This window comes from Bradyrhizobium sp. CB2312 (assembly GCF_029714425.1).
Classification (GTDB): domain Bacteria; phylum Pseudomonadota; class Alphaproteobacteria; order Rhizobiales; family Xanthobacteraceae; genus Bradyrhizobium.
In genome coordinates, this window is record NZ_CP121668.1 from 4,859,496 (window position 1) to 5,084,856 (window position 225,361).

A 225,361-nucleotide genomic window follows, 5' to 3' on the forward strand; every position below is an offset into this window, starting at 1 on the left:
AAGCAGGGGGGCCATGCAGGGCGGTGGCTACCGTCCTGCATCAACAATCCCCATCAAGGCACTGTCACCACTCTTAGTTCTGGATCACCCACAGGCCCGCAAAATCTTTGGGGCGGAAGACGAATCGCTTTGGCGAATCGAATTCGAGGGATTAGAGGTTAAGTCCCATGGCGCGGTACATATTCATCACCGGCGGCGTGGTTTCTTCGCTCGGCAAGGGTCTGGCTTCAGCGGCACTCGGTGCGCTGCTGCAGGCCCGGGGCTACAAGGTCCGCCTCCGTAAGCTCGACCCCTATCTCAACCTCGATCCCGGAACGATGTCGCCGTATCAGCACGGCGAGGTGTTCGTGACCGATGACGGCGCGGAGACCGATCTCGATCTCGGTCACTACGAGCGCTTCACCGGGCGGCCGGCGACCAAGGCCGACAACATCACGACCGGGCGCATCTACCAGGACATCATCTCCAAGGAGCGTCGCGGCGATTATCTCGGCGCCACCATCCAGGTGGTGCCGCACGTCACCAACGCCATCAAGGAGTTCGTCCTCGACGGCAATGACGAGTACGATTTCGTGCTGGTCGAGATCGGCGGCACCGTCGGCGACATCGAGGGCCTGCCGTTCTTCGAGGCGATCCGCCAGCTCAAGAACGAGCTGCCGCGCGATCACGCCGTCTACATCCATCTCACGCTGTTGCCCTACATCCCGAGCGCCGGCGAGCTGAAGACCAAGCCGACGCAGCACTCCGTGAAGGAGCTGCGCTCGATCGGCATCCAGCCGGACATCCTGCTCTGCCGCACCGATCGCGAGATCCCGAAGGAGGAGCGGCGCAAGCTCGGGCTGTTCTGCAACGTGCGCGAAAGCGCCGTGATCGAGGCGCGCGACGTCGACAACATCTATGCCGTCCCCGAGGCCTATCACAACGCCGGCCTCGACGACGAAGTGCTCGCCGCCTTCGGCATCGCCTCGCGGATACCGCCGGAGCTGCGCAGCTGGCAGCAGATCAACGAGCGCGTGCGCAATCCCGAAGGCAATGTCACCATCGCCATCGTCGGCAAATACACCGGCATGAAGGACGCGTATAAGTCGCTGATCGAGGCGCTCTCGCATGGCGGCATCGCCAACAAGGTGAAGGTCAATCTCGACTGGATCGAGAGCGAGATCTTCGAGAAGGAAGATCCCGCGCCGTTCCTCGAGCACGTCAACGGCATCCTGGTGCCCGGCGGATTCGGCCAGCGCGGCGCGGAGGGGAAGATTCGCGCGGCGCAGTTCGCGCGCGAGCGCGACGTGCCGTATTTCGGCATCTGCTTCGGCATGCAGATGGCGGTGATCGAGGCCGCGCGAAACCTCGTCGGCATCGAGGACGCCAACTCCACCGAGTTCGGCCCGACCAAGGAGCCGCTCGTCGGCCTGATGACGGAATGGCTGCGCGGCAACGAGCTCGAGAAGCGCTCGCAGGCCGGCGATCTCGGCGGCACGATGCGGCTTGGCGCATACCCTGCCGCGCTCAACCGCGGCAGCCGCGTCTCGCAGGTCTATGGCGGCGCGACCGAGATTTCCGAGCGTCATCGCCACCGCTACGAGGTCAACACCGCCTACAAGGACCGCCTCGAGCAGCATGGCCTGAAATTCTCGGGCCTCTCGCCCGACGGCGTGCTGCCTGAAATCGTCGAGTACGAGGATCATCCCTGGTTCATCGGCGTCCAGTTCCACCCCGAGCTGAAGTCGCGGCCGTTCGAGCCCCATCCTCTCTTCGCCTCGTTCATTCAGGCGGCGATGGTGCAGAGCCGTCTGGTCTGACGGCTCAGCGCGCGGCGGAGTAGTCGCGCGCTTGATGCATCGGCTCCAACGCGACCCGCGTTGATGGTTCGGGCGCCAACGTTCCCGTGATCAGCTTCATCTGCGGCCGTCGCGTCAGTCTGTAGACCGCGGCGGGCGGCACGTTCAGCAAGGCGCGGTCGACGAGTTTTGCGCGCAGGCCCAGCCGGTCGAGCACGGGCCGCGGCACCGGGCAGCTCATGCCGTAGGTGAACTGGTAGAAGGCGCCGCCAGGGCGGACATAGCTGAACGCGCCGCTGAGGATCGAGATCACCTTGCGCCTCGACATGTTGAGCATCGGCAGGCCGCTCACGACCGCGCCGACGGGGGCGCCGTCATAGAGGCGCTCGGTCGCAAGCCGTGCCGCGTCCATCCACAGCACACGCGCGCCGGGAAAGCGCATTTGCAGCAGCTTCATGAAGTCGGAGCCGTATTCGATCAGCGTCAGATCCTGCGGCCGGACGCCGCGCTTGAGCAGCTTGTAGGTGAACGCGCCGGTGCCGGGACCGAGCTCGAGGATCGGACCTGTCGTTGCCGAGATCTCGCGCGTGATGAGATCGGCAAGCGCCGCACCCGATGGTGCGATGGCGCCGACCCGACGCGGCGATGACATCCATGACAGGAAGAACGAAAGAAAATCGTTGGGCATGCGCACTCCGGCATCTTGGTTTGCACCTCGACAAATCAGAGGTGAGACGGATGCAGTGTCGCGAAAGCGCATTGCGACAGCATTGCGCTCGAAGCGGCGAGCGCGGACTGAATCAGCTCTGTCGCGCCGGTGGCAGCGTGATCCGGAAGCAGGCCCCACCGTCCGGCCCGTCTGTCACCGAGACGTGGCCGCCATGCAGCTGCACGATCTCGCGCACCATGTTGAGGCCGAGGCCGGCACCGCGATCGAGCGGCGCCAGCCGGTAGAATTTGTTCGAAGACCTGTTCGCGCTGATCGGCGGGAATGCCGGCGCCTTCATCGGAGACCTCGATGCTCGCGGGGCTGCTGACGCGAATTCCGATGATGCCGCGGCGAGGGCCGTGCTGTATCGCGTTCTGCACGAGATTGGTCAGCGCGCGCTCCAGGGCCGCCGCATCGCCGATCGTGTCGATCGGTGCCGCCGGGGCATCGAGTGCCAGTTCGTAGCCGGCCGCGATCGCCAGCGGTGCAAGGTCGGCGGCGACGCTTCGCGCGACGGCGGCGAGACTGACGCGCGTGAAGGGATGGGCGCAGCGGTCGAGGCGCTGGATATCGAGCAATTGCTCGGCAAGCGTCGCAAGCCGCGCGGCATCCTCGAGCAGGCGGGTCTTGTCCGGCCCCGGGGCAAGCGACTCCAGCCGTGTGTTCAGGATCGCGATCGGCGTGCGCAGCTCGTGGGCTGCGTCGGCGACGAAGCGCTTGTGGCGCGCATAGCCCTGGTCGAGCCGCGCCAGCGCATCATTGACCGCAGTCACCAGCGGCACAACCTCCAGCGGAATCCGCTCCACCGAGAGCCGCGCGCCGCGCTGATGGATGTCGATGCGCCGCGCCTCGTCCGCCGTGGTGTCGAGGCCCCTGAACGCGCGCTGCACGATCATCGGCGTCGCGATGAACGTCGCCGTCCCCATCAGCAGCAGGCCGGGCAGGGCGATGCCGAGGAACGCAAGCGAGGTCGTGAGCAGCGCCTTGGCGCCGGTCAGCCGTCCCTGCGTCGCCGTGATGATTTGCACATTGCCGGCGTCGGTGTCGACCCGCTTCAGCCGCGCCGCCGGCTTGCGCGGATCGTCGAACATCTGCCATCCGAGCCGCGCCTGGCTGATCTGGTCAAGGCCGGCGCCGATCGCGGCGAATTCGGCCGGCACAGTGCCTTCGCCGAGGAGGTGACCCTGCCGGTCGCGCACCAGGAACCAGAGGTCGGGCGTCTCGTTGCGCAACTGCTTCAGCTCGGCGGTCGGCCGCAAGGCCAGCGCGCCTTGCGCATCGCGCGTGAGCGCGCGCTGGACGACATCGATGACGCGGTCCTCGTCGCGCCCGGCGAGCACGAAGCCCGATGCGCACAACGCTCCGACCACGACGGCAACCAGTGCAACGAGCAGCGCGGCCTGGAGCGACAACAGGCGCCAGCTCAGCCGCGAGCGCAGGCAATAGGGATCGTGGTGTTTGCTCATGGCAGCTTCTTGAGGAGATAGCCGACGCCGCGAATGCCGTGGATCTCGACGCCCGCGTCGGCGTCCGCGAGCTTTCGCCGCAGCCGCGAGACGTGCGTGTCGAGCGCGTTCGACTGGATCTCGTCGTCGAAATTGTAGACCGCTTCTTCCAGCGTCGAGCGCAGCACGGTTCGCCCCATGCGGCGGATCAGGGCTTCGAGCACCAGGAGCTCCCGGCGCGGCAGCTCGAGCGGCGCACCGTCGATGTTGGCTTCGCGATGGCCGAGGTCGAAGGCAAGACGGCCGGCGCGGATGATTTCGGGGGACAGGCCCGCGGGCCGCCGCAGCACCGCGCGCAAACGGGCGAGCAGCTCTTCGACCGCGAACGGTTTTGCAAGATAGTCGTCGGCGCCGCTGTCGAGCCCGGCGATACGGTCGGCGAGTTCGCCGCGCGCGGTGAGGACGATGATCGGCACGCCGTCGGCGCGCGCGCGAAGCTTGGGGATCAAAGCGAGGCCGTCGCCGTCGGGAAGCTGGCGGTCGAGTAGGACCGCGGCATGGACGTCGGCGGAAATGGCTTCCTCCGCCTCGGCGAGCGTCGGGGCATGGTCCACCACCATGTCGTAGCGCTTCAGCGCGGAGGCCAGCGCGCCGGCCATTTCCGCCTCATCCTCGACGAGCAAAATCCGCATGCAACCTGCACCTGAACCACAATTGAGCCATTCTTAGCGGCCTGATCATTGCGGCAGCATTGCGGGAAGCGGACATGGTGCCGCTGCCGGACCCGTCTAGCCATGCGTGAAACGCCATAGGGGCGGCCGGGCGGGGCTCAAGACAGCGCTATGGTCAGACGTTATAACCGCCGAACCTGTTCAGGGAGGGAGCAAGAATGATCTACGAAATGCGCCAGTATCGCTGCGTGCCCGGCCGCCTGCCGGCGCTGTTGAAGCGGTTCGAGACGGCGACGCTGAAGATCTGGGAGAAGCACGGCATCAAGCAGGCCGGGTTCTTCACCACGCTGATCGGCGAATCCAACCAAGAGCTGACCTATTTCCTGGCCTGGGACTCGCTCGCCGAACGCGAGAAGAAGTGGGGTGCGTTCATGGCCGACCCGGAATGGATGAAAGCACGCGCCGAGAGCGAAGCGGATGGCCAGATCGTCGGCAATATCGTCAGCCAGCTCCTGACGCCGACGGCCTTCTCGGCGGTGAAGTAGGAACCTGCCGATACAAGGGCGGCGCCGGCAGTCCCGGCGCCTGATAATCTGACCGCCCAGGGCCGAATGGGGTTGATCCGACCCTCATGGCGGCTATGGTCGCGCCGAAACGAGGGATTTGGCTTTGAGCTCTTCGAATTCAGCGGCAGGCGTCGTCACCGTTGGCACGGTCAAATTCGGCAATGATCTGCCGATTTCGATCATTGCCGGGCCGTGCCAGCTCGAAAGCCGCCAGCATGCGCTGGAGGTGGCCTCCGCGCTGAAGGAGATCGCCGCGCGGCTGAACATCGGCCTCGTCTACAAGACCTCCTTCGACAAGGCGAACCGCACCAGCGCGTCCGCCGCGCGCGGCCTTGGCCTTGCGCAGTCGCTGCCGATCTTCGCGGAGATCCGGTCCTCGCTCGGCCTGCCGGTGCTGACCGACGTGCACGAGGCCACGCAATGCGCCGAGGTGGCGCAGGCCGTGGACATCCTGCAGATCCCGGCGTTCCTGTGCCGGCAGACCGATCTGCTGCTGGCGGCGGCCGCGACAGGCAAAGTCGTCAACGTCAAGAAGGGCCAGTTCCTCGCGCCCTGGGACATGGCCAATGTCGTGACCAAGATCACGGGCGCCAACAATCCGAATGTGCTGGTGACAGAGCGCGGCGCGGCCTTCGGCTACAACATGCTGGTCTCCGACATGCGCGCGCTGCCGATCCTGGCGCGCACGACCGGAGCGCCGGTGATCTTCGACGCCACCCATTCGGTGCAGCAGCCGGGCGGGAAGGGGACCTCCTCGGGCGGCGAGCGCGAATTCGTGCCGGTGCTCGCACGCGCGGCGGTGGCGGTCGGCGTTGCCGGTGTCTTCATCGAGACCCATCCCGATCCCGACCGGGCGCCCTCCGACGGCCCCAACATGGTGCCGCTGCGCGAGTTCGAGGGGCTGATCGCTCAGCTGATGGCGTTCGACGCGCTGGCCAAGAATACGAAGGGCATCACGCGCTGATGCACCAGCCTGTGACCGGGCCGTCCTCCGATCAGAGGTTTCCGCCAGCGATCAACATCATCGCGCTCGCCAGCTTCTCGGCGGCGTTGTCGACGCGCGCGCTCGATCCAGTCCTGCCGCATGTCGCCGAGGATTTCTCGGTCAGCATCACGACGGCCGCCAGTATCGCGGCGGGCTATGCCTTGATCTACGCGCTGGTCCAGCCGGTGATCGGCGCGGCTGCCGATCTGTTCGGCAAGGCGCGCTTGATGACGCTGTGTCTGGCTCTGCTCGGGGTCTCCTGCATTCTCGGCGCGATCGCGACGACTTTCTCGGGCCTGTTCGCGAGCCGCATCCTGGCCGGCATCGCCTCCGGCGGGGTGTTTCCGGTTGCGCTTGGTCTTACCGCCGACCTCGTTGCGCCGGCCAAGCGGCAGGTCGCAATCGGGCGCACGCTGGCGGGGTCGATGACCGGCAATCTGCTCGGCGCGAGTGCCTCCGGCATCATCGGCGATCTCATCGGCTGGCGCGGCGTGCTCGTGATCCTCGGCGCACTCGGCCTGATCGCGGCCGTCGCGGTGGCCGCGGGCTTCCGCGGTGCCGCGCTGGCGGCGCCGCCGAAAACCGACCTGAAGACCTTGCGCCAGGGCTACCGCACCATCTTCGCCAATCCAAACACGCGCTATTGCTACTCGGCGGTGTTCGTCGAGGGCTGCTGCGTGTTCGGCCTGTTTCCGTTCATCGCCGCGCTGCTGTTCGATCTCGGCGAGAAATCGCTGTCGATCGCGGGCATCGTGATCGCGGGCTTTGCCATCGGCGGGCTGTTCTACACCTTCACGGTCTCGCGCTTCCTGCCCTGGCTTGGTGTCAAGGGCATGATGATCGCGGGCGCGAGCCTCGTCGCCCTGCAACTCGGCGCGCTTGCCTTCGGTCCCGGATGGAAGCTGCAATTCGCCAGCATGCTGGTGATGGGGTGGGGCTTCTACATGATCCATGGTTGCTTGCAGGTGTTCGCCAGCGAACTGTCGATCGGCGCGCGGGCGACGGCGATGTCGCTGCATTCGTTCTTCTTCTTCATGGGGCAGACGGTCGGCCCGATCGCCTACGGCTTTGGCCTTGCGCATGCCGGCAAGGTGCCGACCCTGAGCGTGAGCGCTGCGATCATGGTGCTGCTGGGCCTCCTCTGCGCCCGGCTGCTCAAGCCGCGGGCGCCCTCGGACGCGCGGGCCTGACGGAGTATCGAGCTGTCGGCTTCCCGCATTTCTCCGGGAAAGAACGGTCGATCACGAAGAACACTGGCTCTGCTTGCCACGGCAGGCGACGCATCGTTAGATGGAGGCGCCGCTCTGTGGTCGAGCTCGCTATCCGCGCCCGCGATACGGCGCGACGCCTTGCTCGGGCACCCAGAGGCCCTTCGGCACGCGGCCGGTCTGCCAGAACACGTCGATCGGGATGCCGCCGCGCGGATACCAGTAGCCGCCGATGCGCAGCCATTTCGGCTTGATCTCGCTCGCGATGCGCTTGCCGATCATCACGGTGCAGTCCTCGTGGAAGGCGCCGTGATTGCGGAAGCTCGCGATATAGAGCTTGAGCGATTTCGACTCCAGCAGCCACTGGCCCGGCGCGTAGTCGATCATCAGATGCGCGAAATCCGGCTGTCCCGTGACCGGGCAGAGCGAGGTGAATTCCGGCACGGTGAAGCGCACCAGATAGTCCGTGCCTTTCTGCGGATTGGGCACGCGGTCGAGCTGGGCTTCTTCCGGCGTGTGCGGCCATTCCACCGCGCGGCCGAGCTGGAGAGATTTTTTCGCCATCGTCGTCACATCCTGTTCGAGCACGAGCCGGACCCGGAGGGCCGCGTTGGCGCAAAGTGGGCGCCGGTTTTCCGAAAGATCATGCTCAACTAAAAACCGGAGCGCGATAAGATCGCGCTCCAGAGCGTGTCGGGATGGACGCAAATGGCGCTGCCGTCAACCGGCCGCGTTCGTCTGGATCATGACGATCCGGTCGTTACCGGACTCGCAGCCCCAGAGTTCGCCGGGACGGCCGTCGAGCTGGCGGACATTGGCATTGGCCTTGTCGCTCGCGACCACGTTGAACGTCTCGGTGACGGGGTCGAAGCGGACGATCGCGTTGGCGGAGAAATCGGTGAGCCAGACCTCGTCCTTGTCGTCGACATAGACCGCGTAGGTGCGGGGACGTTCGCCCGGTAGCTTCCACGTTTTCCATGAGCCGTCGGCGGGATCGTGCATCGACACGTGCCCGCTGTTCCACTCGCTGACCCAGATCCGGTTCTTCGAGTCCGACCAGACCCGCCGCGAGCCCTGGCCCGGCGTCGGCGGCTCGACCACGGCGGCGTTGCCGGTCGCAAGATCGATCCTGGCGATGTAGCTGCCGGCGAGCGAGGCGTACCAGACGTCGCCCTTGGGCGTCACCGCGATGCCGTAGGGCCCGACGCCCTTGGGCGCCTTGAACACGTCCATCTCGCCCGATGTCGGCCTGAGCCGACCGTAATAGCCGGACTGGCCGGTGAACCAGTAGGTGCCGGTCTTGTCGAACACGCCAGTGTTGAGATTGGCGGAGGCGAACTTTTCCGGCAGGCGGAACAGCGTGACCTTGAGGTCATCAGGGGCGACCCGCGCGATCGCGTTCTGGCCACCCTCGGTGATCCAGGGCGCGCCGTCGGGGCCGATGGTCACGCCGTGCGGAGCGGCGCCCTGGCCGAGGCTGACGGTCTTGAAGCTGCCATCCTGGGGATTGAGCCTGCCGAGCAGGCCCTTGCCCTGGGCCGTGAACCAGACCGAGCCGTCGGGAGCGGGGGCAAGGTCATGCAGGCCGATGCCGGCGCTAATGGGGAAATATTTCGTCCGGAACGGGCCCTCCTGCGCAAAAGACGGGCGGGTCGCGAGGAGGGCAGCGCTCGAGGCAAGAAACTGGCGGCGATTCATGGCGTTACCCCGACTGTCTCAGTTTGAGGTTGGACGCGCAGATCAGGCAGGGTCAAGCTTAGTCCGAGCCACTTCACGCGTCAGTCGAAGCCCGTCCTCCAAGCGTTCACATTTGCTTGCGGCCCGTGTAAGACCCGCGGCACCGATCAGCCCCAACGAACGGAAGTGCACATCATGACCGCCATCATCGACATCATTGGCCGCGAAATTCTCGATAGCCGTGGCAATCCCACCGTCGAGGTCGACGTCGTGCTGGAAGATGGCGCGCTCGGCCGCGCTGCGGTGCCGTCCGGCGCCTCGACCGGCGCCCATGAGGCGGTGGAACTGCGCGACGGCGACAAGGCCCGCTATCTCGGCAAGGGCGTCACCAAGGCGGTCGGCGCCGTCAATGGCGAAATCTTCGAGGCCTTGAGCGGCCTCGATGTCGAGCAGCAGGCCCAGATCGACCAGATCATGATCGACCTCGACGGCACGCCGAACAAGAGCCGGCTTGGCGCCAACGCGATCCTCGGCGTCTCGCTCGCCTGCGCCAAGGCGGCCGCGAACTCGCTCGACATGCCGCTCTATCGTTACGTCGGCGGCACCGCGGCGCGCCTCTTGCCGGTGCCGATGATGAACATCATCAATGGCGGCGTGCACGCCGACAACCCGATCGACTTCCAGGAGTTCATGATCCTGCCCGTCGGTGCGTCGTCCTTCGCCGAAGGTCTGCGCTACGGCGCGGAAGTCTTCCACACGCTGAAGTCCGAATTGAAGAAGGCCGGCCACAACACCAATGTCGGCGACGAGGGCGGCTTCGCTCCGAACCTGCCGTCGGCCGACGCGGCGCTGGAGTTCGTCATGAACGCGATCGGCAAGGCCGGCTACAAGGCAGGGACCGACATCGTGCTCGGCCTCGACTGCGCCTCGACCGAATTCTTCAAGGACGGCAAGTACGTCTATGAAGGCGAAGGCAAGACCCGCTCGATCTCCGAGCAGGCCAAGTACCTTGCCGACCTCGTCTCGCGCTATCCGATCGTGACCATCGAGGACGGCATGTCGGAAGACGACATGGACGGCTGGAAGGAGCTCACCGACCTCATCGGCAAGAAGTGCCAGCTGGTCGGCGACGACCTGTTCGTCACGAACGTCAAGCGCCTCGCCGAAGGCATCAAGGCCGGCCGCGCCAACTCGATCCTGATCAAGGTCAACCAGATCGGCACGCTGACCGAGACGCTCGCCGCCGTCGAGATGGCGCACAAGAACGGCTACACCTCCGTCATGTCGCACCGCTCGGGCGAGACCGAGGATTCCACCATCGCCGACCTCGCGGTCGCTACCAATTGCGGTCAGATCAAGACCGGCTCCCTTGCGCGTTCCGATCGCACCGCCAAATACAACCAGCTTCTTCGCATCGAGCAGCAGCTCGGCAAGCAGGCGCTGTACGGCGGCAAGGCGGCGCTGAAGGCGCTGGCATAAGCCAGCGCTTCGACAACACAGGGGAGGATTGGACATGAGCGACGGCAAGACCGGACTGCAACTGCGTTCGCTGATCAAGAAAAGCGGCGAGCTCGAGATCTCGCTCGTGGACGTGCCGACCCCCGAGCCTGCGGACGACGAGGTCGTCGTCCGCATCGAGGCGGCGCCGATCAACCCGTCCGATCTCGGGCTGCTCGTCGGCGCGGCCGACATGAGCACGGCCAAGGCGTCCGGTACGAAAGAGGCGCCGATCATCACCGCGAAAGTGCCTGACGGAGCGATGCGCGCGATGGGCGCGCGGCTCGACCAGTCCTTGCCGGTCGGCAACGAGGGCGCCGGCGTCGTCATCAAGTCCGGCTCGTCGGATGCCGCGAAGGCGCTGATGGGCAAGACCGTCGCGATGATCGGCGGCGCCATGTATTCGCAGTACCGGACGATGAAGGTCAGGGACTGCCAGCCGCTGCCCGAGGGCACGACGGCGGCAGAGGGCGCCTCGTGGTTCGTGAACCCGCTCACCGCGCTCGGCATGACCGAGACGATGCGGCGCGAGGGCCACAAGGCGCTGGTGCACACTGCGGCCGCCTCCAATCTCGGCCAGATGCTGAACAAGATCTGCATCAAGGACGGCATCCCGCTGGTCAACATCGTGCGCAGCAAGGAGCAGGCGGAAATCCTGCACAAGATCGGCGCCAAATACGTTGTCGATTCCAGCGCGCCGAGCTTCCTTGACGATCTCACCAATGCGCTGGTCGAAACCGGCGCGACCATCGCCTTCGATGCCATCGGCGGCGGCAAGCTCGCCGGCGACATCCTCAACTGCATGGAAATCGCGATCAACAAGACCGCAAAGGAGTACAGCCGTTACGGCTCCAGCGTGCACAAGCAGGTCTATGTCTATGGCGCGCTCGATATCCGTCCGATCGAACTGCCGCGTGGCTTCGGCATGGCCTGGGGCGTCGGCGGCTGGTTGCTCACTCCGTTCCTGCAGAAGATCGGACCTGCCGACATCGGCCGGCTGCGTCAGCGTGTTGTGAGTGAGTTGAAGACGACCTTTGCCAGCCACTACACCAAGGTGGTGTCACTGCAGGAGACGCTCGATCCCGCCAACATCGCGGTGTACGCCAAACGCGCCACCGGCGAAAAATTCCTCATCAACCCAAATAAATAATCGTGACGTGCCGCGGCACGTCACCGAAAGAAGGTCTTGCCTTCTGAGCGAAGCCGGAGATTATTCCGCCGCCATTTGAAAGCGGAAAAACCGCAGGGCGCTCAGAAGGGGACCTCTCCATGACTGATCTCAATCGCCGTCACCTGCTCGCAGGCGCGGCCGCCATCGGTGCGGCCGCCGTCACCGGCCTCCGGCCAACCGCCGTCAATGCCGCAGTGCCGCAAGTCGGTACGCAGGCGCCGGGCTTCTATCGCTACAAGGTCGGCAGCATCGAGTGCACCTCGATCAATGACGGCGCGCGCACTTTCCCGATGCCCGACAAGTTCGTCACCAACCTGTCGAAGGAAGAGGCGCTCGCTGCGGGCGAGGCTGCCTACATGCCCAAGGGCATGGTCACGGTGCCGTTCAACCCGCAGCTCATCAACACCGGCTCCAAGCTGGTGCTGATCGACGCCGGCAACGGCGTCGCCAATCTCGAACCCAGCAAGGGCGCGGTCGGCCGCACGCTGCAAAACCTCCAGTCCGCCGGCGTCGATCCCAAGAGCATCGACGTGGTGCTGCTCTCGCATCTGCATCCCGACCACACCAACGGCATCCGCCTTGCCGACGGCGCGCTCGCCTTCCCGAACGCGGAGATCATGGTGCCGGGCAAGGATTGGGAGTTCTGGACCAGTGCCGACAACGCCGCCAAGGCCGAGTCCAATCCGATGATGAAGAACTATTTCGCCAACGTGAAGAAGACCTTTGACGGCCTCGAGTCCAAGGTCACGAAATACGAGTGGGGCAAGGAAGTCGCGCCGGGCATCACCTCGATCGCAACGCCGGGCCACACGCCGGGTCACACCTCATTCGCGGTCGCCTCGGGCGACAAGAAGGTCCTCATCCAGTCTGACGTCACCAACATTCCCGAATTCTTCCTGCGCAATCCGGATTGGCACGTAGCGTTCGACAACGATCCCGCGATGGCGCAGGAAACCCGCCACAAATTCTACGACATGGCGGCGGCGGAGAAGGCCACTGTCATCGGCTTCCACTTCACCTTCCCCTCTGTCGGCCATGTCGAGAAGGACGGCGCCAAGTATCGCCTGATCCCGTCGGCGTGGAATCCGACGATCTGAGCTGGATTTGCATATTCGCACGAAAGATCGGGCCGCCGCTTGGCGGCCCGATTGTTTTGGGCGACCATCTGCTTTCGCGAAACGCAGCGTTTCCAAACCGGACCGGTTCATGCACTTGCATCCACCGACCCGGAACGCTTAAGTGCCGCCCCGGCACTCCCGCTCAAGCCCTCAAGGACAACCCATGGCCTACAACATCGTCGTCATCGCCGGCAGCCTGCGCAAGGACAGTTTCTCGCTGAAGATCGCCAACGCGTTGGCAAAACTCGCGCCTGCCTCGCTCAAGCTCGAGGTCGTCACCCTCGGGGGCATCTCGTTCTTCAACCAGGACCTCGAGGGCGCGCCGCCGGCCGACTGGCTGGCCTTCCGCGACAAGCTCCAGAAGTCGGACGGCGTCATCTTCGTGACCCCCGAATACAACCGCGCCATCCCGGGCGTCCTCAAGAACGCCATCGACGTTGCCTCGCGCCCGTATGGCAAGAGCTCATTCAACGGCAAGCCGGTCGGCATCGTCTCGAACTCGCCGGGCCCGCTCGGTGGCGTCAGCGCGGCCAAGACGCTCCAGAACATCCTGCCGGGCATTGCCGGCCCGATCATGCAGCAGCCTGAGATCTATCTGAACGCGGTCGGCGACGCCTTCGATGCCGAGGGCAACCTGACCAAGGACTCGCTGAAGGGCGTGCTCCAGGCCTATATCGACGCCTTTGCCGCACACGTGGCCAAGCACCACGGCTGAGGCTTTCGCGCCGAAGCTTGCTCCACTTTCCGTCATGGCCGGGCTTGACCCGGCCATCCACGTCTTGGCCTCCAACGACGAAGAACGTGGATGCCCGGGCCTTCGCCGCGCCGAAGCGGCTTCGGCCGCGCAGGCGGGACAAGCCCCGGGCACGAGAGATACGGGCAGAGCGCACTAACACTCCCTTAACCAAGCTGCCCCATCTTCCCAGCATGGTCTCCCGCGCGCGCCTGAAATCGATCCTGACCGGCCTTGCCCTCTATGCGATGGCGGCCGCGATCGTCGGCTATTTCGGCGTCAACGCCTACACTGGCAAGTACGGCCTCAACGCCCGCCAGGAACTCGACCAGGAGATCATCGCGCTGACGAGCGAGCTCGCGCAGCTCAAGCGCGAGCGCGCCAGGAGCGAGCAGCGCGTCTCGCTGCTGCGCACCGACAAGATCGATCCCGACATGCTCGACGAGCGGGCGCGCTTCCAGCTCGACTATGTCAACCCGCATGATCTCGTTCGGATGATCCCGGCGAAGTAGCGCTTTCCGCGCCATTCGAAACCGGTATCGAACGCCGAAGCCGAAATCCGGCACGCGTCGATCAATTCTACCGAAAGTCGCAAGCGTGGAACCGGACTGCCGCTTGACGGCCGTGCCGGTGCGGGCTCATGGCTTCCCACGCTGTCGGCCTGAGTTGACGCAGATCAACCGGGTCGAGCCGCCACAGCCTAGACTGCCACCCGGAGGAAACAGTGATGAATGGGCTAATGTCCCGGCATCACGCGGCCCGTGTCGAGGCCGCCATTGCGTCAGGCCAGGCCGCGCGCTCTGCGCTGGTGGCCTCATGGTGCCGTTCGTCCCGCTTGCATCATCTCGATCCCGCCGGCCGCAATTCGCCGGTGCGGCTCAGCGACGCAGAACTGCGGCAGGCGCGTGAGCGCATCGCGCCGCTGCTTGCCGCCGCGCAAGGCGCCATGGACCGGCTCTATCAGGCCGTCGGCGCTGCCGGCTGCTGCGTGCTGCTCGCCGACGGCGAGGGCGTGCCGGTCGACCGCCGCGGCACGCCGGCGGACGACGTTACGTTTCAGTCCTGGGGCTTGTGGACCGGCGCGCTCTGGAGCGAGGAGCATGAGGGCACCAACGGCATCGGCACCTGCGTCGTCGAGCAGCGGCCGCTGACGATCGACCGCGACCAGCATTTCTTCACCCGCAACACGCTTCTGAGCTGCACCGCAGTTCCGATCTACGACCATGAAGCAGCTTTCGCGGGCGTGCTCGACGTCTCCTCCTGCCGCACCGACCGCACCGATGCGTACTCCAGCCTGATCGCGCTGGCGGCCGGCGAGGCGGCAAAGCGCATCGAGGCCGACTTGTTCCGCCGGGCTTTCCCTCATGCCCGCATCGTGCTGACGCAAGGTCCGGACGGCCAGTCGATCGGCCTCGTCGCGGTTGATGCAGACGATCTCGTGATCGGTGCGACCCGCGTCGCCCGCGCGGGACTCGGGATCGCGCCGGGCAGGGCGATGCAGCCGGTGCCCGCGGCCGATCTGCTCGGCGGCGATGCCGCGCATGATCACCTCGCCGGCGGCCAGCGCGCGGTGTTGCAGCGGGCGCTGCTGCGCGCCGGCGGCAATGTCTCGGCCGCCGCAAAAGCCCTCGGCGTCAGCCGCGCCACGCTGCACCGCAAGCTCAAGCGGTTCGAGATCAAGCACTGAGCTTCAGCCGTCATTGCGAGCCACCGGGTCCGCGCGAAGCGCGGCCCCGGTGGCTCGCAACGACGATGTGGAGGCCGCAAACGTCCCATCTCCCCCGCGACTGTCGCAGAACTGCGACACTCCCGCCTGGCCATCGCTGCCGCCCGGGCTGACAGAAATCACCACCCGCGAGATCGTTGGCGCAAGTCGTGAACACACGGCGGATCGCGCAAACATCAACATCGGGAGTGAGCAATGAACAAGGTGGAATTCCTCGGCGTCACCCAAAGCCCCTTCGCCGAACGCTACGACAATTTCATCGGCGGCAAGTTCGTGGCGCCGATCTCGGGCAAATATTTCGACAATTCTTCGCCGGTGACCGGCAAGGTTGTCTGCAAGATCGCGCGCTCCGATGCGCAGGACGTCGAGGCCGCGCTCGATGCGGCCCATGCCGCCAAGGCCGCGTGGGGACGCACCAGCGTCGCCGAGCGCGCCGCGATCCTGAACAAGATCGCCGACCGCATGGAGGAGAATCTCGAGCGCCTTGCGGTCGCCGAGACCTGGGACAACGGCAAGCCAATCCGCGAGACCCGCGCCGCCGATCTGCCGCTGGCGATCGACCACTTCCGCTACTTCGCCGGCGTCGTCCGCGCGCAGGAAGGCTCGATTGGCGAGATCGACCACGACACCATCGCCTATCATTTCCACGAGCCGCTCGGCGTGGTCGGCCAGATCATCCCCTGGAACTTCCCGCTGCTGATGGCGTGCTGGAAGCTCGCACCGGCGCTCGCCGCCGGCAATTGCGTGGTGCTCAAGCCCGCCGAGCAGACGCCGGCCTCGATCATGGTCTGGGCCGAGATCATCGGCGACCTGCTGCCGCCAGGCGTGCTCAACATCGTCAACGGTTTTGGCCTCGAGGCCGGCAAGCCGCTCGCCTCCAGCCCGCGCATCGCCAAGATCGCCTTTACCGGCGAGACCACGACCGGCCGGCTGATCATGCAATATGCCAGCCAGAACCTGATCCCCGTGACGCTGGAGCTCGGCGGCAAGTCGCCGAACATCTTTTTCAAGGACGTCACCGCCGAGGACGACGACTTCTTCGACAAGGCGATCGAAGGCTTCGTCATGTTCGCCCTGAACCAGGGCGAGGTCTGCACCTGTCCGAGCCGCGCGCTGGTCCATGCCGACATCTATGACCGCTTCATGGAGCGGGCTCTCAAGCGCGTCGCCGCCATCAAGCAGGGCGACCCGCGCGCGGCCGACACCATGATCGGCGCGCAGGCCTCCAGCGAGCAGCTCGCAAAAATCCTCTCCTATATCGACATCGGCAAGCAGGAGGGTGCCAAGGTGCTCGCGGGCGGCGGACGCGCCGAGCTCGCCGGTGATCTCTCGGGCGGCTTCTACGTCCAGCCGACGGTGTTCGAAGGCAACAACAAGATGCGCATCTTCCAGGAGGAGATCTTCGGCCCCGTGGTCTCGGTCACGACCTTCAAGACCGACGACGAGGCGCTGGCGATCGCCAACGACACGCTCTATGGCCTCGGGGCCGGCGTCTGGAGCCGCGATGCCAACCGCTGCTACCGCTTCGGAAGGGCGATCCAGGCCGGCCGGGTCTGGACCAACTGCTACCATGCCTATCCCGCGCATGCGGCCTTCGGCGGCTACAAGCAGTCGGGCGTCGGCCGCGAGACCCACAAGATGATGCTCGATCACTATCAGCAGACCAAGAACCTCCTGGTCAGCTATAGCCCGAAGAAGCTCGGCTTCTTCTGATCGAAGATGTGATCGGGCGGAAGAGAGCGCCCGCTCCATCGTCATCCATCTGTCAGAGTCTTGGGACAAGACGGGCAGCGCCGCGCCTATCCGGGTTCGGCGCTGCTGGCGTTCGAGGCAATGCCAGGCAAAGACGGAGGCTTGGCGATGCGAAACGGTCGTTCACGACGGACAATGTATGTTGGAGCGCTGCTGTTCGGCGCGGCGTTGCTCTCGCTGTCGACAGCCTTCGCACAGACCGGCCCGGCTCCGGCTGGCGCCAAGCAGATTCCGACCCTCGATGGCAAGCCGCCGCTGATCCTCGGGCATCGCGGACTGCCGGGGCTGGTGGCCGAAGAGACCGAGGCATCGTACGAGCTTGCGGCAGCGCTCGGCACTGATGCGCTCGAAGAGGATCTGCACCTGACCAAGGACTGCGTCCTCGTGGTGCGCCATAACCCCTGGCTCAGCGACAACACCAATGTGGCCGAGGTCGCCAAGACCAACGCGACTGTTGCGGCCCGCAAGCGCACGGTGCCCGGCGTGCGCGTGAAGGCGCCTGCTTCCCCGACCGCGCCTGCTGACTATCTGACCGATCTCACCGATCCCGCGGATCTCAAATCGGTGCTGAAGTCGCTGATCGTGGATGGCGAGGACCACACCAACGACTGGTCGATCACCGACTTCACCATGGCCGAGCTGAAGGAATGGATCGCCGGAACCACCTATGATGCCGCCAACGAACGGCCAAAGATCTTCAACGGAAAATTCCCGGTCATCAGCTTCCAGGACGTCATCGACATCGCCAAGGCCAAAAGCAATGCGACGGGGCGTCCCATCCTGGTCTATCCCGAGACCAAGAACCCGACCTGGAACAATGCCCAGGCGATAGCAAACGGCTGCGGCGCGCCCGGCAGCCGTCCGCTCGAAGATGCCCTGATCAAGATCATCAAGGACAATGGACTGAACACCAAGGACGCGCCCATCCTGGTCCAGAGCTTCGAGCCGGGTAGCCTGAAATACATGCGCAGCCATGGCCTCGAGACGCGGCAGGTCCAGCTCATCGACGGCAACGGCATCGACTTCAAGACCGGCAAGGTGCTGCTCAACAACATCACGAGCTCGCGTCCGTTCGACTGGACGATTGCGGGTGATGCGCGCCTCTACGATGCGATGCTGACCCCGGAGGGCCTTGCCGAGATCAAGACCTATGCCGACGGCATCGGTCCGTGGAAGGCCTATATCGTTCCGCTCATGATCGCGCCGTGGAAGGACAGCAACGCCGACGGCACACCCTACAAGGGATCGACCCCGGAGGCATCGACGCAGGAGCCGACCAGCCTCGTTGCCGACGCGCACAAACTCGGCCTGTTCGTGCACGTCTTCACATTCCGGAACGAGAAGAAATATCTCGCCGCCGATTATCGCGGTGATCCCGGTCTCGAATATCTCAAATTTTTTCGTCTCGGTGTGGACGGAGTTTTCACCGATTTCACGCACACTGGCGTTGCCGCTCGCGCAGCCTATCTGCGCGAGCTCGGCTGGTAGGGCTGCCGTACGAATCGGACACGCGACGAGCCTTCGGCCTTGGGACGAGCGTGTCCGGTTTGGTTGCCTTGGGCTGCCTGCTGCTGCGCGTCGGCGGGGAGCTAATGTTGCCCAATCCACGCCAAAGGTTTTGCAAAGTTTCGGCCACGTTGCAGTGCGGCATAATGAAAATCGTGCTATTCCGTTGCGGTGCTTTCCAACCGCGTTTGACTTGGGTTAGAGAGGGCTGAAGTTTTCTCTGACCCGGAATTCCCATGGCCGCACCCAAGAAAGCCGCCGCAGGCGCTGCACAGGACAAGACCGACGGCGGTTCGCCCCCGGAATTCACCAGGGAACAGGAGCTCAAGGCGCTCCGCGACATGCTCCTGATCCGGCGGTTCGAGGAAAAGGCCGGCCAGCTCTACGGCATGGGCGCGATCGGCGGCTTCTGCCATCTCTATATCGGCCAGGAGGCCGTGGTGGTCGGGATGCAGATGGCCCTGAAAGAGGGCGATCAGGTCATCACCGGCTATCGCGACCACGGCCATATGCTTGCCACCGGCATGGACGCCAATGGCGTCATGGCCGAGCTCACGGGGCGCCGCGGCGGCTATTCCAAGGGCAAGGGCGGCTCCATGCACATGTTCAGCAAGGAGAAGCACTTCTACGGCGGTCACGGCATCGTCGGCGCCCAGGTCTCGCTCGGCACGGGCCTCGCCTTCGCCAATCACTATCGCGGCAACGACAGCGTCAGCGTCACCTATTTCGGCGACGGTGCGGCCAACCAGGGCCAGGTCTATGAGAGCTTCAACATGGCGGAGCTCTGGAAGCTGCCGGTGATCTACGTCATCGAGAACAACCGCTACGCCATGGGCACCGCGGTCTCGCGCGCCTCTGCCCAGCAGGACTTCTCCAAGCGCGGCGCGTCCTTCAACATTCCCGGCAAGCAGGTCGACGGCATGGACGTTCGCGCCGTGAAGGCTGCGGGCGACGAGGCGGCGGCCTGGTGCCGCGCCGGCAAGGGCCCCTTCATCCTGGAGATGCAGACCTACCGCTACCGCGGCCACTCGATGTCCGACCCTGCAAAATATCGCACGCGCGAGGAGGTCGAGAAGGTTCGCCACGACCAGGACCCGATCGAGCAGGTGCGCAACCGCCTGCTTGCCGCCAAGGTCAGCGAAGCCGATCTCAAGGCGATCGACGCCGAGGTGCGCGACATCGTCAACGCGTCCGCCGACTTTGCCCAGCATGATCCCGAGCCGGATGCCGCCGAGCTCTGGACCGACGTTTACCGCTAAAACGCGCGCAAGCTTTCTTTTGGAGTCGATATGCCAATTCAAGTGCTGATGCCCGCGTTGTCGCCCACGATGGAAAAGGGCAACCTTGCCAAGTGGCTGAAGAAAGAGGGCGAGCAGATCAAGTCTGGCGACGTGATCGCCGAGATCGAGACCGACAAGGCGACGATGGAGGTCGAGGCGACCGACGAGGGCACGCTCGGCAAGATCCTGATCCCGGAAGGGACCGCCGACGTCGCGGTGAACACGCCGATCGCGACCATTTTGGCGGACGGCGAGAGCGCCGCCGATCTCGCCAAAGCGCCTGCACCAGCGGCGAAGGCTGCGGAGTCCGCGCCGCCCGCCGCTGCCAAGGCCGAAGCGCCCGCGCCGAAGGCTGCACCGGCGCCGCAGGCCGTCGCCGAGCCCGATCCGGAAGTGCCCGCCGGCACTGAGATGGTGACGCAAACCATCCGCGAAGCGCTGCGCGATGCCATGGCCGAAGAGATGCGCCGCGACGCCGACGTCTTCGTCATGGGCGAAGAGGTTGCCGAATATCAGGGCGCCTACAAAGTCACGCAAGGATTGCTCCAGGAATTCGGCGCCAAGCGCGTCATCGACACGCCGATCACCGAGCACGGCTTTGCCGGCGTTGGCGTCGGTGCCGCCATGACCGGTCTGAAGCCGATCGTCGAGTTCATGACGTTCAACTTCGCCATGCAGGCGATCGACCAGATCATCAACTCCGCGGCCAAGACGCTCTACATGTCAGGCGGCCAGATGGGCTGCTCGATCGTGTTCCGTGGGCCCAATGGTGCGGCAGCCCGCGTCGCCGCCCAGCACAGCCAGGATTATTCGTCCTGGTACTCGAACATTCCGGGCCTCAAGGTCGTCGCGCCGTTCTCGGCCGCCGATTACAAGGGCCTGCTCAAGGCCGCGATCCGCGACCCCAATCCGGTGATCTTCCTCGAAAACGAGGTGCTCTACGGCCACACCGGTGAGGTGCCGAAGCTCGACGATTTCGTGATCCCGATCGGCAAGGCGTGCATCGTGCGCTCGGGCTCCCACGTCACCATCATCTCCTGGTCGAACGGTATGACCTATGCGCTGAAGGCCGCCGACGAACTCGCCAAGGAGGGCATCGAGGCCGAGGTGATCGACCTGCGCACGCTGCGCCCGATGGACACCGAGACCATCGTCAACTCCGTCAAGAAGACGGGGCGCGCCGTCACCGTGGAAGAGGGCTGGGCCCAGAGCGGCGTCGGCGCCGAGATCGCCGCGCGCATCATGGAGAACGCCTTCGACTATCTCGACGCGCCTGTTACGCGCGTCTCCGGCAAGGATGTGCCGATGCCCTATGCCGCCAACCTGGAGAAGCTCGCGCTGCCCTCGGCGGCGGAAGTCGTCGAGGCCGCCAAAGCCGTCTGCTACAGGTAGACCATGGCGGGCCCCAAGGAGCAGCCACTGCCGCCCGACGTCATGACCCGCGAGGACGCGGTCGAGATCCTGCGCGTGTTCGTGCTGGATGGCGGGCTGTCGATGGCGTTCCAGCGGGCCTTCGAGGAGCCCGACATGTGGGGCCTGCTGCTGGTCGATCTCGCCCGCCACGCTGCGCGCGCCTATGCGCGCGAGAGCGAGTACACCGAGGAAGACGCGCTGAACCGGATCCTCGATATGTTCCAGGCGGAGATCGAGCGTCCCACCGACACCGGCACCACGACGCCGCGCGGGAAGGGGCACTGACCGTGGCGATCGAATCCTATCACTACGATTTCATGCTCGAGGCGATCCGCGAAGCGCAGGACTCGATCGCGCAGGGCGGCCTGCCGATCGGCGCGGTGCTGACGCGAGACAACAAAATCATCGCCCGCGGCCACAACAACCGCGTGCAGGAGAACAACGTCATCCTGCACGGCGAGATGAGCTGCCTGCGTGCGGCCGGCGCGATCTCGTTCCATGACACCGTCATGTACACCACGCTGTCGCCGTGCTCGATGTGCGCCGGCGCGCTCGCTTTGTTCAAGGTCAAGCTCGTAGTGATCGGGGAATCCGTCACCTTCGAGGGCTCCAAGGACATTCTCGACAAGTTCGGCATCCCCTGGATCGATCTTGCCGACGACCGCTCCATCACCATGATGAAGACGTGGCGTTCCAATCCCGCCAATGAGCGCCTGTGGCAGGGCGACATCGGCAACTAAACCTGGTCCTGTTCGTCCTCGCTTTCGGGGACGACGTTTTGAGAAGTTCTTCGTGAGGTCAGCATGCCCATCAACATCCTGATGCCCGCTCTCTCGCCGACGATGGAGAAGGGCAACCTCGCCAAGTGGCTGAAGAAGGAAGGCGACAAGGTCAAATCCGGCGACGTCATCGCCGAGATCGAGACCGACAAGGCGACCATGGAGGTCGAGGCCATCGACGAGGGCACGATCGCCAAGATCCTGGTGCCCGAGGGCACGCAGGACGTCCCCGTCAATGACGTGATCGCGGTGCTCGCCGGCGAGGGCGAGGACGTGAAGGCGGCCAGCGCCGCCAAGCCGAGCGCTTCGGCCGCGCCGCCGAAAGCCGCTGAGGCTGCTGCGGCTCCCGCGCCAGCGCCCGCCGCGCCCAAGGCTGCACCGCCGCCCGCTGCCGCACCTGCGCCCCAAGCTGCTGCGCCTGCCGCGCAAGCCAACGGCCATGGCGGCCGCGTGTTCTCCTCGCCGCTGGCGCGCCGTCTCGCCAAGGAAGCCGGCATCGACGTGTCGATGGTGACCGGCACCGGCCCGCACGGCCGCGTCGTCGCGCGCGACGTCGAGCAGGCCAAGTCCGGCAAGGGCCTCAAGGCGCCCGCCGCGGCACCGTCAGGCGCGCCCTCGATCGCGCCCACCATGTCGGACAAGCAGATCCTGTCGCTGTTCGAGCCGGGCTCCTACGACATCGTCCCGCACGACGGCATGCGCCGCACCATTGCGCAGCGCCTGACCGCATCGATCCAGAACGTCCCGCACTTCTACCTGACCATCGACTGCGACATCGGCAAGCTGCTCGCCGCACGCGAGGAGATCAATGCCGCTGCGCCGAAGGACAAGGAGAAGAAGCCGCTCTACAAGATCTCGGTCAACGACTTCGTCATCAAGGCGATGGCGGTCGCGCTCCAGAAGATTCCGAACTGCAATGTGAGCTGGACCGAAAGCGGCATGGTCAAGCACCATCATTCCGACGTCGGCGTCGCGGTGGCGATGCCCGGTGGACTGATCACGCCGATCATCCGCAAGGCCGAGACCAAGACGCTCTCCACCATCTCCAACGAGATGAAGGATTTCGCCGCGCGCGCTCGCTCGCGCAAGCTCAAGCCCGAGGAGTACCAGGGCGGCACCACGGCGGTCTCCAACCTCGGCATGTACGGCATCAGCCACTTCACCGCCGTGATCAACCCGCCGCATGCCACGATCCTCGCGGTCGGCACCAGCGAGGAGCGGCCCGTCGTGCGCGGCGGCAAGATCGAGATCGCGCACATGATGAGCGTGACCCTGTCCTGCGATCACCGCGCCATCGACGGCGCTCTCGGCGCCGAGCTGATCGGCGCGTTCAAGCAGCTGATTGAAAATCCCGTCATGATGATGGTCTGAGATGGCGCATGACGACGCGCTGGCCCTGGATCTCGATGCTGGTTTCGCTGATCCTCACGCTCAGCCCGTTCGGCCGCGAGATCATTGAGGCCGCCTTCTTTGCCGGTGAAGCGCTATCGCGCAACATCTGGGGGCCGATCGCGCTCACCATCTTCGCCATCATGGCGGCGGTCATTCTCGTGGAATGGCTGATCAGAACCTACGTCTTCAAACGCCGCGCCCGCGGCGCAACGACCGCCTGAGTTGAATGGGAGCCGCCATGGCCGACACGTCTTTCGACATCATCATCATCGGCTCCGGTCCGGGCGGCTATGTCACCGCGATCCGCGCCGCCCAGCTCGGCTTCAAGACCGCGATCGTCGAAAAGTCCTATCTCGGCGGCATCTGCCTGAATTGGGGCTGCATCCCGACCAAGGCGCTTTTGCGCTCGGCCGAGATCTACCACTACATGCAGCATGCCAAGGATTACGGCCTGTCGGCGGACAACGTCTCGTTCGATCCGAAGGCGGTGGTGCAGCGCTCGCGCGGCGTCTCGAAGCGGCTCAACGACGGCGTCGGCTTCCTGATGAAGAAGAACAAGGTCAGCGTGATCTGGGGCGCCGCTTCGATCGATGCGCCCGGCAAGGTCACCGTGAAGAAGTCCGACGTTGAAGGTCCCAAGGGCTCGCTGGGCGAGGGGACTTATCAGGCCAAGCACATCATCGTCGCGACCGGGGCGCGGCCGCGCGTGCTGCCCGGGCTCGAGCCCGACAAGAAGCTGATCTGGACCTATTTTGAAGCGATGGTTCCGGAGAAGATGCCGAAATCGCTGCTGGTGGTCGGCTCCGGCGCGATCGGCATCGAGTTCGCCTCCTTCTTCCACTCCATGGGCTCCGACGTCACCGTCGTCGAGGTGCTGCCGCAGATCCTGCCGGTCGAGGACGCCGAGATCGCTGGCCTTGCCCGCAAGCGGTTGGAGAAGCAGGGCATCAAGATCATGTCCTCGACCAAGGTGACGAAGCTCGAGAAGAAGGCCGACAGCGTCGTCGCCACCATTGATGACGGCAAGGGCAAGCCCGTGACCACCGAGTTCGAGCGCGTGATCTCGGCGGTCGGCGTCGTCGGCAATATCGAGAATCTCGGCCTGGAAAAGCTCGGGGTGAAGACCGATCGCGGCTGCATCGTCATCGACGGCTACGGCAAGACCAACGTGCCCGGCATCTACGCCATCGGCGACGTCGCGGGTCCCCCGATGCTCGCGCACAAGGCCGAGCATGAAGGCGTGATCTGCGTCGAGGCGATCAAGGGCCTGCATCCGCATCCCATGGACAAGAACATGATCCCGGGCTGCACCTACTGCCAACCGCAGGTCGCGTCCGTCGGTCTCACCGAAGCCAAGGCCAAGGAGAACGGCCGCGAGATCCGCGTCGGCCGCTTCCCCTTCGTCGGCAACGGCAAGGCGATTGCGCTCGGCGAGGACCAGGGCCTCGTCAAGGTGATCTTCGACAAGAAGACGGGCCAACTGCTCGGCGCCCACATGGTCGGCGCCGAAGTGACCGAGCTGATCCAGGGCTATGTCGTCGCCATGAACTTGGAGACGACGGAAGAAGAGCTGATGCACACGGTATTCCCGCATCCGACGCTGTCGGAGATGATGAAGGAAGCCGTGCTGGATGCGTATGGGCGCGTCTTGAACATCTGACGGCCGCCGTCATTGCGAGCGAAGCGAAGCAATCCAGAATTCATCCGCGGACTGGATTGCTTCGTTGCTTCGCTCCTCGCAATGACAACTGCGGACGAGCGGTTTCAATTGGAAAAGCACAACAACAAAAGGGAATGAACCCATGCACGACAACGACAACCTCACGATCGAACGGCCGACCTTCGTCACCCATCTCGAATGCGCGATGGAAGGCGATCATTACGCCGCCGACCAGGTCCACAACCTCTCCAAGGCCGGCAAGCCGCTCTTGGTGCGCTACGACCTGGCCGGCGTGAAGAAGGCGCTGACCAAGGACGCGCTCAGCAACCGTCCCGCCGACATGTGGCGCTACCGCGAGCTGCTGCCGGTCCGCAAATGCAAGGACATCGTCTCGCTCGGCGAGGTCACGACGCCCTTGATCCGGCTGCCGAGCCTCGGCAAGAAGCTCGGCGGCGGCGAGATCATCGTCAAGGATGAGGGACGCCTGCCGACCGGCTCGTTCAAGGCGCGCGGTCTCGTCATGGCGGTGTCGATGGGCAAGGCGCTCGGCATCAAGCACATGGCGATGCCGACCAACGGCAATGCCGGCGCAGCGCTCGCAGCCTACGCCACCTCCTGCGGCATCAAGACCACGATCTTCTGCCCCGCCGATACGCCCGAGGTGAACGTCAGCGAGATCGAGCTGCAGGGCGCGACCGTCTACCGCGTCAACGGCTATATCGACGATTGCGGCAAGATCGTCGGCGAGGGGAAAGCGAAAGTCGGCTGGTTCGATACCTCGACGCTGAAGGAGCCGTACCGCATCGAAGGCAAGAAGACGATGGGCCTGGAACTTGCCGAGCAGCTCGGCTGGGACGTGCCCGATGTGATCTTCTATCCAACCGGCGGCGGCACCGGCCTGATCGGCATGTGGAAGGCGTTCGACGAGCTCGAGAAGATCGGCTTCATCGGTTCAAAGCGCCCGCGCATGGTCGCGGTGCAGGCCTCCGGCTGCGCGCCCATGGTGCGCGCCTATGAGGCCGGCACCGAGCATGCGACGCGCTGGGAGGACGCCCACACCATCGCCTCGGGTATCCGCGTGCCGCAGGCCATCGGCGATTTTCTGATCTTGCGCGCCGTGCGCGAGAGCAAGGGCTTTGCCATTGCGGTCGACGACGACAAGATCTCGGCGGCGCTCAACGAGGTCGCGCGCGAGGAGGGGCTGTTGCTGTGTCCCGAGGGCGCCGCGACCTACGCCGCCTACAAGGAGAGCCTTGCCGACGGCCGCGTCTCGAAGGGTGACCGCGTGATGCTGTTCAACTGCGCCAGCGGTCTGAAATACCCGCTGCCGCCGGTCACCCGCACGCTCGATCGCCACAAGCCGATCGACTACTCGCAGTTCTAGAAATCTCTCCCTCTCTCCGTTCTTACGGGGAGAGGGTTGGGGTGAGGGGCCTCTCTCCGCGAATGAGATATGCGTGAGACCTGTACCCCCTCACCCGAATTGCTTCGCAATTCGACCTCTCCCCGCAAGCGGGGCGAGGTCAAGAAAAACAAGAACGGTTGGGGAGAACACAATGAAGAAGGCCATCTGGGCCGGGCTGATCGGTATTCTCGCTCTCACTGGCGCCGCAGGCGCCGACGACTATCCCTCGCATCCCATCACCATTATCGTGCCCTTTGCGGCCGGCGGACCGTCGGATGCGATGGCGCGCGTGCTTGCCGAGCGCATGCGCGTATCGCTCGGCCAGCCGCTGGTGATCGAGAACGTCACCGGCGCCGGCGGCTCGCTCGGGGTGGGGCGCGCCGTGCAATCGCCGCCTGATGGTTACACCATCTCCTTCGGCCATCTCGGCACCCATGTCGCCAACGGCGCCGTCTACAAGCTCAAATACGATCTCGTCGCCGATCTCGAGCCGGTGGTGCTGCTGCCGAGCAACCCGATGATCGTGGTCAGCAAGACCGCGGTGCCCGCGACCTCGCTGAAGGAGCTGCTGGAGTGGCTGAAGTCGCGGCCGTCGCCGCCGACCGCAGGCACGGCCGGCGCAGGCTCCGGCAGCCACATCGCCGGCGTCTATTTCGAGAGCGTGTCCGGCATCAAGCTGCAATACGTGCCGTATCGCGGCACGGCGCCCGCGTTGAACGATCTCATCGCCGGCCAGATCGACGTCATCGTCGACCAGACCTCAAACTCCATCAACCAGGTCCGCGCCGGCACCATCCGCGCCTACGCCATCACCGACGACAAGCGTTTGGCTTCGGCGCCCGATATTCCGACTGCGGAGGAAGCGGGCCTCAAAGGCTTCAACATGACGCTGTGGTCGGGAATGTGGGTGCCAAAGGGCACGCCGAAGGAGATCGTCACCAAGCTTAATGCGGCCGCCGTCGAAGCGCTGAACGATCCCGCGGTGAAGAAGCAGCTCGAAAGCCAGGGCCTGGAGATGACACCGCAGGATCAGCTCACCCCTGAAGCCCTCGGTGCGCGGCAAAAGGCCGAGATCGCCAAATGGTGGCCGATCATCAAGGCCGCCAACATCAAGGTGGATTGAAGAGGAGCTGTCACCGACGCGTTTCCTCGCGGCCGGCAATCATCCCCTTGGTTTCGCCGCCTGCCGCCAGCGCCCGGTCCAGGCATTGCATCATATCGGTGGGGACGAACGGCTTCCCGAGAAAACAGACTGCCCCGGCCTTGAGCGCGCGCACACGCACGCTCTCATCCGGGAAGGCGGTGATGAAGATGAACGGCGTCGCCGAACCCTGCGCTCGCATCTGCGTCAGCAGATCTATTCCGGTCATCAATGGCATCTGCACGTCGGCGATCACGCACGAGGTGTCAGTCGAATCCGCCGACCGCAAGAACTCCTCGGCGGAGCCGAATGTGTGGACGGTGTATCCGCGCGATTCCAGCAGATTGTTGATCGCTGCCCGCACGTAGGGGTCATCGTCAAGCACCGAAATGACCGAAGACACCGACAAGACGTCCGCTCCTCGCCCGGAATTACGCGCTTGCCGTCGCCACGGCTACAGATGAGCGCGCAGGGTGGACCTGTCAGTCACCATTGGAAACTCATACTTAGGTTTGTATGTCGGGCTTACTGGGTCGAATTCCGAGTGCCTCGCTCATTCTCACCAGATCGGCCAGCGACTTCGCGCCCATTTTCCGCATGATCTGGCCGCGATAGATCTTGACGGTGATTTCCGCCAATCCGAGCTGGGCGGCCACTTGCTTGTTCATCAGGCCAGCCGTCACCAGCGACAATACGTCTCGCTCCCGCGAGGACAGCGACTCGAAGCGTGATTTGACGGTCGAAACCGTCTTGTTGAGGTCGCGGCGCTTGCGGTCTCGCTCGATCGCGGACTGGACTGCGTCCAGGATGTCTTGGTCGCGAACCGGCTTGGTCAGGAAGTCGATGGCGCCGCTCTTCATGGCCCGAACTGTCATGGGAATGTCACCATGGCCAGTGATGAAGATGACGGGCGTTTGGATGTTTGCCTTGGCAAGATCGGACTGCAGGTCCAGGCCGCTGGCTCCGGGCAGGCGGATGTCGAGCACCAGGCAACTGGGGACTTCCGGCGGCTTGGCCTGGAGCAATTGCGGTGCCGAGCCGAATGCTTCGACCTTGAGGCCGACCGACTCGAACAGATTGGTGAGCGCACGGCGCATGGACACGTCGTCGTCGACGATGAAGACGACTGGCTGGTCGCCGTCCTCCTGCACCGGCGAAGGCTCAGCGCGCTCGGTCACGATGTCTCCTCTCGATGGCGGGGCAGGGCGATCTGAAAAGTCGCGCCGCGGTCCTGGTTCGATGCGGCGGAAAGTCGTCCGCCATGGGCCTCGATGATGGAGCGACAGATCGACAGCCCCATGCCCATGCCGGACGACTTCGTCGTGAAGAACGGCATGAACAGGCGATCCATCACCTGTTCACAGATGCCGACGCCGCCGTCGGCGACGCTCACCAGCACCGCCTCGTCGTCACCCGCTGCCGAGCGGATGCTAAGCTCGCGCGGGCGATCCTCGACGCCTTCCATGGCCTCGATGCCGTTCATGATCAGGTTGATGAGGACCTGTTGCAATTGGATTCGATCGCCAAAGATCTTGGGCAGTGCGGACGACAGCTCCATGCGCACCGACACGGCGTGGCTGGCCATCTCGCGCTGAACGAGCGCGACGGCCTCGCGCACGACCGCGTTTGCGTCGAGCGGAGCCATCTCGATGTCGGACCGCTTGGCGAGCGCCCGCACGTGGCGGATCACGTCGCTGGCACGCGTAGCGTCCTCGATGATCCATTCCACGGAGCGCCGGGCCGCGTTGAAATCGGGCGGGCTGCGCTGCAGCCAGGTGAGGCAGGCGTCGGCGTTTGCGATCACTGCGGCGAGCGGCTGATTGATTTCATGGGCAATGGAAGCCGTCAGTTCACCCAGTGTCGTGACGCGCGTCACATGGGCCAGCTCGGCCTGGGCCTTGCGCAGCGCCTCTTCGGCTTGATCGGCCCGGATCGCCGCGGTGACGTCGGTGCAGACGCCACGGTAGCCCAGAAAAGTCCCGTCGGCGTCGAAGAACGGCTTGCCGCTGGTCCGCACGTAGATCGGCTGCCCGTTGCGGTCCCTGCTGCGATACACGAGGTCGCGGAACGGAACGTGGGCGTCGAGCGCGGCCCGATGTTGTCGCCATTTTTCCGGTTCGAGATCTGCGTCCGGAGCGATGTCCCAGCGCGTGAGGCCGATCAGGCCCGCGGGCGCGGTGACGGTATAGGAGTGCTCCGATACCAAGGTGACGCGATGGTCTGGTCCTGTCTCCCAGAACCAATCGGACGCGGTTTCGGCATAGTCGCGAAAGCGCTGCTCGCTTTCACGAAGCCTGCGCTCTGCCTCCTTGGTCGCCGTGATGTCGCTCACCGATCCGACGAACTCCACCTGACCGCCGGAATCTCGCGTGGCCCGGGCCACCGCTCGGACGTACTTGATGGAGCCGTCGTGCATTACGAGCCGATATTCGTGGTCGTAGTCCTTTCCCTCGCGCGCGGCCCGGCCCGTGGTCCGTTGCACCGCGAGCCGGTCCTCCGGATGGATACGCTCGAGCATGACCGGGATCCGTGGCCTGCTCCCCTCATCGCATTCGAAGATGCGATAGGTCTCCCTGGACCAGGTGATCTCGCTGGTCGCGGCCCTCCAGCCGAAACTGCCCGTGTGGCTCAACTCCTGCGCCTGGGCGAGATAGGCCTCGCTCTGTCGCAGCGCATTCTCCGCTTCCTTGCGCTCGGTGATGTTCTCGCAGGCCACCAGCACCATCGGCTCACCATCGGCCCGCAGCATGGTCTTGGCGTTCTCGCGCACCCAGAGCACCGACCCGTCCTTGCGCACCTTCCGGATTTCCCAGGTATGGGACTGGTCGACGGTCTCGAGGCACAGCGCGACGCATGCGCGGACCAAGTCGCGGTCTTCCTCGAAGAAGACGTCCAGCACCGACCGGCCGATCAACTCCGCGGCCGTATAGCCCAGTTGCGCGGCGCCAAACGTATTCACGTTGATCACGGTTCCGGCCGGATCGACCATGAAATACATGACAGGATTATGCTCGAAGACTTGCTGCCACTGCTTGACCGCCTCAAGCAAGCCGCCATCGGGATCGGTGTGCGGCTTGGCGGCTACAGTTTGTCTGACGCAGCCGGCGAGGAATTGCGCGGCTGACTTCCCCAACGTCACTGCCCGGCGAGGCTTCATCGCAGACGCTCCCGGCCTTCTATCTGCGTGAAGACAAGTAGAGCACGTTGCCGCGAGAGGAGCAATTCCGGCCAAAGTCGGATTGAGGTTATGGCGTTCGTCCTTGAATTGACCGCTCGCCGCACCGGCCATCGCGGCGCGTCAAGTACGCCATGCCGGCAGAGTTTTCACCGTGGCCGTGCAGCCGGAGCGTCATGCGCTGTCTCGTTGAAGATGAACGAGCGCGGGAGCCCCGGGCGAATACGGACAAACCTAGGTATAGCTCCTCCAATCCTAGTCATGTCGGGCATTTACCTCCGTACAATTGAGCGCTTCGTGCCCGGAAGACTACCCTCACGATCAATAGGGAGTGTCGACCAGCCGATCGCGGCGAGCGCACGAGAACAGGTCTGAAGCTTGCGGCTGAGGCCGCACTTCTCGACAGGCAGCCGCAAGCAACAGAGGGAGACAGCAATGTGCGATGCATCCGTACTTCCTGAGCGTGGCCTATCCCAGTCCGAACGTTGCCCTTCGGTCAATGGCTGTGCGGTGTGTAGCGGCAAGTTTGGTCTGATCCGCTACTACTCGTGGCGCACCGCGCTCTGCTCGAAGACGTGTGTCGATCGTTTCCGCACCCGCCGCGAGCGCGATCGCCAGTGGTTGTTTCGGGCTCAGTTCGCGTGAGGCTGGATCGGAGAGCTGACATCGCGCCGAAGGGCTGATTCGGGAGCCTGTATGTTGAACCGCTCATGCAAGCTCTTGTGGTCGATGGTTCTCCTCTGCTCCATCGCGACGGCCCAGGCGCAGGAGACGGGACACGGTGCCGTTCATCGCCAGCACCCACCCCAGGACCAGGAGCTGCACGAGAAATTCTATTCGACCTGGCACATGCCGGACAATCCGAGCCTCAGCTGCTGCAACAGCGCCGACTGCTATCCGACCGAGATCAAGTACGTCGACGGCAAAATCTTTGCTCGACGCAGGGAGGACGGGAGGTACATTCTCGTCCCACCGCAAAAAGTGGAGCGAAACAGGGACAATCCGGACGGCCGAAACCATCTTTGCGCTCCACCGCCCGCATTGTCTCCGCTGGACAGCGTCTACTGCTTCGCTTTGGGAGGTGCCACATGAGATTCGCCTTCGTGCTGGTGAACGACCGGACGCCGTTCCGGCAGATCGGGTGCATGCAGTGCTGCGAGCCGATCAGCGGTAGCTATCTCCGCGAGATCGCGACCCGTCTGCATTATTGCGACTATCAGTGTTACGCATTGTTCTGCGAGGCCCTGGCGAATGATCGCGTGAGGGCGGCTTCATGAAATTCGTGCTGGTCAATCACGAGCCCCCGCGGCGCGCGGCCACGTGCAGCACATGTTCGCGGTCGATCCGGTCCGGCTATGTCCGGCATGTGCGGACGCAGCAGCGCTACTGTGACTACGATTGCTACCGGCGAGGCGAATTTCCGACGCTGTTGATGCAATGGCCGATGCCCGGGCGCACAGAGCTGGGCGCCGGGACCATCGAGGCCGCCGCTCGGAGCATGATCGAAATGTTGGCGGTCTTGAGTGCCGTCTCGTGCTGGAGCTACACGATACAGACCTGGACCTTCGCAAGAGCCTTGACCGGCGCATATCTGGACGGCCGCGACCTGATCACGACGGAAGGAGGTGATACCTAGCCGCGCGACCGCACTCGCGTGGAAGCCGCAGCAACGGAGCCTTGCGAGCGCCGCGTCCAGCCCCGGCGGCGTCGACTAGGGAGCGGTTGCTGCGGCCGCCACGGGTGCGGTTGCGCCGGCCTGGTGCGTCACCACGCGCTGATCGCTCTTGTCGGCGACCACGCCGCCACCCTCGAACCTTGCGCGATACACCAGCACGTTCTCCATCACGCGCTGGACGTAGTTGCGCGTCTCCGACAGCGGAATGCGCTCGACCCAGTCGACCGGGTCGACATTGGGATCTCTGGGATCGCCGCGCGCCTGCACCCATTCGCGCACCCGGCCGCGGCCGGCATTGTAGCCGGCGAAGGTCATGATCTGGTTGCCGCGATATTCCGACAACAGCGCGCTGAGCTCGGCGGCGCCCATCTGCGTGTTGTAGACGGGATCGGACACCATCCTGTCCCAGTCATAGGTCAGGCCGAAGCGCTTTGCGGTGTCGCGGCCGGCTTCCGGCGTCACCTGCATCAGGCCGACCGCGTTGGCGGGCGACTTGTCGCGCTGGTCGAACGAGCTCTCGGTGCGCGCGACCGAATAGATCACGCTGGTCTCGATCGCGGGCGCGACCTGCTTGTGCTCGGGGATGCCGATGGTCGGGAAGGCGTAATGGTCGAGCGCGAGCCCGCGCGCCAGCGCCGACTTGCCGACCTCCAGCATCACGCGCGCATCGTTGCGGCGGCCGGCGAGTTCGCCGAGCGCTTCGAGCGACGCGACATCGTTGCTCTCCTTGGCGAAATCCTCGGCATAGTAGAACACCGTGTCGCGCTCGCCGATGCCGTAGAGCATGTCGGCGGCACGCACGCGCTCGTCGGCGGGGGGCGTATCGGCAGCGGCCAGCACGGGCGAGGGCGCCCGCAGCTCGATGCGGTCGATGCCGAGCTTGGTGCGCGCGAGCTGGCCATAATAGGCGGTCGGATAGAGTGCCGCGGCCTGATAGCTCATCCGCGCGTCCGCGGTTGCGCCCATGGCCTCGGCGGCACGGCCGCGCCAGTAGTGCGCGCGCGACAGCGCGATCGGATTGACCGAGCCCTCGTCGATGGCGGCGAAGTGCGCCATCGCGGTCCTGGGATCGTCGAGATAGCGCAGCGCGATCCAGCCGCACATGAAGTGATAGTCGATGCGGTAGACCTCCATCGCCGGCACCGCAGCCGTGCGCACCACGTCGTAGGCGGTCTTTGACTTGCCCTGGTCGAGCAGCTTGCGCGCCAGCAGGCGCCGTTCGCGCCACCAGGCGTCGGTGTCCTGCGCGGTCATCATGCCGGGCGCGGCGGCGAGGATCACCTCGGCCGCGTCGTCGATCCGGTCCTTCTGGAGATGCCACTGCGCGCGGCACAGCACATAGCCGAGATCGCCGCGCGCCTCCGCCGGCACGTCGTCGAGATAGTCCTTGGCCTTGTTGGCCTTGCCGGTGACGGCGGCGCAGGCCTTGACGATCGCGAGCGCATCCTCGCCGAGCCGTTTTGCCGCGCGCCGCGCAGCGCCATAGTCCTTGGCGCCGAGGCGCTTGTCCATGCGCGCGCGATGATCCTCAGCGGTGAGGAGATCGCGGAATGCCTCGTAGGAATCCTCCTCGCTGCGTTCGGACAATTCATCACCGCGCCAGGCCTCACGCACCAGCCGTGCGGCCCGGTCGGTGTCGCCTTCGCTCAGCAGCACGCGGGCCAGCGCAAACTTGCCCTTGGCGCTGGTCGGCCGGTCCAGCGTGAATTTGTGCACGGTGGCCGCGTCGCTCTTCTCCTGCCACAGCCGCGCTTCGGCGCGGCGGCGCAGCAGCGCGCTGCTCGGCCAGTCCGGATTGGCGGCGAGGAAGCCGGCGTAGCGCTTGAAAGGCGCGGTGCTCTCGGAATGACGCAGCATGAACCAGTCGGCGAGCTTTTGTCCGGCGGGATCAGCGATGCGGTCGCGCGCGGCGTTCGCATCATCCGCCTTGCCCTTGCGGGCGAGGTCGATCGCGTCCTTGAGCGCCGCGAGATCGCCGGTCAGCGGCGGCGGAGCCGGCTTGTCCGCGGGCTCGTCGTCCTGCTTCTTCGATTTGCGCTTGGCCTCGGCATGCTTGCCGTGCCGCGACTTGGCCGCGGCGTGGCGCTGCTTGCCGGCCTTCGCCTCATGCGTCTTCTTCGGCGCGGATGATTTGTGACTGCTCTTCGCCGCCAATTCGGCGGGAAAGAAGGCCATCGCGGCCACGGCAACGACACACGCGAGCGAGCGTAGGCACTGGTTCATTGGATGGTCCCCCTGCGAAACCACTACAAACCAAGGTCCGCGACGACATGCGGCTTGAGAATCAAGGACGACACGATGCCACGACATCGTTTCGCATTCCTCACGCTCACGCAACAATGCGGCAAAATACGGATGCAGGCGGGAACTTCCGAAATGGCGGAAAAGTCACCGTCTTTAACCTTTGTTAACGAATGGGGCTCGCGCGACGGTTGCGGTTGCTGGCGGCGCCATGAAGGGCCGGATTGCTCGTATTCCCGCCGCCAAATCCGGTATATTGAGTTCCATCCGTCCCTTCAGCACTTTGTCCCTCATGCCGCTTTTCAACCAGACGATCCGGCGCAAGATCGTCGGCATCGCCCTCGGATTGATCGTCCTGATGCTGGTCACCTCGATCCTGTCGATGGTGATGTCGAGCCAGGTCGGCGTCCTCCTGGACGAGCTGACCAACCGCTACATCCCGGCCTATGGCGATCTGGCGCGCGCCAACATCCGCTCGCTGGAGCGGTCGGTGGCGCTGCGCCGCATGGTCATGATGAAGATGCAGGAGGCTCCGGACGAGGAGGCCTATGCGGCGCGGCTGAAGGAGTTCGAGGAAGCCGACCGCAGGATCGAGCAGGAGACCTCGGACGCGCGCAGCCACATCAACGCGATCATCGACGATAGCAGGACGCCCTCGGACAATGCCGCGCTGGCGCGGATCGACACCCGCATCGAAACCGCTGTCTCCGAGTTGCGTCACGGCATGAACGAGGACCACGCAAGGCTCCTCAAGCAGATCGATGCCAAGCAGATGCCGGAGGCGCGCGGCACGCTGGAGCATCTCGACGCCCTGCGCGACCAGTTCAATCAGAGGATCGACGGCATTCGTGGCGACATGCTCAAGCAGGTCTTTGCCTCGACGTCGACGGTAGTCGGCCGGCAGCATCAGGCGATCATCATCTCGGGCATCGTGACCTTGCTCGCAGCGGTCGTCGGCTTCGTCTTCGCGCTTTTGGTCTCCAGCGGCATCACGCGGCCGGTGCGGCTCCTGCTTGCCGGCACCCGCGAGGTCGAGGCGGGCCGCTTCGACAAGCCCATCACGGTCTCGACAAAGGACGAGATCGGCGAGCTCGCCGCCGCCTTCAACCGCATGGTCGAGCAGCTCCGCCACAACGAGCGCGTCCGCGAGACCTTCGGCCGCTACATCGACCCGAAGGTGGTGCAGGGGCTGATCGACCGCCCGGAGGTCTCCATCGACGGCCAGCGCCGGGTCATGACCATCATGTTCTGCGACATGAGCGGTTTCACCTCGATGAGCGAGGGCATGACCCCGCGCGGCCTCGTCAAGGTGATGAACCACTATTTCACCGTCATGTCCGGCCCGATCAGGAGCAATCGCGGCGTCATCGACAAATATATCGGCGACGCCATCATGGCCTATTGGGGCCCGCCCTTCATCGAGGAGGACGAGCCCGCGCTGCTCGCCGGCCTTGCCGCCATCGACATGGCCGAGCAGGTGCCTGCGCTCCAGCGGCAATTGCCTGACCTGCTCGGCATCCGCGCCATGCCGGCGCCGTGCGACCTGCGGATCGGCATCGCCACCGGCGAGGTTCTGACCGGCAGCATCGGCTCCGAGCTGATGATGAGCTTCACGGTGATGGGTGACGCGGTGAACCTCGCCTCCCGGCTCGAGGCCGTCAACAAGACCTACGGGACCCGCATCCTGATCGCGCAGGCGACCGCGGAGGCGATCAGCGAGCAGCTCGAGCTGCGCGAGATCGACCGTCTCGCGGTCGTGGGCCAGACCCTCCCGCAAGCGATCTTCGAGGTGATGGCACGGGCCGGCGCGCTCACCGGCGCGCAAGCGAGCCTGCGCGCGCACTACGCCGAAGGTCTCGCCGCCTACCGTGCGCGCCGTTTCGACGAGGCGCGTGCCGCGTTCAATGCGGCGCTCGAAGCCGTCCCTGGGGACGGCCCGTCACGCACGCTGCTCGGCCGCATCGCGCAGTTCGAGACCGATCCGCCGGATGAGGGATGGGACGGCGCATGGCGGCTGGAGCAGAAATAGCGGCGGCGCCGGAATAATTGATTCTACTTCATAACGATGTTCGCCGTGACCTATTTCCCGGGCTTAGGTTTGCTGTCCCTAAGGCGTTTGATGGGGACACGCCGATGACAGAACTTCAGGACAGGCTGGAACGGTTCGAGACGCTCACCGCCGAATGCGAGTTGATCACCAAGCTCGCCACGGACAGCGCCAAGCGCGAGTTCTATCTGAAACTCTCGGAACAGTATCGCCAGCTGGCGCTGGACACACGGCAGGCGATCGCGACCAGGGCTGTGGCCTGACGCGGGCGGCAATCCGTTCTTAATGTTTGGCGCGCATCCTTGCTGGATGTGAGCGTCGCGGTTCGCGATTGCTCGCAGCGGCAACGCGGGGGCCCGTTGCGATGCAGCGAGCCTTGATGACGTCCTTTGCCGATCGCTCCTGGGGCAATCGCATGCGCCTTCTTGCGGTGATCATCTTCGCGCTGATGATGGCGGCCTGCAATCAGGAGCAGGATATCACCGGCTCGACGCCGGAGTGCCCGATGCGGACCTACAGCTCTTTCAATCCCCGCGAGATGAACCAGTGCGTTGCCGCCTGCAAGGCGTGCGACCACGGCAACACCGTGACCTGCACTACCTCCTGCACTCTCAAGGGCGCACACTGAGCCGCCGATCGGTTCGGCCGGCAGCTGCTGACGGTGTCCCGCCACCGGAACGATTCACATGGGTTAATCATTGAAGGGGCGGGCAGGATGCGGAGTCCTATGGAATGGGTATGCTCGATCCTGGTCGGTTCCTGGTGTCATGCTCGCATTGCGACGCCTGGCCGATGGCGGCCAATCTGAAACGTTCGAGCTGGACGGCGTCCCCGCACGAGGTCCGTTTCGTGTGCCCGCGCTGCCGCCGCGAGGAGACCGCCATCGTCTCCGCGTCCGGCGAACTGACCCCGATCAAGCGCATCGAGGTTCCGCCACCCGACGTCGCCGTCGCCTGGGCCCAGGCCCAGCGTCCGCGGGGGCGGAGCTGAGCGGTAAGCCGACCCGCATTTGGCGACTTCGCGGCTCAAGTGTGCAGCATCGCGCTGGCCGACAGCAATCCGAAGATGGTGAGGGCGTCCATCAACCCGCCGGCGGCTTCGGCTAACCGCGTCCCGTGCGCGGCTTCAACCATTGCATGATCCTGCCGCATGGCGACTGGCGGCTGCGTGGCAGCCTGTGCCTCGCGCTCGCATCTCTTGCGAAGGCGAGGGCCTGCTGAAGCGATCGCCGCTGCTCGGGCGCACGTGCCATCCACTCGCGTATGACGGCGCGCCGTATCCTCGACTTCAACATGGGAGAGGTCTCCAAGAGATCGATGAGGGAGAGCGGATCAGGGAACGGCAGGATCAAGCCGCGGGGCTGCCCGCCCTCTCCATGATCGACAGCGTGCCTATGCCGCCTCTTGCATCGGATAGGCTTGCGACCGTCGCGCGAGCAGGGCACTGCCGCATGGATGTTCGGCGCCCTGCAGGACGACGAAGCCACGCTTCGCCACCGCGGCGCGAAGATTGTCCTTCGCTTGCGATTTCTGCGCGTCGAGCCAGATCACCAGCACGGCACGGGGGCCAAGGAAGCCGTCGAGCCAATCCATCGCCGCATCGAGCGCGCTGAGCGGGCGTCGTCGCCAGTCCACGAGGGCTGCGTCGTACTGGGCGGCCGGGAGGCCGCAATTGCCGGCCGAGGCAGCCAGAAAATATCCGCGCCTTTGCAGATCCATCATCAGTTCCATGCTCTTCGCGCCGACCACGACAATGCGCTGCCGGGGCGAGCAGCCTGCGAGCGCGATCATGGGTTCAATGATCCTGTCGCTGACCTCTGAGGTAGACATGAGTACACCGGTTCGGTTGTTGTTGCCTGGCAGGGCAGGCCGAATCTTGCGGGATGGTTCGTGGCGGCACGCCACGCCGTCGCGCGGTTCGCATTCCCCGCGATGCGTCACGCGGACTGGCGTGACCGGCTCGATATGTTGCGGGTCGCGATATGATTTCGAGATGAGCGCGGTCCCGATCGTATAGGCTCCGCATAGGACCGCTGGGGCCACTATGCCGCCCCTACAAACTGGCGGTCCCACTCCTATCGAATTCAGATTTGCCCGACGGCATGTTCTGACGTGGAGCTGCAACTCTTTTCGGAGGTCAGGATGCCGGCATATCGCGCATTTGTGGTGGGACGCCACAGCATACCGATCGGCGTGGTTCAAATGGATTGCACCGACGATGAATCGGCGATCTCTCGTGCCGCGAAACTCGTCGACAGCCACGATGTGGAGCTCTGGCAACTCGATCGGCCGGTCGCCAGATTCGAAGCGCAGTCCGGACACATGCACAGGAAATAATCCTGGTTCGTTCAGGACGGGCATCTCGTCGTATCAGGACGTGCTGCCCGTCGGGAAAAACATCGCGCGACGCTGTCAATCGCGCATCGAGCATGGCATCGCCCTCGACCTTCCGATGTCTCGGTTGCGACACCAGTCAGAGCGTGGCGAGCCACGTCGTCGCGTCGCGGATGACGAAGATTTCGGCCAGCAATCCGCCGTCAACGTGATGGCCCGGGGGAGCGGTAGCCGGTGCGGAACAATCGGACGTGCAACTCATTGAGCGGTTATTCATTTCGAGAACCGCCCGATGAACCACATGGCCGTTGTCTTGATCTTACTCGTTGGCGGCTCTTCGCTCGCTTCGGCCCAGACTGCGGGGGGATCGAGCAGTAGCGGCTCGGCGGCGCGCGGAACTTCGGCGACTGGGTCCACGGGTTATGAGGACGGCACGCTTTCGACCGGGCATACCCTAAGCGGCACTGCGGGCTCCTCCACTCCGAACGTCGGCAACGCGCTTGGCCACACGACGACCGGCGGCGACGTGGATGCTTCTTCGGTTACTCAGGCTCCAACGTCGCACGACAACGCGGTGGATACGCCCGCCGCCAATCGCGCCATAGAGAAGTTGGGCAACACCGACGTCGGCATTCTCAAGAAGTAAGACGATGCTGCAAGCCGGCCAGCTCAGAGCCGTGAGAGATCAAGCAAGCTCGGGCGAATTGCGCTGCGAGGGCGAATACGCATGTCTGCAACCACACACTCGCTGTCATCGCCCGGCGCAGACCGGGCTATCCAGTATTCCGAGGCGGTCGTGATTGAAGCGATAGGCCGCGGCTTACTGGATTCCCCGCCGGAGCCTGTCATCGGGCTCGCCGAAGGCGAGACCCGGTGGCGGGGAATGACAGTGCCGTAGGATGGGTAGAGCGAAACCCATCATGCTTGGGCGTTCACGAGAGTCGACGGGTTTCCCTGCGCTCTACCTCAGATGCTGTACTCCGTCATTGCGAGCGCAGCGAAGCAATCCAGCATCGTAGGGTGGAGAGATGGTGGGCACGGCGCTTTGCGCCTTGCCCGGCCTACGGCACTAACGGTGAGGAATCGACTCAATGCGAATACGCGATCATTGCGCCGAAGCCGGGCGTGCTCTTCGTGTCATAAAATCTCAAGTTGTGGATTGTCATCTTTGTGAGGGTATCGCGGTAAGCCAATCCGTGTCTTCCCGGTAACGATTGTGCTGTCCGCGCAACACTCACGGCGGATTTAACTCTCACCACCGGCCGTTCGCATCGGCGCCGCTTTTTGGCCACACCTGAACATGAATAAAATCGCTCTAAAGTTTGAGAGACAGCGGCGGTCCGAACAAGGCGACGGGAAATCCAAGGATCGATTCGAATCTTGGTCGATTCAAATCTTGGCTCTGATTTTTCGGGTCTGAAAGGGTTGGCCGGGGAAACTGGTTTGCGATGGACGCGAAGACCGACATCAAGCAGAGGCTGCCGAGCCGTCACGTGACGGAAGGCCCTGCGCGCGCGCCGCACCGGTCCTACTTCTACGCCATGGGTCTGACCACCGAGCAGATCCACCAGCCCTTCGTCGGCGTTGCCTCCTGCTGGAACGAGGCCGCTCCCTGCAACATCGCCCTGATGCGCCAGGCGCAGGCGGTGAAGAAGGGCGTCGCATCGGGAGGCGGCACGCCCCGTGAGTTCTGCACCATCACCGTGACCGACGGCATCGCCATGGGCCATGACGGCATGCGCTCCTCGCTGCCGTCGCGCGAATGCATCGCCGACTCCGTCGAACTGACCGTGCGCGGCCACGCCTATGATGCGCTCGTCGGGCTTGCCGGCTGCGACAAGTCGCTGCCGGGCATGATGATGGCGATGGTCCGTCTCAACGTGCCCTCGATCTTCATCTACGGCGGCTCGATCCTGCCCGGCAATTTCCGCGGGCAGCAGGTTACAGTGCAGGACATGTTCGAGGCGGTCGGCAAGCACTCGGTCGGCGCCATGTCGGACGAGGACCTCGACGAGATCGAGCGCGTGGCGTGCCCGTCGGCGGGCGCCTGCGGCGCGCAGTTCACCGCCAACACCATGGCAACCGTCTCGGAAGCCATTGGCCTCGCGCTGCCTTACTCCGCCGGTGCTCCGGCCCCCTATGAGATCCGCGACGCCTTCTGCATGACGGCGGGCGAGAAGGTGATGGACCTGATCGCCGAGAACATCCGGCCGCGCGACATCGTCACCCGCAAGGCGCTGGAGAATGCCGCCGCCGTGGTCGCCGCCTCCGGCGGCTCGACCAATGCTGCGTTGCACCTGCCGGCGATCGCGCACGAGGCCGGCATTAAGTTTGACTTATTCGACGTCGCCGAAATCTTCAAAAAGACACCTTATGTCGCGGATTTGAAGCCGGGTGGCCGTTATGTCGCCAAAGACATGTTTGAAGTAGGTGGCATACCGCTTCTGATGAAGACGCTGCTCGACAACGGATTTCTCCACGGCGACTGCATTACGGTCACCGGTCGAACGATCGCCGAAAACCTCAAAAGCGTGAAATGGAATCCGCACCAGGACGTGGTGCACCCGGCAGACAAGCCCATCACCGTGACAGGCGGTGTGGTCGGTCTGAAGGGCAATTTGGCGCCAGAAGGTGCGATCGTGAAAGTCGCGGGAATGTCCAACCTCAAGTTTACCGGTCCGGCCAGGTGCTTCGACCGTGAGGAGGATGCTTTCGAGGCGGTCCAGAAGCGCACCTATCGCGAAGGCGAAGTCATCGTGATCCGCTACGAGGGGCCGAAGGGCGGTCCCGGCATGCGGGAAATGCTCCAGACCACCGCGGCGCTGACCGGCCAGGGCATGGGCGGCAAGATCGCGCTCATCACCGACGGCCGCTTCTCCGGCGCCACCCGCGGCTTCTGCATCGGTCATGTCGGGCCGGAGGCGGCGGTCGGCGGCCCGATCGGGCTGCTCGAGGACGGCGACATCATCGAGATCGATGCGGACGCCGGTACCCTTAACGTAAAATTGAGTGACGCTGAGCTCGCTCAGCGCAAGACCAAATGGAGCGCTCGCGCGACTAATCACACGTCGGGTGCGCTCTGGAAGTATGCTCAGCAGGTTGGACCAGCGGTCGGAGGGGCAGTAACCCATCCGGGCGGCGCGCACGAGAAACAGTGCTATGCGGACATCTAGGCGTGCCATTGTTGCGTTTGTGTTAGGGGCCGGTGCGCTGGCCGCGCCGGCGCTCGCCTTCGACGGCGCGCCGGTCAACAAGGACGCCACCATCCCTGTCGTGACCACCTTGCCGGGTGCCGCGCCCGCTGTGCGCAGCAAGGTGCCGGCGCCGGTGACTGCGCCTCAGGAGACCAGCCTCAGCGCACTGCAATATGCCGCCGAAGGCGGTCACCCCATCGCGCAGTGGAAGCTCGGCCGCATGTACGCCAATGGCGACGGCGTGGCCCAGGACGATGTCCGCGCCTTCGAATATTTCAGCCGGATCGCCAATGCGCATGCCGAGGACAGCCCGTCGGCACCGCAGGCGCAGGTCGTGGCCAATGCCTTCGTCGCGCTCGGCCGCTACTATCTGAGCGGTATCCCGAACTCCAAGGTCAAGCCCGACCAGGACCGGGCGCGGGAGATGTTCTCCTACGCGGCCTCCTATTTCGGCAATGCGGATGCCCAGTACGATCTCGCCCGGCTGTATCTGAAGACGCCGGACGCCTCGCGCGAGGATTTCCGCTACGGCGCACGCTGGCTCGGCCTTGCCGCCCAGAAGGGCCAGCACGAGGCCCAGGCGCTGCTCGGCCAGATGTTGTTCAACGGCGACCGCCTGCCGCGGCAGGCCGCGCGCGGCCTCATGTGGCTGACCCTGGCGCGTGACAGCGCCGGCGCCGATGAGACCTGGATCAAGGAAAGCTACAACCGCGCCTTCGCCAAGGCCTCCGACGACGATCGCGCCATGTGCCTGCAAATGCTGGAACAGTGGGTGCAGGGCCGTAGGGAGTAAGTACGGTCCCGTAGGGTGGGCAAAGGCGCCTTGGCGCCGTGCCCACCATCTCGCCGCTTACGCCGCCTCCAGATCCAGATCCGCCCACACCGGCACGTGATCCGACGGCTTCTCCCAGCCGCGCACATAGCTATCGATGCCGACATTGGCGAGCTTGTCGCTGGCCTGCGGTGACAGTAGCAGATGGTCGATGCGCAGGCCCTGGTTCTTCTGCCAGGCCCCGGCCTGGTAGTCCCAGAAGGTGTAGAGCCCGCCCTCGTCGGTCACGGCCCGCAGGGCATCGGTGAGGCCGAGGCCGAGCAGGGACTGGAAGCTCTCGCGCGTCTCGGCCTTGAACAGCGCGTCCTCGGTCCAGGCCGCGGGATTGTGGACGTCGCGGGCATGCGGAATCACGTTGAAGTCGCCGGCGAGGATCAGCGGCTCCTCGGTCTTGAGGCGCTCCTTCGAATACTCAAGAAGCCGCGACATCCATTTGAGCTTGTAAGGATATTTCTCGGTCCCGACCGGATTGCCATTGGGCAGATAGAGGCAGGCGATGCGCAAGACGCCACGCTTGAGCGTCACCACGCCTTCGAGGAAGCGGGCATGGACGTCCTCGTCGTCGCCGGCGAGCCCAGACTTGGTCTCGTCGAACCGGAGTTTTGAGAGCAGGGCGACGCCGTTGAACGTCTTCTGACCGTGCGTGACCACGTTGTACCCGAGCGCCTCGATCTCCAGCCGCGGGAAGGCCTCATCAACGCACTTGATCTCCTGGAGGCAGACGATGTCCGGCTGGCATTCCTTCAGCCAGGTCAGCAGCAGGTCGATCCGCTGCCGGACCGAGTTCACGTTCCAGGTGGCAACTCTGATGGGCATGTCGGCGAGGCTCCAGACCAAGGGCCATGGTTAGAACAAACTGCAAACACGCCCGTCAAGGACGCCGCAAAATCTCCCACAAAATTAACCCGGCTTAAGCAGGGCGCAGGCCATTGATACGGAAAAGGTTCCGCGGATGGGATGGCCGGATAAATCGTTGGGACAGACTGAGCCGCGCGACGGCCTGGTCGGCGCGTTCCTGCATTGGCTCGGGGGCTTCGAGATCGAGGACGGCCTGACCGCCGGGCTCAGCGAGCGCGAGCTGCGCCGGATCCGCGCCAAGCAGATCGACGCGGTGGCGCGGGCCATCCCGGTGACGATGGCCGTCACCATGCTCAAAGTCGCCATCGTGCTGATCCTGTTCTGGGGCAGGGGCTGGAACGATTTCCTCGCGATCTGGGGCACGACCCTTGCCGTCACCGCCTCGCTGGCCGTGCGCGCCTGGCGCCGCTCGCACCAGAACCCGCCGCAGGAGGCCTCGCCGCGCGCCGCGCGTCAGATGCTGCGGCAGGCGTTCTTCCTCGCCGCGATCTGGGGCACGCTGCCGCTGGCGCTGTTCAGCCGCATCGAGCCGACCAGCCAGCTCCTCCTGGCCTGCCTGATGGTGGGCATGATGTCGGGCGGCGCCTTCACATTATCGACCTTCCCGCGCGCCGGCCTCGTCTATCTCGCCACCATGACGGTCGCCTGCGCCGGCGCGCTGCTGCTCTGCGGCACTGGGCCGTATCTGGTGACCGCCGTGTTCTTGCTGCTGTTGGCGTTCTTCATGGCGCGCAACATCGTCTCGCATGGCAATCTGTTCCTCGACAACCTCAAGGCCCGGCTCGAGCTCGAGCGACAGACCGAGATCATTTCGCTGCTGCTGAAAGACTTTCAGGAGACCGCCAGCGACTGGCTGTGGCAGACCGACGCCGAAGGCCATCTGGTCGACGTGCCTGAGCGCTTCGCCGACGTCGCGCAGCTACCGCTTCCGCTGCTGAAAGGATCGCTGTTCGCCGACGTGCTCGACATGCTGTGCCCAGAAGACAAGGCGGCCGCCTACGACGTCGTCGGCCTGATGGAGCATGCCGAGCCCCTGCACGAGATGAACCTCAAGGTCGTCGCCGGCGGCGAGGCGCGACTGTGGTCGCTGACCGCGAAGCCGGCCTATGACCGCGACGGGCAATTTTTGGGCTATCGCGGTTTCGGCCGCGACGTCACCGAGCGCTGGCGCGCCGAAAAGGCCGAGGCCGAGAGCCGCGCCAAGTCGGATTTCCTCGCAGTCATGAGCCACGAGATCCGCACGCCGATGAACGGTGTGCTCGGCCTCGCCAGCATGCTGCTCGAAACCAAGCTCGATCCGGAGCAGCGCGAGGCGGTCACCACGATCCGCGAGTCCGGCGACAATCTCCAGCGCATCCTCAACGACATCCTCGACCTCTCCAAGCTCGAGGCGGGCCGCTTCCAGTTCGAGGCGATCGACTTCGTGCCGCAGGCGTTGGTCGAAACCGTTGCGACGGTCGCGCGCGCGAGCGCCAAGGGCAAAGAGATCGCGGTCAAGGTCGAGCTCGATCCGAACCTGCCACCGACATTGCGCGGCGACGTCGCGCGCATCCGCCAGGTGCTGCTCAACCTTGCCTCCAACGCGGTGAAGTTCACCGATGAGGGCGAGGTGACGATCGCTGCGACTTGCCAGGCGCGCCGCGACCTGCTCGCCACGGTCGAATGGACCGTGACCGACAGTGGCATCGGCATCGCGCCCGAGAAGGTCGGCCAGCTGTTCAGCGACTTCGCCCAGGCCGACGCCTCGATCAGCCGCCGCTTCGGCGGCACCGGGCTGGGGCTTGCGATCTCGCGACGCATCATCGAGCAGATGGGCGGCACCATCGGCGTCACCTCGACGCCGGGCGAAGGTTCGACCTTCCACTTCACGCTGGTGCTGCCCTGGAGCCAAGCGCAGGCATCCGACCAGGCGGCGGGCGCCGACGAGGCCGAAGCACTCAAGGCGCGCATCATCGGGCTCGACCGGCCGCTCAAGGTGCTGGTCGCCGAGGACGATGCGGTCAACCGCATGGTCGTGAGCAAGATGCTCGGGGCCTTCGATGTGGAGATGAAGGTCGTGACCGACGGCGTCCAGGCCGTCGCGGCGGCCTCAGAGGGGGATTACGACGTTGTGTTGATGGACGTGCGCATGCCGGACATGGACGGCCTTGCCGCGACGCGTGCGATCCGCGCGCAGGGCGGGCGCTTCGACGCCTTGCCGATCATCGCGCTGACGGCCAATGCCTTCCCCGAGGACGTCAAGATCTGCCGCGAGGCGGGCATGTCAGATTTCCTGGCAAAGCCCTTGCGCAAGCCCACCCTGGTCGCGGCCTTGCTGCGTGCGCTGGACGGTCACACGATGTCGGAGGACGCACCGCTTCAGCCGGAGCTGATGCCGGTTGAGGTGGAATGGACGGACGAGGAAAGGCAGATGACGGGCGCTTGAAGCCCGTCAGATCGAGAAGCTGGTCCCGCAGCCGCAGGATGCCGTCGCGTTCGGATTGTTGACGCGGAACGAGGCGCCGATCAGGTCATCGACGAAATCGACCTGCGAGCCCGCCAGGAACGGCTGCGAGGCGGAATCGACCAGCACCACCGCATTGTCCTGCTCGATCACGAGATCGTCGTCGGTGCGGTCGCGGTCGATGTCGAACTTGTACTGGAAGCCGGAGCAGCCGCCACCCTCGACGGAGATGCGCAGCATCGCACCTGTGCCTTCGCCCTTGAGGATCTCCCCAATCCGGCGTGCGGCGCGGTCGCTGATGGTCACGGCAGTGGTCATTGCTGGTCTCCGATAGTCCCGCGTCATACCAGGTTCATTTGCCCAATTCAGTTGGTATCCCGCGCCCGACATAGTTAAGTGCCACCATACGCAGAATCAAATGGATAGGGACTAAATTCGCCGTGTCCGTCGGAATGGCAGCCCCCCGCGCGCCCTATGCCTGCGACCCTGATCGCAGCCGCGGCCGGTTGGTCGCGGAGCCACCGAGCCGGACCCGCAGCCCGTTCCGGCGGGATTGCGACCGGGTGATCCATTCCACCGCGTTCCGCCGCCTGAAGTACAAGACCCAGGTGTTCGTGTTCCACGAGGGCGACCATTACCGCACCCGCCTGACCCATTCGCTGGAGGTGGCGCAAATCGCCCGGGCGCTGGCGCGACAGCTCGGGCTGGACGAAGACCTCACGGAAACCCTGGCCCTCGCCCATGATCTCGGCCATCCGCCGTTCGGCCATGCCGGCGAGCGGGCCCTGGATGCCTGCCTGAAGGCGTTCGGCGGCTTCGACCACAATGCCCAGACGCTTCGCGTCGTCGCCGCGCTGGAGCACCGCTATCCCGAATTCGACGGCCTGAACCTGACCTGGGAGGCGCTGGAGGGCATCGTCAAGCACAACGGCCCACTGACCGACCGCAGCGGCGCGCCGGTCGGGCGCTATCGCGAGCACGGCGTCCCCGTCGGCATCGCCGACTACATCAAGACCTACGATCTCGAATTGTGGAGCTTCGCCTCGTTGGAGGCGCAGGTTGCCGCGATCGCCGATGACATCGCCTATGACGCCCACGACATCGACGATGGCCTGCGCGCCGGCCTGTTCCATCTCGACGACCTCAAGGTGATGCCGCTCACCGCGGAGATCATCACTGAGACCTCGGCCCATTATCCCGATCTCGAAGACGTCAGGCGCGGCGCTGAGCTGGTACGCGAGCTGATCTCGCACCTGATCGGCGCGGTGTTTGCGGAGGCGCAGAAGAACCTCAATACCGTCAAGCCGCAATCGGCCCAGGACGTGCGCCAGCAGAGCAGGGCGCTGATCGCGTTCCCGGCCGCGGTCGCCGAGGAGGAAGCCGCCATCAAGCGCTTTCTCTATCAGCACATGTACCGCCACAAGCGGGTGATGCGGGTGATGGGGGAGGCGGAGCAGATCCTGTTTGACCTGTTCGCCAAATACCTGACATCGCCGGCCGAGCTGCCGCCGGAATGGCTCACGGGGGCGGAGGCGGACAATGAGGGCGACCGGGCCCGGCGGATCGGCAATTTCATTGCCGGAATGACCGACCGTTTCGCCCTGACCGAGCACCAGCGGCTTTTTGACTCGACCCCGGATTTGCGTTAGGCGGCGGCCATGCCCCAGACATCCTCATCCCTGCATTTGTTCGCCGACGTGCTCGCACGCGTGCACACCGCCTGCCGCGCGCTCGCGGCGGACGCCAACTGGCCCGAGGGCATTGATTTCTCGCGCGTCGTGGTCGAGCCGCCCCGCGATGCCTCCCATGGCGACATGGCGACCAACGCCGCCATGGTGCTTGCGAAAGAGGCAAAGGCAAAGCCGCGCGATCTCGCCGAGCAGATCGCCGAGCGGCTCCGCGCCGATGAACTGATCGCCAAGGTCGACGTCGCCGGCCCCGGCTTCATCAATCTGACGCTCAAGCCGGTGGCCTGGGCCGAGGCGCTGCGCACCGTTCTGCGGGAGGGGAGCGACTACGGCCGCGTCCGCGGCGGCTCCAAGGTCAATGTCGAGTACGTCTCGGCCAATCCGACCGGGCCGATGCATGTCGGCCATTGCCGCGGCGCCGTGTTCGGCGATGCGCTGGCGAGCCTGCTCCAGTTCGGCGGCCATGACGTCACGCGCGAGTACTACATCAACGATGCCGGCGCGCAGGTCGACGTGCTCGCGCGCTCTGCGTTTCTCCGGTATCGCGAAGCGCTCGGTGAGGACATCGGCGCGATCCCGGAAGGGCTGTATCCCGGCGACTATCTGAAGCCGGTCGGGCAGGCGCTGGCGAAGGAGCACGGCGACAAGCTGCTCGCGATGAGCGAGGCAGGGTGGCTGCCGACGGTGCGCGCCAAGGCGATCGCGATGATGATGGACGAGATCAAGGACGATCTCGCCGCGCTCAACATCCGCCACGATGTGTTCTTCTCCGAGCGCTCGCTGATCGAGACCGGCAACAACAAGGTTGCCGAGACCATCGATTTCCTGAAGGCCAAGGGCGACATCTACGAGGGCCGCCTGCCGCCGCCGAAGGGCGCGCCGGTCGAGGATTGGGAAGACCGCGAGCAGTTGCTGTTCAAGGCGACCGCCTACGGCGACGACGTCGATCGTCCGCTGATCAAGTCGGACAATTCCTACACCTACTTCGCTTCCGACATCGCCTACCACAAGAACAAGTTCGACCGCGGCTTTGCCGAGATGATCGACGTCTGGGGCGCCGACCACGGCGGCTACATCAAACGCATGCAGGCGGCGGTGAAGGCGACGACGTCAGGCAAGGGCGAGCTCGACGTCAAGATCGTCCAGCTCGTGAAGTTGCTGCGCAACGGCGAGCCCGTGAAAATGTCCAAGCGGAGTGGGGACTTCGTCACTCTGCGTGAGGTGGTGGATGAAGTCGGCCAGGACGCCGTCCGCTTCATGATGCTCTATCGCAAGAACGACGCGGTGCTCGACTTCGACCTCGCCAAGGTCATGGAACAGTCGCGCGACAACCCGGTGTTCTACGTCCAGTACGGCCACGCCCGCGGCCATTCGATCTTCCGCAACGCGCGGGCCGAGGTGTTCCCGGAACTGCCGGAGGACACTGAAAAGCGCATCGCCTGGCTCAGTGAGTCGGCGGTCGAACGGCTGTCCGACCCCGTCGAGCTCGATCTTCTCAAGCGCCTCGCAATTTATCCGCGCATGCTGGAAGCCGCCGCCGCGGCCCATGAGCCGCACCGAATTGCCTTTTATCTCTATGATTTAGCCAGCGAATTTCACGCACTTTGGACGAAGGGGCGCGATTTGCCCTATTTACGCTTCATTATCAATAATGATGCAGATCTTACAAAGGCGCGACTGGCAATGGTCCAGGGCGTCGTCTCTGTCCTGGCATCGGGCCTTGCCATCCTCGGCGTCCATGCTCCGGACGAGATGCGGTAGTTTGGGGCGAACTACTTAAGGGGAATTCGGGGGTAACCGGCAGAAGCCGGACCGCTAGACTTGGTTGACAGCCTTGTGGGTCGAAAGCCGTGCCTAGGTCGAGGGGCGCGCGGTTTTCCCGAAGGGACGCATCATCACGATGGCCGAACGATATCACGACAGACCGTTTCCTTCCGATGACTATGGTCGCGGCGGCGACCATCATGGGAAGACGGAAAGCGATCCCTTGGCCGAGCTCGCCCGCCTGATCGGTCAGACCGATCCGTTCGCTGCGCAGTCGCCGCCCAGTGTCCGCGCGCCGGCAGCGCCGGCGTCCACCAAGAGCTATCAGGACGACAATTATTCGCAGGACGGCTATCAGCAGGACTATGCCGAGCAGGCTCCGCCGCTTCCGTCCGGGCCGCCATCATGGATTCGGCGCGCCAACGTGCAGCCGCAGCAGGCTCCCGAGCCCGATTATCCCGTCTCTGTGAGCCCGGTTCATCCGCTGCATCGCTATTCAGCCCAGCCGGCCGCGCCTGCGCCTGATTACCATCCGCCGCAGGCCTATCCCGATCACGGCTACCAGGATCACGCTCATCAGGCTCAAGCCTACCAGGATCAGGCCTACCAGCAGCCGGGTCAGGCCCACCACGAGCAAGCCTATCAGGAGCCGTATCAGCAGCCCGATCCGTCGCGTTACGACGATGCGCTCTACGGACGGCTGGAGGCGGGCGAGCAGGACTATCAGCGCGATCCCGCCTATCCTGATGATCCCTACGCATTCCAGAGCGACTATCCCGAAGCCGACCTCGACGAGGATGCACCGAAGAAGCAGCGCGGCGGCATGATGACGGTCGCGGCGATCCTCGCGCTCGCTGTCGTCGGCACGGGCGCGGCCTTCGCCTACAAGACCTATGTCGGTTCGCCCCGCAGCGGCGAGCCGCCGGTCATCCGGGCCGATAACACGCCGACCAAGATCGTGCCTGCGCCGGCGGACTCCTCGGCCAAGGTGCCGGATCGGATGGCGAGCGGCGACGGCTCCGAGAAGATCGTGCCGCGCGAAGAGGCGCCGGTCGACGTCAACGCCAAGGCCAGCGGTCCCCGCGTGGTGTTCCCGCCGCTGAACCAGAACGCCAACCCGCCGTCGGTAGCGAGCGTCTCGCCCTCCGCGGTGCCGCCGAGCGCCGGTCCAGTGCCGAGCAACGGTACGATGCCGAACAATTCGCCGCGCGCGATCAGGACCGTGGCCGTGCGGGGCGATCAGACCGATAGCGCGGCGCCGCAAGCCGCGGCCGCCAAGTCTGCGGCAACGGCGCCGAAGCCCGTCGCAGCGCCCGCGGCACCTGCCGTGCCGCGCAATCCGCCGACCTCGGCCAATGCCAGCGCCAATCAGCCGATGTCACTGGCCCCGCAGGCAGCGCCTGCCGAGCCGCCGCAGAGGATGGCTGCGACCACCCCGACACAAATCGCGCCCGCCAGCAGCAGCGGTGGCGGCTACGTCGTGCAGGTCTCCTCGCAGCAGACTGAGGAGAGCGCTCACGCCTCCTACCGGGTGCTTCAGAGCAAGTATGGCAGCGTGCTGGGCTCCCGCGCCCCGGTGGTCAAGCGGGTCGACCTCACCGACAAGGGCAAGGGCATCGTCTACCGCGCCTTCGCTGGTCCCTATGGATCGGCCGAGGAAGCGACGCAGGCCTGCAACAGCCTGAAGTCCGCAGGCCTGTCCGCCTGCTTCGTCCAGAGGAATTAACGGCCGTTTCCTTGACCCCCTCGCGGGGCAGGGTTAATCGGCCCTTATGAGCACGCGGGCCTTCATTACCGGCGTTTCCGGAACGGAACTGACCGCCGCCGAGCGGGAGTTTATCCGCAGCGAACGCCCATGGGGTTTCATCCTCTTCAAGCGCAATGTCGCGACACCCGCGCAAGTCACTGCGCTGGTTGCGGAATTACGGGCCGTTGCAAGCACCGCTGATGCTCCCGTCCTGATCGACCAGGAGGGCGGACGGGTGCAGCGGCTGGGGCCGCCGCACTGGCCGGTCTATCCGCCAGGCGCCGTATTCTCCACCCTGTACGACACTGATTCGGCGCTCGGGCTCACCGCTGCACGGCTCAGCGCCCGCCTGATCGCGGCCGATCTGGCCGATCTCGGCATCACCGTCGACTGCCTGCCGCTAGCCGACGTGCCGGTGTCCGGGGCCGATGCCGTGATCGGAAACCGGGCCTACGGCACCTCGCCCGACAAGGTCGCGGCGATCGCGCGCGCGGTCACCGACGGCCTGGAGCAGGGCGGCGTGCTGCCTGTGCTCAAGCACATCCCCGGCCATGGGCGGGCCACCGCCGACACCCATTTCAAGCTGCCGACCGTCGACACGTCCCGGGACGAACTCGAACGGACCGACTTCGCGGCGTTCGGGCCGCTCGCGGACCTGCCGATGGCCATGACTGCACATGTTGTGTTTAGCGCCATCGACCCTGCCCATCCGGCGACGACTTCTGCGACAATGATTGCTCAGGTGATTCGCGGCGCAATCGGGTTCCAGGGTTTGTTAATGAGTGATGACGTGTCGATGAACGCGCTGGCGGGCACGATCGCCGAGCGGACCCGCGCCATCTTCGCGGCTGGATGCGACATGGCCCTGCATTGCAACGGCAACATCGAGGAGATGCGCGAGGTTGCCGCTCAGACGCCCGAATTGTCGGGCAGGGCGCTGGAGCGGGCGAAAGCCGCGCTTGCGGCGCGCAAGCCGCCGCAGCCGTTCGATCGTGCGGCCGCGCGCACTGAGCTGGACGCATTGATCGCACGGGCAAACACGGCATCCGCATGACCGCAGAAATCCTATCGTTTGAAACCGGGCGGCCCGCAGAGCTCGCCGAGGGTGAGCCGGCGCTCGTGGTGGACGTCGAGGGCTATGAGGGCCCGCTCGACCTGCTGCTCGCGCTGGCGCGGCAGCAGAAGGTCGATCTCGCCAAGATCTCGATCCTGGCGCTGGCGGATCAGTACCTCCATTTCATTGAAGCGGCGCGAAAGATCCGGCTGGAGCTTGCCGCCGACTACCTCGTGATGGCGGCCTGGCTCGCCTTCCTGAAGTCGCGCCTGCTGCTGCCGGAGCCGCCGAGTGCGGAAGGCCCGAGCGCGGAGCAGATGGCGACTGCGCTCGCCAACCGTCTGCGCCGTCTGGAAGCCATTCGTGAAGCCGCCAACCGGCTGATGAACAGGCCGCAATTGCAGCGCGACATCTTCCCGCGCGGCGAGCCCGAGCAGATCGCCGAGATCAAGCATCCGAAATACACCGCAACGCTCTACGACCTGCTCACCGCCTATGCCGCACAGCGCCAGTCGCGCGTGCTGGCGAGCGTGCATCTGGCCAAGCGCACCGTGTGGTCGCTCGCGGAAGCGCGCGCCACGCTGGAGCGGCTGGTCGGCAGCATCACCGAACAGGACGATTGGGGCGTTCTCGACGACTTCCTGATCCGGCACGTCGCCGATCCGACGCAGCGCGCCACCGTGTTCGCCTCGAGCTTCGCCGCAGCGCTCGAGCTGGTGCGCGAAGGTCAGCTTGAGCTGAACCAGAAAGAGGCGTTTGCGCCCATCTATTTCCGGAAGGGGCGTCCTAAACCGGTTCCGGACGCAGCTCCTGCGCCCGACGCGCCGGTCGCTTAAGTGCAAGAAGGAGAATTTGCCATGGCAAGCCTGGCTGAAGTGCGGGTAGAAGAGGCCGAGCCGATGGAGAACGAATCCCAGGCACGTCCCGAAGAATTGCGGCTGCTGGAAGCGCTGCTGTTCGCCTCGAGTGAACCGCTGGACACCGCGACGCTGGCCAAGCGCATGCCGGAGGGCGTCGACGTCAAGGCCGCGCTTGAGCAGCTCCAGGCCGACTACGCCCTGCGCGGCGTGAACCTCGTCCGCGTCGCCAACAAATGGACCTTCCGTACCGCCGGCGATCTCGCCTGGCTGATGACGCGCGAGAGCCACGAAACCCGCCGCCTGTCCCGCGCCGCGATCGAGGTGCTGGCGATCATCGCCTATCACCAGCCGGTGACGCGCGCCGAGATCGAAGAGATCCGCGGCGTCGTCACCTCAAAGGGGACGCTCGACGTGCTCCTGGAGACCGGCTGGATCAAGCCGCGCGGCCGTCGCAAGACGCCCGGCCGCCCGCTGACCTTCGGAACCACCGAGGACTTCCTGTCGCAGTTCACCCTGGAACAGCTCGGCGATCTGCCGGGCCTCGAGGAGCTGAAGGGCACCGGCCTGCTGGATTCGCGTCTGCCGACCGGATTCAGCGTGCCGACGCCGTCGGACGACCCGGCACTGCGTGAGGACGAGGATCCACTGGAACCGGGCGAGGACCTTGATCTCGCATTGGCGCCCGCGGTCGAGCCCGAAGCGCCGGAAGGCGGCAATGAGGGTGGTGGCGAAGGCGGCGCTGAAGAGTGACGTCCCGGCCCGTCACGGGCTACCTGCGACCAGTTAACACTAGCAAGATTACGTAGCGCCAACAGAGAATTGGCGCTGCCTTGGTCCTTGTTTTTGACACCCGCCAAGCCTAGGTTTCGGTAAAGATCGGCCGGGTCCCCGGCCATGCGCGTTTGGAGGGTTGCAGGATGGGTTCACTCAGCATTTGGCACTGGATCTTGGTGATCGCAGTGGTCCTGCTGCTGTTCGGCCGCGGCAAGATTTCGGATCTGATGGGCGACGTGGCGCAGGGCATCAAGGCGTTCAAGAAGGGCATGCAGGACGACGACAAGCCCGCCGACAAGCCCGCCGAGCCGGCCAAGTCCATCGAGCACAATGCCGCGCCGACCGCGGCGCGCTCCGACGTCGGCAGCAAGGCCGTCTGAGCCAGAGAGCACGCGAGACGCGGGTAGCGGCCCGATCCTGCGCGCAAGGGATTGGGCCTGCTGCGGCCTCGCGTGAACGGAAGACCTCATGTTCGACATCGGGTGGAGTGAACTGGTCCTGATCGGGGTCGTGGCCCTGATCGCCATCGGCCCGAAAGAGCTGCCGGGCGTGCTGCGCATGGTCGGGCAGTGGATGGGCAAGGCGCGCAAGATGGCCGCCGAATTCCAGGGCCAGTTCCAGGAAGCGATGCGCGAGGCCGAGATGGCCGACCTCAAGAAGAGCTTTGACGAGGTCAAGGAAGCCGCCACCGGGTTCAATCCGCTGACCTCGCTCCAGAAGGATGTCAGCGACGCGCTCCGCGTCGATGCACTCGACAAGCCTGCCGAGACACCGACGACGACCGCTGTCGAGCCGCCGGCGACTTCAAGTGAAGCGCCGGCGACGCCAACCACACCGGAAGTCCCGACGCCGGAAACTTTCTTGGAAGCCGAGGCGCATGCGGCCGTGAACGAACCGCTCGCCATCACCCGTGAGGTCGAGCAGGCACAGACCCCGGTCACTCAGGACACCGCGCCATCCGAGGCGATCAAGGACGCCAAAGCGTCATGACCGACGCCGATATCGAGGCCAGCAAAGCCCCGCTGATGGACCATCTGATCGAGTTGCGCTCGCGGCTGATCAAGGCGCTGCTCGGCTTTGGCGTGGCCTTCATCTTCTGCTTCTTCTTCGCCAAGCAGATCTACAACGTGCTGGTCTGGCCGTTCGTGTGGGTCGCAGGGCCCGAGAATTCCAAGTTCATCTACACGGCGCTGCTGGAATATTTCATCACGCAGCTGAAGCTTGCGCTGTTCGGCGCGGGCTTCATCTCGTTCCCGATCGTGGCGACGCAGATCTACAAGTTCGTGGCGCCAGGGCTTTACAAGCACGAGAAGCAGGCCTTCCTGCCGTATCTGGTCGCGACCCCGTTCTTCTTCGTGCTGGGCGCGGCGCTCGTCTATTTCGTGGTGCTGCCGATGCTGGTCCGCTTCTCGCTCGGCATGCAGCAGGCCGGCAGCGACGAGACCGCGCAGATCCAGCTCTTGCCCAAGGTCGGCGAATATCTGTCGCTGATGATGTCGCTGATCTTCGCCTTCGGCATCGCCTTCCAGCTTCCGGTGATCCTGACGCTGCTCGGCCGCATCGGCATCATCACCTCGAAGATGCTGCGCGAGAAGCGCCGCTATTTCATCGTCATCGCCTTCGTCATTGCGGCCGTGCTGACCCCGCCCGACGTGCTCAGCCAGTGCTCGCTCGCGATTCCCCTGCTGGCGCTCTACGAGGGCTCGATCATCGCGGTGGCGATGGTGGAGAAGAAGGCGGCGGCCTCGTCGCAAGCCACCGGCACCGACGTGTCGACACCGGCCAATCCGGCCGAGTAGGACGGCTAGCTCCGCTGTCATTCCCCGCGAAGGCGGGGAATCCAGTACGCCGCGGCCTTTCGAGGAATCACTCTCGTCTCTGGAATACTGGATCATCCGCCTTCGCGGATGATGACAGCTGTGCTAGGGGAGGCGCGCCAATGTAAACTGTCAACATTCGAAGTTGTACGTTTACGCGCTGATTCAGGACCACGGCCCATGCACGACATCAAATCGATCCGCGACAATCCGCAAGCCTTCGACGCCGGCCTTGCCCGGCGTGGCCTGAAGCCGTTGTCGGCCTCGCTGCTCGCGATCGATGAGCGGCGGCGTGCCGCGATCCTGGCTTCGGAGCAAGCGCAGGCGCGGCGCAATGCGGCCTCCAAGGAAATCGGCGACGCCAAGAAAGCCAAGGACGAGGCGCGCGCGGCCACGCTGATGGCCGAGGTTGCCGAGCTCAAGACCACGATGCCGCAGCTCGAAGCCGCCGCGAAGGCGGCCGACGAGGAGCTGACGAAAGAGCTGTCCGCGATCCCGAACATTCCGTTCGACGAAGTGCCCGATGGCGTCGACGAGCATGGCAACGTGCAGCACCACGTGTTCGGCAACAAGCGCAGCTATGGCTTCACACCGAAGCTGCACGACGATCTCGGCACCGCGCTCGGCTACATGGATTTCGAGGCGGCGGCAAAGCTCTCCGGCGCGCGCTTCGTCGTGCTGAAGAAAGGGCTGGCGCGGCTCGAACGCGCGATCGGCCAGTTCATGCTCGACCTGCACACCAATGAGCACGGCTACACCGAGATCAATCCGCCGCTGCTGGTGCGCAACGAGGTGATGTTCGGTACCGGGCAATTGCCGAAATTCGAGGACGATCAGTTCTGGGCGATCAAGGGCGAGCTGCTCGCATCGCCCGATCACGAGCGGCTGAAGACCGAGCGCCTCGGCCTCATCCCGACCGCGGAGGTCTCGCTCACCAATCTCGTGCGCGAATCCATTCTCGACGAGAAGCAGCTGCCGATGCGCCTCACCGCGTTGACGCCGTGCTTCCGCGCCGAGGCGGGTGCGGCCGGGCGCGACACCCGCGGCATGATCCGACAGCACCAGTTCACCAAGGTCGAGCTGGTCTCGATCACGACGCCCGAGACCAGCAAGGACGAGCTGGAGCGGATGCTGTCCTGCGCCGAGCAGGTGTTGCAGAAGCTCGGCCTGCACTACCGCGTGATGACGCTGTGCGCAGGGGATATGGGCTTCTCGTCGCAAAAAACCTACGACATCGAGGTCTGGATGCCCGGGCAGGGCGAGGGCGGCATGTTCCGCGAGATTTCGAGCTGCTCGGTCTGCGGCGATTTCCAGGCGCGGCGCATGGATGCGCGCTCGCGCGGGCCGGACGGCAAGCCGCGCTTCGTGCATACGTTGAACGGCTCCGGCACTGCGGTCGGCCGCGCGCTGATCGCCGTGATGGAGACGTATCAGCAGGAGGACGGCTCGATCGCCGTGCCTGATGTGCTGCAGCCCTATATGGGCGGCTTGAAAGTGGTCGGGCGCGACTAAAGCTCGTTTTTCTAGCGAAGTGGATACCAGTTCGCGCAAAGAAAACGCGTCAAGCAAGAATTGCGCGTTGCTCGCCTGAAACCAGAGAAACGTTTGGTTGCGAAGATCGGGCGGCCGGTTATCCTGCCGGCCACTTGACAATGCGAACCCGACTGTTCATGGCCTTGCACCGCGATATTTTCTGGGTCGGCAGACAATGGGCGGTGACGGGTGCCGGCATCCAAGCCGTCGATCAGCGGCTGCGCGGTGTGCTCGACATCGAGATCGTGCGGCTCTGGGACGACGATCTCGTGCAGAGCCGGCGGGCCAAGCCCGGGGTCAATGCCGGTGACTTCGACAAGGCGCTGGCGGTGGCACGCGAACGTTTTCCGCAGTCGCCGAGCGCGGACCCGATCGTCGCGCACCTGGAGGCGCTCGGCGTGATCGAGGCTCCCGTCGTGAGCGCGGTCGTGCCGGCGATGAAGCTGCGGGCTGAGGGGCGGCTCGCGCGCTTCCTGCCGCAATGGCGCATCCGCCGGTAGTTGGCGCTCCGGGAACCCGGCCGTGCTTCAAGCGGTCCGGTTTGCCTGATCGGCCATAGCCGGATAAGACGGCTCGGACCAAGCTTCAGGAAACAACCTTTCGCATGCGCATTCTCTGCACCAATGACGACGGTATCCATGCCCCCGGCCTCAAGGTCGTGGAGGAGATCGCGCAGGCGCTGTCCGACGACGTCTGGGTTGTCGCGCCCGAACTCGACCAGTCCGGGGTGTCACATTCGCTGTCGCTCAACGATCCCTTGCGCCTGCGCGAAGTCGGGCCGCGGCACTTCGCCGTGCGCGGCACGCCGACCGACTGCGTCATCATGGGCGCGCGGCATATCCTCGGCACCAAGCTGCCGGACCTCGTGCTGTCCGGCGTTAACAAGGGCCGCAACGTCGCCGAGGACGTGGTCTATTCCGGCACCATCGCCGGCGCGCTCGAAGGCACCATCCTGGGGCTGCCGTCATTCGCGCTGTCGCAGGAGTTCAGCGTCGAGACCCGCGAACGGCCGCCGTGGGACACCGCTCGGAAGTTCGGCCCCGACATCCTGCGCAAAGTGATCGCTGCCGGCATCCCCAAGGATACCGTCATCAACGTCAATTTCCCGGCCTGCGCGCCGGAGGACGTGCTGGGCATCCGCGTCACCCGCCAGGGCAAGCGCAATCTCGGCTTCCTCAAGATCGACGAGCGCAGGGACGGCCGCGGCAATCCCTATTTCTGGATCGGCTTCGAGCGCGCGGCGATGATGGATACGCCGGCGGACGGCACGGATCTGGCGGCGCTACGCGAGCGCTACGTCTCGGTCACGCCGCTCCGGCTCGACCGCACCAATGAGGCGTTTTCCGAAGCGCTGAGCGCGACGCTGAAATAGCAGCTAGCCGCCGCGAAGCGCGGCTTCGATGGTCTTGCCGAGCGCGTCGAGCTGGAACGGCTTCTGCAGCGCCGGCCGGTCGCGGTACTGCTCGGGCAGGCCGGAGGAGCCGTAGCCGGTGGCGAAGATGAACGGGCAGCCTTTCGCCTTGATGAGGTCGGCGACCGGCGAGATGACCTTGCCGTTGACGTTCACGTCGAGAATGGCGATGTCGAACTCGGTCGCCTGGGCGAGCCGCATGGCTTCGGTGATATCGCCGGCCTCGGCGGCGACCTTGTAACCGAGCTCTTCGAGCATGTCCGCGACCATCATCCTGATCATCACCTCGTCCTCGACGAGGAATACAGAGCGGCCCGAAAGCCCTGTCGCAGCCATTGTCGTTGAGTCCTTGCCCATTTGCGGAAAACGTTCGCAGATAACGCGAATCGACGCAATGCGCGTTTCGGCGAACGGACGCCTGAAAATGGCCTTTGCGCTCAGGCCGCTGCAAGCCAATTTGTGGTCAAATACCTCGGCAAAAAAGCTATCATGGGTTCCTGAGCAGGAACAAGATTCTTGGCGCGGGTCTTAGCATGGGCGCGACGATCCGGATCTGACGAAACGACACAAGCAGCGATGACCTCCAATCAGCACCCACCGGAAAAGATGATGTTTCAGCTCACGCTGAGGCGTCGGGGCATCAGCGATCAGGCGGTGCTGCGGACCATGGAGGAGGTGCCGCGCGACGAATTCGTCGACGCGGCCAATCGCGACGGCGCCTATCGCGACAGTGCGCTGCCGATCGCCTGCGGGCAGACCATCAGCCAGCCCTTCGTCGTCGCCTACATGACCGAGCAGCTCCAGCTCCAGAAGCAGCACCGCGTCCTCGAGATCGGCGCCGGCTCGGGCTATCAGGCCGCGGTGCTGTCGCGGCTTGCAGGGCAGGTGCTGACGGTCGAGCGTTATCGCAAGCTCGCGGATACGGCGCGCGCCAGGCTCGAAAAGCTCGGCTGTCACAATGTCGAGGTGATGCTCGGCGACGGTCTCAACCTGCCACCCAATATCGGCCCGTTCGATCGCATCATCGTCACCGCCGCGGTGGAGCAGTTGCCGGAGAACCTGGTCGAGCGGCTCGAGGTCGGTGGCATCCTGATCGCCCCGGTCGGCCCGCATCAGGGCGTACAGACCTTGATCCGCCTGACCCGGACCGAAGCGGGGATCGAGCGCAAGGAACTCGTCGAGGTCCGCTTCGTGCCGGCGCTACCCGGCGTGGCGCGGGAGCTGTAGAATTCCGGATCGGCAGTGCTGCCAACGTCTTATTGGGAGGGTTAAGCGGTTATTTACTCGGCGCGTGTTTACTTAAAAGACCAGTTCTGTTGCGTACGAGTGAGTAACCATGTCTGTCGTCGCCGAGTTGCTTTACTCGCGCCGCGTGCCGCAGGTCGCGGCGCTGGCGCTGATTTCCTTCAGCTTCGCAGGGTGCAGCGCCGACATGTCGTCGCGGCTGTCCCAATCGAACTTCTCCAATCCCTTCTCGTCTGAGCAGACCGGATCGGTGCAGCAGGCCCCGCCGCCGCAGCGTGAGCTGCCGCAATATGCGCGGCCGCAGACCCAGCCCGGTTACTACCAGTCGCAGCCTTTGCCGCCGCCGGCAGTATCCGCGCCGCAATCCTATCCCGTCACCTCGGGCGGCGGCGTGTCCGGAGGCGGGCGCGGCGTCAGCTCCTATGCGCCCCCGGCGCAGCCGCACCTCGAGACCACCGCCACCGTGCCGCCGCGCTCGGTCGCCGCGGCCCAGCCGTCCGGGGGGACGAAGATCATCGTCGGCACCAGCGACACGCTCGACGTGCTCGCCAAGCGCTATCACGTCACCCCGCAGGCGATCCTCGCCGCCAACGGCTATAAGGGGCCGCGCGCGCTTTCGCCCGGCCAGCAGCTGATCATTCCGCATCCGGCGGCCGCGCCGGCGCCGGCTGCCATCGCAGCAGCTCCTGCGATGGTGCCTGCCGCAAAGCCCGTTGCGGCCGTTGCTGCACCGCCGCGCACCCACTTCGTCAACCGCGGCGACACGCTCGCCAGCATTGCCCGCAAGAACCACATCTCGGCGGCCGAGCTCGCCCGCGCCAACGGCATCGAGCCGTCGGCCAAGCTCAAGCTCGGCACCAAGCTGACCGTGCCCGGCGCCCGGACCGCTGCAGCGGCCGCGCCGGTTGCTCCGGCCCCCGTCGCGGCTGCGCCGGTTGCGGGCACGCTCCAGCCCGTCGCGGCCGCTCCCGTTCCGGCGACCAAAATGGCGGCTGCCGCGCCAGTGCAGAGCGCGCGTCTGGCCCAGGCTACCAACGTCGAAGAGAAGCCCGTCGAGACCCCGGCGAAGGCTGCGGAAGCCACCGGCGCGCTGCCGACCTTCCGCTGGCCGGTGCGTGGCAAGGTGGTCACGACCTATGGCGCCAAGACCAACGGCAAGTCCAATGACGGCATCAATCTCGCGGTGCCCGAGGGCACCCCGGTCAAGGCGGCTGAAGACGGCGTCGTCGCCTATTCCGGCAACGAGCTGAAAGGTTACGGCAATCTGGTCCTGGTTCGGCACTCCAACGGCTACGTCACCGCATATGCCCATGCGAGTGAGCTGTTGGTGAAGCGCGGTGACACCATCAAGCGCGGTCAGGTCATTGCCAAGTCGGGTCAATCCGGTGAGGTGGCGTCGCCGCAGCTCCACTTCGAGATCCGCAAGGGATCGAGCCCGGTTGACCCGCTTCAATTCCTGAACGGAGCGTGAGGCGCGGGCCCACAGAGTCAGGCGCGCAATCACCACAAATATGCTGTCATCGCCCGTCTTGTGCGCATTGCGCACTCGAGCGGGCGATCCAGTATTCCAGAGGCAGCGGTCGCCAAGCCGAGAACGTGCCTCGAACCATGGCGTACTGAGTCTTTTGCGACCGGAAAATCAAATTTCGAAAAACAACCCCATGCAAAGTAGCCGATGGCTCTCGGTGCGATCGTCTAGTGTTTTGAATCCGCTTCGGTTTCGACGGCGCAACGGACATGACTGGGCTTGCCCGCGACCCAGCGCCGGCGTGAAAGACCTAACCCTGAACCCTTGATCTAGATCAACCTGGAAGAGTGGCGTTCCGTTTCCGTGGTGGCGCAGGCCAATGATGCACGGGTCCGGAGATCGGCATGAAGCTGGCTGACACGAAATCGTCGCCTGATCCCGGACAATCGTTCCAGCATCCAGCAGATGAGGGGATGCTGTACGTGCCGGGCGGCACGTTTCGCATGGGCTCGGATCGGCACTATCCGGAGGAAGCGCCGGTCCACCGCGTCACCGTGGATGCTTTCTGGATGGATCGCCATCCAGTGACGAACCGGCAATTCAAGGCATTCGCCAGAGCTACCGGCCACGTCACCGTTGCCGAGATCACGCCCGATCCAAAGGATTATCCCGGAATTCTCCCGCATATGATCTACGCGGGTTCTCTGATGTTCTCTCCGCCCGCGTATCCGGTCAATCTCCGAGACTTCAGCCAGTGGTGGACCTTCGCCAAAGGCGCGGACTGGCGGCATCCTTACGGACCCGGGAGCAATATCCGCGGGCTGGATGATCATCCCGTCGTGCATGTGGCGTTCAGCGACGTGATCGCCTACGCGAGATGGGCCGGCAAGGATTTGCCGACCGAGGCGGAATGGGAATTCGCGGCGCGCGGCGGGCTGGACGGCGCCGAGTTCGCTTGGGGAGATGAATTTGCGCCCGAGGGCCGTCACATGGCCAACACCTGGCAGGGCGAATTTCCACGCCAAAATACCGGCGACGACGGGTACGAACGGACATCGCCGGTCACCGCATTTCCGCCGAACGGATACGGGCTGTACGATATGATCGGCAACGTCTGGGAGTGGACGTCCGACTGGTACGCGCCTCGGCATGAGGCCGACGCCGCAAAAGCCTGCTGCATTCCAGAGAACCCGCGCGGCGGCCGCGAGGCCGATAGCTACGACCCCAGAACGACCAACGTCAAGATTCCACGCAAGGTCATCAAAGGCGGCTCGCATTTGTGCGCGCCGAACTACTGCAGGCGCTACCGGCCGGCTGCGCGACATGCGGAGCCGGTCGACACATCCACAAGTCATCTTGGATTTCGGTGCATCAGGCGAGGTGTCTCTAACGCATCATAACGGGAGAGCAATGCCATGTTGAATTGCATATTCAGTGACAAGCTGCCGTTTGCCGCAATTCCCCCCTGCAAGACATCCAGCTGCCACAAGAGGTCCTGTGCCTCGCTGCTTGCCGCGACGATGTTGATGTCGCTGTCCGGGCCGGCCAGCACGCCGGCGAATGCACAGCCGGCCCAGAAGCCCAATATCCTCTTCATCATGGGCGACGACATCGGCTGGATGCAGCCGAGCATCTACCACCGCGGCCTGATGGTCGGGGAAACGCCCAACATCGATCGCATCGGCAACGAAGGTGCGATCTTGATGCACTACTACGCTGAGCAGAGCTGCACGGCCGGCCGCAATGCCTTTTTCACCGGCATGAATCCGCTGCGCACCGGGATGATTCCTCCGCAACTGCCCGGCAGTCCGTCCTATCTGCGGCCCGGCACTCCATCGCTCGCCAAGTTCCTGCTCGATCTCGGCTACAACACCGGCGAGTTCGGCAAGAACCATCTCGGCGACCATACCGACGCGCTGCCGACCGCGCACGGCTTCCAGGAGTTCTGGGGTTATCTGTATCATCTAGATGCGATGCAGGGCGTGAGCTTCCCGGACATCAACAAGACCCCGACCCAGCAGACGGTCGTTCCGCCATGCAAGAATACGCCGATCCCCGGTATCCCGGAGGTACCGGGCGCGGTCGATCCGCAGACGACGGTTTGCCTGACGCCTCCGCGCAACGTGCTGGCGTGCAAGTCGGACGGTACATCCAGGACTCAGCAGTGCGTCGATCAGGGCCCGCTGACACTTGAGCGATCGAAGGGCGTCGACGAGGAAATCTCGGCCAAGGTCATCGACTTCATCGATCGCAACGACCCGAAGACGACGGGCAAGCCTTTCTTCGTCTGGTACAACCCTGCGCGCATGCACGTCACGACCGTGCTGAACGACAAGTACATGGCCATGGTCGGCGAGCCGGGCGGCAAGGACTGGGGCGTCAACGAAGCCGGCATGAAGCAGATGGACGACAACATTGGCTATGTGCTGAAGAAGCTCCAGGACATGGGCCAGCTCGACAACACGATCGTCGTGTTCACCACCGACAACGGCGCCGAGACGTTCACCTTCCCGGACGGCGGCATCACACCGTTCAAGGGCTCGAAGATGAACACCTGGGAAGGCGGCATGCGCGCTCCGTGCGTCATTCGCTGGCCGGGCGTCATCAAGCCCGGGACCGTCAAGAACGACATCTTCGCGTCGCTCGACTGGCTGCCCACGCTTGTCAACATTGCTGGCGGAGCCAAGGGCGATGCGCTGAACAAGCGGATCATGGCCGGCGCCTATCCGGGCATCGTCAAGACCAAGCTCGATGGCGTCGATCAGACCGAGTACCTCTCGGGACGTTCGGAGAAGTCGGCGCGCGATACCTTCTTCTACTATTCCAGCAGCCACCCGTCGGCGGTGCGCTACAAGAATTGGAAGATGTATTTCGCGATCGCGCCCGAAACCGCGACGGGCTTCCTCTCCCCGGGAGTCCAGACCCAGTTCGCAGCCGGCATGGTAAACCTCAAGCGCGATCCATTCGAGACGGGATGGGGCGATGAGAAAAAGGCGGCTTTCTGGTTCAGCGGCGCGCTCGCCGGGCCGGTCACGGCTTACATATACGACTGGAACCTGCTGCCGATCGGGCAGGTGCTGTGGCTGAAGGAGCTGGAATCCTACAAGGAGTTCCCCCCGCTGCAGGATCCCGCGAGCTACAACTTGGATCAGGTCATGGAACAGCTCAAGAAGGGTCAGGGGCACCCGAGCCAGTAGCTCGGATGCTTGCGGGTGATGCGGGCGCCCGACATGGGGCGCTCGCCGATCCACTGCGGTCAGAATCCAACTGCTCGCGAAGCAGCATATATCGGCAAGCGTGCGACGAACTGCAGCGATGCACCAGCCTCGCACGCACCTTCAATGTTGACCGGTAGTGACCGCACAATCGAAGCGGGTCGACAATGAAACAGATCATGCGATTTCCACGCCTTGACCGTCGCGTACTGCTCTCGTCTCTGGCGATGCTTCCGTTTCTATCTGCCGCCCTACGTTCCACGTCGGCCATGGCCCAGACGCAAACCGGTCCTCTGCCATCTTGGAATGAGGGCCCGACGAAAGCTTCGATCGTCGACTTCGTCGCACGGATCACGGAGAGTGGCGGGCCCTATTTCGTACCGCCCGATCAACGCATCGCGACCTTCGACAACGATGGGACGCTTTGGATCGAGCAGCCGATGTATGTGCAGCTCGCTTTTGCGCTGGATCGCGTGAAGGTTCTTGCGCCCATGCATCCGGAATGGAAGGAAAAGCAGCCCTTCGCGGCAGTGCTGAACGGCGACCTGAAGGCGCTCGCAGCTTTCGGAGAAAAGGGCGTGGCCGAGCTGGTGGCGGTGACTCACGCTGGCATGACGACAGCGGAGTTCGAGAAGATCGTCACAGAGTGGCTTGCGACCGCGCGTGATGGTCGCTTCAAACGCCCCTACACCGAACTCGTTTATCACCCTATGCTCGAATTGCTCGCTTACCTCCGCACCAACGGCTTCAAGACCTTCATCGTGTCAGGTGGCGGCATCGAATTCATGCGGCCATGGACCGAGACGACTTATGGAGTGCCTCCCGAGCAGGTCGTCGGATCGTCAATCAAGACTCGCTATGAAATGCGCGACAGCACGCCGGTTCTATTTCGCTTGCCCGAGGTCGATTTCATCGACGACAAGGCCGGCAAGCCGATCGGGATCAATAGCCATATTGGCCGCCGTCCGATCGCCGCCTTCGGGAACTCCGATGGCGACCTCGAAATGCTGCAATGGGCGACGCTGGGTGCCAGCGGCGCACGGTTCGGCCTGATCGTCCACCATACCGACGCGGAACGCGAATATGCCTACGATCGCCAATCACATTTCGGCAAGCTTGATGTCGCTCTCGATGCTGCAGCGCTGAACAGGTGGACCGTTGTGGACATGAAGAAGGACTGGAAGAGGATCTTTTCGTTTGATTAGAGGCGAGATCGTAGGGCTGCTTGCCGCGCGAATGCGGCGCGAATCAACCATCAAGCTAAATGCGCGCTATTGAGCAGAGCACGCCGACTAAGTTTCAGGTTGTGGCCAATTCACAACGGACATCGGGCCTGGAACATGGCCTCCGCATCCGTCGCTTCCGGTCTATCCCCATAAGCGGACAATTCTGTGCCAGTTGGTCTGTCTCAAACGGGCCAACAGCGGCCTCGTATGCGCAAAGCACCCAGCTGATCGATATTCTCGCCGAGTGTGTCCCGTAAGAGACAGTTAAAAATAACTAATTGTAGTTGAATGAGGGAGCGACGGGAAAATCTGGCAATATCGTTACCCCATATGGGAGCGTGCCATGAAGTCGTTCCTTGCGGCTCTGCTTGCTATCTTGGTGAGCGTCACTGCGCGTGCTGCGGATATGCCGGTGAAGGCTCCGGCCGCTCTTCCGCCGCCATACAATTGGTCAGGGTTTTATCTTGGCGCAAATGTCGGTGGGGCCTGGACGAGCGGCAGCCTGAACATTCCAGGCAATTTATATGGCGGGCTCACGGAATTCATCGGTGGCGTTCAGGCCGGCTACAATTTCCAAGCCGGCCATCTTTTGTTGGGCGTGGAAGGTGATTTCGATGGGGCGACATTTGGTCATCCCGTGCTTCCGACTCCTACGCTCGGCTCGGTGAGCCAGAACTGGATCGGAACGGTGGCAGGCCGCGTCGGGCTCGTGGAAGACCGCTGGCTTTTTTACACCAAGCTTGGCGGTGGCTGGGTGCGCAGCAATGCCTCGCTGAACTTCCCCGGCGTCACTTGGCAGGGGTCCAACACCAGCTCTGGCTGGCTGGCTGGCGTCGGTATCGAATACGGCTTCAAGGCGAATTGGACGCTCAAGCTCGAATACGATTACGTTGGGCTCGGAAGCTGGACTTCGCCCACTGTCCCCTCGATCCCGCTGAATCGCGACCTTCAGATGGTCAAGCTTGGTGCGAACTACAAATTCGAGAGCGGGCTTCCCGACACGATCGCGCCGACAAGAACCGGACATTCTGCTGAACATTCCGAAGACGAAGACCTCGCCAAAAAATCGCAGAATCCTATCGCCGATCTCGTCAGCGTTCCGTTCCAAAGCAATACGAATTTCAACGCCGGGCCGTTCAATCGCACCCAGGAAGTCCTCAACATTCAGCCAGTCATACCGCTGCGAATCAACGCGGACTGGAATGTGATCTCGCGCACCATCATGCCCGTGATCAGTCAACCTAGTCCGTTCTTTAACAACAACACGAATGGAATTGGCGACATTACCCAGCAGTTCTTTTTCACCCCCACCCATCCAGGCACTCTGATCTGGGGCGTCGGTCCCGTCTTCACGGTTCCGTCCGCGAGCGATCCGATTCTCGGAACAGGTAAGGTGTTGTTCGGTCCGACTGCCGTTGCCCTCGTGACGCCCGGACATTGGGTGATCGGCGTGCTGGTCAACAATCAGTGGTCAGTTGGCGGCAATCCATTGCGGCCGCCCGTAAACGCATTTCTCGCGCAGCCGTTCGTCAACTACAACATGGCGCACGGATGGTACCTGACAAGCTCACCTGTAATCACCGCGAACTGGCTGGCGGCGCCGGGTCAGCAGTGGACCGTACCGATCGGTGGCGGTTTCGGCCGAATCTTCAAGATCGGCGACCAGCCAGTGAGCGCAAATATAGCCGGCTATTACAACGTCGTTCGTCCAACCGGCACGCCGAGTTGGCAGTTGCGGGCCGAATTGTCACTGCTCTTCCCCGAGAGGTGAGAGGTGTCTGCTTCGAGATTCGGAAATTTCTGGTCACGCAACGCCGCTCCGTTGCAGACCGTGAAAGGATGGGAGATCCGCGATGAAGAGCAGGAAATTGATACCAAGGACTGGTTTCGTTTGTCGGCTGGGCGCGGCGGCAATTGCCACCTTACTCGCGCTCCCCAATGATGCGGCGCGAGCCGATGAAGGCGGTGTCAGCTTCTGGATACCCGGCTTCTTTGGCAGCCTCGCCGCCGCCCCCGCGCAGGCGCCCGGTTGGTCGGTGACCTCGATTTACTATCATACCTCGGTTTCCGCCGGCGGCGACGTGGCGCGGGCACGGGAGATCACGATCGGTCGCATTCCCGCGAATCTGAACGTCAACGTGAATGCGAACGTCAAAGCGAATGTGGATCTTGGCCTTCTAGTCGGGACCTACACCTTTGAGACACCGGTGCTGGGCGCGCAGGCGCAGGCCTCCCTGCTGGGTATCTACGGCTCCAACTCGACGTCGTTGGCGGGATCACTGGTGGGGACCGTGACGGGACCAGGCGGCGGAGTATTGCCATTCTCGCGCTTCGACAGCATCGACAGCTCGATCATTGCATTTGGCGATCTGCTTCCGATGTTCCAGCTGAAATGGAACGCCGGTGTTCACAACTACATGACGTACATCACCGGGGACATCCCGGTTGGGGCCTATCAGTCGGATCGTCTTGCAAATTTAGGGCTCGGGCATTGGGTAATCGACGTTGGAGGTGGCTATACTTATTTCAATCCAAAGACCGGGCACGAGTTGTCAGGGGTGCTGGGATTTACATACAACTTCGTCAACCCCTCCACTCAATATCAAAGCGGCGTCGACATGCACTTCGACTGGGGCGCGTCGCAATTCCTGACCAAGCAGTGGCAGGTCGGCCTCGTGGGTTACGCCTATCAGCAGCTCGGCTGCGACAGCGGCTCCGGCGATCGCGTCGACTGTTTCCGGTCGCGAGTGCTCGGCGCCGGACCGCAGGTCGGCTACATTTTCCCGGTCGGAGACATGCAGGGATATCTGAACCTGAAGGCCTACGGCGAATTCGCCAATGAAAATCGGCCAGCGGGCTGGAACGTCTGGCTGACGTTCAATCTTTCGCCCCCGGCGGCAACGCCGCCGACACCCTCGAGGCACATTTTTACTAAGTGAGAAGCGGCATCTCGTTCTGGGTCCCGGGGGCTGAAGCGCAATGTACAAACTCGGCGCCCCAGATCCCTACACGCCGCCAGAGCCGGGTTTGATGCGCGCGCGCCCTTGATTCCCCGTCTTCGGGGAAAGACACCCGTAACCGGGTTGCGATCCGACCGCTACGTCGCCGCCAGCTTCACACCCAGCCGGCCCGCCAGCTCCTGCACGAACTGCCAGGCGACGCGGCCCGAGCGAGAGCCGCGCGTGGTCGACCATTCCAGCGCTTCGCGCTCCAGGGCCTCGTCGTCGATCTTGATGCCGAAATGGCTGCAATAGCCGCGAACCATCGCGAGATATTCGTCCTGGCTGCAGCGGTGGAAGCCGAGCCACAGGCCGAAGCGATCCGACAGCGAGACCTTCTCCTCGACCGCTTCGCCGGGATTGATCGCGGTCGAGCGCTCGTTCTCGATCATGTCACGCGCCAGCAGATGGCGGCGGTTGGACGTGGCGTAGAGGATGACGTTCTCGGGCCGGCCCTCGATGCCGCCTTCGAGCACGGCCTTGAGCGATTTGTAGGACGCGTCGTTGCCGTCGAAGGAGAGGTCGTCGATGAACACGATGAAGCGGAAGCTGGCGTCGCGGAGCTTCTCCATCAGCATCGGCAGCGTTTCGATGTCCTCGCGGTGGATCTCGATCAGCTTCAGCCTGTCGGCGGGCTTGCGGTCCGCATTGATGCTGGCATGTGCCGCTTTCACCAGGGACGACTTGCCCATGCCGCGCGCGCCCCAGAGCAGGGCGTTGTTGGCGGGTAGGCCGCCCGCAAAGCGCTCGGTGTTCTCCATCAGGATGTCGCGCATCCGGTCGACGCCCTTGAGCAGGAACAGCTCGACGCGGCTGACCCGCGGCACCGCCGAAAGGCGGCCGTCGGGGTGCCAGACATAGGCGTCTGCCCGGTCGAACGAGGCGGGTTCGGCGATCGGCTTGCCCTGGGCGGCAAGGTGCGCGGCGATCGTCTCCAGCGCGAGGACGATGCGCTCCTGGGCGAGGTCCGGGGCTGCTGTGGCGGCTGCGTTAACCGCCCCCTTGGGGCGATTTGCCGCGAGGCGGGCAGGCTTCTTGGCAGGGGTACGGGGGCCTTTGCCGGCCGGGCTTTTGCTTGGTTTTTTGGGCATGTCCGAAGTTCCTGAGAACGCAGCCTTATCGGGCCTGACGGCGCGCCGCAAGGTGGCCAAATCGCCGGTCTGGCAGCGTTGCAATTGGGGCGGTGGCCGCTATAGTCCGCGCGAATTTGACCGAACCGGTCGCCTTTGAGGGCCTGACCGGCTGTCCCCCGTTCTCACGAGGATCGTCCGAAATGTTGATTACCCCTGCGTATGCCCAGGCTGCGGGCGCCGGTGACACCAACAGCATGTTGATGTCGCTGCTGCCGTTCGCCCTGATCTTCGTGATCATGTACTTCCTGATTCTGCGTCCGCAGCAGAAGAAGGTCCGCGACCATGCCGACCTCGTGAAGAACATCCGCCGCGGCGACACCGTCGTGACCTCGGGCGGCCTCGTCGGCAAGGTCACCAAGGTCGTCGATGACGACCAGATCGAATTCGAGATCTCCGATGGCGTGCGCGTGCGGCAGATGCGCCAGATGATCTCCGGCGTCCGCGCCAAGGGCGAGCCGGCCAAGGAAAGCTCGAAGGAAAGCGCGAAGGACGACACCGCGGCCAAGTGAGCGCTTTGCTGCGAGCATCTCAAGTCTCCTGATCTGACAGGTCCAGTCGATGTTGTATTTCACGCGGTGGAAGGCGCTCGGGATTATCCTGACGGCGCTGATCGTGTGCCTCTGCGCGGTCCCGAACTTCTTTCCCGAAGCGCAGGTCAAGACCTGGCCCGCCTGGGCGCAGCGCCGGCTCGTGCTCGGCCTCGACCTCCAGGGCGGCTCCTATCTGCTGCTCGAGGTCGATTCTGCCTATGTGAAGAAGGAGCGGCTCGATCAGATCCGTGACGACGTGCGCCGGACTCTGCGCGATGCCAAGATCGGCTTCACCGGCGGCGTCACCGTGCGCAACGACGCGGCCGAGGTGCGTATCACCAAGGAGACCGACGTGCAGCCGGCGCTCGCCAAGCTGCGCGAGCTGTCCCAGCCCTTGGGCGGTCTGATGGGATCGAGCGGTCAGCGCGATCTCGAGGTGACCGACGCCGGCGGCGGCGTGATCCGCCTGACCATCCCGCAGGCCGCGATGCTCGACCGCATGCGCAAGACCATCGAGCAGTCGATCCAGATCGTCGAGCGTCGCGTCAACGAGCTCGGCACCGTCGAGCCCGTGATCCAGCGCCAGGGCAACGACCGCATCCTGGTGCAGGTTCCCGGCCTTCAGGATCCGACCCGCCTGAAGGAATTGCTGGGCAAGACCGCGAAGATGGAATTCCGCATGGTCGACACCTCCGTGCCGCCGGATCAGGCGCAGCAGGGCAGGTTGCCGCCGGAATCCGAGCTCTTGATGAGCGCCTCGCCGCCGCCGACGCCTTACGTGGTCAAGAAGCAGGTGCTGGTCGCCGGCGGCGACCTCACCGATGCCCAGGCGAGCTTCGACCAGCGCACCGGCGAGCCGGTCGTCAGCTTCAAGTTCAACACGTCGGGCGCGCGCAAATTCGCGCAGGCGACGCAGGAAAACGTCGGGCTGCCGTTCGCGATCGTGCTCGACAACAAGGTGATCTCGGCGCCCGTGATCCGCGAGCCCATCACCGGCGGCCAGGGCCAGATCTCCGGCAATTTCACCGTGCAATCGGCCAACGATCTCGCCATCCTGCTGCGCGCCGGCGCGCTGCCGGCGCCGCTGACCGTGGTCGAGGAGCGCACCGTCGGCCCGGGCCTCGGCCAGGACTCGATCGAGAAGGGCGAGCTTGCGGCTTACGTCGGCTCGATCCTCGTTATTGTGTTCATGCTGCTGACCTACCGGCTGTTCGGCGTGTTCGCCAACATCGCGGTGGCGATCAACGTCGCCATGATCTTCGGCCTGTTGTCGCTGCTCAACGCCACGCTGACGCTGCCCGGCATCGCCGGCATCGTGCTCACCGTCGGCATTGCGGTCGATAGCAACGTGCTGATCTACGAGCGTATCCGCGAGGAATTGCGCGGCGGCCGCAACGCGATCTCGGCGATCGACGCCGGCTTCAAGCGCGCGCTCGCGACCATCCTCGATTCCAACATCACCACCTTCATTGCTGCCGCGGTGCTGTTCTACATCGGCACCGGCCCGGTGCGCGGCTTCGCCGTGACGCTCGGCATCGGCATCATCACCACGGTGTTCACCGCCTTCACCCTGACCCGGCTGATCGTCGCCTGGTGGGTGCGGTGGAAGCGGCCGCAGAGCGTGCCGATCTAGGAGCCTGATCGTGACTCACACCGTTCTCATCGGGCTCGGCGTCCTCATTGCCATTCTCACCGTGGTCGCGGCGCTTGGCCTGTTTCCGTCGCTGCGCATCGTTCCGGACAACACGCATTTCGACTTCACGCGCTTCCGCCGCATCAGCTTCCCGATCTCGGCGGCGCTGTCGATCGTCGCGATCACGCTGTTCTTCACCCACGGCTTGAACCTCGGTATCGACTTCAAGGGCGGCACGCTGCTCGAGGTGAAGGCGAAGTCCGGCACCGCCGACATCGCGGCGATGCGCACCACGCTCGACGCTCTGGGTCTCGGCGAAATCCAGTTGCAGCAGTTCGGCGGGCCCGAGAACGTCCTGATCCGTGTTGCGGAACAGCCGGGGGGCGACGCCGCCCAGCAGGCGGCCCTGCAGAAGCTTCGTGGCGCGCTCGGCGACAGCGTCGACATTCAGCGCACCGAAGTGCTCGGTCCGCGCGTCGCCGGTGAGCTCTTGGCCTACGGCATGCTCGGCCTGATGCTCGCGATCGTCGCGATCCTGATCTATCTCTGGTTCCGGTTCGAATGGCAGTTCGCGCTGGGCGCCATGATCGCCAACGTGCACGACATCGTGCTGACGATCGGCTTCATGTCGATCAGCCAGGTCGATTTCGACCTGACCAGCATCGCGGCGCTGCTGACGATTCTGGGCTATTCGCTCAACGACACCGTCGTGATCTACGACCGTATCCGCGAGATGCTGCGGCGCTACAAGAAGATGCCGATGCCGCAGCTGCTCAACGAGTCCATCAACTCGACCCTGTCGCGCTCGATCATCACCCACGTCACGGTGACGCTGGCACTGCTGGCGCTGCTGCTGTTCGGTGGTCATGCCATCCACAGCTTCACCGCGGTGATGATGTTCGGCGTGGTGCTTGTCGGCACCTACACCTCGATCTTCATCGCGGCTCCGATCCTGATCTATCTCGGCGTCGGCGAGCATCGCGAGGATGCGCCCGATACGGCTGCACCGGCGAAGAAAGGCAAGGCGTGATCCGAACCCTATGCCCTCGCACGAGTTTGCGAGGGTAGTCAGCCCATTCGGACGAAGCTCATGGCCGGCGATCCCAACGCTCCGCATTTCCCGCGCTCGGCGCCGATCGAGGCCTATGGCAAGGGCGGTTTCGCCTTTGCCGGCATGTCGCATCGCGGCTCGCTGCTCTGCTTGCCCGACGCGATCTGGGCCTGGGACGTGACCGATCCGGCCAAGATCGACCGCTATTCGCTGGACCGGGTGTTCGCGGCCGCGAACGGCATCGACACGCTGCTGATCGGCACCGGAACCGGGCTCTGGCTGCCGCCGCCAGAGCTGCGCCAGGCGCTCAAGGCGGTGAGGGTGGTGCTGGACACGATGCAGACCGGCCCCGCCGTGCGCACCTACAACATCATGATCGGCGAACGGCGGCGTGTCGCAGCCGCGCTGATCGCCGTGCCATGAGCAGTGCCCCGCCGCCGGACACTGTGACTTACTGCGCCGATCTGCTGCGCAGCCATGACTTTCCGCGCTATGCCGCAACGCTGTTCGTGCCGGCCGCCGAGCGTCGTGCGCTGCTGGCGCTCTATGCCTTCAATGTCGAGATCGTCCGCGTCCGCGACCAGGTGAGCCAGCCCTTGCCCGGCGAGATCCGCTTCCAATGGTGGACCGATCTGCTCGCGGGCCACGCCCATGGCAGCGCCGAGGGCAATCCGGTGGCAGCGGAGCTGCTCCGCGCGATCCGCGATTTCGACCTGCCGGTCGAACCGCTGTCGCTGCTCGTCGACGAGCACCAGTTCGATCTCTACAACGATCCGATGCCGACCACGGCGGCGCTGGAAGGCTATCTGGCCGCGACCTCATCGGCGCTGTTTGCCCTCGCGGCCCGCATCATGGCGCCGCCCTTGGATGCGGCCGAGCATCTCGCCCGCCATGCCGGACTGGCGCAGGGCATGGCGCAGGTCATCGCGAACTTGCCACGCGATGCGGCGCACCGACAATTGTTCCTGCCACAGCAGGTCCTGGCGCGTCACAATTGCAGCATGGAGGACGTGTTCGCCGGCAAGGACACGCCGAACCTGCGTGCCGTGCTGGACCAGGTTACGGGCGAAGCGCAGCAGCATCTGGCGACGGCGCTCTCGCTGCTGGCGGATGTGCCGGCCGCGGTTCGGTCGGCGTTTCTGCCGCTCGGACTGGTGCGGGCCGACCTCAAGCGCCTGTCGCAGCCAGCGCGCAATCCGTTTACGCCGCAGCCGGGCTCGCGGCTGCGCACGCTGTGGACGCTCTGGCGCGCCTCGCGCTCCCGGGAATTTACCAAATAGCGGTCGGCTTATCGCCTGGGCCTGTCAAATGCTCTATGCTGTCCCATGGCCGAGTTGTCCCAAAATACGTCTGTCGATCTCAGCGGCTTTCCGATCGCACCTAAGGACATTCATGTCGCCGCCGAGACCATCCGCGGCGCCGTCGTCGAGACGCCCTGCAGCTACAGCCGCACGCTGAGCAACATCTGCGGCTGCGACATCTGGCTGAAATTCGAGAACCTCCAGTTCACCTCCTCGTTCAAGGAGCGCGGCGCGCTCAATCGGCTCACTGCGTTGACGCCGGAGGAGCGTGCGCGCGGCGTCATCGCGATGTCGGCGGGCAACCACGCGCAGGGCGTCGCCTATCACGCCAAGCGCCTCGGCATTCCCGCCACCATCGTGATGCCTGTGGGCACGCCGATGGTGAAGGTCGAGAACACCAGGCACCATGGCGCCGAGGTGGTGGTCACGGGCGCAACGCTGGAAGAGGCGGCCGCATTCGCGCGCAGCCACGGCGAGGCCCGCGGCATGATCTTCGTCCATCCTTACGACGATCCGCTGGTCATCGCGGGGCAGGGCACCGTTGGCCTTGAGATGCTCAACGCCGTGCCGGACCTCGATACGCTGGTCGTCCCGATCGGCGGCGGCGGACTGATCAGCGGCATCGCCATCGCCGCCAAGTCGATCAAGCCATCGCTGCGGATCCTGGGCGTCGAAGCCTGGCTCTATCCCTCGATGTACAACGCGATCCACGACGGCAATCTGCCGGCGCGCGGCGACACGCTTGCCGAAGGCATCGCGGTGAAGTCGCCCGGCAAGATCACCACCGAGATCGTCCGCCGTCTGGTCGATGACATCGCGCTCGTGAACGAAGCCGAGCTCGAGCGCGCGGTCGCAACCCTGATCTCGATCGAGAAGACGGTCGTCGAGGGCGCCGGCGCCGCCGGCCTCGCCGCGCTGATGTCCGATCCCTCCCGCTTTGCCGGCGACAAAGTCGGCCTGGTGCTGAGCGGCGGCAATATCGACACGCGGTTGATTGCGTCCGTCCTCACCCGCGAGCTCGCGCGTGAGGGGCGGCTGACCCAGTTGTCACTCGACATCCCGGATCGGCCCGGACAGCTTGCTGCGGTCGCGGCGCTGCTGGCCGAGGCCGGCGCCAACATCATCGAGGTCTCGCATCAGCGGACCTTCTCCGACCTGCCGGCCAAGGCGACGCTGCTGCAACTCGTCATCGAGACCCGCGACGCCGCGCATCTCGACGAGGTCATGGCGAGGCTCAGCGCATCCGGACTGAGCGCGCGCTGCACCTGAGCGGTGCGCGCCGCTACCGTGCCGCCAAACCCGCCAGATGATCGATCAGCCGATCGATCTCGGCCTCCGTGTTGTAGTAATGCGGGGATGCCCGCACGAGCGGCGGCAGCGCGCGGATTTCGGCGTCGATGCGGGTGCTCGCAGGATCCGAAGCGCCGATGGTGATGCCGGCCGCAGCGGCGCTGCGGACGACGGCATCCGCCTCATGCCCCTCCATCGTGAAGCTGACGATGGCGCCCGGCGTGCGTCCGAGGTCGCGAATCGTGACGCCACGAATGGATGCAAGGCCGCCGCGAAGACGATCCGCAAGCTCGCGGCAGCGCTGCTCGATCGGGCCCATTCCGATATCGAGGGCATAATCGACCGCGGCCCCAAGCCCGAGCCGGGCCGCGTAATTGTTCTCCCAGGTCTCGAAACGGCGTGCATCGTCGCGCAACCGGTATTCATCTCGCGCGACCCAGGGTGCCGCGAAGTGGTCGATCATGGGCGGCTCGAGGCGTTGCAGCAGCGCCCGGCGGACGTAGAGAAACCCGGTGCCGCGTGGGCCGCGCAGGAATTTGCGTCCCGTCGCCGACAGCATGTCACAGCCAATGGCTTCCACGTCGACCGCCATCTGGCCGACCGCCTGGCAGGCATCGAGCAGATAGGGAATGCCATGCTCCCGCGCGATCTTGCCGATCGCCGCCGCGGGATTGACCAGCCCGCCATTGGTCGGGACCCAGGTGATTGCGATCAGCTTCACGCGCGCGTCGATCATGCGTTCGAGCGCGGCGACATCGAGCTCTCCGCTGGCATCGCTCGGCACGATATCGATGGTCGCGCCGGTGCGCCTGGCGACCTGAAGAAACGCGACATAGTTGGCGGCATATTCCGCCTCGGCGGTCAGGATGCGATCGCCCTTGCGAAACGGCAGCGAATAGAACGTCATCTGCCAGGCAACCGTCGCGTTCTCCACGAGAGCGATCTCGTCAGGCGCGGCGTTCAGCAACCGTGCGACCGAGCCGTAAACCGCATCGAGCCGATCGGTCTCGCGGTCGGCGGCGGCATAGCCTCCGATCTCGGCTTCTAGGTCGATATGCTGCTTCATCGCCGTGACAACGGAAGTCGGCATGAGAGCTGCGCCGGCGTTATGGAGGTAGGCTACTCGCGCGGCGGCGGGCGTGTCGGCGCGTATTCGGTCGAGGTCGATCAAGTGCGTCTCCGCCTTTCGCGATCTTCATGCATTAGACGCGGGGAGGACTGCGAGCAAGACGGCCCGGTTTGGCCTCAGATGCAGAGGCCGAGCAGCTTGATGTGGCAACCGCTGGATTTCGGCTTGCTCGCGGGCGCAGTCTCGCGCTTCACGGCGACCAGCGGCTCCTTATCTTTGTTCTTCTTGCCCTTGGGCTCGTAATCGCCGGCGATCACCATCGCCCAATAGGTGCGTTTGCCGCTGGCGTTCTTGGCACTGGCGATGCCGACGCGGGAAGCGTTGTGCAGCAACAGGTTCTTGCGATGCCCGGAGGAGTCGATCCACTGTCCGAGCGTCTTCTCGAAATTGTCGTAGCCGTAGGCGATGTTCTCGGCGGCGCGGCCCGCGCCGGCCGGGGCGACGCGCTTGTTGAATGGACCGAGAGCGTCATGGCTGAGGTCGTCCTTCGCCGCCATCGCGCGCGCCTGGTCCATGGCGATGCGGTCCAGCGTTGCGTCGCGGACGACGCGGACTTCACCGTGCTTGAGGCGGAAGCTCGAGATCTGCTCGGCCGGAGACTCGGCCATGGCCGGGGCGGCCGCCAGCAGCAGAAGGCCGGCGATCAGGCCGCCAACCACACCGTGCATCGTCGTCCCCCGCGTCCCCATGATTCCGCCAAAGCCTGCCTTCGTTTGACCGCTTCTCCATCGCCAATGTGGACGCTTCAAGGCACAGGGCCCCGCGCTAGGTGGTTGGCAGGTCCGCCTCGAAATTGAAGCGGTCGCGCAGGTTCTTGCGCTGCTCCAGGATGTCCTTGAGGAAGGCGCGGTCCTGGTCGTTCCTCATCATCGGCTCGATCAGGTCGAGCTGGTTCATGGCGACCAGCTGCAGGATCTCGGTGCGCGGCTTGCCGCTGGGATCGCGCGGCAGGGCGTGCACCACCTGGATGTGTTCCGGCGGCTTCGGGCCCTTCGCAGCAGTCAGCTCGGTGCGGATCTGGCCCTCGAGCGTGGCCTGATCGGCTTCGACGAAGGCATAGAGCCCGACGCCCGAGCGGCGGTCGGCAAAGGCGACGATGGCGGTGTCACGCACGGCCGGGTTCTTGCGGATCAGCTCGGCCAGCACCGGTGCGTCGTTGACGAGCCGTCGGCCGCCGCCCTCGCGGTCGGTGAAGTTGAACAGGCCGCGGGTGATGGCGCGATAGACCTTCTTGCCGGTGGCAAGCCACAGGCTCGCGGCGAACGACTTCTTCGCCAGAACCTTGCGCTCGCGCGGCGTCAGCGCCTCGGGTGCGTAGGAGCGCTTGTGCTTGAGCAGGTGCCGGAGGTCTTCATAGGCGAGGATGCGATAGAGCCGGCCGCGCCGGTTGAAGCATGCTGCGAGCTGGAAGTCGGTCACATAGGCGCGGCCGTCGCGGCCGACCAGCCAGTTCTGTTCCTTGGCAAGATCGTTGTGGCAGATGCCGGCGCGGCGCAGCCGGCGCAGCACCGCCTTGGCCGAACGGAAATAGGCGAGGTCGCCATGGGGCTTGGCCAGATGCAGCGCGACGCCGTCGACGAAGCCGCGCACCAGCGCGCGGCGTCCGGCCCACAGCAGCTCGGGGCCGACGTTCAGGCCCTTGGCGAGCGCCAGCGCATGCTTCTCGCGCGCGAACAGATGGCGCGCCAGCAGGAACGACCACCACGGCACTTCGTCGAGCCGGCGCAGCACCGCATCGACCTCGCCGGCATCGCCGCGGAAGCGGCCGCGCTCGACGGTCGAGAACACGTCGCGCTTGAGCAGCACGCCCTCGGTCCAGCGCGCCGACAGTGACGCGGCGTCGTCTTTAGGGAGGCTCATCGCAAACTCACGCGGCGGCAGCGATGCGCAGGTGATCGGCGATCCAGCGATCGAGATCGGCGAGCGCCAGCGCGCTCATCGCCTGCTTCTTGGCTACGGTCTTCTCGTTGCCGCGCAGTCGCGTGCCGTCGGGCTTTTTCGTCGGCACGCTCGCGAGCGGCGGGAACAGGCCGAAATTGATGTTCATCGGCTGGAACGAGCGCGTGCCCGGCTCGATGGTCTCGATATGACCGCCGGTGATGTGGCCGAGCAGCGAGCCGAGCGCCGTCGTCGCCGGTGGGCTCGCCAGCCTCTCCCCGCGGGCGTCGGCTGCCGCATAGAGGCCGGCGATCAGGCCGACACTGGCGGACTCCACATAACCCTCGCAGCCCGTCATCTGGCCGGCGAAGCGCAGCCGCGGCTGCGCGCGCAGGCGCAGTTGGCCGTCGAGCAGCTTTGGCGAGTTGAGGAAGGTGTTGCGATGCAGGCCGCCGAGACGGGCGAACTCGGCCTTCTCCAGACCGGGAATCGTGCGGAAGATGCGCTGCTGCTCGCCATACTTCAGCTTCGTCTGGAAGCCGACGATGTTGTAGAGCGTGCCGAGCTTGTTGTCCTGGCGCAGCTGCACGATTGCGTAGGCCTTGGTGGCGGGATCGTGCGGGTTGGTGAGGCCGACCGGCTTCATCGGGCCGTGGCGCAAGGTCTCGGGGCCGCGCTCCGCCATCACCTCGATCGGCAGGCAGCCGTCGAAATAGGGCGTGTTGGTCTCCCACTCCTTGAACTCGGTCTTCTCGCCGGCGATCAGCGCGGCGACGAAGCCGTCATACTGCTCCTTGGTCATGGGGCAGTTGATGTAGTCGGCGCCGTTGCCGCCGGGACCGACCTTGTCGTAGCGCGACTGGAACCAGGCCACCGACATGTCGATGGACTCGCGATGCACGATCGGCGCGATCGCGTCGAAGAAGGCGAGCGCGTTCTCGTCGGTCAGCTCGCGGATGGCATCGGCGAGCGGGGCAGAGGTGAGGGGACCGGTCGCAACGATGACGTTGCTCCAGTCGGCCGGCGGCAGGCCCGCGATCTCGCCGCGGGTGATCTCGATGAGGGGATGGTCGTTCAGCGCCTTGGTGACGGCGGCCGAGAAGCCGTCGCGGTCGACCGCGAGCGCGCCGCCGGCGGGCACCTGGTTGGCATCGGCCGCGCGCATGATCAGCGAGTCGAGCCGGCGCATCTCCGCATGCAGCAGGCCGACGGCGTTGTTGGCGGCGTCGTCCGATCGGAACGAATTGGAGCAGACGAGCTCGGCAAGCCCGTCGGTGCGGTGGGCCTCGGTCATGCGGGTCGGCCGCATCTCGTGCAGCACGACGGGCACGCCTGATTTGGCCACCTGCCAGGCGGCCTCGGAACCGGCAAGGCCGGCACCGATCACGTGCACGATGTTGGATTGGGGTCCTGTCATGAGGCGGACAGGTAGCGCTTTTCGGCGAAGAGTGGAATCGCCGAGATCGAGTTTTCTGCCATTGGAAACGACAACGCCCGCACGAGGCGGGCGCTATCGGTTCGTCCGGTAGGGCTAAACGATATCAGCCCTGATACTGACCGGCGGCAACGCGCGGGATGTCCGAGCGATCGAGGCCGATGTCGGCCAGTTCGCGATCGCTGAGCTGGGACAGCTCGGCAACATTGCGCTGATAGTCCCGGAAAGCCTGGATCATGCGGATGAGCGAGAGCAGCATTGGTAGTCTCCTGTAGTTCGATTCAGCCTTTGCCGAGGCGTCATCGTTGAAATGAATATAGGTGAGAGTGGTGCAGTGCGAAAGTTCCGATGTTGCGATGCAGCTAAGCGTATGATGCATGGCGGCGGTAACGGACGATTAACTCGAAGGCAATCTCGCTTAATGCGTAGGCGAGAGAGCCGTCAGATTGTCATAAATGTCCGTGAATACACGGATTTATGATTACAATGGCGGTTCCCCTCGGTGCCGAAATAAGTCGTGTTCCCCTTCCACGCAAGGCGACCGTCCAGCTACTGCGCCCAAGTCTCGCATGCGCGAATCGCATGTGTCGCAGGCTATAAGTAATGAATATAAATTCACTTAAGTGAGCAGGGCGGCTCGGAAGCGAACCACCGCTGGATCGGCGACAATCGCCGATTCGCTAGCCCTCGGGGGCCGACGAGGCCGAGCAGCCGGCAGGACAGAGGGGAGCTGATCCGGCGTGGTTCGCATCTCACCCGTCTCCTGGTGCGGTGCACACACGTCAAAGGTGTAGCTTCATTACCAAGTTGTAATGGAAATCAGAAATTTCGCATGCGCCTCTGCGCGGCGCGCAACATCACGCAATTCTCGCGGGGAATTTATTGCGGCAAGTTGCCGCGCCCGGAGGAAAGTCATGTCGCAGATTCCGGCAATGTCGCTGGGGCTGTCTCAAGAACAAGAGAAGGAAAGTAACATCATGACGAAGTTACTCGGGGTTATCGCAATTGCCGCCGTCGCGTTCGCCGTCGCGCCTGCCCAGGCCGCCAAGCACGCCACGGGCGGCTGCAGCTCGGCCAATCTGGAGAAGACCGAAACCGCGATCGAAGCCATGGCCGACGGCGACAGCAAGTTCGTCGCGCAGAAGGAGATCGCGGCGGCGCAGGACGCGCTCCTCAACGGCAAAATGGGTGCATGCGGCATGCACCTCAACAAGGCGATGCACGCCACCATGGGCAAGTAAACGGGTAGGCAAACGCACCCAAGAGAGGGCCGGTCGCCTTACCGATCGGCCCTATGCGTTTTGCAGAGTGTTATTTTAAGGGGCGTGGGCCAGCCGGGCGGCGAAATAGGCCACCGTCTTGGAATAGACCTCGCTCTTGTTCCACTGCTGGAGCACCGCGAAGTTCGGGCTGCCGGGCTGCCAATCCTTACCCTTCTGCCAGCCATAGCCGGCGAGATAATTGGCAGTTGAGGCGAGCACGTCGGGCGCATTGTGCAGGAGATCGCGCTTGCCATTGCCGTCGAAGTCGACGGCGTATTTCATCCAGGACGACGGCATGAACTGGGTCTGGCCGAGCTCACCGGCCCAGGCGCCTTTCATGTCGCCTGGGGCCAGGTCGCCGCGCTGGACGATGCGCAGTGCATCCATCAACTCGGCGCGAAACTGCTCCGAACGCCGGCAGTCATACGCCAGCGTCGCCAGCGAGCGGATGGTGGCGAACTTGCCGGTGTTGACGCCGAAATCGGTCTCGAGCCCCCAGATCGCGACCAGCACCTCGCCGGGCACGCCATAGGTTTGCTCAATGCGCGACAGCACCGAGCCGTATTGCTTCATCATGTTGGAGCCGCGCGTCATTCGCGGCGGCACCATGCGGCCGGAAAACTCTTCAAACGTCTGGGTGAAGACCTTTTGCGACTTGTCGCGGTTGAGCACGCTCTGGTCGAGGGTCACACCGGCAAGCCCGGCGGCGATGGCCTGCTGCGAGATGCCCTTGGCCGCGGCGTCTGCTTTGAAGTCGGCAAGCCAAGCGTCGAAATTGCCGGAGCCGCAGGCGACCGCAGCGAGCGTTGGCTGGGCGGACAGGATGGATGCGGAGAGGGCGAGGGCTGCAAGAGCGAGACGAGAAACCGTCGGGGTCATCAGATGAAATGGATTCCGTGAAGTGATCTGACCGGCAGGCGCAATCTCGATTGTAACCGCGGCCAAAGCAAGGCGTATGACAGTTCGCGATCCTGCCCGAGCCGGGCTCGGGCAGGATCGCACGTCACGATGTCGTCAGGCGTCCGACCTGTTACGCCAGGGGAAGAGGTTGGCGGGGAAATCGGCGGCAGGCTTGCGCGGGCGATGCGGCGGGGGCGGCACCGGACGCGAGCCGGGCTCCGAGGCGATCACCTTGCGATAGAGGTGCCAGGTGGCGTGGCCGAGCAGGGGGATCACCACGGCAAGGCCGAGGAAGGCCGGGATCGTGCCGAGCGCCAGCAGCCCGGCCACGATCAGGCCCCAGGCCGCCATCGGCACCGGGTTCTTGGCGACGACGCGCAGCGAGGTGACCATCGCCTCGAACGCGCCGGCATGGCGGTCGAGCATGAGGGGGAACGACACGGCGCTGATGCAGAGCGCGGCGAGAGCGAACAGGAAGCCGGCGCCGCAGCCGACCACGATCAGCCACCAGCCTTGCGGGGTCGTCAGCACGCGCGTCATGAAATCGGAGATTCCGGTCACGCCTTCATAGCCGAACGCCGACACATAAATGGCCTGCGCGGTCGCAACCCAGGTCACGAACAGAGCGAGCAGCAACGTGCCGAGGCCGAGCATGGCGCCGAACGAGGGCGAGCGCAGGACCTCCATGGCATCCCAGGCACTCGCCTCTTCGCCGCGTTGGCGCCGGCTGGAGAGTTCATAGAGACCGAGCGCCGCGAACGGCCCGATCAGTGCGAAGCCGGCGGCCAGAGGAAACAGCAGCGGCAGCACCGAATAGCCCATCACCACGCGGGCGAGCACGAGGCCCAGCACCGGATAGATCACGCAGAGGATGATGGCGTGGCTCGGAACCGCCTTGAAATCTTCCCAGCCGCGCTTGAGCGCATCGTGCAGGTCGGAGAGTTGGATGGTTCGGATCACAGGTCCAGCCGCGTCAGTGGGCTGGGCCATCGTTGGGACATTGCCCCGGTAGAATGTGGCCATGATCGCTAGCTCCCTTGCCGGGCAGCCGCATCCGGCGCCGGCAACGGCGCAAGCGGCCGCCATTCTCTGAGTTGCGCGATCCCTACCAGACGCGAATTCCGGAAGGCATCGCGAGCTGAACAGGAAGCGTACGCCCATTTCCGAGACCTGTCCCTCACGCTCGGGTGAAATTCGATGCCGCAATGCAACCTCGAATGTGTCATTCGGTCGTCATTTCGCCGCAGATAAGCTGATGCTGCTTGTTCGTTCGCAGGAACGCGGGCGCAACGCGGTAACTTCGTCTATAAGTGTGCCACTCAAGGCCCTTCTAACGGATCCTTTTCGGGGAGCAGACATGAGCATTTTCGGGAAAATCATGGGCGCGATCTTCGGCAGCCATCCGGCTGCCGCCGCACCCGCAGGCAGCGCACCGTCGTCCAGCGCGCCGTCGTCCGGCGCGCCCGCCAGCGCCGCGCCGGCTGGATCGGCGCCTGCTGCCGCGCCGGCGGCAACGGTCGACGTCGCTGCGATCGTCGACAAGGCTGCGGCCGCGCACAAGGGCGAGAAGCTGGAGTGGCGCACCTCCATCGTCGACCTCATGAAGGCGCTCGACATCGATTCCAGCCTCGCCGCCCGCAAGGACCTCGCCAAGGAGCTCGGCTATAGCGGCGACATGAACGACTCCGCCAGCATGAACGTCTGGCTGCACAAGCAGGTGATGTCCAAGCTCGCTGCCAATGGCGGCAAGCTGCCGCCGGAAATCAAGCACTGACCGCTCGATCGGTCATTGCCAAGGGATTGAGCCAAGGGATTGAGAAGGGCCCGCGATCTCGCGGGCCCTTTTGCTTTCAAGCGACGAGATCCGCATCCTCCGGATGCTTGTCGAGATAGTCGACGACGAAGCCGCAGCCGGCGATCACCTTCCGGCCGTCGCGACGGATCAGCTCTAGCGCGCCCTTCACCAGTTCGGACGCGATGCCGCGGCCGCGCAGCGCGCGCGGCGTCTCGGTATGGGTGATCATCACGGCCGACGGTGTCAGCCGGTAATTGGCGAAGGCGACCTCGCTGCCGACGTCGAGCTCGAAGCGGCTCCTGTCCTTGTTGTCGCGTACCGATGCCGCCATGCCAGATCCTTCCGAAGCGCTGCCTGTTTCCTGATCTAGGCGCCTGAACCGGCCCTTGCCAAGGTGCGACCAAGGGAGGTTGCCGCAGGGGAGATATCTCGAAATGCGTGTCGCACTCAGCTTTCCCGCGCTGCTCGCTGTCTTGCTTTCGACGGCGCCGCTGCCGGCTGCGGCCGAAGGCGGTCCGGTCTGGGACGCATGCGTCGGGCCCACCAGCACGCCGGAGGAGCGGGTCAAGGCCTGCTCGACCGTAATCGAGACCAGGAGCGAGAGCGGCCACCGGCTGGCGGGCGCCTATTGCAATCGCGGCCATGGTCTCACCGAGGAGCGCGAGCTCGACGCGGCGCTGTCGGATCTCGACGAGGCGGTCCGGCTCGCTCCCGACTATGCCTGCGCCTTCAACAATCGCGGCCGTGTCTACAGCTTCAAGCGCGACTATGATCGCGCCATCGCCGATTACGACCAGGCCATCAGGCTCGATCCCTCGCTGGCGCTGGCCTACAGCAACCGCGGCGAATCCCGCTACAACAAGGGTGATCTCGATGGCGCCTTTGCCGACTTCGACGCCGCGATCAAGCGCGATCCGAACTATGCCACGGCCTACACCAATCGCGCCCTGGTGTACTATCGCAGGCACGACATGGCGCATGCGCTCACCGACTACACCATGCGGATCAAGCTTGCGCCCAGCCTGCTCGCCTATATCGACCGCGGCAACGTCTATCGCGACAGCGAACAGCTCGACCACGCCGCTGCCGATTATGGCGAGGCGATCCGCATCGCGCCGACCGATGCGCGCGGCTGGCGCAATCGCGGCATGATCCGGCTCTACCAGGGCGACAACAAGGGCGGTCTTGCCGACTACGACAAGGCGCTGCAATACGATCCCTCCGACGTGTTCTCCTGGAACAATCGCGGCCAGGCCAGGCTTCGGCTCGGCGACAAGCAGGGCGCGATCGCCGACTTCAGGAAGGCGTTGGAATTGAAGCCCGGCCTGCCGGTCGCGCGCGAGGCGCTGCAGAGGCTCGGGGCGCTGTAGCCGCAGTGCGATATGAGTTGGCGACCTGCGAAGATCGCGGCGGCCATCGAAATAATCCTCGCAGCCGCTCTTGCGCGGTCGCCGGCGGCTCCCACGTCTTTTGCAGGACATACGCCCGAATGCGGCAGGCAGGGTCGCGAGATATTCGGTGTGTCATGATCGCCAGCCGCAGACGTATGCCTCTGTTGTGGGAGGGTACGATGTCGGACTTTGGTTTCTTGAATACTCATCGAACATGGGAAGACTGGTGCGGGATGGTGCTGGGCGCACTGATCGTCGTCTCGCCGTGGTTTCCCATCCAGGATCAGCCCGGGCTCGCCGGAGACTCAATGGTCATCCTGAACGCGGTCGCAGTCGGCCTGATCGTGTTTGGCATCAGTCAGCTCGAATATGTCGCGCTGCAACGCTGGCAGGAGGTGGCAACGATCCTGCTCGGATTGTGGCTCATCGCCTCGCCCTATTTCCTCGGCTATTCCGCTGAAGGGTTCCTGCGCATCTACCACACCAGCCTCGGCGCGGTTGCGGTGCTGCTCGGCGTGCTGCTGCTGTGGCAGGACTGGGATCTGACTGATCAGGACCTGCTCAAGCACGGGCAATAGGCCGCAGATGTCGGCGGGCCCGCGCGGCTACGAGCGGGCCCGTGCGCTCATCGCTTCACCAGGTCCTGATACTCCGGGTGCTTCTCGATCCACGCCTTCACGAACGGGCATTGCGGGATCAGCTTCAATCCGGCCGCGCGGACCTGGTCGAGCGCGCCTTGCACCAACTTTGAGCCGACGCCCTTGCCGCCGAGCTCCTTCGGCACGTCCGTATGCTCGAAGGTGATGACATCGTCATCGAGCTTGTAATGCTCCGTCGCGAGATGGCCCTCCACCTCGAGCTCATAGCGGTGATGGGCCTTGTTGTTGATGACGTCGCTCATGTCGTCTCCGGTCAGCTCTTCAGCGAGTCCGTCAGCATCTTGCGGATCGACCAGGCTTCGCCGTCGGAGGAGCCCTTGATGTCGTCGATCTTCCAGCTACTGGCCTCACGCACGAAGTCGTAACGCACGATCTGGTCGGCCGGTTTCCGGTCGTTGCGGTGGCCGGTGATGGTCACCGCGACCGTCGCCTTGTCGGCCTCCATCTTCTCAGCGTCAACCTTGAACGACTTCACGTCCGGTTCCTGCGAATTGGTAACCGGATCGAAATCGACCGGGCCGACGTCGCCCTTCGGCGTGTGCGCATCCGCCTTGGCCCACAGCGCGACCAGCGATTTGGAGAGGTATTTTGACTTCGCCGCCTTGTTCTCGATGACGAAGGCGGCGCCACCGTCGCCCTTGCCCTTGGCGGCGCGGGTATAGATCGCGGTCAGGATGGCGACGGGATCGCTGGGAGCCGGGGTTTCGGCGAAGGCCGGGGCGAATCCTGCAAGCAGAGAGGCGGCGACGAAGGTCCGACGGGTGAGCATGAAATGTCCCTGAGATGATGGCGCGCGACAACAGGCCGGAGTGGCCGGCGCGTATCTCTGTAGACCGATGGAGCGGCTGTTCGGTTCAATCACTCGCCTTGGCGAGCCTGGAGTCTTCCGGCTGCGGCTGTTGGCGGAGGCAGCCCTGGCAGATGACGAGGGATCGGTTGACCCTGGCGTCCTGCTCGGCCTCGATGCCGTCCTGCGCCTGCCACCATTCCCTGGAATAGGGCTGAAGCCCGGCTTGCGATCTGGTGCGCTCGGAGCTGGCGGCGCGCGTTGCACGCAATGACGCAGAACGCGGCTGGTTGGGATTCTCGCCGGCGCCGTCCCAGGCGTAGCGTGCAGGCCTGAAGGCGGGATCGGGGGCGAGATGGGCTTGCGGGGCGACGGCACATCCGGCGAGCGCCAGCGACAACAGGAGGAGGGCGGGCGCTTTGACCATGATGCGGCACTCTGTACGCGAGAACTGAGGGAGGTTGCGCTGATCATGTTTAAAATTCCCTGAACGATCGTGCCCGCACCACCGACAAACGCGCATGCGCTATCTCATCCTCCTGCTCGTTCTCGTCGCCTCCATTGCGCGAGCTGACGATGCGAAGCCGTTCAATCCCTCGGACTATCCGCCCGCCGTGCAGAAGGCGCTGCATTATGCTAACGAGGAATGCAGCGGCCAGGATGGCGGCGCCGTGACCTTCGCCCCGGATACGGTACGTAAGGTCGATCTGACGGGCGATGGCCGCGAGGACTACATCGTCGATTTCCGCGACACCAAATGCGGCGACCGCGAGACCACCTATTGTGGAACCGGCGGCTGCGTCATGACCATCCTGGTGACGCTGCCGGATGGCAGCGTGCGCCAGGTGTTCGACGGCTATGTCCGCAGCTACAAGATCCTGGCGCCGCCGATGAAGCGCGGCGCCGCGCGCACCATCCGGTTCGATCTGCACGGCAGCTATTGCGGCGGTTTTGGCGCGCAGGCCTGCGTCAAGGAGAGGGCGATCACGGCGATGCCGTTCGCATTCAAGCAGCCGTAGGGCAGGCGCGCGGCCGATGGTCTTGCGGCGGCGCCGACGATGGCGATAAATGGGCTCTAATGAGCGGGCGGCTTGCGCGCCGACCGCACTCGAAGAGGAAGCCCGATGCAGCCCCTGCGCATGTCCCGCCGCGTCATGAATCTCGCTTACATGCTGACCCAGAATGCCCGGCGGCATGGATCGCGTCCCGGTTTCGTCTGGGGGGACAGATCCTGGACCTGGCGCGAGATCGATGTGGAGGTCTCCGCGCTGGCCGCAGCGCTCGCTGCGCGCGGCATTGCCAAGGGCGACCGCATCCTCGTCCATTCCAAGAACGGCGGCGAGATGTTCTTCTCGATGTTCGCCGCGTTCCGGCTCGGTGCCGTCTGGGTCCCCACCAATTTTCGCCTGATGCCGGACGAGGTCAGCTATCTCGCCGAGGCCTCCGGCGCGAAGGCATTTTTGTGCCATGCCGATTTTCCCGAGCATGCCGCTGCGGTGAAGGGGGGCGCGCTCGAATTCACCTGGAGCGTCGACGGGAAGGCGTCGTTCGGCGAGACGTCGGTTGCGGAGGCCATCGCGTCGCGAGCCGGAGCGGTCGTCGAGAACGTCGCGGTCGAGCACGACGATCCCTGCTGGTTCTTCTTCACCTCCGGCACCACCGGCCGTTCCAAGGCGGCGGTGCTGACCCACGGCCAGATGGGTTTTGTCGTCACCAATCATCTCGCCGATCTCACCCCTGGTGTCACCGAAGCAGATGCCTCGCTGGTGGTGGCGCCGCTGTCGCATGGCGCCGGCGTGCATCAGCTGGTGCAGACCGCGCGTGGCGTGTGCACCGTGCTGCTGCCGACCGAGAGGTTCGACATCGACGAGGCCTTCCGCCTGATCGAGAAGCATCGGGTCGCCAATCTCTTCACCGTGCCGACCATTTTGAAGATGATGGTCGAGCACCCCGCCGTCGACAAATACGATCATTCCTCGCTGCGCCACGTGATCTATGCCGGCGCGCCGATGTATCGCGAGGATCAGAAGACGGCGCTGAGGAAGCTCGGCAAGGTCATCGTGCAGTATTTTGGATTGGGCGAGGTCACCGGCAACATCACGGTTCTGCCGGCGGCACTGCACGACGCCGAGGACAGTCCGCAGGCCAGGATCGGCACTTGCGGATTTGAACGCACGGCCATGCAGGTCTCGATCCAGGACGACGAGGGCCGCGAGCTCGCAGCCAACCAGAGCGGCGAGATCTGCGTGATCGGGCCTGCGGTGCTCGCCGGCTACTACGACAACCCCGAGGCCAATGCGAAGGCGTTCCGCAACGGCTGGTTCCGCACCGGCGATCTCGGCCACATGGACGAGGAAGGCTTTATCTACATCACCGGCCGCGCCTCCGACATGTACATCTCCGGCGGATCCAACATCTATCCGCGCGAGATCGAGGAGAAGATCTTGACGCACCCCGCCGTTGGCGAGGTCGCCGTGCTCGGCGTGCCCGATGCGACCTGGGGCGAGGTCGGCGTCGCCGTCTGCGTTGCGCGCGAAGGCGCGAAGCCGGTGAGCGAAGCCGAGATGGCGGCGTTCCTGTCGCCGAAGGTGCCGCGCTACAAGATGCCGAAGCGCTTCTTCTTCTGGGAGGCGTTGCCGAAGTCCGGCTATGGGAAGGTGCCGAAGCGCATGGTGCGCGACGAACTCGAGGCGCGCGGGCTGCTCGATCTCGACAAGACGAAGGCGGGCTGAGCGTTGGGGATGCGGAATATCAAGCAGCCGGGTGCGCCACTTCCCGAACGTATCCAGTGGGTGGAGGCGAGGGGGCGCGCCTTTTCGTTTACGCTTCAAGCCGGCCTGCCGTTGCTGGAAGCCGCGCGCCGCGGCTTTGCCGCGGAGGGATTTGCCGGTGGCGTGCTGAATTTCGGCCGCGGCGCGCTCGGCCCGTTCGCCTATGTCATGCCGGCGCTGTCGAAGACCGGCGAGAACGCAGCGTTCTACAGCGATACGTTTCGGCCCGGCGGCGTGACGCGCACCAGGCTCGGCAGCATGACGCTCGGCTCGCGCGACGGCGCGCCGTTCTTCCATTGCCACGGGCTGTGGACCGAGGCGGACGGCAAGGCAAGCGGCGGCCACATGATGCCGGACGAGACCATTGTCGCCGAGCCGTTCGAGGTCGAGGCGTTCGGCCTCGATGGCGCAGCGTTCACGGCCGAGGTCGATCCGGAGACCAACTTTAGGCTGTTCGGACCTTTGGCCTCCGCGAGCACCGGCGCGGGCACGAGCCGCGCCTTCGCCTTGCGGCTGCGGCCCAACCAGGATTTTGCCGGCTGCCTCGAAGGCTTCTGCCGCGCGCACGGCATCGCCCGCGCGAAGATTCATGGCGGCGTCGGCTCCACCATCGGCGCGCGCTTCACCCTTGGCGGCGTGACCGAACCGTTCGCGACGGAGCTGGCGGTGACGGCGGGTACGATTGCGCCGGGCGCGTCGGGCGCACTCGAAGCGGCGCTCGACATTGCCCTGATCGACTACACCGGCGGCATCGCGGAGGGCCGCTTGATCCGTGGCGACAATCCCGTGCTGATGACCATGGAGCTGGTGCTCGAGGTTCTGGGCTAAAGCATGATCCGGAAAAGTGCGCAGCGGTTTTCCCTCGCGACAAACGCGGAACGCGTTTGCGCGGAGATCATGCGCAAACAACAAGCTAAAGCGCGATGACTGATCTCATCGCGCTTTAGGATCGCCGGGCGATCATCAGTGCGAACGTAGCTTGGCAATGGCCAGGTACGTCGAGTCGCTCAACCCCGAGTTCGATCCCTGAAAGAGGTTGAGCAGAGGAGATTGAGCCTGACCGGTGCTCTGGCTGTTTCTGATGTCGTACATCGCGGAGAAACGGTTCAACAGCTTTGCAACCTTGGTGGGATCTGACAGATCCGTGATCTTCATGAATCTGTCCACGAACTTGGCCTGCTGATCGATCGGCATCGCTGCCATCGAGTCCGGCAGATCGAAGGTGGTCCTGAACACCTCCGAGAGAGCCTTGTCGGCGAGGATGTCGTATGCGGAGGTGATTTCGCCCGCCTTGCGCTGGAAATAGAGCGCGAGGCGCACGCCGGGATTCGTCTCACCCTGCTGCTGCTCCAGGCTTTGCTGAAGATAGTTCGCCTGTGTTTCCCGGAATTGATCACGCTTCTGGGGACCCATCATCGGCAGGCGCGCGACGTTGCCTTTGCTGTCGAAGTTGAACGATGCCACGATTTCAGCGAAGCGAGGATCGCTCTGCGTGTTCGCGAAGCTCTTGGGATTGTTCAGGTCGGAGGCGAAGATCTTCTTGAGAAATTCGGTGCTGACCTTCTTGGGATCCAGGCCTTTTGCGGCGAGAATGAAATCGACCATCTTCCGGTTATCAAGCAGCTCGGAAACGCTGTCGATGCCAGCGATGGCCTCCTGATAGGACGTCGCGTCTTTCTGGGCTTGTGCCCGAACTGCCTTCTGCTGATCGGGCCTTGCCTGCTTCACTGCTTGAATGACGTAGTCCCTCGCAATATCGAGGACTTCGGCCGGGTCCTGAGCCACCAGGGGCGTCGTCAGGTTGCCTTTTGCGTCGAAGTTGAAGGCGCGCGCAAGCTCGACGTAGCGATTGTCCTTGAGCGTATAGACGTAGCTCTTGGGATCGCTGAGGTCGCTTTCGAGCACCTTCTTGACGGTGTCCTGCGAGACCTTTGCGGGATCGAGGCCGACGGCGCCCAGCGCGAAGTCATACACCGCTGGAGTCGATACGAACGTCTGGAGCGAATTGATGGTGAGGACGGCCGTTCTGAATTGCCTGATGGCGAAAGCTTCGTTCAGCGGGCTTGCCGCCGCATAGACCGCGGACTTGCTGTCGTCGAACGCCTTTGTCGTGAGCGTGACGTTTGCAGCAGTCTGGGCGGACACACCTGACGGAAGCGATCCGTCAGGCGAAAACTCGAACGCGCCGGCCAGGTCTACAAAGTTGCCAATCGTCGCGATCTGGTCGCCGAGGTCGGATACGCTCTTCGTGTACGATTCCAGGTGTTGCTTCTCGACCAGGATCTGGATCTTCAACTGGGTCACGTCAGCGCCCGGCTGCGAGAGTTGGGCCGTGTAGTCGGCAATCTTCGTATTGGTGGCGCTCACGTCCGATTTGGCCTGAGCGAGCTGGGCGTTGAGGCCAGTCAGTTGAGATGCGAAGGTGGTGTTGACGTAGCTGTTGGGATCGGACGCATCGCTGCGCAGGACTTGGCTTATCGTGTCACGCGGCCACTTGCTTTCATCGATCCCGAACGCCGAATAGACGTAGTTGCGAAGACGATCGTCGTTCAGGAGCTGGTCTGCACTGGTGATGTTGCCGATTTTGGCGTTGTAATATTTCGTGTCGTCGGCAAGCGCGTCGACCTGGCTCTTCTTGGTCGCCGTGTACAGACCGATCATCTCGTCGGTCTGGTCGTCCGATTGCGCGACCGGCGTTGCCGCGCCGTTGAAGGAAAATGCCGCGGCAAACTCCCGGTAGCGCTTGTCGACCAGCTTGTTGACGAAGCTCTTGGAGTCGTTGAGGTCGCTCTCCAGCACCTTTTTCATGAAAGCCTTGGCGTAGGCCATGTCCTCCAGGCCATATGCCTTCATCGCATAATGATAGAGGCGATAGTCCTTCATGAAATCGTCGACGGTCTTCACCTTGCCGATGTTGGCCTTGTAATAGGCGGCCTCCCGCGCGACGTCCGTTTGCTGTTCGATCCGCGTCAGCGACTGCTTAAGATTGCGCGTGATGTAGCTGTAGCTGAAATAGGTTGTGACCATCGCGCATTCCTCGCGGCTTTAGTGTCCCGGACGTCCGTCAATCATTGCCGGGGTCGCGAGGTGGGAGCTGGCCTCATGCCAGCAAACTGTCTTACGTCGTCTCGGGGCGTTTCTGGCCTGCAATCTCAAGTGTTAGTTCGTGCCCAGTAACGCTCGCCGGGTCGATTTCTGTTTATTTCTAAATGTTTCTCAGATGCAGCTTTCGCGAGGATTGTGTTCCCGTTATGTTCTTGTCGAGTGCTCCCCGTAGACGGACTGAGGTGACATGCTTCGTCTTCATTGGGCATTTGAACTTGCGGACACACTTTCGCATTCTCGCGGCACACCGTGCCCGAGCTTTGCGGCAATCACCGCCCTCGAAAAACGCCGAGGGCGCAGGGAAGGCCGGGTGCCGGCCGGGCACCCACGGTCCGCTGTGCGCGAAATGCGCTGGACGATGATGCACAGCGGCATACAGGTGAAGCCAAACATCCGGCCTTCCCTGCGCAGTGGTTTGACGGCTTATGTCGCGCTCTCCCCGGGGAGCGATGCACTATTGCCCCCGTCGCCTTGCGGATGGCTGACGCGCGGACCCGGTCGGGCACCACGCATCACCGCAAGATTTGGCGCACAGACCCCGGGCGCCAGGACCACACGATTTTGCCGTACGCAGGCTGCACCGGTCGTGTGCGCGCTAGCCGTTGCTCACGGTGTGACCGCCCTGCAAACCGCTTTCGCGCCGACGCCGCCTGCGCCCACCACGTCCCACCCCGCATGTCGTGACGATCGCGATACGCCCCTCGGCCCGGGCTGGGATGGCCGAAATATGCGGTACTTCCGAATTCGTATAAAGCGAATTGTTTTCGCGCCGATACATTGACCCTGCTCTTGCGTGTGTTGCCTGTCGGGCAACGCAACGGATGGTGTGGATGGGCGAGCGCCCCCGCCACAGCCGTGCCGCGAACCGGTCTCGCCACGGTCCAAAAATGCGCTACCATGGCCTCAGCGCGCCTCAAGTCGCGCAGATGAAGAGTGAGGAAACGGTATGAGGACGAGAAGCGGAACGGCGATCGCCGGGGTGGCGGCGCTGGCGGTGGCGGGGATGGCTCTGACGGCTGTGTTAGAGCCGGTCTGGGCCCACGGGCCGACCCGGCAGAAGGTGCGGGAATCCATCGAGATCAACGCGGCCCCGGCCAAGGTGTGGGCGGTGATCGGCAATTTCCAGGACATGAGCTGGCTTCCGCCCGTGACCAAAACCGAGGGCGACAAGGGCAACGAGATCGGCGCGACGCGGAAGCTGACGCTGACCGGCGGCGCCACGGTTGACGAGGAGCTCTACAAGTTCGACGCGGCCGCGATGACCTATTCCTACCGGATCACCACCGTTGACGTGAAGGTGCTGCCGGTGACCAATTATTCCTCGACGTTGACGGTCACGCCCAGCGCCGACGGCAAGGGTTCGACGCTGGAATGGGCTGGTGCGTTCTACCGCGGCTATCCCAACAACGATCCGCCGCCAGAGCTGAGCGACGAAGCCGCCAAGACCGCGGTGAGCGGCCTCTACAAGACCGGCCTCGAGGCGCTGAAGAAGAAGATCGAGAGCGGAAGCTGAGCGTGCGCACCCTGGTTCTGGCGGCACTCGCCGCCAGTATCTGCATCGTGGGTCTCGGCTGCGCGTCCGCCGAAGAGGCGTTCGTCACCAACCAGCTCAGCGACGATCTGATGGTCGTGGACCTCGCGACATCACGCAGCGTTGCGACCATCCCGATCGGCGGCAAGCCGGCCGGCATCGCCGTCAGCCCGGACGGGCGCTTTGCCTACGTCACGAGCCCGGACGCCAAGGCGGTGACGGTGGTCGACGCCGCAACGCGGCAGGTCGCTGACCGCATCGAGGTCGGCGGCGGCCCGCTCGGCATTGCGGTGGCGCCCGACGGCCGCACCGTCTATGTCGCCGACTGGTATGCGGCGGCGGTGCGGGTGATCGATGCGGCCTCGCGGCGCCTCACCGCCAGCATCTCGGTCGGCGCTTCGCCGTCGGGGCTCGCGGTGACGCCCGACGGCAAGCTGCTGCTCTCGGCAGACCGTGACGACGACAGCGTCTCGGTCGTGGCTACCGCGACGGGCGAGCGCAAGGCGAGCATCAAGGTCGGCACCCGCCCGTTCGGCGTGACCATCGATGCCGAGGGCAAGCGCGCCTACACCGCCAATGTCGGCTCCGACGACGTCTCCGTGATCGACATCGCTGAGGGGCGTGAGATCGCCCGCGTGCCGGTCGGGATGCGCCCCTATGCGGTCGCGCTGACGCTTGGGCGCGGCTTCGTCACCGACCAATATGGCGGCACCGTCAGCGTGTTCGATCTCGCGAGTTTGAAGCCGGTCAAGCGCATCAATGTCGGCGACTATCCCGAAGGCATCAACGCGACCGCCGACGGCAAGCGCGTCATCGTCGCCTGCTGGGAGAGCAACACGCTAAGCATCATTGACGCGGCTGAGCTGAAGGTGATCGGCGAGGTCAAGACCGGCGACGGGCCGCGGGCGTTCGGGGCGTTTTTGCGGAAGACGGAGTAGGGCGTCTACGGCATTGCATCGAACCGGATGTTGCGCTGAGCCGACAGATGCTCTCCAGGATCGATGAGCGCCGGGCGGGCGGACGTGGAGATTTTGCGATGGACAAATGGGTTGAGCTCGCGGTGTCGTGGCTGCCGTTCCTGCTGCTGATCGGGCTGTGGTTCTGGTTCTCGCGGCGAGCCGGAATGCAGGCACGCGGCAAGTCGGGCGTGACCATGATCGAGCTCTACGAGCAGCAGGTCGCCGAGACCCGGCGGATGAACGGCTTTCTGGAACGGATCGCGCTGTCGCTGGAGAAGCACGAGCCGCCGCGCGGCGGTTCGTAGGGTGGGGTTAGACTTGGGGCTGCGCGAAGCGGAGCCGCGTGCTAACCCACCCTACGAGTCCGGCATAGCGCCGACGCAATCTCATCCATCCGCTCAAACGTATAATCCGGCCCGTGGGCCCGCAGCGCCGCCGGTGCCGCGTAGCCCCAGTTCACCGCACCGCAGGTAATTCCCACCGCGCGCGCCGCCTCGATGTCGCGGACCTCGTCGCCGATCGCGATGACACGGCCCGGCTCCACGCCGGCGCGGCGGATGACCCGGCGGAATTTCGCGGGCTTGCCGAACAGCGACGCCGCGCAGTCGTAATGCGCAAACAGCGCGGCGGCATCGCCGAGCTTTTCGCGCGCATTGGCTTCGCTGTCGGAGGTCACCAGCGCGAGCTGCACGCCGTTCTCGATCAGCGTCCGCAGCATCGCCTCGACGCCTGGAAACAGCGGAATCTCCGCCGCTGCCTCCGCTTTCAGCCGCCGCGCATGCCGCGCGATCGCCGGCAGCTTCCACAAGGGCACCTCGAGCCGGGAGAGGATCTCGCGGCTCGAAGCATGCCGCAGCCCCTCGATATCCTCATCCCTGACGCGCCGAAAGCCGAAGCGATCGGCGACGTCGTTGATGGTGCGCAGGAACCAGGGGAAGCTGTCGACGAGCGTGCCGTCGAGGTCGAAGATGGCGAGGGTGTAGGGAGACATCGGGGGAGCTGACGACGGGTATCAAGGGCAGGCGAACGCTGTCCGGTTCATCTCCTATGATATCCAAACGGTGCTCTCGGTCCAGCCGAGGTCGGCAAACTCGGCGGCCCGGAGCGGTGCTTCTCCCTCCGCGAAGAATTCATCGAGTTGAGGCGGTGCGACGGCCGTTGCGGACAGCATGGCGTGCGCCTGCCCACGATGATGGATCTGATGCTGAAAGAGATGCATGAGCAGCCGATCGCGGCGTTCGGTCTGAATCCGCGAATCGCGGTTGATCCTGACGACCCCGTCGAGAAGGTCGGCCGTCAGCGCATCGCAGACTGCGATCAACCGCCTGTCGATCGCGGCTTGGGCGGGCTTCAACGCGGCCAGCGTTGGGTACGGGACTTCGTTCTTCCAGGCCGCAGGTCCGAGCCATCCACCCTCCAGCGCATCGACATAGAAGAGGTCGATGACATAGATATGGTTCAGCGTGCGCTGCAGGCTCGGGAAAAAGCCGGTTCGCTCGGCTTCAAAATCGCCCTGGCTCAAAGCGGTGCAGGCAGTCAGCAGCCGGTGGTTCGCCCAGGCATTGTTGTGGGCGAAGGCGCGGTAGGTTTGCACAAAGCCAGCGGACAAGCTTGATCTCCCTTGGACCAATCGTCGGCGGATTTCGCTCGGTTCGCTTACTCCGCCGCCTCGCTCGTGCTCCGCCGCTTCGGCTTCCGCGCCTTCTTCAGCACTGGCTCCAAAAACTTGCCGGTGTAGCTCCGCGGCGCTTTCGCGATGTCCTCCGGCGGACCCCAGGCCACGATCTCGCCGCCGCCATCGCCGCCTTCGGGGCCGAGGTCGATGACCCAGTCTGCGGTCTTGATGACCTCGAGATTGTGCTCGATCACCACGACCGTGTTGCCCTGCGCGACCAGCTCGTGCAGCACCTCCAGCAGCTTCTTGACGTCGTGGAAGTGCAGGCCGGTGGTCGGCTCGTCCAGGATGTAGAGGGTGCGGCCGGTGGCGCGCTTTGACAGCTCCTTTGCCAGCTTGACGCGCTGGGCTTCGCCGCCGGAGAGCGTCGTGGCCTGCTGGCCGACATGGATGTAGTCGAGGCCGACGCGGTGCAGGGTCTGGAACGTCTCGCGCACGCGCGGCACCGCCTTGAAGAACTCGGCGGCTTCCTCGACGGTCATGTCGAGCACGTCGGCGATGGACTTGCCCTTGAACAGGACCTCCAGCGTCTCGCGGTTGTAGCGCTTGCCCTTGCAGACGTCGCAGGTGACGTAGACGTCGGGCAGGAAGTGCATCTCGATCTTGATGACGCCGTCGCCCTGGCACGCCTCGCAGCGGCCGCCCTTGACGTTGAAGGAGAAGCGGCCGGGTTCATAGCCGCGCGCTTTCGCTTCGGGGAGGCCGGCGAACCATTCGCGGATCGGCGTGAAGGCGCCGGTATAGGTCGCCGGGTTCGAGCGCGGGGTGCGGCCGATCGGCGACTGGTCGATGTCGATGATCTTGTCGATGTGCTCGAGGCCCTCGATGCGGTCGTGCGGCGCCGCGCCCTCGCTGGCATTGTTCAGCTTGCGGGCGATGGCGCGGTAGAGCGTGTCGATCAGCAGCGTCGATTTGCCGCCGCCGGAGACGCCGGTGACGCAGGTGAACAGGCCGAGCGGAATCTCGGCGGTGACGTTCTTGAGGTTATTGCCGCGCGCGTTCACCACCTTGATGGTCCGGCGGTGGTTGGGCGGACGCCGCTCCGGCACCTCGACCTCGAGCTCGCCGGTGAGGTACTTGCCGGTCAGTGATTTCGGGTTGCGCATGATCTCGGCGGGCGTGCCTTCGGCGACGATGTGGCCGCCATGCATGCCGGCGCCGGGGCCGATGTCGAGCACGTAGTCGGCGAGGCGAATGGCGTCCTCGTCATGCTCGACCACGACCACGGTGTTGCCGAGGTCGCGAAGCCTCTTGAGGGTGTCGAGCAGGCGCGCATTGTCGCGCTGGTGCAGGCCGATCGAGGGTTCGTCCAGCACGTAGAGCACGCCCGTCAGGCCCGAGCCGATCTGCGAGGCCAGGCGGATGCGCTGGCTCTCGCCGCCGGACAGCGTGCCGGAGGAGCGGGACAGAGTGAGGTAGTTGAGGCCGACGTCGAGCAGGAAGGTGAGGCGCTCGCGGATCTCCTTGAGGATGCGGCCGGCGATCTCCTTCTGCTGCGCGTTCAGCGCGTCCGGCACGGTCTCGAACCAATCTCCGGCCTTCTTGACCGACAGCTCCGAGATCTCGCCGATATGCTTAGCCCCGACCTTGACGCAGAGCGCCTCGGGTTTGAGCCGGAAACCGTTGCAGGCGCCGCAGGGCACGTCGTGGAAATACTTTGCGAGCTCCTCGCGCGCCCACTCGCTCTCGGTTTCCCGATAGCGGCGATTGATGTTGGTGATCACGCCCTCGAACGGCTTCTTGGTGTCGTAGGAACGGACGCCATCCTCGTAGGAGAACTTGATCTCGTCCTCGCCGGAGCCGTGGAGGATCGCGTTCTGCGTCTTCTTCGGCAGATCCTTCCATTTGGTGGTCAGCGTGAACTTGTAGTGCTTGCCGAGCGCCGTCAGCGTCTGCGTGTAGTAGGGTGACGACGACTTGGCCCAGGGCGCGATTGCACCCTTGCCAATGGCGAGCTCCTTGTCGGGGATGACGAGGTCCTCGTCGACATGCTGCTCGACGCCGAGGCCGCCGCAGGCCGGGCAGGCGCCATAGGGATTGTTGAAGGAGAACAGGCGCGGCTCGATCTCGGGGATGGTGAAGCCGGAGACGGGGCAGGCGAACTTTTCCGAGAACAGGATGCGCTCGGGGCCGCTCTTGTCGTGGATCTTTGCGGTCTTCTTTTTCTCCTCCGCGGGCGCGGCCGCGGGCGCGTCGGCGAACTCGACGACGGCGAGGCCCTCGGCGAGCTTCAGCGCGGTCTCGAAGCTTTCAGCGAGGCGCTGGCCGATGTCGGCGCGGACCACGATGCGGTCGACCACGACGTCGATGTCGTGCGGGAATTTCTTGTCGAGGCTAGGGGCTTCGGCCAGCTCGTAGAAGGTGCCGTCGATCTTGACGCGCTGGAAGCCCTTCTTGAGCCATTCGGCGAGCTCCTTGCGGTACTCTCCCTTGCGGCCGCGCACGACCGGGGCGAGCAGATAGAGGCGGGTGCCTTCCGGCAGCGCCAGCACGCGGTCGACCATCTGCGAGACGGTCTGGCTCTCGATCGGCAGGCCCGTGGCCGGCGAATAGGGCACGCCGACGCGCGCCCAGAGCAGGCGCATGTAGTCGTAGATCTCGGTGACGGTGCCGACGGTCGAGCGCGGATTCTTCGAGGTCGTCTTCTGCTCGATCGAGATCGCCGGCGACAGGCCGTCGATCTGGTCGACGTCAGGCTTCTGCATCATCTCCAGGAACTGGCGGGCATAGGCCGAGAGCGACTCGACGTAGCGCCGCTGGCCCTCGGCATAGATCGTGTCGAAGGCGAGCGAGGATTTGCCGGAGCCGGAGAGGCCCGTGAACACCACAAGCTTGTCGCGGGGAATCTCGACGTCGATGTTCTTGAGGTTGTGCTCGCGCGCGCCACGGATCGTAATTGCGCGCAGGCTCGAGCCCGCGTTCTGTTGTTGGCGCTTCGCCTTGATCACTTCATCCATCCGAGTTGCCCTCAAGGAATCCCATGGGTGCGCGAGCGCGCCAACGCTGGAGGCGCGCTTCGCCCGGAACCGGGATCGGCGCCGATGGGTATGGCAGCGAACGTAGGAAGAACGAGAGCGGATTTCCAGTGGACTTTGCGAATCGTCAACGGATTGTTGGCGCGCTGGCGGCATCTGGCAGGAGCGAGGACCTCCGGAACAGGCGAAGGGCCGGCGCGAGGCCGGCCCTTTGTTCGCGGTTGAGCGCGGAGTTGGGGAATCCGCGCTGGAGCAAGACTTGGAGGGTTGAACTTGGAGTGCCGGACTTGGAGAGTCCGCTGGAGTAGTTCCTGCGGGCGAACCTGGGTCAGTATTTGGCGATGAGCGGACCGCCCCAGCGGTAGTTGACGCGGATCAGGCCAATATCGATGTCCTGGCCGATCAGATCGGTGTGCGCCGCCAGGCCGCCGACCAGCGTGGCGAAAGCGGCGCCATGGTGGCCGAGGAAGATGTGGTTGTATTCGCCGCCGACCGTCCAGTTTTCGGCAAATCCGTACTCGATGCCGAAGCCGGCGGAGTAGCCCCAGCGGGTCTGGTTGACACTGTTGAATGCTGGCGCGCCCGCGCCCGGAACGAAAGTATCGTACTGGTCGTGGGCCACCGCCGCGCCGGCCTTGCCGTAGAACAGCAGGCTGTTCACGGCGTAGCCGAGCTGACCGGTGAACAGGCCGAAGCTGTTGATCTTGGTCTGGTTGGTCAGCGGCGCCAGCACCACGCTGACATTGCTGCCCTTGAAGTCGGCCCAGTTGCCCTGGCCTTCCACACCGAGAACCCAGTGGCCCTTCTGCCAGCGATAGCCGATCTGGCCGCCGACGGTGCCGCCGCTCGCGTTGTGACAGCCTTCGCCGATCGGCGGGTCGACCGCGACGCGGCCCGCATTGGAGATGCCCCAGCAGGAATGGGCGAGGCCGCCGCCGCCATTGATGCCGACATAGGCGCCGGTCCAGTCAAAGGCGAGCACGGGCGCCGCCGGCGCCTTGTACAGCGGCAGATCGGCAGCACCGGCCGGTGCGAGCACGCCGAGCGCGAGCAAGCTGACCGAGGCCAGCACCAACGTCTTCATGTCAATTCCCCAACGGACCAGAGCCAATCAGCGGCGCGCTATGCACACCGCACTCTCGATTCCATGACGGTTGGGCGCGAGGTCGCGCGAAAACAAAAAGGCCGGCGCGAGGCCGGCCTTCCGTGACGATGTGACGTCGGTCGTGAGACGAAGCTCAGTACTTCGCGACGACCGGGCCGCCGAAGTGATAGTTCACGCCGACCTGGACGGTATGAAGGTTGAGCGTGCCCGTGGGCACGATGCCCGAGAAGTAGGTCTCGCCGCCGAGGCTGCGATAGAGGTACTCGCCCTTGACCGACCACTGCGGAGCGAAGAACGCCTCGACACCCGCACCGACGGTCCAGCCGGAGTGGAACTTGCTATCGGAGACCGAGAGGGCGCCCAGGCTGGCGGTGAGCTTGTTGTCGATCCAGGCGTAACCACCGGTGCCATAGAACAGGACGTTGTTGACGGCCCAGCCGATGCGGCCGCGCACGGTGCCCATCGCGTCGGTCTTGGAGCTCAGCGAGGCGGGGATGCCACCGACGCCGGCGACGAAAACCGTACCAGCGGCCGAGGCGCTGACGTCAGCCCAAGCGCCATCGGCCTCGATGCCGAACACAACGTTGCCGGTCTGCCAGTTGTAGCCGGCGGTGCCGCCGACGAAGCCACCCTTCATCTTCGGGTCGCCCGAGCCGTTTTCCCAGGCGCCGCCGCCGACGATACCGAGGTAGAAGCCGGTCCAGTTGTAGACCGAGGCCACAGCCACCGGAGCCTTGGTGTACGGGCGGGCCGCCAGATCAGCCGCCGACGCGGGGGCAGCGAGAGCGAACAAACAGGCCGAAGCCAACAAAACTTTCTTCATTTCAACCAAAATCCCAGTCCCAGTCTCTGTTGTTGCCTTCCGCGCGCAGAAGGGTATCGGACGCCGTGGTCCAACTGGCGGCGTGCTTACACCACCAAATCCGCAAGTTGTGTCTCTCAAAAGCCACAACAGTCACAAAACGTAACGATTGCTGACACATTGTCGCGCCGCGTGCACTCAGCAAAAAGGCCGGCGCGAGGCCGGCCTTTGATCTCTAAATGATATCAGACGGATATCAGTATCGCCCGATGACCGGGCCACCCCAGCGGTAGTTCACGCGGATGAGGCCGATATCGACGTCCTGGCTGATGCGATCAGAGCGTGTAGCGACGCCAAGCGGGCCGAGGAAGAAGTTGCCGGAGCCGCTGAAGCCGATGGTACGGGTGCCGAGGAAGAGGTGATCGTACTCGAAGCCGACGGTCCAGTTCGGCGCGAATCCGAACTCGACGCCGGCCCCCACGGCGCCGCCCCAGCGGGTCTCGCTGGCCCGGTCGAATTCGAGACCGGTCGGGACATCGTAGCTGCGATAGCGATCGCTGACGACCGCGCCGCCGCCCTTCACGTAGAACAGCACGTTATTCCAGGCATAGCCCATCTGGCCGGTGATCAGGCCGAAGGCGTCGATCTTGGAGCGATCGCGCAGGCCGCTGACCGCACTGATGTTGTCGCCGGAGAAATCCGCCCAGTTGCCCTGGCCTTCCAGTCCGAACACCCAGTTGGCCGACTGCCAGCGATAGCCGACTTGGCCACCGGCCGTACCGCCGGTCGCACTATGGCAGCCCTCGCCGAAGAGAGCGCCGCCAACGCCGACGAAGTCCCAGCACTTGCGGGCCGAACCGCCGCCGCCGTTGATGCCGATGTAGAAGCCGCTCCAGTCGTAAACGGTCGCCACGACCGGCGGCGGGGCCTTCGTGTAGGGACGCGCTGCGAGATCCGCCGCGCTTGCGGGAGCCGACAGGCTCAACGCCATGGCACCGATTGCACCAATCAAAATCTTATTCATTGCAGTCTCCCCAGTTTCGTCCGCTTCTTTGAAGTCCCCGAAGCGGTTGATCAGGCGCGACGCCCATATGAACTCAATTCCAAGGCGAGCGTAGCTTAACGGGGAGGCAGAGTCCGTCTCCGAAATGCAACAGCCAGAGACCTTGTGAAGCGCTTCTAACTTGATGAATGCTAACCGCTTTTGCCCGTTACCGGGAACTCGAAAAAGTTCCATTCGACGTTCGCGATTTTTGACGTCATCTCAGCGCGCTCCTGCCACGCGTTCACTGTGGCCTGCATAAGAACAAATCTGGAACAAGTTGAGGGCGGATGCTATATGTGGGGATAACCCCGGGGGGGACGGACTGATCGCCTCGCGCGAGCGTATAGGGTCGGCTCAACGGGGCGGCGGAGCTTCGCGGCGCGCGGGTTCGGCCTTTTGAAATTCAGTGGCATTTGGAGTGGAGAGCGGCGATGGCGGGAAGCGTCAACAAGGTCATTCTGGTTGGAAATCTCGGCAAGGATCCTGAAATCCGCCGCACCCAGGACGGGCGGCCGATCGCGAATTTGAGCATCGCCACCTCGGAGACCTGGCGCGACAAGAACAGCGGCGAGCGCAAGGAAAAGACCGAGTGGCACCGCGTCGTGATCTTCAATGAAGGTCTCTGCAAGGTCGCCGAGCAGTATCTGAAGAAGGGCGCCAAGGTTTACATCGAGGGCGCGCTCCAGACCCGCAAATGGACCGACCAGAGCGGCGCCGAGAAGTACTCCACCGAGGTCGTGCTGCAGGGCTTCAACTCGACGCTGACGATGCTCGACGGCCGCGGCGGCGGCGGAGGAGGCGGCAGCTTCGGCGACGAGCCGGGCGGCGATTTCGGCTCCTCGGGTCCCGTCAGCAGCGCACCGCGCCGTCCCGTGGCCGCCGGCGGCGGTGGCCGCAACAGCGACATGGACGACGATATCCCGTTCTGAGGCTCACGGGCGTCTCGCCGCGAACGCCGGCCGCTCGCGTAAAGCGACAGGATTCCTTACCAATTGACGGGCAAAGCTCGGTTTTTCCGGGCTCGCCTCAGGTGCTGCCTCAAGCCTTTGACCGGTGGCGATGTGAATGGTATTAACTTGATGTTAATCCTGTTTACATAGCTGTTCCGCCGGAGGATGCTCCGCATGAGCCTTGCGCCGCTGCTTGAGGCCGCTCCAGCGATCCCGCTGCATGCTTTCGCCGCGATGGCCGCCTTCGTGCTCGGCCTCGTCCAGTTCGCCGCGCCCAAGGGAACGTTGCCGCACCGGACGTTCGGCTGGATCTGGGTGGTGCTGATGACCGTAGTGGCGGCGTCGTCGTTCTGGATCCACCAGATCCGTCTGGTCGGGCCGTTCAGCCCGATCCATCTCTTGTCGATCTTCACGCTCGTCGTGCTGCCGCTCGCGGTTTGGCGGGCGCACACCCATCGCGTCGCCGATCACCGGCGAATGATGATCTTCATTTTCGCCGGCGCGCTGGTGATCGCGGGCCTGTTCACCCTGGTGCCCGGGCGCATCATGCACCGGGTGATTTTCGGGGCTTAAGGGGCGGTTCCACCCCGCTCATTCCGGCGCCGTCCTAGGCCATGCCGGGAAGGGCGTAAGTCTCTGGAAAAACAGTCGGAAAAAGCGCTTTCCTAACCCTTGCAAGGGTGGTTATCGGGGCGTCGATGCGCTATATGATTCCCAGATAAAACCTCACCGGATTTCCCCTTGGCTGACGACGACAACAAGCCCGGCGACCAGCCGGCGCAACCCTCGGACATTCGCCCCGTCTCGATCTACGAGGAGATGAAGAAGTCCTACCTCGATTACGCCATGAGCGTGATCGTGTCGCGTGCGCTCCCCGATGCGCGCGACGGGTTGAAGCCGGTCCATCGCCGCATCCTCTTCGCGATGAACAATCGCGGCGACACCCCGGACAAGAAGCACAAGAAGTCCGCCGGTGCCGTCGGTGAGGTCATGGGTAAGTACCACCCCCATGGCGACCAGGCGATCTACGACGCGTTGGTGCGCATGGCGCAGGACTTCTCGATGCGCGCGCCCCTGATCGACGGACAGGGCAATTTCGGCTCGGTCGACGGCGATCCGCCAGCGGCGATGCGCTACACCGAATCCCGCCTGACCAAGATCGCTCTGAAGCTGCTCGAGGACATCGACGACGATACGGTCGATTTCCAGGACAACTATGACGGCTCCGAGAGGGAGCCGGTGGTCCTGCCGGCGCGGTTCCCGAACCTGCTCGTCAACGGCGCCGGCGGCATCGCGGTCGGCATGGCCACCAACATCCCGCCGCACAATCTCGGCGAGGTGATCGACGCCTGCGTCGCGCTGATCGACAATCCGTCGCTGACCATCGACGAGCTCAACAACATCATCCCGGGCCCGGATTTCCCGACCGGCGGCATCATCCTCGGACGCCAGGGCATCCGCAGCGCCTATCATCTCGGCCGCGGCTCGATCGTGATGCGCGGCAAGGTCACCTTCGAGACCATCCGCAAGGAACGCGAGGCGATCGTCATCACCGAGATCCCGTATCAGGTGAACAAGGCGACGATGGTCGAGCGCATCGCCGAGCTCTACAAGGAAAAGAAGATCGAGGGCATCTCCGATCTGCGCGACGAATCCGACCGCGACGGCTATCGCGTCGTCGTCGAGCTCAAGCGCGACGCCGTGCCCGACGTGGTGCTGAACCAGCTCTACAAGTTCACGCCGCTGCAGACGAGCTTCGGCGTCAACGCTGTTGCGCTCGATAGCGGCCGTCCGCAGACGATGAACCTGAAGGATATGCTGACGATCTTCGTCGGCTTCCGCGAGCAGGTCGTCACCCGCCGCACCAAGTACAAGCTGCGCAAGGCGCGCGAGCGCGCGCATGAGCAGGTCGGCCTTGCGATTGCGGTCGCCAATATCGACGAGATCATCCGCGTGATCCGGCATTCGCCAACGCCGGCTGCCGCGCGCGAGACCCTGATGACGCGCGACTGGCCCGCGCGCGACGTCGAGGACATCATCACGCTGATCGACGATCCCCGCCATCGCATCAACGAGGACGGCACCATCCGCCTGTCGCTGGAGCAGGCGAGGGCGATCCTCGAGCTGCGGCTGGCGCGCCTCACCGCACTCGGCCGCGACGAGATCGGCGAAGAGCTGGCCAAGCTCGCCGGCGAGATCGAGGACTATCTCGCGATTCTGCGCTCGCGCGCCCGCATCCTCGACATCATCAAGACCGAGCTCGCCGAGGTGAAGGCCGAGTTCGCCACCCCGCGCCGCACCGTGATCATGGAGCAGGAAGGCGAGGTCGAGGACGAGGACCTGATCCAGCGCGAGGACATGGTCGTGACCGTCTCGCACGCCGGCTATGTCAAGCGCGTGCCGCTGTCGGCCTATCGGGCGCAGCGCCGCGGCGGCAAGGGCCGCGCCGGCATGCAGACCCGCGACGAGGACTTCGTCAGCCGCCTGTTCGTGGCCTCCACGCATACGCCGGTGCTGTTCTTCTCGTCTCGCGGCCAGGTCTACAAGGAGAAGGTCTGGCGGCTGCCGATGGCCGCGCCAAACGCGCGCGGCAAGGCGCTGATCAACATCCTGCCGCTGGAGCAGGGCGAGCGCATCACCACCATCATGCCGCTGCCGGAGGATGAATCCACCTGGGCCCAGCTGGACGTGATGTTCGCCACGACCGGCGGCAATGTCCGGCGCAACAAGCTGTCCGACTTCGTCGACGTCCGCCGCTCCGGCATCATCGCCATGAAGCTCGATGACGGCGAAGCGATCGTCGACGTCCAGATCTGCACCGAGCGCGACGACGTGCTGCTGACCGCTGCCGGCGGCCAGTGCATCCGCTTCCCGGTTCCCGATGTGCGCGTGTTCACCGGGCGCACCTCGATGGGCGTGCGCGGCATTGCACTTGGCGAGGGCGACAAGGTGATCTCGCTGGCGATCCTGCGCCATGTCGAGACCACCTCCGACGAGCGCTCGGCTTACCTGAAGATGCGCCGCGCGGTCGCCGGCGAAGCCGCGGCTGACGAGGCGCCGGCCGATGCCGAGGGAGAGGAGACTTCGGGTAGCTTCCAGCTCCCGCAAGAGCGCTATGTCGAGATGTCGGCGGCCGAGCAGGTCGTGCTCACCGTCTCCGTCAACGGCTACGGCAAGCGGACCTCGTCCTACGAGTACCGTACCACGGGCCGCGGCGGCAAAGGCATCGTCGCCATGAGCGTCAACAACCGCAATGGCAACCTCGTCGCGTCCTTCCCCGTGGAGGATGCCGACCAGATCATGCTGGTCACCGACAAGGGCCAGCTGATCCGCTGCCCGGTCGAAGGCATCCGCATCGCCGGCCGCTCGACCCAGGGCGTCATCGTGTTCGATACCGCCGAGGACGAGCACGTGGTGTCGGTCGAGCACATCACGGAAGAGGCCGAGAGCGGGAATGGCGAGAACGGCAACGGGGCGTAAGGCCCCGTTCTAGGCGGTGTTCGCAAGCTCTCTCGTGAGATCGGCAAGGGCCTCGTGCTTGCCGATCTGTGCCATCCAGCACCAGAGCTCCAGCGTGCAATACATGCGGTAAAGGTCGAGCGTCTGCTGCCAGTCGGGGCGCGCGATCGTGCCATAGCCGGCGAGCAAGCCGTCGCGCTTCGGCGCATCCTTCGGCGTGAAATAGTACAGCGCTTTCGCGATATCCATCAGCGGATCGCCCGATGTTGCATTCTCAAAGTCGACGATGCCCGTCAGATGCGGCTCGTATTCCGGCGTCACCAGCACGTTGCCGGCATGGAAATCGTAGTGGCACAGGCGAGGGTGAGACGCTGCCTCGAACAAATGCTGCCGTGCCGTGACGCTATCGCGCAAGCGCGCCGCTAGTGCGGGATCACCGCCGCGTGTGCAGAATTCCGTCAGCTTCCTCTCGAATTGCGCGGACATGTAGGCATGGTTGCTCGGATGCGCCGTCCAGACGCCGTTGGGGCCGATATAGCCAAAGCTATCGAGGGTGACGTCGTTGATCCGGCGCAGCGCCGCGCCCATCTCGGCATAGACCGCAAACAGCTGGGTCTCCGACAGTGTCGCCTCGCGTCGGCCGAGTACCGTGCCGTCGAGCCGGGTCATGAGCAGATAGTTCAGGTCGATCGCCGTTCGCGTGTCGTCGGCGAGCAGGATTTTTGGAATGGCCGCGCCGACCCCCCGCAGGAGACCCAGCACGTAGACCTCCTTCGCCATCTTCCACTGCAGCGATTCCGGATAGACCTTGAGGATGCAGGCGGGCGCATCCGCGAGCGTTAGCTCGAGGACGGTGCTGATCTCGCCGCCGTGCAGCTCGGTGACGCCGCGCACCGAGGCGCGCGGAGACATCCGGCGGATGATCGATTGCGCCTGATCGACCGAGATCGTCAGCTGGGGTTTCAGACGCAGAGGCGCGTCGCCAGTCATGGGTATTCTCTCCGAGCCGCCCGGGCCGGTCGTCTGCCACTGGACGATCGACGCAAACCTAGCGACGTTCGCCTTTGAGGACCTGTCCTCGCTGTTTCAACGTCAGCGCGACGACCTTGTCGTTGGCGTCACGCTCGAAATCGATTTCGGCGGCAACGGATTCGGCCACAAAGACATCCCGTTCGACGGATGCGAGTTCGAGCGGCCGCTGATTGGTGCCTTGCACGAATAGCTTTGTGTCGGTGGAGAAAATCCGGAGCGCGAAACCGGGTGTCAGTGGATAGTTGCCGATATAGTCCTTGAGCTGGTCTTCCGAGGGCGACCATTTGGCCGCAGCCGGACGGGTGCCGATTTGCTCGGCGTCGGCGACGCCCCCAAGTTGAAACCAGGTGAAGGTATAGGTGCCGTCCGCCTTGCGCTTGGGCCGCAGCAGGGCATCGAATTCTCGCGGATAGAAGTCGCCGGCGCTGTCGTAGCCCATCTCGAATTCCGGCTGTCCATCCGCCTGGATCGTCAAGCTGCTGCCCTTGTGGCGCAATTTCATGCCGAGTCCGCCCTTGAGGCGATATTTGCCAACGAGTGCGTCGATCAATTTGGCGTCCGCTGTGGCGACCACGCGCGGTGCGCCGGCCGACGCCGACGGATCGAGCAGATGCGTCCCGAGCTGTCCCAGGCCGCCGGTGGACGTCAATGCGGTATCGCAGAGCAGGACAACGGCCCGTTTGGTCGTGCGATCGACTCCTGCGTAGGACGAGAAGCCGCCGGTGCCGCCTTCGTGCACGATGATGGTCCGCCCGTTTCGGGTGAACAGGCTCCAGTTCATGCCCATCCTGTGTCCGTCGACGTCTGCGATCTGCGCCTGGGTTTGGGCCAAGGCAGGCGTAATCGTGCTCTCACGCGTGCCCAGCTGGCCCTCGAGGTACCGGAGCATGTCCGGCAACGTCGCGCGAACGCCCCCGACCCCGGCCATGTCAGGCGGAAAATCCCAGGGACTGGTGGGCGTTGTGTTCGGGAGGTGCCCCTGAGCGGCGCGAACCTGCGCAGGGCGGTGGGCCACATAGGTCTCGGTCATGCCGAGCGGAACGAGCAGACGTTCGTGAAGGAGCGTCTCGTAGTCCTTGCCTGCGCGCTTGGCGAGCGCGTAGGACAACACCATCATGGCAAAATTCGAATATTCCCACTTCGCCCCGGGCTCGCGTGTCAGCTTGGTTTCGGCCAAGGCGTCGAGCAAGTCGCGCTCGGTTACGGCGGCATAGGGATTGTTGATGTCGGGCGGGCGATAGTGCGCTGGAATGCCCGGCAGGCCAGACATATGCGTCACGATTTGTCCGATGGTGATGTCGCGGCCATTTAGCGCGGGTACCTGCGTCCCCGGCGGCAGCAGCCTGGCGATGGGATCGCTGAGGGCGACTTCACCGCGCGCGATGAGCTCAGCGAGCAGCGCCGCCGTCATCGTCTTGCTGATCGAGCCGATCTCGAAGGCAGTGTGGTCGTCGTAGGGACGCTGTGAACTCGGGTCGGCGCAGTAATAGGCTGTCGCGATCGTGCCGGCGTCGATCACCCCGGCTGCGATGCAGGCGCCGGTGCGGTCGCCCTTGAAACGCAGCTCGAGCGCCGCGCGCACATCGTCATTGCTGATGGCAAGGCCAGGCGTCGCGTAGAGCATGATGGTCGAAACAAGAAAGAGCAGCGCTCTCATCGTCTCTCGCAATCCATCGTTCGGCGCGACCCTGCCGGTTCGTAGGGCCCTGAACGAACCGACGCCCTAGATCTCCAGCTCCGTCCCGAACTCCACCACCTGCTTGGTCGGCACGCCGAAGAACGCGGCCGAGCGTTCGGCGTTGCGCTGCAGGAAGGCGAACAGGCCTTCGCGCCAGACCCACATGCCCGGGACATCCTCGCGCGGGATGATGGTCTCGCGGCCGACGTAATAGGTGATGTCGGCGAGGTCGATGCCGGGCAGCTTGCCCTGCCGGCACGTGAGGGTCAGCCCTTCGTAGATGGTCGGGTTCTGCATGAAGCCGTAATGCAGGACCACGCGGGTGATACCGGGGATGATCTCGATCACCTCGGCGCGTTCCTCATCGGGAATGTGCGGGGATTCCTCGATCAGCACGGTGACCAGCAGCACGCGTTCATGCAGCACGCGATTGTGCTTGACGAACTGGGTCAGCGCGAGCGGCACGCCGCGCGCCGCCGACGCCAGGAACACGGCGGTGCCGGGGAGCCTTGCGCTGCATTTGTTGACGGCGGTCTCAATCAGGTCCTCCTCGGGCTGGCGCAGCCGGGCGCGGGCCGCCTCGACCAGCTTCACGCCGGCGCGCCAGGTCAGCATCAGGAAGGCGACGAGGGCCGCGAGCAGCAGCGGAAACCAGCCGCCCTCGAACAGCTTGATCGAATTCGCGGAGAAGAAGATCACGTCGATGATGAAGAAGAAGCCGTTCACGGCGACCACGAGCCAGGGCGAATAGCCCCACTGGATCGCGACCAGGGCCGCGAGCAGCGTCGTGATCGCCATCAGCAGCGAGACCGCGATGCCATAGGCGCCGGCGAGCGCGTCGGAGGTGCCGAAGCTCAGCACCGCGCCTAACGTTGCGGCGGCGAGCAGCCAGTTCACCAGCGGCACGTAGATCTGGCCGATCGCATCGCTGGTGGTGTGGCGGATCTGCATGCGCGGCAGGAAGCCGAGCTGGATCGACTGCTGGGTCAGCGAGAACACGCCGGAGATGATCGCCTGCGAGGCGATCACGGTCGCGACCGCCGAGAACGCGACCAGTGGATAGTGCAGGGCATCAGGGCAGAGCTGGAAGAACGGGTTCTCGATCATGCTGGGGTCGGTGATCAGCAGCGCGGCCTGGCCGAAATAGTTCAGCACCAGCGCCGGCAGGCAGATCGCGAACCAGGCAAGCCGGATCGGGAAGCGGCCGAAATGCCCCATGTCGGCATACATGGCTTCGCCGCCGGTCACGGCCAGGAACGCCGCGCCGAGGATGGCGAAGGAGATGTGAAAATCCTGGTGGATCAGGAAGTCGAAGGCATAGAACGGGCTGAGCGCGGCCAGCACCGCCGGCGCCTTGACGATGCCGTGGATGCCGAGCGCGGCCAACGCGACGAACCAGGCCAGCATCACCGGTCCGAAAATGCGGCCGATGAAGCCGGTGCCCTGCTTCTGCATCATGAACAGCCCGATCAGGATGGCCACGGTGATGGGCACCACGACAGGCGCGAGCGAGGGCGCGTCGACCTTGAGGCCCTCGATGGCTGAGAGCACCGAGATCGCCGGCGTGATCGCGCCGTCGCCGTAGAGCAGGGCGGCGCCGACGAGACCGACGACGAGCAGATGCGCGCGCCAGGTGCCGGCCTGGGCGTTGCGGGCATGGAGCAGCGCCAGCAGCGCGACGATGCCGCCTTCGCCGCGATTGTCGGCGCGCAGGATCAGCAGCGCGTATTTGAGCGAGATGATCAGCAGCAGCGCCCAGAGGATCAGCGAGGCAACCCCCAGGACAGCGTCGTGACTTAGGGTGCCGCCATGAGCCGCCGCCTTGGCGGCTTCCTTCAGGGCGTAAAGGGGGCTGGTGCCGATATCGCCATAGACCACCCCGAGGGCGCCCATGGTCATGGCAAGCGGCAGCGGATCAGGATGATGGTGGCCGGAGGCGACTGCGGGCGTACTGGACAATGGCGACCCCCCGATGGGATCGCGCCCGGCGGGCCATTCCGACGAGCGCGAACATCAGACAGTCTGCGACGAGACGTCGCAAATTTCCATGAAATTTATATCAGTAAGCTTTTCTGACGCGAAGCTGACAACCGCAACTACGGCGTGCGATCGGCGGTCACGAGGCGCGCCTCGCGGACGTCGGCCTTGGTGCCGGCGCGGCGCAGGCAGGAGGCTTCGAAATTCGGCCAGGCCTGCTGCGAACAGTCCTTGCCGATGGTGCGGATGTCGAGACGGTCGCTCTTGGCGAGCGGCTGCGGCACGCTGGCCTCGACCTTCGGGGCAAAGCCGGGCAGGAGGGTGAGGGCGGCAGCAACACACGCAGAGATGGCGATGGCCGAGAGAGCCTTGATCATTGACAGTCCCCTGTGATGCGGCCGCGACGCCCAGTGTGCGGCCCGTCGTTTGTTGGGCGGATTAGTAACCATGGCCAGTTTCCGGACGTCTTCGCGGATGTCGGAAATGGTTTCGTTCGCGCTCCGTTTTGTTTCGTGGCCGCCCCGAGGACGAAACAAACGGGCCGCAGCCGACAGGATAGGCCGCAGAATCCGCGCTGAACGGGCAGGGAACCTGTCCGGCTTGCCGGGCCGGGCCGGGCGCGGTAGGACGTGGCCATGCCGCGCATTGCCTTCTACCCAGGTTCCTTCGACCCCATCACCAACGGCCATCTGGACGTGGTCCGGAGCAGTGCCCCGCTGTGCGACCGGCTGGTGGTCGCGGTCGGGATCCACCCCGGCAAGAAGCCGCTGTTTTCGACCGAGGAGCGGCTCAAGATGCTCCATGACGTCTGCGGGCCGGTGGCAGCCCAAGGCGGCTGCACGCTCGAGGCTGTGACCTACGACGATCTCGCGGTCACCGCGGCGCGCAAATACGGTGCGACCATCATGATCCGGGGTCTGCGCGACGGCACCGATCTCGACTACGAGATGCAGCTCGCCGGCATGAACGGCACCATGGCGCCCGAGGTGCAAACCGTCTTCCTGCCGGCCTCTCCGCTGGTCCGCCCGATTACCGGCACATTGGTGCGTCAGATCGCCGGCATGGGCGGAGATGTCTCGGCCTTCGTACCGCCGCTCGTCGCAAACCTGCTCAAGGCCAAATTCGCCGGATAACGGCGCGCTGTTTCATCTCACCTGATCCGGAGTTTCCATGATCCGTCGTCTCGCAATTCTTGCCACGATGTTCGTCGCGCTCTTCAGCGCAGCGCCGGCGATGGCGCAGCAGCTGCCGGCGAACCTCGACAAGGCCAATGCGCTGGTCATCGACACCACCAAGGGCCGCATCGTCATCAAGCTGCGCACCGACATCGCGCCCCAGCACGCCGAGCGCCTCAAGCAGCTCGCGCGTGAGGGCTTCTACAACAACGTGCCGTTCCACCGCGTCATGGACGGCTTCATGGCCCAGACCGGCGACGGCCAGAACGGCAACGGCACCGGCGGCTCGAAATATCCGAACCTGAAGCAGGAATTCTCCAAGGTGCACTTCGCGCGCGGCATCGTCGGCATGGCCCGGCGCGGCGACAGCGTCGACAGCGCCAACTCGCAGTTCTTCATCATGTTCGCCGACGGCGGCAGCCTCGATAACCAGTACACCGTGATCGGCGAGGTCGTGCAGGGCATGGACGTCGTCGACAAGCTGAAGAAGGCTCCGCCCGGCTCCCCCGGCGGCACGGTCACCGATCCCGACAAGATGGTGAAGGTGCAGGTCGCCTCCGACATCAAATAGGACACGGGAGAACGCCATGGCGCGCTGCGGCAACAGGCTTGTGCTGATTGCCGCAGCGCTGTTCCTCGGCGTCTCCAGCGCGGCTGCCGAGGACGCGAAGGTCAATACCATAGCTGATATCTCCAGGTATCTGCAAACCTGCTGGAAACCGCCGCCGCCGGCCAAGGCCCGCCCTATCGACATCACCGTCATCGTGAGCTTTAACCGGGCCGGAAACATTTTGGGCCATCCGCGAATTTCCTATGAGTCCGCGGAAGCCTCCGATGAGGACCGGCTGCAGTACCGCATTGCGGTGATGGAGACATTGCAACGCTGCACGCCGTTGCCATTTACCGATGCAATGGCTGGCGCCGCCGCGGGGCGTCCCTTCGCAATCCCGATCCGCAGACGGAAGACTTCACCCCCAACGCAAGAGAGACGAGCATGAGCGTCACCGAAAACACATTGATCCTCGAGACCACGCAGGGCCCCGTCACCATCGAGATGCGGCCTGACCTCGCGCCCGGCCATGTCGCGCGCATCAAGGAGCTGGTCCGCGAGGGATTCTACGACGGCATCGTGTTCCACCGCGTCATCGAGGGCTTCATGGCGCAGACCGGCTGCCCGCACGGCACCGGCACCGGCGGCTCCGGCAAGAAGCTGAAGGCCGAGTTCAACAAGGAGCCGCATGTGCGCGGCACCGCCTCGATGGCCCGCGCCGCCAACCCCGATTCCGGCGACAGCCAGTTCTTCATCTGCTTCGACGATGCTCGCTTCCTCGACAACCAGTACACGGTGTGGGGCAAGGTCACCGAGGGCATGGAGAACGTCGACAAGATCAAGCGCGGCGAGCCGGTGCAGAACCCCGACAAGATCGTCAAGGCGCGCATGGCGGCGGATAAGGAGTGAGCGGTTTTGCCGGTGTCATGCCCCGCGCAGGCGGGGCATCCAGTAATCACCGGCGGTGGTTACGACTGAGATCGTGAGTACTGGATCGCCCGCCTGCGCGGGCGATGACAAGTTCGAGGGCATGCGCACCGATCTCTTCGATTTCGACCTGCCGCCCGAGCGCATCGCCTTGCGCCCGGCGAGCCCGCGCGACTCCGCGAGGATGCTGGTCGTGGAGAACGGCGCGTTGCGCGACCAGACCATCGCCGACCTAGCAAAATGGCTGAGGCCGGGCGACCAGCTCGTCGTCAACGACACCAAGGTGGTCGCGGCGCAGTTGAAGGGCCGCCGCATCGGCCGCGAGACCGAGCCGAAGATCGAGGCAACGCTGATCAAGCGGCTCGACGGCTCGCGCTGGCAGGCGCTGGTGAAACCCGCGAAGAAGCTCACTGCCGGCGACCGCATCCGCTTCGGCAATGAAGGCAAGGTCTGCCTGCTCGGCCATCTCGACGCCGAGGTCGAAGCCAAGGGCACCGAGGGCGAGGTGACGCTGTCCTTCTCGTTCCACGGCCCCGCGCTGGATCAGGCGATCGCCGATCTCGGCAGCCCGCCGCTGCCGCCCTACATCGCCTCGAAGCGTACGCCCGACGATCAGGACCTCGCCGACTACCAGACCATGTTCGCGGTCAACGAAGGCGCGGTCGCAGCGCCCACAGCGGGCCTGCATTTCACGGCGGCGCTGGAACAGGCGCTGCGCGAGCGCGGCGTCGGCATCAACCGGATCACGCTGCATGTCGGGGCAGGGACGTTCCTCCCCGTGAAGGTGGACGACACCGAAGGCCACAAGATGCATGCCGAGTGGGGCACCATCTCGGCCGAGACGGCGGAGCGGCTCAACAGCGCGCGGAGGAACGGCGGCCGCATCATTGCGGTCGGCACAACGTCGCTAAGGCTGCTGGAGAGCGCGGCCAGCGAGGACGGCACAATTCAGCCGTTCGCGGCGGAAACCTCGATCTTCATCACGCCCGGATACCGCTTCCGCGCCGTCGACGTGCTGATGACGAACTTCCACCTGCCGAAGTCGACCCTGTTCATGCTGGTGTCGGCATTCGCCGGCCTGGACACGATGAAGCAGGCCTACGCGCACGCGATCGCGAGCGGGTACCGGTTCTACTCGTATGGAGATGCGTGCTTGCTTTTTCGGGCGGTGCCGTAGGGTGGGCAAAGGCGCACAGCGCCGTGCCCACCATCAAGAGTGCACGGGACGTAAAGGTGGGCACGCTTCGCTTTGCCCACCCTACGATACCGGTCGCTGCGATGCTGATTACGCCATCACCCGCTGCGGCAGCAGCTCGGCGATCTGCACAGCATTCAGCGCGGCGCCCTTGAGCAACTGGTCGGCCGCCACGAACATCGAGATCGAATGGCCGCTAGGGTCGCTGAGGTCCTTGCGGATGCGGCCGACCAGGACGTCGTCCTGGCCCGAGGCGTCGATCGGCATCGGGAAGTAGTTCCTGGTGCGGTCGTCGACGATCTTCACGCCGGGCGCCTGCGCCATGATGGCGCGGACCTGGTCCTCGGTGATCTCCTTCTCGCATTCGAAGGTGATGGCCTCGCAATGCGCGCGCAGCACCGGCACGCGGACGCAGGTGACGCCGATGGCGATCTTCTCGTCCTCGAAGATCTTGCGGGTCTCCTTGATGACCTTGGTCTCTTCGTCGTTGTAGCCGGTGTCAGGATCAACGGCCGTGTTGTGGTTGAAGAGATTGAAGGCGTAAGGGTGCGGCATCACCTTGGGGGTATAGACCTGCCCGTTGAGATTGGCGCGGGTGGACTCGACAAGCTCCTCCATCGCCGCGGCGCCGGCGCCGGAAGCCGCCTGGTACGTCGAGATGATGACGCGCTTGATGCGGTTCTTCTGGTGGATCGGCCAGAGCGGCACTAGCGCGGTGATCGCGGCGCAGTTCGGGTTGGCGATGATGCCCTTGTGGTCACGGATGCGGTTGCCGTTCACTTCGGGGATCACCAGCGGCACGTTCGGATCCATGCGGAAGGCGGAGGAGTTGTCGACCACGACGGCGCCTGACTTGACCGCAATCGGCGCGAACTTCTTCGAGATGCCGCTGCCGGCGGAGAACAGCGCGATGTCGACGCCCTCGAAGGCGCGCTCGGTCAGCTCCTCGATGACGACGGTCTGGCCGCGGAACGACACCGTCTTGCCGGCGGAGCGGGCGCTCGCCAGCGCCTTGAGCTTGCCGACACGAAAACCGCGCTTGTCCATGGTGGCGATGAATTCGGCGCCCACCGCACCGGTGACGCCGACAATCGCGACGACGGGATCGTTACTCACTGTGTCCTCCATTGAGATCGATTGAGACAACAAAAAAGCCCCGGACCATCGAGGGCGGGGCTTCGGTAGAGCTGATGCGTTTTAGTCGACGACTATGCGCGCGCGCCTCCCCGGGCCCCGAAGGCCGTGGTGGTTTTGGTCGTGCGTTTGGTAGTCGTGAACATGGCGGCGACTTATGCGGGAGAGTCTTCCGCCCGTCAATGGGTTTTCGGCGGGATTGTGGCGGAGTTATTTGGCCCGGGCGCCGGGCGGCTCGAGGGTGACCTCCTTGAGGTCGTCGCCGCTGACGACGACGATCGAGAAATTCAGCCGGCCGCGTTCGCGCACGAGGCCGCCGCTGATCGCCTTGCCTGAGGCCGCGCGCTCGGCGACGCGTACGGCGTCGGCGAGGCGGTGCCTGATCGCGCCGAGCGCTGCGAGGTTGTCGCGGTCCTCGAGGTCCAGCTCGGCAAGGGGGAGGGCAGCCTCGCCGCCGACGAGCTCGCCGGTCCTGGCGTTGATGGTATGGCGCCAGATCCGGTCGTTGTGCAGGGTCTTCACCCGATACACTGGCACACCGGAGCCGCCGTCGAAGCTCACATCGGCGGTCGTGGCGCCGGCGTGACGGGCCTCCGCGATCGCCATGGCCTGGCTGATCGAGATCGACGAGCTGCGGAAGCGTTCGATCTCGCGGCTGACCGCTTGGCGGTCGGCCTCGGCATCACCATCTGTGTCGCTGGGAAGGGCGGTCGGCGTCCCCGTGGTCACGATCGCGCGCGCGGGCGCGGCAAGAAGGAGCGCGGACAGGCTGATCGCCAGTAGCGGCAAGGTCCATCGTGTGGCTGTCGTCATGCTCGAAACCTTTGGTCGGCGAGCGGGCTCGGTCACTCAGAGAAAACGCGGCCGACCTTGGGCATCGGTCGGCCGCTGAACGTCGTGGCGGGCTGTACCCGTCGCGGCGATCAAAGCGCGGCGGACCCCTTTGGGGCTGGTGAAAAAGTGGTCCGCATCGCCTTATAATTAAACCATACCGTATCGTTTTGTTTTGGTCAATGGCGAGGGCGTGGCCCCGTTGGGGATAGATCGCGAGCTCACGGAATTGTCAGCGGGAGGGGCGGCGCCGTTGCGGGCTCTTCGCAGTGTCCTTGGCACCATCCTTGGCGCCATCTTTGGCCACGTCGTGGACGCGATCCGCAGGTCCGAGCGCACCGGCCAGGAACAGCTTGATCGCGGCGCGCATGCGCTTCTCGGCGGCCTTCAGTTCCAGCGACATTCCAAACGTCGCCATGCGGTGGGTGTGACCGGCAACGACGTCGAGGAACACTTCCGCTGCGATCGTCGTGTCCTCGACGTCCAGCGCGCCCTGCGCCACCAGATGGTCGAAGAAGCGCGCCGTGGTGGCGACCGCCTTGAGCCAGCCTTCCTCCTTGCCGAGCTTGGCGACGTCGGGGAAGTTGATGGCCTGTGACGTCATCATGCGGCTGAAGGCGACGGCATCGGATCCGCAGGTGAAGGTCAGCATCTCGCGCCCGATCTCGACCAGGCGCTGCTCGACAGAGATATCCGAGGCGCTGGAGAGCTGCGTCTCCGCCGCTGCCGACAGCGGCGCAAGCCAGCGCTCGATCTCGCGCCGGAGCACGGCGGCAAACAGGCCGCGCTTGTCGCCATAGCGGGAATAGACGGTGGGCTTGCTCACCCGCGCCGCTTCTGCGACCGCATCGAGCGAGGTCGCATCAAAACCGCGGTCCAGGAACAGGCGGGTGGCGACCTCGATCAGCCGCTGGTCGCGCTCGATCGCGGCGGTTTTGGTCGGCCGGCCACCGCGCGATTTCGGCACCTCGCGCCGTTGCGCTGCCGATCTTGTCCTGGTCGCAGTCAATCCCATGCCCAATGATCCCTGCGCGTTGCCTGTCATTCGCTCTATATCGCGCGGGAGCGAGGGCGTCATCGCGAATCTGGCCGAATTGGCCGTATCGTCAACGGTCTCGATACGACCTCGTTCCGTCACGGCGTGCTCATGGGAGCGTCGAGGTCCAGGCCTCGCCCGCCGCCGCCTTCTCATATCCGTACTGGTACAGTGCCCGCATATAGGCGGTGTCGAACCCTTCGGAAGGAGGCGCGGGATAATCGCGCGCGATGTAGGAGAGATGGAAGCCGAGGCGGTTGCGCTTGGCGAAATCATAGGTGGAGAAGATGATCGAACGCGTCTGCGATTGCGTGATCGCCGACAGGCTGCGCGAGGCGACGTCGATGGTGCTGTTGGACACCAGCTCGAAATTGCGTTCGATCTTCTTGTTGACGAGGATGTAGATGTCCATCTTCGCGGTGCCCGGCAGGCGGCTGCCCTGGAACAGCAGGGCCTCCGGCAGCGTCAGCACCGGGGCGGTCACGCCGCCGTCGACATGCATCTCCTGAAATTTGCGGCCCTGGCCTTCGGCGTCGATCATGATCGGCGGAAACACCAGCGGAATGCTGGCGGAGGCCGCCATCACGTCGCGAAACAGCTTGAGCGCCTCGGGCGTGCCGACCGCGGCGATCTTGCCCATGTCCCAAATGGCGGTCCGCTGGGTGTCGAGATCGGTAGTGACCACCAGCAGCCTTCGGCCCTTGGCATTCTCGCGCGCGACCTGCGCCAGGATCTCCGGCCCGACATAGCGGGCGACGAGCTCGCGTAGCCGCGTGTTGCCGAACAGGCCGGATCCGAACAGCACGCGTATGATGCTGGGATCGTTCAGGAGGCTCTCCGCGATGCCGCTGGTGTAGACCTCTTTCAGCGTGTCGTCGTATTGCGACCCCAGAAACGCAAACGGCGCGATCAGGCCGCCGGTGCTCACGCCCGAGACGACCGAGAAGGTCGGACGGGTTCGGGCCGCGGTCCAGCCGTTGAGCACGCCGACGCCATAGGCGCCGTCGGCGCCGCCGCCGGAGAGCGCCAGATAGGTTTTCGCCGCGGTGCTGGTGTCTTTCTCGAAGCTGAATTTCGTGACCGGCTCGTCGGCGTAGCGCCTGAGGCCGTCGATATCGAGCACACGGGATGCACTGGCCTCGGCTGCCGTATAGGGCGTGCGGGGCAGGGAGGTGCAGGCGCCGAGCGCCAGGCTGCACGCCAGGGCCAGGATTCCAGTCAGGCGGGCACCTTGCTGCCTGATCCAGCCGCGCGCGGGGCAGAACATCTCGGTCGAACATGAAGCGGGGGACATTGTCGGTGGCTGGCGATCACACGTCTACGGCCGCCGGCAACTTTGCCGCGGCATCTCGTCCAACCCCACGGTAAAACTACACTGTATCGTTTTATTTAACAAGCGCGGCGGACGGTAATATCCGCGTCGATTGTGTCCCAGTCTGGCGCATAGCGCGGCCTGAGCGGTTGATCGGCCTCGTCCGACACGCAATAAGCACGGCCATGACTCTACCCAATCATTTCGAACTGCTCGCCACCGATGGCTCCGCCCGCACCGGGCGCCTGACCACGCCGCATGGTGTGGTGCGCACGCCCGCCTTCATGCCGGTCGGAACCGCCGGCGCCATGAAGGGCATGCACTGGCGCGAGGTGCGCGATGCCGGCGCCGACATCGTGCTCGGCAACACCTATCACCTGATGCTGCGTCCCGGCGCCGAGCGGATCGCGGCGCTCGGCGGCTTGCAGAAATTCACCGGATGGAACGGGCCGATGCTGACGGATTCCGGCGGCTTCCAGGTGATGTCGCTGGCCGACTTACGCAAGGTCAGCGAGCACGCCGTGACCTTCCGCTCGCATATCGACGGCGCCAAGGTCGAATTGTCGCCGGAGCGCTCGATCGAGGTGCAGCGCTTCCTCGGCTCCGACATCGCCATGCAGATGGACGAATGCGTGCGGCTGCCGGCCGAGCGTGACGACATCGACCGCGCGATGCGGCTGTCGCTGCGCTGGGCCGAGCGCTCAAAGCGCGCCTTCGAAAGCGCACCCGACGGCTACATGCTGTTCGGCATCGTCCAGGGCGGCGACATCCCGCAGCTTCGTCACGCCAGCGCGCAGGGCCTCGTCGAGATGGGGTTTCACGGCTATGCGATCGGCGGCCTCGCCGTCGGCGAGCCTCAGGCGGTGATGCTGGCGATGATCGACGAGACCGCGCCGGCGCTGCCGACCGAGCGGCCGCGCTATCTGATGGGTGTCGGCACGCCCGACGACATTCTCGAGGCGGTGAAGCGCGGCGTCGACATGTTCGATTGCGTGATGCCGACGCGCAATGGCCGCCACGGCGTCGCCTTCACGCGTTTCGGCCAGGTCAATCTGCGCAACGCGCGCCACGCCGACGATCCGCGCCCGCTCGATGAGGAGAGCACGTGGCCGTCGGCGCGCAACTACGCACGCGCCTATCTGCATCATCTCGTCAAGGCCGGCGAGACGCTGGGGGCGATGCTGCTGTCCGAAATCAACATCGCCTACTACCAGTTCCTGATGCAGGGCATCAGGGACGCGATCGCACATGGAACGTTCGAGGAGTTCTATCAGCGTACGCGCGAGGACTGGGCGAGGGGCGACATCGCCCCGCGCTGATCAATGGCGCAACGTCAGTTGCAGACAATCCGCTGCTTGACGGCGTGCTTGGTCACGAAGCCGTAGCCGCAATTGTCGCAGGTCCAGAGATAGGAGATCATTTGGTCCGAGACGTAGGCAGATGCTTCGGCGGCGACCATGGAGTCAGCGCAGACGGGACAGGTGGGCAATTCGCTACAACGCGGATCGCGATGATGCGCGACGGTCGACAACACTTCAGCGACTGCTGACATCGTGGTGACCTCCCTGCTTTGAGACCTAAGTCTAACATAAGCAGAATCAGTTGACGAGGTCGCAACACAAATGCGTTGGTTTTCTGCTAATTACAGCTCACGCGATTTTGCGATGCAGCGTATTTAACATGTGCCGCATTGCCGCTTGCGTGCCGTCGCAAGCTGTCCGTAATTGCGCAAGAGCCGTGAAAGAAGCGCGAATTGTCGCCACAGGGAGTTCATCATGGACGCATCGTCCCAGACGGGTGCAGCGCACCAACCCGGCCGCGGCCGGATCTATTCTTCGATCGTCGAGGCCTTTGGCGACACGCCGATCGTGCGTTTGCGCCGCCTGCCGGGCATGCATGGCGTGAACGCGACCATTTTGGCAAAACTTGAATATTTCAACCCTGCCGCGAGCGTGAAGGATCGCATCGGTGCGGCCATGATCATCGCGATGGAGAAGGCGGGGATCGTCAAGCCCGACACCGTCCTGATCGAGCCGACCTCCGGCAACACCGGGATCGCGCTCGCCTTCGTCGCCGCCTCGCGCGGCTATCGGCTGAAGCTGGTGATGCCGGAATCGATGTCGATCGAGCGGCGCAAGATGCTGGCCTTCCTCGGCGCCGAGCTGGTGCTGACGCCGGCCGCGCAGGGCATGAAGGGCGCGATCGCGACCGCCGAGGAGCTCTTGAAGACGACGCCGAACTCGGTGATGCCGCAGCAGTTCAAGAACCTCGCCAATCCCGAGGTGCATCGCCGCACCACCGCGGAAGAGATCTGGAACGACACCGCAGGCGATATCGATTTCTTCGTCGCCGGCGTCGGCACCGGCGGCACAATCACCGGCGTCGGTCAGGTGTTGAAGCCCCGCAAGCCCTCGCTGCGTGTCGTTGCGGTCGAGCCGGAGGAAAGTCCTGTGCTCTCGGGCGGCCAGCACACGCCGCACAAGATCCAGGGCATCGGCGCGGGCTTCGTCCCTGACATTCTCGACCGCTCGGTGATCGACGAAATCGTGAAGATCAATTCGACCAGCGCAATCGAGACCTCGCGCGCGCTGGCGCGGCACGAGGGCATTCCGGGCGGCATCTCCTCGGGCGCGGCGATTGCGGCGGCGCTTCAGATCGGCAAGCGGCCGGAAGCTGCGGGAAAAACGATCCTGGCCATCGTGCCGTCGTTCTCCGAACGTTATCTTTCGACGGCTCTGTTTGAGGGAATCTAGGACATGGCGGATCAACCGAGGCGGCCGCGCACATTGGGTGACGCGCGAACCGAGGCCGAAGCGGCATTCAAGAAGGTGACGGCCAAGGTCGCCGCGGCGCCACCGAAGCAGAACGTGGCGCCGGGGGTCAGGGAGCAGGTCACACTGCGTATCGACCAAGACGTGCTGGAGTTCTTCCAGGCGGGCGGGCCGGGCTGGCAGGACCGCATCAACGAGGCGCTGCGCAAGGCGGCGGGGAAGTAAGGCTCGCTCGGTTGCCCGCCCGCCCGCGGGCTGAGGCGTCCGCGAGCGGCGCATCTCTGTCCTCGTCATTGCGAGGAGCCCTTGCGACGAAGCAATCCAGACTGTTGGCGCCGAGAGAATCTGGATTGCTTCGCTGCGCTCGCAATGACGGAGGTTGCTGAGTGCGACCAAAAGAAAAAGCCCGGCGCGAGCCGGGCTTTTGTGTTTCGCGAACTGGCCTGCCTCAGCGGCGGAACATGCCGCCCATCATGCCGCCGACGACACCGCCGACGAAGGCTGCGCCGGCCGCATCGCCGGGGCTGCTGCGTTGGGGGGCCGGTGCCGGCGCGCTGCTGCCCGCGGGGGCGCTGGCACGGCGGGCCGCCTTCTGGCTGTTATCGCTTGCGGTCGGCGGCGCTGCCACGACCTCGGCGAGCAGGGCCTTATGCTGGGGCTTGTTGAGGTAGCCCGACGAAGGATAGCCGCGCGCGGCCTGCCAGCGCTTGATGACGGACCGGGTCTCCTCGTTGAACACGCCGGTCTGCTTGGTGTCGAAGCCAAGCCCGGTGAGGCGACGCTGCACGTCGCGGCGCTGGTTCTTGTCGAGGCCCATCTGGTCCTCGGTGAGCTGAGAGGCCTCATCGGTGAAGGCTGCGGGATCGACGCCAGCATTGAGGGTGCGGGTCGCCGTCGACGGGCCGCTCTTGATCGCGGCGAGCCGCGCCAGCGCGAGCGCTTTGAACTGGCCGTTCGGATAGGCCGCCAGGTAGGCGTTGAGCTCTTCCGGCTTGTTGCTCTCCTTCACCGAGCGCCAGTATTCTAGCTCGACACCGTCATTGCTACCGCTTGCCGCCGGTACGACGCCGGAAGCGGTGGGGGCCGCGTTGGCAACCTGGGTGGTCGGAGCCTGGTTGAGATAGACCGCGCCGATCAGATTGGTGTGGCCCCAGGGCAGCTGGCCCTTGTGGGTCTCCTCGTTGACCTGGGCGCGCACCGACGTCATCGCCTGCTGGATCTCGACGCCGGGCCTGGTGATGTTGTCGATCAGCGCGCGGGTGAACGGGCTGTTATTGCCTTCCTGGCCGTCGAGCGCGGTCTGGCCCGGGCCGGTGGCGAACGCGATCAGCGTGCCTTCACCGGACTTCATCTCGGCAAGGCCGCTCTGCACGTTGACGCTGCGGGTCGCCGAGTTCGACTTGATCTTGGCAGCGAACGGATTGTCGCGGCAGGCATCGAGGAACACGAGCTTGACCTTGGCATCGCCCATGGTCTGCTCGAGCGTCAGGTCGATGTTGATGGCGGCGCCAAGCTTGACGTCCATCTCCGACTTGATGTCGGCGTCGACCGGCAGGAGATAGTTGGTGCCGCCGACGGCGATGCCGTGGCCGGCATAGTAGAACAGCGCGATGTCGGAGCCCTGCGCCTTGCGGCCGAAATCGAGCAGCTTCTCCGTCATCTGGTCGCGGCTGAGGTTGGATCCTTCGATCACGTCGAAGCCGACGTTGCGCAGCGTCGCCGCCATCGCCTTGGCGTCGATTGGCGGGTTCGGCAATTGCGCGACGTTCTTGTAGGAGCCGTTGCCGACGACAAAGGCGACGCGGCGGTCCGCTTTCGCGGCGCTGACCGACAAGGCCATGCACATCAGCGACGCGAGGAGGGTGAGATAGCGCATCTGAAATCCCCAGAATCGAATTGCAGGCAGCAACAAATCGACAACGAACCTACACGAAGTGCCCGACTTCGCGCCACCAGAACGGCGGTACGGTCCACTCAACCCATTGCTGTGTGGCCGAATGTGCACGATAGAGTGCCCCTCCAAAGTGATCCAAATCACGCTCGACCACTTTGTTTGGTCGCGCGAGGCGGCGCGGGGTTCACTGCGCGCGGGCGGGAACCGGCGAAGCCGGCTTTAAATTCAGGAGATTGCCGCAGAGGATCAGCGCTGCGCCGAGGACGGTCCAGGCATCGAGCCGTTCGGAATAGAGCAGCCAGCCAGCGGTGGCGGTCAGCGGAACCCGCAGGAAGTCCATGGGAACCACGATCGTCGCGTCGGCGTAGCGGAGCGCGCTGGGGAGGCAGTAGTGCGAGAATGTGCCGCAGACCCCGATGACGAAGAGCCAGCCCCAAAGGGTGGCTGACGGCCAGGTCCAGACATAGAGCGTCGGCAGCAGGCCTACGACAAACTGCACCACGGTCATCCAGAACAGGATCGACAATGCGCTCTCGGTCCTGGTCAGCGATTTCGCCAGGATCATGGAGATGCTGAAGCCGATTGCGGCTCCGAGCGCGATCAGCTGGCCCGGATTGATCTCGCTGGTGGCGGGACGCACGATCATGACGACGCCGACGACACCCAGCACGACCGCGGCGATCTTCCAGACGGTCATGCGCTCGGACAGGAAGGTTGCGGCCATCAGCGCGGTCCAGATCGGCATGGTGAATTCGATCGCCACCACCTGGCCGATCCCGATCAGCGTCAGGGCATAGAACCAGCCGAGCTGTGCGAAATAGTGGACGCCGTTGCGGGCGAGGTGCTGGGGCAGGCGTTTGGTCGCGACCGCCTTGAAGCCACCGCTCCGGTAGATCATCGGCAGCAGCAGCGCGAACCCGATCACCGAGCGCACTTCTATGATTTGGAAGACGTTGAGCTCGCGCGTGGCCTCGCGCCCGGCCACCGCCAGGACCAGCATCAGCGCCAGCCAGCCGGCCATCCAGAGTGCAGCCATCGATTTGGACGGTGTCGGGGGCATTGGCGGCGCGGGAGATCGAACGTGAGGGGACGGCCGGTATCGGCGACATCGGCGCGGTTTGCAACGGCCAAAACTGCGGATGCAGCGATGCAGGACGGCGTGCTAAGGCTTGGGTGAACAACGACAAAAAACGGGAGAATTTCGCTCATGCGCATCTTGCAGCCGGCCGAATGGAAGAAACCACGCGGCTTTTCTCATGGCGTGGAGGTGGAGGGGCCGGGCCGCTGGGTGGTGCTGGCCGGTCAGACCGGCGGCGACGAGGCCGGCAATTACGCGCCCGACATGGCAGCGCAGGTTGCGACCGCGCTGAAGCGGATCGTTAAGCTCCTGGGCGAGGCCGGTGCCGGTCCCGAGCACATCGTCCGCCTGACCTGGTACCTGACCAGCCGCAGCGAATATGAAGCTGCGGGCGCCGGCATCGGCGCAGCCTGGAAGGAAATGCTCGGGCGCAACTTCCCGCCCTCGACACTCCTCTATATCGGCGGTCTCGTCGATGAGCGCGCCAAGGTCGAGATCGAGGTCACCGCGTTCATCCCGAACGCATAAAAAAATCGACCCGGCGCGGACGCCGGGTCGATTGTCGTGTCACTGACTGTCCTACTTCGACAGCGAGATGTTGGCGCCGCGGAACTGGCTGTCGGCGCGCATCGCGACGCTCTGCTTGTTGCCACTCGTCTTCAGCGAGATGTTGGCGTTGAAGCCGGCGGTGGAGGCGACCAGCTCGTAATTGCCGCCGGCGCCACGGCCCTGCAGCGATCCCGAGATGTTGCGGCTGGCCTCGGACCAGCTGCCGGCGATGGCGCCGCCTTCAGCCCTGACGTTGGCGCCGAGGTTGAACTTGTAGGCGTCGCTGGCGCAGGTCAGCGACATCTCCATGGTGGGGCCGATCGGGGCGTATTTGGCCCGGCAGCGGATCCGCTCGGTCGAGCCGTCGTCCAGCGTCACGGTGCCGCTACCGTTCCACGTACCCGCCAGTGGAGCAAACGGGCCGGACTGGGCCTTGCCTTCAGAGTGGGCGAGCCCTGCCGCAAACAAAACGGCGGCCGCGATCAGCAGCCGCCGGTTTCGGGCGCGAGCCTCGATAGGTTTATTGGCGCGATGCTTCCCACCGCCCACTGCACGGTATGCCTGCAGATGCTCCATTCCACTTCCCCGATCCGGCGTTGCCGTTGAGTTGACCGTTGGCATATGCACCATTGATCGAAACTTTCACAAGTCCCCCGCTGCCGATGGTGCCGGAAACGTTAGCGCCGGGCGCGGTGATCTTGCCGTCGGCGACGGTGAGCATGGAGCTTGCGGTGGGCTCGCAGGAGCCGGTCTTGGTCACGATGGTGACGTGCCAGTTGCCGTCATAGGGGCTCTGGGCGAAAGCGGGAGCGGCAAGGGTGCCGGCGACAACTGAAGCGGCACAGAACGCCGCGATGCGACCAAAACGCATGAATTCCGTCCTTGAATGTGTCTGAGATGCTGACGCTTATTCGGACGAAATGTGACGGAAATTTGTTGCAATGCCAAAGCGAAAATTGTTCCAGTGGAAACAATAGTTTATTTGCGTTTTCGGCTCCAATTTTCGAAGCAGAATCAATGCGGCCTCACGTTAATTGTAAACGTGAGGCGAGAGACTCAGGGGTGGGACTTAGGAGAGGCCTGCTTAGGAAAGGCTTGCTTAGGAAAGGCTTGGCGCCGAAGTCGCGAACTGCTCGTCCTGGACCTTGGCCGGCAGCGCCTTGTGGACCTTGGCATAGTCGATCACATCGGCCAGCAGCTTGAGGCCCAGCGGGGCGAGGGCGCGCTCCCACAGCTCGCGAGCGGTCTCGCCCTTCTTCACGAAGCACCAGTCCTGGGCGGCGATGGCGCCGGCGTCCATGCGGTCGGCGAGATGATAGATCGTGCCGCCGGCGATCGGATCGCCCTCCTTGATGGTCCATTCCACCGCAGCCTTGCCACGATGTCGCGGCAGCAGCGAGGGATGATAGCCGATCCCGCCGAGCTTCGCGGCGGCGAGGGCGTCCTTGCCGATCCGGGCGTGGCTGTGTGCGGTGATGATCAGATCGGTGTCGGGGGCGATTTCGGAGGCGACCACCAGCTTGGGATTGGTCTGCACCGCCACCTCGATCCCGGCCGCCTTGGCGGCCGCAGCGAGGCGATCCTCGGCGTCGGCCACCACGACCCGCACAACCGGAAAGCCGTGCTCCCGGAGCATGTTCAGGGTGGTCACGCCGAAATGGCGGGAGCCGACAAGGGTAATGCGCATGGGTGTCCGATCTCTCTCGCAACTGCGTCATACTCCCGATAACACGCTGGAGCATCCTGTCACCACCCACGAGGCATTACGGCCGGTTATCAACAATGCTTCGGGCGGGGACTGCACCGAACTCGGCGATTGCGCGGCCGTCCGCACCGGTGTTTCCATTGGCGCGTTTCCATGGGCGCACCTTGAGGGCCAGGAGCGAGCGAATGCGAAGCGCGTGGTTTGTTGGTCTCGCCGCACTGATCGTGGCGGCTCCGGCGCAGGCCGGCGGGCCGTACCCGGCGATACCGCCCGAAATCGGCGTCGCGCCGTTCATCGGCCCGACCTGGGACGTTTACCGTTGCGCCGAAGGGCTGCCCTATAATTTCTACCACGGCGCCTATTACGGCGAGGAGCCACCGGCGATCTATCGCGGCTACGCCTACCGGCCGTATTACCGCTACAGCGCCTATCGCAAATGGCCGCGCAAGTATTTTTGCGTGGTCGATTGAGCGTTGCCGTGCGGCCACGATCGGACGGCAAATGCGGATGCGCCGGTTCCTGTGTTTCTTTTCAGACAGAAGGCCACCCGGCGCGCCGCTAGACTAGCGTCCACCGGGGCTGGCGACATTTCAATCCGGATCCCTTTTCGAACCCGGCTTAAGCCGCTGGCGTGATCGCCAGCGGCTTTTTCATGCCGCGCACCACGAAATCACACGACGGTAACACGTTCTCAACCTGGCTGTCGTATCGACGAATCCGTCGCGGATTTGTATTGCGTACCGCGACACCAAGAATGTCCCGCCGGCGTGGGTGCGCCGCGCGGGCATTTTTGCCGGGATCGATTTCATGCCGAGCGCAATTGAGCAGATCGTGGACGCCTATGTGCGGCTGAAGAACCGCCGTGGGCTCGACCAGCTCATGATGCACAGGCAGCGGCTTGCGGTCGATCTGAAGAGTAGGTCGGGCTACGATTTCAGCGAGCCGATCGAAAAGATCGACGAGGAGATCGCCGTCATCGAGGCGGGTCTCAGCCGGCTGAAGGCCGGCGATTCCGCCACATCGGGCGGCCGCCAGCCAATCTGACGGAGCAAAGCATGATCCGGAAAAGTGCGCAGCGGTTTTCCGAAAGATCATGCGCAAAAAAGACAGGCTAAAGCGCGATGACGATTCATCCTGATCTCATTGCGCTTTAGTCGCGCCGGCCGCCGTCGATGACGGTGAACAGCGGCCGTGCCGGGGTCGGCTCGACCAGCAATTCCTCCACCAGCGCGGTGGCCGCATCGACATATTTGCGCGTCGGCTTGTCGAGCTCACGCTTGGCCTCGTCGTCGAGCGCGACCTTGGCGGCCTCGACCAGCTTGCGCATCCGCGCCGCGTGGTCGTCGCCTGCCGTCAGCGTCGCGCGCGCCAGCGAGCGCAGCACAAACAGCTCCCCCTCGAGGCGGAGCAGGCGGTCGTTGAGCCTGGTGAGGACGGCGTTGAGGTCGGCCATGGCAAAATATTCGTTGCGGAGATCCATCCTGATCTAGCGGCGATCGGTGAACGGACTCCAAACGCGGTCGGCGCAATTGGGCCGATCTTTCGAGCCGGCGGCACGGTCGATGCCGTCGATGTGACCGATTGTGAGCCGCGGAGCCCGTGGGGCGCGGCATGGTCAGCAACTACATGACGTTGCGGGTGGACGTCTGGAGCACCGATCGATGCGCTCTGTCCTGATCCTGGTTCTGGTGACCGCAACGGCGGCGCCGGCTGTCGCTGCTTCGGCCCGTCACGCCCATCCGCGCCAGCATATCGTGGTTCGTCCGGCCGAGGACGCACCCGTGCCGCCAGGCTGGTACAAGTTTCCCGGCTATCCACCGATCCCGCCATCGGAGAACAGGAATTTGGATCCGTCCAACTTCGGCGGCGGCTGAAGCATGATCCGGAAAAGTGCGCAGCGGTTATCCGAAAAGATCATGCGCCAACAACAAGCTCAAGCGCGATGACGATCCCGATCGCATCGCGCTTCAGGCGGCTCATGCCGCGGTCCGCGCGAGATATTTGCGCGCGAATTCCAGATACCAGTCGAGGCAGGCGGGATTGGCCATCGCCTCCTTGTTGATGACCTTCTCGACGGGCTGGCCGAGCAGCAGCTTCTTGATCGGCAGCTCCTGCTTCTTGCCGGAGAGCGTGCGCGGGATCTCGGATACGGCAAAGATCTCGTTCGGAAGGAAGCGCCGCGAAAGACTGGCTTCGATGGCCTTGTTGATCTTGGCCTGCATCGCGCCGTCGAAGGTGACACCTTCGCGCAGCACGACGAACAGCGGCATGTAGCTGTCGCGGCCGAGATATTCGAGGTCGACGACGAGGCTATCGAGCACTTCGGGCAGCACCTCGATCGCGGAATAGAGCTCGCTGGTGCCCATGCGCAGGCCGTGCCGGTTGATGGTCGCATCGCTGCGGCCGTAGATGATGCAGGAGCCGTCCGGATTGATCTTGAGCCAGTCGCCGTGCCGCCACACCGGCCCGCGGCCACTGCCGTCAAAGTTGTCCGGATAGGTCTCGAAATAGCTGGAGCGATAGCGCGTACCGTCCTTGTCGTTCCAGAAATAGAGCGGCATCGACGGCATCGGCTCGGTGCAGACGAGCTCGCCGACCTCGTCGATCACGGCGCGGCCCTGTTCGCTGAAGGCTTCGACGGCAGCACCGAGCAGGCGGCACTGCATCGCGCCCGGCGTCTGCGGCAGCTCGCGATTGCCGCCGATGAAGGCGCCGGCGAAATCGGTGCCGCCGGAGATGTTGGCCCACCAGATATCGGCCTGCGCCTTGCTGCCGTTGGTCTTCGACAGCGCCGCGAAGCAATCGTTGAACCAGGCTTGCGTATCGGCGCTGAGCGGCGAGCCGGTCGAGCCGAGGCAGCGCAACCGCGACAGATCGCCGGCGGCGGCAAGATCGACCTCGGCCTTGACGCAATTGGCGAAGAACGCCGCGCCGGCACCGAAGAAGGTCGCTTTCGACTGCGCCACGAAGCGCCACAGCGTGCCCCAGTCCGGCTTGTCCTTGGTGCCGCCGGGGCTGCCGTCGAAAATGCAGCAGGTGGTGCCGCTGAGCAGGCCGCCGACCTGACTGTTCCACATGATCCAGCCGGTCGATGAGTACCAGTGATAGCGCTCGCCGAAAGAATTCTCGTGGTAGGAGCAGCCGAGGTCATTGTGCAGGCCGAGCAGCGCCAGCACCACGATGACGATGCCGCCATGGCCGTGCACGATCGGTTTCGGCAGGCCTGTGGTGCCGCTGGAGTAGACGATCCAGAGCGGATGATCGAACGGCAGCCACATCGGCTCGAACGCGTCGACCGCCGCGCCCGTCCTGGCGAGGAGATCGGACAGCAGGGCGTCAGGCGCGGCGCCACCGCCGGTTTCGGTGTGCAGGATCACGTGCTCGACCGTCGGTAGCGATTGCCGCAGCTCGGCCACCACATCGCGCCGGTCGTGCCGCCGCCCGGCATAGGTGACGGCATCGCAGGCGATCAGCACCTTCGGCTCGATCTGCTTGAAGCGGTCGATCACGGCGGGCGCGGCCATGTCGGGCGCGCAGACGCTCCAGACCGCGCCGATGCTCGCGCTGGCGAGAAACGCGATGATGGTCTCGGGAATGTTGGGAAGGTACGCCGCAACGCGATCACCCGGCTTGACGCCTTTTTCCCTCAGATGCAGCGCGAGCGCGGCCGCCTTGCGTCGCAGCTCCGGCCAGCTCGTCTCTGTGAGCTTGCCGTCCTCGCCGCTGCTGACGATCGCGGGCAGGCCGGCGGCTTGCGCCGCATCGACATGCCGGAACACCTGCCGCGCGTAGTTGACCTGCGCGCCGGGAAACCAGACCGAGCCTGGCATCTTGCGCTCGGCGATCACGGCCTCAAACGGCGTCGGCGATTGCAGATCGTAATAGTCCCAGATGCTGCGCCAGAACGCATCGAGATCGCGCACCGACCACTGCCGCATCTCCTCATAGCTTGCGAAGGTGAGGCTGCGCTGCTCGGCGAGCCAGTTGCGGTAGAGGGCGATCTGGGGAACGAAGGGAGCGGTCATTGCATATCGGCTTCAATTGCGGGGAGGGGAATCTAACCCGTGCCGCAGAGTAGCAGAAGCCGCAGTTCGCGCAGGCCGTAATGACGGCATGGAGGTGTCGTCGCCTCAATCGGTAGCCTGGATTTCGCTGCGCTCCATCCGCGCTACGCGACCGAGAGCGTCGTCTCAGCCTACCACTGCACGCCGGCCCAGCGCCGTCCGAACACGGGGGGCTTGGTCTTCACAGCTTGCCACCCGAAGAAGTGATGCTTGCCGGACCAGCTGTGCACCACGCCGCTGCAGATGCTGCATTTGAAGCTGCCGGAGTGCGTTTCGGCGTGCTCCTCGCGTGTCGCAGTGTAGTTCATGCTGCAACCCGCACAGGTGAATTCTTCGATCGTCCAGATGCTGTTGGCCATTTGCACGGAATGTTTTTGGGACCTCGATCCACGGTAGCCACGGGCCTTTGCGGCGGCGTAAACCGGGCGTGGGAAATCCGGTTAACGGGCGTTAGCCAAGCCCGGACGCCGTGCTGCCGCCGCAAGGTCATTCGTTGGTCTGACCATTCCGCATGTCCCGGTCGATGCGCATCTGCACGCGCCTGATGGCGAGCAGCGCCAGCCTGCCTTGCACCCGGCCGGAATGGATCTTCTCGCCAATGGCGTAGGCGTAGCGCCAATAGCCGGGCGCGCCGTTCCGTCTCAGCGAATAGTGGATGCCGCGGTGGATTCCCGCATGTTCATCGGGCTGTCTGGGAGCGGACGCCATCACCGCGGAATGCAGATGGGCCCGATGCGTTCCTAATCACCGAGGCGCGGGACAGGCCAGTTGTCTTGACGCCGGTGGCCGGGCTGGCAATAACGCCAAGGTTGCGCAAGTCTGGGAACCCCGCGTTGATACCGCAAGAAAGGTCGTGCCAGTGAAAAGCCTCCGTCAGCTCCTGACGGGAGAGGACATCATCCAGCTCCTGATCCGGGTCGTCCTGCTCGGCCTGCTGATCATCTGGACCTTCCTGATCATTCGCCCGTTCGTGCCGATCCTGGCCTGGAGCGGCGTACTCGCGGTCGCGTTCTATCCGGCGTTCAGCTGGGTCGCCAAAGTCCTGGGCGGCCGGCCCAAGACCGCGGCTGCGATCCTCACCTTGATCACGCTCGGCATCGTCATTGGACCGGCGACCTGGCTCGGCATCAGCGCCGTGGATGGCGTGCGCGAGCTGGCACGCCAGCTCGGCACCGGCGATCTCGCGCTCCAGTCGGCGCCGGAGCAGCTCAAATCCTGGCCGCTGGTCGGCCCGTGGCTCTATGAGCTCTGGGACCAGGCCTACAACAACATCCGCGCGGTGCTGCGCGAGGTGGCGCCGTATCTCCAGCCGCTGGCGGGACCGCTGCTGTCGCTCGCCGGCGATGCCGGTGTCGGCACCCTCCAGTTCCTGGTCTCGGTGTTCGTGGCCGGCTTCCTGTTTCCGCATGGGCCGCGGCTGGTCGCGGCCGGCCGCGGCTTCCTGTTTCGCATCGTGCCCGAGCAGAGCGAGCATTTCCTGGGGCTGGCGGGCGCGACCATCCGCGCCGTGGCACAGGGCGTGATCGGTGTCGCGATCGTGCAGGCGCTGCTCGCCGGCATCGGCTTCAAGCTCGCGGCGGTGCCGAGCGCGGGCCTGCTTGCCTTCATCGTGCTGCTGCTCTCGATCGTGCAGATCGGCGCCTTCCTCGTGCTGCTGCCGGTCATCATCTGGATCTGGACCGCCAAGGACGTCACCACGGCGCTGCTGCTCACCGTGTTTCTCGTCCTGGTCGGCTTCATCGACACCATGCTGAAGCCGCTCGTCATGGGGCGCGGCCTGACCACGCCGACCATCGTGATCTTCGTCGGCGTGATCGGCGGCACGCTCGCCCACGGCATCGTCGGCCTGTTCATCGGGCCGATCATCCTGTCGGTCGCCTGGGAGATGATGATGGCCTGGATCAGGACCGAGGACCGCGCGGAGGCGGACGAGGGCTGAGCGTCCCGCAAGGCTGTGATCAACGGTCCCGCCGAACTTGTCTAATCAGCTAGACAAGTTACGATATGCGAGATTCTGTTTCGAGCCTGCAATAGTCTACGAAAGTAATGGCGAAGTCTTCCAAGCTCGTCGCCGCCAAGCGCGGCAAGGTTTTGTTGGTCAGACGGCGATCGGACGGCCTGTGGATGTTCCCGGGCGGCCGCAAGCGTGCGCGCGAGTCCGACAAGGACTGTCTGCGGCGGGAGATCAAGGAGGAGCTGCCCAAGCTCAAGCTCGGCAGGATCAGCCTCTGGAAGGAAGTGACGGCCAGGAACAAGCGCTCGGGCCGCAAGATGAGCGATGCGATCTTCATCGCCAAGAACGCCAAGGGCAGGCTTGCGATCGGCGACAAGAACGAGATCGATCGCGCCGCCTGGCAGAAGCCGCGTGGCATCCGCCTGACCGCGACCTCCCGCTACATCCGCGATCGCCTGTTTCCGAGGAAGCGGTCGCGCCGGTAGCGGCGCGGCTGCGACAAATCGCCTGCGCCAGGGCGGATTCTAATCCGATCTGCCCGCCGACCGCTTGCGGCCTTCGAACGACCGTGGTGACGCTGCTTGCGTCTCCGGCGCGAGGAGCCTGGCCGCTTCGGCCTCGCGCAGCTCCTTGCGAACCTGGCGCGCGCTACGCATCGCACGCTTGATGAACGGGTGCTGGGAGTCCTCGGCGAAGAACAGCACCACCTCGCAGCTCGGACATTGCCTGGAATAGCCATCCTGCAACCGCCCAGCACGATCGCGGAATACGCTCTTGCACCGCGTGCACTGAATCTGGACCGAACTCATGCGCGGACAACAATGGCTGATGGAAATGGATCGCTAGCTGATCCCAAATGTCTGAAGAAAGTTTGAACGCGCTCCGGAATGCATCGCGCGCGTCGCCTTCGCGGCGCGGCATGCGCTCGCGCCGCGAACGCACGACATCATCGGCCGCTATTGCTTGGCCGCCATCATGTCCAGGCAATGATTGAGATAGGCGGTGCGATCCCTCGGCAGCACCTTCTCGAGATCCGCCTTGATGGCGCATTCGCGCTGTCGCAACTGCTCGGCGCGACGCTTCTCGGCGGCTTCGCGGTATTCGGGGGCAACCTTGTTGGGATCGACCAGCGGCTGTGTCCGCGCAGGAGCCGCAAAAGACAGTGCAATGGCCGCAATGATAATGATCTGTTTCAAATGAGCCTCCATGAAAAAGCGCAATGCTAGCGCGCCTCGCGCGAACGCCCAAACGGGGGGCTGCGGTACCCCGTTCCGCCATAATGGCTGACCCAAGCCCAGCGAACTTCCGGCACTCCGGCTTTGGAACGACTGCACGCCGAAAGCGTAGACTCCGGGCTCTCGGCCCATCCCCAAGCCCCCAAGCCCCCGGGCCGCGAGAAAACCTTCCCACAAGGTTGGCGACCTCAGTAGCCCCCCCGCACTGGGGTCGTTTGCTTTGCCGCGCCAGATGTGAACCAGTTCACAAGCGCTGGTCGAAATCGCTGCTATGAGAGTGTCGTTGCTTGACCAATTCATTTTGAACGAAACGCCCCAGCGTGGCTCCAAGCGCTGGGGTTTTTTGTGCGTGCCATGCGCGCCTTCGATCGCACTCTGAGCAGGGGGGCGAGTTCCCGGCTGGGCTTGGTCAACAGCTAAATATTTAGCAGCGCGACGGCGGCCCGAACGTTGCCAGGAGGCGTGCGTTCGCCGGACAAATCCCATATGCAGGGCGGCGCGCCGCCGAATCGACATGCGGGCCGCGCGCGTTCAGTTGACGACCAGAGACGGGTTCAAGTGAGGCTTGCCAAAAAAGCGCGGGTGACCAAGACATCGCCCAAGAAGAGCAAAGGATCGCAGCGCGCCACGATCTCGTCTTCGTCGCCTCTCGGTTTGCTGGCGCTGCATCTGCTTGCACAATGGAAACAGTCCGGGCAGAGCGGCATCGTCTTTCTCGCCGAGAGCGAGACCAGGGCGGAGCGGCTCGGCAGCATCATTCACGCGCTCGATCCGTCCTGCGAGGTCCTGGTGTTTCCGCGCCTGAACACCTTGCCGTTCGATCAGCTCGAGCCGTCCCACGAGCTGGCGGGGCGCAGAGCCTCCGTGCTGCGACGCCTCACCAAATCCAGGAAGCCGGTATTTCTCGTCGCGACGGCGGAAGCCGTGATGGAGCGCCTGCCGCCGCCTGCGAGCCTGTCGCGCCTGAGCGTGAGCCTGAAGGTGGGCGGCGCGTTTTCCGAGCCCGAGCTCGAGGCGCGGCTTCAGTCGCTCGGATATGATCTCGACGACGAACCGGACTATCCGGGTGGGGCGCTGTTTCACGGCCAGACCTTCGAGATCTTCCCTGCCGGCGCGCTCGGCCCGTTTCGGATCGAGCATTCGGCTCGCACCATCGACCGCATCGTGGCGTTCGACCCGAAGGAGCACGAGATCATCTTCGAGACGAAAGAGCTGCTCGTCGATCCCATGTCGGAGCGGCTCGCCTTTGCCGCCAAGCGTGGCAGGCGCGCGAGCCTGTTCGACTATTGCGGACGGGCCAAATGGATCGCTGATGCAGGCGTCCCGACGCATGCCGACGGCTGGCTGAGCACGATCGAGGAGGCCGCGCCGCGCGCGGAGCGGGAGCGCGAATATCTCGGACAGCGCGACTGGAAGCAGCTTTCGAAGGGCATGAAGGTGCTGCCGCGGACGGCCGCCCTCCAGACCGTGCCGGACTTCTCGAAGGTCACGTCCGCGCGGAAGGTGCTGCGCGCCTTCGTCGAGGACGTGCAGCGGGCCGGCTCGCGGCTGATCTTCGTCGCAGCGCAAGAGGACGATTTGCGCGTGATGGAGCGTATGAGCGGCGTCAAGACGGAGCGCTGCGACGACTGGGACGAGGCCGCGAGCGGGCGGGGCGGCGAAGCCTCGCTCCTGGCCGATCTCGATGCGGGCTACATCGTGCCCGGGAAAAAGCCTCTCGTCGTCGTGACCGCGTCCGACGTGCTCGGCAGCCGGGCGCATCACGCACAGCCGATGGCGCGCGCCTGGAGCGCGGCGTTCGACCATGCCGACGTGCCGGAGCAGGGCACCGTGGTCGTGCATCTCCAGCGCGGTCTCGCCGTGCTTGACGGCTTGCAGACGGTGAACACCGGCGGCGGCGCGCTGCGGGAGATGGTCAGGCTGTCCTTTGCCGGCGACAATGCGGTTCTGGTCCCGCCGCCGGATCTGGCGCTGATGTGGCCCTATTCAGCCGAGCTCGGCAAGCTGGCGCTCGACAAGGCGGACGGCAGCAGCTGGTGGGCCCGCCGCACCGAAGCCGAGCGCGAAATCCAGATCGCCGGCAAGGCGCTTGCCAAGCACATCAGCCAGCGCCGCCGGCGGCGCGGAGAAAAGCTGGTTCCGCCGGGATCGGCCTACGAGAAGTTCGTCGCGCGCTTCCCTTACTTCACGACCGTCGATCAGGCCAACGCGATCCGCGACGTGCTGGATGATCTCGCCTCGGGTCACCCGATGGATCGGGTGGTCTGCGGCGATGTCGGGTTCGGCAAGACCGAGGTGGCGCTGCGCGCGGCCGCCGCCGTCGTGCTCTCCGGCAGGCAGGTGGCGATCGCGGTGCCGACGACAGTGCTGGCACGGCAGCACACCGCAACGTTCCAGAAGCGCTTCGCTCCATTCGACATCGAGGTCGGCAACCTGTCGCGGGCCACGTCAGGCGCGGAGCTGCGCGAGACCAGGGAGGGCCTGCGCAGCGGCCGCATCAAGGTCGTGATCGGCACGCAGGCGCTGACCGGCAAGGACGTGAGGTTCGACGATCTCGGCCTCGTCATCATCGACGAGGAGCAGCATTTCGGCGCGGCCGAGAAGGCGAAGCTCGCCGGGCTCGCCAAGAACGTCCATGTGCTGATGATGAGCGCGACGCCGATCCCGCGCACGCTCGCGGCCGGCCTTGCCGGCTTCCGCGACCTCAGCGTGATCGCTTCGCCCCCGGTGCACCGGCTGCCGGTCGCAACCAGGATCGCGCCGCTGTCGGATGCGGCCATTGCGTCTGCGCTGCTGCGCGAGCAGCGGCGCCATGGGCAGAGCTTCCTGATCTGCCCGCGCATCCAGGATCTCGAGCCGATGCTGGCGCGGGTGCAGGCGGTGGCGCCGGACCTGCGCATCGTCTGTCTGCACGGCAGACTGCCGGCCGAGGAGATCGACGACCGCATGATGAGCTTCGTCGAGGGCGAAGCCGACGTCCTGCTCGCCACCAACATCGTCGAGAGCGGCCTCGACATTCCTCGCGCCAACACCATCGTGGTGTGCTGGCCGGAAAAGTTCGGTCTCGCCCAGTTGCACCAGCTCCGCGGCCGGGTCGGCCGCAGCGGTATCCGCGCCTTCGCCCATCTCTTGACCGAGACGGCGTCCGGGCAGTCCGAGAAGCGGCTCGCCGTGCTCGAGGAGTTCAGCCGGCCGGGTGCCGGCTTTGCCATCAGCGAGCGCGACCTCGATCTGCGCGGCGCCGGCGACCTGTTCTCGGAGCAGCAGTCCGGCCATGTCCAGGTGTTCGGGCCCGTGCTCTACAGCCACCTCCTGAAAATGGCCTCGGAGAAGGTCGACGAAGAGCGTGCCGCGGTCTGGGTGCCGGACCTGAACCTGCCGGTCGGAGACATGCTGCCCGAGACCTATGTGCAGTCCGAGCCAGTGCGGCTCGAGCTCTATGCGCGCGCCGCACGATGCGGCAGCGAGGACGAGATCGACGACCTCGAGGAGGAAACCTCCCGCCGCTTCGGGCCGCTGCCGAAGGCCGCGCGCGATTTCTTCGCCGCGGCCGGGCTCAGGATCGAGTGCAAGCGCAGAGGCATCATTCGCCTCGACGTCGGCCCCGAAGCGGTCGCCGCGACGTTCCTGCCGGGGCGGCTGCGCAAGTCGCGCGGAAAGTCACTGCAACGCGACGGCGATCGCGTAGTGTATCACGCCAAGATGCAGGACGCGCCGTTCGAGCGGGTCGAGGAGTTGTTCGAGGTGCTGGACGAGGGGTAGGGCGCCTCAAAACGCGAAAACAACCCCATGCACAGTAGCAAACTACAGCCGGCACAATGACTTGTGCAATCCGGCTAAAAGATCGGTTTGGCACGTCGGGCAAAACAGTGGCATTCTGGCAATATTCGGAAAATCCGTTGTAGCTCTGCGGGGCCGCAGGTGCGCATTTTCGGCGCGGCTTCATTCCATCCCATGGACCTCGTAATCGGCCGGGGTGGCGCCCGTCAGACGGCTACGCCGCTAACGTGGAATTAATCAAAAAAGCTCACAATTTTAGGCAGTTGTGTAAGTGGGTGCTGCGTAAAGGACTCGTCGCGAGGACGTTCCAGCGTCGGCTTCCTTTTGCTCGCTCATTTGAGGTCAATGCCAGTGACCACGACACCCGAAGCGCAAGGCCTTGTCGAACAACTCGATCCCGAAGCGCTCGCGCTCGCCGCGGCGCCCGAACCCGCAAGCCTGGAAGTCGAAGTCCCGATCAGGCCTTCCGGCCGGAAGTCGGTGCTGGCCCTGGCCGTGTGTGCCCTGGCCATCAATGGCGCGGCGGCGATCTATACGCTGCCGTCCGATCTGCCGTCGCTGGATGTCGGCCGTCTGGCCGAACTGCTTCCGCGCCCGAAAGCTTCCGCACCGAAACCGGATCCGGTTGTCGCGGCCTTGAAGGACATTCTGTCCGCCCAGCAGCAACACACGGCTTCGCTGCAGGCGAACAACGATCTGGTGCAGCAAAATGCGGCTCAGCTCCAGCAGGACCGATGGTGCTGCTGTCCCTGCGCCAGAGCATCACGGACGAGCGGGTCGATGTGAGGAAGATATCGTCGCAGCTCTCCACGCTGATCGCGAAGGTCGATACGCTGCAAAACACGATGATGTCGGACGTCACGTCGTCCATTCGACACGCGAATGCCCGCTATGGGCTGTCCGCCGCGATGCGCAAGCGGCTGGTGCGGCAGTCGAAGCCAGTCGGGCCTGTCGGGCCACTCGGGCCTGTTTCCGTCGGAGGAGCTCCGCTGAGCACGCCGGCTGCGTCTTCGGCTCCGGAGAGCTGAGGGCAGATCGCGGCACCATGTCCGCATCAACCTGGCCGTCGCCCCTGTCGACCAGGGATCGCCGGTTCGTGTTGGCGCGCCGCTTCTGAGATCAAATCTTTCAATTGTCCTCCGCTGAATTCAGAGAGCACCCGGTACGCTTCGTCTGCTTGCTCCCTGGTCAAACTGGCTGCCCAGTCCGTTCCGATCAGCGCCGGCCCCTTGCGCGCTCGATCGTAGACCATCCAGCCGATGCCTCCCGTCCGAACCAAAAATCTGCCCTGCGCCAGCGCTCTGTCACTCACTGTTAGCCTCCCACTTACCTGCCGCACCAAGTAAGCCGCATCATTTTCTCGAATGCATTTGTGCATGTGAATCGAGTCGGGAAAAACTGGCAATCCGCCGCACCGAGTTCCTGCCCGGAACACATCTCGAATGTGCTGAAACGAACAGAGCGCGGCTTCGATCTCAGGGTAAGCTCCCAGCTGCTTGGGCCTTCCCCTAAGGCCTAGCACCTCCAGCGGCCCCGGCCTTACACCCCCAAAAGCCCCCATGGCCGGGGCCGTCTTGCGGCTCTGATTCGTTAACGGTGAGGCCTTCCCAGGTCTTGCCCCGCGAACCCGATTGACTCTGCAGTTTCCCTGTCAAATTATTCGGGAAAATATGGCAACTAGGGCGAGCCATGAAAGATTACGAGGCTCAGCTGGAGAAGTTGCGCACGGATGCGGCCGAGTGCGCACTGATCCGTGATCTTGCGACCGACAAAGCCAAGCGCGAGCTGTTTGATCGGCTGGCCAATCACCTGACCGTGCTCGCGCAACAAGTCGAGATGGCGATGCTGGAGCGGCGCAAAGGCGCTGGACAGTAAGGCCGCCTCAGGTGCTGACGGCTTACAACCCGTCTACGAGGACGGTCGCCGGATCATTGCGGCGGAGGTCGAGCGCGAGGGGTTAGCGGGTCGGAGGCGCCTTCCAGTCGTAGGACTGGCGCGCGATCTGGCCAGTGACCTCGAGCTCCTTCTCGTCAGAGAGGCGCCAGGCTGCCACACCGAAGCAGACGGTCAGAACCACGGCGGCAACTAGCAGCAGCATCGATAGAAACTGGCTCACGCCTACACCTCTGAACGCGACCCATCAGTGGAGCGACCACAGAACCTCGATTCGGAAAATGCAGACGCGCTGACCCATCCCCGATTGTCCCCATCAAGTCACACCGGACCCAAGTCACGTGGGGCCAAAGGCGCTCACGAGTCCGATCGTGATTGGGACCAGCGCCACGATGGTCCACAGGGCAGGCGAGCTGGAGGAAAGGCCAACGACCAGTATCCAGGCACCGAAGCCCACCAGGAGCGCTGAGATGGCATAGGCTAGGGCTTTTTCCATCGTTCGATCTACGCGCAACACAGGATCGATTTGCGCCTGTAAGATTCCCCACTCAAGGAAACGTTCCTATGCCCGCGGTTCGATCGGCGGTTGAGCCGCATGAGCGCAACGTCCATCGCCAAGCCGTGATGCCGCCTCATGTTGCGGTGGGATCGTCGGCACATCAGATCAGCCCGGGCGGTAGCCCGATAGGAGCTGATACGATGCGCTCCGTCCTCGCCGAGGGGCTGTTGACGGGTCTGTTGATTGTCCTGTGCACCGCTGCGAACGCTGCGCCGGCGCATCGCTCCCGTGCACATCACCCGCGCGATCCCGCGGTCGATCGTTCCGGCCCGGACGTGAATCCTCGGGCGCGCTTCGCAGTTCCCGGCTGGAGCGATGAAGCAACGCGGCGGTGGCTGGACAGTGCCTCGTCCAATGTGGGCCGAGGGGGATAGCGATCAATTGCGCTGTCAGCCCGCGCCGGCGATCCGACGGGGGCGGCTGAGCTCTGGATGGCGAAGCCGGAGCGGCTGAAACGCGATGAGATTTGGATCGTCATCGCGCTTTAGGTTGTTGTTTACGCATGATCTTTCCGGAAAACCGCTTCGCACTTTGCGCTCGCGCGGCCCTTCGGGTCCGGATCGCGCTTTAGGCGGCTTGCTCTTCAAACGAGGTGTAGATCCGGCCGGTTGGATCAACGATCTGAACGTCCCAGCAGCCGTCCGCGACAAGCTCTCTGGCCTTCTTGAGGGCCGCCGCGAGTGACAGCCGCTTGAGGCTGACGACGCCTGCCGTGTCGAAACCGCTGATTTCAAACATGCCGCTCCCTCCTGCTTTTCTTGAATCCTACACCCTTCCGGCGCGTTGTCTCCCGGCTTTTTTGGGGGCAGGCTGTTGGAACCGACGAGGGTGAGGGCAGTCACCGTAATTCCGGAGCAACCGGTATGGACTTCGTTCAGAGAGTAAAGCGTAAGCTGTTTCGGCCGCGGGAGGTCATTGAGGGGTACGAAAACCCAGAGTTGGTTGAGACGATCTTCCTTAAGACAATCAACTACGAGCCGAGTGGGAACTGGCCGCTCGTCATGGGCGTGAACACCGTTCTCGATTTCGGCGGCGGCGCTGGCTTGCATTACAAGCTTGCCCGCCAGCCGCGCCCGGACATCCGTTGGGCTGTGGTCGAGACGCCGGCCATGGTGCATCGCGCTCGGGAGCTCGCCACTGACCGGTTGATGTTTTTCGAGCGCATCGAGCAGGCCGCGAATTGGCTTGGGATCGTCGATCTCGTCCATTCGAACGGAGCCATACAGTATGTCCGCGACCCGATCGAAACCATCAGAAGCCTCTGTCTGGTGCGGCCGGCGGCGCTTGCTTGGCACCGCGTGCCACTCAGCGATGAGAGCAGGCGTGAGATGCAGACTTCATACCTGAGCGACAACGGTCCAGGCACATTGCGCGCTTCGTCGGAGAAGCTCGTAAAATACGATCGGACTTGGATTTCCGAACAGGCGTTCATTGAGGCGCACAAGAGCTATCGCGTTGCTGAGCGCGGCCCAGATCCAGCCGAGCGGGGAACACAGCAATTCAAGTTCGAGCGCTGTTGATTGCGAGTTCGACGACATCCCCCTGACCGGAGTCTGATCGGCCGCATGGGGCGGGATCAGCAGGACATCGACGAGCTCGCGCGCATGGAGCGCATCTGCCTGGATCTGGCGGGCGAGGCGACTTCGCCAGAGGAGCGGGCGGGCCTTGCGATCATGACCGGCAACTATCGCGCGGCCATCCTCGATCGCCTTAATCGATCTGCGGACACGATGCAGACACCGAGCCTTTTCTATCGGCTGGAGTTTCGGCTTAAGTCTTTAATCTTGTTTGGTGAGCGCGCTGGGGCTCGAACCCAGGACCCCGTGATTAAAAGTCACGTGCTCTACCGGCTGAGCTACGCGCTCCCATGGCCGCGGATGGCTTCGAAGAAATCACCATCGCCTTCGGACATTTGAGAAGCATGTCTTGCCGCGACGTCTGACTTGGCGCTGCGGGGAAAACCGGCTGTTTCCGGATCATGCTTTCGGCCCGCGCTGTGTAGGGGCAGTGGCTGCGGAGGTCAATAGTGCGGGTGGCTGCCGAAACTGGCGGCAGAGGCGGGGATTTGCCCGCGGTGTCCGTGACTTAAGGCGGATTTTTCAACCCGATTGGCGGGCCGTCATCCACGCCGAAGAGCACGTGACTTTTAATCACGGGCTCTTGGGTGACCGGGCTGCTCCGTCAGTTCGCCTCCCGCCGGACCTCGCTCGGCACGGGCTGCGGCGTTCCGGCCGGGGTCGGCAGGGCGACGGGGCGCAGGCCAATCAGCTCGGCGGTGCGGATCGCGCTGTCGCGCCAGAACTGGAACGAGTTGATGCGGCTGAGCTCGAGGATGGCGATCGCCACCGCCGCGAGGAACGGCAGGCTCTGCAGCACCAGCACGCCGGCGAAGATGTAGATCTCGGTGATCTGGCGGAAGCTGTTGGAGGCGACCAGCACGCCGGCGCCGACCAGCAGAAGGATGCCGATCACGGCTTCCCAGAACGCCTGGAACTCGATCGACATCCGCGACAGGCCGCCCTTGGAGGTGCGCGCGAAGGCGATGTGCTCGGTGATCAGGCCTTGCGCCACCGCGCGCGACACCGTCCATTGCACGCTCATCGCCGCGATCATGGCGCCCAGCATCTGGCCGGGTTTGATCGCGACGCGGGCGCGGTACATCGACAGGAAGTGCGCCAGCGAGACGATGAAGGCGCCGATGATCGGCAGCGTCAGGATCTTGTCGGGGATGGCGATGTCGGCAAAGGCGACGATCGGCACCCAGACGAGGTTGAGCAGCGCCACGACCACGCCGAGGCTTTCGGCGCCCAGCCAGTTCAGCCAGCCGAGGCCATATTCGCGCTTCTGATCGGGCGTCAGCCGGCTCTTGCCCGGCAGGAAGTGGCGCCAGTGCTTCTTGACGATCTGGAGGCCGCCATAGGCCCAGCGGTGACGCTGCTTCTTGAAGGCCTCGTAGGTGTCGGGGAGCAGGCCGCGACCATAGCGGTGGTTGGTGTAGTGTGAGACCCAGCCGAGCTCCTGGATCGCAAGGCCGAGATCGGAGTCCTCGCAGATCGTGTCGGACGACCAGCCGCCGGCCATGTCCATCGCGGCGCGGCGGATCAGGCACATCGTGCCGTGCACGATGACGGCGTTGACCTCGTTGCGCTGGACCATGCCGATGTCGAAGAAGCCGGCATATTCGCCGTTCATGATGTAGTGCATGATCGACAGGTCGCCGTCGCGATGCTCCTGCGGCGCCTGCACGAGGCCGACGCGCGGGTCGGCGAAAGCGGGCACGAGGTCCTTCAGCCAGTCGGGATCGACGACATAGTCGGCATCGATGATGCCGATGATCTCGGCATCGACGGCGGTGCGGTCCATCGCGATGCGCAGCGCACCGGCCTTGAAGCCCTGCACCTTCTCGGCGTTGATGAACTTGAAGCGTTCACCGAGCGCGCGGCAATGGTCCTGGATCGGCTGCCAGAACGCGGGATCCGGCGTGTTGTTGATGATGACGACGCATTCGTAGTTCGGATAGTTCAGCCGCGACAGCGCATCGAGCGTCTGCTTCATCATCTCCACCGGCTCGAAATAGGCCGGAATGTGGATCGAGACCTTCGGGTAGTAATTCTCAGGCACGTTCTCGGTCGGCTTGCCCTTGGTGAGCAGCCGTTGCGGCGGCCGGCCGAAAGCGACGGCCGCGATCTCGTCGATGCGCGCCATCGCGATGAGGACGAGCGGAACGAGGAGGATCATGCCGAGCGTCAGCGCGAAGGCCGAGCCGAAGATGAAATAGTGGCTGTTCCAGAACGCGAACACGGTCGCGGTCCAGGCACCGACGCCGTTGGCGGTCGCCGACAGCAGGAAGGCCTGCTTCGCGGTCGGCTTTTCAAGCCGCAGGATCGGCAGCGACAGCAGGATGCCGACCAGCAGCGCGATTCCCATCAGCTTCCAGTAGTCGGGATTCTCGACCGGGCCGGTCCAGGCGAATTTCGGCTCGCGGCTGGCGTCGAGGATGCCCCAGTACGGACCAACGCCGCCTTCGAAGTATTTCCAGGGCTGATCGATGGCTTCGACGATGTTGTATTCCATGCCGATGGCTTCGGCGCGGCTGACGAAGTTGCGCAAGGTCAGCGCCTGCTGGAACGGACCCGGATCGGCGTTGCGCAAATTGTAGCCCTGGCTCGGCCAGCCGAACTCGGCGATCACGATGCGCTTGCCGGGGAACAGGTTGCGCAAGAGATTGTAGCGATCGACGGCCTGGTCGACCGCCTGGTCGGAGCGGAAGTTTTCCCAATAGGGCAGCACGTGGGCGGCGATGAAGTCGACGTTGGAGGCAAGGTCGGGATTGTCGCGCCAGATGTTCCAGATCTCGCCTGTCGTGACGGGCACGCGGACGGCGCCCTTCACCTTCTTGATCATGTCGATGAGGTCTTCGACCTTCTGCTCGCCGCGGTAGATCACCTCGTTGCCGACCACGACGCCGACGACGTTGCTGTTCTTGCGGGCGAGCTCGATCGCGGCCTTGATCTCGCGCTCGTTGCGGTCCTTGTCCTTGTCGATCCAGGCGCCGACCGTGACCTTGAGGCCGAACTCGGCCGCGATCGGCGGTACCAGTTCCACGCCGCCGGTGGACGAATAGAGGCGGATCGCGCGCGTCATGGTCGACAGCGTCTTCAGGTCGGCGCGGATTTTCTCGATGGTCGGGATGTTGTCGATATCGGGGTGAGCCGAGCCCTCGAACGGCGCATAAGACACGCTCGGCAGGAGGCCTTTGAAGTCGGGTGCGGGCTCCCTGTCGCGCAAGACTCCCCACAGCCCCGCGTGAAGCACGGACACAAGCAACAGAACGGCGGCGACAACGCGCATCGCGGCTAAACCAAAAGGGGCTGAGGTGGCAGGGAAGCGGATCCGACCCCGAGATCCGACCGAGTCCGCGGCAAATGGAGCATACCTCTGCCGCGCGGTTTCACAACTGTCATGGCCTCATGTCCTTATGAGGGCATGGCCTTTTCAGGAAATGCGCGGCAGTGCCAACCGTTTCTCTGGACGATCGTTCCTGAACGGCGGCTGAAGGTGCCTTCCGACTATTTCTGCGGCGCCGGTGCCGGGCTTGCCGCAGGCGAGGGGCTCGCGGCTGGCTGCGGAGCCTGCGAATTGCCTGACGTCGCCGCCGCCGGCTGGGAGGCCGCGGCCGCCGCCTGCTGCGGCTGGGACGCCGGGTTGATCCAGCAGGCATGCACGCGGCTGTCCAGGGTCTCGGCGACCTTGGGATCGATCTGTCCCCCGAACCGGGTCAGGCAGCGGAAGGCGGCCTGGATGTGGCCGCCGGGGCAGCCGAAGCGGTCGTAGAGGTCGAGATGGCGGAACGCGGTATCGAGGTCATCCCGCCACATCAGCCGCACCACGCGCCGGCCGAGCCAGACGCATTCGGGATTGCCGGCCGGGCCGTTGATGACCTGGGCGGCTTCGGCGAACTCGTCGGTGCGGCGCTGGTTCTGGGCGGCGTCCTTGGCGGCTGCGTCGGCGGGCTGGGCGGCGGCTTTGCCCTGGTCCGGAGCCGGCGCGCCGCTCTGGGCGAAGGCGCCACCGAAACCGACCATGACGACCAGGGAGGAAGCGGCCAAGGTGGCGGCGAACTGCCGCAGGACCGCATTTCGTAACTGACGCACCCGTTGCCGCATGAATTCCCCAATTTCTCCGCTGACCGCCCGCGTCAGGATCCCGCGGACGCGCCGGTGATGGCGTCCAAATGGGTCTCCAATGCGGCGGAAAAGTCCCGCCGAGTCCCATGACCTGTATTTCGAATTTTGTCCAGCAAAGTCACGATCCTAGGCCCCGGTCGAACGGCTGCAGGTAAATTCCTTGGGGGCGCGGGGGATCCACCCGGAGTGCCCCCTTGGCAGATGGCGTGCGAGCAGGTAATCGACGGCCCTTCGCGGAGGACGGAACAAATTTCTCTTCGTACGCCACTGGCGCTTCTGCTCGTTTCACTGGGTGTGATTGCTGCCGTGTGGTGGTGGCTGGCCACGCCGATCACGCTCGCGCGCGCCCCGATCGATCCCGCCGAGAAGGTTCAATGCGTCTCCTACGCGCCGTTCCGCGGCGAGCAGTCGCCACTGAACGCCTGGACCCATATCGAGGCCGATCAGATCGAGCAGGACCTGCGCCAGCTCAAGGAGATCACCGACTGCGTCCGCACCTATTCGATGGAGAACGGGCTCGACCAGGTGCCGGCGATCGCCGCCAAGGTCGGCGGCATCAAGGTGCTGCAGGGCATCTGGCTGTCCAGCAACCGCACCAAGAATTTCGAGCAGGCATCGCTCGCCGTCCGTCTCACCAAGCAATTCCCTGAGGTCATCACCGCGGTCATCGTCGGCAACGAGGTGCTGCTGCGCGGCGAGATGACGACGGCGGACCTCGTCTCCATCATCCGTGCGGTGAAGGCGCAGGTCAGCGTGCCCGTCACTTATGCCGACGTCTGGGAGTTCTGGCTGAAGAACCGCGAGGTCTATGACGCCGTGGATTTCGTCACGATCCACATCCTGCCCTATTGGGAGGATTTCCCGGTCAAGGCGAAATTCGCAGCCGCCCATGTCGAGACGATCCGCGAGCGCATGGCGGTGGCGTTTCCGGGCAAGGAAATCCTGATCGGCGAGACCGGCTGGCCGAGCGAAGGCCGCATGCGCGACGGCGCGCTGCCCTCGCGCACCAACCAGGCGCGCGTCGTCTCGGAAATCCTCAGCCTCGCAAAGGCGCAGAAATTCCGCGTCAATCTGATCGAGTCCTACGACCAGCCCTGGAAGCGCAAGCTGGAAGGCACCGTCGGCGGCTATTGGGGCCTCTATGACTCGGTGCGGAGGAACCTGAAATATCCGCCGGGCCAGCCGATCAGCAATTTCCCGTACTGGAAATGGTACATGGGCGCGGGCATGGGCCTGTCCGTGCTGGTGTTCGCGGTGGCGTTGATCACGCTGCGGCGGCGGCCGTGGACGCCGCGCTTCTCGGCCTGGCTCGGCGTCGCCATCTCGGCCACATCTGCGGGCATCCTGCTCGGGATCGGCGCCGACAAGATGTATTACGAGAGTTACGGCATCGGCGGCTGGCTGCATTGGGGTGCGCTGCTGCTCGCCGGCATCCTGTCGCCGATCTTCTGCGCGCAGGCGATGGTGATCGGGCGGAGCCTGCCGACCTTCCTCGATCTGCTCGGCCCGCGCGAGGGGCGGAAATGGTCGAAGCTGACGGCGGTGCTGGGTCTCACGCTGGCGCTGACGGCGGTGATCGCGGCGCAGACCGCGCTCGCCTTCGTATTCGACCCGCGCTACCACGACTTCCCTTACGCCTCGCTGACGATGGCGGTGGTGCCGTTCGCGCTGTTGATGCTGAACCGGCCGCAGATCGGCCAGCGTCCGATCGCGGAAGCGGTGTTCGCAGGCGTGCTCGCGCTCTCGGCGGTCTATGTGCTGTTCAACGAGGGCCGCGAGAACTGGCAGTCGCTGTGGACCTGCGCGATCTATCTCTTGTTCGCGCTCACGCTGTGGCGGGCGCGGGCCGAGCAAATCCAAGAATGAGCAGGCCGATCGCAAGGCCCGACAGCACGACATTGTAGAGCACGATGCCGAGCCCGGCGGCGATGATGCCGACGGTGAGCAGCACGATCGACGGTCGCATCAGGTTCAGCGTCGCCGCCACCAGCGCGACGATCCCGAACACCGAATTCTTGAACAGCACGGTCGCGACCGAACGCGCCTTGCAGATCAGCGTCTGCAGGCCGGCGTCGCAGGCAAGCCCGACGGTCGAGAGCTCGATCCCGAGATAGCGCAGATAGAGCGCGTAGCCGACCGATGCGAAGCCGACCACGATCAGGAACTGGACCTGGTAGGGCGTGAGGCGAAAAGGCTTTTTTGTCATGGGCGCAATATGGTCGGGATGAAGGGAGGGGGCAACAGGGGAGAGCCGGGTTTCCTGCGAATTGACGCAAGGATCTCCGGCCAAATCAATTGGCGAGATGCCTACCGCCTGAAGAACGACGACAATGTCGATCCTGCCGACGCGGTCTCCGGCTTTGCCTGAGCCGTTGGCTGGGGCGCCGCAGGGGCAGGCGCGGGCTCCTCGCGCTTCGACGAGCGTTTTGAGGAGTAGCTGCGGCGGTGCTTCTCCGGCTTGGCGGCCGGTGCGGGAGCAGGGGCGGTCTCGGCTTGGGGGACGCCCTCCTGGTTCTTCTCGGAGTTTTTCTCCTGGACCCGGTCCTGAGATTTCTCCTGTCCCTTTTCTTGTCCCTTCTCTTGTCCCTTCTCTTGTCCCTTCTCTTGCCCTTTGTCCGAACCGCCGCGCATCGACAGCCGCTGGCCGTCGAACACGGTGGTCTCGCAATGACGGTCGTTTTCGGTGAGGCCCGCGCAGAGCTTTGCGGCGGCGGCGGCGTTGATCAGCGGGCCGGCCCCGAGGCGAAGCTGCATGCCGAGGCCGCTGCTGCCTTCCTTGATCATGATGATCGGTCGCAGGCCCGCCACTTCCGGGTTGGTCTTGGTCACGCCGCGCCAGAGCGCGCGCAGGCCGTCGATCGAATTGGCGCCGCCGAGGTCAATCGCAAAGCGCGTCTGCTGGACCGCGATCGCCGGCGCCTCGCTCTCGGTAGCTTCCGGCGGCTTGGCTGACGCGGCCGCGACCTCGGTCGGGACGGGCGCTGGCTCGGTCTTCTTCTCGGCGGCCTTCTCGGTCGCCTCGGGCTGCATCAATTTCGATGCAGCCGGATCGGGCGGCGCCATGATCGACTTGGACGGCACCAGCGGAATCGCCGGCAACGCCGAATTCGCCGGCGCCTGCTGGACCAGCGAGGCGGCGGCCGCGGTCTGCGGCGGCGGGCTTGCCGGTTCCTTGGCAGCTTCCTTCTGAGTGTCCTTCGAGGTGTCCCTGGACGCCTCGGTGCGCGGCTTGTCACTGCCGGGGGCCGGCGTCGAGGCGACCGGCGCGACGCTCGGGGCCGCGGGTGCGGCGTCCTGGGGCTTTGCCGCCTGCGGCGTCGCGGCGGTCTGCCTGGCGATGGCGCCGGTGACGGAATCGAGCCCTTGCTCGAGCACGGTGACGCGTGAATAGAGCCGGTCGCGATCGGTGTTCAGCGTCTCGATGGCGGCGGCGAGCCGGCGCGCCTCGTTCTGGCTCTCCTTGGTCAGCAGCTGGAGCCGGTCGGCCTGGCGGGCGAGATCGGCGGAGGCGACCTGATCGCGCCGCCAGCCGAGCTGGGCCTGATTGGCCATCACCGCCACCACGACGGCGCCGACGGCCGCCACGCCCCACGTGCCCAGCCGCCACATCATGCTGCGATCGACTGTGCTTTCCTCGGCCAGAAGTCCGGAGAACAGCCCGCCGGTCTCCTTGGTGCCGAAGGCATCCGCCAGTGGGTCGGAATCCTTTGCCATGAACGTTAAGTGCCCAGCCCCATCGGGCATCCCCGAATCAATGGGGAACATTAACAGGAAAACCCCGTCGCACTTGAATTCCGGGCGTTTGCGGAGGTAGCAAGGCGCCCATGAGGGCGGCTCGCCACCCGTCGCGCAATTGATTCGGCCATATCTGACAGGATTTCGATGACCGCCCGCTCAAGCCTCACGATCGTGCTCGCCGCCGGCGAGGGCACGCGCATGCGATCGAGCCTGCCGAAAGTGCTGCATCCGGTCGCACATCAGACGCTGCTCGCCCACGTGCTCGCCGCCGCGCCCAAGGGAACCGGCACCTCGCTCGCCGTCGTGATCGGCCCCGACCATCAGGCGGTCGCGGACGAGGCGAGGCGCATCAGGCCCGATGCGCTCACCTTCGTGCAGGCCGAGCGCCTCGGCACCGCGCATGCGGTGCTGGCGGCACGCGAGGCGATCGCGCGGGGCGTCGACGATCTCCTGATCGCGTTCGGCGACACGCCGCTGATCTCGGCCGAGACGTTTGCGCGGCTGCGCGCGCCGCTGGCCAAGGGCGCTGCGATTGCCGGCCTCGGCTTCCGCGCCGCCGATCCCACCGGCTATGGCCGCTTCATCGTCGAGGGCGACCGCCTGGTCGCGATCCGCGAGCAGGCCGATGCCAGCGAGGAAGAACGCAAGATCGACCTGTGCAATGCCGGGCTGATGGCGATCGACGGACGCCGCGCGCTCGACATCCTCGGGCAGATCGGCAATGCCAATTCGAAGGGCGAATATTATCTCACCGACGCGGTCGACATCGTCCGCAAGCAGGGATGGGAGTCCGTCGTGATCGAGACCAGCGAAGACGAAGTGCGCGGCATCAACACCAAGGCACAGCTCGCCGAGGCCGAAGCCGTGATGCAGGCGCGGCTGCGCAAGGCCGCGATGGAGGCGGGCGTCACGCTGATCGCGCCGGAGACGGTTTATTTGTCGGCCGATACCGTGTTCGGCAAGGACGTGACCATCGAGCCGTTCGTGGTGATCGGCCCGGGCGTGTCGATCGCCGACGGCACGGTGATCCACTCGTTCTCGCACATCGTCGAGACCACGCTCGGCAAGAAGGTGTCGATCGGCCCCTATGCGCGGCTTCGGCCCGGCACCTCGCTCGGCGACGGCGCGCGCATCGGTAATTTCGTGGAGGCCAAGGCCGCGACGCTGGAGGCCGGCGTCAAGGTCAATCACCTCTCCTACATTGGCGATGCCACCGTCGGCGCCAATTCCAACATCGGCGCCGGCACCATCACCTGCAACTACGATGGCTTCAAGAAGCACAAGACAATCATCGGGCAGGGCGCCTTCGTCGGCACCAATTCCTCGCTGGTTGCGCCGGTCAAGATCGGCAACGGCGCCTATATCGGCTCGGGCTCGGTGATCACGCGCGACGTGCCTGACGACGCCATGGCGCTCGAGCGCAGCCAGCAGACCATCCGGGAAGGCGGCGCGACGCGCTATCGCGAGATGAAGACCGGCGGCAAGAAACCGGAGAAGTGAGCGGCCAAGTGCCGATCCCCGATCGGTGTTGTTGGGATTGCTCGCGCATGGACGACAAGTTCATCAGCGATATGGTCACGTTCCTCGCCGAGAACGTCATCACGCCGCCGGGACGATGGATGCTGGAACAGTTCGGCGTTCGCCGCCCGCGTGAGCACGAGATCGCATCGCTATTCACCGGAATGGCGTTCTGGGCGCTCGTCGTTGTCCTCGTTTGTACCCTGGTGCTGGGATGGCGAGGCGCGCCGCTATTCGTCGTCGGCGAATTCGGAGAAGATCGCGCGGGTCAGGCGCCAGCCGCGCGGCTTGGCGCGCTTGGCCGGCTCGCCCTGCACATGCTTGACGAAGACGGGCTTGCTTTCCTTGCCGCGCATGGGGGGCGGCCAATGCGCAAGGTGCGTGCCCGAGGTCTCGCTGGCACGCAGATACAACGATGACAGACCCTTGCGGTCGGATGAGCCTTTCATGGCCTTGTTCTCCTGGCCGGAATCGTTGGTCAAACTTATTGACAAGGAGTTAATGCGCGCGGTTAAAGGCCGGCCACATCGACGCAGGCGGAGGGCGCGCCGTCATCGGCTGCTGTCGCAATCCGTCATAATTATTGAGTATCTGGTTCCTTAGGAACTTCGCTAGAAAACGGGCGCGTCGTTTAGGCGATTTTTCGACGATTTGGGGGATAGTGATCCGCATGTGCGGGATTGTCGGCATTCTCGGGCGCACGCCGGTTGCAGAGCAATTGGTGGATTCGCTCAAACGTCTCGAATATCGCGGTTATGACTCCGCGGGCGTCGCCACGCTCGAAGGCAAGCATCTCGAGCGCCGCCGCGCCGAGGGTAAGCTGAAGAACCTGGAGAAGCGGCTCGAAGCCGAGCCGCTGAAGGGCACGACCGGCATCGGCCACACCCGCTGGGCCACCCACGGCAAGCCCACCGTCAACAATGCCCATCCGCACGCGACCGATCGCGTCGCCCTGGTCCACAACGGCATCATCGAGAATTTCCGCGAGCTGCGCGAGGAGCTCGAGGCCAAGGGCACGGTGTTCCACACCGAGACCGACACCGAGATCGTGCTGCATCTCGTCGACGATTTGCTGACCCGCGGCAACAAGCCTGTGGAGGCGGTGAAACTGACGCTGGCGCGTCTGCGCGGCGCGTTCGCGCTCGGCTTCATCTTCGCCGGCGACGACGATCTCATGATCGGCGCGCGCAACGGCCCGCCGCTTGCGATCGGCTTTGGCGACGGCGAGATGTATCTCGGCTCCGACGCCATCGCGCTCGGCCCGTTCACCGACACGATCAGTTATCTCGAGGACGGCGACTGGGTCGTGCTGACCCGCAAGAGCGCGACGATCTTCGACAAGGACGGAAACGCCGTCCAGCGCGAGAAGATCAAGCACGCCGCCTCGACCTCGCTGGTCGACAAGGCCAATTACCGCCACTTCATGGCGAAGGAGATCCACGAGCAGCCGGAAGTGGTCGGCCACACCCTGGCGCGCTATGTCGACATGGCGACCGAGCGCGTCGCGCTGCCGGTCAAGCTGCCGTTCGACTTCAAGACCATCCAGCGCATCAACATCACGGCGTGCGGCACGGCGAGCTATGCCGGCTTCGTCGCGAAATACTGGTTCGAGCGTTTTGCGCGCGTGCCGGTCGAGGTCGATGTCGCCTCCGAATTCCGCTACCGCGAGGCGCCGCTGCGCAAGGGCGATCTCGCCATCTTCATCTCGCAATCCGGCGAGACCGCCGACACGCTGGCGGCGCTGCGCTATGCCAAGGCCGAGGGCGTGCACACCGTGGCCGTCGTCAACGTGCCGACCTCGACGATCGCGCGCGAGAGCGAGACCGTGCTGCAGACGCTGGCCGGGCCCGAGATCGGCGTCGCCTCGACCAAAGCCTTTACCTGCCAGCTCATGGTGCTGGCAAACCTTGCGATCGCGGCCGGCAAGGCTCGCGGTGAGCTGTCCGAGGAGGACGAGATCAAGCTCGTCCATGGTTTGGTCGAGATCCCGCGCCTGATGGCGGACGCGCTCACCAACGAGCTGCAGATCGAGAAGCTCGCGCACAGGATCGCCAAGTCGCGCGACGTGCTCTATCTCGGCCGCGGCACCAGCTTCCCGCTCGCGCTCGAAGGCGCGCTGAAGCTGAAGGAGATCTCCTACATCCACGCCGAGGGCTATGCCGCCGGCGAGCTCAAGCACGGGCCGATCGCGCTGATCGACGAGACCATGCCGGTCGTCGTCATCGCGCCCTATGACCGCGTGTTCGAGAAGACCGTCTCCAACATGCAGGAGGTCGCCGCCCGGGGCGGCAACATCATCCTGATGACGGACGCCAAGGGCGCGGAAGAGGCGACGGTGGATTCACTCGTCACCATCATCATGCCGGATATGGCCGCGGCGTTCACGCCGATGGTCTATTCCGTTCCCGTGCAACTGCTCGCCTACCATACGGCGGTGGTGATGGGGACCGATGTCGACCAGCCGCGCAACCTCGCGAAATCGGTGACGGTGGAATAGGCAGAAGGGATCAGGCCGCACTCTTCCAAAACCTGCTAGAAGCCCCTAGCTTGTGTGCTGCGACCGACCTGGAACCCGAATGACCACCCGCGACGACGCGCCTGCGCCACTTGATCCCCTGCCGGAACCGCATACCGGCCTGATGGGCCGCTTCCGCAACTATTTCCTGACCGGCCTCGTGGTGACGGGGCCGATCGCCATCACGCTCTACCTGGTCTGGTGGTTCGTCACCTGGGTCGACGGCGTGGTGCGGCCGTTTGTCCCGCTGGCCTATCGGCCTGAAACCTATCTGCCGTATGGCGTGCCCGGCTGGGGACTGATTGTCGCATTCTTCACGCTGACGCTGGTCGGCTTCCTCGCGGCCAACCTGATCGGCCGGACGCTGGTCGATGTCGGCGAGACCTTCCTCGGCCGCATCCCGGCGGTGCGCGCCATCTATCGCGGCCTGAAGCAGGTGTTCGAGACGCTGTTCTCGGGCAAGGGATCGAGCTTCCGCAAAGTGGGCCTGGTCGAGTTTCCCTCGCCGGGCATGTGGTCGATCGTGCTGATCTCGCAGTCGCCGAACGAGGACATTTCGCGCAGCCTGCCGGGACAGGAGGAGCATGTCTCGGTGTTTCTGCCGTGCTCGCCGAACCCGACCACCGGGTTCTTCTTCTATGTGCCGAAGAGCAAGATCATCGAGGTCGATCTCAGTGCCGAGGACGCCGCGACGCTGATCATGTCGGCCGGCGTGGTGCAGCCGGGCTCGGCGCCCGATCCGAAGAAGGCCGCCGCGCTCGCGGGCATGGCGAATGCGGCGCGCATCGCCAACGCTTCGCTCCAGCCAGAGCCTGCGAAGGCGGAGTAGGGCCATTCCCGCGCGGGATGGCCGCGTTCACGCAGGCATTCGCATCCTCTGTTATGCTCCGATCGAACTGAGCGCCTCGCTCGGAATTCGATCTGGAGTGCACGATGTCAAAGACCATTGCGATCCTCGCGCCTGGTGCCATGGGCAGCGCCGTGGCCCGCCGTCTCAGCGAGAACGGCGCACGCGTGCTGACGTCGTTGAAGGGGCGCAGCGAAGCGACGCTGAAACGGGCGGCCGAGGCTGGCATGATCGGCGCCGAGGACGATGCGATTTCGGACGCCGACATCATCCTCTCGATCGTGCCGCCGGGCGAGGCGGTTGCACTCGCCGAGCGCCTGGCCGCGCTGATCGTCCGGCGCGCGAAGAAGCCGGTCGTGGTCGACTGCAACGCCGTCAATGTCGATACCGTGCAACGGATCGAGGAGATCATCGGCTCGGCGCAGGCGCCGTTCGTGGACGGCGGCATCATCGGCTTTCCGCCGCAGCCGGGCGGCAAGAGCCCGGCCTTCTACATGTCCGGCGAGCATGCCAAGGACGTCGCGGTGCTGAAGGACCTCGGCCTCGACGTGCGGATCGTCGAGGGGCCGGTCGGCGCGGCCTCGGCGCTGAAAATGTCCTATGCCGGCATCGTCAAGGGCCTCGCCGGCATCGGCTCGGCCATGGTGGTTGCAGCAACGAAGGCGGGCGCTGCGGATGCGCTGCGCGACGAGCTCGCGCTGAGCCAGCCCGCGATCCTGGCCCGGCTCGAAGTGGCGCTTCCGGACATGATCCCGAAAGCCTATCGCTGGGTCGCGGAGATGCGGGAGATTTCCGGCTTTCTCGGAGCCGATCATCCCGCGAGCCAGATCTACGAGGGCTTTGCGCGCTGGTTTGAGCATCTTGCCGCAGACGCGAATGGGGAGGCGGTCGATGCGGAATTGCTGAAGGCGTTCGCCGCGCGTGTTGCCCAGAAGAAGTCCTGACCGGCCGGCTTCACTCGCCGTGCACTGAGACGGACTCCAGAAAGCCCTGGATGTCCCTGTCGCGCCTCAGCCGCACGACCGGGACCTCAGGGCCGTACTGGAGACGTTCGGCCTCGATGACCGGCACGCGCTCGACGTCGTAGCGCCACGCTTCCTTCATCAGTTTCCAGTCGAACTGTTCCGGGCACCCTTCCGGCAAGTCGGGCCGTGTTGTGTCGCGATGGAAAGCGGAGCGCCAGAGAATGCGCCACTGGCAGACCCAGCGCGGGCGGTCGATGACGACAAGAACATCTGCGCGAGCGATCGTGAGATCGAATGCCAGCCCCGAGAAGCTTCCGTCGATCACCCACGCTTCGCCCGCGATAGCATCCGCGACTCGCATGCGAAAGCTGGCCTTGTCGGAGGGTTTCCAGCCCGGCTGCCAGTACAGCACGTCGAGATGCACCACCGGCAGCTCAAGCTTTCGCCCGAGATTGCGGGCGAGCCGCGTCTTTCCGCTTCCCTGGGAGCCAACCACGATGATCCGGCGCATCGCTGCAAGGTTCCATAAAGTCAGCCGCGGCGAAAGGGGCGCCTGCTGAACCGGCTGTACTCACACCGTCCTCAATGACGATGAGGAGACGTCGCAGGGGCCATCTGTTATTGTTTCTACGCAATCCCTCGGCAATGGGAGTTCGAATGAAGGTGCTTGTCATCGGCGCGGGCGCGCTTGGCGGCTATTACGGAGCTTGCCTGGTCCGAGCGGGTAGCGACGTGACCTTTCTGGTGCGCGAGAAGCGGGCCGAGCAATTGCAGCGGAATGGATTGCAGGTCGTGAGCCCACACGGCGACTTCGCCGTGCAGCCGAAGCTTCTTGTGGCTGGCGATCTCAAGGACCCGTTCGACGTCGTCCTCGTCGGCGTGAAAGCCTACTCGCTCGACGATGCGATGAGCCAGTTTGCGCCCGCCGCCGGCCCCAACACGATGATTTTGCCGATCCTCAACGGGTTGAAACATATCGATGCCCTGAGCGCCAGGTTCGGCGGTGCTTGCGTTCTCGGCGGGCTCGCGAACGTCAGTGCCGGACTCGATGCGGATGGTCGTGTCGTCCAGTTCATGGCCAATCAGACGATTGTCTTCGGTGAGATCGAGGGGACGCTGAGCGAGCGTGCGTCCGCGCTGGAGGCACTGCTTCAGGTTCCCGGTATCGACGTGCGCGCCAGCGAAGCGATCATGCAGGACATGTGGGAGAAATTCGTCCAGCTCAGCACGCTCGCCGGCATCACCTGCCTGATGCGCGCGAGTATCGGAGACATCCTGGCCGTGCCCAACGGCGAGCAGTCCATTTTCCGCCTGTTCGCGGAATGCTGTGCCGTCGCGAACGCCTCCGGCTTTGAGCCGCGCGCGCCGTTCATCGAGTTCGACCGGAAGCTGTTCACCACCCTGGACTCACCGCTCAAGGCCTCGATGCTCCGCGATATCGAGCGCGGCTCGATCACCGAGGCGGAGCACATCCTCGGCGATATGGCCAATCGCGCCCGTGCGCTCGGCATCGACACCCCGCTGCTCGACCTCGCCAGAGCGCATGTGGCGGCCTACGAGATCGGGCGACGGCGCAGGGGGTTAACCAGCCCCGATCAGCGGGATCGCCTCGTCCCGCTCGTAGAGATACAGCAGGCAGCGCAGCGCCTCGCCGCGCTCGCCCTTCAGCTTCGGATCCTCTTTGAGGATGCGGAGCGCCTCGTCTCTCGCCTGGGTGATGAGCTGGCCGTGCACCTCCGAGCGCGCGATGCGATAGCCGGGCAGGCCGCTCTGGCGCACGCCGAGGACATCGCCTTCGCCGCGCAGCTTCAGATCCTCCTCGGCGATGCGAAAGCCGTCCGTGGTCTCGCGGATGACCTTGAGCCGGGCCTTCGACATCTCGCCGAGCGGTTCGCCGTAGAGCAGGATACAAGTCGAGGCTTCCGAGCCGCGTCCGATGCGCCCGCGCAACTGGTGGAGCTGGGCGAGGCCAAAGCGCTCGGCATTCTCGATCACCATGATGGTTGCGGCGGGGACGTCGACGCCGACCTCGACCACGGTGGTCGCGACCAGAAGGCCGATCTCGTGGGCGGCGAACTGGCCCATGACGCGGTCCTTCTCGGTCCCTTTCATCTGGCCGTGGACGAGGCCGACGCGGTCGCCGAAACGTTTTTGCAGGCTCTCGAAGCGCTTGGTCGCATTCGTCAGGTGCTCGGTGCCCTCGGCCTCGGATTCCTCGACCAGGGGACAGATCCAGTAGACCAGCTTGCCGGATTCGAGCGCGCGGCCGACCCCCTCCATGACCTCGCTGATCCGGCTCATCGGCACCGCGCGGGTGTCGATCGGCTGGCGGCCGGCGGGCTTTTCGCGCAGCTCGGAGATGTCCATGTCGCCGAAATAGGTCAGCACCAGCGTGCGCGGGATCGGGGTGGCGCTCAGCACCAGCACGTCGACGGCTTCGCCCTTGGACGTCAGCGCCAGCCGCTCGCGCACGCCAAAGCGATGCTGCTCGTCGACGATGGCGAGGGCTAGATCGCGGAAGATCACGTCGTCCTGGATCAGCGCATGGGTGCCGACGAGCAGGTCGATCTCGCCGGCGGCGAGCTGGGCGATGATCTCACGTCGCTCCTTGCCCTTTTCCCGGCCGGTGAGGATGGCGACCCGCATCCCCGCGCGCTCGGCGAGCGGCGCGATGGTCTTGATGTGCTGGCGCGCCAGGATTTCGGTCGGGGCCATCAAGGCGGCTTGCTTGCCGACCTCGGCCACGGCCGCGGCTGCCAGCAACGCCACCACGGTCTTGCCCGAGCCGACGTCGCCCTGGAGCAGGCGCAGCATCCGCACCGGCTGCTTCAGGTCCTCGGCGATGGCGGCCACTGCGCTGCGCTGGGACGGCGTGAGCGCGTAAGGAAGGGCGTCGATGATCTTGTTGCGCAGATGGCCGTCGCCGGCATTGCGCACGCCGGCGGGCCGTCGCAGTTGCGCGCGGATCAGCGCAAGCGCGAGCTGGCCGGCGAGCAGCTCGTCGAAGGCGAGGCGGGACCAGAAGCGCTGATCCGGCAAGATGTCCGTCAGCTCGACCGGCTGGTGCACGCGATTGAGCGCTTCCGTAACCGACGGAAAATTACAGCGGCGCATCACCTCCGGGCTGATCCATTCGGGCAGGGCCGGCAGCTTCTGCAGCGCCTGCGCGATCGCGCGGCGCAGCGAGCCGAGCGCGAGGCCCTCCGTCAGCGGATAGACCGGATCTATCCCTGAGAGCTTCGAGATCGCCTCCTCGTCGAGCACGCGGTCGGGATGCACGATCTGCGGGATGCCGTCATACATCTGCAGCGTGCCGGAGACGTAGCGCTTCTCGCCGACAGGCAGCAGTTTTTCGACATAGCCGGGCTTGGCGCGGAAAAAGGTCAGCACGACGTCGCCGGTGTCGTCGCTGGCATAGACCAGATACGGTGCGCGCGAGTTGCGCGGCGGGGGCGGGCGGTGGCGATCGACGGTGACCTCCAGCGTCACCATGGTTCCCTGGGCCGCGTCGCGGATCTTCGGCCGCGCCCGGCGGTCGATGACCTGGCTCGGCAGATGCAGCAGCAGATCGACCAGCCGCGGCGTCTCGCTCCGGCTGAGCAGATATTGCAACAGCTTGTCCTGCTTCGGACCGACGCCGGAGAGGCTGGTCACGGGAGCAAACAGCGGATTGAGCAGGCTGGGGCGCATTCTCGCAACATTCGTCATGCGCGGGCCTGACCCGCGCATCCATCTTTTCAAGGACGATGGATTGCCGGGTCAAGCCCGACAATGACGGTCCCCAAACAATTGCAATAACAAAGGGCTGACACAGGCGGTCCCAATGGCTATATCACCCCGGCCCGGCACGTCCGGGCTTTTGGCGTTTGACTGGATTTGAGACATGACGGGAACGACACGATCGAGCAACGGGCTGGACGACCGCCGCAAGCGGCTTCTGTTCCGCTGCTGGCACCGCGGCACGCGCGAGATGGACCTGATCCTCGGCCGCTTCGCGGACGCCGAGATCGGCAACCTGTCGGACGCCGAGCTGACCGAGCTCGAAACCCTGCTCGAGGTCAACGATCCCGATCTCTATGCCGCCATCACCGGTGACAAGGTGCTGCCAGCCGATGTCACCGGCGCGATCTTCGCGCGCATCAAGGCGTTCCCGATCGCGGACGGCAACGTATGAAACAGGGGATGAAATCTCCGGCCGAGCTGCTCACGCCCGGCCGCGCGGTGACGCTTGCCAATGTCGCCGAGGGTGCCGAAGGCCTGGTCGTCTCCGACCTGGCGCGGGCCATCGCGGCGCGGCCGAAGAAGCCGGCCGTCAGCCTTACCGTGGTCTGCCGCGACGGCGGACGCATGCAGCAGCTCGAACGCGCGCTGAGATTCTTCGCGCCTGATCTGCCGGTGCTGACCTTTCCGGCCTGGGACTGCCAGCCCTATGATCGCGTCTCGCCGCATGGCGGCATCCTGGCGCAACGCCTGACCACGCTGGCGCGGCTCGCTTCGCTCACCGGCAGCGACAAGCCGCTGATCGTGCTGACCACGGTGAACGCGGTGGTCCAGCGCGTGCCCGCGCGCGAGCTCGTCGCGGCGCAGGCGCTGTCGGTCGCGCCCGGCAACGTCGTGCCTATGGACACCATCGTCGCCTGGCTCGAGCATAATGGCTACAACCGCTCCTCGACCGTGCGCGAGCCCGGCGAATATGCGGTGCGCGGCGGCATCCTCGATCTGTTTCCAGCCGGCCTCGAACAGCCGGTGCGGTTCGACTTCTTCGGCGACAGCCTGGAATCGATCCGCTCGTTCGATGCCGAGACCCAGCGCACGCTGCTCGACATGCGCTCGCTCGATCTCGTGCCTGTCTCGGAATTCCAGCTCGTCACCGACACCATCCGCCGCTTTCGCATGGGCTATGTCGCCGAGTTCGGCGCGCCCGAGCGCGACGATGCGCTGTACGAGGCGGTCAGCGAAGGCCGCCGCCATCCCGGCATGGAGCACTGGCTGCCGCTGTTCCAGGACCGGATGGACACGCTGTTCGACTACCTGCAAGGGGCCGCCGTCGCGATCGAGCCGCAGGCCGAGGACGCGGTGCGCGAGCGCTTCAAGCAGATCCTCGACTATTACGAGGCCCGCCGCGAGGCGATGGAGCATCCCGGCGGCGGCGCGATCTACAAGCCGCTGCCGCCCGACCGGCTCTATCTGACCGAGGAGGAGTGGGGCAAACGCCTCGGCGATATCCCGCTGGCGCGGCTGACGCCGTTCTCCGTGCCGACCGACGGCACTTCGGTCGTCGACGCCGGCGCGCGCAAGGGCCGCGATTTCGCGCCGGAGCGCAACGACACCACGGTCAACGTGTTCGAATCCGTGGTCAGTCACGTCATGGCGCTGCAGGCGCAACGCAAGAAGGTCGTGATCGCGCTGTGGACCGAAGGCTCGCGTGATCGCATGACGTCGATGCTGCGCGACCACAAGCTCGCCCACGCCACCAGCGTCAATAGCTGGCGCACCGTGCAGGCGACCCCGCGCAACGAGACCATGCTCGCCGTGCTCGGCCTGGAAAGCGGTTTCGAGACCGACGAGATCGCGCTCATCAGCGAGCAGGACATTTTGGGCGACCGCCTGGTGCGGCCGCGCAAGCCGAGCCGCAAGCTCGACAGTTTCATTTCTGAGGTGACGAGCCTCACCGCCGGCGACATCGTCGTCCACGTCGACCACGGCATCGGCCGCTTCATCGGCCTGCAGACCCTCGACGTCGCCGGCGCGCCGCATGATTGTCTCGAGCTGCACTATGCCGCCGAGACGAAACTGTTCCTGCCGGTCGAGAACATCGAGCTGTTGTCGCGCTACGGCTCGGACCAGACCACTGTCGAGCTGGATCGTCTCGGCGGCTCCGGCTGGCAGAGCCGCAAGGCCAAGCTGAAGAACCGCATCCGTGAGATCGCGGGCGAGCTGATCAAGATCGCGGCCGAACGCATGCTGCACGAGGCGCCGAAACTGCCGGTGCAGCAGGGCGTCTACGACGAGTTCTGCGCGCGCTTCCCCTATGACGAGACCGAGGACCAGCTGGGCGCGATCGAGTCCACGCTGAAGGATCTCGAAAAGGGCCGGCCGATGGACCGGCTGATCTGCGGCGACGTCGGCTTCGGCAAGACCGAGGTGGCGCTGCGTGCCGCCTTTGCGGTCGCGCTCGATGGCAAGCAGGTCGCGGTCGTGGTGCCGACCACGCTCCTGGCGCGCCAGCACCACCGGACGTTCAGCGAGCGCTTCAAGGGCTTCCCGGTCAACGTCGCACAGGCTTCGCGCCTGGTCGCGACCAAACAGCTCAACGAGGTCAAGAAGGGCATTGCCGACGGCTCGGTCGATATCGTCGTCGGCACCCACGCGTTGCTCGGCAAGGCCATCAAATTCCGTGACCTCGGCCTGCTCATCGTCGACGAGGAGCAGCATTTTGGTGTCAGCCACAAGGAGCGGCTGAAGGCGCTGCGCGCTGAGGTGCATGTGTTGACGCTGTCGGCGACGCCGATCCCGCGCACGCTGCAACTGGCGCTCACAGGCGTCCGCGAGCTCTCGATCATCGCCTCGCCCCCGGTCGACCGCCTCGCGGTCCGCACCTTCGTCGCCCCGCACGATCCCCTGATGATCCGCGAAGCCTTGCTGCGCGAGCGCTATCGCGGCGGCCAGGCGTTCTACGTCGTGCCGCGCATCGACGACCTCGCCGAGGTCAAGGACTTCCTGGACAAGAACGTGCCGGAGATGAAGGTCGCGGTCGCGCACGGCCAGATGCCGCCCGCCGTGATCGAGGACATCATGACCGCGTTCTACGACGGCAAGTTCGACATCCTCTTGTCGACCACGATCGTCGAGTCCGGCCTCGACATCCCCAATGCCAACACGCTGATCGTGCACCGCGCCGACATGTTCGGTCTTGCCCAGCTCTACCAGCTCCGCGGCCGTGTCGGCCGCTCCAAGCTGCGCGCTTACGCGCTGTTCACGCTGCCGGCGCAGCAGAAGATCACGGCGCAGGCCGAGCGCCGGCTCACCGTGCTGCAATCGCTGGAGACGCTGGGTGCAGGCTTCCAGCTTGCCTCGCACGACCTCGACATCCGCGGCGCCGGCAATCTGCTCGGCGAGGAGCAGTCCGGCCACATCAAGGAGGTCGGCTTCGAGCTCTATCAGTCGATGCTGGAGGAGGCGATCGTCAATCTCAAGGCCGGCGTCGCCGAGCCCGCCGCCGACCGCTGGTCGCCGCAGATCACCATCGGCATGCCCGTGCTCATCCCGGAGGACTACGTCGGCGATCTCTCGGTACGGCTGTCGCTGTACCGGCGCCTTGCCGATCTCGACACCGAGGAGGAGATCGAGAATTTCGGCGCCGAGTTGCGCGACCGCTTCGGCGTGCTGCCGGACGAGGTGCGCTACCTGTTCAAGGTCGCCGCGATCAAGGCGTTCTGCCGCCGGGCCAATGTCGAGAAGATCGACGCAGGTCCCAAGGGTGCCGTCATCGTCTTCCGCGACAATTCCTTCGCCCATCCCGACCGCCTCGTGACCTTCATCCGCAGCTACGGCCAGGCCGCCAAGGTGCGGCCCGACATGAAGGTGGTGTTCCTGCAGGACTGGGAGACGCCGGAAGAGCGCCTCGTCGGCACCACGGAGATCATGCGGCAATTGGCGCAGCTGGCGGAGGCTAAGAAGGCGGCGTAGCAACAGGCGCCGTAGTGCCGTAGTGCCGTAGCGTGGGCAAAGCGAAGCGTGCCCACCACCTCTATCCACCTTGAAAAATGGTGGGCACGGCGCTGCGCGCCTTTGCCCACCCTACGGCATCGCAATCGGAGCTACGACGCCGCCCTTGACGCGTCGGCCGACAGCCGGGCCAGCAGCGACCTTGCGGTATCCGACGACGACAGCGAGTCCACGCTGACCACGGGATCGCTGCGCATCTCGTGCTTGCCGTTGGACGTATGCCGCATCACCGCCGACAGGCGGCGCGCGATCATATGCGCGGTGCGGAAGTCAGTCTCCGCGAACACCACGATCACCGATCCATCCTTCTGTGCCACGCCGAAATCCATCTGGCGCATCAGGCGGCTGAGGATGCGCGCGGCGTCGAGCTGCGCGCGGGAATTGCCGGGGTCGAAGGCGAAGCGGGCGACGGAGAGGCCGCCGCCGCGGGCCAGCGCCTGCTCGACCGCCTTGGCAAAATCGCGCGCGAAAGCTTCGACCGTCAGCAGGCCGCTGCGCGGATCGAGCCAGCCTCCGGCATCGATCGAGCGGAGCGTGCGGCTCGCTTGCGCTTCCATCGCGTGCTGGCGGATCAGGGGCAGCGCGTTGGAGGCGATCTTGGCCGGCTCGCCCGGGATCAATTCGAGATTGGGCAGGTCGTAGCTCTGCGTCAGCTGGTGCGCGGTGACGACGACAGGCAGGCTGCGGAAGCGGGTGTCCTCGGCGAGCACCGTCAGGAAGGCGTCGGTAACGCGCGCCGTAAAACCTTCGGCCAGCACGACGCCGTCGAGGTCGCGGGTGTTGAGGTGCTTGGCCGCAGCCTCGATCGAGAGCGCGCCGACGACGCCGACGCGTTCGCCGAGCGCAACGGAGAGCGCCGGGTAAGCCGCGCCGCGGCCGATCAGCAGCACCGTGGCATCGCGTGCCGGATCGCCGTCCGGCAGCGACACCTTGGCTTCCGGCAGCCGGCGCAGCACGGTGGCATGAAGTGTGCGCACGCGCAGCGCGGCGCGCAGCCGCGCGACCAGGCGATCGGAATTGCCGCCGCGCGCGAAGAAGGGCAGGGCGTTGTGCGGCAGCATGCCCGCGGGATCAAGGGCCACGAAAGGCAGGTAGGGCAATTGCTCGGCGATCTTCCTGGCGAGCGGTGCCAGATACGGCTCGTGTCCGGCATGCATCGCAGCGAGGACCGCGGCCGGCTGCACCTGCTCGACCGCGCGCGCCGCGCTCGCCCAGTCGGTATCGATCACGGGAAACAGCCGGGCCTCGTCCAGCGCCGCAATGTACGGCGGCCGCTCGGCATTGGACACAAACAGGATCGGGCCCGCCTGGGACATTCGGAAACTCGGATCACGCAACAGATGCTGCGCAATCTAGTCCGGCCGCCTTAATGCAGCGTCAATGGTTCGGTCGAAACTGTGCTCAAGTCGGTCCGGAGCGGTCGCGAAAAGCCTCGACCATCAAGGGGTTAAGCCCGAGCTGGCTGAGCGCCTCGCGGGCCCTCGCATTGTCCTGGGCCCGTCCTGCCAGCCGGTGGCCGGAAAGGCGGTCGGGCAGCGCGGTGAGCAGGGCGCCCTGGCCGAGCCGGCGCGCCCATTCCTGGAGGTCATTGGAGAGGAAGCGGTAGCCGCCGACGGCCATGATGCCGGAGGGCGGGGCCGTGATGCAGATCGCGCCGCTGGGACGGTCGAGCCGTGCGGCATAGCCGGTGTCGACATAATCGCGCGGCGGCTGCGCCGTCAGCGTCTCGCCGACCGGCTGCGGCGGGGCATAGGCCGCGATCGGCACCATCGCCCCGCGCAGGCCGAGCGTGCCCTTCGGCGTCAGCAGGATCTCGCCGGCGATGGAGGAGCCGGACTGCTCGCGCGGGGCGCCGTGCGGTCCGGGCATGACCGGCACCGGCATGCCATCCTCGCCGCGCCGGGCGCCGAACAGCCCGGCCTCGCCGAACAGATAGACGTCGGTCAGCGGCGCGTGCGGAGCGATCCAGGCGTCGCTCGTCGCCACCTGCTCGGGTGCGCGCCACAGGCCGATGACGTTGCGTAAAGTGGGCATCCGCGCCGCGAGATCGGAATCGCCGAGCCGCAGCGCGAGCTGCGCCGGCGCGATCAGCACCTCGCATTCATGCTCGTTGATCTGCTGCTCCAGCACGTCGTTCTCGAACGGATGATGCAGCGCCAGCGTGCCGCCTGAGAGCAGCCACACCGCGAGCGAGGAGGCGAGGCCCGCAAACGACATCGGCGCGAACGCCGCCATCACGGTCGCACCCTGCTTGACGTCCGCCTCCAGCGACATCGCAAGGCCACCGGCGATCAGGCTGAAATGCGGCCGCGGCACCGGGCGGAAACCTTCCGCGGTGACGTCGAACGAGATCATCGCCGCCTTGCGGCCGTCCTGGATCACCGCGCGCGTCATGCCGGGTGGGCGGGCCAGCACGTCGTCGAGCGAGGCCATGCCTTCGGGCAGGTCGGTGCCGAAGCCGCAGACGTGACGGATCGAGAAAGCTTCAGCCGCGGCATGCATCGCGAAGTCGGCATAGCTGACGCCGTCGACCTTGCTCATGGTGACGATGGCGCGCGCCGCGGTGCGGTTGAGCGCGGCGGTCAGTTCCGCATGCCGCCACAGCAGCGGCAGCACGGCCACGACGAGCCCGGCGCGATGGGCGGCGAGCACGGTGAGCACGAACTCAACCGTGTTCGGGAGCTGGATCGCGATGACGGAATTGGCCGGCAGGCCCGATTCGACGAAATGCGCCGACAGTGCCTCGATGGCGGTATCGGCCTCGGTATAGGTCATCCGCCGCGGCTGGTGGCCGGTGACGCGGGCCTTGTTGAGGGGATCGAGCAGAGCGAGCGTGTGCGGCTGCCGCATCAGCGTGCGCTGAAACAGCGTGTCGAGCGTCGGCGATACGGCTGGCTGGTTCACGGCGTCACTTTGCTTGACTGGCTCTAAGGCGGCCCCTTCGACCACCAGGTCTCCGGCAGATAGCCGGACAGCGCGGTGGCCTCGGGCCGTTCTATCCGATTCCAGCGCGCGATCCATTGCTCGGATACGTTAAACAGCGGGATTGTGTAGAAGCCCGCGATCAGGGCGCGGTCTAGCGCCCGCACCGACGAGACGAAGGCCGTATGATCACGGGCCTCCAGCAGCGCGGCGATCATGGCGTCGACGGCGGGATCCCTCGCGCCCATGTAGTTGCGCGTCCCCGGATTGTCGGCCGCGGCGCTGCCCCAATAGAAATACTGCTCGTTGCCGGGCGAGAGCGACTGGTCCCAGCGGTTCTGGATCATGTCGAACTCGTAGCCGAGCCGACGCTGGTCGAACTGCACGGGATCGACCGTGCGCACGCTTGCCGCGATGCCGGCGCGCTTGAGGTCGCGCTGGAACGCGAGTGCGATGCGCTCCTGGTCGCGGGTCGTCACCAGCATCTCGAAGGTGAAGGGCGCTTTCGTCGCGCGGTTGCGCAGCACGGTGCCGTCGAGATCCCAGCCGGCCTCCGACAACAGCTTCAGCGCAGCGCGCAATGTCGTGCGGTCGCGCCCGGAACCGTCGGTTACTGGCAGGCGGTAGCTGCCGTCCATGACGTCGGGCGGGATCCGCGCGGCGAAGGGTTTGAGCAACTCGCGCTCGCGCGCATCCGCAGGCCGGCCATAGGCGGAGAGGTCGGAGCCGGCGAAGTAGCCGGCGACGCGCGAATAGAGGTTGAAGAAATAGTTGCGATTGACCAGCTCGAAATCGAACAAAAGTGTCAGCGCCTGACGCACCCGGATGTCGGCGAAGATCGACCTCCTCGTATTGAACACCAGGAATTCCGAGGGCTGCGGCACGCCCGGCTTAATGGTGTCGCGGATCACCTCGCCGCTTCTGGCGGCGGGAAAATCGTAGCCGTCGTGCCAGCGCAGCGGCTCGTGCTCGATGCGGAAATCATAGAGGCCGCGCTTGAAGGCTTCGAACTGGCCATTGGCCTCGCGAAAATAGTCGAGCCGGATCTCGTCGAAATTGAAGAGCCCGCGATTGATCGGAAGATCGCGGCCCCAATAATCGGGATTGCGCGTCAGCGTGACGCTGGCGCCCGGCTTCACCGCCGTGATGCGGTATGGGCCTGAGGCGATCGGTCCCGATAGCGTCGTCTTCTCGAAGGTCGCGACGTCGACGGCATGCTTCGGCAGGATCGGCATCAGGCCGAGGATCAACGGCAGCTCGCGGTCATTGGCACCGGTGAGGTCGAAGCGAACGGTGAGGGGATCGGATGCCTCGGCCTTGGCGACCTTGGCGTAATACTGCCGAAGGTTGGGACGGCCATGGTCGCGCAGGAGCTGCCAGGAGAACAGCACGTCCTCGGCAGCTACCTGCTTGCCGTCAGAGAAACGGGCGCGGGGATCGAGGCGGAACGTGACGTAGCTGCGCTCGTCGTCGGTCTCGACGGTCTTGGCGAGCAGGCCGTACAGTGTGAACGGCTCGTCCTGGCCACGCGCCATTAGGCTCTCGACCACGTAGGCGCGGATCGGCTGCACGGCCAATCCCTTTACGATGAATGGATTGAGGCTGTCGAAGGTGCCGAGAATGCCCCAGGTCAGCCGGCCGCCCTTGGGCGCATCGGGATTGACGTAGGGCGTGTGGGTGAAATCGGCCGGCATTGCCGGCTTGCCGTGCATGGCGATCGCATGGGCTTCCTCGGCGCGCCCGCCGGTTGCCGACAGGCTGACGATGAGCGCGAGGGCGAGGCTGCAAAGGCGGACGCCGGGGCCCTCGAACAGGCGGTGGAACATGAACATTCGGGCACGTTGATTCGAGGACCGGTAGCCTTGAATCCTATCACAGGGATTTTCCCCCGGCGCAGGCCAAAGGCGGGGTTCTCAGTGCAGTCAAAGACGCTTGTCGGCATTGATCTTTTCGTCGGCCACGTTAAGAAGGCACGCAATCGCGCAAGAGCGTCGAGCCCGTCACTTATCCGCCTCAATTGACGGGGAGAGAGCCGCGCCCAAGGCGGCTAGGTTCGGCGCTTCGGAGCGGTTCGGGCGCTTCCCGTTCAGAAAGGGTTTTCCGCAATGAATTTCCGTTACTTGGCCGCGTGCATCCGGCCGCGCGGGCGGCTTCTCGCCCTGTTGACGGCGACGGCGTTGGTCGTTCCGTTTGCCGCCGAGGCCCAGACCCCGGCGCCGGCCCCCGGTGCACCCGCCGCGCCCAAGGCGGCTCCGAAGGCCGCTCCGAAGGCTGCTCCCAAGGCGCCGGCACCGGCGGCCCAGGCACCCGCGCAGCAGGCTCCCGCCCAGGGCGCTCCGGCGCAGCAGGGCGCGGCCCAGCCGGCGGACCAGCAGATCCAGCTGATCTACGCCCCCTGGACCAAGTTCTGCCTGAAGGGCCAGGACGCCAACGCCAAGCAGGTCTGCTTCACCGGCAAGGACGGCCGGATCGAGTCGGGCCAGCCGGTTATCGCGGCCGTGATCATCGAGCCGGAAGGCGAGCCCAAGAAGATCCTGCGCGTGACGCTGCCGCTCGGCATGCAGCTCGTGCACGGCACCCGCATCATCGTCGACAGCAACGCGCCGCTGCAGAGCCCGTATGTGATCTGCTTCCAGAACGGCTGCATGTCCGATTACGAGGCGACGCCCGAGCTCATCAACAGCATGAAGAAGGGCCAGAATCTCGTTGTCCAGGCGATCAATGCCAACGGCGCGCCGCTGACGCTGCCGCTGCCGCTCGCCGGCGAATTCCAGAAGGCCTATGACGGTCCGCCGACCGATCCCAAGGTGTTCGAGGAAAACCAGAAGAAGCTCCAGGAAGAGCTTCAGAAGAAGGCCGACGAGCAGCGCAAGAAGCTCGAGCAGGGCGGTGGCGTCCCCGGCGCCGCGGCGGCCGGCCAGAAATAATCGGGAGCAAATCCCTGATATGAAAAAGGCGCTCACACGAGCGCCTTTTTTATTGGCCGGTTGCGGCGGCGAAACTCAGTTCAGGGACGGATTGCGCGGGCGGTAGCCGCCATCCTTGCTCTTGATGAAGATCTCGGCGACCTGGGAATGCCGGATCGGCTCACCGGAATCATCCGGCAACAGGTTCTGCTCCGAGACGTAGGCGACGTACTCGGACTCCGCGTTCTCCGCGAGCAGGTGATAGAACGGCTGATCCTTGTGGGGCCGCACCTCCTCGGGGATCGACAGCCACCACTCCTCGGTGTTGTTGAATTCCGGATCGATGTCGAAGATCACGCCCCGGAACGAGAAGATCCGGTGGCGCACGACCTGTCCGATCTGGAATTTGGCGGTCCTCGCTTTAATCATCCCCCGTCGATAGACCAGGATTGTGGCCGATGCTAGTGCCCTGATCCGGAATTAACCTTCGGTTCAGGGGCGGATAGACCCCAAGTCCTCAGAAAACACTTCATCAATGGTCGATATCCTCAATCTGGCGCTACCTTATTTTGGCTTGATCTTCGTTGGATTTGCTTGCGGCAAGGTCAAATCCCTGCCGGAATCAGGCCTCGCCTGGATGAACTTCTTCCTGCTCTACGTGTCGTTGCCGGCGCTGCTGTTCGCGATCATGTCGAAGACGCCATTCGCGGAGCTGAACAACCCGCCGTTCCTGGTCGCGACGACGCTGTCGACGGTTGCGGCGTTCACGCTGGCACTTGTCGTCGGCAAGGTCTTGGGTCGGCTCACGCTGCGCGAGGCGACGCTCGCGGGGCTCTCGGGCGGCTACGGCAATATCGGCTACATGGGCCCGGGGCTTGCGCTGGCGGTGCTCGGGACCAAGGCGGCGGCGCCGACCGCGCTGATCTTCTGCTGCGACAGCATCTTCCTGTTCACGATCGTGCCGCTGTTGATCGAGCTCTCTGACCGCGACCATCCCTCGATCGTGCATGCCTTCGGCGTCGTGCTGAAGCAGATCGTGCTCAACCCGCTGATCATGTCGGCCTGTTTTGGCGCGGCCGTTGCGGCTCTCCATATCGAGCTGCCGGTCGCGCTCGACCGCACCATCACCTTCCTCCAGAACGCAGCCGCGCCGACCGCGCTGTTCGTGCTCGGCGTGACGGTGGCGCTGCGCCCATTCGACCGCGTGCCCTGGGAGGTGCCCGGCGTGATCGCGGTCAAGCTCCTGATCCATCCGCTCGCGGCGTTCGGCCTGATGCTCGCGTTCGGCCCGTTCGCACAGCCCTGGGCTGCGACCGCCGTGCTCATGGCCTCGCTGCCGCCGGCGCTGAACGTGTTCGTCATTGCCCGCCAGAACGATGCCTGGATCGAATCCGCCTCCGTCGCAGTGCTGCTCGGCACCTTCGCCTCTGTGGTCACGCTGACCAGCGTGATGTGGTTGCTCCAGACCGGACGGCTGGCGTTTCCTTAAGCCGCGGCTACCGCCGCCAATCTACCTGCGCCACGTCGGCGTCAGGCCCTCGCGCATCGCAAAGCGGCGGAGCGGGCCGATGGCACTTAACAGGTGCATGCCGACGGCGCGCACCGGCTGCAGCGGCAGGAAGTCGTTGAGCAAGGAGCGGTTGGCGATGTCGATCGCAAATGTCCGGCTCAAGATGTCCGGGCGCCGGGCCCTGTCGTAGCGCTTGAGCACCTCGTCCGCGCCGGGGTCCTCGCCCGATGCGATCGCCTCGCCGGCGAGCCTTGCAATGTCGGCGGCGTCGCGCAGGCCAAGGTTGAGGCCCTGGGCGCCGATCGGGGGAACCACGTGGGCGGCTTCGCCGACCAGCGCGATGCGGTCGCGGCCAAAGGATCTTGGACGCTCGATTGCCAGCGGGAACAGGTTGCGGCCGGGCTCGACCGTCATGCGGCCCAGAATGGAATGCGACTGCTTCTCGATCGCGGCGGACAATTCTTCGTCGCTGAGGCCACGCAGCCGCTCGGCGTCCGCCGGCGCCGAGACCCAGACGATGCTGGAGCGGCTGCCGGGCAGCGGCACGAACACGCAAGGCCCGTGCGGCGTGTGGAACTCGGTCGAGACGTTGCGGTGTGGGCGGGCATGGCCGACGTTGAAGGTCAGCGCGGTCTGGTTCAGCTCGCGCCGGGTCACCTCGATGCCGGCTGCTCCGCGGCACAGCGAATGCCGGCCATCCGCGCCGACGACGAGGCGGGCCGAAAGGAATTGCGCGGAGGCGGTACGGATCGCGACAGCATCGGCTTCGATGACGATGCTCTCCGCCTCGTCGTCAAACCGGACGAGATTGGGCAATTCGCCCGCGCGCGCTTCCAGCGCCAGCATCAGCGAGCGGTTGTCGATGTTGTAGCCGAAGGCGTCCAGCCCGATCTCATGGCAGGAGAACCGGACCTCCGGTGCGCGGAACAGCCGGCCGGTGTCGTCGACGAGACGCATCACTTCGAGTCCGGCCGCCTTGTCCTTGCAGCGCGGCCAGACATCGAGCGTCTCCAGAAGCTCAATGGAGGCACCTAACAGGGCGGTGGTGCGGTTGTCGGCATAGGGCACGTGCCGCGCCACCAGCGCGGTCCGCGCGCCCGCCTGCGCCAATGCGATTGCCGCCGCGAGCCCGGCCGGTCCGCCGCCGATCACGGCTGCGTCAAACAGTGTCGATGCGTCTGTCATGGACTGACAATTGACACGCCCCGCGGTAAATTCAAGCCCACCTATTTTTCCCTGATTTTATGACGAATTGCGCGGCCGAACGCCGCAATGGCTTATGTGCAAATCGGTCCCATTCTGATAGCAGAAGCCATGGATACCCAGCAGGATTCCCTGAAGCCGAGACCGGCGATGCGCGCCGCGGCCTTCTCGGTGCACATCTTCACCGCCTTCGGCGCGGCCATCGCGCTGCTGGCGATGCTCGAGGCCGTGCGCGAGCACTGGGCGGCGATGTTTCAGTGGCTGGGCGTCGCCCTCGTCATCGACGCGATCGACGGTCCGATCGCGCGCCGGCTCGACGTCAAGAACGTGCAGCCGAACTGGTCGGGCGACGTGCTCGATCTCGTGGTCGATTTCGTCACCTACGTCTTCGTGCCGGCCTATGCGATCGTCGCCAGCGGGCTGCTGCTGCCGGTCGCGGCACCCTTGCTCGGCGTCGCCATCATCGTCACCAGCGCATTATATTTCGCCGATCTGCGCATGAAGGCCGACGACAATCATTTCCGCGGCTTTCCGGCGCTGTGGAATGCGGCGGCGTTCTATCTGTTCCTGCTGCACTGGTCGCCGCTGTGGTCGACGCTGCTGGTCGCGGCCCTGGTGGTGCTGACCTTTGTGCCGTTCCACGTGCTGCATCCGGTCCGCGTCGTGCGGCTGCGCTGGCTGACGATGTCGCTGATTGCGATCTGGGCCGTGCTTGGCCTCTACGTGCTGGACATGGACTTTCGCGTCGGCACCGGCGTGACGGTCGCGATGTGCGCCATTGCGCTCTGGATCAGCTTCAGCGACGCCATGATCCGCCTGGTCCGATCCTTCGCATGATGCACCTCATCACCAGCCCCGAAGCCTGGGCCGCGCTGCTGACCTTGACTGCGCTCGAGATCGTGCTCGGCATCGACAACGTCATCTTCCTGTCGGTGATCGTCTCGCGCATCCCCGAGCCGCAGGCGCTCCGCGCCCGCCAGATCGGCCTCGCGCTGGCGCTGGTCTTCCGCATCATCCTGCTCAGCGTACTGGTCTGGCTGATCGGCCTGACCGCGCCGGTGTTCTCGCTCGCAGGTTACGAATTCTCCTGGCGCGACCTCATCCTGATCGGCGGCGGCCTGTTCCTGATTGCGAAAGCGACGCACGAGATCCACGCCGAGGTCGAAGCCGATGACGGCGAGGGCGATCAAAAGTCGGTAGGCAGCGCTTTCTTCTGGGTGATCATCCAGATCATCGTCATCGACATCGTGTTCTCGCTGGACTCGATCATCACCGCGATCGGCATGGCGCAGGACATCGAGATCATGATCGCCGCCGTCGTGATCGCCTGCCTGATCATGTACATTTCGTCGGGGCCGGTGTCGCGATTCGTCGCGGAGCATCCGACCACCAAGATGCTGGCGCTGGCCTTCCTGGTGCTGATCGGCGTCGCGCTGGTCGCGGACGGATTCCATTTCCACATTCCGCGCGGCTACATCTATTTCGCAATAGCGTTCTCGGCGGCAGTGGAATTCTTCAACGTGCTGGCGAAGAGCAACCGCAGGAAGGCCGGCAAGCCGTCCGCCTAGCCGCTTTGGCTAGCGTCGAGTTGACAAGGCGGGCGCGATGTCTTTCGCTGGCCTTGGAGAAGAGGAGGTCAGGTGATGACCAAAGCCGTCCGTGTGCACAAGGTCGGAGGCCCCGAAGCTCTGGTCTATGAGAGCATCGACGTGCCGGCGCCCGGACCCGGCGAGGTGCGCATCCGCCAGCATGCGGTCGGGCTCAACTTCATCGACGTCTATTACCGCACCGGCCTCTACAAGGCGCCGGGGCTGCCCTTCATCGCCGGCAACGAGGCCTCGGGCGAGGTCGTCGCGGTCGGGCCGGGCGTGACGCATTTCCATCCCGGCGACCGCGTCGCCTATTACCACAATCTCGGCGCCTACACCGGCGAGCGCAACATCCCCTGGGAGAAGCTGGTCAAGCTGCCCGACCACATCACCTACGAGCAGGGCGCCGTGCTGATGCTGAAGGGGCTCACGGTCTGGTACCTCCTGCACAAGACTTTTCGAGTCGAGCCGCATCATCGCGTGCTGATCCATGCCGCCGCCGGCGGCATCGGCCTCTTGGCCTGCCAATGGGCGAGGGCGTTAGGGGCCCATGTCATCGGCACCGTCGGCTCGCGCGAGAAGGCCGAGCTTGCGGAGGCCAATGGCTGCGATCACGTCATCCTCTACAACGAGGAAGACTTCGTCGCGCGCGTGAAGCAGATCAGCCGCAACGAGGGCTGCGACGTCGTCTATGACGGCGTCGGCAAGGCGACCTTTCCGGGCTCGCTGTCCTGCCTGAAACCGCGCGGCATGTTCGTCTCCTTCGGCAATGCATCGGGCCCGGTGCCGCCATTCTCTATCGCCGAGCTCAACAATCACGGCTCGCTGTTTGCGACCAGGCCGAAGCTCAACGACTACGTCGGCACGCGCAAGGAATTGCTGGAAGGCGCCGACACGCTGTTCGCCGCCGTCATCAACGGCAAGCTGCACGTGCCGATCAACCACGCCTACGCACTCAAGGACGCTGCGAAGGCGCATATCGATCTCGAAAGCCGGAAGACCACCGGCGCGTCGATCTTGAAGCCGTAGCACGCTACCTGCGAGCGCCGCTTGCTTGTCGTGCTGAAACGATGCTACTTTCATCGGCAGAGGTGTCCGCAGTGAAGTCTGCCAACGCACGGGTTTTGAATCGAATGCCCCGGCCCGACCGCAAGGAGGTTTGCCGGAGGGGATAGCGCGCTTGGCGCGTCGAATGTGAGCTGAATCCAGCCCTTCCGGTCCATGCGGGAGGGCTTTTTCGTTTCATCGGATTCAGCGCCACTTCAACGCGAAAGAGCGCTTCCCATGACCAAGATTCTCATCACCAGTGCGTTGCCTTACGTCAACGGCATCAAACATCTCGGCAATCTCATCGGCTCACTGCTTCCTGCCGACGTGCATGCGCGGTTCAGGCGACAAATCGGCGACGAGGTTCTCTTCATCTGTGCGACCGACGAGCACGGGACGCCGGCTGAGCTCGCCGCGCTCAAAGCAGGTGAGGAGGTCGGCGAACTCTGCGCCCGGCAGCACGCGATTCAGGCCGACATCTATCGCCGCTTCGGCCTTTCGTTCGATCATTTCGGCCGGACCTCATCGCCGGAAAATGCGGCGCTGACCCAACACTTCTATCGCCGGCTCGATGCCGGCGGGTTGATTGATGAACGCGAATTGCGACAGGTCTGGTCGCCGGTCGATCAGCGATTTCTTGCCGACCGCTATGTGCTGGGGACCTGCCCGCATTGCGGGCACCGTGAGGCGAGGGGCGATCAATGCGACGGCTGCGGCGCGCTACTCGATCCCGACGAATTGGTTGCGCCGCGCTCGGCGCTGTCTGGCGATACGGCGCTCGAGATCCGTCCGACGCGACATCTGTTCCTGCGTCAGTCTCGTCTGGTCGAAACGCTGCGGAGCTGGATCGACCAACGCTCCGGCTGGCCACCCTTCGTGGTATCGACGGCGAAAAGCTGGCTGACGGCAGAGCTCAGGGATCGCTGCATTACCCGCGATTTGACCTGGGGCATTCCGGTTCCGCGCGCGGGCTTCGAGACCAAGGTGTTTTACGTCTGGTTCGATGCGCCGATCGGCTACATCGCCGCCACGCAGGAATGGGCGGCGGCCGCGCCCGGCCGTGATTGGCAACGCTGGTGGTGGCAGGCCGACGACGTCAGATACATCCAGTTCCTCGGCAAGGATAACGTGCCGTTCCATGCCGTCAGCTTTCCGGCGACGCTGCTTGGATCGGGCGAATCCTGGAAGACTGTGGACGTCATCAAGGGCTTCCACTGGCTCACTTACGAAGGCGGCAAGTTCTCGACCAGCGCCCAGCGTGGCGTTTTTACCGACGCAGCTTTGGAAGAACTGCCGGCCGACCTTTGGCGATGGTGGCTGATCGCCAACGCGCCGGAGAGCGCAGACACCGATTTTTCCGTGCTGCGCTTCGTTGCCGACGTGAACAAGGACCTCGCCGACGTCTTCGGCAATCTCGCCAACCGGATCATCAGCTTTGCGCATGCCGTTTTCGACGGCCGTATTCCCGAGGGCGGCGAGCCTTCGGATCTGGAGCTTGAGCTGGGAGCCGAGCTCCACAAGCGCATCGTCTCGCTGCGTCGCGATCACGAAGACCTGGAATTTCGTGCTGCCGCTGCAGAAACGCGGGCGATCTGGAGTGCGGCGAACGCCTATCTTCAGCAGGCAGCGCCCTGGACTGCAATCAAATCCGACCGTGTCAGGGCCGCGGTTGCAACACGCACCGGCCTGAACCTCGTGCGTCTGTCGGCGGTGCTTGCATGGAGCATCATCCCTGAACTGTCGGGGAAGGTCTTGGATGCCTTCGGCGTTGATGGCGTCGTCCCGGATTGGCCAACGAAGCCGTGTCTCGAATTGCTCGATAGCCATGCCGGCAGTCCGGTCGCGAAGCTTGCCCCGATCGTCACAAAGATTGACCCCGACAGGGCCGCGCATCTCGCGAAACGTTTTGGCGCTGCGTGAACCGTGGCGGCATGGCGGAGGGAAGTTCCACCATGCCGATCGCGAAGCCTAGGCGACGCGCCGTGCCGCGCCGGCCCTGGTCAAAATCCCGTCGAGACAGTCGATCATCTCGGCGATCTCGGCGCGCGTGACGTTCAGCGCCGGCATGAAGCGCAAGCTGTCGACCTGCGGCGCATTCAGGAGCACGCCGGCCTCGAATGCCTGCGCGACGATGCCGGGCGCGATCGGCAGCTTGAGGTCGAGCGCAAGCAGCAGCCCGCGTCCCCGCACGCCGCCGAGCCCGTGCCGGGCCGAGACCTTCTGCAACTCGCTTTCGAGCAGCAGGCCGGTCTCGGTGACCGTCTTGAGGAAGTCCGCCTTGGAGACCTCCTCGAGCACGGCGAGCCCGGCCGCGCACATGATCGGGTTGCCGTTGAACGTGCCGCCCTGGTCGCCGTGCTCGAAGCAGGAGGCGCGTTCGGTCGCGAGCAGCGCGGCAAGCGGCACGCCGCCGCCGATGCCCTTGCCGAGCGTCATGATGTCGGGCGCAATCGCTGTGTGCTCATAGTGGAAGAGCTTTCCGGTCCGGCCCATGCCGGTCTGGATCTCGTCAAAAATGAGCAGCAGGCCGTGCTCTTCAGTGAGCGCGCGCAGCTCTTGCAGGAACTGATCGCTCGCCGGCCACACGCCGGATTCACCTTGGATCGGCTCGAGCATCACCGCGACAGTGTTGTCGCTGATCAGCTTCTCGACCGAGCCGATGTCGTTCAGCTTCGCTTTCTTGAAGCCGGCGACCTTCGGCTCGAACAGCGGCTCGAACGCTTTTTTGCCCGAGGCCGACATCGTCGCCAGCGTGCGGCCGTGGAAGCCGCCCTCGAAGCTGATGATCTCGAACGCGCCGTTCCTGTGCAGGCTGCCATATTTGCGCGCGAGCTTGATTGCGCCCTCATTGGCCTCCGCGCCCGAATTGGCAAAGAACACCTGATCGAACGCGCTGTTTTCGACCAGCGCGGCGGCGAGCTTCAGGCTCGGCTCGTTGTAGAATGCCGGGCTCGGCGTGAGTAGCCGCTTGGCCTGCGACGCGAGTGCGTCGGCGATCGCGGGCGGGGAGTGGCCGAGGCAGTTCACGGCCCAGCCCTGCACGAAATCCAGATAGCGCTTGCGGCTGTCGTCCCAGAGGTAGGAGCCCGCGCCGCGGACGAACACGGCTTTTGGCCGTGCGGTGATGTCCATCAGCGCGTCGTAGGGATGCGTCGTCATATCGAACTCCTCTGGAGGCGGTGAAAAAGAGGCGCAAAAAGCAGAAAGGCCGCACCTTGCGGGTGCGGCCTTCGAAAACTCGGCTGAATTTTAGTGGTTCAGCGGCGTCGTCGGACAAGGCGCACCCTCTCATCGTCGCGGAAGCGACGACGGAGCATTTCGGTGCGCTGACGGGTCCGAGCGTTGATCATGGGGCGCGTCCGTACTGCCGAATGGCAGGGCTTGTCAAGCGGCTCGTTTGCGCGATGCACGCCGAGCGTGCACCGATCAGGCCGAATGCGCCGCTTCCTCGCCGTCCTCGTCGCCCCAGTCCGCATCCGCAATCGAGGTGTCGATCAGCTCGCCGCGCATCAGCTTGAGCGGCGATGACCAGTACAGCGCGATGTTGTGGAAGGGATCGGTCAGCACCTTGAACACCCAGACCAGGCCGGTCGCGCCGTCGCGCGTTGCGAACAGCTGGAGCATGCGGGCAAGTCCGCCACTGACGCCGATCGCAAGCCAGAGCGCGCCGACATGGCGGATGAAGTCGATGCGGCCGGCGGGAGGATCGAACAGCCCGAACAGCGTCGGATAGGCATAAAGCGCGATCGGCGCGCTGCCCCAGACCAGCAGCAGGATGATCTTGCGGCTCTGGTTGTAGCCGACCTTGACCGCTTCCTTGTATTCGTTGCTGACATCGTTGACGGCGTCGTAGCAGTTCGGCTCGAAGAAGAAATGCCCGGTCTGCCGCGTCAGCATCGCGAGCCAGCCGACCAGTCCCGCGAGCGCGGGGTCCTTGAAAAGCAGCGCGTAGCATCCGAGGAAGATGGTCGCGCTGACGAGGTGCAGTGTCTGGTTAACGGTGCTCTGGTGGTAGAATCGGTAATCGTCGAAGCGCTGCGTGCGCAGCATGTGTGAGAGGCGGCTCATCAAAGATCCTCGCTCGCGTTGAAAGCGCGGGCAGAGTTAGGACGAGTCGGTGACCTCTGCGTGAATGCATTATAGTGTCACATCGCACGCGAGTGCCGCCCGGCATGCTTGCGGTAGAGGGTTACTTGACGCCGTAACGGACGAACGCATCGGCGATGTCGGCATTGATCGCCTTGGCTGCCGCGATGTCGCGCTCCGCACCCTCGTTGTCGCCCTTCATGCGCTTCGCGAGTCCGCGGCCGTAGAGCGAGCTGTCGTAGGCAGGCTTGGTGCTCAGCGCCGCGTCGTAGTCCGCGATCGCCGCGTCGAGATTGCCGAGCTTGAGATAGGTGAGGGCGCGGCTGTCGAGCGTATCAGGGTCGTTCGGCCGCATCCGCAGCGACTGCTCGCAATCCGCCAGCGCCTCCTGCAACCGGCCGAGGATCGCGCGGGTCATGCAGCGGTCGTTGAACACGGCGGAATAGCTCGCGTTCGCCTTGATGGCGCGGTCGTAGTCCTCCAGCGCCCGCGCATAGTCGTGCCCTTCGAAATACATGTTCGCGCGCGCATAGTAATCGAGGTCGTTATTCGGAGAGAGTTGCAGCGACCTGTCGAAATCGGCCAGCGCGCGGGCGCGGTCGCCGCGGTCACGATAGACGCGCGCGCGGTTGCCATAGGCCGGGCCATAATTCGGATCGAGCTGGATCGATCTGTCTAAATCGGCCAGCGCGCGATCGGCCTCGTCGTGCTCACGCAAGGCGGTACCGCGGTTGTAATAGGCGAGTGCGAATTTCGGATCGAGCTTGATCGCCTGATTGTAGTCGGCGAGTGCATGCTCGTAGTCGTCCTTGCCGCTATAGGAATTGCCGCGGTTGTTGTAATAGAGGGCGTCATTGGGGGCGAGCCGGATCGCGCTGGTATAGTCGGCGATGGCGTGGTCGCGATCGCCGAGATCGTCATAGGCGATGCCGCGATTGTACCAGGCGATGGCGTCCTTCGGATCGAGATCGATGGCGCGATTGAGGTCGGCCACGGCCCGCTCGGCCTCGCCCTTGCGGCGGAACGTCTCGCCGCGGTTGGCCAGCGCCCGTGCATGGGAAGGGTTGGTTTTCAGCACAGCCGTGCAGCCGGCGAGGCGCTCGTCGTCGCTGACCTGGTCGGTGCCGAAGCACCATTGCCGGGCCTGCGCGGGCGATGGGGATTGTGCGGCGACCGGAAGCGCAAGCAGGATCAATGCGGTGCTGATCGCGCACAGCGCGGTCGAGGTAGCGGTCTTGGGGTTGCATGTCATTTGATTGCCGGGCAGAAACAAAGGAGCCTCTAGCGCGTTTGTGATCGAGGGACGCGAATTGGTTCGAACCGGACGTGCGCCGGAACCGACCAAGAGGGGCGGGACCAACCAGACAGTTTTCAGCCTTGTCCGACACGCTTTACCCGATCGACCTCGACAGCATTCGCGGCGCGTTTCCGCCGGGCATCGACGCGTTACCGCTGCTGGTCGAGTTCGCCGGCTGGCTGCAGGGGCGTCCCTGGGGCAGCGTCGGCTGCTTCTCCTTGCAAGGCCAGTTCTCCGATCATGCGCCCATCATCGACGGCAGTCCCTTGCGCGACAGGTTCTCGCTGTTCATGCGGCTGCCGGACGGCTCGGCCGTCGGCGGCTGGTATGGCGCGGGCCTCGACCGGGACAACCCGCCGATCGTGGGGCTGGGATCGGAGGGCGATTACGAGCTGCTGGCGCCGAGCCTCGATGCCCTGCTGGCAAAGCTGACGTCGCAGCAGTTCGACAAGGCCTGGAGCGATCTTCTGCCGCGCGACGAGGTCGAGTCCCAGACGGTCGAGCTTGCGCGCTGGCTCGCCGAGCGGCCGGTTGGCGAGCCTGTGGCGACCGAGGATGGGCCTGCCGAATTGCCCGACTTCCGCGGCTTCGTCGAAAAATGGAGCCGCGACCGCGAGGACTTTTGGGCCAATCACCGCCTGATGGCCGAACTCGGCTGGCGGCTCGCTGCGCATCTGCCGAAGGGCAAGAAGCCCTGGGACAAGACCCATTTCGAGGTCGCGATCGTCGGCAAGCAGTATGAGGCGCGCGTGCTGTCGCGCGGGCCGCAGCCGTTCGAGGAGGCCGCCTCGATCGAATCCCTGCTGCGCGATTTGCGCGAGGAGATGCGCCGCGCCCAGCCCGAGCTTGGGCTGTGGTACGCGATGAAGTTCGGCCTCTATGCCGACGGCCGCGTCATGCCGAATTTCGAATACGACGTGCGGCCGACGATAGATGGCGAGCCAGCGCTGCTATCCGAGGCGAAGGCCGACCTCACCCGCGCCCCGCGCCCGGAGCGCTGGGTGCCGAAATGGCTGGCGGCATCCTGAAGCTCGGAATCCCGCGACGCTGCCGCCCAGCCGTCGCGCCGAAATGCTCTGCTGTCGTGCCATCTTGACCTCGCGGAAACGGCACCTTCGATCCCCCTTGACTTAGAGTGCGCTCGAAGGGGTATCTGTACGTGCGTCAGTACGAGAACGGGCACACATGAAGATCGGCGACCTCGCAAAACGAACCGGCTTGTCGACCCACACGTTGCGTTATTATGAGCGCATCGGGCTGCTGCCATACGCAGACCGGGATCGTTCCGGCCAGCGTGACTTTGACGCATCGATCCTGACATGGATCGAATTCCTCGGCCGGCTCAAAACCACGGGAATGCCGATCCGGGACATGTTGCGTTATGCGGCGCTTCGTGATGAAGGCGAAGCCACCGGGCCAGCCCGGCGGCAGCTGCTGGAAATCCACCGGGAACAGGTTCGCACGCAGATAGCTGAACTCCAGGAATGCTTGCTCGTCCTTGATACCAAGATCGCCGGCTATGTCGGCGACGAACAGAGGACGAAGGAAAATGACGCACGCCCAAATACACGCCGAAAGCCGCTTCGATCGCGGCCAGCGGGCCCTGTCGCGCATTGACGGCAGAGCCGGCGAAAAGGTCGTCGCCTCGCTCGCCGACATCGCTCCGGATTTCGCACGATACGTGATCGAGTTTCCCTTCGGCGACATTTACAGCCGCCCGGACCTTGGCCTCCGCGATCGAGAGATCGCAACGATCGCCGCGCTGACGGCGCTCGGAAATGCCGCGCCTCAGCTCAAAGTGCATATCGAGGCGGGTCTGAACGTCGGGCTGTCTCGCGACGAGATCGTGGAGATCATCATGCAGATGGCCGTCTATGCGGGCTTTCCGGCGGCGGTGAACGGGCTGTTTGCAGCCAAGGAGGTGTTTTCCGCGCATGACGGACGCCAGGCGTCGGGAGAAGCGACGTGATGAACTTGTGTGACGGAGCTGTAGCTTAGCGACACGCCATCGCATGCGAACATTCACACGAGGTCGTCATGCCCGGGCTTGTCCCGCCTGCGCGGCCGAAGCTGCTTCGGCGAGGCGAAGGCCCGGGCATCCACGTACTTCGCACTGTGCGTCAAGGCGTGGATGGCCGGGACAAGCCCGGCCATGACGCTGTGGAAACATCTGCGCGCCGTCAGAACCCCGCGACGCTGCCGTGCAGGTCGTATTGGTCGGCGCGCTCGATCTTCGCGGTGACGATCTCGCCGACGCGCAAGGGGCGGCGGCTCGACAGGTACACCGCACCGTCGATCTCCGGCGCATCGGCTTTCGAGCGGCCCTTCGCAACCGTCGGGCCGACCTCGTCGATGATGATCTGCTGGCGCGTGCCGACCTTGCGTTTCAGCCTGCGCGCCGAGATCTTCTGCTGACGGGCCATCAGCGCGTTGTAGCGCTCCTGCTTGACCTCTTCCGGCACCGGGTTCTCGATCGCGTTCGCCGTCGCGCCCGCGACTGGCTCGTATTTGAAGCAGCCGACGCGATCGATCTCGGCTTCATCGAGCCAGTCGAGCAGATAGGCGAAGTCAGCATCGGTCTCGCCGGGGAAGCCGACGATGAAGGTCGAGCGCAAGGCAAGATCCGGACATTCCTCGCGCCAGTGCTTGATGCGCGCCAGCGTCTTGTCCTGCGCCGCCGGGCGCTTCATCGCTTTGAGGACCTCGGGGCTTGCATGCTGGAACGGGATGTCGAGATAGGGCAGCACCGTGCCTTGCGTCATCAGCGCGATGACCTCGTCGACATGCGGGTAGGGGTAGACGTATTGCAGCCGGACCCAGGCGCCGAGCTCGCCGAGCTCGCGCGCGAGGTCCAGAAACTTGGCGCGGACCTGGCGGTCCTTCCACGGGCTCTCGGCATATTTGAGATCGACGCCGTAGGCCGAGGTGTCCTGCGAGATCACCAGCAGCTCTTTCACGCCGGCGCCGACCAGGCGCTCGGCCTCGCGCAGCACGTCATTGGCCGGGCGCGAGACAAGATCGCCGCGCAGCTTCGGGATGATGCAGAAGGTGCAGCGGTTGTTGCAGCCTTCGGAGATCTTCAAATACGCATAGTGCCGCGGCGTCAGCTTGATGCCCTGCGGCGGAACCAGGTCGAGATGCGGATTGTGGGCGGGCGGCAGCGCGCGATGCACGGCATCGAGCACGCTCTCATATTGCTGCGGGCCGGTGATGGAGAGCACGCCGGGATAGGCCTGCTCGATCGCTTCCGGCTCGGCGCCCATGCAGCCCGTCACGATCACCTTGCCGTTCTCGGCCATGGCCTCGCCGATCGCCGAGAGCGATTCCTGCTTGGCGCTGTCGAGGAAGCCACAGGTGTTGACGATGACGATGTCGGCCCCGTCATGCTTGCGGGCGAGCTCGTAGCCCTCCGCGCGGAGGCGCGTGATGATGCGCTCGGAATCCACCAATGCCTTGGGACACCCGAGTGACGTGAATGAAATGCGGGGCGCTCTGTCCATATCGCCTAGGAGCCTAGATCTGAATTGTCCGGATTTAGCGATCCAACTAATTGAACCGATGGCGAAATTCAACAACTAACCTATGCGGTGCGATGCTAAAGCAGTACTCGCGCGTATATGACCCTGATCGGCCGGGAGGTATGGACTGACTGAGGGCTCCTGATGTGGGAGGCCGGTTCCGATTGTGTGAGTGGAGGAGCCGAGCTGAATTGCTCCAACGCACACGTTTTAGTTGTTATTTTCTTTCTCGCATAATTCCACGGAGCTAAACTGCGATGCGCCGTTTCATCTTCGGCATGGCTTTCGTTACCGCCGCCTGCGGCGCGATGTTTCCGGTACGGGCTGAAGTCGACAAGATCATCCATGTCTGCGATCGGCAAGAACGAGTGTGTCCGGAATTCAGGCCACGCGTGAAGGCACCCGATGGGTGGACGAGGGACGAGGCCGCGAGTCTCAAGTACGGCGCCTCGATGTTCGTGCCCAATGGGAAGAAATTCGGTAAAGCCGAGGCAATCATCTATGCCGAAGGCCGCTACAACAAGGATCGGACCGAATTGGTTCAATGGATCGCAACGAGCGATAGGGATTGGGCGACGACATCCGGCGAGAATGCCAAGATCACCACGCTTCCCTCGGTGAACCCCAAGGTCATTATCAACCGCTATGACAATCCGTCCCTGAAGGACCAGCCGATTGAAGTGATCGCGCATTACGCCGATCTCGACAAGGACGGCAATTCCTACGTCGTGCAGCTAGCGGTCTCCGGCCTCAACGAGGCGGCGGTGCTGGCCGCCGTGCCACTTCTCGACAAGATGATCGTCGGCGCCAAGATTCCGTGAGGGGATAAGCCCAAATGCGGCAATTGGTGGACGGACTGAAGGTTCCCGATTGGTAGAAGCTCGGTCCGATCGAGTTCGCCGAATCTCCATTCGATCACTTCGTTGGCGCGCTGATCGCCGAAGCGTGATTGCGCCACCCCTGCGCGAGGGGAATGCCAACGCCTAACTGTCGGTCATGTCGATGGACCGCGCGCGCATGGGTTGCGCACCAACAACAAGAGGAAAGCATGACCAGCTTCAAAGTTTTGGGCGCGACCCTCGTTCTTTCCGCGCTCCTTGCAACGCCCGCCTCGGCATGGCAGGCGGCCTCGGAGCCCGCCGCGGCCGCAGCCGCGGACCCGACCTTCTCCATCTATTCGAACGATAACCGCGGATATTCTGCGTACGGGATGGCCTCGCAGGCACCGCTCGGCGACGCGACGGGACTGCAAAGGTTGGTACGGCCGCATCACCGAAATCACACCGCCCGCGTCAGGCGCTACTGATCACGGACATCGAATCGCCAGCCTTCCTGATTGAGCGCCAAGACACGACGTGCGTAGGCCAATGCCTCGTCGTGATTTCCGACGAATGCGAGCGACCGGCTGCGTAGAGACCTTGACTGAGATTGATCGCCACGACCGAGAGATGTCGACAGCCGTCTTCGGGCGGCATTTTTCCTTTTCGTAGCGCCCGCTCAAAAAGCTTACCTTCGTTGTCTCAGGGACGCTCGAGCGTCACGAAGCTGACCTTGGGCGCAGCCGTCTGATCCATATCTGATCTGCCTGATTGACGGGCCTCGGCTAGTCCCAATTGCCATAATTACAACCCTTTGCATGGGCGTCCGGCATGCTATGGATGAATCGCCTGCCGTGAGTGAGCCATGAGCGCCGAACAGTCGCCGAAAATCGTGATTGTCGACGAAAGCCCGATCCGGGCTGCGATCCTCGAGGAAGGGTTGCGGGAGGCTGGATTCACGCAAGTGGTCCATATCCGCGAGATGCAGAGCCTGCTGGCCCGTATTTATGCGGTAGACCCCGAAATCATCCTGATCGATCTGGAAAACCCCAGCCGCGACGTGCTGGAGGCGATGTTCCAGGTCAGTCGCGCCGTGAAGCGGCCGATCGCGATGTTCGTGGACCAGAGCGATTCCGCCTCGATCCAAGCCTCCGTGGAGGCGGGGGTCTCCGCGTACATCGTCGACGGGCTCAAGAAGGAGCGCATCAAGCCGATCCTCGACCTCTGCGTGTCCCGCTTCAACGCCTTCGCAAAACTCCAGGAGGAGCTGGAGCGCACCAAGTCGCAGCTCGAGGACCGCAAGATCATCGAGAGGGCCAAGGGCATCCTGATGAAGGTGAAGGGCCTCACCGAGGATGAGGCCTATGTGCTGCTGCGCTCCACCGCGATGCGCGAGAAGAAGAAAATCGGCGAGATCGCCCAGTCGATCATCACCGCGTCGGAGATGCTGAAATGACCGCTCCCCTCCGCATCGGGTTCATACCGTTGGTCGATGCCGCAGCCCTGATCGTCGCCGTCGACAAGGGCTTTGCCGCCGCCGAGGGTCTTGAGGTCGAGCTGGTGCGCGAGGTGTCCTGGTCCAATGTCCGCGACAAGCTCAATATCGGCCTGTTCGACGCCGCGCATCTGCTCGCACCGGTCGCGATCGCATCCTCGCTCGGGCTCGGCCACGTCAAGGTGCCGATCGCCGCTCCCTTCAATCTCGGCGTCAACGGTAATGCGATCACGGTCTCGCCGGCGTTGCATGCCGCGCTGATGGAGGAGATCGACGGCGACCGTTTTGATCCGATGGCCACGGCGAAAGCGCTGGCGAAGGTCGTCACCATCAGGCGCAAGGCAGGGGCCGAGCCGCTGACCTTCGGCATGACCTTCCCGTTCTCGACCCACAATTACCAGCTGCGGTTCTGGATGGCGGCGGCCGGCGTCGATCCCGACGAGGACGTGCGCCTCGTCGTGCTGCCGCCGCCCTTCATGGTCGACAGCCTCAGGAACGGCCATGTCGATGCGTTCTGCGTCGGCGCGCCCTGGAATTCGATCGCGGTCGATCTCGGCATCGGCCACATCCTGCATTTCTCCTCCGACATCCTGGCCCGCGCCGCGGAGAAGGTGCTGGCGCTTCGCCAGGTCTGGGCCGACAAGAATCCGGACGTGGTTGCAGCCCTGGTGCGCGCGGCGGTGAAGGCGGCCGAGTTCATCGAGGAGCCGGCGAACCTCGCCGAAGCGGCGCGGATCCTGGCACAGCCCGAACGGATCGGCGTCGATGTCGAGGTGATCCAGCGAACCCTGGTCGGGCGCCTGAAGATTTCGCCTGACGGCACCTTCCGCGAAAGCGGCCGCTACCTGCTGGTCGGACGTGAAGGGGCAGGGCGTCCGGATCCGGTTCAGGCCGCCTGGCTCTATGCGCAGATGGTGCGCTGGGGGCGGACGGCGCTGACGCCGGATGGCGTCAAGACGGCGATGGCCGTGTTCAGGCCCGACCTGTACGATGCCGCCATCGGCCGCCGGCCACCCGATGAAGCTCCCGCAGGGCTCGGTGCCTTCGCCGGCCCGGCATTCGACCCCGGCGACATCTTGGGGCACCTGAAGGCCTTCGCCGTGGGTCGCTGGAAGGCCTGATTCGGCTTTGCCTATATTTTAGGCGGTTAACCTAATCGACCAAATTTTAGGCCGACTGCTCGAATTTCGTGAGGGCGCCGAGGGCGGCACTTCTGCGGGTGCTTCCGCAATCCTCTGAAATCACTTCAGTTTTCATTTCGTTGAAGCTGGCACGCAACTTGTATGTTGCACTGCGGCCAGCTTGTCACAGGTGCCTGCTGAGCCAAGTCCCACAGCAACGAAGCTGATCGGACCGTTGGGCAGCAAAGCCGGCTCCAGGGCCAGCCGCCTGCCTCGCGGGTCGCGCCAATGTCCGTCGATGCCACCAGGTGGCCGCAGGAGCTTCGTTACCGATCATGAAACTCGATACCGTCTCAGTCGACTTTACCGACGAGCAGAAGCGCTATCTCGAAGGTTTTACGACCGGCCTCCAGATCAGCCGCGTCGGTCGCGGTCTCGGCGGCGGCGCCGGCAAGGCGAACGCGGAGCCTGTTGGCCCCGACGCCGTGCACATCAAGGCGCAGGACAAGGTGATCGCGTCGGGCAAGAAGCTTGCCGACCAGGAGAAGTTCAAGCGCGACGAGCATCCCTTCGACGCCTATCCGCGGCTGCGCCAGCAGGCGCTCGACAACGCCCCGCCAAGCCCGGCGGACAATTTCCGCTGGCGCTATTACGGCATCTTCTACGTCGCGCCGACGCAGGATTCCTATATGAGCCGCCTGCGCATCCCGAACGGCATCATGAAGCACTGGCAGCTGTCGGGCCTTGCCGATCTCGCCGATGAGCTCTGCGGGCCCTACAGCCACGTCACGACCCGCGCCAATCTCCAGCTGCGCGAGATCCCGCCGAAGCACGCGATCAAGCTGATCGAGGGCATCCAGGATCTCGGCCTGTGCTCGCGCGGCTCCGGCGCCGACAACATCCGCAACGTGACCGGAACGCCGACCGCCGGCATCGATCCGCAGGAAATCATCGACACGCGGCCCTATGCGCGCGAGTGGCACTACCACATTCTCAACGACCGCTCGCTCTACGGATTGCCGCGCAAGTTCAACGTCGCCTTCGACGGCGCCGGCAGGATCGCGGTGCTGGAAGAGACCAACGACATCGCCTTCACGGCGCATGAGGTGAAGGACGGTTTTGGCGTCGAGCCCGGCGTCTGGTTCCGGCTCGGCCTCGGCGGCATCACCGGCCACAAGGATTTTGCAAAATACTCCGGCATCATCGTCAAGCCGGAGCAGGCGACCGCTGTCGCGGACGCTATCGTGCGCGTCTTCATCGACCATGGCGATCGCACCAACCGCAACAAGGCGCGGCTGAAATACGTGCTCGATGCCATGGGCCATGACGGCTTCCTCAAGCTGGTCGAGGAGCGGCTGAAGACGCCTTTCGCGCGGGTGCCAGAGGAGGCATTTGCGCCGCGACCTGCCGCGGACCGAATGGCGCATGTCGGCGTGCACAAGCAGAAGCAGGATGGCCTCAACTGGATCGGCGTGTCGCTGACGCTCGGCAAGCTCAGCTGCGACCAGATGCGCGGTCTCGCCAAGGTTTCGCGCGACCTCGGCGACGGCGAGATCCGCCTGACCGTCTGGCAGAACCTCTTGATCTCGGGCGTGCGCGACGAGAATGTCGATCTCGCCATCGCCGCGATCAAGCAGATCGGGCTCGCGGTCGAAGCCTCTCACATCCGCGCCGGCCTGATCGCCTGCACTGGCAATGCCGGCTGCCGCTTCGCGGCGTCCAACACCAAGCGCAATGCCGCCGAGATCGGCGACTGGTGCGAGCCGCGCGTCGCGATGGACAAGCCGGTCAACATCCACGTCACCGGCTGCCACCATTCCTGCGCGCAGCACTATATCAGCGACATCGGCCTGATCGGCGCGCGTGTGCCCGTGAACGAGGAGGACACCGTCGAGGGCTACCACCTCTTCACCGGCGGCGGGTTCGGCCCTGACGCCGATGTCGGGCAGGAGGTCTATCACGACCTCAAGGCCGAGGACGCGCCGAAGACCGTCGAGGCGCTGCTTAAGGCCTATCTCGCCCATCGCGCCTCGCCCGACGAGACCTTCCTCTCCTTTGCGCGCCGCCATGACGGCGAAACGCTGCGCAAGCTTGCCGATGCACAGGTGTCCGCATGAACCAGATCACGCCTCCGCCGAAGCTCGACATCATTCCCGCCAGCGCGCCGTTTTCCGACGCGCAGCGCTCCTGGCTGAACGGCTTCTTTGCCGGACTTCTGTCGCCTGACGTCGCAACGCCGCTGTCGGCGGAGCAGGGCGCCGCCGTCATGCAAAGTGGGGACGGCGACGACGGCGAAGCGCCCTGGCACGACCAGACCGTGCCGATCGCCGATCGCATGAAGCTCGCCGAAGGCCGTCCCGTGCGCCGCAAGATGATGGCGGCGATGGCGCAGCAGGATTGCGGCCAGTGCGGCTACAATTGCCACGACTATTCCGAGGCGATCGCGAGCCGCAGCGAGGCGCGGCTCAATCTCTGCGTCCCCGGCGGCAAGGAAACCGCGCGGATGCTGAAATCGCTGTACGAGGAGCTGGACAAGGCCCCCGCGGCGAAAGCACCCGAGAAGACGGACGCGGTGGCCGCGCCCGCCGTCACCGTGACCATCGCCGAGCCCGGCCGCTCGCGCGACAATCCGACCGAGGCGACCTTCCTGTCGCGCCGCCTTCTCAACAAGGGCAAGTCGGAGAAGGAGACCTATCACATCGAGTTCGATCTCTCCGCGAGCAAGCTCGACTACGTGGTCGGCGACAGTTTTGGCGTGTTCGCGCGCAACGATGTCGGCCTCGTCGACCAGATCATTGCGCTGCTCGGCGCGTCCCACACCACCAAGGTCAACGGCAAGACGCTGCGTGAAGTGCTGATCGACGACGTCTCGCTGTCGCCGGCGCCGGACTCGCTGTTCGAGCTGATCTCCTTCATCACCGGCGGCGCGCAGCGCGAGAAGGCGCGGGCGCTGGCGCAGGGCGAGGACCCCGATGGCGATGCGGCGACGCTGGACGTCATGGCGGCGCTGCAGAAGTTTTCGGGCACGCGGCCGCATCCCGAAGCCTTCGTCGAGGCGCTGGAGCCGCTGCAGCCGCGGCTCTATTCGATCTCGTCCTCGCACAATGCGACGCCGGGAAAACTGTCGCTGACGGTCGATTCCGTGCGCTACGTCATCGGCAAGCGCAAGCGCGTCGGCGTGGCCTCGACCTTCCTCGGTGAGCGCATCACTGAGGGCGAGAAGCTCAAGGTCTATGTGCAGAAGGCGCATGGCTTCGGCCTGCCGCAGGACCCGAAGACGCCTGTGATCATGATCGGCCCGGGTACCGGCATCGCGCCGTTCCGCGCCTTCCTGCTCGACCGCAAGGCGACCGGCGCGCCCGGCAAGAACTGGCTGTTCTTCGGCCACCAGCGCAGCGATTGCGATTTCTTCTACCAGGAAGAACTCAACGCGATGAAGACCTCGGGGCTTCTGACGCGCATGTCGTTGGCCTGGTCGCGCGACGGCGAGAAGAAGTTTTACGTGCAGGACCGCATGCGCGAGGTCGGCCGCGAATTATGGACCTGGCTCGCCGAGGGCGCCCATCTCTACATCTGCGGCGATGCCAAGCGCATGGCCAAGGACGTCGAGCGCGCCCTGGTCGATATCGTCGCCCAGTTCGGCGCACGCTCGACCGACGAGGCCGTCAGCTTCGTCGCCGAGCTCAAGAAGACCGGCCGCTTCCAGGCCGACGTGTACTAAGCTTCAGCTCGATCAAGACGAGGAAACTCGTTTCGATTTTGCTCGGTGCTGTAGGGTAGGCAAAGGCGCGCCCTTCGCGCGCCGTGCCCACCATCCCTAAGTGGTGGGCACGCTTTGCTTTGCCCACCCTACGAGAGCTGTCATCCCAGCGTCATCCGGCCGGTTCCATCTAGCTTGGATCTTAACGAATAAGATTCTCGGAACCGGCAGGTGAAGAGAATTTGCGCCTGCGGTGCGGGGCTTTCAGAGAAGGCGCATCGCTATTTCCGCCGCCGTCTTGCCACCCGCCAGGGTTGATCCTTCATACTCCCGCAAATGGGGCGTTGGAGATCGACCATGCGCGAACTATCGGCTGAAGCCAGGCTGCACCTCTACGCGCGCTCGCTCTCGCGTCGGAGCGGGGCGAGCATGCACCATGTCGCGCTCTACAGTGCGTTTGCCGTCATCGCGGCCATCGTGTTCGGCACGCTGTCGGTGCATCCGTTCTGACGATCTCGTAGGGTGGGCAAAGGCGCGCAGCGCCGTGCCCACCATCTCTCATACAAAATCGATATCGTGGGCACGCTCCGCTTTGCCCACCCTACGGCACCTGATGTGCCTCACGTCCCGCGCTTGAACGGCGCGACCTCGATCCCTGCTTCCTTCAACGCCTGACGCAAGCCCCGTGCGATGTCGACGGCACCGGGCGTATCGCCGTGGATGCAGACCGTGTCCGTCCGCATCTTGATGACCTTGCCCGTCACCGACACCACCGCGCCGTCCTGCACCATGCGCACCACGCGGTCGGCGATCACTTTCGCATCGTGCAGCACCGCGCCGGGCTTCTTGCGCGAGACGAGGTTGCCGTCGTCCTCATAGGCGCGGTCGGCGAACACCTCGTGCACCAGCGGCAAATTGGCGTCCTCGCCGGCGTTCACCAGCTTCGAATTGGCGAGCACGACGAAGATGAGGTTCGGATCGACCGCCCTGATGCCGGCGGCGATCGCCTTGGCCGTCATGTCGTCCTCACAGGCGACGTTGGAGAGCGCGCCGTGCGCCTTCACATGCGTCACCTTGTGGCCGGCCGCGGTCGCGATCGCCTGCAATGCGCCGATCTGATAGGCGACGAGGTTCTCGATCTCGGAGGCCTTCAGGCCGGCGATCGGATGTCGGCCGAAGCCGTGAAGATCGCGATAGCCGGGATGCGCGCCCACCGAGACGCCGCGGGCCTTCGCCAATTCAACCGTTCGCCGCATGATGTCGGGGTCGCCGGCATGGAAGCCGCAGGCGACGTTGACCGAGCTTGCGAGCTCGATCATCGCGGCGTCGTTGCCCATCTCCCACGCGCCAAAACCTTCGCCGAGGTCGCAATTGAGATCGATCGTCTTCATGGGGTGCTCCTCTGGTCTTCTTGTCGTTTATGGCTCGGCCGTGACCTGCCAGGTCCCGGCATCCATGGCGCTCACCGCATAGCCCGCGACATTAGCATCGCTGAGCGCCTCGATGTTGAGCGCGACGGTGTCGGAGGAGCGCAGCCGATCCGGAAGGTTTTTGATCAGCAGCGCGAACTTGCGCGCTTCGTCCTGCGCCTCCGCCATGGTGACCTCAAGGAAGCGGAACGCGGTTCCAGCGGAGGTCTGCGCGAGGCGGCCGACATCGGCCGTGATCACGGTTGCGATCTTCGGATAGCCGCCGGAGGTGCCGCGGTCCATCATCAGCGCGATCGGCGCGCCGTTGCCGGGCACCTGGATGCTGCCGTTGACGGTGCCGTCGGAGACGATGTTGTGGCCGTGCAGATGTTTTATGGCGGGGCCTTCGAGCCGGTAGCCCATGCGGTCGGAGGTCGCCGAGATCTTCCACTCGCTCCCCAGGAACAGCGCCTTGTTGGCATCGTCGAACTCGTCGTCCTGCGGGCCGAGCAGAACGCGGATCGGGCCGCTCACGGGCTTCGGCAGTTCGATGCGCAATTCGGGCGCGCCGCTCGCGGCATCGACCGTGAACTCGTCGCCGTCCTGGAGCGGGCGCGGGTAGGGGCTGCCGAGCCCGGCGCGCGCATTCACGGCGAGACTGCCGAACACCTGCTCGCCTTTGATCGCGCCTTCGATCGCGAGATATGTGAACGCGCCGCCGCGGGCAAAGCCGAGCGTCAGCGTCTCGCCGTCCTTGAGCGTCACCGAGGTGTCCATCGCCACCGGCTTCCCGGCGATATCTGCGTTGCGCGGCGCGCCTGATATGGCGAGGCGCACCGCGCCGTCCCTGGCGGTGAACGTGGCACCGAACGGGCCGATCTCGACGGCGGCTGCAAACGGATCATTGCCGACCAGCGTGTTCGCCGCGGCCAGCGACAGGCGGTCCATGGCGCCGCTGACCGTCAGGCCGTAGCGCTGAGCGCCGTGGCGGCCGCCGTCCTGGACGGAGCTTGCGGGACCGATGCTGGCGACGATGAGCCGGCTCATGCGTCGACCCGCTCGGCGACGATCTCGCCGGCCTCGGCGGCGCGGTCCAGCTCCTCGAACGTCTTGTGGTCGATGGCGAAAAACGTCACGCGATCACCGGGTTCGGTGAGGAAGGTCGGATTGCGGTGGAGCTGATAGGTTCGCACAGGCGTGCGGCCGAGCAGGTGCCAGCCGCTGGGCGCGGCCAGGCACTGGATGCCGGCCTGGATGCCGCCGATCGAGATGGTGCCGGCCGGAGTCAGCACCCGCGGCGACTGCCGCCGCGACATGTGCAGGGATTTGTCGAGGCCGCTGAGATAGGACCAGCCCGGCGTGAAGCCGATCATCGCAACCTTGTAGTCGCCGCCGGCATGCCGGGCGACGATGTCGTCGGGCGTCGTGTTCAGCGCTTTCGCGACATCCTCGAGGTCGATGCCATGCTCGCCGCCATAGGCGACCGGAATGCGCCAGCGCCGGGCCTTGGTGACGGGCGGCAGCGGCCGGGTGGCGATCGGCAGGATCTTTTCGCCGAGCGCCTCGAAGCCGATCTTGCCGGGATCGTAGTGCACCAGCAGCGAGCGATAGGTCGGCACGGTCTCGGTGATGCCGTCGATGGGGCTTGCGGCGAGCGCCTTGTCGAGCGCCAGCACGCGCTGGTTGGCGTCGTCGTCGATGGTGCGGCTGAACTCGACCGTGACGGCGCTGTCGCCACTGGGCAGAAGGCGGGGCGGGGGAAGCGTCGCGGCCATGAGCTGTCGAAGAGCTGTCGAAATCGGGCTTCTGAGAGAACGCGGGCTCGCCCTTGAGTTCCGCGTCTCCTTGCTTCGCGTAAATGCGCCCGCAAGTCCAATAAATTAATACAAGGGGAGGCGATAACGTCTTGTTATCGCATCGCATAACGGCCCTGCCGCCCTGCATTCTTGTGGGTCTTTTGGCCCTTGACGGAAAGCGCGCACCTCGCAAGATGCGCGCGTTCTTTCCCGCACTCGGAGCTCGTTCTCGTCCATGTCGCTGTCCCCCGAAGCCCGCAAGACCCTCGCCGGCATCACCACTGCCACCATCACCACGGTCCTGCTGAAGAAGGGCCTGCGCAATGTGTGGATGCGCGGCGCGCGTCCGCTGCGTCCGGGCCTGCCGCGCCTGGTGGGCCCGGCTTTCACGCTGCGCTTCGTGCCGGCGCGCGAGGATCTGGCGACGCCGGAATCCTGGTCCTCGCCGATCTCGACCCGCACCGCGATCGAGGCGATGCCCGAGGGCTGCATCGCCGTGGTCGACGCCATGGGCATCACCGATGCCGGCATTTTCGGCGACATCCTCTGCGCCCGCATGATGAAGCGCGGCGTGACCGCGCTGGTCACCGACGGCGTGGTGCGTGACGTCGAGGGCGTGCTCGGTACCAATTTGCCGGTCTGGTGCGACGGCTATGCCGCGCCGCCGTCGGTCGCGGGCCTGACCTTCGTCGGCTGGGGCGAGCCGATCGGCTGCGGCGGCGTCGCCGTGTTCCCGAACGACATCGTGGTCGCCGATCAGGACGGCTGCGTGCTGATCCCGCAGGCGATGCTCGACCACGTGCTCGCCGAGGGCGTCGAGCAGGAGCGGATGGAAGCCTGGATCGTCAACGAGGTGAACAACGGCGCGGTGCTGCCGGGCCTCTATCCCATGAACGCCGAAACCAAGGCGCGCTACGCCGCCAGCAAGAAGTAACAGGAAACGAGGTATCCCATGGACATCACGCTCGCAGGCACGCGGCCGACCCGCCGCGCGCCCAAGGAACACTTCACCGGCACCGTGCTGCAGGACCCCATCAACATGGCGCCCGCACCGGCGCGGCTGAACGTCTCGCGCGTCTCGTTCGAGCCGGGCGCCCGCACCAACTGGCACCACCATCCGCTCGGGCAGACGCTGTATGTGATTTCGGGCGTCGGCCGCGTCCAGACCAAGGGCGGCCCGGTCCAAGAGATCCGTCCGGGTGACACCGTCTGGATTCCGCCGGGTGAAGTGCACTGGCACGGCGCCTCGCCAAACAACAGCATGTGCCACATCGCCATGCAGGAAGCGCTCGACGGCGTCTACTCGACCTGGCTGGAGCCGGTGACGGACGCGGAATACGGCGCACCGCTGGGCTAGCCCTCTTTCAAGATTTCTGTGTCCCGGTTCAGCGGTGCAGCGTTATGCGCCGCACCGCGTCCGGGACACACGATCTACATCCGCTCCGCCGTCCACGTGCCCGTGCACATGGCGCCGCGCCAGGTGCCGGAGCCGGAGGTGCCGCTGAGGCGGCCGAAGCCGACCGCGCGCTTGATGCCGGTGCTCAAGGTGACGTTGATGTTGCCGGCTTCGGCCACGCGGCCCGAAGCCGTCACGGCTGCGCTGCTCGAGGCGATCTGGCCGTTGCTGATGCCGATCGCGACCGTCGCGCCATTGCCGCAGGTCTCGCTCGAGGACGAGATGCGGACATTCCACGTGCCGTCGAAGGTGGAGCCCGCAGCATCAGCCTGCGCGAGCGGGAAGGCGATGGCGATGATGTTGACGAAGAGACCTCTGCGAAATCCGTTCATGACACGCCCCTTGGGGTTGACCATGCGGGGATCGTGTCACCGGTGCTGAACCCGTGATGTGAGGGCTGTCACGCGCGCAAGACGCTGCGTGAGGTGGCGCACGTCGCAATGATGCAGGCCAAAAGCAAAGGGGCCCTTGCGGGCCCCTTGTCTTCGTCAGAGCGCGTCGCTCGAGTTCAGTTCACCCGCGTCCAGGTCTGGCCGCCGCAGAACATGCCACCGAAGGCGCAGCCCTGCACGCGTAGCCGGTCGGTGCCCTTCATCGCGATCGTTGAATCGTAGGTCGAGCCGGAGTTCGGGTCGAGGATGCGCCCGGACCATTTCTGGTCCTTGCCGGGCTTCATGTTGATCAGGACCTGCTCGCCGTTCTGGTTCGATTTTGAATCGACCGAATAGCCGCAGAGATTGTTGCCGCATTGCTCGATGCGGACCTTGCCTTCCTTCTCCTCGGTGAGCCAGACGCCGAGCGGCGAATTGAGATCGCGCGCGTGCGCTGCTGCGGGAGCCGGCGGGGCAACGGCGGCGGACTGAGTGGGGGCGGGCGCAGGCGCGGGGGACGGAGGCGGCGCCGGAGGTGCAGCGGCCACGGTCGGAGCCGCGGCCGGAGCGGCCTGCTGCTCGACCGGCGCGGGGGCCGGAGGCGGTGCGGGCGGCGGCAGCACGGCCGTCTCGGCCGGAGCGGTGCTGGCGGTCGCTGCCGGAGGCGGAGCAGGTGGGGGCGGCGCCGGCGGCGGTGCTGCGGCGGCCGGCGCAGATGCCGGCGCTTGCTCTGCGGGCGGCGCTGTGACTGGAGCGGGGGCTGGGGCAGGCGCGGCTGGCGGTTGCGGATCGACCTTGGCCTGCTGCGGCGGCTGTTTGTCCGCGGGCGTCTCGTTCTTCTTCGCCTTCTTGGCCTTGCCCTGGCCGGTGTTGTCGTACACGCCGGGGATCTGCACCGTGCCGCGGTCGGGATCGATGCGAATGGTGCGCCCGCCATATTCGAAAGTGTACTGCGCCTGGGCAGCGGTGCTCGCCAAAAGGAACGCGGCCGTGGCCAACAGCTTCCTCATTTCCATCTCCTGAACAGGTGGTCCCCGCACCGACCCTTACGCGGGGCTTCATTCCAAAACGTGATCTACATCACTGTCTCGGTATGAGTCGTCGTCCCGCTGTTCTGGGTTCAATAGGCCTGGGGCCGGTCCAAAGTTTGGCAGAGGCCGGCGACAGGAGGACGCGGCCTGGAGCGCCGTTCCGACGGAATCGGAACGGGACCCAAGATCGAAACGCTCGAAAACGCTCTAGTCGAACCAGGCGGCGTAGATCTTCTTGTAGCTGCCGTCTTCCATGGAGATGTGCAGCCACTGGTCGACAAAGGCTTTGAGCGCCATGTCGCGCTGGAGCCAGTAGGCCTTCTCGGAGAAGTCGAACGGCTTGTCCGGATGCACCGCGCAGAGCACGCCCGAATGCTGCTTCTGCTGGTAGCGCGTCTCGGAGGCGTCCGTCATCATCAGATCGGCATTGCCCTTGGCGATCTCGTCGAAGATCACGGTGTTGTCGGAGAAGACCGTGATCTCTGCGTCCTTGATGTTGGCACGCGCGAAGCGCTCGTTGGTGCCGCCGGGATTGACGATGACGCGGGTGCCCTTCTTGTCGATGTCGGCGATGCTTTGATACTTGCCGACGTCGGCACAGCGGGTGATCGGCGTCTTGCCCTCGCGCATGATCGGCGTCGAGAAGAAGCCCTTCCTCTGGCGGTCGAGCGTGACCGAGACGCCGCCCATGGCGATGTCGAACTGGTCGGCCTCGAAGTCCTTCATCAGCTTCGGCCAGGCCGTGGCGACATACTCGACCTTGACGCCGAGTGCCTTGCCGAGCGCCTCGGCCATGTCGACGTCGAAGCCGGAGAACTGCTGCGTGGCCTTGTCGAGATAGGTGAACGGCTTGTAGTCGCCGGTCATGCCGACGCGCAACGTGCCGCGCTTGACGATCTCGTCGAGGCGCGAGGGCGTCGCCTGCTGCGCGTGCGCCGAAAGATTTGCCAGCACGACCACGGCCAGAGCCGCCACTATACGAACGATCATCTCTTTTCCACCCATGCCCGAGCTGTCATTGTGCAGCCCTCGACGTGTGGATTTAGACCAGATGCCAGTTGCTGGCGAGCCGGAATTGAAGGGAATCTTGTCGTGACGATCTCGATGTACGAGGCCTCTGTCGGCCTCTTCGTGCCGTATTTGCGCAACCTGTCCGTCCTGCTCGACAAGGGCGTCGCCTATGCCGAGACGCGCAAGTTCAATCCGGCGGTCCTGCTCAGCATGCGCATGGCGCCGAACATGTACGACCTGGCCCAGCAGGTCGGCGAGGCCTGCCGCCACGCCACGGTCACCTCAGCCTTGCTGGCAGGTCGCGAACCGGTCGCGCTGCCGGCGCTGGAGCACGACATGGCCGGCCTACAGGCGCGGATCGCAACGTCGCTTGAATTCATCGAGAGCCTGCCGCATGCCGAGATCGAAGCGGCTGCGGAACTAGAGGTCGTCTGGAGGCTGAAGAACGGGACCGAGCTGCCCTTTACCGGGCGGACGCTGCTGCTCGTCAACTGCATTCCGCAGTTCTTCTTCCACGTCACGACCGCCTACGACCTGCTGCGGCACGCCGGCGTCGAGCTCGTGAAGAAGGATTTTTTGGGAAGGAAGTAGGAGCCTGGTGCTTACCTCTCCCCAGCGGGGAGAGGTCGGATTGCGCCTGGCGATGCGGAGCATCGTCCAGTGCAATCCGGGTGAGCGGCCACAGCGCGCAGTGAGACCTTAACCCCTCACCCGGATCGCATCTTCGATGCGCTCCGACCTCTCCCTTCGGGAGAGGTGCATGGAGACCTCCGGCCGGAGCTCTAGGATTCGCCCTTGCGCTCGAACTCGGCGAGCGCGCTGCGGCCGGCGATCTCGCTGCGCAGCAGCTCGAAGCGGCGGTGTGCCTCGTCCTCGTGCTCGTCGACGAAGCGCACGGCGGCTTCGCTGGTCATCGGGCCGCTGACCACAGGCGCGGACTGCTCGCCGATGGTCTCGTGGACATAGTACTGTCCGTCGTCGCCGCGATGCACCGTCCATTTCAGGCGGATCGCCACCATCGGCCCGGGACCGACCTTGCTGTAGCCGTCGGCATCGGTGTGATCAGGCACCAACGGCTGCTCGTCGACCACCGGATGCTCGTCGACCGCATGATGTTCTTCAGCATGTTCTTCTTCGGCGGTCGGCTGCTCACCGACGACGACCTCGGTCTCGCTGATGATCTCGATTTCGCGGACGACGAGGCCCGGCTCCGGGTGCTCCAAGATGCTTGCGATGGTCGCCAGCGCGTGGTCGGTCGGGTCGATCTCTGACAAGGGTCCATCCTCCAGCTCGACGCGGCCGGCATGTCTGTCCCACTGCCGCCGCGGCCGGATATATTACGCGGGTTCGATTAAGGCTGAGTTGGGGCCCGATCTGCACCAAAATGGGACGCATTCTGGCCTTCCGAAGGCGGGCGGATCACCCGCCCGCCTTTCGGTTTTTCAGCCGAGCACGTCCTGATTGATGACGTTCTGCCGGATCGGGTCGCCGTCCAGCACACTCAGGATATTGCGCGCGGTCTGCTCGCTCATGCGCTGCACGGCCTCGACCGTGACGCCGGCGACATGCGGGGCCATGATGACGTTGGGCAGCGCGAACAGCGCGTTGCTGACCGGCGGCGGCTCCACCTCGAACACGTCGATGCCGGCCCCGGCGATCTTGCCGGAGACGAGCGCATCATACAGCGCCGCTTCCTTCACGATGCCGCCACGGGCGGTGTTGATGAGGTAGGATTTCGGCTTCATTCGGCCAATCCGCGCCGCATCGAACAGGCCGACGGTCTCCGGCGTCTTCGGGCAGTGGATGCTGACGAAATCGGCGCTCGGCAGCGCGGCGTCGAGGTCAGTGACCGGCTCGCAGCCGGCCGCCTTGATGTCGGCGGCAGGCTTGTAGGGATCGTAGACCTCCACGTTCATTTCCATCGCCAGGCAGCGTTTGGCGGTGCGGCTGCCGATGCGGCCGAAGCCGATGATCAGCACGGTCTTGCCGTAGAGGTCGAATGGCAGCATGCCGAGCCGGTCGGCCCATTTGCCGTCCTTGACGCAGGCGTGCATCTCATTGGCGCGCTTGGCCAGCGTCAGCATCATGAACAGCGCCGCTTCCGCGACCGAGGGCGAGTTCGCGCTGCCTGCGATCATCAGCGGCACCTTGCGGCGGGAGAGGGCGGGCACGTCGACGGCGTCGTAGCCGACGCCGATGCGGGTCACCACCTTCATGTCCCTGGACGCCTCGAGCTCGGTCTCACCGAAGGCGGTGGCGCCGAGCGCCACGCCATGGACTGGCGCATGGCTCTTCAGCAGGGCCTCGAAATCCTTGGCCGAGATCAGGTTGGCAAACTCGACGAGCTCGATATCGTCCCGCTGGGTGAGGAGGGCGCGTGCCCCTTGCGACAAAGTTTGTGTAACGAAAATCTTCTTCTTGTTGGTCGCCATTGCTCCCCGCCTGCTCGCGTTTCTTGAGCCGGCGTCACAGCACGACGCCGGTCTCCTCGTTTAGCAGGTGCATGTTGTTGAGGTCCATCGCCAAACGCATGGGAGCCCCGTCCGTAGCGCCGGCATTGGGATCGACACGGCCGCAGACGGGCGTGCCGTCGAGCCCGAAATAGACCAGAGTCTCCATGCCCATCGGCTCGGTGACGTCGAGCACCGTGTCGAAGGTCTCGATGCCCGGCCCGAGATGCGCATGCGCCTCGGTGAGATGCTCGGGCCGGAGGCCGAGCAGCAGCTTGTCGGTGCGGGGCAGCGCGTTGTAGCGCGCGGCGCGGGCCGGCGGCAGCGCGAAGGCGACGCGGTCGGTCAGGCGGATCTGGAGCGTGCCGCCGGAATCCTCGAGCCGGCACGGAATGAAGTTCATCGCGGGCGAGCCGATGAAGCCCGCGACGAAGCGCGTGGCGGGCTTGTGGTAGAGCTCGTTCGGCGTGCCGATCTGCTCGATGCGGCCCTTGTTCATGACCACGACGCGGTCCGCCAGCGTCATCGCCTCGACCTGGTCGTGGGTGACGTAGACCGTCGTGGTGCGCACCTTCTGGTGCACCTTCTTGATCTCGATCCGCATCTGCACGCGGAGTTTCGCATCGAGATTGGACAGCGGCTCGTCGAACAGGAACACCTTCGGATTGCGCACGATGGCGCGGCCCATCGCGACGCGCTGGCGCTGGCCGCCGGAGAGCTGTTTCGGCTTGCGGTCGATCAGATCGGTGATGTCGAGCAGGCGCGCGGCCTCCGTCACCCGCGCCTTGATCTCGGCCTTGGGATAGTGCTTCAGGCGCAGCCCGAACGACATGTTCTCCGCGACCGTCATGTGCGGGTAGAGCGCGTAGTTCTGGAACACCATGGCGATGTCGCGGTCCTTGGGCGGCACGTCGTTGACGACGTCGCCGCCGATCATGATGTCGCCGTCGCTGATGTCCTCGAGGCCCGCGATCATGCGCAGCGTCGTCGACTTGCCGCAGCCGGAGGGGCCGACCAGCACGATGAACTCGTGGTCGGCGATATCGAGGTCGATGCCGCGCACCGCTTCGACGTCGTCGTAACGCTTGATCACCTTACGCAGGGAAACCTCGGCCATTGCGCTTCAACCTCTCGCTCTCAACCCTTGGTCGCGCCGGCGGTCAGGCCGGCAATGTAATAGTCCATCAGGAAGGCGTAGATGATCAGCGGCGGCGCCGCGCCAAGCAGCGCGCCGGTCATGATCTGCCCCCAGTTGAACACGTCGCCCTTGATCAGCGTCGTGGTGATGCCGACCGGCAGCACGAGCTGGTCCACTGACGTCGTGAACACCAGCGGATAGAGGAACTGCGCCCAGGACACCGTGAAGGCGAAGATGGTCGCCGCGATCAGCCCAGGCAGCGCGACCGGGATGAAGATCCGCGTCAGGGTCTGCAGCCAGGAGGCGCCGTCGATGAGCGCGGCCTCGTCAAGCTCCTTCGGGATCGAGGCGAAATAGCCGATCATGATCCAGGTGCAGAACGGCACCGTCAGCGTCGGATAGATGAATACCAGCACGTACCATCTGTTGAGGAGGGTGATGCCGGTCAGGTCCTGGACCACGGCGAGCATCTTGAACAGCGGGATGAACAACAGGCTGTCCGGGATGAGATAGGTCAGGAACACGCCAGTCGCGAGCGTCGCCGAGCCCCAGAACTTCATCCGCGCCAGCGCAAACGCCGCGGGGATGCTGAGCAGCATCGTGACGATCACGACCGTGATCGAGATGATCGACGAATTCCAGAAGAACCGCAAAAACTGGTTCGAGGTCAGGAGCTCGGCATAGTTGGACAGTGTCGGGTGAAACACCCACCACGGGTTGGTGGCCGCCGAGATCTCCGCGCTGCTCTTGAGCGAGGTGATCAGCATGTAGACCGGCGGCGTCAGGAAGAAGATCGCAAACAGCACGAGGAAGAAGTAGGACCAGCGCAGCGCCCAGGCGCGGTCCCGGCTCATGCTGCCATACTTGACCTTGCGGGAAGGTCCGGCCTTGTCGATTGCGAGGGCGCTCATCAGGCTTCGTTCCCCCGTTTGGAGACATCACGCAGGATGAAGATCGCTGCGACGGCGAGGATGGGCACCATGAACAGCGAGACACAGGCGCCGAGCGGAATGTCGCTGCTCTGGATGCCGACCTGGAACGCCCAGGTGGCGAACAGATGCGTCGTATCGAGCGGTCCGCCGGAGGTCAGGATGCGCACGATGTCGAAATTGGCGAAGGTGACGATCAGCGAGAACAGGGTGGTGATGGCGATGATGTTGCGCATCATCGGCAGCGTGACGTACCAGATCCGCTGCCACCAATTGGCGCCGTCGATCGCCGCCGCTTCATAGAGCTGGTCGGGCACGGATTTCAGCGCCGCCAGATACATGATCAGGAAGAACGGCGCGCCGTACCAGACGTTGACGAGGATGACCGAGAAGCGCGCCCAGAAGGTGTCGCCGAGCCAGGGGATCGGCCCGACACCGAAGAAGGAGAGCGTGTAGTTGAAGGCGCTGTAGGAGGGGTCGAACAGCCACAGCCAAGCGAGCGTGCTCATCGCCGGCGGGATCACCCAAGGCACCAGCAGCATGCCGCGCCATTTGCGCTGCTTCTTGCCGGGAATGTTATGGACGAAATGCGCGACGATGAAGCCGATCAGCGCCTTGAAGATCACGGCGGTGATCGCAAAGATGCAGGACTGCTTCACCACCATCCAGAACGTCTCGCGCTTGAACAGGAAGGTGAAGTTGCCAAGGCCGACGAATTTCGTCATCGCCTTGTTCAGCGTCGCCAGATAGAGCGAATAGAAGGCGGGATAGAGCACGAGCAGCACGATCAGGAGGATCAGCGGCAGCGTCAGGAAGAACGCGACCGTCGATTTTCGGCCCAGCGCGTTGCGCAGGCCCGATCCCTTGCGCGCGCCCGCACGTGCGACGCGACCTTGCTCAACGACGACATCGGCCATGTCAGAGTCCTTGGGTCAGCTTTTCGTAAACTGTCCAGCCGCGAAGCCGGCCATACTGGTCGGCTCCACGGTCGTGCGGATGGGGATGCCGAGGCGATACACGCGTGTGGCGTGAATCGCCTCGGCGCAGTCCCAGGTCTAACTCCGCATGAAGCCTTCGCATTCACCTTCGGCCCAGGCGAGCGCCTGATCCATCGTCTCGCCTCGCGCATAACGCAGCGCCATCTTGGTCAGCGTCGCCTGGAAGTAGATCTGCTGCGCGATCTTGGGCGGCGCCGGCGACGCTGCGATCGACAGCGTCTGGTGGTTGTGCGGATTGGGATAGTGATAGAGCGTTCCCTTGGGCGGGCCTTCCTCGGCCCAGGTCTTCAGCGTCGTCATGTTCGCGTAGGCGGGCAGGTCGTAGCCACCGCTCGCTGCGACGAACTTTTCGATCGAGGACGGCTGGGACAAATAGGCGAGCAGGCTCTTGCCGGCCTCCTTGTTCTTGCCGAAGCTCCAGATACCCCAGAAGTAAGGCAGGTACGGTGCGAACCGGCCCTTGGGCCCTGCGGGGAAGCCGTGCGTCCAGCATTGCTCGGCAACCTGGGGCGCATCGCGCTTGGCAACCGCCCAGGCGCTCGGCGGATTGAGGATCATCGCGCCGCGGCCGGAGATCAGCCATTTGTTGTTCGAGGCGTCGTCCCAGGACGGCGCGTCCGGTGGCAGCACCGCGATCAGCTTCTTGTAGAACTCCATGGCCTGGCGAACCTGATCAGTCTTCACCGTGATGTCGCCCTTGGCGTTGACGAGCTCGGCACCGAACGACTGGAAGATCGCGCCGGCGGTGTCGACGCTGTCGGTGGTCTCGCCGAGGCCGATGCCGAACGCAAAGCCAGCCTTCTGGCAGGCCTCGGCCGCCTTCAGGAACGTCTCCATGGTCCAGTTGTCGGCCTTCGGCGGGCTGCCGGCCGGATACATCTCCTGCACGTCGATGCCGGCATGCTTCTTCATCAGATCGATGCGGGAGCAGGGGCCCTTAATCTGGCTGCCGATCGTCGAGGGCACCGCAAGCCATTTGCCGCCGGCCTGACCGAGATATTTGACGGTGCCGTTGACTTCGCCGTTCTGCTTGAGGATCGGCTCCATGACGTCGTTGACCGGCTCGAGATTCTCCGCATAGGCGTGAGGCCACCAGGTCGGCATCTGCAGGACGTCGTGACCGGACTTGGCCTGGGCTTCGGCGGCGACGGTCAATTCCAGCTTCTTGTTGTTGCTGGTGATGTAGTCGATGGAGACCTCGACCTTCTCCTTGGCCGCCCACTCGTTGACGAGGTCGGTGGAGGTCTTGTTGGCACCCGGTACCCAATGGTCCCAGAAGCCGATCGAGAGTTTGCCGGCGGCGTAGGCGCCCCGGACATAGGGCGCCGTGATCAGCGCCGCGGAGGACATTGCAGTGGCAGCCACAAATTGACGTCGCGTCAGTTTCTTGCGTGACATCTCGTTTCCTCGCTTGGGTGTTTTATTGTTCTGGTGTTTCCTCTGAACTCTTCCGAGCTCTTCTTGAATTCTTTTGGGAGTTTGTCGTTCGACGTTTCTTATTGATGCCGTCAGCCTCGACGGCAAATTGGTAGCGCGATCAGATCATGATTGATCGCGTCTGTCGAGAAAACCGAACGGCTCGCGCCTAGAACTAACGTTGCGTCCGAACGCGCCGCAATGCTTAGCGCCCTGGTGCGCCGGACTTGAACCGCGGTCGCTCCTATTGCGACGCACACATCGCACGAGCCCGTCTGGAACGTTCCGTGCGCAATTACGCCGCAGTTTCCGATAAGCCTGCGTAACCGCTTCGCGCGAAAGACTTTTCGGGCGTGGACAGCGATCGGCTGCGTCTGGACCTCGAAGCGGTGGAAACGATAGAGTTGCAACCGGCGGGTGGCTCCCACCCCGAGAGATCGACGATGGAGACGAGAATGATCAACCCGGCGCTGCCCGCGCGGCTTCACTTGCGGCGATGGTTCGCGCTGGGGTCCGTGCTCGCGCTGCTGCTCGGCGCCGCCGCGGTGGCGAATGCTCAAGGTTTGGTCAAGGGCGTTCAGGACGGCGCGGCGGCCGGGAACAAGGCCGCGGGTCCGGTCGGTGGCGTGCTCGGCGGCGCGATCGGCGGCGTGGTCGGCGTCTTCACCGGCGTGCTCGGCGTCGGCAACAACGGCAATCAGGCGCCGGCCGCCAAGGATGCCAACAAGGATGCCAGCAAGGACGCCAAGCAGCAGGGCGCGGCCAAGGACGCCAAGAGCGCCAAGGCGGGCAAGGGCGCCAAGGCGACCAAGGAAGCCAGGAATGCGCCGCAGGACGCCAAGGACAAGGATGTCACGGTTCTCACGCAGACTGGGGCGCCGCAGCTGACCGCCGATCAGATCGTCTCCAACAGCGATTCCTATATCGAGCGGATCAAGACCGAGCTGAACCTCACGCCCGACCAGGAGAAGCACTGGTACGGCTTCTCCAGCGCCATGCACTACCTCGGGCATAATGGTGCGGAGCGGCTCAACCTGCGGGTTGCGCGGGCCAAGCGGGATCCGCCTGACGACATCATCGAGCAGATGCGCAACGAGGCCCAATTCCTGATCGACCGCGCCGCTGACCAGCGCAACGTCGCCGACGCCGCCGAGCCGCTCTATTCGAGCCTCGATGACAAGCAGAAGCAGGTCTTCATCCAGGAGATGGTGCGCCTCAGCCACGAGCGCGGACTGGATTGATCAAGTTGAATCGGATCGGGCGCGCCTGAATTAACGGCGCCCGCCACGAATTCGTGAATCCTCTCCGCAATTCGGTTATGATTAGCTTCGCAAGCTGACTGCGGGGTTGATATGGCGGACGGACTCTCCGTTTTCCTGGTCGAAGACGAGGCGTTGATCCGGATGATGATCGCCGACATGGTGGAGGAGCTCGGCCACCACGTCGTCGCGGAAGCGGACAATGTCCGCGACGCCAGCGCCTTTGCCATGACCGCGCAGTACGATATGGCCATCCTCGACATCAACCTGATGGGCGTTTACGTCGATCCCGTCGCCGATCTGATCGAGCGCCGCGGAAAGCCGTTCCTGTTCGCCACCGGCTACGGGCCGGAGCTGCTGCCGTCCTTGCTCCGGCGCAGGCCGATCCTGCGCAAGCCGATCTCGATCGATCAGCTCAAGGCGATGATCGATTCGATGTTTCCGGAAGCAACAGTGAAGGCACCGCATTGAGCGACGGCGAACGCGCCGCGCTGGCGACGGCGAACGCGCCGCCAACGAAAATGGCCGCCCGGGAGAGGGCGGCCATTCCGCGCAATAATCTCATTCCAATAATCTAATTCCAATAGTCTAATTCAACGTCACATCAGGCCGGCGCTGAGGTCGATGCCGCGCGCCATCAGGCTGAACGAGGCGACGAGGCCCATGCAGCAGAACAGCAGGATAGCTTTGAAGGCAGAATCGGCAATACGCGTTTCGGTGGCAGCCGGCATCGCGGTGAGCGAAATCATGCTCATGTTCATTCCCCCCTTTGTGTTGATCCTGAATTGCATCAGGTGAGGGGAACTCTTAGAGCAAAAAGTTTGACGCGAGCTTTCGAGGGATCGTTAACGGAATCGCAATCCGATCGCGCATTCGACCGCCGCTACGGGATCGCCGAGCCTCAGCTGCGGCCGTTCTTCAGCACGGTGGCGATGGTGTGAGCCGTCATGGCGGCCCGGTCCGAGGCACGCTGCGCCGCAAGCCGGTCGCGGGCCTTTTCCTCGATCAGGAGCTCGATCAGGGCGAGCCGCTTGTCCTCGTCGTCCGCCTCGGTCAGCAGGCGGTGATAGCGGTGATAGTCGAAGCCTAGGTCCTGCTTGCGCATGTCACGCCCCCGCAACTACGCTACACACTCCGCGAATTGTTTCTCATCGGAAACGAAGGGGCAAGCACGATCCTGCGTGGAACCGCGTGCGCGCTGCAATCAGCTGTGAATTACTGGAACCGGAAGAGGTCGCTCGTCTCTCAATCCGGATTGTGGTCGGCGAACATCTTCAGGCCGAGGAAGCTCGCATCGGGCTTGGTGACCAGCCGCGTCGGGATGTTGCGCAAGTAGTCCTGGAAGCGGCCCTTGGCCTCGAAGCGCGCCCGGAAGGCGGAGGCTGCGAGGAACTCCGGAAAGCGCGGCACGATTCCGCCGGCGATGAAGACGCCGCCGCGGGCGCCGAAGGTGACCGCGAGATTGCCCGCGACCGAGCCGAGGATGGCGCAGAACATCTCCAGCGTCGCGCGGCTGACGGGACAGCTGCCCTCGAGCGCCGCCTTGGTGATGGCGGCCGCATCGCGGTGCGGCACCTGGGCGCCGTCGACCTCGGCCAGCGCCCCGTAGAGGCTTTGCAGGCCGGAGCCGGACAGCGCGCCGCGCTCGATGGAGACATGACCGAGGCGTCGGCGCAGGCAGGCGATCACGCGCTCCTCGCGCTCGTTCTCCGCCGGCAGGGTGGCGTGTCCCGCCTCGGTCACGACGGCCAGCCGTGCGCCGTGGCGCTCGACCAGGCAGGAAACGCCGAAGCCGGTTCCAGGCCCGACTACCAGCAACGGCTCTCCGGGCAGGCCGTCCTGTCCGCCGAGCGGGATCAGGTCGGCAGGCTCCAGGGCGGGCAGGGACCAGGCCACTACCTCGAAATCATTGAGCACGTGCACGCTGCCCATGCCGAGGGCGGGCTGGAGCTCGTTGCCGTCGATGACCCAGGGGCTGTTGGTCATGACGCAGCGGTTGTTGGTGACGGGCCCCGCCACGGCCAGCACGGCGCGTTGCGGCGGCACGCCGCCGGTCCTGCGCGCGAGGACATCGACAATGGCTTCCCGGACGGTCGGAAAATCAGCCACCTTCACATAGTCGATCGGTCCAGCGCCCTGGCTTCCGCTGTCCTGGCTCAGCGCGAAGCGCGCATTGGTGCCGCCGATATCGGCGAGAAGAATCTGTCCTGTCCTGCCGATCGTCATGACCATCCGGCCTCCGCAGCCTTGGCAGCTGCGGGAAACCTCTTCCTCCGCTCCATCGACGCAAGTCCGCATGCTGCGGATATCAGAGAATCCGCCCTTGGGTGCGGCTAGTCAACACGGACGCGGGCAAAGCGTTTCATTTCGGGCCCGATCGGCCGCCAATTTGAACCGAACGCGCTACGCTTGGTTGGTTGCGAAGCAGCGCGGGAAGATCGACATTGGGCGTGCCGCACCCCCAGTGCCGGGCAGATGGAATGAGACCCTGCATGAAGATTACAGACCGCGACGTGCTGCTGGTGATCGACGTGCAGAACGACTTCTGCACCGGCGGAGCGCTCGCCGTTCCCGGCGGCGAGAAGGTCGTCCCGGCGATCAACCGGATTGCCCAAAAGTTCGCCAATGTGGTGCTGACCCAGGACTGGCATCCGCGCGACCATGTCTCTTTTGCGCCGAACCATGCGGGCAAGCAGCCGTTCCAGACCGTCGCGCTCGGCTACGGCACCCAGGTGCTGTGGCCGACGCATTGCGTGCAGGGCACGGCGGGCGCCGAATTTCATCGCGACCTCGACGTCGCCTGCGCGAGTCTCGTCGTGCGCAAGGGCTTTCGCCGCGGCATCGATTCCTATTCGGCGCTGTTCGAGAACGACCATCGCACGCCGACCGGCCTGCTCGGCTATTTGCGCGAACGCGAGCTGAAGACCGTGTTCGTCGCAGGTCTCGCGCTCGACTTCTGTGTCCGCTTCTCGGCGGAGGATGCCCGCAAGGCCGGGTTCGAGGTCGCCGTCATCGAGGACGCCTGCCGCGGCATCGATCTCGGCGGCTCCGTGGCCGCGACCCATCACAGTTTCAGGGAGCTCGGCATTTCGGTCGTCAGCCTCGAGGCGTTCCTGTAAGGCCCGTGAGATAGCCATGGTGGAGACGACAGGTAAACAGAAGGGCGGACCGGTCTCGGACGAGGCGCTGCAGTGGCCGTTCACGGCGGCACGGCTCGCCATGGACGCCTGTTTCTGGTGGCTGGAGCGGGCCTCGCCGGAGCAGAACGACAGCAGCCTGCCATGGACGACACCCAACTCCGTCGCGCTGGAGCTTGCGACCATGCGCCTGCGCGATTGTTCGCGAACGCGCTCCGGCCAGCCGGCTCTGGTCTGCGCGCCCTATGCGCTGCATCGCGCCCTGATCGCCGACTTCGCGCCCGGCCACAGCGTGGTGCAGTCCCTGCAAAGCGGCGGCATCGACCGCGTCTATCTCACCGACTGGCGTTCGGCTACGCCCGACATGCGCTATCTCTCGATCGACAGCTATCTGTCCGATCTCAACCTCGCCATCGACGAGATCGGCGCGCCAGTCGATCTGATCGGCCTGTGCCAGGGCGGCTGGCTGTCGCTGCTGTATGCGGCGCGCTTTCCCACCAAGGTGCGGCGGCTGGTGCTGGCAGGCGCACCGGTCGATCTTGCGATCGACTCGGAGCTGTCGCGCCTCGCCCGCAATGCGCCCGAGCTGGTCTACGAGCACCTCGTCGCGCGCGGCGGCGGCAATGTCAGCGGCGAGGAGATGCTGCTGTTCTGGTCCAAGGCGCCGAGCCGCGAGGACATCGCAGCCGCCTTGCAGAAGGACCTCACCGACGAGGAGGGCGGGGCGCTGCTCGCACGCTTCGCTCATTGGAATAGTGAGACGCTCAACCTGCCCGGCAGGTATTATCTCGAGATCGTCAACTGGATATTCCGCGAAAACCGGATTGCCGCCGGCAGCTTCACCGCTCTCGGCCGTGCGGTCGATCTGAAGAACGTCAGGGCGCCGCTCTTCCTGCTGGCCGGGCTCGACGACGATGTGGTGCCGGCATCACAGGCGCTCGCCACCGCCAACCTCGTCGGCACGCCGCCAGCCTTCATCGCGGCGGCCTCCGAGCCCAGCGATCATCTCGGCCTGTTCATGGGGGCGCGGACCCACGCCCATGCCTGGCCGCGGATCGCCGAATGGCTGCTCGACGACCTCTCGGGCGTGCTGGCCCGCAGCGCCTGACTGCGCCAGGCGCCGGCCGGGCCGGCGCGCAAATCCGTTATGCATGATGGCGGATGGCCTGCACGGAGCGGGGTCGATGGGTTACATAGAGTCCAGAGCCGTCGGCACCGGCCGTGACGAGATTTAAGGGTACGCGATGACTTTCCATTCGATCTACGCCCACGGATTTGCGCGCGTGGCGGCCTGCGTCACCACCTCCCATGTCGCTGATCCCTCGGCCAACGCCAAGGCCGTGCTGGAGGCGGCGAATGCTTGCCACGAGCAGTCGGTGGCGGTCGCCGTGTTTCCCGAGCTGTGCCTGTCCGGCTACGCGATCGAGGATCTCGTGAAGCAGGATCCGCTGCTCGATGCGGTCGAGCGCGGGCTCGCCGCGATCGTCGAGGCCTCCTCGGCGCTGATGACCGTCCTGATCGTCGGCGCACCGCTGCGGTTCGGCAACCGCATCTATAATTGCGCCGTCGTCATCCATCGCGGCAATGTCCTCGGCGTCGTGCCGAAGAGCTATTTGCCGACCTACCGCGAATTCTACGAGGGACGGCATTTCGCCTCCGGCGCCGGTCTCGCCGGAGAGACGATCACCTTCGGCGGGCTGCACGCACCGTTCGGCGCCGACCTGTTGTTTGCGGCCGAGGACGTGCCGGGCCTGACCATCGGCGTCGAGATCTGCGAGGACATGTGGATCCCGGTGACGCCGGCCTCGGAGCTGGCGCTTGCCGGCGCGAGCGTGCTGATCAATCTGTCGGGCAGCCCGATCACGATCGGCCGGGCGCGCTCGCGCGCGCTGCTGTGCCAGTCGACCTCGGCGCGCTGCCTTGCGGCCTACGTCTATTCCGCCGCGGGGGCCGGCGAATCCACCACGGATCTGGCCTGGGACGGCCAGACCTCGATCTACGAGAACGGTGTGCTGCTGGCCGAGGGCGAGCGGTTCCGCCAGGGCGGCCAGATCACCACGGCCGACGTCGATCTCGACCTGCTGAGGCAGGAACGCGCCCTCATGGGCACGTTCGACGACAACCGCCGCCAGCGCGAAGGCTTCTATCGCAGGATCACCTTTGCCCTGAAGCCGCCGGCGGCCGACATCGGCTTCCAGCGCAGGATCGAGCGCTTTCCATTCGTGCCGAGCGACGAGAGCCTGCTCGAGCAGGATTGCTACGAGGCCTACAACATCCAGGTCGCAGGTCTCGTGCAGCGCATGCGCGCCACCGGCACCAAGCGCGTCGTGATCGGCGTCTCCGGCGGCCTCGATTCCACCCACGCGCTGATCGTCGCCGCCAAGGCGGTCGATCTGCTCGGCCTGCCGCGCGAAAACATCCTGGCCTACACCATGCCGGGCTTTGCCACCGGCAGCGAGAGCAAGATCAACGCGCTGGCGCTGATGAAGGCGCTCAAAACGACCTGGCAGGAACTCGACATCCGCACCACGGCGACGCAGATGCTGAAGGACATCGGTCATCCCTTCGGCAAGGGCGAGAAGGTCTACGACATCACCTTCGAGAACGTGCAGGCGGGTCTGCGCACCGACTATCTGTTCCGGCTCGCCAACCATCACGGCGGCATCGTCATCGGCACCGGCGATCTCTCCGAGCTCGCGCTCGGCTGGTGCACTTACGGCGTCGGTGACCAGATGGCGCATTATAATGTCAATGCGGGGGTGCCGAAGACGCTGATCCAGCATCTGATCCGCTGGGTGATCGCCTCAGAACAGTTCTCCGGCGACGTCAACAAGACGCTGGCGTCGATCCTGTCGGCCGAAATCTCGCCGGAGCTGGTTCCGGTCAAGCCCGGCGAGACGCCGCAGAGCACGGAAGCGTCCGTCGGCCCCTACGAGCTGCAGGACTTCAACCTGTTCTACACGCTGCGCTTCGGCCTGCGGCCGTCCAAGATCGCCTTCATGGCGCAGCACGCCTGGAAGGATGTCGCCAGCGGCGAATGGCCGCCTGCATTCCCGGCCGACAAGCGCAAGGCCTACGATCTCCCGGAGATCAGGCGCTGGCTCGAGGTGTTTCTGCGCCGCTTCTTCGCCTTCAGCCAGTTCAAGCGCTCGGCGATGCCGAACGGGCCGAAGGTCTCGGCCGGCGGCTCATTGTCGCCGCGCGGCGACTGGCGCGCGCCGTCGGATTCGAGCGCAGCGGCCTGGCTCGAGGATCTCGAGCGGAACGTGCCGAAATGATCTGATCGGGCAAATACTGATCGGATAGGGCAGCCTGAAAAGATTTCGCGCCGCGCGGCTGATCAAGCCGGCGGCGCGAAACTGCATTCGATGCTGAAAGTTCCGAGGTCCGGAGTGCCTAGGAGTCCGGACCTCGTCACCTTGCCCCAGCCTTCAATCCCCCGCCCCATGTGGTCCCCCAACCCCATGTTGCGCGATCAGAGGGTGATGCCCCTGGAAGTGGCCGCCGATCGATGTCCCGCGATGTACGCGACATCGAAATAGGATTCCATTCCGGATCACTACGGACACGATTCAACTTGCTTCTGTGGCAAGTTGCACCTGCCTGCATCGGCCCCAGCGCCGCTGCACAACATCGATGCTGGCGATGCGCGGGATGTCCACATCTGCTCGACGCTGCGGAATCTCGGTTTCACGGGCCTGTCATTGAACTGGTCTAGCGCTGCTCCCGTCATCGCCGACGGTCAAGGGAGCAAGCCATGTCGAAGCCGGTGCTGGGCGCAGCGTTGTCCATCAAATCGATCCCCGCCCACCGCGACTGGCTTCTGGAACGGCAGCGCGATCTCGAAATCCAGGATTTCTTCCGCGCCGACCTGCTCGACAGCGACTGGCGCAGCACCGCGACCGAGATCAAGCAGATGCTGTCGGGCCACACCGGCCGTCTCGGCATTCATGGCCCGTTCTGGGGTTTCAAGATCGACAGCCACGATCCGATGATCCGCCAGGCCGTGACGAAGCGCCTGCTTCAGGGCCTCGATGCCGCCGAGTTCCTCGGCGCGACACAGATGGTGATCCATTCGCCGTTCACGACCTGGGATTACAACAATCTCGATCTCTCTCCCGACAACCGCAGCAATCTCGTCGAGCGCGTCAAGGCGACGCTCGCCGAGGTGATCGCACGCGCCGAGACGACCGGCTGCGAGATCGTGATCGAGAACATCGAGGACAAGGATCCGCGCGACCGCGTGCGGCTCGCCAAGGCGCTCGAAAGCAGCAAGGTCCGCGTCTCGCTCGACACCGGCCACGCCAACTACGCCCACATCTCCACCGGCGCGCCGCCGGTCGACTACTACGTCGAAACCGCCGGTGACATGTTGACGCATGTCCATCTCCAGGACACCGACGGCTTTGCCGACCGCCACTGGGCGCCGGGCGAAGGCAACATCCCGTGGGTCGCCGTGTTCCGCGCACTTGGCCGGCTGACGTCCAATCCGCGGCTGATCCTCGAGCTGCGCAACCACGACCACGTTCGCGCCGGCGCCGCGCATCTCGCCGCGCTCGGTCTCGCGGAATAGCCGATCCCACAAAGGGCAGGGGTTATCGTCATGAGCAAGTTCACCCGTCGCACCATCCTGAAATCCGGCGGCGCGGCCGCTGGCACACTGCTGCTGCCGCGCTTTGCGATCGCGCAGGGCGACAATCGTCCCTCGGTCACGATCGCCGTGCAGAAAGTGACCAACGCCAACGTGCTCGACGTGCTGCGCGAGCAGTCCAATGTCGGCGAGCGCGTGTTCTTCTCCTCGATCTGGGAAGGCCTGATCTCGAAGAACTGGCGCGGCAACCTCGAGGCCGTGCCGGGGCTTGCGACCGAATGGCGCCGCATCGACGACCAGACCGTCGAGCTGAAGCTGCGCCAGGGCGTCAAGTTCCACAATGGCGACGAGCTGACGGCCGAGGACGTCGTCTTCACCTTCAGCCGCGAGCGCATGTTCGGCGAGACCGAGGCCAAGAGCCGCACCACCATCCAGGCCTTCGAGAAGATTCCGACGCCGCGCCCGGGCAAGGAATTGCCGCCGGACGTGCCCGCCGTCGCCCGCCGCATCTGGCCGGACCTCGTGCGCGTCGATGCCGTCGATAAATACACCGTGCGCTTCTACAACGCGACGCCCGACGTCACGATCGAAGGCCGGCTCCAGCGCTACGGTTCGGACATCATGAACCGCCGCGCCTGGGAAGAATCCGCAAGCTATCTCGACTGGGCGCGCAAGCCTGTTACGACCGGCCCGTACAAGGTGGTCGAGCTCAGGCCCGACGTGTCGCTGACGCTGGAAGCCCACGACGAATACTGGGGCGGCCGCCCGCCGCTCAAGCGCATCCGCTTCCTCGAAGTCCCTGAAGTCGCGAGCCGCATCAACGGCCTGCTCTCGGGCGAATACCAGTTCGCCTGCGACATCCCGCCGGACCAGATCGCCGGCATCGAGAAGAACGCAGCGTTCGAAGTGCAGGGCGGCACCATCCTCAATCACCGCCTGACCGTGTTCGACAAGAACCACGCCGTGCTCGCCAATCCGCTGGTGCGGCGCGCCTTCACCCACGCCATCGACCGCCAGGCGATTGTCGACAGCCTCTGGGCCGGCCGCACCCGCGTGCCGAAGGGCCTGCAGTGGGAGTTCTACGGCGACATGTTCAACGCCGACTGGAGCGTGCCGGCCTACGATCCCAAGCTCGCGCAGGATCTCTTGAAGCAGGCCAATTACAAGGGCGATCCGATTCCATACCGCCTGCTCAACAATTACTACACCAACCAGGTCGCGACCGCGCAGATCCTGGTCGAGATGTGGAAGTCGGTCGGCCTCAACGTGCAAATCGAGACCAAGGAGAACTGGTCGCAGATCATGGAGCGTGCGCCGACCCGTGCCGTGCGCGACTGGTCGAACTCGGCCGCCTTCAACGATCCCGTCTCCTCACTGGTCGCCCAGCACGGACCGAACGGCCAGCAGCAGCAGATCGGCGAATGGACCAACGTCGAGCTGAACAAGCTGTCCGAATTCCTGGAGACCTCGACCGATCGCGCGGCGCGCAAGAAGGCATTCCACCGCATGCTGGAGATCGCCGAGCGCGAGGATCCCGCCTACACGGTGCTGCATCAGAACGCGACCTTCACGGCCAAGCCGAAATCGATCAAGTGGAAGGCGGCGCCGGCGTTCGCGATGGACTTCCGCGCCGGCAATTTCGAGGCCTAAGCGGTGTCGCCGCTGGTCAGCATCCGGGACCTCGGCGTCGCCTTCAACGGCGTGGCGGTGTTGCGCGGTGTCGACCTCACTCTTGGCAAGGGCGAGGCCCTCGGCCTCGTCGGCGAATCCGGCTCCGGCAAGTCGGTGACATGGTTAGCCGCGCTCGGCTTGTTGCCGAGGCACGCGAAGGTCTCGGGCTCGGTGCGGCTCGACGGGCACGAGATCCTCGGCGCGCCGGCCTCCGAGCTCGATCAGGTCAGGGGCGGGCGGGTCGCCATGATCTTCCAGGATCCGGCGAGCGCGCTCAATCCGGTGCTCACCATCCGCAAGCAGCTCTGCGAGGCCCTGGCGCTGCATCGCGATCTCCAGGGCGAAGCGGTCAAAGCGGAAGCACTGCGGCTGCTCAATCTGGTCGGCATTCCCGATGCGGCGCGGCGGCTGTCCGCCTATCCGCACGAATTCTCCGGCGGCCAGGTCCAGCGCATCATGATCGCGATGGCGCTCGCAGGAAATCCCGATCTCTTGATCGCGGATGAACCGACGACGGCGCTGGATGCCACCATCCAGGCGCAGATTCTGGAGCTGCTTTCCAGCATCCGCCGCGAGATGGGCATGGCGATGGTGCTGATCAGCCACGACCTCGGCGTCGTTGCCGAAAACTGCGACCGCGTCGCGGTGATGTATGCCGGCCGCATCGTCGAGCAGGCGCCCAGCAACCAGCTCTTTGCCGATCCCGTGCATCCCTATGCCCAGGGCCTGATCGGCGCGCTGCCGCCGCTCGACGGGCCGCGCCGCCGTCTCACCGCCATTCCCGGCACCGTGCCCGATCCAGCGCACATGCCTGATGGCTGCGCCTTCGCGCCGCGCTGTGCGCTGTCAGCCGAGGCGTGCGGCCTTGGCGTGCCGACGCTCGCGCCGATCGCGGAGGATCGCGCGGTCGCCTGCATCCGGGCCGAAGCCTCGCGCCGCGCGCTGCTCGGGATCGCCGCCGAATGAGCGCGCCGCTCGTCGAGGTGTCCTCGATCTCGCGCAGCTATTCCATGCGCTCCGGAATGTTCGGCCGAGCTACCGCCGTGCATGCCGTGGACGGCGTGTCGCTGACCATTCCCAGGGGCGAGACGCTCGGCCTCGTCGGCGAGTCCGGCTCGGGCAAATCGACCACCGGCCGCATCGTGCTCGGCCTCGAGCCGCCTGATCGCGGCGAAGTGCGGTTCGGCGGCAAGCCGATGGCCGCGCCGGGAACGGCTGCGTGGCGCGCGCAGCGGGCGCGCATGCAGATGATCTTCCAGGATCCGTTGGGCGCACTGGACCGCCGCCTTCCGGTCGCCACCCAGATCCGCGAGCCCTTGGACATTCACGGCCTCGGCACACTCGCTGAGCGCGAGGATCGCGTGCGCGAACTATTGCGCGCGGTCGAGCTGACACCCGCGCATGGCGCGCGCTATCCGGGCGCGCTCTCCGGCGGGCAGCGCCAGCGCATCGTGCTGGCGCGGGCGCTGGCGACCAAGCCGGATTTCCTGGTCTGCGACGAGCCTGTCAGCGCGCTCGATGTCTCGATCCAGGCGCAGGTGGTGAACCTTTTGTGCGATCTCCAGGCGCAACTTGGGCTCACACTGCTGTTCATCAGCCACGATCTGCGCGTCGTCCGCCAGATCAGCAATGTCGTCGCCGTGATGTATCTCGGCCGCATCGTCGAGATCGGCAGCGCCGACGATCTCTTTGCGCGCCCCGAACATCCCTACACACAGGCACTGGTCTCGGCATCACCCGCACCCGGCCGCCGCAGCGCGGGCCGCATCGTGCTTTCAGGCGATCCGCCGAACCCGGCGGCGCGGGCTCTCGGTTGCGCCTTCCACCCGCGCTGCCCGCGCGCCATTGCGCGATGCAAGAGCGAGGTGCCGGCGCTCTCAGCGGTCGGCAGTGACAGGCAGGTCGCCTGCCATCTCGTCACGGGGCCGCAGGCCGAAACGCGGGACGCGGCCTGATGGGACGCTATTTCGCCATTCGCATTGGACGCGCGGCCCTGACGATCGTTCTCGTCGTCACCTTCGCCTTCGTCGTACTGCGGCTATCCGGCGATCCCGCGCTGATGATTTTGGGTCCGGAGGCGCCGCCGGAAGTCCTCGCGGCCTTCCGCAAGGCCTGGGGCCTCGATGATCCCATCTGGTTCCAGTATCTCGATTACTTCGGCGCCATTGCCAAGGGCGAGCTCGGTCGCTCCATGCGCGACGGACGGCCCGCGATCGAGCTGGTGCTGGAGCGCATCCCGGCCACGCTTGCGCTGACGCTGCCGGCCTTCGTGTTCAAGGTCGCGCTCGGCATTCCCGCCGGCATCTATGCCGCGCTGCATCGGGGCTCCGCCGTCGACCGCGCCGTGATGATCACGGCGGTCGCCGGCTTCACCGTGCCGAGCTTCGTCCTGGCGCTACTGCTCGTGCTCGTCTTCGCCGTGCAGCTGGGCTGGCTGCCCTCGGGCGGACAGGATAGCTGGCGCCACGCCATCCTGCCGATCACGACACTCAGCCTCGGCGGCGCCGCCGTGCTGGCGCGCTTCACCCGCAGCGCCATGCTGGAGGTGCTGGGCCAGCCCTATATCCGCACGGCGTCGGCCAAGGGCGTGCCGTGGCGCAAGGTGGTGACGTCGCACGCGCTGCCGAACGCGGCGATCCCGACCGTCACCATTCTCGGCTTCATGGTGGGCACGCTGATCGCGGGCGCGGTCGTGGTCGAGAGCGTGTTCGCCTGGCCGGGAGTAGGGCGCCTGCTCGTCGTCGCCGTTGCCAACCGCGACCTCGCCGTCGTGCAATGCATCCTGCTGCTGGTCGCACTGACCATGGTGACGTCCAACCTGATCGTCGACTTCCTCTACGGCTTCCTCGATCCGCGCCTGCGTGGCAAGGGAGCGCACGCATGACCGACGCGGCGTTAAAGGACACCACGACCCGCCGCCGCATTAGCCTGCCGGCGATCCCGGTCTCGGTCGCGCTCGCGATCACCTGGATCGTGGCGATGCTGGTGATCGCGGCCTTCGCCGAGAAGATCGCGCCTTACGGCTTCACCCAGCTCGACCTGCGCAACCGGCTCTCCGCGCCCGGCAACGTCGCGCATTGGCTCGGCACCGACGAACTCGGCCGCGACGTGCTGTCGCGCCTCCTGGTCTCGATCCGCATCTCGCTGCTGATCGCCTTCGGCGCGACCGCGATCTCGGCCGTGGTCGGCACCACGCTCGGCTTCCTCGCCGCGCATTTCCGCGGGGTAGTCGAGCAGCTCGTGCTGATGCTGACCGACTTCCAGGCCAGCATGCCGTTCCTGATCATGGCGCTGGCCGTGCTCGCCTTCTTCGGCAATTCGCTGCCGCTGCTGATCGGCCTGATGGGCCTGTTCGGCTGGGAGCGCTACGCCCGCATCGCGCGCGGCCTTGCCATCTCCGCCAATGCGCAAGGTTACGCCGCAGCCGTCCGCCAGCTAGGGGCGACGCCGTCGCGGATCTATTTGCGGCACATCCTGCCCAACATCGCCTCCACTCTGATCGTCTCGACCACGCTGGTGTTCCCCGAGGTGATCCTGATGGAATCGGGCCTGTCCTTCCTCGGCCTCGGCGTGCAGCCGCCGATGACCAGCCTCGGCAACATGGTCGGCTACGGGCGCGAATACCTGACCCGCGCCCCTTGGATCATGCTGGCGCCGGCCACGACGATCGTGGTCACCACGCTGGCGGTCTCCGTGATCGGCGATTGGCTGCGCGACCGGCTCGATCCGACGCTGCAATAGCGCGACTGGCTTGAGCTGTTCGCCGTTTTGCCGCCGCTTCTAGCCTTGGACCTCCGGCGTCCTGCCGCGCCCGAGCGCAAATTGACCGACCGGGCCCTCGATATGGAATTCCAACTCCGTCATTTTCGCGAACAGATCGATGTTCGTGCTGCCAATGGCGCAGCCGCCGAGGCCCATATCGGTCGCCGCCAGGTAAAGCGTCTGAATCAGGCTGCCGACATCCTTCAGGATCAACGAATATGCGATTGAGCTGTATTTCCAGGAGACCCGCGCAAAACGCGCCGCGATCGTGATGAGGATTTGTGGCTGACCCGGCGCGTCCATGGCGAACTGGGCAGCCGCCAAATGCGCCTGGAGCTGTTGGGGGGAAGCACTGATCGCGACCAGCGCGTGGCTCCCTGCATCATAGTGGTAGAGTCCGCGCGCAAGCCCGTCGCAGTTGGCGACGGTAAGGTACAATTCCAGCTCGTACGCGCTGCCCGCCGACGGATAAGGCCTTGTGCTGTAGGTGACCTCGGGACCGCCCTCGAAATACGGCCCGCTCTTCCATTCGGACACGACGCGCGCGGTGGTGTCGAGAAACTGCGCGAGTTCGCCGAGCGTGACCGGATTCTTGTCGTCGAAATCCCGTGTTGAATGGCGTTCGCGCAACAGCTTCGGGAAGCGTGAGTGCGGTTCCGGGGAGGAGAATTCGCGCAGGTCAATCTTGTTGCCGGTCCAGGGCGGACGCACCGCCGGCGACGGCGGAACGACGCCGGCATAGGTGAAGGCGGCGCCGACCGGGTTGGCTTGCCGACCCTCCGTGCTCCGCGTGTGAAACACCAGATCGTGGAAATCCCAGAGTACGAGGTTGCCGTCGCCTTCGTTCACCCGCAGGCCTTCTCCGTCTTTCGCACCGAGCTTGAGCAGGATCTGGCTGTCGAGCAACAGTTCGAGCAGATGGAGAGTGGAGGAAACCATCTTCTTGTTGAGCTCGCCGATCTTCCGCGGCTGCGACAGCGCAGCAAGGGTGGCGGCGATGGCGGGATCGCCAATCCGGAACAGCGCGCCGGCGCGCGGCGATTCCAGCACCATCTCATTGCCGCGCCGGCGCAGATAGGCAAAGCGCGACAACACAACGGTGTCCCGACTGCCCAGCTTCGCGCGCCGCGGCCAGTAGTCGGGGACTTGAGGCTCGATGACCACGAAGTCCTGCGTGTTACGCGAAGAGGAGAGGCGGTATTCCAGAAGTCCCTGCCGCGCCAGGCGATGCACCAGGGCGTCGATTTCCCTGGCGACGGTGCTCTTGCCCGCAAACGAAGCGAGCGGAAGCCCGGTGTTCAGATCTCGCGCGCGGTCCATCGCGGCGGCGCTGAATTGTCCGAGGTTGACGGAATAGTCGTCCAGAAAGGCGGCGATGTTTCCGTCCGGCTGCATCTGGAGGGAGAAGCGATGGCTCAATCGGGCGGCGATGTCTGGCGCGATCTTCCTGGTCGGCTTTTTCCGGGGAGCGCGCACGAAGAGCAACCCTTCAGGTGTGTGGAAGGAATGAGGTCAGATCGCTTTCCGGTCGCGGCCGGTCCAACAATCCGAGCTTCACCGGCACATCGTAAAGGCGCCCCGGTGCGAAGCGACGATAGAAATGACGCAGGCCGGGAACGAGCACTCTGACGACCGGAACCTCGACGTCGGGACGTGTCTGGTCGAGGACCAGGAAATCGTAGCCCGCACGGGCGGCGATCTCGACGCAGGCGATGACCTGGTCTCGTGTATTGTCGTGAAGCTTGAGGCTCGGCGCCGGGGGGACGATAGGGCGATCGCTCGGTGTCAGGAACGGGTAGTCTTCGAGGCGCAGCGGTGTGACACCGTCGAGGGTCGGCTTCTCGCCGCTCGCACCACCCATCATGCCGACGGACATGAATTGGGTCAGCTCGGTGAGGGAGCGCAGCAGCGCTATACGGCGATCGAAATGCGCGCCGGAACCGAACTCGATATTCTCGTGTCCATTCTGCATCCAGTGCATGATCGCCACGTAAGTCGGAATGCCGAGATCGGTGGTGATGTCGAGCACCCAAAGCTTGCGACCGGCTTCTGCAAATTGAGTTTGGAGATCCCGGACATAGAAATCGTCGAACTGCTCGAGATCGACCTCGGCGCGCTGCACCCGGTTGTACCACCAGATCGCGTAGGCATCGCGCTCGATCAGTTCGAGGAAGCCCTGGACAATCGCTTCGTCGCGGGTGTTGCCGGCCGCGCAGCCGTTGGAATCCGTATGAAAGCCGCCATAAAAGAAATACAGGAGGCCCGTCGGCAGATATTTGAAGCGTTTGTCGCGCAGCGATGAGACCGGCGACCACTCGGTCCTCGTCGAGGGATCGAACGGTTCGGGCACCGGATGGGGATCGTCCGGTCGCTGCAGAAACCTGTTCTTGAACTGCGTTTCGCTGAAGAGCTGGACATCGTTGGGAAGAAGCGCCTCGCCAGGCGCGAAATCGGCAAATCGACGCGTCGTCCTGATCTCATCGCCCTGGAAAATGCCCGAATAGCGCTCGATCGATTCCATCAGCGCGCTGGCTTCGCCCTGCTCGGCGGTCGAGCCCTTGCCAAAGCTGCCGCCGCTCAATCCGGACCTGAGCTGGTCGATGCTGTGGGCCGGTGCGGAGAAATTATGCTGGGCGAAATAGTTGGTGTTCATCGGCAGGTCGACGTCGATTCGCTCGAGCCTGGACACCACGCCCGTCAATGGGCTCACATGCTTGCGGAAGCGCGACACGGTCGAGCGCGATGTCACGGTCCGGTATCCACCGCTGGTCATGACGAGCCTCTTGCCCTCGGCAATCTCGACCAGGGCCGGAGATCGGCGCGGATTGTTCAGCTTCCTGCTGCCGCAGGTCGGACATTGCGGACGTCGCGTCACGTAGTGCTTGGCGATGGCGGCGCCGGTCAGGTCGAAGCTGGCGATGTGATCGCGCAGATCGGTGCGAAAGCCCGAGGCAATTGCCTTGGCGATCTCGACGGCCGCAAAATGGATTCCAGTCTGGCCGACGCTTTCTCTGACGAGCGGCGATGTGGCAACCGCACGCGCCGGTCCCCGGTCGAGAAACCCCTTGATCTCCCGGTTGCGGATCATGCGATCGAACAGGCAGGTCCAGCAGGCGCTCTCGCCCGGTTTGAACACAGGCCCGACCAGCGGAAACGGGCCGGATGGCTGTACCAGCAACCAGGGCGTCTTGCCGGCCACACGTTCCTGATTCAGTTCGGCGAGTCGCCGATCGAGATAGTCGTTCGCCAGCGTGATCGTGAGCTTCGGCGCTCGCTTGGCGATTTGAACACCGAGCTTGCTCAACGCCGCGGTCAGCTCCTTGGCGCCTTTGACGTCAATCGCCTCGACCTGCACGGGGCAATCGCGAAGATTCTGTTCCGCGATCTCCAGGGGCATGCCGAGGCTTGCCAAGAAACCGCCGACGGCATCGTCAAATGCTTTCGAGGTCCGCGCAACGATATATCGGCGATCGAGGAGCCGCTTGATCGCTTCCTCGATCTTCTCGGCCGGAAAGTGCTTCGAGAGCTGGCGAATGATCTCCGGCCAAGCCTTGCCATGTTTTCCGATCGCGGAGGCCAAGGCACAGTAGAGCTCGCCGTGCAGGAAGAACTTGCGATCCTCGGAATAGAGGCAAACCGCATCGGGAGGCAGGACGTAAGCGGTGAAGTTCGGTGCAAATCGGAGAATGTCTTTGCGGGTCTGCCGCGCAACGCGGGTCTTGCGAGTTGCAGTCATTGAGTCAGCACGCTGATCCTGTTGCCGTCACGCGGGATCCTCGGCGCAAGACCGATCGTCGCGACCGCGCGCCGGCGTTTTCCCAGAGAATTGAAACGAATTCAGCTGTCACCCGCAAGCCGCCGATGCAACCGTCGTAGCGAAATCAAGCAATTGGCCGGCCCCTTTTCTCGAGGCCGGCCAATGATCCATCAACCCGTGAATTTGACATTCGGAGCGCGCCGCGATTTAGCACCAGCGGCAGCGGCCCCACGATGCGCAGCAACCTGCGCATGATACGGCGCATCCGATCACACCAACGCCACAGCCGACTGCACAACCTGCACATCGGCAACCGACGCCACATCGGCAAGCACGGCAACCCCGACAGCCTCCGCAGCCGCGGCAACCGCCGCATCCGCGCCATGCCAGCTGCACGCGGCTGCCGGCGTTTTCCTTGTCGAAGAGATGGAAGGTGGCGAGGCTGACGTCAGCCATTTCCTCTTCATCGAGCGTGATTGCCTGACCTGTTCCAAGGTGCGGCAATTGTTGTACGTCGGGTGTCGGCACGGCGGACGCCGATGCGCCTCCCGCCAGCGAGAACGTCAACCCTGCGGCTCCGAACGCCGGCACGGCGACTTTGGTGACTCGCTTCTTCCCTTTAGACGTCCTCTTCGCCTGCCGCATGGTCAAACCTCCGAGCATTGCAAGAAGCATCCCAGCCGCGGTAAGTCTACGCTCAGGAAATAACACGAGCAAGAATTACGCGCACAAAAGCGCGCCGTTGCGCGTTCAGAATGTATTCATCTTCATGAACGGCATCGGCACGGCCAGTTGACGCAAGGCATCAACGATCGGCGCTCTTGGTGCGCGTGCAGCTTGGTGCAGTGCCGCAAGCGCATCGAATCCTAAACGGAGAG

The 225,361-nt window shown here is 64.8% G+C and carries 212 protein-coding genes, 1 tRNA gene and 3 pseudogenes (1 of these 216 running past the window's edge); 128 read left to right on the plus strand and 88 right to left on the minus strand.

What is annotated here, in order from left to right; translation table 11 throughout:
• Both secG and QA642_RS23860 read left to right on the plus strand, forming a co-directional pair.
• Window position 1, plus strand: partial view of a preprotein translocase subunit SecG gene (gene secG, locus QA642_RS23855; protein ID WP_283086767.1) — a 1-nt sliver only. It extends 386 nt beyond the left edge of the window; only 1 of the gene's 387 nt is visible here; the start codon falls outside the window, past its left edge; only part of the stop codon is in view: it crosses the left edge, with 1 base visible at window position 1.
• Between the two features lie 166 nt (window positions 2-167).
• A complete protein-coding gene (locus tag QA642_RS23860; RefSeq protein ID WP_283086768.1) occupies window positions 168-1,799 on the plus strand; it encodes a CTP synthase in 1,632 nt (543 codons plus the stop codon).
• Window positions 1,800-1,803: 4 nt separating this feature from the next.
• Here QA642_RS23860 and QA642_RS23865 read toward each other — a convergent pair whose 3' ends face one another.
• The 3 genes and pseudogenes from QA642_RS23865 to QA642_RS23875 form a co-directional block, all read right to left on the minus strand.
• The gene (locus QA642_RS23865) at window positions 1,804-2,466 is read right to left on the minus strand and encodes an rRNA adenine N-6-methyltransferase family protein (protein ID WP_283086769.1); all 663 of its coding nucleotides are present in this window, start codon (window positions 2,464-2,466) and stop codon (window positions 1,804-1,806) included.
• A gap of 112 nt (window positions 2,467-2,578) precedes the next feature.
• Window positions 2,579-3,953 (minus strand): annotated as a pseudogene (locus QA642_RS23870) (HAMP domain-containing sensor histidine kinase).
• On the minus strand, window positions 3,950-4,624 hold the full coding sequence (locus QA642_RS23875) for a response regulator transcription factor (RefSeq protein ID WP_283086770.1): 675 nt from the start codon (window positions 4,622-4,624) through the stop codon (window positions 3,950-3,952). Before QA642_RS23875 ends, QA642_RS23870 begins: the two are co-directional and overlap by 4 nt.
• 197 nt (window positions 4,625-4,821) lie before the next feature.
• Between QA642_RS23875 and QA642_RS23880 the strand changes: the two genes are divergently transcribed.
• The 3 genes from QA642_RS23880 (at window position 4,822) to QA642_RS23890 (ending at window position 7,344) form a co-directional block, all read left to right on the plus strand.
• Complete coding sequence (locus QA642_RS23880; protein ID WP_283086771.1) at window positions 4,822-5,148, plus strand: NIPSNAP family protein; 327 nt, start codon at window positions 4,822-4,824, stop codon at window positions 5,146-5,148.
• Between the two features lie 124 nt (window positions 5,149-5,272).
• Entirely contained in the window at window positions 5,273-6,133 is an 861-nt protein-coding gene (gene kdsA / locus QA642_RS23885; RefSeq protein ID WP_283086772.1) for a 3-deoxy-8-phosphooctulonate synthase, read from the plus strand.
• Window positions 6,133-7,344 carry an MFS transporter gene (locus QA642_RS23890; RefSeq protein ID WP_283086773.1) on the plus strand — a complete coding sequence of 404 codons (1,212 nt, stop codon included), beginning with the start codon at window positions 6,133-6,135 and terminating at the stop codon, window positions 7,342-7,344. The genes kdsA and QA642_RS23890 overlap by 1 nt, the downstream gene beginning before the upstream one ends.
• A 129-nt stretch (window positions 7,345-7,473) precedes the next feature.
• Here the strand turns inward: QA642_RS23890 and queF are convergent, their stop codons facing one another.
• Together queF and QA642_RS23900 are read right to left on the minus strand one after the other, a co-directional pair.
• Window positions 7,474-7,926, minus strand: a complete 453-nt coding sequence (queF, locus tag QA642_RS23895; RefSeq protein ID WP_165424973.1) for a preQ(1) synthase — start codon at window positions 7,924-7,926, stop codon at window positions 7,474-7,476.
• A 156-nt stretch (window positions 7,927-8,082) separates the two neighbouring features.
• Window positions 8,083-9,060, minus strand: a complete 978-nt coding sequence (locus QA642_RS23900; protein ID WP_283086774.1) for a lyase — start codon at window positions 9,058-9,060, stop codon at window positions 8,083-8,085.
• Between the two features lie 174 nt (window positions 9,061-9,234).
• On the opposite strand from QA642_RS23900, the gene eno reads away from it, so the two are divergent.
• The 17 genes from eno (at window position 9,235) to QA642_RS23985 (ending at window position 27,594) form a co-directional block, all read left to right on the plus strand.
• The gene (eno, locus tag QA642_RS23905; protein WP_283086775.1) at window positions 9,235-10,518 is read left to right on the plus strand and encodes a phosphopyruvate hydratase; all 1,284 of its coding nucleotides are present in this window, start codon (window positions 9,235-9,237) and stop codon (window positions 10,516-10,518) included.
• A gap of 34 nt (window positions 10,519-10,552) precedes the next feature.
• Window positions 10,553-11,686: a zinc-binding dehydrogenase gene (locus tag QA642_RS23910; protein ID WP_283086776.1), complete on the plus strand. Its 1,134-nt coding sequence runs from the start codon at window positions 10,553-10,555 to the stop codon at window positions 11,684-11,686.
• Between the two features lie 119 nt (window positions 11,687-11,805).
• Window positions 11,806-12,804, plus strand: coding sequence for an MBL fold metallo-hydrolase (locus QA642_RS23915; RefSeq protein ID WP_283086777.1), 999 nt, complete (start codon window positions 11,806-11,808; stop codon window positions 12,802-12,804).
• Window positions 12,805-12,988: 184 nt separating this feature from the next.
• Entirely contained in the window at window positions 12,989-13,540 is a 552-nt protein-coding gene (locus QA642_RS23920; protein WP_283086778.1) for an NAD(P)H-dependent oxidoreductase, read from the plus strand.
• A gap of 212 nt (window positions 13,541-13,752) precedes the next feature.
• Window positions 13,753-14,070 (plus strand): septum formation initiator family protein, encoded by a 318-nt coding sequence (locus QA642_RS23925; RefSeq protein WP_283086779.1) that lies wholly within the window; start codon window positions 13,753-13,755, stop codon window positions 14,068-14,070.
• A 215-nt stretch (window positions 14,071-14,285) separates the two neighbouring features.
• A complete protein-coding gene (locus QA642_RS23930) occupies window positions 14,286-15,245 on the plus strand; it encodes a GAF domain-containing protein (RefSeq protein ID WP_283086780.1) in 960 nt (319 codons plus the stop codon).
• Window positions 15,246-15,479: 234 nt separating this feature from the next.
• Window positions 15,480-16,997, plus strand: coding sequence for an aldehyde dehydrogenase (gene adh / locus QA642_RS23935; protein WP_283086781.1), 1,518 nt, complete (start codon window positions 15,480-15,482; stop codon window positions 16,995-16,997).
• Window positions 16,998-17,171: 174 nt separating this feature from the next.
• Complete coding sequence (locus QA642_RS23940; protein ID WP_283086782.1) at window positions 17,172-18,524, plus strand: glycerophosphodiester phosphodiesterase family protein; 1,353 nt, start codon at window positions 17,172-17,174, stop codon at window positions 18,522-18,524.
• A gap of 254 nt (window positions 18,525-18,778) precedes the next feature.
• Window positions 18,779-19,801: a pyruvate dehydrogenase (acetyl-transferring) E1 component subunit alpha gene (gene pdhA, locus QA642_RS23945; protein ID WP_283086783.1), complete on the plus strand. Its 1,023-nt coding sequence runs from the start codon at window positions 18,779-18,781 to the stop codon at window positions 19,799-19,801.
• A 30-nt stretch (window positions 19,802-19,831) separates the two neighbouring features.
• A complete protein-coding gene (locus tag QA642_RS23950; RefSeq protein WP_283086784.1) occupies window positions 19,832-21,214 on the plus strand; it encodes a pyruvate dehydrogenase complex E1 component subunit beta in 1,383 nt (460 codons plus the stop codon).
• A 3-nt stretch (window positions 21,215-21,217) separates the two neighbouring features.
• Entirely contained in the window at window positions 21,218-21,520 is a 303-nt protein-coding gene (locus QA642_RS23955; protein WP_027559362.1) for a DUF5076 domain-containing protein, read from the plus strand.
• Between the two features lie 2 nt (window positions 21,521-21,522).
• Complete coding sequence (locus tag QA642_RS23960) at window positions 21,523-21,975, plus strand: nucleoside deaminase (protein ID WP_283086785.1); 453 nt, start codon at window positions 21,523-21,525, stop codon at window positions 21,973-21,975.
• A gap of 63 nt (window positions 21,976-22,038) precedes the next feature.
• Window positions 22,039-23,385 carry a pyruvate dehydrogenase complex dihydrolipoamide acetyltransferase gene (locus QA642_RS23965; protein WP_283086786.1) on the plus strand — a complete coding sequence of 449 codons (1,347 nt, stop codon included), beginning with the start codon at window positions 22,039-22,041 and terminating at the stop codon, window positions 23,383-23,385.
• An 8-nt stretch (window positions 23,386-23,393) separates the two neighbouring features.
• Window positions 23,394-23,627 (plus strand): hypothetical protein, encoded by a 234-nt coding sequence (locus QA642_RS23970; protein WP_283086787.1) that lies wholly within the window; start codon window positions 23,394-23,396, stop codon window positions 23,625-23,627.
• Between the two features lie 17 nt (window positions 23,628-23,644).
• Window positions 23,645-25,066, plus strand: coding sequence for a dihydrolipoyl dehydrogenase (gene lpdA / locus QA642_RS23975; protein WP_283086788.1), 1,422 nt, complete (start codon window positions 23,645-23,647; stop codon window positions 25,064-25,066).
• A gap of 142 nt (window positions 25,067-25,208) precedes the next feature.
• A complete protein-coding gene (locus tag QA642_RS23980) occupies window positions 25,209-26,450 on the plus strand; it encodes a threonine synthase (protein ID WP_283086789.1) in 1,242 nt (413 codons plus the stop codon).
• 172 nt (window positions 26,451-26,622) lie between these two features.
• Window positions 26,623-27,594, plus strand: coding sequence for a tripartite tricarboxylate transporter substrate binding protein BugD (locus QA642_RS23985; protein ID WP_283086790.1), 972 nt, complete (start codon window positions 26,623-26,625; stop codon window positions 27,592-27,594).
• A 10-nt stretch (window positions 27,595-27,604) separates the two neighbouring features.
• On the opposite strand, the gene QA642_RS23990 is transcribed toward QA642_RS23985, so the two are convergent.
• From QA642_RS23990 to QA642_RS24000, 3 genes are all read right to left on the minus strand, one after another.
• Window positions 27,605-28,021, minus strand: a complete 417-nt coding sequence (locus tag QA642_RS23990; RefSeq protein WP_283086791.1) for a response regulator — start codon at window positions 28,019-28,021, stop codon at window positions 27,605-27,607.
• 97 nt (window positions 28,022-28,118) lie between these two features.
• Window positions 28,119-28,790 (minus strand): response regulator transcription factor, encoded by a 672-nt coding sequence (locus QA642_RS23995; RefSeq protein ID WP_283086792.1) that lies wholly within the window; start codon window positions 28,788-28,790, stop codon window positions 28,119-28,121.
• A complete protein-coding gene (locus tag QA642_RS24000) occupies window positions 28,787-30,769 on the minus strand; it encodes a PAS domain S-box protein (RefSeq protein WP_283086793.1) in 1,983 nt (660 codons plus the stop codon). The genes QA642_RS23995 and QA642_RS24000 overlap by 4 nt, the downstream gene beginning before the upstream one ends.
• A 714-nt stretch (window positions 30,770-31,483) precedes the next feature.
• Between QA642_RS24000 and QA642_RS24005 the strand changes: the two genes are divergently transcribed.
• From QA642_RS24005 to QA642_RS24015, 3 genes are read left to right on the plus strand one after another with little or no spacing between them, the layout of a single operon-like run.
• On the plus strand, window positions 31,484-31,879 hold the full coding sequence (locus QA642_RS24005; protein WP_283079049.1) for a hypothetical protein: 396 nt from the start codon (window positions 31,484-31,486) through the stop codon (window positions 31,877-31,879).
• Entirely contained in the window at window positions 31,876-32,064 is a 189-nt protein-coding gene (locus tag QA642_RS24010; RefSeq protein ID WP_283079050.1) for a hypothetical protein, read from the plus strand. The genes QA642_RS24005 and QA642_RS24010 overlap by 4 nt, the downstream gene beginning before the upstream one ends.
• Window positions 32,061-32,423, plus strand: a complete 363-nt coding sequence (locus QA642_RS24015) for a hypothetical protein (RefSeq protein WP_283079051.1) — start codon at window positions 32,061-32,063, stop codon at window positions 32,421-32,423. Before QA642_RS24010 ends, QA642_RS24015 begins: the two co-directional genes overlap by 4 nt.
• Window positions 32,424-32,498: 75 nt before the next feature.
• Here the strand turns inward: QA642_RS24015 and QA642_RS24020 are convergent, their stop codons facing one another.
• The gene (locus tag QA642_RS24020) at window positions 32,499-34,685 is read right to left on the minus strand and encodes a lytic transglycosylase domain-containing protein (protein ID WP_283079052.1); all 2,187 of its coding nucleotides are present in this window, start codon (window positions 34,683-34,685) and stop codon (window positions 32,499-32,501) included.
• A gap of 310 nt (window positions 34,686-34,995) precedes the next feature.
• Here QA642_RS24020 and QA642_RS24025 point away from each other — a divergent pair, with 310 nt between their 5' ends.
• The 4 genes from QA642_RS24025 (at window position 34,996) to QA642_RS24040 (ending at window position 37,740) form a co-directional block, all read left to right on the plus strand.
• A complete protein-coding gene (locus tag QA642_RS24025; protein ID WP_283079053.1) occupies window positions 34,996-36,732 on the plus strand; it encodes an adenylate/guanylate cyclase domain-containing protein in 1,737 nt (578 codons plus the stop codon).
• Window positions 36,733-36,836: 104 nt separating this feature from the next.
• Entirely contained in the window at window positions 36,837-37,013 is a 177-nt protein-coding gene (locus tag QA642_RS24030; RefSeq protein ID WP_283079054.1) for a hypothetical protein, read from the plus strand.
• Between the two features lie 152 nt (window positions 37,014-37,165).
• Complete coding sequence (locus tag QA642_RS24035; protein ID WP_349253879.1) at window positions 37,166-37,378, plus strand: hypothetical protein; 213 nt, start codon at window positions 37,166-37,168, stop codon at window positions 37,376-37,378.
• Window positions 37,379-37,482: 104 nt separating this feature from the next.
• Entirely contained in the window at window positions 37,483-37,740 is a 258-nt protein-coding gene (locus QA642_RS24040) for a hypothetical protein (protein ID WP_283079056.1), read from the plus strand.
• A gap of 401 nt (window positions 37,741-38,141) precedes the next feature.
• Here the strand turns inward: QA642_RS24040 and QA642_RS24045 are convergent, their stop codons facing one another.
• Entirely contained in the window at window positions 38,142-38,792 is a 651-nt protein-coding gene (locus QA642_RS24045; RefSeq protein ID WP_283079057.1) for a hypothetical protein, read from the minus strand.
• A 99-nt stretch (window positions 38,793-38,891) separates the two neighbouring features.
• Here QA642_RS24045 and QA642_RS24050 point away from each other — a divergent pair, with 99 nt between their 5' ends.
• The 4 genes from QA642_RS24050 to QA642_RS24065 all read left to right on the plus strand — a co-directional run bounded on the left by QA642_RS24050 (window position 38,892) and on the right by QA642_RS24065 (window position 43,070).
• Complete coding sequence (locus QA642_RS24050) at window positions 38,892-39,086, plus strand: hypothetical protein (protein ID WP_283079058.1); 195 nt, start codon at window positions 38,892-38,894, stop codon at window positions 39,084-39,086.
• Between the two features lie 289 nt (window positions 39,087-39,375).
• Complete coding sequence (locus QA642_RS24055; RefSeq protein WP_283079059.1) at window positions 39,376-39,729, plus strand: hypothetical protein; 354 nt, start codon at window positions 39,376-39,378, stop codon at window positions 39,727-39,729.
• Window positions 39,730-40,531: 802 nt separating this feature from the next.
• Window positions 40,532-42,256, plus strand: coding sequence for a dihydroxy-acid dehydratase (gene ilvD / locus QA642_RS24060; RefSeq protein ID WP_235546228.1), 1,725 nt, complete (start codon window positions 40,532-40,534; stop codon window positions 42,254-42,256).
• Window positions 42,243-43,070, plus strand: coding sequence for a tetratricopeptide repeat protein (locus QA642_RS24065; RefSeq protein ID WP_027559343.1), 828 nt, complete (start codon window positions 42,243-42,245; stop codon window positions 43,068-43,070). The genes ilvD and QA642_RS24065 overlap by 14 nt, the downstream gene beginning before the upstream one ends.
• 57 nt (window positions 43,071-43,127) lie before the next feature.
• On the opposite strand, the gene xth is transcribed toward QA642_RS24065, so the two are convergent.
• Window positions 43,128-43,925, minus strand: a complete 798-nt coding sequence (gene xth, locus QA642_RS24070; protein WP_283079060.1) for an exodeoxyribonuclease III — start codon at window positions 43,923-43,925, stop codon at window positions 43,128-43,130.
• Between the two features lie 136 nt (window positions 43,926-44,061).
• On the opposite strand from xth, the gene QA642_RS24075 reads away from it, so the two are divergent.
• Window positions 44,062-46,392 (plus strand): ATP-binding protein, encoded by a 2,331-nt coding sequence (locus QA642_RS24075; protein ID WP_283079061.1) that lies wholly within the window; start codon window positions 44,062-44,064, stop codon window positions 46,390-46,392.
• A gap of 6 nt (window positions 46,393-46,398) precedes the next feature.
• Here QA642_RS24075 and erpA read toward each other — a convergent pair whose 3' ends face one another.
• Complete coding sequence (gene erpA, locus QA642_RS24080; RefSeq protein ID WP_027559340.1) at window positions 46,399-46,728, minus strand: iron-sulfur cluster insertion protein ErpA; 330 nt, start codon at window positions 46,726-46,728, stop codon at window positions 46,399-46,401.
• A gap of 122 nt (window positions 46,729-46,850) precedes the next feature.
• Here erpA and QA642_RS24085 point away from each other — a divergent pair, with 122 nt between their 5' ends.
• From QA642_RS24085 to surE, 12 genes are all read left to right on the plus strand, one after another.
• A complete protein-coding gene (locus QA642_RS24085) occupies window positions 46,851-48,059 on the plus strand; it encodes a deoxyguanosinetriphosphate triphosphohydrolase (protein ID WP_283079062.1) in 1,209 nt (402 codons plus the stop codon).
• A 9-nt stretch (window positions 48,060-48,068) separates the two neighbouring features.
• A complete protein-coding gene (gene argS / locus QA642_RS24090; RefSeq protein WP_283079063.1) occupies window positions 48,069-49,859 on the plus strand; it encodes an arginine--tRNA ligase in 1,791 nt (596 codons plus the stop codon).
• A 139-nt stretch (window positions 49,860-49,998) separates the two neighbouring features.
• Window positions 49,999-51,588, plus strand: a complete 1,590-nt coding sequence (locus QA642_RS24095; protein ID WP_283079064.1) for an SPOR domain-containing protein — start codon at window positions 49,999-50,001, stop codon at window positions 51,586-51,588.
• A 46-nt stretch (window positions 51,589-51,634) separates the two neighbouring features.
• Window positions 51,635-52,663, plus strand: a complete 1,029-nt coding sequence (gene nagZ, locus QA642_RS24100; protein ID WP_283079065.1) for a beta-N-acetylhexosaminidase — start codon at window positions 51,635-51,637, stop codon at window positions 52,661-52,663.
• A complete protein-coding gene (locus tag QA642_RS24105; RefSeq protein WP_025036467.1) occupies window positions 52,660-53,499 on the plus strand; it encodes a ScpA family protein in 840 nt (279 codons plus the stop codon). Before nagZ ends, QA642_RS24105 begins: the two co-directional genes overlap by 4 nt.
• 21 nt (window positions 53,500-53,520) lie before the next feature.
• Complete coding sequence (gene scpB, locus QA642_RS24110; RefSeq protein WP_027559335.1) at window positions 53,521-54,273, plus strand: SMC-Scp complex subunit ScpB; 753 nt, start codon at window positions 53,521-53,523, stop codon at window positions 54,271-54,273.
• A gap of 167 nt (window positions 54,274-54,440) precedes the next feature.
• Window positions 54,441-54,677 carry a twin-arginine translocase TatA/TatE family subunit gene (locus QA642_RS24115; RefSeq protein WP_027559334.1) on the plus strand — a complete coding sequence of 79 codons (237 nt, stop codon included), beginning with the start codon at window positions 54,441-54,443 and terminating at the stop codon, window positions 54,675-54,677.
• Window positions 54,678-54,765: 88 nt separating this feature from the next.
• Window positions 54,766-55,287: a Sec-independent protein translocase protein TatB gene (tatB, locus tag QA642_RS24120; protein WP_283079066.1), complete on the plus strand. Its 522-nt coding sequence runs from the start codon at window positions 54,766-54,768 to the stop codon at window positions 55,285-55,287.
• Window positions 55,284-56,096 (plus strand): twin-arginine translocase subunit TatC, encoded by an 813-nt coding sequence (tatC, locus tag QA642_RS24125; protein WP_235546241.1) that lies wholly within the window; start codon window positions 55,284-55,286, stop codon window positions 56,094-56,096. Before tatB ends, tatC begins: the two co-directional genes overlap by 4 nt.
• A gap of 198 nt (window positions 56,097-56,294) precedes the next feature.
• On the plus strand, window positions 56,295-57,626 hold the full coding sequence (gene serS, locus QA642_RS24130) for a serine--tRNA ligase (protein ID WP_283079067.1): 1,332 nt from the start codon (window positions 56,295-56,297) through the stop codon (window positions 57,624-57,626).
• A gap of 158 nt (window positions 57,627-57,784) precedes the next feature.
• On the plus strand, window positions 57,785-58,147 hold the full coding sequence (locus QA642_RS24135; RefSeq protein WP_283079068.1) for a hypothetical protein: 363 nt from the start codon (window positions 57,785-57,787) through the stop codon (window positions 58,145-58,147).
• Window positions 58,148-58,251: 104 nt separating this feature from the next.
• Window positions 58,252-59,019, plus strand: a complete 768-nt coding sequence (gene surE / locus QA642_RS24140; protein WP_283079069.1) for a 5'/3'-nucleotidase SurE — start codon at window positions 58,252-58,254, stop codon at window positions 59,017-59,019.
• 3 nt (window positions 59,020-59,022) lie between these two features.
• Here surE and QA642_RS24145 read toward each other — a convergent pair whose 3' ends face one another.
• Window positions 59,023-59,394, minus strand: coding sequence for a response regulator (locus tag QA642_RS24145; protein WP_283079070.1), 372 nt, complete (start codon window positions 59,392-59,394; stop codon window positions 59,023-59,025).
• A 240-nt stretch (window positions 59,395-59,634) separates the two neighbouring features.
• Here QA642_RS24145 and QA642_RS24150 point away from each other — a divergent pair, with 240 nt between their 5' ends.
• The 7 genes from QA642_RS24150 (at window position 59,635) to QA642_RS24180 (ending at window position 69,151) form a co-directional block, all read left to right on the plus strand.
• Entirely contained in the window at window positions 59,635-60,285 is a 651-nt protein-coding gene (locus tag QA642_RS24150) for a protein-L-isoaspartate(D-aspartate) O-methyltransferase (protein ID WP_283079071.1), read from the plus strand.
• 109 nt (window positions 60,286-60,394) lie between these two features.
• Window positions 60,395-61,774 (plus strand): LysM peptidoglycan-binding domain-containing M23 family metallopeptidase, encoded by a 1,380-nt coding sequence (locus QA642_RS24155; protein WP_283079072.1) that lies wholly within the window; start codon window positions 60,395-60,397, stop codon window positions 61,772-61,774.
• A gap of 401 nt (window positions 61,775-62,175) precedes the next feature.
• Window positions 62,176-63,171, plus strand: coding sequence for a formylglycine-generating enzyme family protein (locus QA642_RS24160; protein ID WP_283079073.1), 996 nt, complete (start codon window positions 62,176-62,178; stop codon window positions 63,169-63,171).
• Between the two features lie 126 nt (window positions 63,172-63,297).
• Window positions 63,298-64,968: an arylsulfatase gene (locus QA642_RS24165; RefSeq protein WP_283086960.1), complete on the plus strand. Its 1,671-nt coding sequence runs from the start codon at window positions 63,298-63,300 to the stop codon at window positions 64,966-64,968.
• A gap of 245 nt (window positions 64,969-65,213) precedes the next feature.
• Complete coding sequence (locus tag QA642_RS24170) at window positions 65,214-66,191, plus strand: HAD family hydrolase (RefSeq protein WP_283086961.1); 978 nt, start codon at window positions 65,214-65,216, stop codon at window positions 66,189-66,191.
• Window positions 66,192-66,555: 364 nt separating this feature from the next.
• Window positions 66,556-67,983: an outer membrane protein gene (locus QA642_RS24175; protein ID WP_283079074.1), complete on the plus strand. Its 1,428-nt coding sequence runs from the start codon at window positions 66,556-66,558 to the stop codon at window positions 67,981-67,983.
• Between the two features lie 82 nt (window positions 67,984-68,065).
• Complete coding sequence (locus QA642_RS24180) at window positions 68,066-69,151, plus strand: transporter (RefSeq protein ID WP_283079075.1); 1,086 nt, start codon at window positions 68,066-68,068, stop codon at window positions 69,149-69,151.
• Between the two features lie 158 nt (window positions 69,152-69,309).
• Here QA642_RS24180 and QA642_RS24185 read toward each other — a convergent pair whose 3' ends face one another.
• Entirely contained in the window at window positions 69,310-70,302 is a 993-nt protein-coding gene (locus QA642_RS24185; RefSeq protein ID WP_283079076.1) for an ATP-binding protein, read from the minus strand.
• Between the two features lie 182 nt (window positions 70,303-70,484).
• Here QA642_RS24185 and yajC point away from each other — a divergent pair, with 182 nt between their 5' ends.
• From yajC to QA642_RS24215, 6 genes are read left to right on the plus strand one after another with little or no spacing between them, the layout of a single operon-like run.
• Entirely contained in the window at window positions 70,485-70,853 is a 369-nt protein-coding gene (gene yajC / locus QA642_RS24190) for a preprotein translocase subunit YajC (protein WP_283079077.1), read from the plus strand.
• A gap of 49 nt (window positions 70,854-70,902) precedes the next feature.
• Window positions 70,903-72,507 carry a protein translocase subunit SecD gene (gene secD, locus QA642_RS24195; RefSeq protein WP_283079078.1) on the plus strand — a complete coding sequence of 535 codons (1,605 nt, stop codon included), beginning with the start codon at window positions 70,903-70,905 and terminating at the stop codon, window positions 72,505-72,507.
• 10 nt (window positions 72,508-72,517) lie between these two features.
• Entirely contained in the window at window positions 72,518-73,537 is a 1,020-nt protein-coding gene (secF, locus tag QA642_RS24200) for a protein translocase subunit SecF (protein ID WP_283079079.1), read from the plus strand.
• Window positions 73,538-73,597: 60 nt separating this feature from the next.
• Window positions 73,598-73,981 (plus strand): MTH938/NDUFAF3 family protein, encoded by a 384-nt coding sequence (locus tag QA642_RS24205; RefSeq protein ID WP_027559316.1) that lies wholly within the window; start codon window positions 73,598-73,600, stop codon window positions 73,979-73,981.
• Window positions 73,978-74,838, plus strand: a complete 861-nt coding sequence (locus QA642_RS24210; protein WP_283079080.1) for a phytoene/squalene synthase family protein — start codon at window positions 73,978-73,980, stop codon at window positions 74,836-74,838. Before QA642_RS24205 ends, QA642_RS24210 begins: the two co-directional genes overlap by 4 nt.
• Window positions 74,839-74,883: 45 nt before the next feature.
• Window positions 74,884-76,128: a threonine ammonia-lyase gene (locus QA642_RS24215; protein WP_283079081.1), complete on the plus strand. Its 1,245-nt coding sequence runs from the start codon at window positions 74,884-74,886 to the stop codon at window positions 76,126-76,128.
• 13 nt (window positions 76,129-76,141) lie between these two features.
• Here QA642_RS24215 and QA642_RS24220 read toward each other — a convergent pair whose 3' ends face one another.
• The 5 genes from QA642_RS24220 to QA642_RS24240 form a co-directional block, all read right to left on the minus strand.
• Window positions 76,142-77,320: an aminotransferase class V-fold PLP-dependent enzyme gene (locus QA642_RS24220; RefSeq protein WP_283079082.1), complete on the minus strand. Its 1,179-nt coding sequence runs from the start codon at window positions 77,318-77,320 to the stop codon at window positions 76,142-76,144.
• Window positions 77,321-77,394: 74 nt separating this feature from the next.
• On the minus strand, window positions 77,395-77,946 hold the full coding sequence (locus tag QA642_RS24225; RefSeq protein WP_283079083.1) for a CAP domain-containing protein: 552 nt from the start codon (window positions 77,944-77,946) through the stop codon (window positions 77,395-77,397).
• 97 nt (window positions 77,947-78,043) lie between these two features.
• A complete protein-coding gene (locus QA642_RS24230; protein WP_283079084.1) occupies window positions 78,044-79,138 on the minus strand; it encodes a serine/threonine protein kinase in 1,095 nt (364 codons plus the stop codon).
• Between the two features lie 7 nt (window positions 79,139-79,145).
• Window positions 79,146-80,573 (minus strand): methylenetetrahydrofolate--tRNA-(uracil(54)-C(5))-methyltransferase (FADH(2)-oxidizing) TrmFO, encoded by a 1,428-nt coding sequence (trmFO, locus tag QA642_RS24235; protein ID WP_283079085.1) that lies wholly within the window; start codon window positions 80,571-80,573, stop codon window positions 79,146-79,148.
• Window positions 80,574-80,697: 124 nt separating this feature from the next.
• Entirely contained in the window at window positions 80,698-80,850 is a 153-nt protein-coding gene (locus QA642_RS24240; protein ID WP_007590701.1) for a DUF1127 domain-containing protein, read from the minus strand.
• 655 nt (window positions 80,851-81,505) lie between these two features.
• Between QA642_RS24240 and QA642_RS24245 the strand changes: the two genes are divergently transcribed.
• Window positions 81,506-81,832, plus strand: a complete 327-nt coding sequence (locus QA642_RS24245; RefSeq protein ID WP_283079086.1) for a hypothetical protein — start codon at window positions 81,506-81,508, stop codon at window positions 81,830-81,832.
• 75 nt (window positions 81,833-81,907) lie between these two features.
• Here the strand turns inward: QA642_RS24245 and QA642_RS24250 are convergent, their stop codons facing one another.
• Window positions 81,908-82,732, minus strand: a complete 825-nt coding sequence (locus tag QA642_RS24250; RefSeq protein ID WP_283079087.1) for a lytic murein transglycosylase — start codon at window positions 82,730-82,732, stop codon at window positions 81,908-81,910.
• A 135-nt stretch (window positions 82,733-82,867) separates the two neighbouring features.
• Window positions 82,868-83,776, minus strand: coding sequence for a DUF2189 domain-containing protein (locus QA642_RS24255; RefSeq protein ID WP_283079088.1), 909 nt, complete (start codon window positions 83,774-83,776; stop codon window positions 82,868-82,870).
• Between the two features lie 334 nt (window positions 83,777-84,110).
• On the opposite strand from QA642_RS24255, the gene QA642_RS24260 reads away from it, so the two are divergent.
• The gene (locus QA642_RS24260) at window positions 84,111-84,527 is read left to right on the plus strand and encodes a DUF3597 domain-containing protein (RefSeq protein WP_283079089.1); all 417 of its coding nucleotides are present in this window, start codon (window positions 84,111-84,113) and stop codon (window positions 84,525-84,527) included.
• Between the two features lie 76 nt (window positions 84,528-84,603).
• Here QA642_RS24260 and QA642_RS24265 read toward each other — a convergent pair whose 3' ends face one another.
• Window positions 84,604-84,879 carry a GNAT family N-acetyltransferase gene (locus QA642_RS24265; RefSeq protein WP_283079090.1) on the minus strand — a complete coding sequence of 92 codons (276 nt, stop codon included), beginning with the start codon at window positions 84,877-84,879 and terminating at the stop codon, window positions 84,604-84,606.
• Between the two features lie 103 nt (window positions 84,880-84,982).
• On the opposite strand from QA642_RS24265, the gene QA642_RS24270 reads away from it, so the two are divergent.
• Together QA642_RS24270 and QA642_RS24275 are read left to right on the plus strand one after the other, a co-directional pair.
• On the plus strand, window positions 84,983-85,918 hold the full coding sequence (locus QA642_RS24270) for a tetratricopeptide repeat protein (protein ID WP_283079091.1): 936 nt from the start codon (window positions 84,983-84,985) through the stop codon (window positions 85,916-85,918).
• A 200-nt stretch (window positions 85,919-86,118) separates the two neighbouring features.
• Window positions 86,119-86,517 (plus strand): SPW repeat protein, encoded by a 399-nt coding sequence (locus tag QA642_RS24275; protein ID WP_283079092.1) that lies wholly within the window; start codon window positions 86,119-86,121, stop codon window positions 86,515-86,517.
• A gap of 47 nt (window positions 86,518-86,564) precedes the next feature.
• Here the strand turns inward: QA642_RS24275 and QA642_RS24280 are convergent, their stop codons facing one another.
• From QA642_RS24280 to QA642_RS24290, 3 genes are all read right to left on the minus strand, one after another.
• Window positions 86,565-86,840 (minus strand): GNAT family N-acetyltransferase, encoded by a 276-nt coding sequence (locus QA642_RS24280; protein ID WP_283079093.1) that lies wholly within the window; start codon window positions 86,838-86,840, stop codon window positions 86,565-86,567.
• Window positions 86,841-86,851: 11 nt separating this feature from the next.
• Window positions 86,852-87,367, minus strand: a complete 516-nt coding sequence (locus QA642_RS24285) for a DUF3828 domain-containing protein (RefSeq protein WP_283079094.1) — start codon at window positions 87,365-87,367, stop codon at window positions 86,852-86,854.
• Window positions 87,368-87,452: 85 nt separating this feature from the next.
• The gene (locus QA642_RS24290) at window positions 87,453-87,812 is read right to left on the minus strand and encodes a hypothetical protein (RefSeq protein WP_283079095.1); all 360 of its coding nucleotides are present in this window, start codon (window positions 87,810-87,812) and stop codon (window positions 87,453-87,455) included.
• Window positions 87,813-87,906: 94 nt separating this feature from the next.
• On the opposite strand from QA642_RS24290, the gene QA642_RS24295 reads away from it, so the two are divergent.
• The 3 genes from QA642_RS24295 (at window position 87,907) to QA642_RS24305 (ending at window position 90,984) form a co-directional block, all read left to right on the plus strand.
• The gene (locus tag QA642_RS24295; RefSeq protein WP_283079096.1) at window positions 87,907-88,404 is read left to right on the plus strand and encodes a hypothetical protein; all 498 of its coding nucleotides are present in this window, start codon (window positions 87,907-87,909) and stop codon (window positions 88,402-88,404) included.
• A gap of 105 nt (window positions 88,405-88,509) precedes the next feature.
• Window positions 88,510-90,117 (plus strand): acyl-CoA synthetase, encoded by a 1,608-nt coding sequence (locus QA642_RS24300; RefSeq protein ID WP_283079097.1) that lies wholly within the window; start codon window positions 88,510-88,512, stop codon window positions 90,115-90,117.
• 9 nt (window positions 90,118-90,126) lie between these two features.
• Window positions 90,127-90,984, plus strand: a complete 858-nt coding sequence (locus QA642_RS24305) for a DUF296 domain-containing protein (protein ID WP_283079098.1) — start codon at window positions 90,127-90,129, stop codon at window positions 90,982-90,984.
• A 135-nt stretch (window positions 90,985-91,119) separates the two neighbouring features.
• On the opposite strand, the gene QA642_RS24310 is transcribed toward QA642_RS24305, so the two are convergent.
• On the minus strand, window positions 91,120-93,183 hold the full coding sequence (locus QA642_RS24310; RefSeq protein ID WP_283079099.1) for a DUF1217 domain-containing protein: 2,064 nt from the start codon (window positions 93,181-93,183) through the stop codon (window positions 91,120-91,122).
• A 1,024-nt stretch (window positions 93,184-94,207) separates the two neighbouring features.
• Between QA642_RS24310 and QA642_RS24315 the strand changes: the two genes are divergently transcribed.
• The 3 genes from QA642_RS24315 to QA642_RS24325 all read left to right on the plus strand — a co-directional run bounded on the left by QA642_RS24315 (window position 94,208) and on the right by QA642_RS24325 (window position 96,056).
• Complete coding sequence (locus QA642_RS24315) at window positions 94,208-94,774, plus strand: SRPBCC family protein (RefSeq protein ID WP_283079100.1); 567 nt, start codon at window positions 94,208-94,210, stop codon at window positions 94,772-94,774.
• Window positions 94,775-94,776: 2 nt separating this feature from the next.
• Complete coding sequence (locus QA642_RS24320) at window positions 94,777-95,730, plus strand: cytochrome D1 domain-containing protein (protein WP_283079101.1); 954 nt, start codon at window positions 94,777-94,779, stop codon at window positions 95,728-95,730.
• Window positions 95,731-95,828: 98 nt separating this feature from the next.
• Window positions 95,829-96,056 (plus strand): hypothetical protein, encoded by a 228-nt coding sequence (locus QA642_RS24325; protein WP_283079102.1) that lies wholly within the window; start codon window positions 95,829-95,831, stop codon window positions 96,054-96,056.
• Between the two features lie 41 nt (window positions 96,057-96,097).
• Here QA642_RS24325 and QA642_RS24330 read toward each other — a convergent pair whose 3' ends face one another.
• From QA642_RS24330 to QA642_RS24355, 6 genes are all read right to left on the minus strand, one after another.
• Window positions 96,098-96,742: an HAD family hydrolase gene (locus QA642_RS24330; protein WP_283079103.1), complete on the minus strand. Its 645-nt coding sequence runs from the start codon at window positions 96,740-96,742 to the stop codon at window positions 96,098-96,100.
• Window positions 96,743-96,796: 54 nt separating this feature from the next.
• Window positions 96,797-97,360 carry a DinB family protein gene (locus QA642_RS24335; RefSeq protein WP_283079104.1) on the minus strand — a complete coding sequence of 188 codons (564 nt, stop codon included), beginning with the start codon at window positions 97,358-97,360 and terminating at the stop codon, window positions 96,797-96,799.
• Between the two features lie 47 nt (window positions 97,361-97,407).
• On the minus strand, window positions 97,408-100,383 hold the full coding sequence (uvrA, locus tag QA642_RS24340; RefSeq protein WP_283079105.1) for an excinuclease ABC subunit UvrA: 2,976 nt from the start codon (window positions 100,381-100,383) through the stop codon (window positions 97,408-97,410).
• Window positions 100,384-100,729: 346 nt separating this feature from the next.
• On the minus strand, window positions 100,730-101,485 hold the full coding sequence (locus QA642_RS24345) for an outer membrane beta-barrel protein (protein WP_283079106.1): 756 nt from the start codon (window positions 101,483-101,485) through the stop codon (window positions 100,730-100,732).
• A 154-nt stretch (window positions 101,486-101,639) separates the two neighbouring features.
• Window positions 101,640-102,329 (minus strand): outer membrane protein, encoded by a 690-nt coding sequence (locus QA642_RS24350; RefSeq protein WP_283079107.1) that lies wholly within the window; start codon window positions 102,327-102,329, stop codon window positions 101,640-101,642.
• A 235-nt stretch (window positions 102,330-102,564) separates the two neighbouring features.
• Window positions 102,565-103,332 carry an outer membrane beta-barrel protein gene (locus tag QA642_RS24355; protein ID WP_283079108.1) on the minus strand — a complete coding sequence of 256 codons (768 nt, stop codon included), beginning with the start codon at window positions 103,330-103,332 and terminating at the stop codon, window positions 102,565-102,567.
• A gap of 452 nt (window positions 103,333-103,784) precedes the next feature.
• Between QA642_RS24355 and QA642_RS24360 the strand changes: the two genes are divergently transcribed.
• The 3 genes from QA642_RS24360 (at window position 103,785) to gyrA (ending at window position 107,783) form a co-directional block, all read left to right on the plus strand.
• Window positions 103,785-104,282: a single-stranded DNA-binding protein gene (locus QA642_RS24360; protein WP_027559281.1), complete on the plus strand. Its 498-nt coding sequence runs from the start codon at window positions 103,785-103,787 to the stop codon at window positions 104,280-104,282.
• A 195-nt stretch (window positions 104,283-104,477) separates the two neighbouring features.
• The gene (locus QA642_RS24365; protein WP_283079109.1) at window positions 104,478-104,876 is read left to right on the plus strand and encodes a DUF2306 domain-containing protein; all 399 of its coding nucleotides are present in this window, start codon (window positions 104,478-104,480) and stop codon (window positions 104,874-104,876) included.
• 168 nt (window positions 104,877-105,044) lie between these two features.
• The gene (gene gyrA / locus QA642_RS24370) at window positions 105,045-107,783 is read left to right on the plus strand and encodes a DNA gyrase subunit A (protein WP_283079110.1); all 2,739 of its coding nucleotides are present in this window, start codon (window positions 105,045-105,047) and stop codon (window positions 107,781-107,783) included.
• 9 nt (window positions 107,784-107,792) lie between these two features.
• On the opposite strand, the gene QA642_RS24375 is transcribed toward gyrA, so the two are convergent.
• From QA642_RS24375 to QA642_RS24390, 4 genes are all read right to left on the minus strand, one after another.
• Window positions 107,793-108,752 (minus strand): aminoglycoside phosphotransferase family protein, encoded by a 960-nt coding sequence (locus QA642_RS24375; protein WP_283079111.1) that lies wholly within the window; start codon window positions 108,750-108,752, stop codon window positions 107,793-107,795.
• 58 nt (window positions 108,753-108,810) lie between these two features.
• Window positions 108,811-110,451 (minus strand): serine hydrolase, encoded by a 1,641-nt coding sequence (locus QA642_RS24380; protein WP_283079112.1) that lies wholly within the window; start codon window positions 110,449-110,451, stop codon window positions 108,811-108,813.
• 66 nt (window positions 110,452-110,517) lie between these two features.
• Window positions 110,518-112,371: a KUP/HAK/KT family potassium transporter gene (locus tag QA642_RS24385; RefSeq protein WP_283086962.1), complete on the minus strand. Its 1,854-nt coding sequence runs from the start codon at window positions 112,369-112,371 to the stop codon at window positions 110,518-110,520.
• Between the two features lie 197 nt (window positions 112,372-112,568).
• On the minus strand, window positions 112,569-112,826 hold the full coding sequence (locus tag QA642_RS24390; protein ID WP_027559277.1) for a hypothetical protein: 258 nt from the start codon (window positions 112,824-112,826) through the stop codon (window positions 112,569-112,571).
• Between the two features lie 258 nt (window positions 112,827-113,084).
• Between QA642_RS24390 and coaD the strand changes: the two genes are divergently transcribed.
• The 5 genes from coaD to queA all read left to right on the plus strand — a co-directional run bounded on the left by coaD (window position 113,085) and on the right by queA (window position 116,278).
• Window positions 113,085-113,582, plus strand: a complete 498-nt coding sequence (gene coaD / locus QA642_RS24395) for a pantetheine-phosphate adenylyltransferase (protein WP_283079113.1) — start codon at window positions 113,085-113,087, stop codon at window positions 113,580-113,582.
• A gap of 37 nt (window positions 113,583-113,619) precedes the next feature.
• Window positions 113,620-114,195: a peptidylprolyl isomerase gene (locus QA642_RS24400; protein WP_283079114.1), complete on the plus strand. Its 576-nt coding sequence runs from the start codon at window positions 113,620-113,622 to the stop codon at window positions 114,193-114,195.
• A 16-nt stretch (window positions 114,196-114,211) separates the two neighbouring features.
• Window positions 114,212-114,622 carry a hypothetical protein gene (locus QA642_RS24405; RefSeq protein ID WP_283079115.1) on the plus strand — a complete coding sequence of 137 codons (411 nt, stop codon included), beginning with the start codon at window positions 114,212-114,214 and terminating at the stop codon, window positions 114,620-114,622.
• Window positions 114,619-115,083, plus strand: coding sequence for a peptidylprolyl isomerase (locus tag QA642_RS24410; protein ID WP_018642141.1), 465 nt, complete (start codon window positions 114,619-114,621; stop codon window positions 115,081-115,083). Before QA642_RS24405 ends, QA642_RS24410 begins: the two co-directional genes overlap by 4 nt.
• Before the next feature lie 121 nt (window positions 115,084-115,204).
• Entirely contained in the window at window positions 115,205-116,278 is a 1,074-nt protein-coding gene (gene queA / locus QA642_RS24415) for a tRNA preQ1(34) S-adenosylmethionine ribosyltransferase-isomerase QueA (protein WP_283086963.1), read from the plus strand.
• 108 nt (window positions 116,279-116,386) lie between these two features.
• Here queA and QA642_RS24420 read toward each other — a convergent pair whose 3' ends face one another.
• From QA642_RS24420 to QA642_RS24435, 4 genes are all read right to left on the minus strand, one after another.
• Window positions 116,387-117,424, minus strand: coding sequence for an aspartate-semialdehyde dehydrogenase (locus QA642_RS24420; protein ID WP_283079116.1), 1,038 nt, complete (start codon window positions 117,422-117,424; stop codon window positions 116,387-116,389).
• 216 nt (window positions 117,425-117,640) lie between these two features.
• The gene (locus tag QA642_RS24425; protein WP_283079117.1) at window positions 117,641-118,243 is read right to left on the minus strand and encodes a PepSY domain-containing protein; all 603 of its coding nucleotides are present in this window, start codon (window positions 118,241-118,243) and stop codon (window positions 117,641-117,643) included.
• A gap of 250 nt (window positions 118,244-118,493) precedes the next feature.
• Window positions 118,494-119,276, minus strand: coding sequence for a TetR/AcrR family transcriptional regulator (locus QA642_RS24430; protein ID WP_283079118.1), 783 nt, complete (start codon window positions 119,274-119,276; stop codon window positions 118,494-118,496).
• Between the two features lie 130 nt (window positions 119,277-119,406).
• Entirely contained in the window at window positions 119,407-120,564 is a 1,158-nt protein-coding gene (locus QA642_RS24435; RefSeq protein WP_283086964.1) for a patatin-like phospholipase family protein, read from the minus strand.
• 230 nt (window positions 120,565-120,794) lie between these two features.
• On the opposite strand from QA642_RS24435, the gene tgt reads away from it, so the two are divergent.
• A complete protein-coding gene (tgt, locus tag QA642_RS24440) occupies window positions 120,795-121,928 on the plus strand; it encodes a tRNA guanosine(34) transglycosylase Tgt (protein ID WP_283079119.1) in 1,134 nt (377 codons plus the stop codon).
• Window positions 121,929-121,942: 14 nt separating this feature from the next.
• On the opposite strand, the gene QA642_RS24445 is transcribed toward tgt, so the two are convergent.
• Window positions 121,943-122,161: a hypothetical protein gene (locus QA642_RS24445; RefSeq protein WP_283079120.1), complete on the minus strand. Its 219-nt coding sequence runs from the start codon at window positions 122,159-122,161 to the stop codon at window positions 121,943-121,945.
• A gap of 223 nt (window positions 122,162-122,384) precedes the next feature.
• Here QA642_RS24445 and cysK point away from each other — a divergent pair, with 223 nt between their 5' ends.
• Together cysK and QA642_RS24455 are read left to right on the plus strand one after the other, a co-directional pair.
• Window positions 122,385-123,362, plus strand: coding sequence for a cysteine synthase A (gene cysK, locus QA642_RS24450; protein ID WP_283079121.1), 978 nt, complete (start codon window positions 122,385-122,387; stop codon window positions 123,360-123,362).
• Window positions 123,363-123,365: 3 nt separating this feature from the next.
• The gene (locus QA642_RS24455; protein ID WP_283079122.1) at window positions 123,366-123,605 is read left to right on the plus strand and encodes a BrnA antitoxin family protein; all 240 of its coding nucleotides are present in this window, start codon (window positions 123,366-123,368) and stop codon (window positions 123,603-123,605) included.
• A 223-nt stretch (window positions 123,606-123,828) separates the two neighbouring features.
• Here QA642_RS24455 and QA642_RS24460 read toward each other — a convergent pair whose 3' ends face one another.
• Together QA642_RS24460 and QA642_RS24465 are read right to left on the minus strand one after the other, a co-directional pair.
• Window positions 123,829-125,256, minus strand: coding sequence for a caspase family protein (locus QA642_RS24460; protein ID WP_283079123.1), 1,428 nt, complete (start codon window positions 125,254-125,256; stop codon window positions 123,829-123,831).
• A 202-nt stretch (window positions 125,257-125,458) separates the two neighbouring features.
• On the minus strand, window positions 125,459-126,334 hold the full coding sequence (locus tag QA642_RS24465) for a DMT family transporter (protein ID WP_283079124.1): 876 nt from the start codon (window positions 126,332-126,334) through the stop codon (window positions 125,459-125,461).
• 147 nt (window positions 126,335-126,481) lie between these two features.
• Here QA642_RS24465 and QA642_RS24470 point away from each other — a divergent pair, with 147 nt between their 5' ends.
• Entirely contained in the window at window positions 126,482-126,880 is a 399-nt protein-coding gene (locus QA642_RS24470; protein ID WP_283079125.1) for a RidA family protein, read from the plus strand.
• Between the two features lie 51 nt (window positions 126,881-126,931).
• Here QA642_RS24470 and QA642_RS24475 read toward each other — a convergent pair whose 3' ends face one another.
• From QA642_RS24475 to QA642_RS24485, 3 genes are all read right to left on the minus strand, one after another.
• On the minus strand, window positions 126,932-127,477 hold the full coding sequence (locus tag QA642_RS24475) for a hypothetical protein (protein WP_283079126.1): 546 nt from the start codon (window positions 127,475-127,477) through the stop codon (window positions 126,932-126,934).
• Window positions 127,422-127,772, minus strand: coding sequence for a hypothetical protein (locus QA642_RS24480; protein WP_084334320.1), 351 nt, complete (start codon window positions 127,770-127,772; stop codon window positions 127,422-127,424). The genes QA642_RS24475 and QA642_RS24480 overlap by 56 nt, the downstream gene beginning before the upstream one ends.
• 228 nt (window positions 127,773-128,000) lie before the next feature.
• Complete coding sequence (locus QA642_RS24485) at window positions 128,001-128,588, minus strand: formyltransferase family protein (protein WP_283079127.1); 588 nt, start codon at window positions 128,586-128,588, stop codon at window positions 128,001-128,003.
• A gap of 203 nt (window positions 128,589-128,791) precedes the next feature.
• Here QA642_RS24485 and QA642_RS24490 point away from each other — a divergent pair, with 203 nt between their 5' ends.
• Together QA642_RS24490 and QA642_RS24495 are read left to right on the plus strand one after the other, a co-directional pair.
• Entirely contained in the window at window positions 128,792-129,076 is a 285-nt protein-coding gene (locus tag QA642_RS24490) for a hypothetical protein (protein WP_283079128.1), read from the plus strand.
• Between the two features lie 337 nt (window positions 129,077-129,413).
• Complete coding sequence (locus QA642_RS24495) at window positions 129,414-129,650, plus strand: hypothetical protein (protein WP_283079129.1); 237 nt, start codon at window positions 129,414-129,416, stop codon at window positions 129,648-129,650.
• 106 nt (window positions 129,651-129,756) lie between these two features.
• Here QA642_RS24495 and QA642_RS24500 read toward each other — a convergent pair whose 3' ends face one another.
• Window positions 129,757-130,059 carry a hypothetical protein gene (locus QA642_RS24500; protein ID WP_011087444.1) on the minus strand — a complete coding sequence of 101 codons (303 nt, stop codon included), beginning with the start codon at window positions 130,057-130,059 and terminating at the stop codon, window positions 129,757-129,759.
• Window positions 130,060-130,267: 208 nt separating this feature from the next.
• Here QA642_RS24500 and QA642_RS24505 point away from each other — a divergent pair, with 208 nt between their 5' ends.
• Window positions 130,268-130,480 carry a hypothetical protein gene (locus QA642_RS24505; protein ID WP_283079131.1) on the plus strand — a complete coding sequence of 71 codons (213 nt, stop codon included), beginning with the start codon at window positions 130,268-130,270 and terminating at the stop codon, window positions 130,478-130,480.
• A 102-nt stretch (window positions 130,481-130,582) separates the two neighbouring features.
• On the opposite strand, the gene QA642_RS24510 is transcribed toward QA642_RS24505, so the two are convergent.
• From QA642_RS24510 to QA642_RS24520, 3 genes are all read right to left on the minus strand, one after another.
• The gene (locus tag QA642_RS24510) at window positions 130,583-132,631 is read right to left on the minus strand and encodes an acetoacetate--CoA ligase (RefSeq protein WP_283079132.1); all 2,049 of its coding nucleotides are present in this window, start codon (window positions 132,629-132,631) and stop codon (window positions 130,583-130,585) included.
• Between the two features lie 170 nt (window positions 132,632-132,801).
• On the minus strand, window positions 132,802-133,029 hold the full coding sequence (locus QA642_RS24515) for a hypothetical protein (RefSeq protein ID WP_283079133.1): 228 nt from the start codon (window positions 133,027-133,029) through the stop codon (window positions 132,802-132,804).
• 127 nt (window positions 133,030-133,156) lie between these two features.
• On the minus strand, window positions 133,157-133,378 hold the full coding sequence (locus tag QA642_RS24520; RefSeq protein WP_283079134.1) for a hypothetical protein: 222 nt from the start codon (window positions 133,376-133,378) through the stop codon (window positions 133,157-133,159).
• 145 nt (window positions 133,379-133,523) lie between these two features.
• On the opposite strand from QA642_RS24520, the gene QA642_RS24525 reads away from it, so the two are divergent.
• Window positions 133,524-134,609: an AI-2E family transporter gene (locus QA642_RS24525; RefSeq protein WP_283079135.1), complete on the plus strand. Its 1,086-nt coding sequence runs from the start codon at window positions 133,524-133,526 to the stop codon at window positions 134,607-134,609.
• A 107-nt stretch (window positions 134,610-134,716) separates the two neighbouring features.
• A complete protein-coding gene (locus QA642_RS24530; protein WP_235546306.1) occupies window positions 134,717-135,109 on the plus strand; it encodes an NUDIX hydrolase in 393 nt (130 codons plus the stop codon).
• A gap of 39 nt (window positions 135,110-135,148) precedes the next feature.
• Here QA642_RS24530 and QA642_RS46580 read toward each other — a convergent pair whose 3' ends face one another.
• Both QA642_RS46580 and QA642_RS24540 read right to left on the minus strand, forming a co-directional pair.
• Window positions 135,149-135,331 (minus strand): hypothetical protein, encoded by a 183-nt coding sequence (locus QA642_RS46580; protein WP_342729726.1) that lies wholly within the window; start codon window positions 135,329-135,331, stop codon window positions 135,149-135,151.
• 249 nt (window positions 135,332-135,580) lie between these two features.
• The gene (locus tag QA642_RS24540) at window positions 135,581-135,820 is read right to left on the minus strand and encodes a hypothetical protein (RefSeq protein WP_283079137.1); all 240 of its coding nucleotides are present in this window, start codon (window positions 135,818-135,820) and stop codon (window positions 135,581-135,583) included.
• Window positions 135,821-136,513: 693 nt separating this feature from the next.
• On the opposite strand from QA642_RS24540, the gene QA642_RS24545 reads away from it, so the two are divergent.
• The 3 genes and pseudogenes from QA642_RS24545 to QA642_RS24555 all read left to right on the plus strand — a co-directional run bounded on the left by QA642_RS24545 (window position 136,514) and on the right by QA642_RS24555 (window position 141,514).
• Complete coding sequence (locus QA642_RS24545; RefSeq protein ID WP_283086965.1) at window positions 136,514-139,621, plus strand: DEAD/DEAH box helicase; 3,108 nt, start codon at window positions 136,514-136,516, stop codon at window positions 139,619-139,621.
• Between the two features lie 363 nt (window positions 139,622-139,984).
• A pseudogene (locus tag QA642_RS24550) lies at window positions 139,985-140,667 on the plus strand (hypothetical protein).
• Window positions 140,668-141,328: 661 nt separating this feature from the next.
• A complete protein-coding gene (locus tag QA642_RS24555) occupies window positions 141,329-141,514 on the plus strand; it encodes a hypothetical protein (RefSeq protein WP_283079138.1) in 186 nt (61 codons plus the stop codon).
• Between the two features lie 82 nt (window positions 141,515-141,596).
• Here QA642_RS24555 and QA642_RS24560 read toward each other — a convergent pair whose 3' ends face one another.
• Together QA642_RS24560 and QA642_RS24565 are read right to left on the minus strand one after the other, a co-directional pair.
• Window positions 141,597-141,755 (minus strand): hypothetical protein, encoded by a 159-nt coding sequence (locus tag QA642_RS24560; RefSeq protein WP_283079139.1) that lies wholly within the window; start codon window positions 141,753-141,755, stop codon window positions 141,597-141,599.
• Window positions 141,756-142,658: 903 nt separating this feature from the next.
• A complete protein-coding gene (locus QA642_RS24565) occupies window positions 142,659-142,829 on the minus strand; it encodes a hypothetical protein (protein ID WP_283079140.1) in 171 nt (56 codons plus the stop codon).
• Window positions 142,830-142,954: 125 nt separating this feature from the next.
• Here QA642_RS24565 and QA642_RS24570 point away from each other — a divergent pair, with 125 nt between their 5' ends.
• Window positions 142,955-143,611: a methyltransferase domain-containing protein gene (locus QA642_RS24570; protein ID WP_283079141.1), complete on the plus strand. Its 657-nt coding sequence runs from the start codon at window positions 142,955-142,957 to the stop codon at window positions 143,609-143,611.
• A gap of 269 nt (window positions 143,612-143,880) precedes the next feature.
• Here QA642_RS24570 and QA642_RS24575 read toward each other — a convergent pair.
• The 3 genes from QA642_RS24575 to QA642_RS24585 all read right to left on the minus strand — a co-directional run bounded on the left by QA642_RS24575 (window position 143,881) and on the right by QA642_RS24585 (window position 147,757).
• Window positions 143,881-143,956 (minus strand) — tRNA-Lys (locus tag QA642_RS24575).
• A gap of 316 nt (window positions 143,957-144,272) precedes the next feature.
• Window positions 144,273-146,942 (minus strand): glycosyltransferase, encoded by a 2,670-nt coding sequence (locus tag QA642_RS24580; protein WP_283079142.1) that lies wholly within the window; start codon window positions 146,940-146,942, stop codon window positions 144,273-144,275.
• 218 nt (window positions 146,943-147,160) lie between these two features.
• Window positions 147,161-147,757: a beta-1-3, beta-1-6-glucan biosynthesis protein gene (locus QA642_RS24585; RefSeq protein WP_283079143.1), complete on the minus strand. Its 597-nt coding sequence runs from the start codon at window positions 147,755-147,757 to the stop codon at window positions 147,161-147,163.
• A 222-nt stretch (window positions 147,758-147,979) separates the two neighbouring features.
• Here QA642_RS24585 and QA642_RS24590 point away from each other — a divergent pair, with 222 nt between their 5' ends.
• Window positions 147,980-149,644, plus strand: a complete 1,665-nt coding sequence (locus QA642_RS24590) for a beta-(1-6) glucans synthase (protein ID WP_283086966.1) — start codon at window positions 147,980-147,982, stop codon at window positions 149,642-149,644.
• On the opposite strand, the gene QA642_RS24595 is transcribed toward QA642_RS24590, so the two are convergent.
• On the minus strand, window positions 149,604-149,984 hold the full coding sequence (locus tag QA642_RS24595) for a hypothetical protein (protein WP_283079144.1): 381 nt from the start codon (window positions 149,982-149,984) through the stop codon (window positions 149,604-149,606). The two genes, QA642_RS24590 and QA642_RS24595, sit on opposite strands and share 41 nt — an antisense overlap.
• 101 nt (window positions 149,985-150,085) lie before the next feature.
• Window positions 150,086-151,492, minus strand: coding sequence for a hypothetical protein (locus QA642_RS24600; RefSeq protein WP_283079145.1), 1,407 nt, complete (start codon window positions 151,490-151,492; stop codon window positions 150,086-150,088).
• A gap of 168 nt (window positions 151,493-151,660) precedes the next feature.
• On the opposite strand from QA642_RS24600, the gene glmU reads away from it, so the two are divergent.
• Complete coding sequence (gene glmU / locus QA642_RS24605; RefSeq protein WP_283079146.1) at window positions 151,661-153,016, plus strand: bifunctional UDP-N-acetylglucosamine diphosphorylase/glucosamine-1-phosphate N-acetyltransferase GlmU; 1,356 nt, start codon at window positions 151,661-151,663, stop codon at window positions 153,014-153,016.
• Between the two features lie 248 nt (window positions 153,017-153,264).
• Here the strand turns inward: glmU and QA642_RS24610 are convergent, their stop codons facing one another.
• Window positions 153,265-153,483 carry a hypothetical protein gene (locus QA642_RS24610; protein WP_283079147.1) on the minus strand — a complete coding sequence of 73 codons (219 nt, stop codon included), beginning with the start codon at window positions 153,481-153,483 and terminating at the stop codon, window positions 153,265-153,267.
• Between the two features lie 221 nt (window positions 153,484-153,704).
• Between QA642_RS24610 and glmS the strand changes: the two genes are divergently transcribed.
• The 3 genes from glmS to QA642_RS24625 all read left to right on the plus strand — a co-directional run bounded on the left by glmS (window position 153,705) and on the right by QA642_RS24625 (window position 157,340).
• A complete protein-coding gene (gene glmS, locus QA642_RS24615; protein WP_283079148.1) occupies window positions 153,705-155,531 on the plus strand; it encodes a glutamine--fructose-6-phosphate transaminase (isomerizing) in 1,827 nt (608 codons plus the stop codon).
• Window positions 155,532-155,610: 79 nt separating this feature from the next.
• A complete protein-coding gene (locus QA642_RS24620; RefSeq protein ID WP_283079149.1) occupies window positions 155,611-156,378 on the plus strand; it encodes a DUF502 domain-containing protein in 768 nt (255 codons plus the stop codon).
• A gap of 104 nt (window positions 156,379-156,482) precedes the next feature.
• Window positions 156,483-157,340 carry an NAD(P)-dependent oxidoreductase gene (locus QA642_RS24625; protein WP_283079150.1) on the plus strand — a complete coding sequence of 286 codons (858 nt, stop codon included), beginning with the start codon at window positions 156,483-156,485 and terminating at the stop codon, window positions 157,338-157,340.
• A 10-nt stretch (window positions 157,341-157,350) separates the two neighbouring features.
• Here QA642_RS24625 and QA642_RS24630 read toward each other — a convergent pair whose 3' ends face one another.
• A complete protein-coding gene (locus tag QA642_RS24630; RefSeq protein WP_283079151.1) occupies window positions 157,351-157,872 on the minus strand; it encodes an AAA family ATPase in 522 nt (173 codons plus the stop codon).
• A 146-nt stretch (window positions 157,873-158,018) separates the two neighbouring features.
• Between QA642_RS24630 and panE the strand changes: the two are divergent.
• Window positions 158,019-158,936, plus strand: a pseudogene (panE, locus tag QA642_RS24635) (2-dehydropantoate 2-reductase); the annotation flags it as partial.
• Window positions 158,937-158,942: 6 nt separating this feature from the next.
• On the opposite strand, the gene recG reads toward panE, so the two are convergent.
• Window positions 158,943-161,051 (minus strand): ATP-dependent DNA helicase RecG, encoded by a 2,109-nt coding sequence (gene recG, locus QA642_RS24640; protein WP_283079152.1) that lies wholly within the window; start codon window positions 161,049-161,051, stop codon window positions 158,943-158,945.
• Window positions 161,052-161,244: 193 nt separating this feature from the next.
• On the opposite strand from recG, the gene QA642_RS24645 reads away from it, so the two are divergent.
• Complete coding sequence (locus QA642_RS24645) at window positions 161,245-161,535, plus strand: succinate dehydrogenase assembly factor 2 (RefSeq protein ID WP_283079153.1); 291 nt, start codon at window positions 161,245-161,247, stop codon at window positions 161,533-161,535.
• On the plus strand, window positions 161,532-165,050 hold the full coding sequence (gene mfd / locus QA642_RS24650) for a transcription-repair coupling factor (protein ID WP_283079154.1): 3,519 nt from the start codon (window positions 161,532-161,534) through the stop codon (window positions 165,048-165,050). Before QA642_RS24645 ends, mfd begins: the two co-directional genes overlap by 4 nt.
• 131 nt (window positions 165,051-165,181) lie before the next feature.
• On the opposite strand, the gene QA642_RS24655 is transcribed toward mfd, so the two are convergent.
• From QA642_RS24655 to QA642_RS24665, 3 genes are all read right to left on the minus strand, one after another.
• On the minus strand, window positions 165,182-166,405 hold the full coding sequence (locus QA642_RS24655; RefSeq protein WP_283079155.1) for a GGDEF domain-containing protein: 1,224 nt from the start codon (window positions 166,403-166,405) through the stop codon (window positions 165,182-165,184).
• An 85-nt stretch (window positions 166,406-166,490) separates the two neighbouring features.
• Window positions 166,491-167,993, minus strand: a complete 1,503-nt coding sequence (locus tag QA642_RS24660) for a class I adenylate-forming enzyme family protein (RefSeq protein WP_283079156.1) — start codon at window positions 167,991-167,993, stop codon at window positions 166,491-166,493.
• Window positions 167,994-168,016: 23 nt separating this feature from the next.
• Window positions 168,017-169,843, minus strand: coding sequence for an extracellular solute-binding protein (locus tag QA642_RS24665; protein WP_283079157.1), 1,827 nt, complete (start codon window positions 169,841-169,843; stop codon window positions 168,017-168,019).
• A gap of 273 nt (window positions 169,844-170,116) precedes the next feature.
• Here QA642_RS24665 and QA642_RS24670 point away from each other — a divergent pair, with 273 nt between their 5' ends.
• Window positions 170,117-170,938: an invasion associated locus B family protein gene (locus QA642_RS24670; RefSeq protein ID WP_283079158.1), complete on the plus strand. Its 822-nt coding sequence runs from the start codon at window positions 170,117-170,119 to the stop codon at window positions 170,936-170,938.
• 75 nt (window positions 170,939-171,013) lie between these two features.
• Here QA642_RS24670 and hspQ read toward each other — a convergent pair whose 3' ends face one another.
• A complete protein-coding gene (gene hspQ / locus QA642_RS24675; RefSeq protein WP_027559220.1) occupies window positions 171,014-171,346 on the minus strand; it encodes a heat shock protein HspQ in 333 nt (110 codons plus the stop codon).
• A gap of 106 nt (window positions 171,347-171,452) precedes the next feature.
• Here hspQ and QA642_RS24680 point away from each other — a divergent pair, with 106 nt between their 5' ends.
• Window positions 171,453-172,406 (plus strand): AEC family transporter, encoded by a 954-nt coding sequence (locus tag QA642_RS24680; RefSeq protein ID WP_283079159.1) that lies wholly within the window; start codon window positions 171,453-171,455, stop codon window positions 172,404-172,406.
• Between the two features lie 21 nt (window positions 172,407-172,427).
• Here the strand turns inward: QA642_RS24680 and QA642_RS24685 are convergent, their stop codons facing one another.
• Window positions 172,428-173,612, minus strand: coding sequence for a UbiH/UbiF family hydroxylase (locus QA642_RS24685; protein ID WP_283079160.1), 1,185 nt, complete (start codon window positions 173,610-173,612; stop codon window positions 172,428-172,430).
• 87 nt (window positions 173,613-173,699) lie between these two features.
• On the opposite strand from QA642_RS24685, the gene pcsA reads away from it, so the two are divergent.
• The 4 genes from pcsA (at window position 173,700) to metG (ending at window position 178,186) form a co-directional block, all read left to right on the plus strand.
• Window positions 173,700-174,467, plus strand: a complete 768-nt coding sequence (gene pcsA, locus QA642_RS24690) for a phosphatidylcholine synthase (protein WP_283079161.1) — start codon at window positions 173,700-173,702, stop codon at window positions 174,465-174,467.
• Entirely contained in the window at window positions 174,464-175,198 is a 735-nt protein-coding gene (locus tag QA642_RS24695) for a TerC family protein (RefSeq protein ID WP_283079162.1), read from the plus strand. The genes pcsA and QA642_RS24695 overlap by 4 nt, the downstream gene beginning before the upstream one ends.
• A 75-nt stretch (window positions 175,199-175,273) precedes the next feature.
• Window positions 175,274-176,248, plus strand: a complete 975-nt coding sequence (locus tag QA642_RS24700; RefSeq protein WP_283079163.1) for a quinone oxidoreductase — start codon at window positions 175,274-175,276, stop codon at window positions 176,246-176,248.
• Window positions 176,249-176,503: 255 nt separating this feature from the next.
• Window positions 176,504-178,186, plus strand: a complete 1,683-nt coding sequence (metG, locus tag QA642_RS24705; RefSeq protein WP_283079164.1) for a methionine--tRNA ligase — start codon at window positions 176,504-176,506, stop codon at window positions 178,184-178,186.
• Window positions 178,187-178,234: 48 nt separating this feature from the next.
• Here metG and QA642_RS24710 read toward each other — a convergent pair whose 3' ends face one another.
• The 3 genes from QA642_RS24710 to QA642_RS24720 all read right to left on the minus strand — a co-directional run bounded on the left by QA642_RS24710 (window position 178,235) and on the right by QA642_RS24720 (window position 181,604).
• Window positions 178,235-179,425, minus strand: coding sequence for an acetylornithine transaminase (locus QA642_RS24710; RefSeq protein ID WP_283079165.1), 1,191 nt, complete (start codon window positions 179,423-179,425; stop codon window positions 178,235-178,237).
• Between the two features lie 267 nt (window positions 179,426-179,692).
• Entirely contained in the window at window positions 179,693-180,334 is a 642-nt protein-coding gene (locus tag QA642_RS24715; protein ID WP_283079166.1) for a hypothetical protein, read from the minus strand.
• Window positions 180,335-180,455: 121 nt separating this feature from the next.
• Window positions 180,456-181,604, minus strand: coding sequence for a tetratricopeptide repeat protein (locus QA642_RS24720; protein WP_283079167.1), 1,149 nt, complete (start codon window positions 181,602-181,604; stop codon window positions 180,456-180,458).
• A gap of 125 nt (window positions 181,605-181,729) precedes the next feature.
• On the opposite strand from QA642_RS24720, the gene QA642_RS24725 reads away from it, so the two are divergent.
• The 3 genes from QA642_RS24725 to QA642_RS24735 all read left to right on the plus strand — a co-directional run bounded on the left by QA642_RS24725 (window position 181,730) and on the right by QA642_RS24735 (window position 183,618).
• Complete coding sequence (locus QA642_RS24725) at window positions 181,730-182,677, plus strand: hypothetical protein (protein ID WP_283079168.1); 948 nt, start codon at window positions 181,730-181,732, stop codon at window positions 182,675-182,677.
• Between the two features lie 157 nt (window positions 182,678-182,834).
• The gene (locus QA642_RS24730; protein ID WP_283079169.1) at window positions 182,835-183,266 is read left to right on the plus strand and encodes a MerR family transcriptional regulator; all 432 of its coding nucleotides are present in this window, start codon (window positions 182,835-182,837) and stop codon (window positions 183,264-183,266) included.
• Window positions 183,199-183,618, plus strand: a complete 420-nt coding sequence (locus QA642_RS24735) for a carboxymuconolactone decarboxylase family protein (protein WP_283079170.1) — start codon at window positions 183,199-183,201, stop codon at window positions 183,616-183,618. Before QA642_RS24730 ends, QA642_RS24735 begins: the two co-directional genes overlap by 68 nt.
• A 211-nt stretch (window positions 183,619-183,829) precedes the next feature.
• Here the strand turns inward: QA642_RS24735 and rimO are convergent, their stop codons facing one another.
• Complete coding sequence (gene rimO, locus QA642_RS24740; RefSeq protein ID WP_283079171.1) at window positions 183,830-185,149, minus strand: 30S ribosomal protein S12 methylthiotransferase RimO; 1,320 nt, start codon at window positions 185,147-185,149, stop codon at window positions 183,830-183,832.
• 275 nt (window positions 185,150-185,424) lie between these two features.
• Here rimO and QA642_RS24745 point away from each other — a divergent pair, with 275 nt between their 5' ends.
• From QA642_RS24745 to QA642_RS24775, 7 genes are all read left to right on the plus strand, one after another.
• A complete protein-coding gene (locus QA642_RS24745; RefSeq protein WP_283079172.1) occupies window positions 185,425-185,988 on the plus strand; it encodes a hypothetical protein in 564 nt (187 codons plus the stop codon).
• Between the two features lie 227 nt (window positions 185,989-186,215).
• Window positions 186,216-186,473: a hypothetical protein gene (locus tag QA642_RS24750; protein WP_283079173.1), complete on the plus strand. Its 258-nt coding sequence runs from the start codon at window positions 186,216-186,218 to the stop codon at window positions 186,471-186,473.
• Window positions 186,474-186,850: 377 nt separating this feature from the next.
• Window positions 186,851-187,441: an ANTAR domain-containing protein gene (locus tag QA642_RS24755; protein WP_283079174.1), complete on the plus strand. Its 591-nt coding sequence runs from the start codon at window positions 186,851-186,853 to the stop codon at window positions 187,439-187,441.
• On the plus strand, window positions 187,438-188,601 hold the full coding sequence (locus QA642_RS24760; RefSeq protein WP_283079175.1) for a CmpA/NrtA family ABC transporter substrate-binding protein: 1,164 nt from the start codon (window positions 187,438-187,440) through the stop codon (window positions 188,599-188,601). The genes QA642_RS24755 and QA642_RS24760 overlap by 4 nt, the downstream gene beginning before the upstream one ends.
• Window positions 188,602-188,936: 335 nt before the next feature.
• A complete protein-coding gene (locus QA642_RS24765; RefSeq protein WP_283079176.1) occupies window positions 188,937-190,718 on the plus strand; it encodes a NirA family protein in 1,782 nt (593 codons plus the stop codon).
• Window positions 190,715-192,322 (plus strand): sulfite reductase subunit alpha, encoded by a 1,608-nt coding sequence (locus tag QA642_RS24770; RefSeq protein WP_283079177.1) that lies wholly within the window; start codon window positions 190,715-190,717, stop codon window positions 192,320-192,322. The genes QA642_RS24765 and QA642_RS24770 overlap by 4 nt, the downstream gene beginning before the upstream one ends.
• Window positions 192,323-192,658: 336 nt before the next feature.
• Complete coding sequence (locus QA642_RS24775) at window positions 192,659-192,811, plus strand: hypothetical protein (RefSeq protein WP_283079178.1); 153 nt, start codon at window positions 192,659-192,661, stop codon at window positions 192,809-192,811.
• A gap of 110 nt (window positions 192,812-192,921) precedes the next feature.
• On the opposite strand, the gene QA642_RS24780 is transcribed toward QA642_RS24775, so the two are convergent.
• Genes QA642_RS24780 through pxpB form a run of 3 tightly spaced genes read right to left on the minus strand, consistent with a single transcriptional unit; the run spans window position 192,922 to window position 195,485 of the window.
• Complete coding sequence (locus QA642_RS24780; protein ID WP_283079179.1) at window positions 192,922-193,692, minus strand: 5-oxoprolinase subunit PxpA; 771 nt, start codon at window positions 193,690-193,692, stop codon at window positions 192,922-192,924.
• A gap of 27 nt (window positions 193,693-193,719) precedes the next feature.
• Window positions 193,720-194,757 (minus strand): biotin-dependent carboxyltransferase family protein, encoded by a 1,038-nt coding sequence (locus QA642_RS24785; RefSeq protein WP_283079180.1) that lies wholly within the window; start codon window positions 194,755-194,757, stop codon window positions 193,720-193,722.
• On the minus strand, window positions 194,754-195,485 hold the full coding sequence (gene pxpB, locus QA642_RS24790) for a 5-oxoprolinase subunit PxpB (RefSeq protein WP_283079181.1): 732 nt from the start codon (window positions 195,483-195,485) through the stop codon (window positions 194,754-194,756). The genes QA642_RS24785 and pxpB overlap by 4 nt, the downstream gene beginning before the upstream one ends.
• Before the next feature lie 256 nt (window positions 195,486-195,741).
• Between pxpB and QA642_RS24795 the strand changes: the two genes are divergently transcribed.
• Window positions 195,742-196,440 (plus strand): ribonuclease activity regulator RraA, encoded by a 699-nt coding sequence (locus tag QA642_RS24795; protein ID WP_128951761.1) that lies wholly within the window; start codon window positions 195,742-195,744, stop codon window positions 196,438-196,440.
• Between the two features lie 18 nt (window positions 196,441-196,458).
• Window positions 196,459-196,863, plus strand: a complete 405-nt coding sequence (locus QA642_RS24800; protein ID WP_283079182.1) for a cupin domain-containing protein — start codon at window positions 196,459-196,461, stop codon at window positions 196,861-196,863.
• A gap of 74 nt (window positions 196,864-196,937) precedes the next feature.
• Here the strand turns inward: QA642_RS24800 and QA642_RS24805 are convergent, their stop codons facing one another.
• From QA642_RS24805 to QA642_RS24815, 3 genes are all read right to left on the minus strand, one after another.
• A complete protein-coding gene (locus tag QA642_RS24805) occupies window positions 196,938-197,294 on the minus strand; it encodes a hypothetical protein (RefSeq protein ID WP_283079183.1) in 357 nt (118 codons plus the stop codon).
• A 176-nt stretch (window positions 197,295-197,470) separates the two neighbouring features.
• Window positions 197,471-198,343 carry a DUF2147 domain-containing protein gene (locus tag QA642_RS24810; protein WP_283079184.1) on the minus strand — a complete coding sequence of 291 codons (873 nt, stop codon included), beginning with the start codon at window positions 198,341-198,343 and terminating at the stop codon, window positions 197,471-197,473.
• 228 nt (window positions 198,344-198,571) lie between these two features.
• Window positions 198,572-199,354, minus strand: a complete 783-nt coding sequence (locus QA642_RS24815; RefSeq protein ID WP_283079185.1) for a transporter substrate-binding domain-containing protein — start codon at window positions 199,352-199,354, stop codon at window positions 198,572-198,574.
• Between the two features lie 114 nt (window positions 199,355-199,468).
• Between QA642_RS24815 and QA642_RS24820 the strand changes: the two genes are divergently transcribed.
• Window positions 199,469-199,966 carry a DUF1993 domain-containing protein gene (locus tag QA642_RS24820; RefSeq protein WP_283086967.1) on the plus strand — a complete coding sequence of 166 codons (498 nt, stop codon included), beginning with the start codon at window positions 199,469-199,471 and terminating at the stop codon, window positions 199,964-199,966.
• A 191-nt stretch (window positions 199,967-200,157) separates the two neighbouring features.
• On the opposite strand, the gene QA642_RS24825 is transcribed toward QA642_RS24820, so the two are convergent.
• From QA642_RS24825 to QA642_RS24850, 6 genes are all read right to left on the minus strand, one after another.
• On the minus strand, window positions 200,158-200,649 hold the full coding sequence (locus QA642_RS24825) for a hypothetical protein (protein ID WP_283079186.1): 492 nt from the start codon (window positions 200,647-200,649) through the stop codon (window positions 200,158-200,160).
• 168 nt (window positions 200,650-200,817) lie between these two features.
• Window positions 200,818-201,807: a hydroxyacid dehydrogenase gene (locus tag QA642_RS24830; protein ID WP_283079187.1), complete on the minus strand. Its 990-nt coding sequence runs from the start codon at window positions 201,805-201,807 to the stop codon at window positions 200,818-200,820.
• A gap of 34 nt (window positions 201,808-201,841) precedes the next feature.
• Entirely contained in the window at window positions 201,842-202,942 is a 1,101-nt protein-coding gene (ugpC, locus tag QA642_RS24835; RefSeq protein ID WP_283079188.1) for a sn-glycerol-3-phosphate ABC transporter ATP-binding protein UgpC, read from the minus strand.
• Window positions 202,943-202,962: 20 nt separating this feature from the next.
• The gene (locus tag QA642_RS24840) at window positions 202,963-203,874 is read right to left on the minus strand and encodes a carbohydrate ABC transporter permease (protein ID WP_283079189.1); all 912 of its coding nucleotides are present in this window, start codon (window positions 203,872-203,874) and stop codon (window positions 202,963-202,965) included.
• Window positions 203,874-204,809, minus strand: a complete 936-nt coding sequence (locus QA642_RS24845) for a sugar ABC transporter permease (protein WP_283079190.1) — start codon at window positions 204,807-204,809, stop codon at window positions 203,874-203,876. Before QA642_RS24845 ends, QA642_RS24840 begins: the two co-directional genes overlap by 1 nt.
• 138 nt (window positions 204,810-204,947) lie before the next feature.
• The gene (locus tag QA642_RS24850; protein WP_283079191.1) at window positions 204,948-206,288 is read right to left on the minus strand and encodes an extracellular solute-binding protein; all 1,341 of its coding nucleotides are present in this window, start codon (window positions 206,286-206,288) and stop codon (window positions 204,948-204,950) included.
• 473 nt (window positions 206,289-206,761) lie between these two features.
• Here QA642_RS24850 and QA642_RS24855 point away from each other — a divergent pair, with 473 nt between their 5' ends.
• Together QA642_RS24855 and QA642_RS24860 are read left to right on the plus strand one after the other, a co-directional pair.
• Window positions 206,762-207,547, plus strand: coding sequence for a Spy/CpxP family protein refolding chaperone (locus tag QA642_RS24855; protein WP_283079192.1), 786 nt, complete (start codon window positions 206,762-206,764; stop codon window positions 207,545-207,547).
• Window positions 207,548-207,658: 111 nt separating this feature from the next.
• Window positions 207,659-208,036, plus strand: a complete 378-nt coding sequence (locus QA642_RS24860) for a response regulator (RefSeq protein ID WP_283079193.1) — start codon at window positions 207,659-207,661, stop codon at window positions 208,034-208,036.
• Between the two features lie 128 nt (window positions 208,037-208,164).
• Here QA642_RS24860 and QA642_RS24865 read toward each other — a convergent pair whose 3' ends face one another.
• From QA642_RS24865 to glk, 3 genes are all read right to left on the minus strand, one after another.
• Window positions 208,165-208,320 (minus strand): hypothetical protein, encoded by a 156-nt coding sequence (locus QA642_RS24865; protein ID WP_283079194.1) that lies wholly within the window; start codon window positions 208,318-208,320, stop codon window positions 208,165-208,167.
• Window positions 208,321-208,466: 146 nt separating this feature from the next.
• Window positions 208,467-208,670 (minus strand): hypothetical protein, encoded by a 204-nt coding sequence (locus tag QA642_RS24870; RefSeq protein ID WP_283079195.1) that lies wholly within the window; start codon window positions 208,668-208,670, stop codon window positions 208,467-208,469.
• Window positions 208,671-208,810: 140 nt separating this feature from the next.
• On the minus strand, window positions 208,811-209,791 hold the full coding sequence (gene glk, locus QA642_RS24875; RefSeq protein WP_283086968.1) for a glucokinase: 981 nt from the start codon (window positions 209,789-209,791) through the stop codon (window positions 208,811-208,813).
• Between the two features lie 254 nt (window positions 209,792-210,045).
• Between glk and pncA the strand changes: the two genes are divergently transcribed.
• From pncA to QA642_RS24920, 9 genes are all read left to right on the plus strand, one after another.
• A complete protein-coding gene (gene pncA / locus QA642_RS24880) occupies window positions 210,046-210,684 on the plus strand; it encodes a bifunctional nicotinamidase/pyrazinamidase (protein WP_283079196.1) in 639 nt (212 codons plus the stop codon).
• Window positions 210,685-210,700: 16 nt separating this feature from the next.
• Window positions 210,701-211,810 (plus strand): alpha/beta fold hydrolase, encoded by a 1,110-nt coding sequence (locus QA642_RS24885; protein WP_283079197.1) that lies wholly within the window; start codon window positions 210,701-210,703, stop codon window positions 211,808-211,810.
• Between the two features lie 136 nt (window positions 211,811-211,946).
• A complete protein-coding gene (locus QA642_RS24890) occupies window positions 211,947-213,980 on the plus strand; it encodes an NAD(+) synthase (protein WP_283079198.1) in 2,034 nt (677 codons plus the stop codon).
• A 479-nt stretch (window positions 213,981-214,459) separates the two neighbouring features.
• On the plus strand, window positions 214,460-215,275 hold the full coding sequence (locus QA642_RS24895; RefSeq protein ID WP_283079199.1) for a sugar phosphate isomerase/epimerase family protein: 816 nt from the start codon (window positions 214,460-214,462) through the stop codon (window positions 215,273-215,275).
• Window positions 215,276-215,305: 30 nt separating this feature from the next.
• Window positions 215,306-216,943 (plus strand): ABC transporter substrate-binding protein, encoded by a 1,638-nt coding sequence (locus QA642_RS24900; protein ID WP_283079200.1) that lies wholly within the window; start codon window positions 215,306-215,308, stop codon window positions 216,941-216,943.
• A gap of 3 nt (window positions 216,944-216,946) precedes the next feature.
• The gene (locus QA642_RS24905) at window positions 216,947-217,930 is read left to right on the plus strand and encodes an ABC transporter ATP-binding protein (protein ID WP_283079201.1); all 984 of its coding nucleotides are present in this window, start codon (window positions 216,947-216,949) and stop codon (window positions 217,928-217,930) included.
• Window positions 217,927-218,919 carry an ABC transporter ATP-binding protein gene (locus QA642_RS24910; protein ID WP_283079202.1) on the plus strand — a complete coding sequence of 331 codons (993 nt, stop codon included), beginning with the start codon at window positions 217,927-217,929 and terminating at the stop codon, window positions 218,917-218,919. Before QA642_RS24905 ends, QA642_RS24910 begins: the two co-directional genes overlap by 4 nt.
• On the plus strand, window positions 218,919-219,848 hold the full coding sequence (locus QA642_RS24915) for an ABC transporter permease (protein ID WP_283079203.1): 930 nt from the start codon (window positions 218,919-218,921) through the stop codon (window positions 219,846-219,848). Before QA642_RS24910 ends, QA642_RS24915 begins: the two co-directional genes overlap by 1 nt.
• Complete coding sequence (locus tag QA642_RS24920; protein WP_283079204.1) at window positions 219,845-220,705, plus strand: ABC transporter permease; 861 nt, start codon at window positions 219,845-219,847, stop codon at window positions 220,703-220,705. The genes QA642_RS24915 and QA642_RS24920 overlap by 4 nt, the downstream gene beginning before the upstream one ends.
• A gap of 39 nt (window positions 220,706-220,744) precedes the next feature.
• Here the strand turns inward: QA642_RS24920 and QA642_RS24925 are convergent, their stop codons facing one another.
• Both QA642_RS24925 and QA642_RS24930 read right to left on the minus strand, forming a co-directional pair.
• Entirely contained in the window at window positions 220,745-222,121 is a 1,377-nt protein-coding gene (locus tag QA642_RS24925; RefSeq protein ID WP_283086969.1) for a SagB family peptide dehydrogenase, read from the minus strand.
• Window positions 222,122-222,215: 94 nt separating this feature from the next.
• Window positions 222,216-224,462 (minus strand): TOMM precursor leader peptide-binding protein, encoded by a 2,247-nt coding sequence (locus QA642_RS24930; RefSeq protein WP_283079205.1) that lies wholly within the window; start codon window positions 224,460-224,462, stop codon window positions 222,216-222,218.
• Between the last annotated feature and the right edge of the window lie 899 nt (window positions 224,463-225,361).

Bases quoted from the DNA above. Each gene is read 5' to 3' on its own strand.
- QA642_RS24590 (WP_283086966.1), top strand. From the start codon at position 147,980: ATGGCGTGCGAGCAGGTAATCGACGGCCCTTCGCGGAGGACGGAACAA.
- QA642_RS24330 (WP_283079103.1), bottom strand. From the start codon at position 96,742: ATGTCTCCCTACACCCTCGCCATCTTCGACCTCGACGGCACGCTCGTC.
- QA642_RS24785 (WP_283079180.1), bottom strand. From the start codon at position 194,757: ATGAGCCGGCTCATCGTCGCCAGCATCGGTCCCGCAAGCTCCGTCCAG.
- eno (WP_283086775.1), top strand. From the start codon at position 9,235: ATGACCGCCATCATCGACATCATTGGCCGCGAAATTCTCGATAGCCGT.
- QA642_RS24870 (WP_283079195.1), bottom strand. From the start codon at position 208,670: ATGCGCAAGCAGGACCTAGGCTTCGACTATCACCGCTATCACCGCCTG.
- QA642_RS24065 (WP_027559343.1), top strand. From the start codon at position 42,243: ATGCGGACATCTAGGCGTGCCATTGTTGCGTTTGTGTTAGGGGCCGGT.
- QA642_RS24435 (WP_283086964.1), bottom strand. From the start codon at position 120,564: ATGTTCTGCCCCGCGCGCGGCTGGATCAGGCAGCAAGGTGCCCGCCTG.
- QA642_RS24225 (WP_283079083.1), bottom strand. From the start codon at position 77,946: ATGCACGGTGTGGTTGGCGGCCTGATCGCCGGCCTTCTGCTGCTGGCG.
- QA642_RS24150 (WP_283079071.1), top strand. From the start codon at position 59,635: ATGACCTCCAATCAGCACCCACCGGAAAAGATGATGTTTCAGCTCACG.
- QA642_RS24730 (WP_283079169.1), top strand. From the start codon at position 182,835: ATGAAGATCGGCGACCTCGCAAAACGAACCGGCTTGTCGACCCACACG.
- QA642_RS24830 (WP_283079187.1), bottom strand. From the start codon at position 201,807: ATGGCGACCAACAAGAAGAAGATTTTCGTTACACAAACTTTGTCGCAA.
- adh (WP_283086781.1), top strand. From the start codon at position 15,480: ATGAACAAGGTGGAATTCCTCGGCGTCACCCAAAGCCCCTTCGCCGAA.
- QA642_RS24845 (WP_283079190.1), bottom strand. From the start codon at position 204,809: ATGGCCGATGTCGTCGTTGAGCAAGGTCGCGTCGCACGTGCGGGCGCG.
- QA642_RS24530 (WP_235546306.1), top strand. From the start codon at position 134,717: ATGGCGAAGTCTTCCAAGCTCGTCGCCGCCAAGCGCGGCAAGGTTTTG.
- ugpC (WP_283079188.1), bottom strand. From the start codon at position 202,942: ATGGCCGAGGTTTCCCTGCGTAAGGTGATCAAGCGTTACGACGACGTC.
- QA642_RS24375 (WP_283079111.1), bottom strand. From the start codon at position 108,752: ATGACTGGCGACGCGCCTCTGCGTCTGAAACCCCAGCTGACGATCTCG.
- QA642_RS24810 (WP_283079184.1), bottom strand. From the start codon at position 198,343: ATGAGGAAGCTGTTGGCCACGGCCGCGTTCCTTTTGGCGAGCACCGCT.
- QA642_RS24040 (WP_283079056.1), top strand. From the start codon at position 37,483: ATGGGTATGCTCGATCCTGGTCGGTTCCTGGTGTCATGCTCGCATTGC.
- QA642_RS23875 (WP_283086770.1), bottom strand. From the start codon at position 4,624: ATGCGGATTTTGCTCGTCGAGGATGAGGCGGAAATGGCCGGCGCGCTG.
- QA642_RS24885 (WP_283079197.1), top strand. From the start codon at position 210,701: ATGGTGGAGACGACAGGTAAACAGAAGGGCGGACCGGTCTCGGACGAG.
- QA642_RS24325 (WP_283079102.1), top strand. From the start codon at position 95,829: ATGGACAAATGGGTTGAGCTCGCGGTGTCGTGGCTGCCGTTCCTGCTG.
- QA642_RS24180 (WP_283079075.1), top strand. From the start codon at position 68,066: ATGAAGAGCAGGAAATTGATACCAAGGACTGGTTTCGTTTGTCGGCTG.
- QA642_RS23980 (WP_283086789.1), top strand. From the start codon at position 25,209: ATGCACGACAACGACAACCTCACGATCGAACGGCCGACCTTCGTCACC.
- QA642_RS24280 (WP_283079093.1), bottom strand. From the start codon at position 86,840: ATGAGCGACGTCATCAACAACAAGGCCCATCACCGCTATGAGCTCGAG.
- QA642_RS24185 (WP_283079076.1), bottom strand. From the start codon at position 70,302: ATGCCCAAAAAACCAAGCAAAAGCCCGGCCGGCAAAGGCCCCCGTACC.
- QA642_RS24135 (WP_283079068.1), top strand. From the start codon at position 57,785: ATGGCCTTGCACCGCGATATTTTCTGGGTCGGCAGACAATGGGCGGTG.
- QA642_RS24300 (WP_283079097.1), top strand. From the start codon at position 88,510: ATGCAGCCCCTGCGCATGTCCCGCCGCGTCATGAATCTCGCTTACATG.
- QA642_RS24720 (WP_283079167.1), bottom strand. From the start codon at position 181,604: ATGACATGCAACCCCAAGACCGCTACCTCGACCGCGCTGTGCGCGATC.
- QA642_RS24850 (WP_283079191.1), bottom strand. From the start codon at position 206,288: ATGTCACGCAAGAAACTGACGCGACGTCAATTTGTGGCTGCCACTGCA.
- QA642_RS24315 (WP_283079100.1), top strand. From the start codon at position 94,208: ATGAGGACGAGAAGCGGAACGGCGATCGCCGGGGTGGCGGCGCTGGCG.
- QA642_RS24680 (WP_283079159.1), top strand. From the start codon at position 171,453: ATGGTCGATATCCTCAATCTGGCGCTACCTTATTTTGGCTTGATCTTC.
- QA642_RS24030 (WP_283079054.1), top strand. From the start codon at position 36,837: ATGACAGAACTTCAGGACAGGCTGGAACGGTTCGAGACGCTCACCGCC.
- erpA (WP_027559340.1), bottom strand. From the start codon at position 46,728: ATGACCACTGCCGTGACCATCAGCGACCGCGCCGCACGCCGGATTGGG.
- QA642_RS23920 (WP_283086778.1), top strand. From the start codon at position 12,989: ATGGCCTACAACATCGTCGTCATCGCCGGCAGCCTGCGCAAGGACAGT.
- QA642_RS24580 (WP_283079142.1), bottom strand. From the start codon at position 146,942: ATGCGCGTTGTCGCCGCCGTTCTGTTGCTTGTGTCCGTGCTTCACGCG.
- QA642_RS24755 (WP_283079174.1), top strand. From the start codon at position 186,851: ATGAGCGCCGAACAGTCGCCGAAAATCGTGATTGTCGACGAAAGCCCG.
- QA642_RS24565 (WP_283079140.1), bottom strand. From the start codon at position 142,829: ATGTTTGAAATCAGCGGTTTCGACACGGCAGGCGTCGTCAGCCTCAAG.
- tatB (WP_283079066.1), top strand. From the start codon at position 54,766: ATGTTCGACATCGGGTGGAGTGAACTGGTCCTGATCGGGGTCGTGGCC.
- QA642_RS24465 (WP_283079124.1), bottom strand. From the start codon at position 126,334: ATGCCCCCGACACCGTCCAAATCGATGGCTGCACTCTGGATGGCCGGC.
- QA642_RS24015 (WP_283079051.1), top strand. From the start codon at position 32,061: ATGAAATTCGTGCTGGTCAATCACGAGCCCCCGCGGCGCGCGGCCACG.
- surE (WP_283079069.1), top strand. From the start codon at position 58,252: ATGCGCATTCTCTGCACCAATGACGACGGTATCCATGCCCCCGGCCTC.
- QA642_RS24920 (WP_283079204.1), top strand. From the start codon at position 219,845: ATGACCGACGCGGCGTTAAAGGACACCACGACCCGCCGCCGCATTAGC.
- metG (WP_283079164.1), top strand. From the start codon at position 176,504: ATGACCAAGATTCTCATCACCAGTGCGTTGCCTTACGTCAACGGCATC.
- QA642_RS24310 (WP_283079099.1), bottom strand. From the start codon at position 93,183: ATGGTCACAACCTATTTCAGCTACAGCTACATCACGCGCAATCTTAAG.
- QA642_RS24390 (WP_027559277.1), bottom strand. From the start codon at position 112,826: ATGATCAAGGCTCTCTCGGCCATCGCCATCTCTGCGTGTGTTGCTGCC.
- QA642_RS24595 (WP_283079144.1), bottom strand. From the start codon at position 149,984: ATGACAAAAAAGCCTTTTCGCCTCACGCCCTACCAGGTCCAGTTCCTG.
- glmU (WP_283079146.1), top strand. From the start codon at position 151,661: ATGACCGCCCGCTCAAGCCTCACGATCGTGCTCGCCGCCGGCGAGGGC.
- xth (WP_283079060.1), bottom strand. From the start codon at position 43,925: ATGCCCATCAGAGTTGCCACCTGGAACGTGAACTCGGTCCGGCAGCGG.
- QA642_RS24865 (WP_283079194.1), bottom strand. From the start codon at position 208,320: ATGAGCATGATTTCGCTCACCGCGATGCCGGCTGCCACCGAAACGCGT.
- QA642_RS24630 (WP_283079151.1), bottom strand. From the start codon at position 157,872: ATGCGCCGGATCATCGTGGTTGGCTCCCAGGGAAGCGGAAAGACGCGG.
- QA642_RS24290 (WP_283079095.1), bottom strand. From the start codon at position 87,812: ATGGTCAAAGCGCCCGCCCTCCTCCTGTTGTCGCTGGCGCTCGCCGGA.
- QA642_RS24570 (WP_283079141.1), top strand. From the start codon at position 142,955: ATGGACTTCGTTCAGAGAGTAAAGCGTAAGCTGTTTCGGCCGCGGGAG.
- QA642_RS24270 (WP_283079091.1), top strand. From the start codon at position 84,983: ATGCGTGTCGCACTCAGCTTTCCCGCGCTGCTCGCTGTCTTGCTTTCG.
- QA642_RS24055 (WP_283079059.1), top strand. From the start codon at position 39,376: ATGAACCACATGGCCGTTGTCTTGATCTTACTCGTTGGCGGCTCTTCG.
- QA642_RS24655 (WP_283079155.1), bottom strand. From the start codon at position 166,405: ATGTCCCAGGCGGGCCCGATCCTGTTTGTGTCCAATGCCGAGCGGCCG.
- secD (WP_283079078.1), top strand. From the start codon at position 70,903: ATGTTGTATTTCACGCGGTGGAAGGCGCTCGGGATTATCCTGACGGCG.
- QA642_RS23985 (WP_283086790.1), top strand. From the start codon at position 26,623: ATGAAGAAGGCCATCTGGGCCGGGCTGATCGGTATTCTCGCTCTCACT.
- QA642_RS24700 (WP_283079163.1), top strand. From the start codon at position 175,274: ATGACCAAAGCCGTCCGTGTGCACAAGGTCGGAGGCCCCGAAGCTCTG.
- QA642_RS24555 (WP_283079138.1), top strand. From the start codon at position 141,329: ATGAAAGATTACGAGGCTCAGCTGGAGAAGTTGCGCACGGATGCGGCC.
- QA642_RS24345 (WP_283079106.1), bottom strand. From the start codon at position 101,485: ATGAAGACGTTGGTGCTGGCCTCGGTCAGCTTGCTCGCGCTCGGCGTG.
- QA642_RS24520 (WP_283079134.1), bottom strand. From the start codon at position 133,378: ATGGCGTCCGCTCCCAGACAGCCCGATGAACATGCGGGAATCCACCGC.
- QA642_RS23950 (WP_283086784.1), top strand. From the start codon at position 19,832: ATGCCAATTCAAGTGCTGATGCCCGCGTTGTCGCCCACGATGGAAAAG.
- QA642_RS24360 (WP_027559281.1), top strand. From the start codon at position 103,785: ATGGCGGGAAGCGTCAACAAGGTCATTCTGGTTGGAAATCTCGGCAAG.
- QA642_RS24420 (WP_283079116.1), bottom strand. From the start codon at position 117,424: ATGGAGGACACAGTGAGTAACGATCCCGTCGTCGCGATTGTCGGCGTC.
- QA642_RS24745 (WP_283079172.1), top strand. From the start codon at position 185,425: ATGCGCCGTTTCATCTTCGGCATGGCTTTCGTTACCGCCGCCTGCGGC.
- QA642_RS24460 (WP_283079123.1), bottom strand. From the start codon at position 125,256: ATGCGCTATCTCACCCTCCTCGCGTCGCTGATGTGCATGGCCTTGTCG.
- cysK (WP_283079121.1), top strand. From the start codon at position 122,385: ATGGACGCATCGTCCCAGACGGGTGCAGCGCACCAACCCGGCCGCGGC.
- QA642_RS24780 (WP_283079179.1), bottom strand. From the start codon at position 193,692: ATGAAGACGATCGATCTCAATTGCGACCTCGGCGAAGGTTTTGGCGCG.
- QA642_RS24050 (WP_283079058.1), top strand. From the start codon at position 38,892: ATGCCGGCATATCGCGCATTTGTGGTGGGACGCCACAGCATACCGATC.
- QA642_RS24205 (WP_027559316.1), top strand. From the start codon at position 73,598: ATGGCCGGCGATCCCAACGCTCCGCATTTCCCGCGCTCGGCGCCGATC.
- QA642_RS23965 (WP_283086786.1), top strand. From the start codon at position 22,039: ATGCCCATCAACATCCTGATGCCCGCTCTCTCGCCGACGATGGAGAAG.
- QA642_RS24750 (WP_283079173.1), top strand. From the start codon at position 186,216: ATGACCAGCTTCAAAGTTTTGGGCGCGACCCTCGTTCTTTCCGCGCTC.
- QA642_RS24245 (WP_283079086.1), top strand. From the start codon at position 81,506: ATGTCGCAGATTCCGGCAATGTCGCTGGGGCTGTCTCAAGAACAAGAG.
- glmS (WP_283079148.1), top strand. From the start codon at position 153,705: ATGTGCGGGATTGTCGGCATTCTCGGGCGCACGCCGGTTGCAGAGCAA.
- lpdA (WP_283086788.1), top strand. From the start codon at position 23,645: ATGGCCGACACGTCTTTCGACATCATCATCATCGGCTCCGGTCCGGGC.
- QA642_RS23915 (WP_283086777.1), top strand. From the start codon at position 11,806: ATGACTGATCTCAATCGCCGTCACCTGCTCGCAGGCGCGGCCGCCATC.
- scpB (WP_027559335.1), top strand. From the start codon at position 53,521: ATGGCAAGCCTGGCTGAAGTGCGGGTAGAAGAGGCCGAGCCGATGGAG.
- QA642_RS24075 (WP_283079061.1), top strand. From the start codon at position 44,062: ATGGGATGGCCGGATAAATCGTTGGGACAGACTGAGCCGCGCGACGGC.
- QA642_RS24035 (WP_349253879.1), top strand. From the start codon at position 37,166: ATGCGCCTTCTTGCGGTGATCATCTTCGCGCTGATGATGGCGGCCTGC.
- QA642_RS23970 (WP_283086787.1), top strand. From the start codon at position 23,394: ATGACGACGCGCTGGCCCTGGATCTCGATGCTGGTTTCGCTGATCCTC.
- QA642_RS24500 (WP_011087444.1), bottom strand. From the start codon at position 130,059: ATGGCCGACCTCAACGCCGTCCTCACCAGGCTCAACGACCGCCTGCTC.
- QA642_RS24900 (WP_283079200.1), top strand. From the start codon at position 215,306: ATGAGCAAGTTCACCCGTCGCACCATCCTGAAATCCGGCGGCGCGGCC.
- QA642_RS24775 (WP_283079178.1), top strand. From the start codon at position 192,659: ATGCGCGAACTATCGGCTGAAGCCAGGCTGCACCTCTACGCGCGCTCG.
- QA642_RS24760 (WP_283079175.1), top strand. From the start codon at position 187,438: ATGACCGCTCCCCTCCGCATCGGGTTCATACCGTTGGTCGATGCCGCA.
- QA642_RS23865 (WP_283086769.1), bottom strand. From the start codon at position 2,466: ATGCCCAACGATTTTCTTTCGTTCTTCCTGTCATGGATGTCATCGCCG.
- QA642_RS23860 (WP_283086768.1), top strand. From the start codon at position 168: ATGGCGCGGTACATATTCATCACCGGCGGCGTGGTTTCTTCGCTCGGC.
- QA642_RS24350 (WP_283079107.1), bottom strand. From the start codon at position 102,329: ATGAAGAAAGTTTTGTTGGCTTCGGCCTGTTTGTTCGCTCTCGCTGCC.
- QA642_RS24795 (WP_128951761.1), top strand. From the start codon at position 195,742: ATGTCGCTGTCCCCCGAAGCCCGCAAGACCCTCGCCGGCATCACCACT.
- QA642_RS24210 (WP_283079080.1), top strand. From the start codon at position 73,978: ATGAGCAGTGCCCCGCCGCCGGACACTGTGACTTACTGCGCCGATCTG.
- QA642_RS23900 (WP_283086774.1), bottom strand. From the start codon at position 9,060: ATGAATCGCCGCCAGTTTCTTGCCTCGAGCGCTGCCCTCCTCGCGACC.
- QA642_RS23940 (WP_283086782.1), top strand. From the start codon at position 17,172: ATGTATGTTGGAGCGCTGCTGTTCGGCGCGGCGTTGCTCTCGCTGTCG.
- QA642_RS24860 (WP_283079193.1), top strand. From the start codon at position 207,659: ATGGCGGACGGACTCTCCGTTTTCCTGGTCGAAGACGAGGCGTTGATC.
- tatC (WP_235546241.1), top strand. From the start codon at position 55,284: ATGACCGACGCCGATATCGAGGCCAGCAAAGCCCCGCTGATGGACCAT.
- QA642_RS24625 (WP_283079150.1), top strand. From the start codon at position 156,483: ATGTCAAAGACCATTGCGATCCTCGCGCCTGGTGCCATGGGCAGCGCC.
- QA642_RS24025 (WP_283079053.1), top strand. From the start codon at position 34,996: ATGCCGCTTTTCAACCAGACGATCCGGCGCAAGATCGTCGGCATCGCC.
- QA642_RS24480 (WP_084334320.1), bottom strand. From the start codon at position 127,772: ATGCGTTTTGGTCGCATCGCGGCGTTCTGTGCCGCTTCAGTTGTCGCC.
- QA642_RS24425 (WP_283079117.1), bottom strand. From the start codon at position 118,243: ATGACGACAGCCACACGATGGACCTTGCCGCTACTGGCGATCAGCCTG.
- QA642_RS24255 (WP_283079088.1), bottom strand. From the start codon at position 83,776: ATGGCCACATTCTACCGGGGCAATGTCCCAACGATGGCCCAGCCCACT.
- QA642_RS24485 (WP_283079127.1), bottom strand. From the start codon at position 128,588: ATGCGCATTACCCTTGTCGGCTCCCGCCATTTCGGCGTGACCACCCTG.
- pxpB (WP_283079181.1), bottom strand. From the start codon at position 195,485: ATGGCCGCGACGCTTCCCCCGCCCCGCCTTCTGCCCAGTGGCGACAGC.
- QA642_RS24005 (WP_283079049.1), top strand. From the start codon at position 31,484: ATGTTGAACCGCTCATGCAAGCTCTTGTGGTCGATGGTTCTCCTCTGC.
- QA642_RS24285 (WP_283079094.1), bottom strand. From the start codon at position 87,367: ATGCTCACCCGTCGGACCTTCGTCGCCGCCTCTCTGCTTGCAGGATTC.
- QA642_RS24145 (WP_283079070.1), bottom strand. From the start codon at position 59,394: ATGGCTGCGACAGGGCTTTCGGGCCGCTCTGTATTCCTCGTCGAGGAC.
- QA642_RS24490 (WP_283079128.1), top strand. From the start codon at position 128,792: ATGCGAAGCGCGTGGTTTGTTGGTCTCGCCGCACTGATCGTGGCGGCT.
- QA642_RS23880 (WP_283086771.1), top strand. From the start codon at position 4,822: ATGATCTACGAAATGCGCCAGTATCGCTGCGTGCCCGGCCGCCTGCCG.
- ilvD (WP_235546228.1), top strand. From the start codon at position 40,532: ATGGACGCGAAGACCGACATCAAGCAGAGGCTGCCGAGCCGTCACGTG.
- QA642_RS24665 (WP_283079157.1), bottom strand. From the start codon at position 169,843: ATGTTCATGTTCCACCGCCTGTTCGAGGGCCCCGGCGTCCGCCTTTGC.
- yajC (WP_283079077.1), top strand. From the start codon at position 70,485: ATGTTGATTACCCCTGCGTATGCCCAGGCTGCGGGCGCCGGTGACACC.
- QA642_RS24380 (WP_283079112.1), bottom strand. From the start codon at position 110,451: ATGAGAGCGCTGCTCTTTCTTGTTTCGACCATCATGCTCTACGCGACG.
- argS (WP_283079063.1), top strand. From the start codon at position 48,069: ATGCCCCAGACATCCTCATCCCTGCATTTGTTCGCCGACGTGCTCGCA.
- QA642_RS24155 (WP_283079072.1), top strand. From the start codon at position 60,395: ATGTCTGTCGTCGCCGAGTTGCTTTACTCGCGCCGCGTGCCGCAGGTC.
- QA642_RS24355 (WP_283079108.1), bottom strand. From the start codon at position 103,332: ATGAATAAGATTTTGATTGGTGCAATCGGTGCCATGGCGTTGAGCCTG.
- QA642_RS24715 (WP_283079166.1), bottom strand. From the start codon at position 180,334: ATGAGCCGCCTCTCACACATGCTGCGCACGCAGCGCTTCGACGATTAC.
- QA642_RS24890 (WP_283079198.1), top strand. From the start codon at position 211,947: ATGACTTTCCATTCGATCTACGCCCACGGATTTGCGCGCGTGGCGGCC.
- rimO (WP_283079171.1), bottom strand. From the start codon at position 185,149: ATGGACAGAGCGCCCCGCATTTCATTCACGTCACTCGGGTGTCCCAAG.
- QA642_RS24495 (WP_283079129.1), top strand. From the start codon at position 129,414: ATGCCGAGCGCAATTGAGCAGATCGTGGACGCCTATGTGCGGCTGAAG.
- glk (WP_283086968.1), bottom strand. From the start codon at position 209,791: ATGACGATCGGCAGGACAGGACAGATTCTTCTCGCCGATATCGGCGGC.
- QA642_RS24020 (WP_283079052.1), bottom strand. From the start codon at position 34,685: ATGAACCAGTGCCTACGCTCGCTCGCGTGTGTCGTTGCCGTGGCCGCG.
- pncA (WP_283079196.1), top strand. From the start codon at position 210,046: ATGAGACCCTGCATGAAGATTACAGACCGCGACGTGCTGCTGGTGATC.
- QA642_RS24250 (WP_283079087.1), bottom strand. From the start codon at position 82,732: ATGACCCCGACGGTTTCTCGTCTCGCTCTTGCAGCCCTCGCCCTCTCC.
- QA642_RS24095 (WP_283079064.1), top strand. From the start codon at position 49,999: ATGGCCGAACGATATCACGACAGACCGTTTCCTTCCGATGACTATGGT.
- QA642_RS24925 (WP_283086969.1), bottom strand. From the start codon at position 222,121: ATGCAGCCGGACGGAAACATCGCCGCCTTTCTGGACGACTATTCCGTC.
- QA642_RS24670 (WP_283079158.1), top strand. From the start codon at position 170,117: ATGAATTTCCGTTACTTGGCCGCGTGCATCCGGCCGCGCGGGCGGCTT.
- QA642_RS24735 (WP_283079170.1), top strand. From the start codon at position 183,199: ATGACGCACGCCCAAATACACGCCGAAAGCCGCTTCGATCGCGGCCAG.
- QA642_RS24645 (WP_283079153.1), top strand. From the start codon at position 161,245: ATGACGGGAACGACACGATCGAGCAACGGGCTGGACGACCGCCGCAAG.
- QA642_RS24765 (WP_283079176.1), top strand. From the start codon at position 188,937: ATGAAACTCGATACCGTCTCAGTCGACTTTACCGACGAGCAGAAGCGC.
- QA642_RS24410 (WP_018642141.1), top strand. From the start codon at position 114,619: ATGAGCGTCACCGAAAACACATTGATCCTCGAGACCACGCAGGGCCCC.
- QA642_RS23925 (WP_283086779.1), top strand. From the start codon at position 13,753: ATGGTCTCCCGCGCGCGCCTGAAATCGATCCTGACCGGCCTTGCCCTC.
- QA642_RS24505 (WP_283079131.1), top strand. From the start codon at position 130,268: ATGCGCTCTGTCCTGATCCTGGTTCTGGTGACCGCAACGGCGGCGCCG.
- QA642_RS24265 (WP_283079090.1), bottom strand. From the start codon at position 84,879: ATGGCGGCATCGGTACGCGACAACAAGGACAGGAGCCGCTTCGAGCTC.
- mfd (WP_283079154.1), top strand. From the start codon at position 161,532: ATGAAACAGGGGATGAAATCTCCGGCCGAGCTGCTCACGCCCGGCCGC.
- nagZ (WP_283079065.1), top strand. From the start codon at position 51,635: ATGAGCACGCGGGCCTTCATTACCGGCGTTTCCGGAACGGAACTGACC.
- QA642_RS23890 (WP_283086773.1), top strand. From the start codon at position 6,133: ATGCACCAGCCTGTGACCGGGCCGTCCTCCGATCAGAGGTTTCCGCCA.
- coaD (WP_283079113.1), top strand. From the start codon at position 113,085: ATGCCGCGCATTGCCTTCTACCCAGGTTCCTTCGACCCCATCACCAAC.
- QA642_RS24260 (WP_283079089.1), top strand. From the start codon at position 84,111: ATGAGCATTTTCGGGAAAATCATGGGCGCGATCTTCGGCAGCCATCCG.
- QA642_RS24365 (WP_283079109.1), top strand. From the start codon at position 104,478: ATGAGCCTTGCGCCGCTGCTTGAGGCCGCTCCAGCGATCCCGCTGCAT.
- QA642_RS24470 (WP_283079125.1), top strand. From the start codon at position 126,482: ATGCGCATCTTGCAGCCGGCCGAATGGAAGAAACCACGCGGCTTTTCT.
- QA642_RS24510 (WP_283079132.1), bottom strand. From the start codon at position 132,631: ATGACCGCTCCCTTCGTTCCCCAGATCGCCCTCTACCGCAACTGGCTC.
- pcsA (WP_283079161.1), top strand. From the start codon at position 173,700: ATGGCTTATGTGCAAATCGGTCCCATTCTGATAGCAGAAGCCATGGAT.
- QA642_RS24585 (WP_283079143.1), bottom strand. From the start codon at position 147,757: ATGCGGCAACGGGTGCGTCAGTTACGAAATGCGGTCCTGCGGCAGTTC.
- QA642_RS24620 (WP_283079149.1), top strand. From the start codon at position 155,611: ATGACCACCCGCGACGACGCGCCTGCGCCACTTGATCCCCTGCCGGAA.
- QA642_RS24295 (WP_283079096.1), top strand. From the start codon at position 87,907: ATGCGCTATCTCATCCTCCTGCTCGTTCTCGTCGCCTCCATTGCGCGA.
- QA642_RS24930 (WP_283079205.1), bottom strand. From the start codon at position 224,462: ATGACTGCAACTCGCAAGACCCGCGTTGCGCGGCAGACCCGCAAAGAC.
- QA642_RS24840 (WP_283079189.1), bottom strand. From the start codon at position 203,874: ATGAGCGCCCTCGCAATCGACAAGGCCGGACCTTCCCGCAAGGTCAAG.
- QA642_RS24160 (WP_283079073.1), top strand. From the start codon at position 62,176: ATGAAGCTGGCTGACACGAAATCGTCGCCTGATCCCGGACAATCGTTC.
- QA642_RS24175 (WP_283079074.1), top strand. From the start codon at position 66,556: ATGAAGTCGTTCCTTGCGGCTCTGCTTGCTATCTTGGTGAGCGTCACT.
- QA642_RS24405 (WP_283079115.1), top strand. From the start codon at position 114,212: ATGGCGCGCTGCGGCAACAGGCTTGTGCTGATTGCCGCAGCGCTGTTC.
- QA642_RS24455 (WP_283079122.1), top strand. From the start codon at position 123,366: ATGGCGGATCAACCGAGGCGGCCGCGCACATTGGGTGACGCGCGAACC.
- QA642_RS24815 (WP_283079185.1), bottom strand. From the start codon at position 199,354: ATGATCGTTCGTATAGTGGCGGCTCTGGCCGTGGTCGTGCTGGCAAAT.
- QA642_RS24695 (WP_283079162.1), top strand. From the start codon at position 174,464: ATGATGCACCTCATCACCAGCCCCGAAGCCTGGGCCGCGCTGCTGACC.
- QA642_RS24685 (WP_283079160.1), bottom strand. From the start codon at position 173,612: ATGACAGACGCATCGACACTGTTTGACGCAGCCGTGATCGGCGGCGGA.
- queF (WP_165424973.1), bottom strand. From the start codon at position 7,926: ATGGCGAAAAAATCTCTCCAGCTCGGCCGCGCGGTGGAATGGCCGCAC.
- QA642_RS24600 (WP_283079145.1), bottom strand. From the start codon at position 151,492: ATGGCAAAGGATTCCGACCCACTGGCGGATGCCTTCGGCACCAAGGAG.
- QA642_RS24475 (WP_283079126.1), bottom strand. From the start codon at position 127,477: ATGGAGCATCTGCAGGCATACCGTGCAGTGGGCGGTGGGAAGCATCGC.
- QA642_RS24240 (WP_007590701.1), bottom strand. From the start codon at position 80,850: ATGCTGCTCTCGCTCATCCGCATGATCCAGGCTTTCCGGGACTATCAG.
- QA642_RS24910 (WP_283079202.1), top strand. From the start codon at position 217,927: ATGAGCGCGCCGCTCGTCGAGGTGTCCTCGATCTCGCGCAGCTATTCC.
- QA642_RS24215 (WP_283079081.1), top strand. From the start codon at position 74,884: ATGGCCGAGTTGTCCCAAAATACGTCTGTCGATCTCAGCGGCTTTCCG.
- serS (WP_283079067.1), top strand. From the start codon at position 56,295: ATGCACGACATCAAATCGATCCGCGACAATCCGCAAGCCTTCGACGCC.
- QA642_RS23955 (WP_027559362.1), top strand. From the start codon at position 21,218: ATGGCGGGCCCCAAGGAGCAGCCACTGCCGCCCGACGTCATGACCCGC.
- uvrA (WP_283079105.1), bottom strand. From the start codon at position 100,383: ATGGATGAAGTGATCAAGGCGAAGCGCCAACAACAGAACGCGGGCTCG.
- tgt (WP_283079119.1), top strand. From the start codon at position 120,795: ATGACTCTACCCAATCATTTCGAACTGCTCGCCACCGATGGCTCCGCC.
- QA642_RS24385 (WP_283086962.1), bottom strand. From the start codon at position 112,371: ATGACCATGGGCGCCCTCGGGGTGGTCTATGGCGATATCGGCACCAGC.
- QA642_RS24115 (WP_027559334.1), top strand. From the start codon at position 54,441: ATGGGTTCACTCAGCATTTGGCACTGGATCTTGGTGATCGCAGTGGTC.
- QA642_RS24895 (WP_283079199.1), top strand. From the start codon at position 214,460: ATGTCGAAGCCGGTGCTGGGCGCAGCGTTGTCCATCAAATCGATCCCC.
- QA642_RS24515 (WP_283079133.1), bottom strand. From the start codon at position 133,029: ATGGCCAACAGCATCTGGACGATCGAAGAATTCACCTGTGCGGGTTGC.
- trmFO (WP_283079085.1), bottom strand. From the start codon at position 80,573: ATGACAGGACCCCAATCCAACATCGTGCACGTGATCGGTGCCGGCCTT.
- hspQ (WP_027559220.1), bottom strand. From the start codon at position 171,346: ATGATTAAAGCGAGGACCGCCAAATTCCAGATCGGACAGGTCGTGCGC.
- QA642_RS24430 (WP_283079118.1), bottom strand. From the start codon at position 119,276: ATGGGATTGACTGCGACCAGGACAAGATCGGCAGCGCAACGGCGCGAG.
- QA642_RS24770 (WP_283079177.1), top strand. From the start codon at position 190,715: ATGAACCAGATCACGCCTCCGCCGAAGCTCGACATCATTCCCGCCAGC.
- QA642_RS24800 (WP_283079182.1), top strand. From the start codon at position 196,459: ATGGACATCACGCTCGCAGGCACGCGGCCGACCCGCCGCGCGCCCAAG.
- QA642_RS23930 (WP_283086780.1), top strand. From the start codon at position 14,286: ATGAATGGGCTAATGTCCCGGCATCACGCGGCCCGTGTCGAGGCCGCC.
- QA642_RS24915 (WP_283079203.1), top strand. From the start codon at position 218,919: ATGGGACGCTATTTCGCCATTCGCATTGGACGCGCGGCCCTGACGATC.
- QA642_RS24305 (WP_283079098.1), top strand. From the start codon at position 90,127: ATGCGGAATATCAAGCAGCCGGGTGCGCCACTTCCCGAACGTATCCAG.
- QA642_RS24610 (WP_283079147.1), bottom strand. From the start codon at position 153,483: ATGAAAGGCTCATCCGACCGCAAGGGTCTGTCATCGTTGTATCTGCGT.
- QA642_RS24275 (WP_283079092.1), top strand. From the start codon at position 86,119: ATGTCGGACTTTGGTTTCTTGAATACTCATCGAACATGGGAAGACTGG.
- QA642_RS24105 (WP_025036467.1), top strand. From the start codon at position 52,660: ATGACCGCAGAAATCCTATCGTTTGAAACCGGGCGGCCCGCAGAGCTC.
- QA642_RS24805 (WP_283079183.1), bottom strand. From the start codon at position 197,294: ATGAACGGATTTCGCAGAGGTCTCTTCGTCAACATCATCGCCATCGCC.
- QA642_RS24400 (WP_283079114.1), top strand. From the start codon at position 113,620: ATGATCCGTCGTCTCGCAATTCTTGCCACGATGTTCGTCGCGCTCTTC.
- QA642_RS23910 (WP_283086776.1), top strand. From the start codon at position 10,553: ATGAGCGACGGCAAGACCGGACTGCAACTGCGTTCGCTGATCAAGAAA.
- queA (WP_283086963.1), top strand. From the start codon at position 115,205: ATGCGCACCGATCTCTTCGATTTCGACCTGCCGCCCGAGCGCATCGCC.
- pdhA (WP_283086783.1), top strand. From the start codon at position 18,779: ATGGCCGCACCCAAGAAAGCCGCCGCAGGCGCTGCACAGGACAAGACC.
- QA642_RS24855 (WP_283079192.1), top strand. From the start codon at position 206,762: ATGATCAACCCGGCGCTGCCCGCGCGGCTTCACTTGCGGCGATGGTTC.
- QA642_RS24710 (WP_283079165.1), bottom strand. From the start codon at position 179,425: ATGACGACGCATCCCTACGACGCGCTGATGGACATCACCGCACGGCCA.
- QA642_RS24445 (WP_283079120.1), bottom strand. From the start codon at position 122,161: ATGTCAGCAGTCGCTGAAGTGTTGTCGACCGTCGCGCATCATCGCGAT.
- QA642_RS24000 (WP_283086793.1), bottom strand. From the start codon at position 30,769: ATGAAGCCTCGCCGGGCAGTGACGTTGGGGAAGTCAGCCGCGCAATTC.
- QA642_RS24170 (WP_283086961.1), top strand. From the start codon at position 65,214: ATGCTTCCGTTTCTATCTGCCGCCCTACGTTCCACGTCGGCCATGGCC.
- QA642_RS24165 (WP_283086960.1), top strand. From the start codon at position 63,298: ATGTCGCTGTCCGGGCCGGCCAGCACGCCGGCGAATGCACAGCCGGCC.
- QA642_RS24230 (WP_283079084.1), bottom strand. From the start codon at position 79,138: ATGAGCCTCCCTAAAGACGACGCCGCGTCACTGTCGGCGCGCTGGACC.
- QA642_RS24010 (WP_283079050.1), top strand. From the start codon at position 31,876: ATGAGATTCGCCTTCGTGCTGGTGAACGACCGGACGCCGTTCCGGCAG.
- recG (WP_283079152.1), bottom strand. From the start codon at position 161,051: ATGCGCCCCAGCCTGCTCAATCCGCTGTTTGCTCCCGTGACCAGCCTC.
- QA642_RS24820 (WP_283086967.1), top strand. From the start codon at position 199,469: ATGTACGAGGCCTCTGTCGGCCTCTTCGTGCCGTATTTGCGCAACCTG.